This is a genomic window from Anaeromyxobacter dehalogenans 2CP-1, from assembly GCF_000022145.1.
Classification (GTDB): domain Bacteria; phylum Myxococcota; class Myxococcia; order Myxococcales; family Anaeromyxobacteraceae; genus Anaeromyxobacter; species Anaeromyxobacter dehalogenans.
The window spans coordinates 3,310,552-3,534,129 of the sequence record NC_011891.1; the positions used below are offsets into that span (position 1 = coordinate 3,310,552).

The window sequence follows — 223,578 nt, forward strand, 5'->3', positions numbered from 1 at the left end:
GACCGCGTGGTCGCGCGGCGTGTACGCGGCGTGGTCCTGCGCGACCACGAAGCGGCGGAGGTGCGGCGGCAGCTCGGCGATGGCGCGCTCGGTGGGACCCAATCTCGCCTCCACGGGAAATCTGCGACGGCGCGCGGCGCCCGGAAGCTCCGGACCGGCGACGCCCGCCCGGCGCGGGCCCCCCGGCCCGGACACCCGGCGCGCCCGTGCTGTAATCGCCGGCCCCGCGGAAGCACCGCCCCTCACGCGGCGTCCACCCTCCCCGACGCGATGCGCCAGCGCGACGCGGTGCAGCGCGCCGCCAGCGCCTCGTCGTGCGTGACCAGCAGGAGCGCGCCCGGGTAGGCCGCCAGCGCGGCCTCGAGCCGCTCCACGGTGGGCAGGTCGAGGTGGTTGGTGGGCTCGTCCAGCACCAGCGCCCAGGCGTGCCGCCCCATGCCCATGGCCAGGAACAGCTTGCGCGCCTCGCCCGGCGACGGCGCCGCGGAGGCGAGCAGGCGCGCCGGGTCGGTGCCCAGCGCGGCCACGAGCGAGAGGACGCGGCCGCGCACCGCCGGCTCCAGCCCGGCCAGCTCCCGCAGCAGCCGCGGCCCCTCGCCGTCCGGCAGCTCCTGGGGCAGGTATAGGAGCCGGTCCGGCGGCAGCGCCGCGCCGGCGAGCAGCGCCCGGAGCAGCGTGGACTTCCCGGCGCCGTTCGGCCCGGACAGCCACACGCGATCCTCGCGCCCGAGCCGCAGGTGCACGTCGCGGAGCAGCGGCGCCTCCCCGGCGCGGACCTCGTCCGCCTCGAGCGCGAGCAGCACCGGCCGCGGGGCCCGCTCCCAGCCCAGGAACACCGACCCGCCCAGGTCCGCGAGCGGCGGCGCCTCGGGCACGTCCTCGCGGGCGCGCTCCGCCGCGGACCGCAGCCGGCGCACGTCCGCGCCGAGGCGGTCCTCGGCCCAGGCCCGGCGCGTCTTCGCGCCCAGCGTGCGGCCGTCGCTGTCCTTCGGATCGCGCTTCCGGCCGCTGCGCGCCCGGTCCGCCGCGTCGCGCGCGCGCCGCGCGTCCGCGAGCGCCCGCTCGACCCGGCGCCCCTCCTCCTGCGCGGCCGCCCGCGCGTCCCAGGCCACGCGCGACTCGGCCTCCCACGCCGCGCGCGCCGCGCCGTAGGGGAGCGCCCAGGCGCGCGCCGCGCCGCGGCCGAGCCGCACGGTCCGCGCCGCCAGCGCCGCCAGCAGCGCGCGATCGTGCGACACGAGCACGCCCGCGCCGCCGAAGCGCCGGAGCGCGCCGGCGAGCAGCGCCCGCGCCTGCGCGTCGGCGTGGTTGGTCGGCTCGTCGAGGAGCAGCACGTCCGGCTCGGCCGCCAGGGCCGCGCCCACCTGCCAGCGCTTGCGCTCGCCCGGCGACAGCGTCGTCCAGCGCGCGAGCGCCTCCGGGTCGAGCGCGAGCGCCGCGCGCAGGCGGCGCGCCTCGCCGTCGTCTCGCGCGGCGAGCGCCGGCACGTCCGGCCCCGGCGCGTCCACCGCCTGCCGGCACAGCACCACCCGCGCCGGCTCCGGCTCGAGCAGGATCCGGCCCGCGTCGGGTGCGCGCAGGCCCGCGACGAGCTCGAGGAGCGTGGTCTTCCCGGCGCCGTTCTCGCCCACGAGCGCGGTCCAGCCGGTGGGGAAGACGAGATCGACGGCGTCGAGGATGGGCGCGGCGTCGGCGTGCGAGAACGAGAGCCGCTCGAGGCGGACGGAAGGCATGGCGATGCTCCTGGAGCGAGCGCCCGCGCGCGAGGGGCGCGCCGGGCGGCGTGGGCGGGTGATGCTGCCGGTTCGCTAGGAGATCGTTTCCATCGCCGCACCGCGGCTGCGGTGCGCGGGCTGTCTAGCGCGGACGCACGGGGAGCGCAAGCGGGCCCGGTGCCGCGCCCGGTCCCCGCGTCAGCCGCGGGCCGCGCGCGGGCCGCCGCCCAGGATCCGCGCCGGCAGGAACACGATGGCGCGCAGGAGGGTCAGGACGCCATCCACCGCCACCCCGAGCAGCCGGAACGGCAGCAGGACCAGCCAGACCAGCGGGTACAGCACCAGCGCGAGCAGCGCGAGCGGCCAGCAGACGACCAGCAGGAGCACCCAGAGCAGGAAGGCGGCCATGCCCACCCCTACGCACGATCCCCTCCAGGTATTTCGGGGGGCGGGACGTCCGGGTTTGCGCCCCGGATCGAGACCCCTTGCCCCGCCGGGGGGCTCCCGCTTAAGAAGCGTTCGAGCGTCCGATGACCGGGCCCCGCGTACTCGTGGTCGACGACAACGACGCGCTCCGCGAGAACGTCGCGGAGTGCCTCGAGGGCGAAGGCTACGCCGTCGACCTGGCGGGGGGCGGCGCGGCCGCGCTCGAGCTCCTCGAGCACGAGCCCCTGCCGGCCGTGATCATCCTGGACCTGATGATGCCGGGCATGGACGGCGGCGCGCTCGCGGCGGCCATCCGCGCCGACCCCCGCTGGGCGGGGATCCGCCTCGTCATCACCACCGGCCTCTCGGTGTCGCGGGTGCGCGAGCTCCCGGTGGACGCCGTCCTGATGAAGCCGTTCGGCGTGGACGAGCTGCTCGCCGTGCTGAAGCGCGTCGGAGCGTGAGCCGCCGCCGGTCAGCCCTGCGCGGGAGACGAACCGGGCGCATTGGCAAACCGGCGCGCCCGCGCCACCGTAGCGACTCGAGCCAGGAGGTGCGCCGGTGTCGTCGCTGGCCCAGCGCGAGGAGCGCTCGTCCGACGGGCGGGAGCCGGCGCGCGCCTGGGCGGTGACGATCCTGGTGCTCGGGCTCCTGCTGGTCTCGTGGCCGTTCGTCCGCACCCCGCCCCTCCCGCTCGCGCCCGCGTACGCCCACCTGCTCGGCGCCTGGGTCGGTGGCGTGGGCGCGCTCGCCGCCATGGCGCGCGCGCTGCGCCCCCGCCGCGGGCCAGGACCGCCCGATGCGTGAGGTCGCCCTCCCCGCGCTGGTGGTGACCGCGTACGTCGGTGCGCTGTTCGCGGTCGCGGCGTGGGCGGAGCGCCGCGAGGCGCGCGGGCGGTCGGTGGCGTCGAACCGGCTGGTCTACTCGCTCGCGCTGGGCGTCTACGCGACCACCTGGACCTTCTACGGCAGCGTGGGCTTCGCCGCCCGGCGAGGGCTGCTGTTCCTGACCGTCTACCTCGGCCCGACGCTCTGCGCGGCGGTGTGGTGGTGGGTGGTGCGCAAGCTCGTCCGGATCAAGGACCGCTACCAGGTCACGAGCATCCCCGACGTGCTCGCGCTCCGCTACGAGCGATCGCAGGGCGTCGCGCTGACCGCGACGGCGCTGCTGGTGGTCGGGCTGGTGCCGTACATCGCGCTCCAGCTGAAGACGATGATCGCCACGCTCGGCCTGGTCGCCGGGGGCGGGCCGTCGCTCGCGTACCCGGGCGCGGGGAAGCGGCTCGGGCTCCCGCTGCTCGCGTTCCTGCTCGGCTTCACGATCATCTTCGGCCTGCGGCGCGCCCGGCCGTCCGAGCGTCACCCCGGCCTGGTGGTGGCGCTGGCGGTCGAGAGCATCGTGAAGCTCGCCGCGTTCCTGGCGGTGGGGGCGTGGTTCGTGTGGGGCTTCCGCGGCGGCCTCGCCGACGTGTTCTCCACCGCGCCGGGCGGCGACGCGGCGCCCGCGTTCCTCGGCGACACCGGCGTCGGGACGTGGCTCGCGCACCTGCTCGTCTCCGGGATGGCCGCGCTGCTCCTCCCCCGCCAGTTCCACGTGGCGGTCGTCGAGAACGCGAGCGAGGACCACGTCCGCACGGCGATGTGGCTGTTCCCGGCGTACCTGCTGCTCATCAACGTGTTCGTGCTGCCGCTGGCGCTGGGCGCGATCGCGGTGAGCCCGCCCGACGGCGCGGACGTCTTCGTGCTGTCGCTGCCGCTCGACACCGGGCACCCGGCGCTCGCCTGGCTGGTGTTCCTGGGCGGGTTCTCCGCCGGCACGGGCATGGTGATCGTCGAGACCACCGCGCTCGCCACCATGCTCTCGAACCACGTGGCGATCCCGGCCGCGGAGGCGTTCGCGCCGCTGCGCTGGCTGCGGCGGCACGTGCTCCACGCGCGCTGGGCGGCCGCGCTGATCGTGCTCGCGCTCGCGTTCGGGTACGAGCGGGCCTTCGGGCAGCGCTTCGGGCTCGCCTCCACGGGCCTGGTCTCGTTCACCGCCGTGCTCCAGCTCGCGCCCGCCCTGCTGGGCGGCCTGTTCTGGCGCGGCGCCAGCAAGGCCGGGGCGATGGCCGGGATCGTCGCGGGCTTCGCCATGTGGGCCTACACGCTGGTCGTGCCGGTGCTGGCGCGGAGCGGCTGGCTCCCCGAGTCGCTGCTGCTGCAGGGGCCGCTCGGGATCGACGCGCTCGCCCCCGAGGGCCTGTTCGACGTCCACACGGATCCGGTCACGCACGCGGTGGTGTGGACGCTCCTCGCGAACGGGCTCGCCTTCGTGGTGGGCTCCCTGCTCTTGCCGCCCGGCGCGGAGGAGTCGGCGCGGGCGGACCGGGTCGTCGGCGCGCTCGCGGCCGGTCCTTCGGGCGGGGCGCCGCTGGACGCGCCGGCGCTCACGACGGTGGAGGCGAAGCGGCGGGCCGCCGTGGAGCTCCTCGGCACGTACGTGCCCGCCGCCGAGGCGGAGGAGATGGCCGCCACCTGCCTGGAGCGCTGCGGGGCGCGCCCGGAGCAGGGCCTGACCGCGCTGCAGGTCGCGGAGCTGCAGGCGCAGGTCGAGGTGGCGCTCGCCGGGGCGATCGGCGCGGCCGCCGCCCACGCCGCGGTACGCCGAGCCGGGCTGGTGACGCCCGGGGAGGCGCGCGCGATCTCGACCGCGTACGCCGACATCCTCACCGCGCTCCACGTGTCGCCGCACGAGCTGCGCCGCCGGGTGGACTACCACCGCGCCCGCGAGCGCCTGCTCTCGCGGGACGCGGAGAACCAGCGGTTCCTCGCGGGCGTGAGCGCGCTGCTCGCGGGATCGCTGGACGCGGAGGCGATCGCGCGGACCGCGGTGCGCCTCCCGGTGCCGCACCTCGCCGACGCGGTGCTGCTCGTGCTCCGGCAGGAGGGCGGCCCGCGCGTCCAGCTCGCCCACGCCGATCCGCGCCGCGAGGAGGAGGGGCGCGCCGCGCTGGCGGGGCCGGGGAGCGCCCTCGACCGCGCGGCGTCGATCACCCGCGCCCTCGAGACCGGCCGGCCGGTGGTGAGCCGCCCCGCGGCCCAGGCCGGCTGGCCCGAGCCGCTGCGCGCCGCCCTGCCCAGCCAGGTCGAGCTGACGCTGCCGCTCGCCGGGGTGGGCGAGCCGCTCGGGACGCTGTCGCTGTTCGGGGATCGCGAGGATCGGCTCGCCACCCCGGAGGCGCTGGCGCTCGCCGAGGAGCTGGCGCGGCGGCTGGCGATCGCGCTCGACAACGCCCGCCTCTACGGCGAGGCGGAGCGCGCCGTGCGCGCGCGCGACGAGTTCCTCGCCATCGCCTCGCACGAGCTGAAGGGGCCGCTCGGGCCGCTGCAGCTCCGCATCGCCATGCTGGAGCGGCTCATCGCCCGCGGCGAGCTGCGCGCCATGCCCCACGAGAAGCTGGTGCAGATCTTCGGCGGCGCGCGCGGCCAGGTGCACCGGCTGGCCTCGCTGGTGGACGACCTGCTCGACGTCACCCGGCTCTCCACCAAGCGCTTCCGCCTCGACGTCGCCCCCATGGACCTGGCCGCGGTGGTGCGGGAGGTGGTCGAGCAGCACGCCGCCGAGGCCGTCGCGGCCGGCGTGGCGCTGCGCGTGGAGGCGCCGCCGTCGGTGCTCGGAGCGTGGGACCGCCGGCGCATCGATCAGGTGCTCGAGAACCTGGTCGGCAACGCGCTCAAGTACGCGCCCGGGGCGCCGGTCGAGGTGCGCGTCGAGGCCGACGCCGCCACCGCGCGCATCCGCGTCCAGGATCGCGGCCCCGGCATCCCGGCCGCGGATCAGGAGCGCGTGTTCGGCGCGTTCGAGCGCGCCTGCCCGCACCGCGGCGTCGGCGGCCTGGGCGTCGGGCTCTACGTGGTCCGCGAGATCGTCCGCGCGCACGGCGGCTCGGTCTCGCTCGAGAGCGAGCCGGGCCATGGCACCACGTTCACCGTCACCCTGCCCCGCGGCGCGCCGGCCCAGGCCTGAGCACGGCCGCGAGCCGAAGGCAGCAGCATCAGCATCTCGCCGCCGCGGCGCGGTCCGTCGCGTCCGCGCCGCGCCGCGCCGGTGTGGCCCGGTCCACACCTCGCAGCCCAGCAGCCACACAGCTCCCCCGGCGCGCGCCCCAGCACCGCGAGGAAGCCGCCGTGGATGCAGCGCAGGTGGTGGAAGGCGCAGAGGCCGACCAGGTTCTGCGGGTCATCGCTGCCGCCGTGCGAGCGGAAGTCGATGTGGTGCGCGTGCGCCGCGTTCCGGCTGCAGCGCGGCACCTGGCACCAGCCCTGATCCCGCTCCCGAACCCGCCGCGAACGCGTCATTGGGCCCCCCGGTGCATCGCGCCAGGTCGCGAGGAAGTGGAAGCCGATGACCGCCAGGCACGTTCCGGTGGAGAGGGCGTGCCCGTGCTGCTCCCGGACGGAGGCGATCGCCGCCGCCGACAGCACCCCGACCCCGCGCGGCAGGGCCGCGACCGACTTTCCCCGCGCACGCAGCTGCCCCTCGCGCTCGCCCTCCACCTCGCGGCGGAGCGCGACGCAGGTCGCCTCGAGCGCCCGCGAGGGGGAGATCTTCGGTCTCCTCAAGCAGGACGTCGACCTCGAGCGCGGCGTCATCATGGTGTGCCGGTCCTCGGAGGCGGACCGCACGAAGGACGGCAAGGCGGCGCCCGTCCCGATCGCCCCGCAGCTCCGGCCCTACTTCGAGCGCGCGCTCCGGGAGGCTCCCGGCCGGCTCGCCTTCCCGGCCGAGGGCGGCGCGATGCACAGCCGCAAGCTGCGCCTGAACCGGCCGCTCCGGGCCGCCATCGCGCGGGCGGGCCTGGTCACCGGTACGAGCACCGGTGCCTGTCGGCGGGCTGCGGCCACGTGGCGCCGAGCCAGGAGGCCGCCGCGCCCGAGACCTGCTCGCCCTGCGGCAAAGCGACGCTGTGGTCGAAGCCCATCCCGCGGCACGTCACGTTCCACGGCACGCGGCACAGCTTCGGGACCGCGATGGTCCGGCGCGCGGGCATGGCCGTGGCGCAGAAGGCTCTCCGCCACTCGGACGTCCGGCTCACGATCCACACGTACGGCCACTTGGACGACGGCGACCTGCGCGACGGCATCGCCAAGGCGTTCGGCCCCGGGTAGCGGTTCGAATATTGTGCGACAATCGACCAAACATTGAGCCTGATCAAGCTCGCGTCGGTCAATCTGTGATATAGTAGGAGAGAATGGAAAACCGGCGGGGTTAGCGTCCCCGCCGGCTTTCGAGTCTGAGCCGCTCGGAGGGCGACTCGCTGCGATTGGCAAACCGGAGGCTAGGCCAGCTTCGGTTGATTCGCAAGTCCTCTTCCCCTCCGGGCTTAACCAAGCGGCCTCGCGGCCGCAACGGGCGGGTTTGCCCAGAGGAGAAGAGTGATGTTCATCGCATATGGTCTGGAATGGGACGGGACGTTCAAGGACCCCAACCGCTTCAAGGGGGTCGGCGGCGTCTACATGGTCTGGTGCAAGAAGGGCGAGGATTGGAAGGTCCTCGACGTGGGCGAGTCCGGAAACGTCGCCGAGCGCCTCGCGAACCACGACCGAGCGCTGCAGTGGGCTCTACACGCCGCGTTCGCGGGTGGGGAGGTTCACCTCGCCGCCCACTACACGCTCGGCGCCGACGCGGACGGCCGCCGCGCCATCGAGCACAAGCTCCGCGAGCTGACGTGCCCGCCGTGCGGGGTCCGGTAGCGTGATGCACTAGCCGCGGGTGGCCCGTGCCGGCGCCCGCGGCTCCGCTTGCGGGTGGTCTTCGTGCTGCCGCAGCGCTGCGGGTTCGGAGGCCGAAGCCCGTAAGTCCTTAGAAAGAATGGACGAACAGCCCCGAGCGCAGCTTCGGCTCGAACCAGGTGCTCTTCGGCGGCATGAGCTTGCCCGCGTCGGACACCGCGATGAGCTGCTCGATGCGCGTGGGGAACAGGTGCAGCGCGAGCGACCAGCCCTCCTCGTTCACCCGGCGCTCCAGCTCCTGGTGACCTCGGATGCCGCCGACGAAGTCGACGTCCTTCGAGGTGCGCGGATCGCGGATGCCGAACAGCGGCTCGAGCAGCTGGTCCTGCGCGATGGAGCAGTCGAGCGCCTTCACCGGATCGGCGGCATCGAAGCTGCCCTTGCGGACGTGGGCGTGCCACCAGCGGCCGCCCAGGTACACGCCGAACGCGAGCGGGTGATCGGGGCGCGGGTCCTTCGCGGGCTCGAGGTCGAGCACCTGGCGCAGCGCCTCGAGCAGCGCGTCGGGCGAGCGCCGCTGCGGGTCGCGCACCAGGCGGTTGTAGGCGAGGATCTGCATCTGGTCGTGCGGGAACACCACCGCGAGGAACCCGTCGTGCTCGCCGGGCTGGCCGCGGCGCGCCGCGTGGACGCGCGAGGCGGCGGCGGACCGGTGGTGGCCGTCGGCCACGTAGAGCGCGGGCACGCCGCCGAAGAGCTGCTCGATGCGGGCGCCGAGCGCCGGGGGGACCACCCAGAGCTGGTGGGCGACGCCGTCCGGCGTGACGAGGTCGTACTCGGGCGCGGCGCGCTTCACCTCCTCGATCGCCGCGTCGATGTCCGGCACCGCGCGGTAGGTGAGGAACACCGGCTCGTCGTGCGCCGACAGCGTGTCGATGTGGCGGACGCGGTCGTCCTCCTTGTCGGCGCGCGTCTTCTCGTGCTTCTTGATGACGTCGCGGTCGTACTCGTCCACCGACGCGCACGCCACCAGGCCGGTCTGCCGGTGCTCGCCCATCCGCTGCGCGTACACGTAGAAGCGCGGCTCCGAGTCGGCGCGCAGCACGCCGCGGCGCACCAGCTCGTCGAGGTTCTCGCGCCCCTTCGCGTAGACCGGGTCGGAGTGCTCGTCCACGCCCTCCGGCAGGTCGATCTCCGGCCGCGACACGCGCAGGAAGCTGTCGGCGTTCCCGGCGGCGAGCGCGCGCGCCTCCTTCGTGGAGACGACGTCGTACGGCGGCGAGGCGACCTGGGCGGCGAGGGCGGCGGGCGGGCGCAGGGCGCGGAACGGGCGGAGCGTGGCCATCGGACCTCCGGGCGGCGCGGCGGCCGCTGGCGAGTGGAAGGGGGTCCGGCGCGCGGGGGGCGCCGGGGGGCCACTCGTCTTAACAGGGTCGCCCGCTCAGGGCGCGCGAATCAGTTCCCGCACCGGGCCAGGCGGTCGAGACGCGAGCAGCGCGAGGCGCGACGACCGAGCATGCCCGTGGGCATGTGAGGGAGGAGCAACGACGCGATGCGACGCGGATCCGCCGCCGCGGCGACCGGAGGGGCTCTCACCCCCACAGCTTCTCGTCGCGGTGCTTCAGCACGTGCCCGCAGACGGCACAGACGCGGACCGCGCCGCCCACCCCGGCCGAACGGCCGTCGGCGTACGTGTGATCGCAGTCCTCGAGCAGCCGGGCCTCGTCGGCGCGGAGCGCGGCCAGCGCCGCCTCGTGCTTCGCGATCTCGACCCGCAGCTCGGTACGGCGGGCCAGCCTTTCGGACTGTGTCACGCGCGCCCTCCCCGGTTCCGCTCCTGGTGTCCGGCGAGTGTATCGGGGAACTCCGCGCCGCGCGCGCTGGCGACCTGCAACGCTGCGGGGACAGGTCCCGACGCTTCGCGCAACGTTTGCGTCAGTCGAGCGACCGCCGCGTCCCTTGCGCGTGGGACACGACGGGCTCGCACCTTGACCCACCCGTTCGCGTCAGGGGTTTCCGCGCACTTAGCTGTCGGTACGGATTTCGGCGCGAACCGGCACGTGCGTTGCTCGACCGGCACCCCCGAACGTGGCGCCATGGCCGCCGCCCGCCCACGGTCCGGTGCTCCAGCGCCGGGTCCTGGTCCCCGGGCCGCCGCCCGGAGACGAACCATGGCCTCGACCCACCGTGCGGCGCTCGCCGCGCTCGCCCTCCTCACCGCCACCGCCGCCTGCGACCAGGCTCGCCCGACGCTCGGCGAGGCCGACGCCGGCGCGGAGGGCGACTGCACCTCCTGCCACGGCGACGCGACCCGCACCGAGGCGAGCGCGCTGCTCCAGGCGGCTCCGCCGCGCGACGCCCACGGCAGCGCCAGCGGGCCGGCGGTCGGCGCGCACCAGGCCCACCTGCACGCGACCGCGGTCTCCGGGCCGATCGCCTGCGCCGAGTGCCACGCCGTGCCCACGCAGCGGCTCCACTCGAACGGCCAGGTGGACCTCGCCTTCGGCGCGCTCGCCCGGGCCGGCGGCGCGTCGCCGGCGTTCGCGGGCGGCACCTGCTCCGGCGTCTACTGCCACGGCGCGACGCTCTCCGGCGGGAGCCTCACCGCGCCGGTCTGGGGCAGCGCCGGGCCGCTGGACTGCGCGAGCTGCCACGGCGCGCCTCCGCCGTCGCACGCCGCCGGCGCCACCGCCTGCGCCACCTGCCACCCCGGCACCGTCGACGCCGACGGCACGCTGAACCTCGCCGGCGGACTGCACCTGAACGGCGTGGTGGACGTGAACGGCGCGCACCCCGAGGGCTGGTCGGATCCGTCGCAGCACGGCCGCGCCGCGAAGCGCGATCTCTCGAGCTGCACCGCCTGCCACGGCGCCGACTACGGCGGCGGGACCTCCGGCGTGTCCTGCAACGCCTGCCACGGCGGCACCGCCTGGCAGTCGAACTGCACCTTCTGCCACGGCACCAAGGTCGCGGCATACGCCGCCGCCGACCTGCCGAAGGCCGCGCCGCCGCTCGGCACGCAGGGCGAGACGGCCGTCACCGACCGCGCCGTCGGTGCGCACCAGAAGCACCTCCTCGCCACCCTGTCCTCGCCGCTCGCGTGCGCCGAGTGCCACGCCGTCCCCGCCGACCTCGGCCACCTCGACGGCGCCGCGCAGGTGACGTTCGGCGTCGCCGCCCGCCGGAACGGGGCCGCGCCGGCGTGGAACGGGACCACCTGCGCGTCCACCTACTGCCACGGCTCCACCGCGGGCGCCGCCGCACCGGCGCCGGCCTGGACCTCGACGGCCGGCACCACCTGCGCCTCCTGCCACCTGCCGCAGAGCGGGAGCGGAACGTCCGCTTACTCCGGGCGACACTACCTGCACGTCTCCAGCCGCGGGATCTCCTGCGCGACGTGCCACGGGTCCGGGTACACTGCGAGCGCCGTCGTGCCGGCCACCCACGTGGACGGGACGCGGCAATTGCAGCCCATCGTCGGCTGGAACGCGGCCTCCCGGAGCTGTGCGCCGGGGTGCCACGGCGGCGAGACCTGGTAGCGGACCGGCCGGCAGCCACCGGAACGCGACGCGCCCGAGGGCACCCGGCGCCCGAGCCGCGCATCCTGCGGTCGGGTGACGCGTCCCTTGCGCACGGTCAAGCCGCCGGCCCGCCGACGAGGGCATTCTGGCGCCGCGCGCCCGCCCATCCGGGCGTGGCCACGGACCGAGGACCCTCCCGAATGCGCTCCGCTCGACTCACCCCGCTCGTCCTGACCCTCGCACTGCTCGCCGCCTGCTCGGCCCGCAAGGTGGAGGAGTCGGCCGAGGCGGGCACCAGCTGCACGCGCTGCCACGGCGGCGTGGACAACCTGACCGGCGCGCCGCCGCGCGACGCCCACGGCAGCCTGACGGGCCCGAAGGTCGGTGCGCACACCGCCCACCTCGGCGCCGGCGTCGCCTGCGAGACCTGCCACAAGGTGCCGTCGTCGGTGGACGACCCGGACCACATCGGCCCCGACACCATCAAGGTCCGGTTCGGCCAGGCCGCGAAGCTGAACGGCGCGGCCCCGACGTACGCCGCCGGCACCGGGACGCTCGGCGGCACCTGCTCGAGCACGTACTGCCACGGCAGCACGCTGTTCGCGGGCGGCACCACGCCGAACCCGTCCTGGAACCAGCCGAAGCCCACCGCGGCGGAGCGCTGCCAGGCGTGCCACGGCAACCCGCCGCCCAGCCACAGCGCGCTCGCCACCAACTGCTTCCAGTGCCACTCCGACTCGGTGGACGCGAACCAGGAGATCAAGCCCGGCGGCAAGCACGTGGACGGCCACGTGGACATCGTGGCCCTGACCGCCTGCGCGGGCTGCCACGGCGACCCGAGCCGCACGCAGGACTCGCCGCTCGTCCGCGCCGCGCCGCCGGTGGACACGCAGGGCAACGTCAGCGGCGCCCGCGTCGGCGCGCACCTCGCGCACCTGCGCGACGGCCCGCTCGCCAAGGCGTTCGCGTGCAGCCAGTGCCACGTGGTCCCGACCGACTCCGCGCACGCGTCGAACGGCGCGCCGGTGGTCACCTTCGGCCCGCTCGCGTCGCTGAACGCGACCCCGAGCTACGCGAACGGCACCTGCAGCGGCGTCTACTGCCACGGCGGCGGCACCACGCCCATCGGCGGCGGCGGCCTGAACGTCGCGCCGACCTGGACGCAGGGGACCGCCGGCGCGACCTGCGGCAGCTGCCACGCGCTCGTGCCGCCCTCGCCGCACCCGTCGATCGATCGCAACGGCGCGCCGCTCGGCTCGCTGCCGCAGTGCTCGCAGTGCCACCCCGGCACCGTGAACCCGGACGGCTCGATGTTCGTGGCGAACGGCCTGCACGTGAACGGCGTGGTGGACCAGAACGTCCACCCGGCCGGCTGGCTCGCGCCGGCGGGCACGCAGCAGCCCCACGGCCTGGCCGCGAACTTCCACGACCCGGCGTATCCGCGCGGCCTCGGCGACTGCCGGACCTGCCACGGCGCCGACCTGAACGGTGGCCCCGGCGCCGGCGCGTCCTGCAACGCCTGCCACGCCGCGAACGGCCAGCAGGCGTGGCAGACGAGCTGCACCTTCTGCCACGGGGAGCCGAACCGGGCGCAGCTCGCGGCGGCGCCGCCGGTGGACAGCCAGGGTCACGTGGCGCCGTCGGAGCGCGGCGTCGGCGCGCACCAGACGCACCTGTTCGGCAAGCAGCCCACCGGCGCGATCAGCAACGGCGTCGCCTGCGGCGCGTGCCACGACGGGCAGCCCTACGCCGACATCGCGCACGTGAACGGCACGGTGGCGGTGGCGCTCAAGACCCCGGGCGGCGCCGCGGCCGGCACGTTCGACGCCGGCGCCGGGACCTGCGCGTCCACCTACTGCCACGGCGGGTTCCGCGGCGGGAAGGCCGCCACCCCGGCATGGACCGCCACCTCGGTGGACTGCGGCAGCTGCCACGCGTCGCAGACCGGCACCGACCTCAGCGACGCGCACGCGACGCACGTCGGCACGTTCAAGCTCTCGTGCGGCGTCTGCCACTCCGCCGCGTACGCGCCCGGCGCCACGCCGCCCACCGCGGACGAGGTGCTGCACGTGAACGGCGTGGTCGACGTGGCCGCGCCGGTCAACTATGACCGGGCCACGCACGGCTGCACCGTCGCCTGCCACGGTCCGGATCGCGCCTGGTACTGATCCGGGCTGACGCTGCGTGAAGTTCCCGAGGCCGGGGGGGTCCGCCCCCCGGCCTCGACCTTTCCGGCCCGTTTTCCTTGCGCCCGCGCCCCGCACCTGTCAGGTTCCGGGCGCTGCGGGCCCCTGCCCGGCCTGCCCGGAGGCCCCTTCATGCGCCGCGAGCACAGCGATCAGCGGATCGCGCTCTTCATCGACTTCGAGAACCTCGTCACCCGCACCGGCCTCTCGGCCGAGACGTTCGACCTGCAGCCCGCGCTCGACACCCTGCTCGAGAAGGGGAAGGTCGTGTACCGCCGGGCGTACGCCGACTGGACGCGCTTCTCCGCCGCCACCCCGCGCCTCCACGAGAAGGGCGTCGAGCTGGTGGACGTGCCGCCCTCGACGCGCGCCGGGAAGAACGGCGCCGACATGCGCCTCGTCATCGACGCGCTCGAGCTCGCCTACCTGCGCGAGCACATCGACACGTTCGTGATCGCGTCCGGCGACTCCGACTTCTGCCCCCTCGCCTACAAGCTGCGCGAGAACGACCGCACCGTGATCGGGATGGCGGTGCGGGAGGCGACCAGCCCCCTGTTCGTGAAGGCGTGCGACGAGTTCATCTACCTGCGCCCGGGCAGCCGCCGCCGCGCGGAGGGCGGCGGCAAGGAGAAGGCCGAGCGGGCCAAGGAGAAGGTCGCCGCGGTCGTCCCCGAGGTCGCGCGCGAGGCCACCGCCGCCATCCTGGGGCGGGCCGCCGGGCCGGTGAACCCGTCCGCCATCAAGGCCGCCATCGTGCGCCGCCAGCCCGACTTCGACGAGCGCGAGCACGGGTTCTCGTCCTTCAACCGGATGCTGGAGGCCATGGAGACCGAGGGCCTGCTCCGCCGCGAGCAGGGCGCCAAGGGGCAGTGGTACGTGGTCCCCGCGGCCTAGCCTCCCTCCCGCCGCCGCGCCCCGGCGCGCCCCGCCCTAGCTTCTCGGGCAGGAGGCGCCATGGCGAAGGAGCGGAACCCCGACCCGCGGCAGGCCGGCGCGAAGCCGCCCTACCCGAAGCAGCAGCAGGAGACGCCCGGCAGCGAGGCGGGGATGCGCCCGCGGCCGGACTTCGGCGAGCAGAGCTACCGCGGGCACGGGCGGCTGCAGGATCGCGTCGCCATCGTGACGGGCGGTGACAGCGGCATCGGCCGCGCCGTGGCGCTCGCGTTCGCGCGCGAGGGCGCGCACGTGGTGATCTCGTACCTGTCCGAGCACGAGGACGCCGAGGAGACGCGGCGCGTGGTGGAGGCGTCCGGGCGCACCGCGGCGCTGGTCGCCGGTGATCTCTCCGAGGACGCGCAGTGCGCGCGCGTGGTGCAGGCGGCCATCGAGCGCTTCGGGCGGCTGGACGTGCTCGTGAACAACGCCGCGTTCCAGGGGCGCGCCGTGCAGCGCTTCGAGGACCTCGACGCCGAGCGGGTGGCGCGCACCTTTCGCGTCAACGTCGTCGCCATGTTCAACCTCACCCGCCACGCCCTGCCCCACCTGAAGCCCGGCGCCTCGATCGTCAACACCACCTCGATCCAGGCCTACCACCCCAACCCGCAGATCCTGGACTACGCCGCCACCAAGGGCGCCATCCGCACGTTCACCCAGGGGCTCTCGAAGGAGCTCGCCGCGCGGGGGATCCGGGTGAACGGGGTCGCGCCCGGCCCGATCTGGACGCCGCTCATCCCGCAGTCGTTCCCGGACGAGAAGGTGGAGAAGCACGGCGAGAGCGCGCCCATGGAGCGCGCCGGCCAGCCGGCCGAGGTCGCGCCGGTGTTCGTGTTCCTCGCCTCCGACGACGCGCGGTACGTGAGCGGGGAGATCGTGGGGGTGACCGGGGGGTCGCCGCTGGCGTAGGGGCGTGCGCCCCGCGAACACGGTACGGAGGTGGGACCCGCGCGCGCTTGCGGCACGCCCCCCGGCGGCGCGACAGTCGCCGTCAGCGCGCGATGGCGACCGGCCCCACCAGATCCTGGAAGACCCGTCTCGAGGCCGCGCCGTCGGTGGCGTTCTTCGCTGCGAGCTGGGCGCTGCTCGCGATCGCCGGTGCGTCGCGGATGTTCCAGGACCCCGGCACGTTCTGGCACGTGCTCACCGGCGAACGGATCCTGAGCCACGGCCTGCCGCGCGAGGACTGGCTCACGTTCACCTTCCAGGGAAAGCCGTGGATCGCGCACCAGTGGCTGGCGGAGTGCGCGATGGCGCTGCTCCACCGGCTTGGCGGCTTCGACGCCCTGCTCGTCGCGGCGAGCGGCGGGCTGGCGCTCCTGTTCACGTGGCTGTTCGCGCGGCTGATCGCGGGCGGGGTCGCGCTTCGCTGGGCGGTGCTGATCTCGGCGCTCGGGCTGCTCACCAGCGCCGGAAGCATCCACATCCGCCCGATGCTGCTCTCGATGGTCTTCTTCGGCTGGACCTTCGCACTCATCGCGCACGTGGAGGCCGGCCGAGCCCCACTGCGCCGGCTGTGGTGGCTCGTGCCGCTGTTCGTCCTGTGGACGAGCTGCCACGGGGCCGTGCTGGGCGGGCTCGCGACGCTCGCGCTCGCGGCCGCCCTCTGGATCACGACCTGGGCGACGGCGCGCCCATCGCCGGTGACCGGACCGGCGGATGCGCTCACCGTCTGCGGCGTCCTCGCCGCCGGCATGACGGGCACGCTCCTGAACCCGTACGGCGTGGAGATGATCCGGACGTGGCTGGCGATCGTGCGGTCGCCGGTCATCGCCGAGTACATCGTGGAGCACGCCTCGCTCTGGAGGACCAGTTCCTGGTACGTGGTCCCGCTCGCGGCGGGCTGTGCCGCGGTGGCTGCCTCGAGCGGCCGCGCCCGCTGGACGGCCACCTGCGTCCTCCCGCTCGTCTGGCTCGTGCTCATGCTCCAGCGGATCCGGCACGCCTCCCTCTTCGCCATCGCGGCGCTCATCGCGCTCGCCGAGCTCCTCCCACGGAGTGGCGTCGCGGCGTGGCTGGCGCGGCACGGGATCGACGTCACAGGTCCGCGCCGCCCGGCGCCGGCCCTGCCGCGCGCGGCGTGGCTCGCCCCGGTGGCGGCGCTCGCGCTCGCCGCGCTGAATCACTCCGTGGGCGGCCCTTCGCTGGCGGGCCCGCAGCGTGCCCGCTGGCCGTACGCGCTCGTTCCACGCCTGGATACCGCTGCGCGCGCCATCGGGCCGCGCACCCCCGTGCTGACGGACATGGTGCTGGGCGCGTTCGTCGCGTTCAACGTCCCGGGCGTGCGCATCTTCGGCGACGACCGTTGCGAGCTGTACGGGGACGCGTTCCTGCGCGAGTGGTACGAGGGGACGCCTGCCTTCTACGCGCGCCAGGTCGCCGAGCACGACGTCCGCCTCGCGCTGTCCGAGCGTGACTCGCGGCTCGACCAGTACCTGCGCGGCGACGTGGGCTGGCGGGAGGTGGCGAGCACCCCACGCGCCTCCCTGTTCGTCCGCGCTGCCGGCTTCGAGCGCGAAGCGGCGCGGTGAACGGGTCGCTCTTGCTCGCGAGCAGCGGCCGCCGCGAGCTCGATCCGCGTGTCGCTCGTTCACCATCGTGATCCCGCGCTCGGTACCCGTACCTACCGTCGCTCCTCGCGCCCGATCGCACACATTCGCCTACCTTGCCGGAGCGGACTCGACCGCGACGAGCGCCGGCGTGCCTGCGCACGGAATCCACGCCACTGCACGCGTTTCGTGCGTTCGCCGAGCAGCGTCGGACCCTGCGCCGCCGACCACACCTGGCTGAGCGTCACCCGGATTCGGGAACCATTGGCGCCGGATATTCTGCAACCCGAAGCAGCGTGTAGCGTCCCACGCATTGAGACGGGCAATGTTCGCAGCTCGAATCGGTCGAGCGGCGGATGCCCGGGACGAAGGGGGACTCCATGCTGCGGAAGCTGTGGAAGGACGACGAGGGCGCGACGGCAGTCGAGTACGGTCTGATGGTTGCCGCGATCGCGGCGGTGATCGTGGTGGTCGTGTTCTCGCTCGGCGGTCGCGTCAACACCGCGTTCCAGACGGTCGACACGACGATTGGGAGCCACCAGCCCGCCGCCCAGTAGCTCCTGCGAACCAGGGGAGGATGGCGGATCCGATGAGGCTCCGGAACGATGACGGCGGCGCGACCGCGGTGGAGTACGCGCTGATGCTGGCGGCGATCGCCGCCGCCGTCATCGCCATCGCCTTCACCCTCGGGGTGACGGTGAACGGACTGTTCGAGGGGACGCACAGCGGCCTCGCCGCACATATGTCCGCACGCTAGCCCTCGGGGGGGGGCCAAGCCGTGACTCTCACCATCGATGCGATCGCTCCTGCAGCATTGGCCGTCGCGGCCGCCTCGGACCTGGCGTCGAGGCGCATCCCGAACGCGCTCTCGCTGACGGTTGCGGTCGCCGGCCTGGCCGCGAGCACCGGTCCGCTGCAGGCCGCGTCCGGGCTGGTGGCGTCGGCCATCTGCCTCGCACTGATGCTTCCGCTCTGGCGCCGCCGCGCGATAGGAGGCGGTGACGTCAAGCTCCTCGCGGCGGCCGCCGCCTGGGTCCGGCTCGAGCACCTCTTCGTGTTCGGCCTCGCTGTGGCGCTGTGCGGGGGCCTGCTGGCGCTGATCGTGCTCGCCAGGGCGTCCGCGGCCGAACTTCGCCTCGTCCGCGCCAACGCGGTGGCCTCACTCGCGATGTCCAGACCGGCCGTCGCGCGCTCCGCGGGCACCTCCATCCCGTACGGCGTCGCGATCGCGCTCGGCGCCGCGATCGCGACCTCCGGAGCGCTCTCGTGAGGCGCGCCCGAAGCGAGCGCGGCGCTGCTGCAGTCGAGTTCGCGCTCGTGCTCCCGCTCCTGCTCACGATCGTCTTCGGCACGATCGAGTGGGGCTACTACTTCTTCAACCGGCAGGTGGTCATCAACTCCGCGCGCGAGGGGGCGCGCGCCGGGACGCTGCAGTACGCGAGCGGTACCAGTGCCTCCGCGGTCGCGGTGACGACCGCGGAGAACTACCTGACCAGCGCCGGCCTGCCTCTGACCCGAGACTCGATCAGCGTCGCCCGGATCGAGTTCAAGACCGCCGACGGGGGCACCTGCCCCTCCGGCTCGTCCTGCATCCGGGTCCAGTACGACCTCCCGACGCTCACCGGTTTCCTCGACGGGATCTTCGGCACGACCCGGACGGTCGAGGCGTACGCACAGATGCGGAAGTGAGCCCGCGCCCGGCGCTCACCCCACGGGAAGAGACCATGTCCATCCGTCCAGACGAGCAGAGCCCGGCGACCCCCCGCGACAAGCGCAAGCGGCGCGCAGCCTGGGGCGTCACGTTCCTCGTGGTCGCCATCCTGGCGGCAGTCGGCGTCGCGCTGCTCCTGACGCGCTACATGGACGCGCGCGTGGCAGCGGTGCGCGTGCCCACCTCCGGCGTGGTGGTTGCCCAGGTCGACATCCCGGTGGCGACGCCCATCAAGCCCGAGTGGCTGGGGGTGGTGCCCTGGCCCGTGACGGCGCTCCCACCGGGCGCTGCGTCGGAGCCCGCGGCGCTGGTCGGCCAGGTCGCGATCGTTCCGATCACGCGCGGTGAGGCGGTGCTTCCGTCCAAGCTCGCGACGGCGGGTGCGCGCAGCGGCCTCGCCACCCTTCTCCCCGCTGGCATGCGCGCGGTCGCGGTCCGAGTGGATGACGTCGTCGGCGTGGCGGGCTTCCTCCACCCCGGCGATCGCGTGGACGTGATCGTGACCATGCAGCCGCGCGAAGGCGTGCCGTACACCTCGAAGATCGTCCTCCAGAACGTGAAAGTGCTCGCGGTCGGCCAGCATCTGGAGCTCCGGGGCAAGGACGCGGAGAAGCCCAACCCGGTGACGGTCGCGACCCTGATGGTGACGGGCGACGAGTCCGAGCGGCTGGCGCTATCCGCGTCGAAGGGCCAGTTGCTGCTGTCCTTGAGGGCGCTCGGGGACGAGGAGCTCGTCGACACGAAGGGCATCACGCCTCCCGTGCTGTTCGCCAGCGCCGCTCAGGAGCCGCGCGTCGCGGCGAGCGAGCCGGCCAAGCCCCGCACCCGGGTCGCCGCGCGGCCGGCGCCCGCCGAGCCGGCGAAGGAGAAGCAGGTGGTCGAGATCCTCCGCGGCGATCTCTACGAAAAGCGCAACTTCGAGGCGAAGGAGAGCCGTCGATGATCGCCCACACCTTGCTCGCGCTCGCGCTCTTCGCGACGCCCCTTCCCCCGGTGGAGCTGGCTGCCGGCGCGCTCCCGCCACTCCGGATCGATCGCTCGGTGGGCGCGGGCTCCGAGCTGGCGCTGGAGGCTGGACAAAACCGCCTGCTCATCATCTCCGAGGAGATCGGCCGCGTCGCGGTCGCGGACCCGAGCGTCGCCGACCTGAAGGTCGTCACCACGAACCAGCTCCTCCTCACCGCGAAGAGCTCGGGCACGACCGACCTCACGCTCTGGAACCGAAGCAACGAGCCGCTCGTCATCGCGCTGGTGGTCACCCGGAACCTGGAGCCGCTCCGCAAGCAGGTGAAGGACCTGTTCCCCGGCGAAAAGGTGACCATCACGGGCGCGGGCGAACTCGTGATCCTCTCCGGTGAGGTGAGCGACGTCCGCATCCCCGAGCGCCTCGTCGAGGTCGCCAAGCTCCACGCGAAGCAGGTGGCGAACCTCGTCAAGGTGTCGGGGAACCAGCAGGTGCAGCTCGAGGTCCGCTTCGCCGAGGTGAGCCGGAGCGGCCTCCGCCAGATCGGGGTGAACCTGTTCCACCAGTCGTCGAACGGCGAGGTGGTCACCGGTATGACGGGCCGCGGGATCATCCCCACCGACCTCGGCGTCCCCGGGACCGGGACCGCCGGCGCGCCGCCCCCCATCTTCAGGCCGCAGTTCAACAACGGCTTCTCCATGTTCGTGTCGTCGCTCTCGGGCGACTTCCCGTTCAGCGCGATGCTGAGCCTGCTCGAGCAGAATGGGCTGTCCAAGACGCTCGCCGAGCCGACCCTGGTCACGCTCTCCGGGCAGCAGGCCCGCTTCGTGGCCGGCGGCGAGCTCCCCATCCCGCTGGGCGGGTCCTTCGGCCAGACCCAGGTCGAGTGGAAGAAGTTCGGCATCCTGCTCGACTTCACCCCGACCGTGATCGCGGGCGACACCATCCACCTCGATCTGAAGGCCGAGGTGAGCGACATCGACCAGAGCCTCGCGATCACCATCGGCGGCACCACGATTCCCGGGCTGACGTCTCGCCAGAGCGAGACCACCATCCGGCTCGGCGACGGTCAGAGCTTCGCGATCGCCGGCCTCCTGTCCGACCGTGTCCGCTCGCAGATCGAGCGCGTCCCGCTGCTCGGGAGCATCCCGATCCTGGGCGCCCTGTTCCGCTCGACCCAGTACAAGCGGGAGGAGAGCGAGCTGCTGGTGGTGGTGACCGCGCGCCTCGCCCGGCCGGTGGCGCCGCACCAGCTCCCGCCGCTCCCGACCGAGCGCGAGCTCAACCACCCCGGCGACATCGAGCTGTTCCTGCTCGGCTGGGACGACGGCGGCAAGCAGGTCCCGCGGAGCGCGCCGTCGACGCGGCAGGCGGGTGGCCCGAGCGGCGCGCGCGGCTTCGTGCGCTGAGGAGCATCACATGGCGACCGGTTCCATCCTGCTGGTTGGGGTCGCGACCGCGACCGAGCTGAAGCTCCGGGCCGCCATGCCGGCGACCGGCTTCGTGGCGCTGCCGGCGGGCGGCCGGCACGCTCCGGAGCAGCTTCGTGGCCTCGCAGACGCAGCCGCCGTCGCGCTCTCGGACGACGCCGAGGCCTCCTTCCGGCTGGTCCGCCTCCTGGACGCCGCCGGCATCCGGGTCACGGTCATCGGTCCACGCAAGGACGCGGACCTGATCCTCCGCGCCATGCGGGAGGGAGCGAAGGAGTTCGTGCTCGCGGGCGACGACGAGACGCTGAAGCAGGTCTTGAGGACGCAGGCGCGGCCCTCGAGAACGGCGGGCGTCGGCACGGTCTACGCCGTGTTCCCTGCCAAAGGGGGCGTGGGCGCGACGACCGTGGCGACGAACCTGGCCGGCGCGCTGCAGGCGAGCGGTGAGCGGACCTGCCTCGTGGACCTGAACCTGAACATGGGCGACGTGCTCGCGTTCCTGGACCTCGCGGGCGGGTACTCGATCGCCGACGTCATCGGGAACATGGGCCGGCTCGACCGCGGGCTGCTCGACGCGACGCTGCTCCGCCACGCCTCCGGGGTGCAGGTCCTCGCGCAGAGCCATCGGATCGAGGACTCTGATCGGGTGGACGCCGAGTCGGTCGCGCAGTTGCTCCAGTTCCTGCGGCTGCACTTCGGGGCGATAGTCCTCGATGGCCTGCGCAGCTTCGACGACGTCTCGGTCGCGGCGGTGGACGCGAGCGATCGGATCGTGCTGCTGGTCGAGCAGGAGGTCCCGGCCGTCCGGGACGCGCGACGCTGCGTCGCGCTGTTCAAGCGCCTCGGCAGCGAGGCGAAGCTCAAGCTCGTCGTCAACCGGTACGGGAAGGCGAACGACATCGGCGTGGACGTCATCGCCGAGACGGTGGGCCTCCCGGTGGCGGCCACCATCGCGAACGACTACCCGGCGGTGATCCGGGCCGTCAACAAGGGCGTGCTGGTGCGCGACGAGGCCGGCCGGAGCGCCGTCGCGCGGGACATCGACGACCTCCTGAAGGTGGTCGGCCACGTGCGCGCCGAGCCGGCGGCGGAGCCGCGCGAACGGCGTTCGCTGTTCAAGAAGCTCCTGACCCTGAGGACGAGCGATGCGACTGAGTGACCGGCTGCGGCAGGGACCGGTGGCGGACCCCCCGCAGAACGAGCCCGCGGTGGCGAGCGAGGCCTTCCGGGACATGAAGGGCGACCTCCACCGCCGCCTGGTGGACCGGCTCGACCTGAAGGCGCTCGAGCGCCTTCCCGCAGAGCGACTCCAGGACGAGCTGCGCGGCATCGTGGCCGGGATGGTGAGCGGCGCCGGGGTACCGCTCAACCAGGCAGAGCGTGACCGGCTGGTCCAGGAGATCCTTGACGAGGTGACGGGGCTCGGTCCGCTCGAGCCGCTGCTCGCGGATGGCTCCATCTCCGACATCCTGGTGAACACGGCCGAGACGGTCTACGTCGAGCGGAACGGCAAGCTCGAGCTGACGCGCGTGCGCTTCGACTCCAACGACCACCTCATGCAGGTGATCAACCGGATCGTCTCGCGCGTCGGGCGGCGCGTGGACGAGACGTCACCGATGGTCGACGCACGCCTGCCGGACGGCTCGCGCGTCAACGCGATCATCCCGCCCCTCGCCATCGACGGCGCCATCCTCTCGATCCGCCGGTTCGGGCGCTCGCCGCTTCGCGTCCGCGACCTGCTCACGATCGGCTCCGTCACGCGTGAGGCCGTCTCCTTCCTCGCCGCGTGCGTCACCGCCAGGCTGAACGTCCTCGTCAGCGGGGGCACCGGCAGCGGCAAGACGACCATGCTGAACGCGCTGTCCGCGTTCATCCCGCCCTCCGAGCGCATCGTCACGATCGAGGATTCGGCCGAGCTGCAGCTCCAGCAGCCGCACGTGGTCCGGCTGGAGACCCGGCCGCCCAACATCGAGGGCAAGGGCGAGATCATCGCGCGCGACCTGGTGCGGAACTCGCTCCGAATGCGGCCGGACCGGATCATCGTCGGCGAGGTCCGGAGCTCGGAGGTCCTCGACATGCTCCAAGCCATGAACACCGGCCACGACGGCTCGATGACCACGATCCACGCGAACTCTCCGCGGGACGCGCTCACGCGTCTCGAGGCGATGATCGCGATGGGCGGGATCCAGCTCCCCGAGGCGGCCAGCCGGCAGATGATCTCGCGGGCCATCAACATCATCGTCCAGCTCAACCGCGGCGCGGACGGGCACCGCCGGCTCGTCAGCGTGGGCGAGATCACGGGGACCGAGGGGCCCACCATCACGATGCAGGAGATCTTCCGGTTCGACCAGAAGGGCGTGGACGAGCGCGGCAAGATCGTCGGCCAGCTCGTCGCGACCGGGATCCGGCCGAAGGTGATGAACCGCATCCAGGTGTCCGGGATCGACGTCGCCCACATCCTCGATCCCTTCCTGCAGGACTGACCATGCGCGAGATGCTCGCCTTCCTCAGCGCCGTCGCCTTCGTCGCCCTCCTCGAGGGCGCGCGGCAGCTCTACCGCTTCACGGTGGAGAAGAAGAAGGAGGAGCTGAGGCGCCGCCTCCGCGCGATCGCGGACCCCGTCGCCGCTGCCGAGGGCACGCTCCTGCGTGCCGGCCGCGTGGCGCGCAACCCGGCCGTGGCAGCGTTCCTGAAGCGCCTCCCCTTCACAGCCCGGCTGGAGCAGCTGATCGAGCAGGCCGACTCGCAATTCAGCGTGGCGCAGGTCAGCGCCTGGTCGGCGATGCTCGCCGCGGCTGGCGCAGTCCTCGCGGGGTGGCTGCGAATGGGCCTCGGGCTCGGGGGCCTGCTGTCCGCGGCCGGCCTCGCCCTTCCCACCCTGCTGCTCGTCGTCGCCCGCGACCGCAGGAGCAACCGCCTCAGCGAGCAGCTCCCGGAGGCGCTCGACATGATGGCCCGCTCGCTGCGCGCGGGGCACGCGTTCACCTCCGCCTTCGAAGTGGTGGCCACCGAGATGCCCGAGCCCGTGGCGGTCGAGTTCGCCCGTGCGTTCGAGTCGCAGCGCCTCGGGCTCCCGGTGGAGCAGGCGATCGTGCAGATGACCGAGCGCGCCCCGGGCAACCGGGACCTCCGCATCTTCGCGGTCTCGGCGCTCATCCAGAAGGAGACCGGCGGCAATCTCGCCGAGATCCTGGGCAGCATCGCAGAGACGATCCGCGCGCGCTACCGCTTCTACAGCAAGCTCAGCGCGCTCACCGCAGAGGGTCGCGCTTCCGGGGCCATCCTCGGGATGCTGCCGATCCTGATGGCGCTGGTGCTTCGCATCATGAACCCTGCGTACATGGGCCGCCTCGTCAGCGATCCCCTCGGCCACATGATCATGCTCTTCGCCGCCCTGAGCTGGCTGGTCGGCGTGGCATGGCTGTACTCGCTCACGAAGGTGGACCTGTAGGAGACGCCGTGCGCTTCGACCCGCTCGCCTTCGGAATCGCGCTGCTCGGCCTGGTGGGGCTGGTCGGGCTGGCCGCCGCGTGGGTGGCGATCGCCCGGCGGAGCGGCGCGCTCGTCGCCGATCGCCTGGCGGATCCCGCGACGGTGGACCCGTTCGCGAGCACGATCGAGCCCATCGTCGAGACGCCGGCGGCGACCCGGTCGGCCCTGGGGCGGGCCCTGGATGTGCTGACCCGATTCGCCCGGCCGATGGGCGACGAGGCCGCGCGGCTGCAGCTCCGGCTGGAGCAGGGCGGCTTCCGTGGACCACACGCGGTCTCCGTCCATCTCGCGCTCAAGCTCACGCTCGCGGTGGGATTGCTGCTGACGTTCCTGTTCGTCAACGCGCACCGGGCTGAACGCATCGAGCCCGCGTTCGTCGTAGCGGTGCTCGCGTTCGCGGCGGGGTTCTACCTGCCGGATCTCCTCCTCACGTCGCGGATCTCCTCGCGCCAGCTCACGCTCGAGCGGGGCCTGCCCGACGCGCTCGATCTCCTCGTCACCTGCGTCGAGGCCGGCCTTGGCCTGGACGCCTCCGTGCAGCGGGTCTCGGAGGAGATTCACCGCGCCTGGCCGCAGCTCGCGACCGAGCTGCGGACGACCTTTCTCGAAGTGAAGGCCGGGATCCCGCGCATCGAGGCGTTCCGCAGGCTCGCGACGCGAACCGGTGTGAAGGACCTGAAGTCGCTCTCGGCGACGCTCGCCCAGACCGAGATCTTCGGGACCAGCGTCGCGCTCGCGCTGCGGGTGCAGTCGGACGGAATGCGGGTCCGCCGCATGCACCGGGCGGAGGAGAAGGCGGCGTACGTGAGCGTGAAGATGACGCTCCCGCTCATCCTCTGCATCCTGCCAAGCCTGCTGGCCGTGATCATGGGGCCGGCGATCATCGGGATCATGCGGGCGCTGATGCCCGCGCTCGGGGGGAAGTGATGCGGCCCGTCGCGATGCTCGGGATGATGCTGCTCGCGAGTACGATCGGCTGCGCCACGGCGCGCAAGCCCGACGTGCTGGGCGCACAACGCGCGCTCGCCAGCGAGCTCGTGGCCCGTAAGGACTGGCCGGCGGCCTTCGCGGCGGCGGACGGACTGTGTCGGGGCGCGCCCGGCCGGCCGGAGGGATACCTGCTGCGCGGCATCGTGTACCGAGAGCAGGGGCTCCAGGCCGAGGCGGAGGCCGACCTTCGCGAGGCGCTGCGGCTCGAGCGGAAGCTCGCGGCGGCGCACTCCGCCCTCGCCATCCTCTACGACACGCAGGGGCGGAGCGCGGAGGCGCAAGAGCACCACCGCCAGGCCGCCGAGCTCGAGCCACGGAACGCTGGCTACCTGAACAACGTCGGGTTCTCGCTGTTCGCGCACGGCCGTGCGCGCGAGGCGATCCCGGTGTTGCACGAGGCGCTCCGCGCCGCACCGGCCGACGCGCGCATCCGCAACAACCTTGGGTTTGCCTACGCAGCGTCCGGCGACCTCTCCCGCGCCGCCGAGCAGTTCGAGCGCGGTGGTTCGCCGGCCCAGGCCAAGAACAACATGGGCTGGGCGTACGAGCGGCGCGGCGCGCGCGCCCAGGCCTTCGACGCGTACGTCGAGTCGGTCCGCGCGGACCCTGGGGCACCCGCCGCGCGCGAGAACCTCGCCCGACTCGCGAAGGAGCTGCAGCGCGACCTGCCGTCCGACCTCGCCACGCCCGGCGGCGTCTGAAGGAGACAGCATGAACCGGATCATTGCCGTAGCGTTCGTCGTGCTCACCGTCGCGGGCTGTGGATGGCGCAAGCAGCACCTGACCCGCGGTCACGGGCTCTCGTACGATGCCGCGTTCGACGCGCAGCGCGAGCGGCGCGACAGGGCGCCGGCCGAGGCCGCGATCGGGCTCGATGCCCAGGAAGCGGCGATCATCTCCGAGAGTTACCGCAGCGGGCTCGCGCCCAAGGAGGGCGGCGAGCGTACCCGCGAGCCGATCATCCTGATGTCCCCCGCGACCCAGGAGCGGCGGTACACACCGCCCCCGTCCGTCCCGAAGGAGTAGCGCCGTGAGTGCTCGTTCACGTCGTGGGGCGGGCGCGCGTGGGGATCGAGGCGCGACCGCCGTCCTGGTCGCGATCTGTCTGGTCATGCTGTGCGCCTTCCTCGCGCTCGCGCTCAACGTGGGTCACCTGTTCTCGGTCCGAGGCGAGCTCCAGAACGCCTCGGACGCCGGTGCGCTGGCAGGGGCCATCGAGCTCGACGGCAGGACTGCGAAGTTCGGCGCAGCCCGCGCCGTCGCTGCGAGCTATGCGGCCGAGCACTTCACAGACAGCGGCACCGGCGTCGTGGCCGAAAGCGTGGAGCTCGGGCAGTGGGCCACGCCCAGCGAGGCGCCCTCCTGCGACCAGCGTGGTGATGCAAGCCCCGACGGGCACCGATTCTGCTTCGTGGACGACGCGGCGTTCGCGTCAGGGCTGCGCGTCAACGCGGTCCGGGTGGTGACCGCGCGCACCGGCGCGGCCGGCAGTGCCGGCGGCGGCGGGGTCGAGCTGTTCGCGGGCGGCATCATCGCGCCGAACGATGCGGATGGGCGGTCCACCGTGCGGGCGGCGGCCGTCGCGGTGTCCGGCGGACCGTGCGACCAGGGTTGCCCCACCCTGCCCATCGTCCTCCGGGCAGGGTGCCTCCGCCAGGCCGGCGGGCTCCGCTGCAATCCGCCTGCGACGTACTTCGTCGGGCTGAACCCGGCGCCCCGCGACTCCGCTGGTCTCACCGGCCTCGATCAGGGAACGGCCACCAGCCCGCCACCTCCCACGAACAGCCCGGCCGTATGCGACGTCGTGACGAGACCTCCCGGCTGCTCGGCGAACCTCAGCACAGGCGTGCCGATCTCGACCAGCAACGGGAACAACTGGACCTCGAACTGCACCGCCGGCTGCACGTACAAGAAGCCGGCGGACCCGACCGCGAATGGATGGGAACAGACGAAGAACGCGACCATCTGCGAGGCCCTCCGCTCGAAGATCGACCGGGACTGCGACGGCCAGATCGACGCGACCCCGGTGATCGCGCAGGTCCCCGTGGTCGTCTACCCGGGCGAGGACGAGGACTCCTGCCCCGAGAACGCGCAGTACAACGGCACCGCGATCGTGGTCGGCTTCGCGACCATCCAGCTGGTGAGCGCGCGGTGCGACAAAGACTCGCCGTCCTCGAGCGTGTCGGCGCTCTGCGACGCGAAGATGGCGGACGCGAGCTACTCGGCCGACATGTGCATGGCCTTCCAGTTCCTGTGCGAACAGCGCGACGACGAGGTCGCGAACGTTGGTTGCGGCTGGTTCGGGACTTCCCCGCTGCAGCCGGTGCTGGTGCGCTGATGGGGGCGGGCGACGCACCATAGGGAGGACACTTGCGACAGGCCGTTTCGATCCCGGGGCTCCTCGAAGCTGGCGCGAATCTCGGTCTGACAACCCTGTACGCCACATTCGCGTTTCTACACACCCGCGCGTTCCTCGCCGCCCCGCGCGTGAGCCTTCTCGCCATCGTCGCGTTCGAAGCGGCATGGGCCGCAATGTTCCTGGCGCGACGGTCGGCGCTTGCCGTCTCTCGCGATCCGGTGTCCTGGGCCGCCATGCTCGCCGGCACCTTCGGCCCCCTGCTGTTCCGGCCGGTACCCGGCGCTCACGACGTGCCACTCGCGCAGGCGGTGCAGCTCTCCGCCATGGCGTTCGCGTTCTATGGCCTCGCCTCGCTCAACCGGAGCATCGGGCTGCTCCCCGCGAACCGCGGTATCCGCAGCGCGGGCGCGTACCGCGTCGTGCGTCACCCGCTGTACGCCGCCTATGCGATCGCGAACGCCGGCTACGTCGTGAGCAATTGGTCGGTCGTGAACGCTGCGGTCTGGGTCGTGGCGGTCGCGGCCCAGCTCGTGCGCATCCGCCAGGAGGAGATCCTCCTGCTCCGCGATCCTGACTACCAGGCGTACGCCCGCTCGACCCGCTGGCGCTTGCTCCCGTTCGTCTACTGAGACCGGCCCTTCCCGTTCGGAAGGCCCGCGCGTTCCCCCGCGCCTCCCGGGGCGCCCCGTACCCTTCCCCTCGCCCCGCCCGCATGTTGCTGGGGTGCCGTCCGCTCGCGACGACCGCCTGGCGCCGCTCACCGGCATCCGCTTCGCGGCCGCGCTCGGGATCCTGCTCTTCCACTACGGTGGCCCGCTGGTCGCGAGCGCCCCGGCGTGGGTGCGCACGCTGCAGACCGGCGGCCACGCCTGGGTGAGCCTGTTCTACGTGCTGTCCGGGTTCGTCCTCGCCTGGGCCAACCCGCACCCGATGGACCGCGCCGAGCGGCGCGCGTTCCTCACGGCGCGGCTCGCGCGGCTCTACCCGGCCTACCTGCTCGCGTTCGCGCTCTCGGCGCCGTTCGCCCTGTCGCGCTGGTCGGGTGACGGCGCGGGCGGGCTGGCGAAGGCGGCCGTGGTGGCAGGCGCCTCCCTGCTGCTGGTGCACGCGTGGCTCCCTCCCATCTCGCGGCTGTGGAACGCGCCGGGCTGGTCCACCTCGGCGATCGCGACGTTCTACGCGCTCTTCCCGTTCGCGACCGCGCGCCTCGCCCGGCTCTCGCGGCGCGGGCTCGCGGCGGCGCTCTGCGCCGCATGGGCGGCGTCCCTCGCGCTCCCGCTCGCGTACCTCGCGCTGCGCCCGGACGGCCCGGGCGCGGAGCTGCTGCGGCACGAGCCGCGCTGGCTCGAGGCGCTGAAGTTCCACCCGGTGGCGCGCCTGGGGGAGTTCCTGGCCGGCGTGGCGCTGGGGCTGCTGCTCCGCCGCGGCGCCGCGCTGCCGCGCCGCCTGGCCGCCCCGGCCGCGGCGCTCGCGCTCGCAGCGGCCGTCGCGGCGCTGGGCTGGGGCGGCTTCCCGTACGTGCTCGTGCACAACGGGCTGCTCGTGCCGCTCTGGGCGCTGCTCGTCGCGGGGCTCGCGGGGGTGGCTGCGTCGGGCGGCGCGCTGGGGCGCGCGCTGTCGGCGCGGCCGCTCCAGGCGCTCGGGGAGGCGAGCTTCGCGCTCTACGCGCTGCAGGACCCGCTGTGGCGCTGGGCGGAGCTGCTGCTGCGCACGCCGGGGACGCCGGCGTCGCCTGCGTTCGTGCTCGGGTTCTCGGCGGTCGCGGTCGCCATCTCGCTGGGCGTGTCGCGCTGGCTCGAGCGGCCCGCACGTCGCGCGCTGCGGGCGGCCCTGGGCCCGGCGCCGTTCGCCGCCGCGCGCCCGCCCGCGCCGTAGCGCCGGGTGCGGGTCCGGAGGCCGCGGCTCCCGGATCAGGAGGCCGGCTGCTCCGGCTGCCCGCCCGGCTTCCGCGGCCCGGGGAGCCCGACGATCGCGCCGGTGAAGCCGAAGAACCCCGCGGCGGTCCACACGTTGCCGGTCAGCGGGCAGGTGCCGGTGCGGCAGCCGATGAAGTGCGCGTAGGCCGCGCCGAGGACGGCGCCCACCGCCGCGCCAGCGAGGGTGCGCCAGTGCGCGCGGAGCCGGGGAGGGATGTTCACGTTGCCTGCCTCGTGGTGCTGCGGGGTCCGGGGCCGCCGCACCGCGCGGCCCCGTCCGGTGAGAGCCCGCGCGGACGCGGAGGATTCCAGGGTCGACATCGCCGTGTACCGCCCGCGCTGGACACACCGGCGCCCCCGCGCGGCGGCGCCCCGCGCTCCTGCCCCCGGGTGATTTACCTTCCACCGGTCTCCCTGCTTTGCTGCCGCTCCTGGGGGGAGCACGCGTGCGCATCGTCTCGGGCTGGCCGATCGTCGCGCTCGCGCTCGCGGCCTCCGGCGTGCGGGCGCAGGAGCAGGCGCCGGTGCGGGAGCCGGGCGCCGAGGCTGGCGCCGCGCCGCTCGAGCTCGAGCTGTCGTTCGAGCCACGGGAGGCGCGCCCAGGTGACGAGGTGCTGCTCACGGCGCGCCTGCGTGGCACCGACGGGCGCGGCCGCGACGCGGCGGTCACCGTCGAGGTGGACGCCGGCGATGCGAAGGGCCCGCTCCGCGTCTCGCAGGGCGTCTACACCTGCCGCATCACCGCCCCGACCACGCTGGGCACGCGCACCTCCATGGTGGTGGTCGCGACCGCCGCGGGCGCCGCCGCATCCGCCGCCCTCCCGCTCCGACCCGGGCCGGCCCGCGCCATCGCGCTGGACGTCCCCGAGGGCCTCGGCGCCGACGGCGGGCGGCATCCGATCTGGATCGCGGTGACCGACGCGCACGGCAACCCGGTGGCGGACGAGCCGCGGCTCGCCGCGGCCCGCGGCGGGATCGGGGAGCCGGTGCCGCTCGGCGCGGGCCGCTGGCTGGCCGAGTACCGGGCACCGCGCAGCGCCTGGGCCGGCGAGGACGTCCTGCGCGCGTCGGCGGGCCCGGCCTCGGTCTCCCGCCCGCTGCCGCTGCGCGCGGTCCCGGCGGTGCTCACCGTGTCGCCTCGGGCGGGCGTCATCCTGGGCGGCGGCGGGCCGGCGCTGGCGCTCGGGGCGGACGCGGCGGCGTGGCGCGGGGCAGGCCGGCTCGAGCTCGGCGTCGTCGCCGCGGTCGCCTGGTGGGGGATCCGGGAGGACGGCGTCGCATGGGCGCCGCGCGCCGGGCTCGACCTTCGCGTGGACCGCACCACGATCCCGCTCACCGTGTCGCTGGCGGCGCGCGCCGGGCTCGGCGCGCGCGGGACGGCCACGCTGGCGCTGGGCGGCGGCGCGGCGCGCGTGTCGAGCCGCACGCGGGTGGCGGACCAGCCCGAGCTCGGCGAGGCCGCCTGGACGCCCGCGGCATCGGCCGCCCTGGAGCTCGCGTTCCGCACGCGGATCGGCGCGCCGTTCGCCGAGGTGCGCGGGTACTGGCTCGGCGATCCGGGGCTCGACACGGTGCGCGGCGCGGGCTGGCCGGTGCTGCTGTCGGCGGGGGTGCGCCTCGATGCGTACTAGGCTCCTCGTCGTCGCCGCGCTCGCGGCGCTCTCGTGCTCGAGCGGGCCGGACGGCGAGTCGCCCCGGCCCGCCTCGGTCGAGCCCGCCTCCGCGCCCTCGGCCCTGGCCACCCGCGTCACCATCCGCGGCGACGGCTTCCTGGCGCGTCCCTCCACCAGGCTGTCCGGCGGCGGCGCGGCGGTGGACGTGCGGCACCGCGCCTGGCTCGGCGACGTGGAGCTGGAGCAGGTCACCTGGGTGGACGTCCACACGCTGCAGGCGACCGTGCCCGCCGGCCTCGCGCCGGGCTCGAGGCGCCTGGTGGTGGAGAACGCGCTCGGCCGGCAGGGCGCGCTCGAGGACGCGTTCGAGGTCGTCGGCGCGGATCCGGCCGCGCTCGCGCTCACGGCCGCCATCGCCGTGGAGCCCGCCACGGTCAACGTGGGCCAGGCAATCTCTGTGACGCTCACGGTGCTGAACGGCGGCCACGCCACCGCCGACCTGACCTCCGTCGTCCCCGCTCACGGCGGGACGGCCACCGCGACCTGCGGCTCCGTCACGCCGGCTCCGGAACCGCTCGCGGCCGGTGCGTCCGCCACCTTCCGGTGGACCTGCACCGCCAGCACGCCGGGCACGATGTCCCTGAGCGCCACCGTCGGCGGCACCGACGCCACGACCGGAGAGCCCGTGTCCGCCACCGCCGCGTCGCCCGCCTCCGTGCTGGTCCAGACCCCCGCCGCGCTCGACGTCGGGCTCGCGGTGGACGGCAATCCGGCCGAGGCGCTCATCGGCCAGTCGCTCGCGATGTCGCTCACGGTCCGGGACACGGGGCAGGCCGGCGCCACGGTGACGCGCGTCGAGCCGACCGCCACGCCCGCCGCCGCGGTCGCGTGCGGTGCGCCCACGCCCTCGCCGCCGCAGCTCGTCGCCGGGCTGGGCGCCCGCACCTTCACCTGGACCTGCACGCCGCTCGCGGCCGTGGACGTGGCGCTCGGCGCGAGCGTCGCCGGGACGGACGCGAACAGCGGCGCGGCGCTGCAGGCGTCGCCCCCCAGCGCCAGCCTGCACGTGCTGCGGCCGGCCGCGCTGACCGCGACGCTCTCGGTGGACCGCACCATCGCGAACGTCGCCCAGCCGGTGCACGTCACGTTCACGCTCTTCAACGGCGGCACCGCCGCCGCCGACGTCACCTCGGTCGTGGCCACGCGAGACCCGGCCGCCACGTCGACCTGCACCGCGCCGGCGCCGGGCCCGGGACGCCTCGCGGCGGGTGCGTCCGCCACCTTCACCTGGACGTGCAGCGCGAGCGCCGCCGGCCCGCTGATCCTGGGCGGCGCCGCGAGCGGCACGGACGCGGTGTCCGGTGGAGTCGTCGGCGCGACCGCCTCGCCTGCCGAGGTGCTGGTCCAGGTGCCGGCGGCGCTCACCGCCGCCATCGCCGCCGAGCCGACCCGGACGACCGCCGGCCAGCCCACGGCGTTCACGCTCGAGGTCTCGAACCCCGGCGGCGCGGCGGCCGAGGTGACCTCGATCGCGCCGACCGCACCGGCCTCGGCGGTGTGCGGCGCGGTCGCGCCGGCGACCCCGTTGACCGTCCCGGGCGGCGGCCGCGCCACGTTCCAGTGGTCCTGCACGCCCACCGACGCGGGATCCGCCCTCCTCGGCGCCACGGCCGACGCCACCGACGTGAACACCGGCGCCCGGATCCGAGCCACCGCGAGCACCACCGTGGCCGTGGATGCGGGCGGCGTGCCCACGGTCGCCGGGTTCACCGCCTCGCCGCTGGTGGCGAGCCCCGGCCAGCCCTTCGGCGTCACGCTCACGATCGCGAACGTGTCCGCCGTCACCGCGCAGGTCACCGGGATCGTGGCCTCCATGACCGGCGCGACGCCGGGGAGCTGCACCGCGCCGGCCCCAAGCCTGCCTCGGCCGATCCCCGCCGGCGCGAATCAGGCGTTCACCTGGACCTGCACCGCCGGAGAGGTCGGCGCCTACGCCCTCGAGGCGGCGGTGACCTCCACGCCCGCGCTCGACGCGCAGCCCGCCCCGGCGCCGGTCACGGTCCAGACGCCAGGCCACCTCGCGCCCGCGACGGTGCAGGCGAGCCGCTCGCAGATCAGCGTGGGCCAGGCCATCCCGGTGAGCCTGCTGCTCGTCAACGACGGCCAGGGCACCGCCAGCGTCACCGCGTTCCAGACGAGCGCGTCGCGCACCTCCGACACCGGCGGGGCCACCTGCACCGCCGCCGCGCCGGCGCCCCCGCAGCGCATCACCGGCGGAGGGAGCCTGACGTTCGGCTGGACCTGCACCGGCACGGCCGCAGGGACCGTCGCGCTCGCGGCCGCCGTGACGGCCGAGGACTCCGGCAGCGGCGCCGACGCGAGCCCCGCCGTCACCGGAGCCGCCGTGACGGTGCAGACGGCGCCTCGGCTCACCGCGACGCTCACGCCAGCGTCGCCCAGCGTCCCCGTGAACACGCCCGTGGACCTCACGCTCGTGCTCGCGAACGCGGGCGAGGCGAGCGCGCGGATCACCGCGGTGACGCCGAGCGCCACGCCCGCGGGGCTCGCGACCTGCACGTCGGTGGCGCCGCCGGTCCCGGTGGAGCTGCCGGGAGGCGGCGGCGGCGCGTCGTTCACGTGGACCTGCACGCCGTCGCAGGCGCGGAGCTACACGCTCGGCGCGACCGTCACGGCCGCGGACGTGAACGGGGGCCCGGCGCCTGCCGTCAGCGTGCGCACGGTGACGGTGAGCGCGACCGCCCCCTGAGAGCACGTGAGCCCATCCCCTCCCGTCGCCGCGGCGGCCGATCCGCGTCGCATCGCGTCGTTGCTCCTCCCTCACATGCCGACGGGCATGCTCGGTCGTCGCGCCTCGCGCTGCTCGCGGCTCGACCGCCTGGCTCGGTCCGGGGATGGATTCACGCGCTCCGAGCGCCGCTACTCCAGGTGCTCCGCCGGCACCTCGGGCGGGTCGCGCTCCTCACGATCGACCACCACCGAGATCGCCGGCGCCCGCTCCTCGAGCCGCTTCGCGATCCGCTCGAGCCCGCGCGCCAGGTTCTGCACCGGCCCGCGGCTGCCGGTGGCGAGCCGGCTCACCGCCTCGCCCGGCATGTCCGCCACGCGCCGCATCGCGCTGGCGCGCAGGTTCTCGGCGCGCGCCCGGAGCACGTCCATGTGGCGCCGCACGCCGCGCGCCGACCAGTCCTCGCGCGAGAGCCGCTCCAGCGCGAGGTCGAGGTCGTGCAGCGCGTCGTTGCCCGCCCCGAGCGCGCGCAGCAGCCGCCCGCGCGCCTCGCTCTCGAGCGCGTCGATCCGCCCCTGGACCGCGGCGATGGGATTGCGCCGGACGTCTGCCCCTCCGTTCACCTTCCGTGCAGTGGACGCCTTCATGACCGCACCTCCTCCGCGGGCCCGGACCGCCCGTCCCGCGCCGGTGTGAAAAGGGATTTCCGCGCCATCCGGAGCGTAGACCCTGAGTTCCCTGACGCGGTGCATCCAGGAGGGGCCGCCGCCGAGGGGGCCCCTCTCCCGCCCTGGTACGTCCAGGGTGACACGCGCGCGCTGTCAGACCCGGCTGCGACAGTCGTCCCGTGCGGCGCTTCGTGACCCTGGACCTCGAGACCGTGCCCGACGAGGCGCTGGTCTCGGCCGTGGACGGGGAGCCCTCCCGCCCCTACCCGGAGCAGCTCCGCCGCGTCCTCGCGGAGCGCCGGGCGCGAACGGGCGGTCGCAGCGACTTCCTCCCCCTGCCGTACCACCGGCCGGTGGCGGCGTGCCTGCTCGAGGCGGAGGAGGACGGCGGCATCGTCCGGGTCACCGACGCGGTCGCCTGGACCGACCGGCGCGGGCCCGAGGCCGCGTTTCTCGAGACCATGTGGCAGCGGCTGGAAGGGGCGTCGCTCGTGACCTTCCACGGCAAGGGGTTCGACCTCCCGGTGCTGGAGCTGCGCTCGCTGAAGCACGCCATCCCCACCCCGGCCTGGTTCGGGGCCGCCCGCGGCACCGGCGGGACCGAGCACCTCGACGTGAAGGAGCTGCTGGCGGGCCAGGCCACCGCGGCCCCGCTCGACCTGTACGCGAAGCTGGTGGGGCTGCCGGGCAAGGAGGACGTGGCCGGCGCCGACGTGCAGGCGCTGTACGCCGAGGGCGCCCTCGACCGGATCGCCGGCTACTGCATGACCGACGTGGTGCAGACGTTCCTGCTGTTCCTGCGCGTCCGGCTGGTCGAGGGATCGCTCACGCCGGACGGCTACGCGGAGAGCGCGGCGCTCGCGCGCGAGGCGCTGCCGCGGCTGTTCGCGCGGCGGCTCCGCCCCGGCGAGCGGACCGCGCTGGACGGCTTCCTCGATCGCTGCGCGCCGTTCTTCGAGGGCCGCGAGCCGGCGCTGCGGGCGCAGGCGCTGTAGCGCGTCGGCCCCGGAACGGCGCGGCCCGGCCGCTCGCGCAGCCGGGCCGTCGAAGGCCTCGCAGGATGGAGGGGCGCCGCGCGGGGCTACCGCGGCGACCGCTTCGCGCGGCGCTTGCGCTTGACGCTGAGCACGCGCTTGCGCGTCGCCTGGGCGCGCTTGGTCTTCGAGCGGTTCGAGATCTTCCGCTTCGAGCGGTTCCCGAGCTTGGCGGGCATGTGATTCTCCTTGGTGTCCGTCGTGAAAGGCGGCGGAGTCTCGCCGCTCCGGGGGTGTTCGGTCAAGCCCGCCCGCCGGCCCCGGGCCGGGAGGGCGGCGCCGGCGCTACTCCAGCCAGTCGCGATCGCGCAGCTTCCTCGGCAGGTACTCCTCGGTGACGAAGCTGATCCCGCGGCGCGACAGCGCCTCGAGCTCGTACTTCTCGCCGGAGCGGACCATCTCCTGGATCTCGCGCTGCCACTTCGGATCCTTGAACCAGGGGTAGGCGAGCATCTGCTTCGCGCGCGCATCGTCCTGGTCGTTCATGCGGATCGACACGTTGCCGGGCAGCTTGAACTTGGCCTTGTCGAAGGAGGACAGCCCGATGAAGCGCGCCTTCGGCACCGCCATGCGCATCGACTCGTAGGCCAGGTTGATCGAGCCCTGCTTCAGCACCGAGTAGATGTAGAAGCCCCAGGGGTCGTTGTCCACGAGCACGTACACCGGCAGTCCGAGCTCGGAGTGGAGCCGCTGCACGATGCGGCGCACGCCGCGCGGCGGCTGGCCCAGGCCGGTGACGATGATGCACTTCTCGCGCGCCCAGAACTTGTCCTCGTTGAAGCGCTTCCAGACGGCGTCCTTCTCGATGAGCAGGACGTACTTCGCCTCGCTCTTGCCGAACTGGACGACGTGCTCCTCCACGATGGACGGCACCGACCAGCCGCCCGAGCCCATGCGGCGCAGGTCGATGGCGTCGCCCGCGTCGCGGATGGAGAGCGGGCCCACCATCGAGCCGCGGCCGCTCGCGAACAGGTGCAGCTCCTCGCGGAGCGCGTCGATCGCGACCTCCAGGTCCTCGATGATCGGGTCGGACTCCTCCTGCTCCTCGAACGTGTTCTGCCGCGTCTCGCCGAGCGCGTGCTTCGTCATGTAGTACAGGTCGCGGATGCTCGTCGTCTTGCCGGCGTCGATGAGCTCCTTGCACGCGTCCGAGACCAGGAACGTCTGCATGAACTTCTTCGCCATGGAGACGTTGAAGAAGTAGCGCCGCTGCTTCTGGTCCTTCAGCTCGATGAGCCGCTTGCGCGGGTTGAACTGCACGTTCGCGAGCGAGCGGACCGGGATCTCGAGGAACGGGTTCTTGCCGCCCTTCACCGAGCGCAGCACCGTCTCGGCGAGCTTCTCGATCTTCTGGACGGTCTTCTTGTCGGTGGCGTCGAGCCTGGCCATGGCCTACCCCTGCTCCTCTTCCTCGGCCCTGCGCGGCCGCCGCGTGATCTTCCTCGACTGCTCCTCCAGCGCGGCGTCGTCGAGCCCGTCGCCGGCGCCCTCCTGCTCGGTCACCTGATCGGCGAGCCGCAGGAACTCGCGCTTGATGGGATCGGGGCTGCGCTTCACGATCTTGCCGATCGCCTGCGCCACCTCCTGGATGTACAGCTCGAACAGGCTGCGCCGCTGCGCCTGGTAGTCGGCGTGCTTGCGCTTGCGGATGTGCGCCGCGAGCTTGCGGCCGCACTCCTGGGCCGCGAGCTGGATCTCGCGCGTGATCTCCGGGTAGTGGGCCACCGCCTCCTTCGCCTCGCTGGTGAACGGCACCCACACCGAGGCGATGTGCACGAGCAGCGCCATGGGCCCGACCGGCAGCGAGCCGCGCGGCTGGCTGAGCAGGTAGTTGCGCCAGTCGGTCTTGACGATGGCCTCGGTCATCCCGCACGCGCCGCGCTGGAACAGCAGCGGCACGCGGTTCGCGAAGCGGAACAGCTCGATGGGCTTGTCTGCCGGCCAGCTCCCGCCGTACGCGAGCCCCACCTCCACCTGGAACGGGTTGCCGCGGTACACCTTGGGCGGCCGGGTCACCGTCGCGATGAAGTAGTTGTGGCCCTTGATCTTCTCGACGCCCTCCTCCGGCGGCGCGTCCGGCACCTCGGGCGCCTCGGCCTTGGCCGCCTTGCCCTTCCTGGTGGCCTTCTTCTTCCGGGCCGCGTCGAGGTCGAGCTGCTCCTCCTCCTCCGGCCCCTCGGTCTCGATCACGTTCAGGAAGGACACGAGGCCCTTGCGCATGAGCGTGTCGCCGATGGGCGAGAGGATCTGCGTCGGCGGCGCCATGATCTTGGTGGCGCCGATGGCCTGGTGGAGCTTGCGCGCGACCTCGCGGTCGGCGGCGACGTCGCGGGGGCGCACCCGGGCCTTGAAGCCGGCCTTCTTCACGATCTCGTCGGCGACCGTCGAGGAGACGCGCGAGAACGCGGCCTGCAGGAACCCGCGCACGTCGTGGCTCTTCGAGTCCGCCGCCATCCGCATCAGCGCGCCCAGCTCCACGCCGTGCGGGTGCGGCTTGATCTCCTGCGCCTCCTTGGGCAGCTCGTCGGTGGCGCGCGGGAAGGAGAGCGGCGGCTGCCGCGGGCGCAGGTAGTGGAAGGCGGCGTGCGGGTTGGAGAGCGCGGTGTGCTCCACGTAGCGGTTCACGAACCGCTGCCCCTGCTGCCAGTTCGCGACGATCTCCAGCTCCACGCGCGTGCCGTGCTCGTGCCAGTCGTCGAGCTGCCGCTCCGCCGTGACCACCGGATTGTTCTTGCGGGTGTCGATCTGGATCTCGAGCCCGAACGCCGGCTTGCCCTTGCCGGTCCGCGAGATCATCCGGATCGGCTGGCCGGTGGTGAGCTGGCCGTACATGGCGGCCGCGCTGATGCCGATGCCCTGCTGGCCGCGGCTCTGCTTCAGGCGGTGGAACTTCGAGCCGTAGAGGAGCTTGCCGAAGATCTTCGGCGCCTGCGCCTTCACGATGCCCGGGCCGTTGTCCTCCACCACCACCACGAAGCGTCCCTCGCCCTTCGTCAGCTCGCCCTCGCCCTGCTCGTTCAGCCCGAGGTCGCGGACCTCGATGGTGATCTCGGGGAGGATGCCCGCCTCCTCGCAGGCGTCGAGCGAGTTGTCCACCGCCTCCTTGATGGTGGTGAGCAGCGCCTTCGAGGCGTTGTCGAAGCCGAGCAGGTGCCGGTTCTTGGTGAAGAACTCGGAGATGGAGATCTCGCGCTGCTGCTGCGCCATCTGCTCGGCGGTGGCGCGGCGCTTCGGCGAGCGCGCCGCCGGCGCCGCCTCGGGCTCGGCCTCGGGCGCGGGCGGCAGGAGCTCCGGCTCCTCGACCGGCGCGGGGCGCGCCCGCCCGGCGGGCTTGCGCGCCGGCGCCCGGGGGGGAGGCGTCGCGGCGCCCTTCGACCGGCGCGGGGCCGGTCCCCCGACCACCGCCAGCTCGAGCTGGTCGCGCTCCCGGTCCCGCCCCGTGGCCTTCCCCTTCGCCCTCACCGCCGCCGCCTTCCGAGCCGCCATATGGACGCGCTGACCTCGCAACCCCGCGATATCGCCTGCCTCGCCCCAATAGCACGGCGGGGGATCCCGCGCGAGATCGCGGCGCCGCGTGCGCGCGAGCGCGCAGCCGGGCGGGCGGCCGGCGGATTGACGCGGCCCCTCCGATGGTTACTCAAGCAGCATGTCCTGGAGCGAGGCGGCCCAGCCGCGCGGCATGTCCCCGAAGGCCGGCGTGGGCCGGAACTACGCCAAGACCGCCATGCTGATGGCGCTGCTCATCGCGCTGCTCGCGATCGGCGGCAACGTGGTCGGCGGCATGCAGGGGATGCTACTCTTCGGCGGGCTCGGGCTCGTCTTCAACTTCGTCTCCTACTGGTTCTCCGACCGGCTCGCGCTCATGGCGCACCGCGCGCGGCCGGTGACCCGCGAGGAGCTGCCGCAGGTGTACGAGATCGTCGAGCGGCTCACCCGCCGCGCCGGCATGCCCATGCCGCGCGTCTACGTCATTCCCTCCGAGACGCCGAACGCCTTCGCCACGGGCAGGAACCCGTCGCACGCGGCGGTCGCCGTCACCGAGGGGATCCTCCGCATCCTCGACCGGCGCCAGCTCGAGGGCGTGCTCGCGCACGAGCTCGCCCACGTGCGCAACCGCGACATCCTCATCTCCACCGTCGCCGCGGCGGTGGCCGGCCTCATCTCCACGCTCGGCTACGTGGTCCGCTGGGGCGCGCTGCTCGGCGGCATGCGTCGCGAGGACGACCGCGGCGGCTCCGCGCTCGAGCTGCTGGCCTGGGCCATCCTGGCGCCGCTCGTGGCGCTCGTGATCCAGCTCGCCGTGTCCCGCTCGCGCGAGTACGGCGCGGACGCGTCCGGCGCCGAGCTGGTGGGCGACCCGGAGCCGCTCGCCGAGGCGCTGCTCGCGCTGGAGCGCGGCAACGAGGCCATCCCGTACCAGTACGGCGGCCCTGCCACCGCGCACCTGTTCATCGTGAACCCGTTCCACGGGGCGGGCGCGAAGATGATGAGCCTGTTCTCGACCCACCCGCCGGTCGAGGAGCGCGTGCGCCGGCTCCGCGAGATGCGGCGCGGCGTGCGGTACGCGTAGGCGTCAGTAGGCGCAGGCGACCGCGCCGGTGCCCACGTCGAGCTGCCCCTGCAGCGTGCCGCCCTGGCCGTTCGAGACGATGAGGGTGTAGGTGCCGGGGGCGGACGGCGCGGTCACATTGCAGACGATGTCGCCGGGGGCGCAGCCGGGCGGGCAGCTCGTGGAGCTGTCGCACGCCTCCGCCAGCGGATCGAGCTGGATGTAGCCGCCCTGCACGTCCACCTCGCAGCGGGTGATGTTCTGGTTGCAGGTGGGGCACGCCTTCAGGCGGACCGGCACCGTCGCGCCGGGCGACGCGGTGCAGCTCTGGATCTGCGAGACCTGCGGCGTCTCCGTCGGGCAGGTGTCGTTGCCGCAGCCGGCCACGAGGAGCGCGGTGGCAGCGAGAGCGGCGGCGGAGAGGGCGTTGCGCGTCTTCATGATGGGCTCCTGCGTCAGGGCGTGAGGACGATCTTCCCGAACTGCGCGCGATCGGCAAGCAGCGCCTGCGCCTCGCGCACCCGGGCGAGCGGGAGCACCCGGTCCACCACCGGCCGCAGCCTCCCCTCGCCCACGAAGCGGAGCACCTCGAGCAGCTCGCCGGAGGTGCCCATGGTCGAGCCGAGGATGGAGAGCTGGCGGTAGAACACGTGCCGCAGGTCGGTCGGGGGATCGTAGCCGGTGGTCGCGCCGACCGTGACGATGCGGCCGCCGGGCGCGCAGGCCAGGATCGAGCCCTCCCAGGTCTTCCTGCCCACGTGCTCGAACACCACGTCCACCCCGCGGCGCTGCGTGAGCCGCTTCACCTCCTGGACGAAGTCCTTCGCCTCGTAATTCACGACCTCGTCCGCGCCGAGCGCCCGCGCCCGCTCCAGCTTGGCGTCCGAGCCGGCGGTCGCGATGACGCGCGCCCCGTGCAGCTTCGCGATCTGCACCGCCGCGACGCCGACGCCCGAGCCGGCCGCGTGCACCAGCACCGTCTCGCCGGGCCGCACGCGTGCGCGCGCCACCAGCGCGTGCCAGGCGGTGAGGAACGTGAGCGGCACCGCCGCCGCCTCCTCGAAGGACAGGTTCGGCGGGAGCGGCAGCGCGTTGCGGGCCGGGACCACCACCGCCTCGGCCTGGCCGCCGGAGACGTGCTCGCCCAGGATGGCGTAGCCGCGGCACAGGTTCTCCTCGCCGGAGCGGCAGCGCACGCAGCGCCCGCAGGAGAGCCCGGGCGCGAGCACCACCTCCGCCCCCACCTTCGGCTCGTCCACCCCGGGCCCCACCGCGTCCACCACGCCGGCCACGTCCGAGCCGAGCACGTGCGGGAACGACAGCATGAGGCCGCTCCAGCCCTTGCGGACCCAGAGGTCGAGGTGGTTGAGCGCCGCTGCGCGCACCCGCACCCGGACCTCGCCCGGGCCGGGCTCCGGCAGCGGAAGCTCGCCGACCTCGACGCGCTCTGGGCCGCCGTGGCCGCGGATCAGGACCGCCTTCATGTGCGCTCCCGTTCGCTAGAAGGACTGGTACGTCGGATTCTGGTCGAACCAGCGAGCCGCGCAGATCACGGCGGCGGTGCCGCTCGTCTGGAAGTCCGCCTGCCTCACCCGGACCTCGCAGCCCAGCCAGCAGCCCGTCGGCCCGCAGATGTTCGAGTCGTTCGGGTAGTACGACCAGTCCATGATGCAGAGGACGTTCGTGTCCGAGGCCGCGCCGCACAGGTCCCCGGCGCCCGTCGAGGTGAGCGGCAGGCCGCACTGCATGCCCGTGAACACGTCCCTGTAGCGGAACACCAGCTCGGCCTGGTCGAGCGTCGCCCCGCTCGCGGCCAGCGCATTGCACTGCCGCCCCAGGTCGTCGTACGCCTTCTCCTCCTTGCTCTTGCCGCAGGCGGCGAGGGCGAGGGCGGCGGCGACGAGGGCGAGCGTCCGGGCGGCGGTCACGAGCGCACGTTATCGCCGGGTGCGGCCCCTTGCCAGGGGCTCGCTGGGGCGGGATAAGACCAGCTCCCGGCCGGGGAGGGTCGCGCCGCCCGGCCTCGATCCACGTGGGGTGAACGGATGGTCGTCCGCGTCGACGTGCTCCCGCTCGCGCTCGAGCTGCGGCGGGTCGTCATCGCCGAGGTCATCGGCGGGTTCCACGGCCAGGCCCAGCTCGGTCGGTGGTGGCTGCCCTCCGGCGTGCTCGCCGATGGCGAGCAGCCCTCCGAGCGCGCCGCGGCCATCGCGCGCGAGCAGCTCGGGCTCGAGCTGGAGGGCCTGGTGGTGGTGGGCTGCCGCGCCGAGCAGGTGGGCGGGGCGCCGCACCTCGCGCTGGTGTTCGCCGGCGCCGTGGCCGGCGGCGAGCCCGCGCCCGGCGCGCCGGTGACCGGGTTCGCGGCGCGCACGCTCGCGGAGCTGCCCGATCAGGTCGGCTTCTACCACCGCGACGTCATCGAGGTCCTAGCCGCCCGCTACGAGCGCCTGCGGGCGTGAGGACCCCGAGCCGCGCCCCGGCGGACCGCTTGCCCGTGGCGGTCGCGCTGGCTAGGACCGCGCCATGACCCTTCCCCTCCTCGCGATGCTGCTCGGCGCCTCCCCCCTGAAGGTGGGCGACAAGGCGCCGGACTTCACGCTGCCCGACAGCGACGGCAAGCCGGTGTCGCTCTCGAGCCTGCTCGAGTCCGGTCCGGTGATCCTGGCCTTCTACACGAAGGCGTTCACCCCTGGTTGAACGCGCGAGCTCTCAGCGTACCGGGACCGGTATGCCGACGTGGCGAACAAGGGCGCGCAGGTGGTGGGCATCAGCACCGACTCCGTGGAGACGCAGCGGAAGTTCAAGGACGAGCTGAAGGTGCCGTACCGGCTGCTCTCGGATCAGGGCGGCAAGGTGGCGAAGCTGTACGGCGGCACCATCCCGGTGGTGGGGCTCGCGAACCGGGCCACCTACGTGCTCGCGCAGGACGGCACCATCCAGGAGATCGTGACCGGCAGCGCCGCGATCGATCCGGCGGGCGCGATCACCTCCTGCCCGCTGCACAAGGGGAAGAAGGGGTAGCCATGCGCGTGGTGGACGGGTTCGTGGCCGGGCTGCGGCGGCGGCTCCTCGGGATCTCGGCGGAGGAGATCCGCTACACGTTCGAGGACGTGCGCGGCGAGATCCGCGCGCTCCGCGCCGAGCTGAAGGAGGAGATCGCCGCCGTGCGCCGCGACCTCGACACGCTCCCGTCGCGGCAGGACCGGACCAAGGGGCCGGAGATTCCGGTCGCGGAGGCCTGATCCCGCTCGTGGTTCGACAGGCTCACCACGAGCGTTTCGGATTTCCGCTCACCCTGAGCGTAGGCGAGCCGGAGTCGAAGGGTCACCCTGAGCGTCCCTCGACTCCGCGCGGCCGCAAGGGCCGCGCTACGCTCGGGATGAGCGAGCGGGCCGGGTGAGCGGGCTCGTCGGGATCCGTTCGCCCTGAGCCCGTCGAAGGGCGAGCGTCAGGCGACCACGCCGTCCTCCACGATCACGGCCCGCACCACCGCCTCGCCCTCGCCCGCCCGCACGCGCTCGCCGGGCTTCCAGTGGGCGCGCCGCAGGTAGCCGAGGCCGAGGCGGCCCTCCGGCGTCTCGGCGACGCTGGTGACCGCGCCGACCTCCTGGCCGCCGGCGACGAGCGGCGTGCCGGGGCGAGCGCCGGGCGGCAGCTCGAGCTGCACCAGGCCGCGCTGCAGGTGGCCGCGCGCGGTGGCCCGGAGCACCACCTCCTGCCCGATGTAGCAGCCCTTCGTGAACGAGATGGCCGCGCGGGTGAGCCCGGCCTCCATCGGCAGCCGGCTCGCGTCCATGTCGGCGCCGAAGCGCGCCACGCCCGCCAGGATCCGCAGCGACTCCAGCTCGGCGAGGTCGAGCGGCGCCGCCCCGTCCGCGACCAGCGCGGCCCGCAGCGCCTCCGCCTCGGCCGCCGGCGCCCACACGTCCATGCAGGGCGCGCCGCGGCGCGCGGTGGGAACCACCGGCGCCGAGCCCGCGCGCCCGCCCAGCTTCGCCGGCCCCTCCGGCCCGAGCACCGGCAGCGCGCGCAGCGTCGCCGACAGGTCCTCGAACGTCACGTCGTCCATGATGACGAGCTTCTCCAGCAGCGCGCGCGTCTCCGGCGCGGCCGCCGGGTCGAGCTCGACGAGGACCTCGCCCTCGCGCGCCAGCACGTGTCCCTCGCCGAGCAGGTGCCCCTTCGCGTTCAGGAACGCGGCGTAGGCGGACTCGCCCGGCTTCAGGCGGGCGAGGTCCTGGGTGGACATGCGGTGCAGGTAGTCCTGGGCGTCCTTGCCGGTGACGCGCAGGAAGGCGCGCTCGAGCACCGGGCCGACGGCCCAGCCCTCGCGCGCGGCGCGGAGTCGTTCGTGGAGGCTCACGCCCCCGTGGATAACGCGGGCGCGGCGCCGGCTCAAGGCGCGCGGCGCCGGGGGCTACCCGCGCTCGGTCAGGATCACGCCCGCGATCACCATGGCCCCGCCCGCGACGAACGGCGCGGTGAGCCGCTCGCCGGCGATGGCCCAGGCGAGCAGCGCGGTCAGCACCGGCTGCAGGTTGGACCAGATCGCCACGCGGCTCGCCTCGGCCCGGGAGAGCGCCCAGTAGTACAGGATGTAGGCGACCACGCTGGTGAGGAGCACCAGGTACCCGAGGCTGGCCCAGCCCGTGGTCGAGAGCGCGCCGAGCCGCGACCAGTCGGTCGCCACCAGGCCCACCGGCAGGTACACCAGCGTCCCGAGCACGAGGGCCACGCCGGTCGAGCCGACCGCGCCGTAGCGCTGCGCGTACGGCTTCCCCGCCACCGCGAACACCGACCACGCCACCACCGCGAGCAGGATGAGCAGGTCCCCGGCGAGCTGGCGCGAGGAGCCGTGCAGCCCCACCGCGCCGCGGCCGAGCAGCACCACCACCACCCCGGCGAACGCGAGCGCGATCCCGGCCAGCTTCGCCGGGCCGGCCCGCTCGCCCAGGCGCACGCGCGCGACGAGGAACACGAACACCGGGGTGAGCGCGTAGAGCAGCGCCGCGTGCCCGGGCGTGGTCCAGGCCATGCCGGCGAGGAAGAGGCCCTGGTTCACCGGGATGGCGATGACCCCGAGCCCCAGCAGCGCGAGGAGATCGCGCCGCGCCACCCGCACCGGCCGGCGCCACAGCAGCAGCCCGAACGCGAGCGACGACAGGCCGAAGCGCACCAGCGCCACCTCGAACGGCGACAGCTCCCCCAGCGCGCGCTTCGCGGCGAGGTAGGTGCCGGCCGAGATGGCCGAGTGCAGGAACATCACCAGGTGGACCATGCGGCGCGGGAATGTAGCGGTCGGTGCGCCGGGCGCAAGCCGGCGCCCCGACGTGCCTCAGGGATCGCGCGCCTCGCCCAGCCGCTCCAGCGCCCAGCGCGCCGCGGCGCGGACGGCGTCGCCGAGCGGGCTCTCGAGGTGCGCGCGGATCGCCGGCAGGTACCGCCGGTCGCCCGAGGTGCCGGCGAGGAGCAGCGCGTTCCGGACCAGGCCGTCGTGCCGCGCCCGCGCCAGCGAGGTGCCGTGGAAGCGCCGCCGGTAGCCCTCGGCGTCGAGCGCGAGCAGCTCGTCGAGCCACAGCGCGAGCTGGCCCGGGCGCGGCACGAGCTCGAGGTCGGCCTCGGCGGGCACGCCGCGGTTCCAGGGGCACACCGTCTGGCAGTCGTCGCAGCCGAACGCCCACCCGCCCAGCCTCCCCGCCAGCTCGTCGGGGATGGGCCCACGCCGCTCGATGGTCCAGAACGAGATGCAGCGGCGCGCGTCCACCACGCCGGGCGCCGGGATGGCGCCGGTGGGGCACGCCGGCAGGCACGCCTCGCAGGTGCCGCAGCGGTCCGGGTGCGGCGCGTCGGGCGCGAGCTCGCGGTCGAGCAGCAGCGTCGCGAGCACCACCCAGCTCCCGTGCTCCGGCGTGATGAGGCAGCCGTTCTTCCCCACCCAGCCCACGCCGGCCCGCTCCGCCCACGCCTTCTCCATCACCGGCGCGATGTCGCACGAGGCGTACGCGCCCAGCCCCGGATCGGCCTCGCGCAGGTCCGCGAGCAGGGCGGCGAGCTTGCGCTTCACCACGGTGTGGTAGTCGCGGCCGCGCGCGTACCGCGCCACCGCGGCCGCGCCGGGCGGCGGCGCCGCCGGCTCGCCGGCGTGGTACGAGAGCGCGAGGGCCACCACGCTCCGGACGCCTGGCAGGAGCCGCGCCGGGTCGAGCCGCTCGTCCCGCTGCGTGCGCAGCCACACCATGTCGGCCTCGAGGCCGCCCGCCAGCACGCGATCGAGCGGGCCCGGGTCGAGCGGCTCGGCCCGGGCGATCCCGCACCTCGAGAAGCCGGCCCGCGCCGCGGCCGCCTTCACCCGGTCGGCGTCGAGCCCCGCCACGCGCCCCTCAGCCGCGCCGCCCGGCGCGCGCCGCGACCTCGGGCGGCGCCGGCACGAGCCGCTTCGCGATGGCCGCGGAGAGGCCTCCCGCCGCGGCGCCGGCGAACCCGCCCAGCAGGATCGCCCCGACCGCCACGCCGGCCGCCGACGCCGGGGTGGCGTTCTCGGCCACCAGGATCCCGTAGCCGAGGGCCATCCCCACCACCACGGCCACGTTCCCCCGGCGCAGGCGCGCCTCGGCCGCGGCGGCGAGCGCGAGCACCGCGACCGCGAGGCCGGCCTGGAGGGCGGTGGGGGTGAGATCGCGGAACACCGTGACGCGGAGCGGCCCGGTCGCGTCGCCGCCCAGCCGATCCAGGGTGAGCGCATGCCCGTCGCCGAGGTCGCCCTCCAGCCACACCTCGGTGCGGTCGTGCGCGACCGGCGCGCGCCCGCCCCGGCCCACGCGCGCGTAGGTGTAGGTCCGCTCCAGGTGCCCCTCCACAGGCGGCCGGAGGCCACCGATGGTGAACCGCACCGCCGGCGAGCCCGAGGACGGCAGCGGCGCGGCCACGAGCAGCCGGACGTGGTGCGGGACGTCCGCGGGCACCGGCATGACGTCGCCGCGCGCCGCCAGCGCGCCCTGCGCGAGCGGCCGCCCCGGCACCACCGCGGCGACCGCCGGCACCACCGACAGGAACAGCGCGCCCGCCGCCGCGGCCACCGCGAGCCCGCGCCCGGCGCGGTCCGCCGCCGGTGAGAGCGCCGGACGGAGCGTGAACGTCGCCGCGAGCAGGCCGACCACCGCCGACACCGCCGCCGCGGCGGCGCCCTCGGGCAGCCAGCCGGCGGCGTACAGGCCTCCCGCCGCCGCGAGGACCGCGAGGCCGGCGACCGGGAGGATCCAGCCGGTGAGCGCCTCCTCGAGCCAGAGGGTGAGGGGCGACGGCGGTCGGGGTCGGGGCATCGGGATCTCCGCGGGGGCTCCGGCGGCTGGTCTTAGCACCGGACGCGTCCCGCCGCCGGGGTGCCCTCTCGTTCTCTGGCAGTGCGGCCGAAAACTGGCGATATCGATCGGCCCCTCTACGATGCGGCGATATGGCGACTCGGCTCGAGCTCCTTCACGAGTGGAACGACCTGCCCGGCGTGGCCGAGCGAGGGCGCGGCTGGGCGCTCGTCCAGGGCGACTGCGTCGAGGCGCTGGAGCGCCTCCCCCCGCACTCGGTGGACGTCGCCTTCGCCGACCCGCCCTACATGCTCTCGAACGGCGGCAGCACCTGCCAGGGCGGGCGCCGCACCTCCGTGAACAAGGGGAGCTGGGACGCCTCCGGCGGCTTCGCCGCGGACCACGCGTTCCAGGCGCGCTGGCTCCAGGCGGTCCGCAAGGTGCTGAAGCCGTCCGGCACGCTGTGGGTCTCGGGCACGCAGCACGTCATCTTCTCCATCGGCTACGCGATGCAGGAGCTGGGCTTCCACCTGCTCAACACCGTCACCTGGTACAAGCCCAACGCCTCACCCAACCTGGCCTGCCGCTTCTTCACGCACTCGACCGAGATCCTGCTCTGGGCGAGCCCGATGAAGGCGCGCCCGCTGGCGCACCGGTTCAACTACCGCGCGATGAAGACCGCCAACGGCGGCAAGCAGATGCGCGACCTGTGGGAGATCGCCGACCGCCCGGCGCCGGGCGGCGACCAGGTGGTGTGGTCGGTGCCCACGCCCGGGCCGCGCGAGAAGGTGCACGGCCGCCACCCCACGCAGAAGCCGCTCGCGCTGCTCGAGCGCGTGCTCGCCGCCAGCGCCGCGCCCGGCGACCTGGTGCTGGACCCGTTCTCGGGCTCCGCGACCACCGGCGTCGCCGCGCTCCGTGCGGGCTGCCGCTTCCTCGGGCTGGAGCGCGATCCCGGGTACGTGGACCTCGCCGCCCGCCGCCTCCGCGCCACCACGATCGATCCGGAGTGACGCACCCGCTGTGAGCAGCCCGGGCGGCGCGCGAGCAGCCGCGCACGCGTGCGCCCGTCGGGCGACTGCCTTGTTCCGGGCGAGGTGCGTACATTCGTCGGCGTGACCCCTCGCGCGCTCGCGGCGCTGCTCCCGCTGGTCGGCCTCGTCGCCTTCCTCCTCGGGACCCTGCTCGCGTTCGGCGCGCGCGCGGCGCTGTTCGGGCGGCCGCACACGCCGGACATCGAGAAGCGCCAGCACACCATCCTGGCGAAGTTCTTCCAGGAGTGGTGGATCTGGCTGTGGGGCCCGGTGGAGCGGCTGTGCGTGCGGCTCGGGATCTCGCCGGACGCCATCACGCTCGCGAGCACGCTGGTCGCCGCCGGCGCGGCGGTGCTGCTCGGGTTCGGCTGGCTCTCGCTGGGCGGCTGGGTGTTCCTGGCCGGCGCGAGCTTCGACTTCATCGACGGACGCGTGGCGCGCGCCACCGGCCGCGTCACCCGCGCCGGCGCGTTCCTCGACTCCACGCTCGACCGGGTCGGCGAGCTGCTCGTCTTCGGCGGCCTCGCGGTGACCTTCCGCGGCTCGGTGGTGCTGTTCGCGGCGCTCGCCGCCGCCGGCGCGTCGCTGCTCGTCTCGTACGCGCGGGCGCGCGGCGAGGCGCTCGGGGCGGACGAGGCGGCGCGGGTGGGCGGGATGCAGCGGCCCGAGCGGATCGTGGTCACCGGGGTGGCGTGCGCGCTGTCGCCGCTCGCCGACGCGGCCTGGGGCGCCGGCGCCGGCCGGGCGGTCGTGGGCAGCGCGCTCGCCGCGCTGGCGGCCCTGGCGACGGCCACCGCGGCGCGGCGCACGTTCGTGATCTATCGTGCCCTGCGGCGCGCCGACCCGGCCGTGGCCGCCCGGCCGCCGTTCCGGCTCGCCGACGTGTTCCGCCTCGACGCCACGCGGCGGCGCAAGGCGGCGCGCTGAGGCGGCTGGAGTGACCGCGCTCATCCCGAGCGTAGCCCCGCCGCCGGCGGGGCGGAGTCGAGGGACGATTGCCGACCCCCTGGACGCATGGTAGGAGGGGGAGCCGTGAGAGGTCCGCCCGCCCGCCACCCGAACGACGACGCCCGCGAGCAGCTGCCCGCGCCGGAAGGCATCATCGGCGCCGCCGACGAGCTGAAGCCCGGCGACCGCGTGGTCTACCCGAACCAGGGGGTCTGCGCCGTGGTCGGCTGGGAGGTGAAGGACATCGCCGGCCAGAAGCTCGAGCTCGTCCGCATGACGCGCGAGGAGGATGGCGCCGCGGTGATGGTGCCGAAGGGCAAGGTGCCGTCCATCGGCCTGCGCCGCGTCGCCACCGGCGCGCAGATGGAGGGCGTCTTCCACTACCTCGGCGCGGTCTACGACGACCCCGAGCTCGACTGGAAGGTCCGCCACCGCGACAACGCCGACCGGCTCATCGCCGGGGGCGTGCTGGGCGTCGCCGAGGTGGTGAAGGGGCTGCACTCGCTCTCGCGCCTGCGCCCGCTGCCCACCAAGGAGCGCGAGCAGTACGACAACGCGCGCCACCTGCTGGTGCACGAGGTGTCGGTCTCGCTGGGCGTGCCGCCCGGGCTGGCCGAGGACTACATCGACTACGCGCTCATGCCGCCGGCCGGCGTGAAGTTCGACCTGAAGCCGCCGCCCGCGCCCGTCCCCCTGCCCTCGCGCCCGAAGAAGCGGCGCGTGGTCGAGGAGGCGGAGGAAGGCGATCTCGGGCTCGGCGACCTGGGCCTGGGCGACCTGGGCATCGACCTCGAGGGCGCGCTCGAGGGCGCGGAGGTGCCCGGGGCCGAGGCCGAGGGCGAGGGCGCCGAAGGTGCCGAGGCCGGCGAGGGCGAGGCCGGCGGCGCCGAGGGCGTCGAGCCGGCCGCCGTCGAGGAGGCCGCGCCCGAGGAGCTCCCGGAGGTCGAGGAGCCCGTCGCCGAGGAAGACGAGGCGGAGGAGCCGCCCGCCCGCGCGGCCCGTCCCGCGAAGCCCGCCCGCGTCGCCGAGAAGCCGGCCAGGGTCGAGAAGCCCGAGAAGGCGGAGAAGGCGGCCGAGAAGAAGGCGGCGCGCGCCCCGAAGGCGAAGAAGGCCGAGCCGGAGAAGCCTGCCCGGGCCGAGAAGCACGCCGAGAAGCCGTCCGCGCGCAAGGCCGCGGCCGAGAAGGCGGCGCCCGCGAAGAAGGCCGCCGCGAAGAAGCCCCCCGCGGCCAAGAAGGCTGCCGCGAAGAAGCCCGCCGCCGAGAAGCCGGCCCCGAAGCGCGGAGGGAAGAAGAAGTGATCCGCGTCGTGACCCTCGACACGGTCGACCCGACCGACATGGCGGCCCTCATCCGGACGCTGTACCAGGCGTTCGGCCTCGGGACCGAGTTCGCCGGCGAGAAGCCGGTGCCGTCCGAGGCGGAGGGCAAGGACGGGCGGCTCGACGCCATCACGCTGCTGCGCGAGGTGGAGCCGGTCCGCACCTTCGCCGACGACAAGGTCCTGTACATCGCGGGCGCGCCGCTCTCGCTTCCGCCCGGACCGCTCGGCGAGCCGCCGTGCTGGGGCTTCGCCGACTACGGCAAGGAGCGCGCGGTGATCACCACCGCGAAGCTGCCGGCGCGCGGCGTCAGCGAGGCGTCGATCGAGACCTACCGGCGCCGGCTGGCGCGCGAGGCGATCCACGCCATCGGGCACCTGTGGGACCTCCACCACTGCGTGGACGCGCGCTGCGCGATGCACCCCTCGTGGTCGCAGTCGCTCGCCGCGAACCCGGACTCCGACCTCTGCACCTTCTGCCGCGAGAAGAGCGAGCGGAAGATCCGGCTCGCCAAGACCTAGCGGTCCCGTGAGCGCGGATTCCCCCACGCCCGGCCCGGACCCCGCGCCGAAGGCAGCGCCCGGCATCGTCCGCCGGGTGCTCCGGCGCGCCCGCGACGCCGCCGCCGAGGACCTGCGCACCCGCGCCGGCGCCGCGCGCGACGCCGCCCGGCGCGCCTGGTCCGCGCGCCCGTCCCCGCGCCGCGGGATCGCCATCGCGTTCGCCGCCGCGCTCGTCGCCGCGGGGGCGGGCGGCATCCTCTGGCAGGCGCGGCTGCCCGGGCGGCTCCCGTCCGCGCTGGACTGGGCCGCGCTGTCCGCGCTGCTCGAGCGCGACGCGCGCCCGGGCGACGCGGTGGCCGTCGCGCCCGCCTGGGCGGAGCGCGCCCGGCTCGCCGCGCCGGCGAGGGTGCCGGTGCTGGCGCAGGCGCGCTTCGATCGCGCCGAACTGACCGGCGTCCGGCGCGTGTGGCTGGTGGCGCTGCCCGGCGCGCCCGGCCGCGCGTCCTGGCTGGACGCCGAGCTGGATCTCATCGCGCGCGCCGCGCGCCCGGCCGAGCGGATGGCGCTGGGGCGGCTGGAGGTGCAGCGCTTCGAGCTGGCCGGGCCGCGCGTTCCGCTCGCGTTCCTGCCCGATCTCCTCGCCCGCGCCGAGGTCCGTCGAGGCGACCAGCCCTGCCCCGCGGGCGCGGACGGCGCGCCGGCGTGCCCCGGCGAGCCCGGCCCGTCGGTGCGGCGGTCGGTGCGGCAGGTCGAGGCGCTGCCGCGGCCGTGCCTGGTGGCGGCGCCGGCGGACGCGCCGCTCGTGATCTCCTTCCCGTCCGTCCCGCTCGGCAGCGCGCTCGCCGGCCACCTGGGACGCGCGGGGGATCCGCCTCCTCCGACCACCGGCGCCCTCCCCGCCCGCGTGGCGCTGCGCGTGGACGAGCAGGAGGCCGGCACCGTCGAGCTGCCGCTCGCGGGCTGGCGCGCGTTCCGGCTCGACACCGCGCGGTTCGCCGGGAGCGCGCGCGAGGTGGAGCTCACGCTCACCGCGCCCGCCGAGGCCGGCGCGCTCTGCCTGGACGCGGAGGCGCTCCCGTGACCCCCGCGCTGCGCCAGCTCCCCGCCCGCGTGGCCGCCGGCCTCCGCAGCGGGCGCCGGCGGATCGCGCTCGCCTGGGCCGCCGCCACGCTCGCCGCGCTGGTGGCGCTCGCCGGCGGCCCCGGCATCTCGCGGGACGAGGCGGACGTCGTCGCCGCCGCCGGGCGCGTCGCCGAGGGCTGGCGCACCGCCGCCGGCCACCCGCTCGCGGCGCTCACCGGACTCGAGGCCGCCCGGGCCCGCTCCGGCGGACGCCCGCTGCCGCCGCTCGGACCGGCCGTCGCCGCCGCGGGCCACGCCGCCGGGCGCACCGCGGGGCTCTCGCACCAGCGCGGCTACCGGCTCGGCGCCGCGCTGGCCGGCGCCCTGCTCTCGGCGCTGCTCGCGCTGGCGGGCCACGCGCTCGCCGGCCCCGCCGGCGCGGCGCTCGCGCCGGCGATGTACTGGCTCGCGCCGAGGACGCTCCTCTCCGGCGCGGTCGCGCTCGCGGACGGCCTCGCCGCGCTGCTCTGGCTGGCCGCGTTCTGGGCCTACCGCCGCGCCGCCTCGGCGCCGGACCGGCTGCTCCGGCTGCGCGCCGCCGCGCTCGCCGGGCTCGCCTTCGGCGCGGCGCTCGCGGCCCGGCTCGACGCCTGGGTGATCCTGCCCACGCTCGCGCTGCACGCGCTCCTGGTGCGCGTGCTCCGGCCGCGGGCCGCCACCCCCGAGCCCGAGGCGCCACCGGTCGGGATCGAGGCGCGCCTGCGCGGGGTGCCGGTCGCCATCGCCGCCATGGCGGTGCTCGGCCCGCTCACCCTGGTGGCGCTGTGGCCCTGGCTCTGGGCCGATCCGCTCCGCCGCGCCCTGCTGGCGTCCCAGGCCGCGCGCGCCGGCGCGGGCGAGGCGCTCGCCGCCGGGCTGCCGCGAGCCCTCTTGCCCCTCGCCGTCACCGTCTTCGCGGTGCCGGCCGCGCCGCTCCTCGCGGCCGGCGGCGGCGCGCTGCAGGCGCTCGCGCGCGCCGCCCGGGCGCTCCGCCGGGGGAGCGGGTTCGCGCTGTCCGACGAGGTCCTGCTGCTCCTCGGCGCCGCGGCGCCGCTCGCCGCGGCGGCGTCCGGCCTGACCCCGGCGCTCCCCGGCGTGCGCGGCTGGCTGCCGGCGTTCCCGTTCCTGGCGCTGCTCGGCACCCGCGCGCTCCTCCACGCGGCGCGGATCGCGTGGCCGGCGCGCGCGTCGTCGCTCGCCGCCGCGCTCGCGCTCCTGGTGCTGTACCCCGCCGCCCGCCAGGCGGCGCACACCTGGCCCTCGGCCTCGTCCTCCTGGAGCGCCCTCGGCGGCGGCGCGCCCGGCGCCGCGTCGCGCGGGCTGCCGCGCCAGGACGGCGGCGAGGCGGCCGCGGCGATGCTGGACGCGCTCGCCGAGCGGGCGCGCCCCGGCGCGCGGGTCTACTGGGCGCGCACCGCCGGGGCGGCGGTCGAGGTCTACGCCCGCGACGGCCGGCTCCGGGCCGACCTGCGCCGCGCCGAGGCGCCGGAGGACGCGGACCTGGCGGTGGTGACGGTGGACGGCGCAGCCCGCGACGCCGAGTACCGCACCTGGGCGGCGTTCCGCGATGCGCGCCCGGTGGCCGGGGCGTTCCTCGACGAGGTGCCGCTGGTCCTCGTGTACGCGCGCCCCGGCGCCTGGCGCTGACCGTTCGATTCACCCAGCGGCGATGGCGGACGCCCCGGGAGGTCCGCCGCCCGCCTTGCCGGCCCACCGCGGGGCGGGGTACACGGACCGGAATGCCCTCGCACCGCAGGATGCTGATCGCCGTGGTGGCCGGCGCCGTCCTCGGCGCGCTCGCGAACGCGCTGGGCGGCGGCGCGCCCTGGCTCGACGTCGCGGTGCGCGACGTGGCCCAGCCCATCGGCCAGCTCTTCATCCGGCTCCTGTTCATGCTGGTGGTGCCGCTCCTGTTCTCGGCGCTGGTGCTGGGCGTCGCGGACCTCGAGCTGCGCCACCTGGGCCGCCTGGGCGCGCGGATGCTCGGCTACACCGCCGCGGTGTCGTCCATCGCGGTGCTCATCGGCGTGACGCTCGTGAACGTGCTCGGGCCCGGTCGCGGCCTGCCCGACGCCGTGCGCGAGGCCGCGCGGGGGGCCGCCACCATCAAGCCGGCCCCGCTCCCCGGCGGCGACTCGGTGGCCGGGTTCGTCCTCGCGCTCGTCCCGGACAACCCGGTGAAGGCGGCAGCCACCGGCGACCTCATGGGCCTCATCGTGTTCGCGCTGCTGTTCGGCGTGGCGCTCGCCGTGACCGACACGCCCGGCGCGCGCACGCTGAAGGCGGCGCTGCAGGGGCTCTACGACGTCTCCATGAAGCTCATCGAGGGCGTGCTGCGGCTCGCGCCCCTCGGCGTCGGCGCGCTGCTCTTCGTCATGGCCGCCCGCCTCGGCGCGGCGGTGGTCCGGCCCATCGCCGCCTACGTGGGCGTGGTGGTGCTCGGGCTCGCGCTGCACCAGTTCGTGGTCTATTCGCTGTCCGTGAAGCTCTTCGGCGGCATGAGCCCGCGCGCGTTCTTCTCGGGCGTGCGGCTCGCGATGGTGACGGCGTTCTCCACCGCCTCCTCGTCCGCCACCCTCCCCACCGCGCTCCGCGTGGCCGAGGAGAACCTGCGCCTGCCGCGGCACGTGGCGCGGTTCGTCCTCACCGCCGGCTCCGCCATGAACCAGAACGGCTCGGCGTTGTTCGAGGGCGTCACGGTGCTGTTCCTGGCGCAGGTCTACGGCGTCGAGCTCTCGCTCGGCCAGCAGGCCATCGCGGTGGGGATCGCCGTCCTGGCCGGCATCGGCACGGCCGGCGTGCCGGCCGCCTCCATGCCGTTCATCGCGATGATCCTCGGCGTCCTCGGGATCCCGGTGGAGGGCATCGGCCTGGTGCTCGGCGTGGATCGCTTCCTCGACATGTGCCGGACCACGGTGAACGTCACCGGCGACCTCGCCGCCGCCGTGTTCGTCGCCCGCGGCGAGCCCGCCGAGGCGACCGAGCCGGCCGCCGGGGTGCCGCCCGCGCCGTAGCGCCCCTGGCGCGCGGCGCGTCCGGGCCGCTCGCGATGGGGGAGGCCCCCCCTCGCGCGCCGCGAATCGCAACTCGCCCCTCCCGGCGGCGGGGGCGCCCCTGGTAGGATGATCCTCCGCCGCGCGCCGCCCGGACCGGGCTTCGCGGCGCCGGAGCCTTCATGAAGATCGTCGCCCTGGCCCTCGGAACCTCGCTGCGCGGAGACGACGCGGCCGGGCTGGCGGTGGCGCGCGGCCTCGAGGCGCTCGTCCCGGGCCTCGAGGTGGTGGAGATCCCCGAGCTCGTCCCCGATCACGCGGAGGTGGTCGCCTCCGCCGACGGGGTGCTGTTCCTGGACGCGTCGGTGGCCGGCGCGCCGGGAGAGGTCTGCGCCACCCGGCTCTCGCCCCGCCCGGCGCGCGCCGCGGTGATCCACACGCTCATGCCGGAGGAGGTGCTGGGGCTGGCGCGTGCGCTGTTCGGCCGCGTGCCCCCCGCCGCCCTGGTGACCGTGGCCGGCCGCGACTTCGCCTTCGGCGACGCGCTCTCCGCCGAGGTGGAGGCGGCGCTGCCGCTGGCGCGGGAGCGCGCGCGGGAGATGGTGGCGGGCTTCCGGCTGTAGCCGCGCCCTCCCTCCGGCCGCGACCCGGCTTCGCACCCCGCGGCCCTCGCGCCCGCGGCGGACCCCCGGCCTCCGCTTGACCCACCCCCCTCCCCGGCCCACGCTGCATCGTGCGGGAGGAGATCGACGGAACGTGATACGCGGCGCGCGCCGACCCTTCCCCCCCGGCACGGCGCGCACGCGGCGGGCGGACGCCCTCCGGGGCGCCCGCCCGTGTCTTCTCCGGGCGCGCCGTCAGTCGAGCGGCACCAGCGCGCCGGAGAGCCAGGCGTCGAGCGCGCCCGGGCGCGCCAGGAAGTGCCCCACCATCCCCGACACGTCCCGCCGGCGCGCGTCCAGGCCGCGCCGGGCGAGCGCGCCCGCGAGCGCGTCCAGCGCCTCGAGGTAGAGCGCGCGCTGCGCCACGTCCATGCGCACCACCGGCGCGCGGCCGTCGTCGTCGTCCCCTTCGCCGGCCGCCAGGGCCAGCGCCGCCCGGCAGTCGCCGCGATCCACCGCGCTCACGCTCCGGCACGCGAGCGGCCGCGCCGGGTGGATGGCGCACCGGCCCGCGCCGTCGAGCAGCGGGCACGCCACGCGCGCGGCGATCCGCTCGCGGTCCTCCAGCCAGCGCACGCGATCGTGGAACGCGAGCAGCCGCGCGCCGAGCGCCGCCGCCGCGCCCGGCTCCAGCCCCGCCCGCAGCCGCGCCGCCGCGACCGCCCCCTCGACCGCCAGCGTGCCCACGTTCAGCACGCAGCAGCTCGAGCAGCCCGGTCCGCACGCCGGCGGCGGCGTGCCGGACGGCCGCGCCCCCTCGAGCGACGCCGCGACCGTGCGCTCCACGCCGTCGAGCACCGCCGCCAGCGCCGCCTCGTCCGCGCCGGCCAGGCCGCGGACCGCCAGCGCCTCGACCTCCGCCCGGCAACGCGCCACCGCCTCGTCGAGCACCGCGCCTCCTCCCCGGCGCCGGGCCGGGCTCGCCTCACCCGCGCCGCGCCGCCCGGATGGCGCGGTCCAGCAGCTCGAGCGGGTGCGCCGGCTCGATGCCCGCCCCCCGCTCCTCGAGCAGCCGGCGGACGTGCAGCGTGCAGCCCGGGTTCGCGCTCGCGAGCACGGTCGCGCCCGTCGCCATCACCGCGTCCGCCTTGCGCCGCCCGATCTCCGACGCGCTCTCCGGCTGCACCAGGTTGTAGATGCCCGCCGAGCCGCAGCACTGGTCTCCGTCGGCGATCTCGACGAGCTCGAGGCCCGGGATGGTGGCGAGCAGGGCCCGCGGCGCGCCGCCCACGCCCTGCGCGTGCTGGAGGTGGCAGGGCGAGTGGTAGGCCACCCGCGCAGCCAGCGGGGCGCGCGGCGCCCGGGGCGACAGCCCGGCGAGCAGCTCCGACGCGTCGCGCACCCGGGCCGAGAACGCGGCCGCCCTCGGCGCGAACGCCGGATCGTCCTCGAACAGGTGCGCGAGGTCCTTCAGGTGCGAGCCGCAGCCCGCCGCGTTCACCACGATCGCGTCGAGGGGCAGCCCCTCGAAGCGCTCCACCAGCGCCCGCGCCAGCCGCCGCGCCTCATCGAGCCGGCCCGCGTGGACCGACAGCGCGCCGCAGCAGCCCTGGCCCGCGGGCGCGAGGACCTCCACCCCCTCGGCCGCGAGCACGCGGACGGTGGCTGCGTTCACGCCGGGGAAGAACACCTTCTGCACGCAGCCGGTCACCAGGCCCACGCGCAGGCGCCGCTCGCCGTGCGCGCCGGTGGCCTGCGGGGTGGTGGCCAGCACGTCGCGCAGCGCCAGCGGCGGCGCCAGCGCCTCGAGCTGCTCGAGCCGCCGCGAGAGGCGCAGCAGCCCGGTCCGGCGGACCAGCCAGCGGAGCCCGCTCACCCGCCACACCCACAGCAGCAGCGCCGCGACGCGCAGCCGCCCCGGGTGCGGGAACAGCGAGAACACGAGCGCGCGGTGCAGCCGATCGAGCGCGGGACGCCGGTGCTCCCGCTCCACCCGCGCTCGGGCCGCGTCGATGACGTGGTCGTACCGGACGCCGGACGGGCAGGCGCCCAGGCACGCCATGCAGCCCAGGCAGCGGTCGAAGTGCGCCGCCACCGCGTCCGACATGGCCAGCTCGCCCTCCTGCAGCCCGCGGAAGAGGTCGATGCGGCCGCGCGGCGAGTCCATCTCCTCCTGCCAGCTCTGCCACGTCGGGCAGACCGGCAGGCAGAAGCCGCAGTGCACGCACTCGTCCGCCGGCGTGCGCGCCGCGCCCCGCGCCGGGGACGCCGCGGGCTGCGCCCTGTCCGCTCCCGCGCCCATTCAGATCCCTCCTGGCAGGCGGCCCGGCGCGAGCCGGTGCTCCGGGTCGAGCTCCCGCTTCAGGCGCCGCATCAGCTCGAGCCCGGCCGGCGCAGCGCCCCACGGGTCCAGCCGCGCGCGGAGCGCCGGCGGCGCGTCGGCGATCACCACCGAGCCGTGGCCGGCCGCCACCGCGCCGCGCGCCGCCTCCACGGCCACCGCCACGAGCGCCGGGTCCTCCAGCGTGCCCGAGACGAGGCCGATCCCGAGCGTCGGGTGCAGGATCAGGCCGCCGCCTGCGAGCGCGCCGGCCACCCGCTCCAGCGCGCCGGCGGCGATCGCCAGCGCCGCGGGCGCGAACGCCGCCCGGATCCGCACGTCGCCGGCCGTGCGGACCGCGTCCTGGCGCGCCCAGAGCGCCGCCTCGTCCGCCCCGCCCAGCCGCTCCCCCGGCGTCCCCTGCGCCGCCGCGAGCGCGAGCGCGCGCTCCGACTGATCCCGCACGCCCGGGCCGAAGCCCTCGAAGCGAAGCCCCAGCCGGTAGGGACCGCCGTCGCGCCGCGCCACCACCGCGACCGGCTCGAGCCGCGCGTCGAGCACCGCCTGCGTGAGCGCCCGGCACGCCGACGCGCCCAGCCCCGGCACCGCCACCGTGGCCGACGCCTCGGGGAGCGGGTGCAGCCGGAACACCACCTCGGCGACGAGCCCCAGCGTGCCCAGCGAGCCGCAGAAGAGCCGCGGCAGGTCGAAGCCGGCCACGTTCTTCACCACCTTGCCGCCGCCCCGCGCGACCACGCCGTCGGCGCGGACGACGGTCATGCCGATGACGAGGTCCCGCACCGCGCCGAAGCGGGCGCGCCGCGGTCCGAACGCGTTCGCCGCCACGATGCCGCCCACGGTGGCGCGGTCCGCGAGCGGCGGGTCGAGGGCGAGCCGCTGCCCGTGCGGCGCGAGGTGGTCCTGGAGCGCCGCGAGCGTCATCCCGGCCTCCACCGCGACGATCTGGTCGGAGGGCGCGTGCTCGCGGACGCGGTCGAGGCGGCGCGTGTGCAGCACCGCGTCGAGGCGGGCGGGCGGTGCCCCCAGCCCGAGGTCGGTGCCCCCGCCCACGAACGCGACCGCGAGGCGATCGGCGGCGAGCGCGCGCATCGCCTCGGCGGCCTCGTCGAGCGTCGCGGGCTCGATCGCCAGGCGCGGCACGGCGCCGGCCACCGCGTCGGCGGCGCTCGCGGGACGGGCGGCGGCGCTCACCAGCGCTCCGCGAGCCCGGCCACCTCGGCGGGGTGGGGGCGGTAGGGTCCGGGCCGCTCGCCGCACAGGCGCGGCGTCGGGAACACCTTGCCCGGGTTCATGAGGGCCGCGCCGTCGAAGGCGCAGCGGACGCGCTGCATCGTCTCGAGGTCCTCCGGGGCGAACTGCTCCGCCATGTACGCGGCCTTCTCCGCGCCCACCCCGTGCTCGCCGGTGATCGAGCCGCCGCTGCGGATGCACAGCCGCAGGATCTCGCCTCCCAGCGCCGCGGCGCGCGCCTCCTCGCCGGGGTTGCGCGCGTCGTAGAGCACCAGCGGGTGGAGGTTGCCGTCGCCGGCGTGGAACACGTTCGCGACGCGCAGGCCCGCCTCGGCGGCCATGCGCTCGATCTCGCGCAGCACGCGCGCGATCTCCGAACGCGGGATGACGCCGTCCTCCACCAGGTAGTTCGGGCTGATGCGGCCCACCGCCGCGAAGGCGCTCTTGCGCCCCTTCCACATGAGCTGGCGCTCGGCCTCGTCGCGCGGCACGCGGATCTCCAGCGCGCCGGCGGCGCGGGTGATCTCGATGGCGCGCGCCGCGACGTGCTCCACCTCGGCCCGGCAGCCGTCCGCGTCCATGAGCAGCGCCGCGCCCACGTCCGGCCAGTCGAGGCCCGTCGCAGCCTTCGCGGCCACGATGGCGAGCCGGTCCATCATCTCGATCGCGGCGGGCAGGATGCCCGCGGCGATGATGCCCGAGACCGCCGCGCCCGCCTCGTCGGTGGACGGGAAGGTGGCGAAGAAGGTCCGCGTCACCTCGGGCTTGCGCAGCAGCCGCAGCGTCGCCTCGGTGGCGATGCCCAGCAGCCCCTCGCTGCCCACCATCGCCGCGAGCAGGTCGTAGCCGGGCGCGTCGGCGGCCGGGCCGCCCAGGTCCACCACGCTGCCGTCGGAGAGGACCACCCGCGCCGCGAGCACGTGGTTCGTGGTGAACCCGTACTTGAGGCAGTGCGCGCCGCCCGAGTTCTCGGCCACGTTGCCGCCGATCGAGCACACCCCCTGCGACGACGGGTCCGGCGCGTAGTACCAGCCCGCCGCCGCCACCGCGCGCGAGACGTCCAGGTTGATGACGCCCGGCTCGACGCGCGCCCAGCCGTTCTCGAGGTCCAGCTCGAGGATGCGCCGCATGCGCGCGAGCGAGACCACGATCGAGCCCGGCGACGGGCGCGCGCCGCCCGAGAGCCCGGTGCCCGCGCCGCGCGGCACGAGCGGCACGCCCGCCTCGCGCGCCGCGTTCACCACCTCGACCACCTCCTCGGTCGAGCCCGGCAGCGCCACCAGCGCCGGGGTCGTTCGACCGTGGGTGATCCCGTCGCACGCGTAGACGCGCAGCTCCGCCGGGTCCGCGATCACGTGCGCCGGGCCGAGCGCGGCGGCGAGGCGTCGGGCGAGGGCGCTGCTCACGGCGGGAGCTCGGGTCACGCGGGCTCCTTCGGTTGCGAGGTGGTGGTTGAATGTTCCGGGACCGCTCCGTCCGGTCAACCTTCGACGGGGTGCATCGATCGGGGGCGCGCGGGGACGGTCCGGCGGACGGCCGACCGGCGAGCGCACACGCACCCACGCCTGTCCGTCCGAGTTCCGCGGCTGTGCGCTGGCGCACAGGGATCTCGCCCGGTACGCTGGCGGGCCATGACGACGACCGCCTCCGCGACGCGGGCCATCGGAAAGGTGAAGGGGACGCTGCTCCTCTCCCGGATGAACTACCTGCGGGCCCAGGGGCCGGAGAGCGCCGAGCGCGTGCTCCGCCGGCTGACGGTGGCGGACCAGGCGCTCTTGCGCGGCACGCTCGATCCCGCGACGTGGTACCCCGCCGACCTGCTCATCCGCGTCGAGCTGACCATCGCCGCGCTGCTCGCCCGCGGCGATCGCTCCGCGATGTTCCTCGCCATGGGCCGCCACACCGCCGAGACCAACCTCGCCCCCGCCGGCATCCAGCGCGCCTACCTGCGCGAGGGGGAGCCGCACCACCTGCTGCGCAGCGTCCCCGCGCTGTACGCCGCCAGCCACACGAGCGGCTCGCGCACGTACGAGCCCAGCGGTCCGCGCGCCGCGGTCATCCGCACGCACGGCGGCGACGAGGTCACCGCCGACGACTGCCTCACCGCGGTGGGCTGGCTCGGCCGCGCCATCGAGCTCTCCGGCGGGAAGGCCGTGCAGGTGGTGGAGACCCATTGCCGCGCGCGCGGCGCCGCGTCGTGCGAGTACCGCTGCGAGTGGGCGTAGGCCCCGCGCCAGCAAACCGCTCCCGCCTCCTGCTGACGACGGCCGTGAGCGGCCGCCGATCCGGCAAGGCGAGCGCCCGATCGCACCGGCGCTGGGCGCGGCTGAAGCCAGGCATCGTCGACCTCTGCGATCCACTTTTCGGTGGAGAGAGGAGGAGCGACATGGATCGCGAGGACCGCAGCCGGGAAGCCAGGACCGAGCCGAGGCCGGACGATCGCGAGCGACAGCGCGAGCGGGCGGCCGCTCCGCCGATCGAGCGCGAGCACGAGACGTGGCAGGGCATCCTCGAGGAGGATGAGCGTCGCGAGCGCGAGCGCGGCTGAGCCATCGGCCTGCAGCCCCCCCGTCTGCCGCACCCCGTGCTACGATGGCCGTGCCGCTTGACTCGAGCGGCGGCGGTCTTATGAAAGAACCGTCAGTTCGCAGACTTGGGGGCGAACTGGTTTCGACGGAGGACGGAAGGAGACGGGTGCGCGCCGTGGTTGGTCACGAGGCCACGTAAAAACGGGACCAAGCAGAAACGCGAACGAGCCCATGGCTCTCGCGGCCTAACTAAAGGCCGTGCGTTCCCCCGGAAGCGCCGGGTACCGGGTGTGAACGTCAGCTCCGGCTGGACCTTGGCGGGAAGCGAACCGCCTTGCCGAGGTCGAGATCAAAGGGCGAGGACGTGAGCGGTTGCAGGCTCGGAGGTTGCCGCTCACGTATCCACTCCGAGCTACGCGCGTAGGGCCCTTCACTGGAAGTCTTTCGGACCCGGGTTCGATTCCCGGCGCCTCCACTTGAAGCCCCCGGAACCCGGGGGCTTCGTCGTTTCTGGGCTTGGTCTCCCGTGGTCTCTTGGGCTTGGTCTCCACCACTCGGAGTCGAAGTCGGGCAGGATGGGCTCGTGACCCGCTCATCCCGCTGGCGCGTGGCACTCACCCGCTTGGTCCTGCTGCTCGCCACGGTACCAACCATCGGCCCTACGTCGAGCTGCGCGCCGAGCTGCTCGCGCGCAGGGTTGACCCCCGAGGAATCCAAGGCCGTTGCCGTCCTGACGGGTCGATTTGAAACCGTCGTCTTCACCTCCGGTCGCCTCGCCACGGAGACGCTGCAACCGGGGGCGCTCGGTGCGGTGGACTCGGTGCGACTCGCCGCCTACGTGGGCCGCTTCTGGCTGGATGAACTCCGACCCGATGCTGGGCGTTCGCTCGCCGAGCTCAGCAGGTCGCTCCTCGTCGGCGCCAAGGACTTCCGAGCGCCGTCCGGGCCGCCTCCGAGTCTAGGAGGCGTCCGCTCGACGAAGTGCTTCGTCTTCACGCTCCGCCCCGGAGCCAGGTACGACCTCGATGCTCGCCTCGCGTCCGCCGCTCGTGTTCCAGGGATGCCGGACGGCAGGACGGGGAAAGCGCGTCAGCAGGAGGGCGAGCCCGAGCCGGTCTCGTGGTTCGCCGCGCCGGCGGGTACCGCGTACGTCGTCCTCGCGAACGACCTCGATGAGCTTCGCGCCGTCGTCCGCATGCTGAGCACCTCGGGACCGCCCGGGGCGGCGAATCTCCTGGACGCGCCGCTGTTGGCGGGCCAGAGCGCATGGGCTCATCGGCGCTACCGCATCGCACGTGCGGCCGACCCGGGCGCAGCCGGTACGAAGGACCTCTCGCCTTCCGCGATTGCCCTGGTAGTCGTTCCAGACGTGAAGTCCAACACGGTGAGGGTCCGCCTCCACGGCGCGCCTGGCGACACGGCGTTCGTCGCGAAGCTCAACACGGGTTCGTTTCTCCCCGCGTTCCGAGAGGTCGAGCCCGGCGTCTGGGAATCGGTGGCGGTACGTGGAGCGTCTCGTGACACGGACGCAGAGATGCTCTTGTCGGTACTGTATCTGCTCGGATTCGGCGTCTTTTTGTAGGTTGTCGATCGTACTTCATCTGAATGCGCCCACAGCTTGTGGGCGGCATGGGCTCTCGATGGACGCTCGTGGGCTGTCGCGAGTGCCCACAGGGTTCCGGAATGGGCGCTCTGAGCGCCCATCGAGCGCCCAAGGACCGGAACTCGATTCCCGGCGCCTCCACTTCTTACCTACCCGAGAACACTCGGGCTTTTATCCACACCGTCGACTTGTGCCCGGTCTGTGCCCGCTTCGTTCGCGGGTTCGACCGGGCGCGCGTTCGGGAGCGCGATGGCGGTGTCCTTCGCTGCGGGCGACAGGTGCATGTACCGGGTCGTCATCGCCAGCGTGGTGTGCCCGACGAGATCCTGAATCGCTCTCGCCGGAGCGCCCTGCCCCGTTCGCTGACTCTATCACGTCAGTTTGACGCAGGACCGCTCGGTCTACACGCTGACGGGCCGTTTTGAGATCTCGAGCGGTCGCGCGGCGCTTCTGTGCGATCCGACCGGACTCCTGTCGCAGCACTTGGCCCCGGGGCCGGTCACGCCTGGCAAGGGATTCTTCCTATTGTCCCTGATCAACGGCAGCTACCGCAAGGTCATCCGGGAGCAGCCCGGCGTCGCGTCCTGCCGCGCTACGCGCACTCAGCGTAAGGCTTCATGTCCCGCAAGTGCGGGGGCTGGTACGCTCAGAAGGTGAAAGCCAGACTCCACGCGCCATCGTGGCGGAACGTGCTTCGCGTGCTCAAGCGATTCGATACGGTGCTCGCCGCCGTGCTCATCGGCTTCGCTGCGGCTCCGATTCTGTCGGCTTGGTTCTGCACCGAGGCGACCTGCCGATCCCCCGTCGATACATTCAACGGGACCACCGTGAGCGCTGCGGTAGTCACGGGAGCCGCACTCAGGCGGTGGACACGGAGTTGGTGGAGCAGGTCGCTCGCGCTCGTAGCTGCCTTGGGCTTGCAGCGGCTCTTGAATGGCACGGCGTAGGCGCCGTACCCGTACCAGAGGGGATGGGCTTTAAATGGTGGGGACCTCTTTTCACGGATCGCCCCGAAGTCTAAGTGCGCGATCCACACACCGTTCGCGGCTCCTGCGGTAATGTGCTGCTGGCGATGTGAACGCGGAGGTTCGTGCGCCCGTGCTCGCCCACTATCTGCGGACAACAGGTCTGTTCCACGGCTCGGAGCGTCTAAACGTCACGCCTTGGGCTTCCGTGCGCCCCTTCATGCCGGAAGATGCCGAAGCGCTTGGTGCGGCTCTCGCCAAGCGAAACCGATTCGCACGCCACCGTGGGCGAGATGACTTCTACACGTCCAAGGCCGACGACTTCGCCGTCCAGACGGTTGTGGAGCTAATGATCCCAGGCGTGCCTCCGACGCCACCCGCTGAGGCACGCCAGATCGCCGATCGTGTCGAGCGACTTCTCATCGCAGCAACGACACACTGGCTGACTCGCCGGAAGCTGCACTCGATCATGGGAATCGCGAACATCGGTCGCGGCGTTCGGGACCTCTACATCGGCCCGGGCGCCACCCGACTTTCTACCCGGGGACTCGAAGTGTGGACCGGCGACGGGCTAGTGACCGATGCGGAGTTCCGGCGCCGCTGGGAGCGCACAGGCCTGTCCGCCGTCGCGCCCGCGATACTTCGGCCACGCGGCTTCATCCCCGAGCGCGTCGATCGAGCTCTGGCTTGGCTGAACGAATCGCGCTTGGACCACCATGCCGAGGCTGCACTCATTAAGGCGGTGATCGGACTCGAAAACTTGTTCGTTCAAGACAAGAACGAGCCGTTGGCCCGGACCATCTCTGATCGCCTTGCGTTCGTCCTCGGGCGAACGGCGGCCGAGAGAGCGGCGCTGGCGCGCGTGGCACTGCATCTCTACGACCTCCGGAGTCGTATCGTTCACGGCGGTTCGAGGCCCAAGGAGAGTATCGATGACGCGGTGGACGTTGCATCGTTCCTTCTCTTGCTCTCCGCGCATGCGCTGATCGCACGCGCGGGGGAGATGCAGAGTAAGGACGACGTGCGCAGATGGGTCGAGGACATGCGCTGGGCGGTTGGTAGCCGCGAGGTCGCACCTCTCCCGTTTTCGACTCGGCACGTCCACCGCGTTCTGCGAAGGGGTAACTCCTTGACAGATCCACAGCGGACCGCGCGGAAGGCGCGCCCCTCGGTGTGGGCCTGACTTCCAGCAACGTCATCGAAGGAACCGCCCGATATGCTCGACATCCCTGCCCACTACAAGTCCCCGAACATCGATAGGCAGTCTGTAGCGAACGCTGGACTCCACTACGTCGCCTATCGACTATCGCTTCTCGGCTGGGCGGTCCTGCCAACCTCCCGAAACACGAAAGGCGTTGATCTTGTCGCCGGAAAGGGCGACTGGGCCAAGATCATCACCGTGCAGGTGAAGTCGTCCTCTGCCTGTCACCGCATCCGGTTCAAGAGCAAGCCCGACCACCTCGCATCGCACTACATCGTCGCCGCAAACATGGACTTGGGGAGAAAGCCCCGCTGGTTCATCTTCCCTCGCGCGGAGTTTGCCGCGTTGGTGAAGCCAGAGAAGGCTGCGGGGCGGTTCTTCGTGGCGCCAGAGGACTACGCCAAGGACGAGTACGAGCTTGTGTCACGGCTCGACCTGTGAAGGGTTCGGCACGGCGCCGCGCACAGCGCGACACTTGTGCCCGGCATGTGCCCGCGCCGAATGGGATTCGCGGGACAAGCGGGGGAACGGCGGGGCACAACCAAGCGGGAAGGAACCTTTATACCGGGCTGTTGGGCGCAAAGCTGTGGGCTGTCGCCTAGTGGATGAGCCCTGCCAGTAAGGTTCGATTCCCGGCGCCTCAACTTGAAGTTGCTGGGGTTTTCGGACGCCGCCCACAAGAGGCCCACAAGGCCGTGTGGGCGGCGTCCGTTATGCTGGCGTGCACATGAACGACCTGTTTTCGAGGCGACTCGGCGTCTCTGCATCTCCGGCCGATATCACCATACGCGAAGACGCGACGCCGTACTTCCGTCGAGCGGTGGCCGAAGAGGCCACGGAGCGCGATGTAGGCCCGCACTCGCTGCGGGAAATAATCTGCAAGCTGGTTCGCGCCGTCCCCGATCCTGACAACTGGTCCGCGTACCCCAACGTCTGGGACGAGACCACTAGCCATCTCGCGAGTTGCGACTGGTACCGCGTCTACGACTTCGCCGAGTTGGTCTACGCGCTGCTCACTCGCTCCGGCAAAGACGCGCCCGGGTACCAGCGAGCGCTGAACGACATCTGCATCGAAACCGGAATCGGTTGGCAGATGGTGAACGGCAAGTTCCAGACCCGTGGTGACGTCGGATTCGAGAGCACGGTCCATCGCGCGCTGGAGCTCCTGCAAGGCTCAGCGAGGCGCACGGCCGCTTCGGAACTCGCGGAGGCGGTCCAGGACCTTTCGAAGCGACCGAAGCCGGACAAGACCGGCGCCATTCAGCATGCGATGGCTGCCCTGGAGTGCCTCGGACGAGATGTCGTCGGCGACCACAAGCCTACGCTGGGCGAGCTGATGAAGAGGTATCGCGACGAGCTCGCGATTCCTCAGCCTCTCGATCATGCGATCGAGAAGGCGTGGGGCTACGCGTCGGAGGTTGGCCGTCACCTCCGCGAAGGACGGGAGCCTGGACGCGCGGAGGCCGAGCTGGTGGTCGCGTTGTCAGCAGCGATGTGCGCCTACTTGCTGCGTGACATGGCGGACACGGTGGACAGTTCTTCGCCGAACCCTTTCCCGTTCTGACTGAATGACGAGCCCGCTGGAACCCCTCGTCCTAGCCCGATGACGCTGTAGAGCGACAGACACCTGTTCTCTGGAATGACCTCGTGACGCTCTCGATGGTAGAGGAGCAAGCCCTCACCGAACTTGCGGACCTCCTGTACCCGTACCTGCCCGCCTCCGGAGCCGTTTACACGTTCGGGGAGGCCGCCAGAGACGCAGGCGTCGGGGACCTCTGGCCAGGAGTAAAGGGCTCCGGGTTTAGCAAGCTCCCCGCGGTCACGGTTCTCCTCGAGAACACGCTCAACGCTCGGAGGAACCGCTTCTGCGATCTGGTCCTCGCGATTGTTCGCGGAGGGTTGCGGTACCGATCAAAGAAGGGCAACCCGGTTACCGCGCCCGACCTAGCGAAGCTCAACGACGTCGTTGCGAGGTTCGGCTTCAAGATTCCGGAACTCTGGGATCCAGCGTTCCTCGCGAGTCTACCACCCGGAGCAAACACTCCTCCTCCGTCCCCGAGCCCGCAGCCGGCGTCCGACCTTACGGCTTCGCGTGGTGGCACTCGGCGCGCTCTCGATGCTCTACGCGCAGAGTTCCTCGAACTTCACCAACTCCGCGATAGGCAGGTAGCGGGCCTCAGGCTTGAGCGCCTACTGGAAGGGCTGTTCGCACTGTTCGGCCTGAACCCAAACGCTGCGTTTCGGATCGCGGGAGAACAGATCGACGGCTCACTGGAGTTCGCGGGAGACGTCTACTTGCTCGAAGCGAAGTGGACCACGACGATGGTCAACGAGTCCGAACTGTTGGTGTTCCGCGGAAAGATCGAAGGCAAGTCTCAGTTCACCCGTGGGCTGTTCGTCTCGGTCAACGGTTACACGCGGGAGGCGCTCGCAGCCATCACCAAGGGCAAATCTCCGAACTTCGTGATGCTCGACGGATCCCACCTGTATCGTGTGCTGGAAGGAAACGTGCGACTGGACGAACTACTCTGCAGGGCCGTCCGCCACCTGGCTGAAACTGGCGAACCGTACCTCCCCATCAACAAGACGTCTTAATCGTCGTCGCCCATCACACAACAAACTGGGGCAACGGGGTCTTTGGCTTTTGACTCGGTTCGGCAGCCACGGCGACACACACCCTGCCCTCCTGTGCTAAGCCGTTCAGCTAGGCTTTCGTACTGCCTCAGTGTGTGGGGCGCGCAAACGCGCACCCGTTAGAGTCGCCCCCAAGTACCGGCAGATGCCGAGCGGCTGCAAACGCGCGGCGGCTTCTCTGTCAGTGGAAACTGATTCGGGGAGGGGCTCTATGGCCGCACCTTCGGAGGTGCTGTCGTTGACGCATCGTTTCGAGATGCAGCGCCACGCGTACTCCGCATCCGAGTACAACGAAACGCAGCTTCGCCGGGAATTCCTCGATCCGTTCTTCGCCGCGCTGGGCTGGGACGTCGCAAACCGATCCGGCTGCGCGGAGGCGTACAAGGACGTTGTCCACGAGCCGACGCTCCGTATCGGCGCGTCGGTGCGCGCCCCCGACTACTGCTTCCGCATCGGCGGAACTCGAAAGTTCTTCGTCGAGGCCAAGAAGCCGTCGGTCGACCTCGCCTCCGACCCCGGTCCAGCGTTCCAGCTCCGGCGCTACGCCTGGTCTGCCACCCTTCCGCTGAGCATCCTGACCGACTTCCAGGAGTTCGCGGTCTACGACACCCGCATCCGCCCCCACCCATCGGATCGCGCCTCCACGGCTCGCGTCCTCTACATGCGGTATCCGGAGTACTCCCAGCGATGGGACGAGTTGGAGGGCCTGTTCTCCCGGACGGCGGTTCTCCGCGGAGCCTTCGACGCCTTCGCAGGATCCTCACCGCGGAAGAAGGGCACCGCGCGTGTCGACGAGTCCTTCTTGGACGAGCTGAACGTGTGGCGTGAACTCCTCGCCAAGGATCTCGCGTCGGGCTCGCCGCGCATGACCGAAGCCATGCTGAACGACGCCGTTCAGCTCACGCTGAACCGACTGCTGTTCCTGCGCATCGCCGAGGACCGCGGCATGGAACAGTACGGGACACTTCGCGAGGCGACGCATAGCGGAGACGCAGGCCGGAACATGGCGAAGCTGTTCGGTCGCGCTCACAACAAGTACAACTCCGGGCTGTTCGTTCCAGGTCGTGCCTCTTGTCGTACTCGGATTCCGGAAAGGGCCGTGAAGTCGATCGTCGGGCGCATGTACTACCCTCAGAGCCCGTACGAGTTCTCCGTCATGCCCCTAGACGTACTGGGGCACGCGTACGAACAGTTTCTCGGCAAGCACCTTCGGCTCACCCCCACGCGACGTGTTCGGATCGAGGAGAAGCCACTCGTCAGGAAGGCGGGTGGCGTCTTCTACACGCCGGACGTCGTCGTGGCGTTCATCATACGAGTAGTGTTTGCCGGGGCGCTCGACGGCAGGACGACCTCAAGGCCGCTGCGAATCCTCGATCCGGCGTGCGGCTCCGGGTCCTTCTTGACCTCTGCCTTCGACGCGCTCCTCCGAAACCGTTCAGGCGCTCCGGGCGCGGCCCCGTCCCGCACGGCAGGCATCGAGGACACGTCGTCGTCGCCACTCGGCGTGAGCGAGAAGAAGCGCCTCCTGACGACGCACCTGTACGGCGTGGACATCGACCCACATGCTGTCGAGGTGGCGAAACTGTCGCTGCTCCTCCGGGTAGTCGACGGCGAATCGGGCGCGAGCCTGAAGGCCGCGTATGACTCCTCGAATGAGAAGGCGCTCCCAGATCTTTCGCCGAACATCAAGTGCGGGAACTCGCTCGTCGCGTCCGACTACTTCGGTCTCCGACTGACAGCCTCGGCCGAAGAGACGTGCTCCGTGAACGCATTCGACTGGCAGACTGCCTTCCCGGACGTGTTCCAGGGCGAAGACCCGGGGTTCGACGTCATCGTTGCGAACCCACCCTATGTGTCGCTGCAGAGCGGGTTCCTCGCCCCAGCGCTCCTCGAGTACCTCCAGTCCCACTACGAATCGTTCGACGGCATCGCGGACCTGTTCGCGATGTTCGTTGAGCGCGCGCTCGGGCTGCTGTCCGAGCATGGTGTATGCGGGATGATCGTCCCGACGACGCTACTGATGAACCGGTCGTTTCAGCGCCTCCGGAAGCTGCTACTCAAGAAGGCGACGCTTACGCACGTAATCGATCTCGGCGACGGCGTGTTTCGCGACGCGGTCGTCCCGACGTGCATCATCGTGTTCCGCAAGGGGCTCGCGACGGCGTCGTCCGTCGAACTCGGCCGGAACGTGCGGGCCCTGGCAGCGAACGACTACGACCGGCGGCTCGTCTCCCAAGACGTCCTGGCTCGCGCTAAGGACTTCGCCATCAACGTCGCGGGGGATGGACGAGCGGAAGCGCTCGCGTCCCGCCTCCAGCAGACCTGCGTACTGCTCGAGTCGCTCCTTAACGTCAAGGAAGGCATCAAGACCGGCGATGACGATCGATTCTTGTCCGACCGTCCGTTCGTGCGCGACTCGTTCCCGGTACTGAAGGGCAGAGACATCGAACGATACGCGGCCGACCCGATCCGGTTCATCCACTACGATAGAGAACGACTCGACCGGCCGCAGACGCCTGAGCACTTCCTCGTACCGGAGAAGTTGCTGATCCGGCGAGTCGGCGAGCGGCTCGTGGCCACCTACGATGACCAGCAACTATTTTGCGTTCACACGCTCTACACCGTCCGTCCAAAGAGTCCTGGCGTTCGCCTCAAGATGCTGCTCGGGTTCCTCAACTCGCGGCTCATGACGCTGCTCTTCCGGACGGCCAACCCTCAGAAGGGGAAGGTCTTCCCTGAGGTTCGGATCTTCAGCCTGAACGCTCTACCGTTCCCCGCGAACGTTGAGCCCGAACTCGCTTCTGACATCGAGCAGCACGTCGATGCGCTCTTGGCGTGCGCGGCTGAACATTCGCGAACCTCGACTCCGCAGCAGCATGACGCGATGTCTTCGCGCTTCGCGACCATCGACAGCCGTCTCGAGAAGCTCGTGTGGCGTGCATACGGCCTCACGTTGGACGAAGAGGCTCTGCTTGCGTGCACCTCATGCTCAAGTGACGACACCCCTTCGCCGGCGCACGGCTCGTCTCGCACCCGCAACGCGGTCTCCGCTGTCGTGCACTGAACGAGACGAGCACTAGCACCGGACAACTGCTCACGGCGCACTCGTCGGGAGCCGTGCTCACCGGACTCACGAAGCTGGCCGTCTAGAGTCGGGGGGCAGGTCAGAATCACCACTGGTCTCACGCCCGCATCCGGATGTCAGACTGCTATGGCATCGTTGGTCTTTCGCAGGAGGTGCTAATGGCTAAGGTGTTCCTTCACACCTACGACGCTCCCGGCGACCCCGGGCGAAACGAGGGTCGCGACTTCTTGCGGCTGCCTGTTGTGGGCGAGTATGTCGCCCGCGAATCGACCGGCCCCTGGTACCAGGTGACCCTCGTGGTGCACTGCCCATCCCCTTTCGATGGCGGGTACGACGCTGAGGTGTATGCGCGGAAGGCAGATTCCGCCGGCGTTTTGAGGCACGACGGGCCGTGGAAGAAGGGGCCGGGCGTCGTGGCCTCGTTCGACTAGTCAGCAGGGTCGGAGGAAGCCCGGCAACTCTCCCTGCGATACCTAGCGCGCTGTCACTGATTGGGACTCGCCGCCTAACACCAGCGACTCCGCCGCCCTTACGCGCCCACGTAGTGTGGGCGGTATGGGCTCTCGTGGGCGCCATCGTGCGCGCTCCCACGATCCCGAGATCGGCTCCTCGCATAGTCTCGAGGGCCGAAGACGGCTCGCGCTACTCGCCCGGGCGAAGGCGTCAACGTACACAGCGAGCGTGCGCAATGCCCAACACCGAAGGCCCTGGCTCAGGGCTCGGTGGCGCCGCCGTTCCGGGCGATCTTCACTAGTTGCCTCCAGAACCGCGCCATCGAGATCCACCGGAGGTCGGTCTGATTGCAGACGAGCGCGGCCACTCGGCGCTTCTCCCACGCGCGCGCGCACTGTTCAGGATCCGCGGGATCGTAGATCGGGAGTGTGTCGCAGACCAGGATGAAAGCCCTGGCCAGTTCCGCGAAAGACTCTGGGGTCGCGTTCGCGGCATCCACGGATGCAAGAGCGACCGTGAGTCGCTGTTGAAGGTGCTTGATTCTCTGGTTCTCGTATTTGTTCGACGCCTCTCGAACATCGGCTTCGATCTCACGAAGCAACTCGGCAACGTCGTCGTTCCCAAGTTTCTCAAGTATTCGCGGCACCGCCGTGAAGACGTTCGGAAGAAAGGACCTCTCCTGAAAACCACCGAGTACGCCTTCCGCGCTGGCCTGAGGACCTGCTTGCTCTGCGGACGCTGATCTCATCTGTAGGCCGAGCCTCTCGACCCACTCGCTCCGGCCTTTAGCTTTCAGCAAATCGTACCGTGCGCGCTGAACAGCCCACAGAAGCATGTCGCACACCTGGATGCCCGCGTCGTTCGCGCGCGCGAGCTCTAGGCTGACTCGCGGAAAGCGTATCGGAAGATTTGGCTGCACAGCGGCGGACGCCAACAGCGACGCATATAGCTCGCTCTGCCACCGAACTGCGTGCGCCTCCTCGAAAGTCCCTCCCCTGAGCGCAACCACGAGATTCACCGCGTCATAGTCGTCTTGAAGAACATGCAGTACTCCGAGGAGGTTCACCAATGAGTGCAGTTGCGAATCTCCATGCTCATTCCCGCCGGGCTGATTAAAGCGCCACTGCATATCCTGAAAGTGTCCCCGGAGCCCTGCGTTGACGATTGCCTGCGTCAGATTGGAATGGGCATTCGCGGAATCAAAGGATGCATGAAAGTAGCCGCGCGTAAGCGTTTTCTCGTCCATCGTGTTCCCACGAGCATCCGGATCGTCCGAGAGGTTCGCGAGCGCCGCTGCGATGATCGCGTCAGGAACGGGTTCCTCCAGAAGCAGAGCACCGACCCGGAACGGCCGGCCAGCGTCTGCTGCACCTACCGACGGCGCCTGGGATTCATCGACATAGAGCCATGCCTCCATCGCCTAGCCTCCCCCACCCCGCGTTCGTGTGTAGAGCGACAGGATAACTGACCCCCTTGCGACACAACTTCTGACCCCCTCTGCCCTCAGCAAGGAGGCGGAGATGGGCAGCGAGATGGGATTCGTGGCACCCCCGACGACGGAGGTGCCGATGGTCGAGGCGGAGGCGGTCAGGCAGATGCGTGACCTCGCGGGTAAGGGCTGGGGCGCGAAGCGGATCGCGCGCGAACTCGGCGTGGCTCGCAACACGGTGCGTCGGTACCTGCGCGGCGCGGTGGCCGATCTCCAACGGCACCCTTCACAGCAGCGGCTCGACGACGTCCGGCGAGCTGAAGCGGTCGCGCTATTCGAGGGCGAGGCCGAGGGCAACGCCGTGGTCGTCGCGCAGATGCTCGGTGAGCGCGGCGTTGAGGCGAGCGTGAGGACCGTGCAGCGTGCCGTGGCGGACCGCCGGCGCGAGCAGCGCGCCGCCGACGTTGCGACGGTCCGGTTCGAGACCGCGCCGGGCCGGCAGATGCAGATCGACTTCGGCGAGCGCCAGGTCTGGATCGCCGACGAGCGCGTGACGGTGCACTTCCTGGCGGCGGTGTTGAGCTACTCGCGGCGGATCTTCGTGAAGGCGTTCCTGCACGAGCGTCAGGGCGAGTGGCTCGACGGGATCGCGTCGGCGTTCCGCCACTTCGGCGGCGTGCCGCTCGAGGTTCTCGGCGACAACACGCGCTGCCTCGTCGCCGGCCGCAACCGAGAGGCGCAGACCGTGATCTTCCACCCGGCGTATGTCGCGTTCTGCCGCGATTGGGATGTTCAGCCGCGCGCCTGCCAGCCATACCGCGCCAGGACCAAGGGTAAGACCGAGTCCGGCGTGAAGTACGTGAAGCGAAACGCGATCGCCGGTCGGCGGTTTAACTCGTTCGCGCACCTGCAGGACCACCTATCCGCGTGGCAGCTCCTCGTGGACGGCCGCGTGCACGGGACGACGCACGAGGCACCTGCGAAACGCTTCGAGCGCGACGAGCGCGAGGCACTGAGGTCGCTGCCCGCGCGGCCGCTCCCGACGCACGGCCGTCGCCTGCAGCGGCGCGTCGCGAACGACTCGCTCATCGACATCGACACGGTCCGCTACAGCGTTCCGCACCGCCTCGTGCGCGACCGCGTCGAGGCGCTCGTCACCGCCGACGAGGTTCGCATCTTCCACGGCCGCGACGTCGTAGCGGTTCACGCGCGCTCGTTCGAGCCGCACGCGCGGGTGATCGACCCGGCCCACCTCGACGGCCTCTGGCGCCGGCCTGCGGCTGAGAACCTCGTTCCCATCGCGCAGCCGCTCGCCGCGCTCGGACGGACGCTCGACGACTACGCGGCCGTGATCGGCGGTGCCGCGTGAGCACCGAGATCACGCGGGCTCGCGTCCTCGAGAGCCTCGGCCTGCTCCGCCTCGGGCGCATCGGCGAGCAGCTCGACGCGTTGCTCTCGACCGCGGCACGGGGCGAGCCGACGTACCTCGACTTCCTCGACACGATCCTGCGCGAGGAGGTCGGGGCGAAGCAGCGGAAGCGCGTCGCGATGGGCATCCAGATCGCGCACTTCCCCGCGGTGAAGACCCTCGACGACTTCGACTTCAAGTTCCAGCCGAGCGTCGACCAGAAGCTCGTCCGCGAGCTCGCCGTCAGCCGGTACGTCGCGAACGCGGAGAACGTGCTCGTGTTCGGCCCGCCCGGCGTCGGCAAGACGCACCTCGCCATCGGGCTCGGGCGCGCCGCAGTCGAAGCCGGCTACACCGTGCTCTTCACGAGCGCGACGGCGTTGCTGGGCGCGCTCTCGAAGGCCGAGACCGAGGGCCAGCTCGCGGAGCGGCTCGCGTTCTACGCGAAGCCCAAGCTGCTCGTCGTGGACGAGCTGGGGTACCTGCCGTTCGAGAAGCGCAGTGCGCACCTGTTCTTCCAGCTCATCGCGAGGCGGTACGAGAAGGGCGCGATGATCATCACGACGAACCAGGTCGTCACGCAGTGGGGCACCGTGTTCGGGGACGAGATCCTCGCCGCCGCGATCCTCGACCGGCTCCTGCACCACAGCTTCACGCTGATGATCCAGGGCGAGAGCTACAGGCTGAAGCAGAAGCGCAAGGCGGGCCTGCTCGGCAGGGCCGAGAAGGCGAACTGAACCCCGAGGCGGAGGGGGTCAGAAGTTCTGTCGTTTGGGGGTCAATTCCCCCTGTCGTTTGACATCGTGCGGTACACCAGAGATCGCTCTCCGTTGCGCGCTCGGTGAGATTGTATCAGCGCACCGGGCGACAGATGCGGGCGGAGCAGTGATTACCCGTCTCGCGCCAACTCCCGTGCGCCTTGATACCTGGATCCCCGACAGCATGGGACGGCGGGGGGGGGGCCGCGGGCGGCGAGACACGGTCTCCCGTTATCGCGTGGCGCGGGACAGCGACCGGCTCCGCCCCCACAGTTTGTGGGCGCCGTGGGCTCTCGATGGGCGCTCATGGGCCATCGCGAGCGCCCATCCTGTCCCGAAAATGTCCTCTCCGAGGGCCCATCGAGCGCCCAAGGACCGGAATTCGATTCCCGGCGCCTCCACTGAAATGCCCCGGACTTTCCGGGGCTTTTCGCTTTTCGGACCTTCGGGCCCACAACCCGGGCCCACAACCCGGGTCCTCAGCCCTCGAGCCCTCCCCGTGTCTCCAAGCGGCGCCCGCTGCCTTGCCGAGGCCCGGCTTCATCGTTATACATTCGTAAGAACGAAGGAGTCTTCCATGCGCAAGAAGCTCTCATCCATCGGCAACAGCCTCGGCATCGTGATCGAGAAACCGATCCTCGAGCTCCTCGACATCGACCGGGAGACCGAGCTCGACCTGCGCACGGACGGCGAGCGGCTCATCATCGAGCCGATCCGAGGCGCCAGGCGGGCCAGGGTGAAGACGGCGGTCCGTCGCGCGATGGCTGCGCACGACGCAACCCTGCGAAAGCTCGCGAAGTGACCGACCCCGTCTTCCTCGACGTGGACGACGTGTTGCTCATCCATGAGGAGCAGCTCGCGACGTACGGAGGGGCCCTAGGTATTCGCGACGTCGGCTTGCTCGAGTCCGCTGTCGCGATGCCGCGTGCCTCTGCGGGCGGCGAGCTTGCGCACGAGGACCTCTTCGCGATGGCGGCGGCGTACGCCTTCCACATCGCGCAGAACCAGCCTTTCGTCGATGGCAACAAGCGGACGGGGCTGCTTGCCGCCATCGTGTTCCTCGATCTGAACGGCATCCCGATCAGCGATCCGGCTGGCAGGCTGTACGACGCGATGATCGCGGTCGCAGAGCGCCGGATGGACAAGCCGGGCCTCGCCACCGAGTTCAGGAGTCTGGCGGCTGAGGTCGCTCGGTCCTGACGCGTCGGCTTGTGGGCGCCATGGGCTCTCGATGGGCGCCCACGGGCTGTCGCGAGCGCCCACAGGGTTCCGAAGTGGGCGCTCTGAGAGCCCATCGAGAAAGCACCCCTCACGCGCCCGAGACCCACCGGCCGCCGCCGTCGCACGTCACGACCGTCCCCGTCATGTACGGGTTGGCCGCGACCGTGACGATCACCTCGGCCAGGTCCTCCGGCCTCCCCACGCGCCGGGCCGGGAACCGCTTGCGGGCCTGCTCGAACATGCCCGCCTTCACCTCGGGTGGACTCGCATCCCACCAGGGCGTGTCCACCAGGCCCGGCGAAACTGCGTTCACGCGGATGGGCGCGAGCTCGACGGCCAGCACCGGGACCACTGCCTCCAGCGCCGCGTTGATGGCGGCCAGGCCCGCGGTCCCGGGGATGGCCGCGCCCGCCGAAGCGGCGGACACGAAGGTGATCGACGCCTCCGGCGCGAGCCTCGGCAGCGCCGCCTGGGCGGTGCGGAGCTGGGGCAGGAGCTTCGCGTGGAGCCCCTCGGCCAGATCCCCGATGTCGAGCGAGCGGAAGGAGCCCGCGCCCTTGCCCCCGGAGAGTGCCAGCACCAGCAGGTCGATGCTGGGCGCGCCGATGAAGTACTCCTGGAGCGAGGCCGGCGAGGCGGCGTCGAGCACGGCGCCCTCGATCCCTTCTCCCAAGGCCGCGACCTTCGTCCGGTCCCGGCCCGCCGCAGTCACCCGCGCCCCGCGCGCCGCCAGGAGCCGCGCCGTCGCGAGGCCGATCCCCGAGCTCCCTCCCACCACCAGCGCCCGCTTGCCTTTCAGGTCCACGGTCCGTTCTCCCTTACGAGACGATGAGGTCCGTAATGGAAATAACGAGACACGCCGTCTCGTCAAGCGATATGCTCCCCTGCGATTGTCGCGTCCGCCCCGCCCCGCCACCGTGGCGCCCCGCCGTGGCCGCCCGCGCAGCGACGCGGCCAGACAGGCCATCCTGACGGCGGCGCTGGAGCTCGCGCGCACCCGGCCGCCGGCGGACGTCTCGGTCGAGGCGATCGCCGCCCAGGCCGGCGTCGGGAAGCAGACCATTTACCGTTGGTGGAGGGGCAAGGCGGAGGTGCTCCTGGAGGCGCTCGCGGATCTGGCCGAGGCCGAGATCCTGGAGTCCGATATGGCGAGCCTGGAGGCCGACGTCCGCGCGTTCCTCGAGGCGAGCTTCGACGCAATCGAGCACCAGCGGCTCGCGCCGGTGCTGCGTGGGCTCATGGCCGAGGCGCAGCGCGACCCCGGGTTCGCCCGCGCCTTCCGCGCACGCTTCATCGAGCGTCGGCGCGACGCCGCCCGGCGGCTGCTGGACCGGGCGCGTCGCCGCGGCGAGCTGGGCCGGTCTACCGACCCTGAGTTGCTGGTGGACGTCCTCTTCGGGGCACTCTGGTACCGGCTCCTCGTAGGGCACGCCCCGCTCGACCGCGCCTTCGCCCGCGGCCTGGCGCGGGCGGTGGCCCGGGTGGCGAGGTGAGCCCACTGCGCACGCGCCGCCCCGGTGCGTCGGCGCTGATGCCGCGCGCGGTCGTCACGCTGCTCCTCCGCGCATCGCCTCGGAGCGCCCACCATTCTCTTCGATCCCCAGCGCGTGATCGGCCGAGAGCGGTGCCCATCGTGGGCTCTCGATGGTGCGCTCATGGGCCATCGCGAGCCGTCACGACGGTTCCGAGCGAGCCCCTTCGCCGACGAGCACGATCTTGCCCGTCACGCCGCCGTTGGCGAGGAGTTCCTGCGCCCGCCGTGCGTCGGCCAGAGGGAATCGCTGCGCGATGATCGGCTCGATCTTCCGCTGCTGCAGGAGGTCGAGCAGCGTGATCAGGTCGTGCCGGAACCATGCCGGCTTCAACCGCTTCAATGTCTGGATGCTGTACGGGACCACCCGCTTGCGGCCCGGGAGAAGCGAGCCGGCGGCGATGTACAGGGCGAACCTCGCGGCTCCGCGAAAGCGCCGACGACGACCTGGACGACTGGAGGTCAGCGCCCCCTCCCCGCGAATCGAGCTGATGAGGCCATAGCCCACCACCTTCCCGCCGGGTCGGAGCGCCTTGCGCGAATGCCAGAGGTGAGCACCGCCGATGTGGTCGAACACGACGTCCACGCCGTCGCCCGCGAGGCGGTGGATCTCCTCCACGAAGTCCTGATGCTGATAGTCGATGGGGGTACCGCCGAGCGCGGTGACGACCGACGCCCCTCGCGACGAGCAGGTCCCGTACAGCTCCAGCCCGGCGAGGCGCCCGAGCTGCAAGAGCGCCGTGCCGACCCCGCCTGCCGCACCGTGAATCAACGCGCGCCCTCCCCGCCTGACCTTCGCGGAGCGATGCATCATCTGGTACGCGGTGATGTAGTTCAGCACCAGGCACACGGCCTCGGCGGCGTCCACGCCCGCTGGCACCGGAACGAGCTCCTCCTGCGGCAGGCAGACCCATCCCGCGTACGCGCCGTGGATCGGCATCGCGGCGACGACCTGGCCTGGCTCGATGCCAGCGATGCCGGCGCCGAGCCGATCCACCACGCCGACCAGATCCCAACCGGGAGTGAACGGCACCGCGGGCGTCTCGGGATGAATTCCCTCACGCGCCATGACGTCCGGCAACGAGACGCCTGCGGCCAGCACCCTCACCCGCGCCTCACCAGCCTTCGGCTCGGGGCGCGGTTCCTCGACCACCTCGAGCGCGTCGGGCCCGCCGTAATGCGTGACGACGACGCGGAGGTGGCTCGCGGTTTCCGACGACACTGCGACGTGACTCGGTGGTGTCATGGAGCTGCCCTCCTCTGCCGACCGGTTCCGCGGGACGCTGATGGAGCGGCTGCGCGCCAGCGCTCGGAACGCCACCGTCCCGGGCGCGCGCGCTCAGCTCGAGCGAGGCGCTGCCATGGATCCCGAGGCGGCGCCTCGTCGTCGCCCGCCTGCGACGCAGGAGGATGCGCGCGGCCCTGAACATCGACGGGCCGGAACCGGGCCTGCCTTCGTGACGGACTCTGCGCCGATCTGCCACACGCCGGAACGGAGCAAACGAAGCGCCGTTGGGTCACCCCGAACGCCGGAGTCGGCAATCGCGCCCGCTCGTCACGAGGCCTCGCTCGGTCAGCCGAGTGAGCCGACGGTCGGGCGCACCCTGGGGGCAGGAGGGGCCAACGACGGTGCTCATCGCGAAGCTCAACACCACGCAGGACTTCTCCGAACGAGGCGGAGCGCGGGCGAGGCCGTCGTATTCGTCCACGGGAGGCCCAGCTCCTGGCGCGACTGCGGTGGTTCTCGCGGGCGGCGGCTCGGCCAACGCACCGCCATGCTACTCAGGATGCAGGTCCTGCCCGTGAGGTACCATGAGTCATGCCCCGTGAACCACTTCCACCCATCTGGCAGGACTACCGTCGGCGACGCTGGGTGATGATCGGGCTCTTCCTGGGATATGTCCCGGGGGCCGCGCTGCTGGGCGGCGCTCTCGTTTGGTTCGTCGGATCACCGCTTGGTTTCATGATCGCCGGAGCCGGCTTGCTCGCGGCGCTGTGGTGGGCAGACGCCCGCTTCGCGTCGTTCCGGTGCCCGTCATGCGGAGAGCGGTTCATGGTGCGTCGGTATGAGCTGGCGCTTCCCGGCATCCGAAAACACCAGTTCTCGGCGCGCCGTTGCGTCAATTGCGGGCTTGCACGACCATGATCGCGGGCCGCGTTGCCTCGCCGGCTGGGCCGAAGAAGAAGCTCGCCCTCACGCGGACCTGGGCTTCGCCTTCCCTCTCTTCGCCTTGGCGGGGTGCAACGTCTGGTGTGCCGCGCACATCGCCACGAACGTCGCGACCCGGTTCGCGCGGGTCTCGGGGCGCCTGGCTGTCGTGACCCGGTAGAGGATCGCGTAGCGATTCGCGGCATCGAGGACCTCGAAGAAGGCGCGAGCACGAGGATTGGCATCGAGCGCCTCGGCGAGATCGGCGGGGACGGCCGATGTCCTTGCGCCATCGTAGGCGCGTTCCCATCGCCCGTCGCGCCTGGCGCGGTCGACCTCGGCGAGCCCAGGCTCCTGCATCCGGCCGCTCGCGATCAGCGCCTCGGCCTTGGCGCGGTTGATCTTGGACCACGGGCTCCGCCGGGTGCGACGCGTGAAGCGCTGCAGCCACGCCGCGTCGTCCAGCGCTCGCTTCTGGCCATCGATCCATCCCCAGGCCAGCGCGGCCTCGAGCGCTGCCGCGTACGTGAGCGTACCGTCGCTCGCCCCCTTCTTCGGGATGCGGAGGAGGACGCCGGCAGACCGATCGTGGTTTGCCCGGAGCCATGCATCCCATGCCGCCGCGCTTCGCAGCTCGAGGACCGGATCGCTGTCCTTCGACCCGGGCGAGGTCGAACCCGCTCTAGGAGGCTTCATTCTTCGCATGTCGTCCTTTTCGACGCGCGCGCCCGCCGACCGGGCTCGGATGGAGGGCGAGCAGCGCCCTCGCGGCGGCGGCGCTGCGCCTCGCGATCTCGCGTTCGCCGGGCGTCTTCACGGTCCGGAGGAGCAAGCTGATGGCGAGGTCTGCCCAGAGGAGCGCGAGGAACTCCCGGATCATCTCCTCGGGCTCGCCCTCGACGAGTGCGCTGTCACGCGCCTTCGTGAGCGCGCCGCGGAGGGCGGAGCGAACCTTCTCTCGCCCGAGCTCCTCGAGGGCCCGGGCGATCTCGGGTGCGCGGTTCGCCTCGGCGATGGCCAGCCGGAACGTCTCGACGACGTTCGCGTCCGTCACCTCCGCGAGGAACCGCTGGCCGAATCTCGTGAGCGCGGCCTGGAGCATCTCCCGGTCCGCCGAGTCGGGAAGCTCGGCGGCAACCGGGAATCGCGCCGACCGATCGCGGATGCACTCGATGAGCAGCTGGAGCTTGTTGCCCACGTGCGTGTAGAGGTCCCGCTTCGACACGTGCGCGCGCGTCGCGATCTCGCTCGTGCTCGTCCCGGAGTAGCCGAGCTCGGCGAACGCAGTGAAGGCTGCCTCGAGGATTCGCCGGCGGAGCGCTGGCTCGTCCGCCTCCCCCTGCCTGTCGTCTCGCGCCGGCTTCGCTCGCATGCGGGCCGCTCCTCGGGCGGTACCGAAGCGTACCATCATCCCTCCGCGGCGAGCGGTACCACCTGGTACCACAACCGGGACCCGCGCCGCCCTTGACGTTGGTACCGGTCGGTACCATATCCGAGCTGCCCGGCACATCGAACCCACGAGTCGCGCTCGAGTCCGGGATCTGGAATCGACCTGAGGAGACGCTCATGGTGTCACGAATCGCCTTCTTCGCGAGCATCGCGTTCAGCATCGTCGCGTGGAGCATGGTCGGCACCCGATACATCTGGCCGGCGCTTCGGCACCGGTCGCGAGCCGAGGCGTTGCGACCGCTGCTCGCCCTGCACGGTTTCCGCTTTCTCGGGATGGCCTTCCTCGTCCCCGGCGTCGTCTCGCCCGACCTGCCGGCCGCCTTCGCGCACCCCGCCGCCTACGGGGACCTCGTGGCGGCGGCGCTCGCCGTGCTCGCCCTGTCACTGCTGCCACGCGCGCCAGGCGTCGTGATCGCGTGGGTCTTCAATGTCTGGGGCCTGGCCGATCTCGTGAACGCCTTCTACCAGGCCGCCCGCGCCGGGCTCGTGCCGGGGCAACTGGGGGCGGCGTACTTCCTGCCGACGCTCGGCGTGCCACTCCTGCTGGTCACGCACGTCCTTGCCTTCCGGGTGCTGCTGCAGGCTCGGAGCGAATGTGTCGCGGGGGAAGACCGCTACCTGGCGCACACCTGAGGGGCTGCGACAGGGGTGGCCCGAGGACTTCGCCGGGAACTCGACCGACGGTGAAGTATCCCACCCACGCCAGCGCGCTCTTCACGCCTTGCCTCGGTCGCATCATCCGCTCGGGCTCGACCCGACGCCTACCGCGCCTTGCGTCCCCGGGTGCGTGCAACGAGCTGCCTCGTCACGGACGCTCGTTCGACTCTCCGTGACGGGGTCCGGCTGCTCCGGCATGTTGGCGCGAGTCTCCCGCATCGCGGGGCGAGGGTCCTGGTGAGGAATCGCCGTACAGCCGGGTGCGGCACGACGAGCACTTCCACATCGACTTCGAGGACACCTCGGGCCTGGCCTCCGGAGCTCCGCGTGAGGCAAGATGGTCCGCTGCGAACGGCCTCCCCCTCACCCACCGTGGAGCACCTCGCGTGCACGCTCAGACCGTCGCCCTCGCTACAGCGCTCCTCCTCTCCGCCATGCCGCTGGACGCGCGCGCGTACTGGTACGCTCGCCAGGTGTCGGACACCCGCTACGGTGGGTGCCAGCAGGCCGAGGACAGCCTGGATGACGTCCTCGCCCATGTGAGCGCCGGGTGGGCGCGGGCGAGCCAGGGCCGCGGGAGGGCCTGTACCGTGGTCCGGAGCGGTCCCGAGGCCTCGGTCGGGTTCGCCGTGGACTGTGGCGAGGGCGGCGTGCACCTCTTCTTCCGCTCCGAGGCGCAGTGCGCGCTGTTCGTGTCGACCATCAACGCCGGCCGGCGCGCCACCCCCGAGGACTACGTGCCGCCGGGCGCGAAGAACAGGTCGACCTGGCTCACCACGTACGGTCAGTGCATGGAGAGCTGGGTGCATGCCGAGACCGTCCGGCGCCGTGCGCTGCAGGTCACCGCGACGATGTGCGAGTGCCTCGCCGGCGAGCTGGCGGCGTCGGCGGCGGCGCCCACGGAGGCCCGGGTCCAGGCCGCGGGCCGCGCCTGCCTGGCTGCCGTGCCCGCCTCGGAGAAGGCGAAGCTGGCACCGCCGCGCCCCCGCTAGCCGCGCGGCATGGCGCGCCTTGCAGCCGGGCCCCCTCGTGGCACAATGGCTCCGCCTGTTCCCCTCGCAGCTCGAGGCGCTGGAAGTCGCGCCCGTCCAACGATAGGAGCGAAGCATGAAGATCCAGCTCGGACTCACGAAGGAGTGGACCACCGTCGAGCGCCGCAAGCTGAAGGTGGTGGATCTGCGAGAGTTTCTGATGGAGCACTACCCGCGGGACCACGGGTGGCGAGACGAGAAGCAGGCCCTCATCTTCCTGCAGGAGCACCTTCCGACCGAGCAGCTTCACGCGGTGCTCAAGGGAATGAAGAACGACTCGAACGAGGTCACCCGGGAGACCCCGGAGCTCACGCACAAGAAGTTCTGGTTCGAGATCGTCCCGGACGAGAAGTAGCTTCGCCGTGGGCGCGCGCCGGGGCGCCGGTGGGTACAAGCGTCCGCGTTCCGCCGCGCTAAAGCAGGACTTCAGGCATTCCGCCGGCAACGGCCAGGCTGCCCTCCGCGGACGGGCGACGTGTAGGCCCGTGTAGTCAACGCCGCAGCCCCGTCCCCGGGACCGGGAGACGCAGCGGTGGCTCGCACGGTCGATCGCGAGTGGCCATCCTGTTGCAGGATGGGCTATATGATGCCCACGCAGCGCCAGGAGCCCGGTCCGGGCCGGGGCGCCGCCACACCCCGGGAACTCCCGCCGCGAGGCGGGTTTCTTTTACATCCGGGTTCACCGACTGGAGAGCGTTTGAGCGAGAAGGAAGCTGGCATCGAGGTTCAGGGGCGCGTCGAGGAGTCGAGCGGCGGCATGTACCGCGTGAAGCTCGACCAGGGGCCGGTCGTCCTGGCCTACCCGTCCGGCAAGATGAAGCGGTTCCACATCCGCATCATCACGGGCGATCGCGTGAAGGTGGAGCTGTCGCCGTACGACCTGACGCGCGGGCGCATCACCTACCGCGACAAGTAGCGCCGCCGGCGCGCCGCCCCCGGAGCGACCTGCGGGGGCGTAGCCCTCGCCGCATGTCACATCCCGAAGCCCTGTCCCGTCCTTCGCGCTGCGAGGAGGAGACATGTTCGGATCGGGAGTGCGGGAGCGTTGCGCAGGGCTGCTGTCTGGACTCACGGAGCTGGCTGCCGCCGCAGCGCTCGTTGCGATCGTCGCGCTCGCAGCACCGGCAGCGGCAGCCGCGCAGGTGTCGGACCCGCCGGGCCCGGTCGCCGCGTATACGCTGACGCCCCAGCGGATCACCGCTCAGGTGGGCGTCCTGGTGGGACTCATCGGCGCGGTTGGCGGAGGGCTGGCCCTCTCCCGCGCCGCTCGATCCGTCGGTCGCGAGCGCCGCCGCGGGGCCGCGCTGGCGCTGGTGATGGGGCCGCTTGCGGCGATCATCGGCGGGCAGGTGGTGGCCACCGCAAAGGGTGGCCTCGGTACAGGCCAGGGGCTCGCCGGAGGGGTCGTCGCAGTGGTGGTGGGGATGATCGCCACCGCGCTGGGCGCGCTCGCGCGGGTCCGGTCCCGCCGCACCGCGTCCGCCCGCCCGGAATGACCTGAGCTTCTGCCCATGACCTCGAGCCCTGCCGAGAGCATCGAGCCACATCGCGGGCGGCTGCTCGGCCTGGCGTACCGCATGCTCGGTTCGATGGCCGACGCCCACGACGCGGTGCAGGAGACCTACGCGCGCTGGCACGGAGCCGACCGCGGTGGGGTGGCGGACGCGGGAGCGTTCCTCCTGAGAACGACGACGCGGATCTGCCTCGACATGCTGAGCTCGGCGCGCGCGCGGCACGAGGAGTACGTCGGCCCGTGGCTGCCGGAGCCGGTGCTCGACACGGCCCGCTCCGGCCGGACGCGCACACCGAGCTCGCCGAGGACCTGTCCTACGCGCTGCTCTTGACCCTGGACCGGCTGTCACCGCTCGAGCGCTGCGTGGTGCGCAATCCAGACAAAGTGCGGCACCTGTCCGTGGCGGCGCGCTGAGCCCGAGGTCCGGGCGCTCACAGCACGGCGCGAAGCACGGCCGAGACCTGCTCGGTCGTGGGCCTCGGCCCCTGGCCGATGGCGTACATGAGCGTGATGCCGTCGATGAGGCCGGCGCACGTCTCGATGGGCGCGTCGGCGCGCCCGTGCGAGATGAGCTTCACGAAGAACGCGATGGGCCGGCGCGCCGCGGCGGTGAGGCGCTCGCCGACGCCGGCCAGGTCCTCGCGCCGCGCCGCGGCCATGGTCAGCTCGACGCGGGCCAGGAACAGGTGGCGCGTGTCGTCGGCGTACGCCGCGAGCTCGTCGGCCACGTAGGCGATGGCGGCGTCCAGGCCCTGCCGAGCGGCGCGCTCGGCGAACCCGACCTGCAGCTCGTCGCACTCCTTCTCCAGCAGGGCGGCGAGGTGGTCGGCGGCCGCGACGAGCAGCGCGCTCTTCTTCGGGAAGTAGTAGGTCGTCGAGCCCTGGGGCAGCCCGGCGGCGTCGTCCGCCGCGCGGTGGGTCACGCCCTCGAGCCCCCGCGTCGCGAGCAGCTCCAGCACCGCCTCCAGGATCACGACGCGCCGGTCGGACCGGTCCGCCGTGGCGGCGTCCTTCGGGGCGCGGGGCGCGCGGGCCTTCTTCCTGTCGGCCGAGCTCATGGCCCTCCCTCGGGTTCGATCGCCGGGACGCGTTGACACGTGGTGATCCTCTACGTATGTAGAGTCCGCCTGACTGCTCCGCAGCGACTTCCACTACTCTACAGGATTCGTGATCTCATGACCTCTCCCATCGCTCGCCTGAACCCGCCCTCCCTGCCCGACGCCGGGGCTGCAGGCTACTCGCAGATCTCCGTGGTCGAGCCCGGCAGCCGCATGGCGTACGTGTCGGGCCAGGTAGCGTGGCGTCCGGGAGGCGAGGCCCCGCCCGCCGACCTCGTCGAGCAGACGCGCATCGTGGCCGCAAACGCCCGCGCCGCGCTCGACGCGCTGGGCGCGACCCCGCACGACATCGTCATGGCCCGCTGCTTCGTGACCGACCTCACGCCCGACCGGCTCCACGCCATGTTCCCTCCCCTGCTCGAGCTGTTCGACGGCGCCCGCCCGTGCATCACCGGGGTCGGCGTGGCGGCGCTGGCCGGACCCGATCTGCAGGTGGAGCTGGAGCTGACGGTCCGGCTGCCGAGCTGAGCCGCCGCCTCGGATCGGCTCGGTCCCGTCCGATCGCCCGCCCGCTCGCCGCCCTGGCGGGTCCTGCGCGGGCGGCGAGCGCGCTTCGCGCGCTACATGGGGCGCATGACCTGGCGGTTCGGAGCGTACGAGCTCGACCCGGCGCGGCGCGAGCTGCGCGTCGCCGGGGAGCCGAGGGCGCTCCAGCCGCAGGTCTTCGAGGTGCTCACCTACCTCGTCCGCAACCGGCATCGCCTGGTCGTGAAGGACGAGCTGCTGCGGGAGCTCTGGCCGGACGCGATCGTCACCGACGCGTCGCTGCAGCGCGCGGTGAGCCTCGCGCGCCGCGCGCTCCGCCCGGCGGATCGCGGCCTGCTGCGCACGCACGCGCGGCAGGGATACCGGTTCGTGGGCGAGGTCGTGGAGACCGAGCCGGACCCGGCCGACACGGCGGCGGAGGCGCGCCCTGCCTACGTCCGCTCCGGCGACGTCCACGTGGCGTACCGCACCGCCGGACACGGTCCACTCGACGTGGTCCTGGTGCTCGGGTGGTCGCTGGGCATGCGCGCCGCCCTCGAGCTGCGGGGAGCGTCCGAGCTCGTCCGGGCGCTCTCCGCGCGCGCCCGCGTGATCCTGTTCGACAAGCGCGGGACGGGTGCGAGCGACCGCGTGAAGGCGTTGCCGGAGCTGCCGCAGCGGGTCGAGGACCTCGAGGCGGTCCTCGACGCGGTGCGGTCCCCGGGCGCCGTGCTCGTCGGGTTCTCCGAGGGTGGCCCGCTGGCGCTCACGTTCGCCGTGACCCGTCCGCTCCGCGTGCGCGGCCTCGCCCTCGTCGGCGCCTTCGCCCGCATGTCGGCCGCGCCGGACCACCCTGCCGGCTGGAGCGGGGCCGAGATCGCGTCGCTGCGCGCGTACATCGCGCGGGGCTGGGGCGCCGGCGCGACGCTGCAGGCGATCGTTCCCGCCCGCCACCTCTCGGCGCCGCTCCGCGTCTGGGCCGCCCGGGCCGAGCAGGAGGGCGCGAGCCCCGGCGCGGCGCTCGAGCTCCTGGAGATGAACCTCGGGATCGACGTCCGGCCGCTGCTGGCGCGGGTGCGAGCGCCCGCCGTCGTGCTGCACGCGACCGGCGACCACGTCGTCCGCGTCGGGAACGGGCGCGCGCTCGCCGCGGAGATCCCCGGCGCACGCCTCGTCGAGGTCCCCGGCGAGGACCACGCGTTCCTGTTCGGCGGCCGGCCGACCCTCGAGCGCGAGCTCCTGGCGCTCCTCGCGCGGGCGGCCGCCCGGCCCCGGCCCGCGCTCACCTGACCGCGACCGCGGCGATCTGCGAGCGGATCGGCAGGAGCGCCGTGCGCAGCGTGAACGGCGTGATCTCGACGGCGGCGAACCCGGCTGCACGCAGGAGCCCGGCGACGTCGCGGTGGGTGTCGCAGCCCTCGAAGAGCCACCTCCACGGACGCTCCACGACCTGCTGCAGGCGCGCGACCCGGCTCCCCACCGGCGCCGCGACGTGCTCGACGCACCAGAAGCGGCCATCGGGACGGAGCACTCGCCGGATCTCCGCCAGCACGCGCGCCGGATCGGAGACCGTGCAGAGGACCAGGCTCGAGATCACCGCGTCGACGCTCCGGTCCGGCAGGGGCAGGCGCTCCCCCGCGCCCGCGCGCACGTCGACCGTGAGCTGGCACCGGGCGGCTGCCGCGCGCAGGCTCGCGTGCATGTGCACGTTGGGCTCGATCGCGATCACGTGCGTCCCCGGCGCCAGGTAGCGGAAGCTGGCGCCGCTGCCCGCCCCGATCTCGACGATCGTTCGCGGCAGCCCTCCGAACAGCTCGCGCTTCACGCGCTGGTACTTGCGATGCGCGTAGCCATCCAGCGCGCGGAAGATCCACGCGTTCATCCGGGCGCGGACCGGGTGGTCGAGGACCTCTCCCGCGCTCGTCGTGTCCGTCAGGTAAGGGTACATGGCCGTCCTCCTCGTGCGCACGTCGGCGTCACGCGCGAGAAGGTACGGGGCGGTCCCGGTCACGTCCTGACCGAAGCCTGATCTCGCGCCAGGGCGCGAGCGAAGGCCGCTTCCTCGCCGCCCTCCCCGCGAGCGCGGGCAGCCGCAGCGAGGCGGCCGGTCACGGGAATCACCCCCACCGCCCCAGCCACTCCCGCTCCCACGCCTCCTTCGCGCGGTGGGCCTCGACACCCGGCGGCTCCAGCGAGACGGCCGGCGTCGGCTCGGCGAAGAAGTCACCGTGGCCGAACGCGGCCATGCCGCCGCCGGTCTCGACCCAGCACTCGCCCATGCCCGCGTAGGCGCCGGCGGGCTCGCCGCCGGTCACCTCGGACGCGATCGCGCGGGCCACGACCTCCGCCTCCCCGCGAGCGAACGTCGCGGCCTTCGGGAGCGGCTTCCCCATCTTCAGCGGGATCCCGGTGACGTCGCCGATGGCCCACACGCGCTCGAAGCGGGTGCGGAGCGTCGCGCGATCGACCGGGATCCATCCGCTCTCGCCGGTGAGGCCCGCCTCCCGCACGGCGCGAGGGGCGCGGTGCGGCGCGACGAATGCGAGCAGGTCGTAGTCGGTCGATGCTCCGCTCGAGAAATGCAGGCGGCGCGCCGAAGCGTCCGCGCGTACGACCTGGTGCTCCGGGTGGTAGGCGATGCCCTTGGCTCCGAGCAGCCCGCGCACCGCGGCCGACACCGCCGGACCGGCCACCCCCATCGGCGCCGGCTCCGCGGCGTACAGGTCGATGCTGGACCGGCCGCGGACGCCCCTGCGCCGGAGGCTCCCCTCGATCAGCATCGCCGCCTCGTAGGGCGCGGCCGGGCACTTGTAGGCCGGGGCGGCGGTGAGGACGACGATCCGGCCCCCGTCGAAGCGGGCGAGCGCGTCCCGCAGCGCGACCGCGCCCTCGAGCGCGTAGAACGAGTGTCCCGCCTCCACCAGCCCGGCGATCGCCGCCGCGTCCAGGTCGGCGCCCAGCGCGACGACGAGGTGGTCCGCCTCGAGCTGCCGCGCTCCGACGGTCACGCGCCGTGCCTCGGGGTCGATCCGCTCCACCTCCCCGATCACCACCTCGATGCCCTGGCGCGACAGCCCGGCGATGGCTCGCGTGACGTCCTCGGGGCGGGCCTCGCCGACGATGAGCCGCAGGAGCGAGGCCCCGAGCACGAAGGTATCCGAGCGCTCGACCACGGTGATCCGGTGCTCCGGTGGGAGCAGCCGGCGCAGCTCGGCCGCGACGACGTTGCCGCCGACGCCGCCGCCCAGGACCAGGACGCGTTCGTTCATGACGACCTCCGCGCGCTGAGATGCCGGGCGCGCTCCCGGGTCGCAAGTGGTCCTTGGCTCCGCCCCTCCCGTGCCGCGAGGGCGCGGTCCCGCGGGCGAGCTCATGGTGGCGCGCGGACCGGATCGGCGGTCGGTCCGCTGGTCGTCCAGCGGGGGTGGCACGCGGGTCGCTTCGCGTTGCGCGAGCCGGGCGGCGGCATCAGACATCCGGGCGAGCAAGGAGGCGCGCATGGCCCACACCGCCACGACCCCGTTCGTGCAGGGCGTTCACGGCGTTCGCTACCAGGTGAGCGACGTCGCTCGCTCGGTGGCGTTCTACACGCGACAGCTCGGGTTCGAGCTGCAGCACCAGCAGCTCCCCGCGTTCGCCAACGTCTCGCTCGGCGAGGTGAGCATCCTGCTCAGCGGCCCGGGTGCATCCGGGTCGCGGCCCATGCCCGATGGTCGACGGCAGGAGCCGGGCGGCTGGAACCGCGTGGTGCTGAGGGTCCACGATCTCCCCGGGCTCATCGTCGCGCTGAAGCACGCCGGAGTTCGCTTCCGCAACGAGGTGGAGACGGGCCCTGGCGGCCGACAGGTCCAGATCGAGGACCCGGACGGAAACCCCATCGAGCTCTTCGAGCCCGCCCCGTCGCCGGCGGGCGCACGGCCCTGACGTGACGACCTCGCCCGCATCGGGACGGCCGCGACCCGCGCCGCCGAGCGGGAGGGTGCGGCTCGCGGCGGCGGCGTGCGACGCGGTCGCCGGTGCAACCAGCGCGGCCGCGGCCCGTCAGGGCGAGGCGGCCGAGGATCCCAGCGCGTCGCCGAGCGCTCGGAGCAGCGCCGCGCCGTCGCCCTCCCACGCCTGCCCGTGCATGCACGCGAGCCTCGTGGGCCGGCGCGCTGCGAGCTTCTCGATGAGCGGCGCAAGGTGGCGCGTCCCGCTGAAGTAGTCGAGCCCGCGCCGGAGCGCCTCGCTCGGCGCGAGGATGTCGCCGGTGGTCACGGCGGGTCCGTCGGCGCGGCCGGGCTGCGTGAAGAGGTCCCCGCACAGGAGCGTCCCGGTGCTCCGCTCGAACAGGTACCCGCACTCCCAGCCGTGCGGGAGGTGCGGCGTGTCGATCCAGGTCACCTCGTGGCTCCCGAGCCGGAGCGCCTCGCCGTCGGCCAGCGGCCGGGGCGGCCGATCGGCGACGTCGGCGATGGAGACCATCGCGGCGATCTGCCCGCACAGCGGCGCCGCCTGCGGCGCGGCCGCCAGCCACTCGTTCAGCGACCCGCACTCGTCCGCCTCGTAGTGCGAGAAGCCGATCCAGCGGAGCCCCTCGACCGGCGCCACCGCGGCGACCGCCTCGCGCACCAGCGGGAACAGCCGCCTCGGCCCGGTGTGGAACAGGAGCGGCTGCTCGTCGACCACGAGGTACTGGTTGAAGCTGAAGCCGCCCGGCATGGCGGCCGGCGGGATCGGGGTGGAGATGCGGAAGATGCCGGCGGCGACCTCGTCGACGCGCGTTCCGGAGCCGGTGTTCGTGATCATGTGGGGTCCCTCTCTCGATGCGCCCGCGAGAGCCGGGCGCCTTCACCTCTCGGAGGTGGCGCGGCCGCGTCCGCCGTTACGCCGCCTCTGAAGGGGCGGCGGGGGCGCACCGGGCACCGCGCGGTTATGCGCTGCTCCATGCGCTGGGCAGGGACGGTGGAAGCGCCGGCCGATGCGGCGGACGGAGCGCTGGCGCGGCGCGCCGCCTGCGGGGATCGTGCGGCCGAGGAGGCGCTGTGCCGGCGCTTCCGCCCGCGGATCCACCTGTACGGCCTCCGTCACCTGCGCGACGACGCCGCCGCGGCCGACCTGGCGCAGGACGTGCTCCTGGCGGTGATCGCGCGCCTCCGCGCCGGCGCGGTGCGCGAGCCGGACCACCTCGCGTCGTTCGTGCTCTCGACCTGCCGCCAGCTCGCCGGGAGCGCCGTCCGGAGCGAGCGCCGCCGCGAGGCGCTCCTCGCCGCCGAGCCCCTCCCCGCGCCGCACGACCCGCCGGCCGACCCGCTCCCGCGCGATCGCCTCGCGCGCTGCCTCCAGGCGCTCGCCGCCCGGGAGCGGGCCGTCGTGGTCGCGACGTTCTACGCGGAGCAGCCCGCCGAGGCGATCTCGCGCGACCACGCGCTCAGCGCGGGTCACGTCCGCGTCCTGCGCCACCGCGCGCTGCGCCGCCTGCGCACCTGCCTCGGCCTGGAGGAGGCCGCCGGATGAGCCCCGGACCTCGCTGCCCGAGCTGGGACGACCTCGCGGACTGGTGGGCCGGCGACCTCGCGCCCGCGGACCGGGACGCGATCGAGGAACACCTGCTCGCCTGCGAGGCGTGCGCCGGCCGGGCGGGACGGCTCGCCGACCTGGCGGGCGGCGTCGCCGCGCTGGCGCGGGCCGGCGCCGTGCCGGGGCCCACCACCGCGGCGGTGCTCGACCGGCTCGAGCGCGACGGGCTGCGCGTGCACCGGTACCCCATCGCCGCGGGCCAGGTGGTCCCCTGCGCCGTCTGGCCGGACGACGAGGTCATGGCGGCCGTGCTGGACGTGCGCGCCCTCGGCGGCGCCGAGGGCGCGCGGTTCGACGTGCTGGCCCGCGCCGGCGACGACCCGCCGATCCGGGTCGAGGACGTGCCGCTCGACCGGACCACCGGCACGCTCGTCTGGCTCTCGGTGGCGGCGCTCGAGCGGCGGCGCTCCGCCACGCGCGTGTCGTTCCGGCTGATCCGCGTGTCCGCGGAGGGCGAGGCGGTGGTGGGCGAGTACGGGCTCGCCCACGAGCCCTGGACCGGCCCCTCGTCGCCGCGCTGAGCGGCGCCGGTCCACCCCGGCGGTACGGCGGCGCACCGCGCCCTGGCGCGTTCACCGATAGAGAACGCGCGGCAGCCAGAGCCCGATCTGCGGGAACACGTAGAGCAGCACCAGCGCCAGGATCTGGATGGCCATGAACGGCATCATCCCGGCGAAGATCTGGTTCAGGGTCACGTGCCGCGGCGCGACGCCCTTCAGGTAGAACGCCGCCATGGCCACCGGGGGCGAGAGGAACGCCGTCTGGAGGTTGAGCGCCACCAGGAGGCCGAAGAAGAGCGGATCGATCTGGAAGTGCCCGAGCAGCGGGATGAAGATGGGCATGAAGATCACGATGATCTCGGTCCACTCCAGCGGCCAGCCGAGCAGGAAGATGATCGCCTGCGCCAGCACCATGAACTGGATGGGCGTGAGGTCGAGCCCGAGCACCCACCGCTCGATGAGCCCCTGGCCCCCGAGCAGCGCGAACGCCGCCGAGAAGATCGACGAGCCCACGAACAGCCAGCACACCATGGCCGTGGTCTTCGCGGTCAGGAACACCGACTCCTTCAGCACCGACCACCTGAACTGCCGGTAGGCGCCGGTGAGGACCATCGCGCCGGCGGCGCCGAGCGCGGCCGCCTCGGTCGGCGTGGCCCACCCGAACACGATCGATCCGAGCACGGCGAGGATGAGCGTGGTCAGGGGGAAGAAGCTGGTGAGCAGCATCTTCAGGATCTCGAGCCGCTCGAGCGTGAAGATGCCGTAGTGCACGGCGAGCGCGGCCAGCGCCGCAGCGACCGCGATCCAGAACGCCGCCGGGGCGGGCTTGCGGTCCGCCGGCGCCGCCGGCACCCGCGCCTCCGCGCCGGCCTCGCGGACCTCCTCCACCTTCGCGTCGTCCCCTGCGGTCGGCACCGGCTCGGCCCCGGCCTCCGCCGGAGCGCCGTCGTCCTCGAGCGGCGCGAGCTCCGCCCCCTGGTACGTCTCCTCGGCCGCCGCGTCGCCGTCGCCCACCTCGACGAGGCCGCCGGTGTCCACCACGCGCTCGGCGGTCACGACGCCGTGCACGACGCCGATCCCGGCGGCCAGCGCGGCCGCCGGCAGGAGCGCGGCGGCGAGCTGGCGCCCCGCCCAGCGGCGCCCGACGCCGGGCCGCGGGCGCGCCAGCGCCCCGAGCAGCGCCGGGACGGCCAGCCGGCGCCGCCCGCCCGCCAGGATCCGAGAGGGCTCCGGCAGCGTGACCGTCCGCTCCTCCAGCGTGGCCGGCGGGGCGAGCGACGGCCGGAGCCGCGCGATCAGCACCACGTACGCGATGTACAGGCCGGCGAGCAGCAGGCCGGGGAAGAACGCGCCCGCGTACAGCTGGACCACCGAGACGCCGGCGGTGGCGCCGTACAGGATGAGCATCACCGAGGGCGGGATGAGGATGCCGAGGCAGCCGCCCGCGGTGATCGCCCCCGCGGAGAGCTTGATGTCGTAGCCGGAGCGGAGCATCGCCGGGAAGGCGAGCAGGCCCATGAGCGTCACCACCGCGCCGACGATCCCGGTGGCGGTCGCGAACAGCGCGCAGGTGGCGAGCGTGGCGACCGCGAGCGACCCCGGCACGAAGGCCATGGCGAGGTGGAGGCTCTTGAACAGCCGCTCGATGAGGTTGGCCCGCTCGACGAGGTACCCCATGAACACGAACAGCGGGATCGAGATGAGGACGTCGTTCGTCATCACCGCGTAGGTCCGCTGGACCATGAGGTCGAGCGTCTGCTGCGTGGCGATGGCGGGGTTGTCGAAGCGGTACGCCAGCCACGCGAAGAGCACGCCCATGCCCATGAGCGTGAACGCGGTGGGGAAGCCCAGCATGATCGCGACCACCACGAGCGACAGCATGAGCAGCCCGAGGTGGCCGCCGGTCATCTGCGCCGGGGCGGGCATGATCCACGCGGTGATCGCGACGATCACCGCCATCATGCCGAGGCCGAACCAGAGCTCCTTCCTCATGGCCGCGTGTCCTTCCGACCCGCCTCGGGCGGCTCGTCGCCCGGCCCCGCGGCGCCGCCCTCGCGCCGGACCACCAGCGCGTCGAGGGCGGCGAGGTCCTCGTCCTTGACGTGGACGAGCTCCTTCAGCTTGTCGACGTCCACCTCCTCCACGTCCTGGGTGCGCGACGGCCACTCGCCGGCCCGGAGGCAGGCGAGGCAGCGGACGATCTCGACCGCACCCTGCAGCAGGAGGAGCCCGCCCGCGAGCGGGATGGCCGCCTTGAACGGATAGATGGGCGGCCCGTCCACCGTGATGGTGGAGTGCTCTCGGATCGCGAACGACTCCGCGGCGTACGTCCACCCGGCGTACACCATCGCCAGCACGCCCGGGACGAAGAACGCGACGTACAGGACGAGGTCGAGCCCGGCCTGCACGCGCGGCGGGAAGAAGCCGTAGAGCACGTCGCCCCGCACGTGGCCGCTCTTCGCGAGGGTGTAGGCGCCCGCCATCATGAACAGGACGCCGTACATCATGATCTGCGCGTCGAAGGCCCAGGCGTGCGGGGCGTCGAGGAACTTCCGCGAGAAGACCTCCCACGTCACGAGCCCGGTGATCGCCACGATGAGCCAGGCGAACGCCTGGCCGACGGCGGTGGAGAGCCGGTCCACCGCGAGGAGGAGTCGCTGCATGCGGCGCTCCTACGTGGCCTTCTTCTTCCCGCCGAAGAAGTGGTTGTAGGCCATCTTGAAGTCCACGTTCGTGTCGTTCTGCCAGCGCGCCGCCCGCTGCGCGAACTTGCGCTGCGACTCGAGCACCTTCTTGAACATGGGGTTCTCGGCCGAGCGCTTCTCCATGACCCCGTCCCAGATCTCGAGCTGCCGCTTCAGGACCTCCGGGCGCGTCGAGTAGAACTTCACGCCCTGCTTGTCCCGCATCTCGAAGTAGTCGGTGGAGTAGCGGTCGATGGCCTTCCAGCTCATGTCCGCCGAGGCGGCCTGCGCCGCGGTCGAGATGATGGACTTGAGGTCGGTCGGCAGCGCCTGGAAGCGCTTGCCGTTGAACAGGATCTCGAACTGCTCCGAGCACTGGTGGAAGCTCTGCAGCATGCAGATCTTGGCGACGTCGGGGAACCCGAGCACGCGGTCGGACGAGGCGTTGTTGAACTCGGCGGCGTCGAGCAGCCCCCGGTCCATCGCCGGCACGATCTCGGCGCCGGGCAGCGCGTTCACCGCCGCGCCCAGGCCGTTGAAGATGTCGATGGAGAGGCCGACGGTCCGGAACTTGAGCCCCTTCATGTCGTCCGGCTTCGCGACCGGCTTCTGCTTGAACCAGCCCAGCGGCTGGGTCGGCATGGGTCCGTACATGAGCGAGACGACGTCGAGGTTGAGGGACTTGTAGATCTCCTCGAGGAGCTGCCGCCCGCCGCCGTAGTGGTGCCAGGCGAGCACCATGTTCGGATCCATCCCGAACGCGGGGCCGGAGCCCCACAGCGCCAGCGCGGTGTTCTTGCCGTACCAGTAGGCGACCACGCCGTGGCCGCCGTCGAGCGTGCCCTTCGAGACCGCGTCGAGGAGGTCGAACGCCTTCACCACCGAGCCGGCCGCGAGCACCTCGATCTTGAGGCGCCCGCCGGACATCTCGTTCACCTTCTTCGCGTAGTCCTGCGCGAACTCGTGGAAGATGTCCTTCTGCGGCCAGGTGCTCTGGAAGCGCAGCGTGATGGGCGCCTGCGCGACGTGGATGGCCGGCGCCGCCGCCCCTGCCGCGACGCCCGCCGCGCCCAGGGCGGCCTTCTTCAGGAACGAACGGCGGGAAGCCTTCGGGGCGGTGTCCGGCTGGGACCTGCTCGTGGTCTTCTTCATGCGCGCTCCTCCCGGAAATCGGGGTGGTCAGCGGTTCTTTGTGCTGTCCGGGGCACCGGCAATCCTTCGTCCGGGTACAGCGCGCCGAATTCGGCGTGGCGCCGATTGACGATCCGTCAAGCCGGCACCGCCCGGGGCGAGCGAGGTCGCGCCTCGCCCCCCGCAGCGGGCGCCGCGGGCGTGGCACCCTCGGCGCGTCACGCACCGCCGCGGGGTGTGCCGGTGGGGTCGGGGCTGGCGCTCAGAGCGCGTGAATCAATCCCCGGACCGAGCCAGGCGGTCGAGACGCGAGCAGCGCGAGGCGCGACGACCGAGCATGCCCGTCGGCATGTGAGGGAGGAGCAACGAAGCGATGCGACGCGGATCGGCCGCCGCGGCGACGGGAGGGGATTGGTTCACGTGCTCTCATCAGGGCTCGATGCCGTCGAGCGCGACGGCGCCGATCACGCGGCCGGCCACGAGGCGCACGCGCCACACGCCGCCGTTCGGGACGAGGCGCGGCGCGACCACCCGGCCGCCGGGGCCGGCATCGAGGACGGCGGAGAGGAACGCCCGGATGACTCCACCGTGCGTCACGAGCAACGCGGGCGAGGCGAGGCGCTCGGCGACCCGGTGGACGGCCGGCACCACGCGCGCGAGGAGCGCGTCGTGGGTCTCGCCGCCGGGCGGCGGCGTGCGCGGGTCGGCGAGGTGGCGCGCCCACGCGTCGGGGTGGCGCACCTCGCACTCGCCGCGGGTCAGCCCCTCCCACGCGCCGTAGCCGCGCTCGCGCAGGTCCGCGTCGACGAGCGCGAGCTCCAGGCCGAGCGCCCCGCCCACGATCTCCGCGGTGCCGCGCGCGCGGGAGAGGTCGCTCGAGGCGATGGCGCGGATGCCCTCGGCGCGGAGGCGGGCCGCGAGGGCGAGCGCCTGCGCCCGCCCCGTCGCGTTGAGCGGCACGTCGGTCTGGCCCTGCAGGCGCCCGGCCGCGTTCCAGTCGGTCTCGCCGTGGCGGGCGAGGAGCAGGTGGCGCTCGGGCGGCGGCATCCGCCCGAACCTACCCTCGCCGGCCCGGACCGCCAAGCGCGGCGCTCAGTACGGCGTCCCGTCCTTGTGCACGAAGCGCCGCCGGCCGTCCGGCCCGGGCACGAGCATGAGGTCGTCCATCGGGTAGATCACCTGATCGCCGGTGGCGCGGTCGCCCACCTCCAGCACGACGACGTCCTGCTGGGTGCGGTTCTCGAGGTGGTGCGCCCGCCCGCTCGCGGGGAAGCCGGCGCACATCCCGGGGGCGAGCTGCACGTCGCCGTCGTCGGTGACGAGCGTCGGGTGGCCCTCGAGGACGTACACGAACTCGTCCTGCACCGTGTGCCGGTGGTGGATGGCCGAGGTGTCGCCGGCGGGCAGCCGCATGAGGTTCACCCCGAACGCCTTCAGACCGAACGGATCCCCGAGGGCGTGCTTGACCCGCCGCGCGAGGCGCGTCGCGAACGGCTCGGGGACGAGCTGGGCGCCCTTGCGCGAGGGGGCGGTGGCGGCCTCGAGGGCGATGGGGGGCGCGGGCGGGCTCATGCGGTGCTCCTTCGTGGCGGACGGTGGGGCGCGGAGCATAGCGCCCGCGGCGCCGGCCGCCTCGCATTCGACCGCCACCGCCACCAGCAGCCCTCGGCGGGACGCCCCGGCCGTCCCGCACCCGGACGTGCCCCGGTGCCTCAGCGCGCCCGGCGCGCCGCCAGCTGTTGCGCCTGGATGGCCGTGAGCGCGATCGTGAAGACGATGTCCTCGACCAGGCACCCGCGGCTCAGGTCGTTCACCGGCCGGGCCAGCCCCTGCAGCATCGGGCCGATGCTGACCACGTTCGCGCTCCGCTGCACGGCCTTGTAGGTGACGTTCCCGGTGTTGAGGTCCGGGAACACGAGCACCGTCGCGCGGCCGGCCACGCTCGACTTCGGCGCCTTCTGGCGCGCCACGTCCGGCATGACCGCCGCGTCGTACTGCAGCGGCCCGTCGATGGCGAGGTCCGGCCGCGCCGCGCGCGCGAGCTCGGTCGCGCGCTTCACCTTCTCGACCTCCTCGCCCGCGCCGCTCGTGCCGGTCGAGTAGGACAGCATCGCCACGCGGGGCTCGATCCCGAACGCGGCGGCCGAGTCGGCGCTCTGGATCGCGATGTCGGCGAGCTGCTCGGGGCTGGGCGTCGGGTTCACGGCGCAGTCGCCGAACACCAGCACCTGCTCCGGGAGGCACATGAAGAACACGCTCGACACCAGGTCGCAGCCGGGCACCGTCTTCACGATCTGCAGCGCGGGCCGGATGGTGTGGGCGGTGGTGTGGAGCGCCCCGGAGACGAGCCCGTCCGCCTCGTCGAGCGCCATCATCATGGTGCCGACCATGACGGCGTCGCCCAGCTCCTGCGCGGCCTGGGCCGCGGTCATCCCCTTGGCCGCGCGCCGCTCCACCAGCGGCGCCACGTACCAGGGCGCGACCCGCACCGGATCGACGATCTCGATCGACGGCGGCAGCGCGATCCCCTGCCGGCGCGCGACCTCGTGGACCTCGTCCGCGTCGGCGAGCAGGACGCAGCGCGCGATCCCGCGCTCCTGGGCGATGGCCGCCGCGGCCACCGTGCGCGGCTCGGCGCCCTCCGGCAGGACGATCCGCTTGTTCGCGGCGCGCGCCGCCTCCACCAGCCGCTGCCGGAACGCGGGCGGCGAGAGGCGCCGCACGCGGCTCGTCGCGGCGCGGGACCGCAGCCAGGCGGGGTCGATGAGGTCGGCCACCGCCGTCATCACGCGCTCCACGCGCGCGGGGTCGTCGGGCGGCACCTGGAGGTTCATGCCCGCCACCGCGGTCGCGGCGGCGTAGCTGCCCTGCTCCACCGCGAGCACCGGCAGCCCGGCCCGGAGCGCGGAGTCGCACATCTCGAAGACGTGGGGCTCGGGCTCGACACCGCCGGTGAGCAGCACGCCCGCGAGCGGCACGCCGTTCAGCACGGCCAGCGCGGCGGCCAGCAGGATGTCGCTCCGGTCGCCCGGGGTGATGACGAGCGTGCCGGGCCGGAACGTCTTGATGGAGCCCGGCACCGCCATGGCGCACAGCGCCACGTGCCGGATGCGCCGGCCCTCGAGATCGCCCGCGCGGAGGACCCGCGCCCCGATGGCCTCGGCGAGGTCCTTCACGCGCGGCGCGGCGAGGTCGCCCCGAGCGGGCACCACCGCGATCGGCCGGAGCCGCTCCGCCTCCAGCGCCGTGCGGTAGGTCTCGATCTCCTCCGGTGGGAGCTCAGCCTCCTCCCCCGCCTCCAGCCAGATGGGCCGGGACTCGCCGACGCGTGCGGCCGGCGTCCTCGGGGCGACGCGGTTCAGGAAGCAGCTCACCGGCTCGCCGTCGGAGAACCCGCCGAGCCCGCGCGCCGCGATCGCCATCGCGTCCGCCAGCTCCGCCGGCGTCTCGCCGCGCGGCGAGCCCACCAGGACCAGCTCCGCGTCGAGCGCCTTCAGCATGAGCGCGTTGACCCGCGCCGAGTGCACCATCCCGGGCTCGGGCCACATCCCGGCGACCACCAGGACGTCCGCGCCCTCGGCCGCGCCGGCGCAGAGCGCCACCACCCGCTCCATCAGCGTCTGGTCGTCGCCGGAGGCGAGCAGCGCGTCCGCCTGGGCGCGCGGGATCGGGTCGGGCGGCCGCAGGCTGGAGCCGAGCCGGACCAGCGCGGAGACGCGGTCCTCGCCGCGCGCGGCGATGGGCTTCGCGAACGCCACCCGGACGCCCTGGCGATCGAGGGCGCGGACCAGGCCGAGGCAGGCGGTGGTGAGGCCGACCTGGCGCCCGGCCGGCGCGAGCAGGAGGACATGGGCCATGTGCGTGCGCTCCCCGGCCCTCAGGCGAACGCGCGCCGCTCGGCGGCGGGCCGCTCGGCGTCCCCGGCGCCCTCCGCGGGGGCGGCGCCCGCCTGGCCGTGGGCCTCGACGTGCCCGTGCGCGGACGCGATCTCGGCGGTGTCCATCGCGATCATCAGCTCCTCGTTCGTGGCGATCACCGCGGCCATCGGGCTGGTCGTGCGGGTGATCCGGCCCCGGAGCGCCTTGCCGTGGAACGCGTTCGCGTGGGCGTCGAGCGCGAAGCCCGCGAACCCGAGCAGCTCCACGATGCGGGCCCGGACGTCCACCGCGTTCTCCCCGATCCCGCCGGTGAACACGAGCGCGTCCACCCGCCCCAGCGACACGAACATGCCCGCGGCGGCCTTCGCGACGGAGTAGCAGAACTTGTCGATGGCCAGCTGGGCCCGCTCGTGCCCTTCGGCGGCCGCCTCCTGCAGCGTGCGCATGTCGTTCGACAGGCCGGAGATGCCGAGCAGGCCGGAGTTCCGGTTCAGCTCGTCCATGACGTGGTCGGCGGTGCAGTGCAGCGCCTTCTTCATGTGCGCGATGATCGACGGGTCGATGTTGCCGCTGCGCGTGCCCATCACCACCCCGTCCACCGGGGTGAGCCCCATGGTCGTGTCCATGCTGGCGCCGTTGCGGACCGCGGCGAGCGAGCAGCCGTTCCCGAGGTGCGCCGTGACCACCGCGTGATCCTCCGGATCCAGGCCGAGCTGCTTCACCGCCTGCTGGGACACGTAGCGGTGGCTGGTGCCGTGGAAGCCGTACCGCCGCACCTCGTGCTTCGCGAACCACTCGTACGGCACGGCGTACAGGTACGCGCGCGACGGCATCGTCTGGTGGAAGGCGGTGTCGAACACCGCGACTTGCGGCAGCGCCGGGAACAGCTCCTGGGCGATGCGGATGCCGAGCAGGTTGGCCGGGTTGTGGAGCGGGCCGAGCGGGATGCACTCCTCGATCTTCGCCACCACCGCGGGGGTGATGGGCATCGATCCGGAGAACTTGGCGCCGCCGTGCACGACGCGGTGCCCGACGCCGGCGATCTCGTGGGCCACCCCGAGCTCGTCCAGGAGCTCGACCACCGCGCGCAGCGCCCGCTCGTGCCCGGCGCCGTGCAGGAGGCGCGACTCCTTCCTGCCCTCCACCTTGAAGTCGAGGGTCGCCTGCGCCGAGCCGACCCGCTGCGCCACGCCGGAGACCAGCTCCCGGCCGGTCACGGCGTCGATCACCGCGAACTTCGCCGACGAGCTTCCGCAGTTCAGCACCAGAACGATCACGCCACCTACCTCCAGGAGATGAGGGCTCCGTCGCGCCGACGGGCACGGAGTCTGGACGGGACTTGGGCTGGGGCCGTAAGCCTCGCGGACGCGATGGCCTCGGAACGGTCACGCTCTCATGTGGGGCGCAGGGTGCGCAAGAGCCACTCGCGGCAATTCCGCGCACCGAGCCGCGTCTTGATCGTGGTCACGCGTTCGCTGACGCATCGCGGCGCGCGGCGCGCCGGGTTAATCCCATGCCATGCGGACCCTCGTCATCGCCGGCGGCTCCGGCCTCGTCGGCTCCCTCGCGCTGCGCCGCCTGCTCGCCCGCGACGACGTCGCCCGCGTGATCGCGGTCGGCCGCCGCGCGCTCCCGGTCGAGCACGCCCGGCTCTCCTCGCGGATCGCGGACCTCCGCGATCCGGCGGCCATCCAGCGGGCGCTGCCGGAGCCGGTGGACGTGGCGGTCTGCTGCCTCGGCACGACCATGAAGCAGGCCGGGTCGCGGGAGGCGTTCCGGGCAGTGGACCTCGAGGCGGCGGTCGCGTTCGGCGAGGCCGCGCGGGCGAGCGGCGCCCGGCGCTTCGTGCTGGTGAGCTCGCTCGGCGCGAGCCCGCGCTCGAGGAGCTTCTACCTGCGGACGAAGGGCGAGGCCGAGGAGGCGCTGGCGCGCCTCGGCTACGCGCAGCTCACCGTGCTCCGCCCGTCCTTCATCGACGATCGCGGCGCGCGGAAGGAGCCCCGGCTCGGCGAGCGGCTCGCGCTCCCGCTCGCCCGCGCCGCGTTCGCGCTGCTCGGCAGGGAGCGGCGCCACGCGCCCGTCCCAGCGGAGACCGTCGCCCGCGCGCTCGTACGCCTCGCGCTCGACGGGTCCGCGGAGCCGGTGCGCATCGTGGAGAGCGAGGCGCTGCACGCGCTGGGGCGCTGACGCCCGACGCCGCCGCCGGCTCACCGCCCGGGGCGCTCCACGAGCACCAGGTCCGAGCGCTCCTGCACCTGCTCCAGCACCAGCTCGCGGCCGTCCGGGGACACGTCGAAGTCGCCGACGTCGAAGTCGCGCGGCAGCACGACCAGCCGGCGCGAGGCGCCCGACGCGAGGTCCACCGCCGCGAGGTGCTTGCGGCGGATCTCGCCGCGGAGCACCGCGATGGACCGCCCGTCCGGAAGGAACGCGACGTGCCGCGCTCCCCGCGTCAGCGTGAGCGGAGGCATGCGGTGCGCGCTGCCGTCGGCGTTCACCGCCCGCAGCGGGAAGGTGGTGCCGACGTCGGCGCCGGTGAACGCGAGCAGATCGCCCGCCGGAGACCAGGCCGGATCCGCGGACGGCTCGGCCACCAGCGCCGCGGGCTCGCCGCCGTCGAGCGGCACCCGGAACAGCCGCGGCGCACCCTCCACGATCGCGCCGACGGCGATCGATCGGCCATCCGGCATCCAGGCCGGCGCGCCGGAGAGCTGGAGCGCGTCGGTGACGACGCGCCCCCCGGTGCCGTCCGCGTCCACCACGCGGAGCCGCGTCCGCCCACCCTCTCGCGTCCAGAACGCGATCGTCCGGCCATCCCGCCGGACGGCGGGCGCGCCGGCGATCCGCGCGCCCGGCTGGCTCCAGAGCTCGGTGCTGGCGCCGTCCTGCAGCTTCCACAGGCCGTCGCCGGCGCCCTTCGCCGACAGGTAGACCAGGTATCCGGGGCCGAGCCGCGGAGACCACCCGTTGCCGGTGGTCAGCGGGATGGGGCTCGCCGCGGCGAGGTCGGCGTGGTCCGGACCGAGCGGCACGCGCCAGAGCGTGCGCTTCGGGCTCGCCTGCGTGAGGACCAGGCGCCGACCGTCGGCGCTCGCCGCGAGCGAGGTGTACCGCTCCGCGCCGGTGGCCACGCGCCGCGTCGCCCTGCCCTCGACGTCCAGCGCGTGCAGCCACGGGCCGGAGCCGTCGGGGTCGGTCGCGAGGTACAGCAGGGTCCGTTCGTCGGCGAACACCGGATGGCTGACCACGCCGTCGTGGTGGGTCAGGCGCTCCGGCGCGCTGCCGTCCGGCCGGATGCGCCACAGGTCGAGGCGGTCCGGGAGCGCCCCCTGCACGAAGTAGATGAACGCCTGGTCCGGCGACCACACCTGGAAGTGCGCGTGCAGCCCCGAGGGCGCCGAGAAGATCCGGCGGGCGTCCTGCGGCCGGCCGGCCTCGCTCACGTACATCGGATCCCCCGGCCCCGGCGTGTGGTGGACGAGGCGCGTGCCGTCGCGCGTCCAGGCGTACTCCGCCGCGCCCTCCAGGTACGGCCGCGGCGGACCGCCCAGCAGCGGCACCGCCCAGATCCCGATGTCCGGCGGGCTCGAGCCGGTGCGGCCGCGCGCCCAGAACGTCACCAGCGCGCCGTCCGGCGAGAAGCCCAGCGTCCGGATCGACGGATTCACCAGCTCCGGCGCGCTCCCGCGCGTCAGGTCCTGGAACTGCCCGGAGCCGACCTGCGTGAGCCAGACGTCCACCCGCCCGGCGCGGTCCGACAGGAACGCCACGAAGCGGCCGTCGGCCGAGATCGCGGCCGCCTGCTCGACGCCGCCGAAGTCGGTCAGCGGCACGAAGCGCGCGCCCGAGAGCGGATCGAGCGCGGAGGCGGCGCGGCGCTGCAGGAGCCAGGTGGCGCCCGCGCCGATCGCCGCGGCCACGGAGATGCCGGCCGCGAGGAGCGCCCCGCGCCAGGGTCGCGCCGCGCCCAGCGGCGGCCCGCCCGGCGCCTGCTCTCGATCGCCGGCATCGACCGGGAGCGCCGCGGGGCCGGTCACCCGACCGCGACCGCTTTCCTCCTCGACCGCGCCGTCGACCGCTCCTCCGCCCGCCGCCCCGGCGCTCCGGCGGCGCGCCCAGGCGTCGAGGTCGGAGCGGAACGCGTACACCGACCCGAGCTTGTCGTGGACGTGCCGGTGCACCGGCATGCCCTCGCGCCGCTCCCAGCGCTGCACGGTGGTGACGTCGCGCCGGAGGTAGGTCGCGATCTCCTTCCAGGACTCGAGCCGGTCCGACGCAGGCCGCGCCGCGCCGGAGGACCCTGTGGGAGTCGAGTCGGGCATGAGCGCTCCCGCGCGTGACGGATGAAGCGTCCGGCGACCGGTATCTAGTCGCGGGCCGGTGGAGGCCGCAATCGACTGCATCGCGCGGCACTCTGCGGCGTTCGCCCCCGCGCCGCGCTTCGCGCTTTGCGCGCGCTCGGCGCGCCGGCCACCCTCGCCTCGAGCGGCTCCTCCGGGCCGCGAGCGAGGGCACACATGCGAACGAGCTGGAACTGGATGCGGGTGATCGGCTGGCTGGCCATGGGGGCGCTGCTGTTCGTCGGGGGCGCGGGCGCCACGGGGCAGGTGGGATTCACCGGGAGTACCTATGCGAGCGGGCTCCTGGAGGACGACGTGGACGTCCTGAACCGGGTCATCCTTCCGGAGGGGGTCGCGGGCAGCGCCCAGGCGAACCTCTGGTTGTCGCTCCAGAAGACACGCGGGCCGTCGTTCCTGTTCGTCCAGACGAACACCTGGGAGCCCGGCGCGACCACCGGGTGGCACACGCACCCGGGCCACAGTCTCATCATCGTCACGCAGGGGACGATCACCGCGTACGACGCGGATTGCACGCCGCGGACCTACTCGGCCGGCCAGGTCTTCGTAGACCAGGGCGGCGACCACGTGCACGTGCTGCGCAACGAGAGCACGGCCGAGAAGGCGGCCACGGTCGCGGTCCAGCTCGTGCCCGCGAGCGAGCGCAACCGGCGCCGCGGGGACGCGAACGCGCCGCCGGGCTGCCCGATCCTCTGAACTGCGACGCGCGCGCCGGCGTTCGCCCCCGGGCTCGTGCACCGCGACCGGTGAGCGGCGCCGGCGCGCTGGTCCCTACCTGCCCGGCTGCGACGCGGGCACGGCCGCCGCGGACGCGGTGGTCCCGGCGGCGAGGCGCGTGGCCTTCACCTCCGCCTCGCGCGAGAGGTCGATCGACTCGCCCAGGATGCGGGCCAGCTCCTGCGGCGCGTGGAAGCCCATCGAGTTCTCGGCCGCCACGAAGTCGAGGCGCCACTGCGCGGCGCGCTGCAGCTTCTCCAGCTCCTGCAGCGCCGGCGTCTTCGCGATCACCTCGCGCCAGGAGGCGAGCAGGTTCGCCTTCACCTCGGCCGCCAGCTTCTTGTCCTGCTCCTCCTTCGGCGCCTTCTGGAACGCGTCCTGCTTCCCGAGCGTGTCCTTCGCCTTGGCGGTGGCCGCGGCGAGGTTCCGCTCGTCGTACGGCTTCCGCACCGTCACGATGGCGTCGATCATGGCCACCGCGGCGTTGCCGGCGCGGGTGAGCAGCGCGAAGTGCCGGTCCTGGATGCCGAGCACGCGCGCCTTCAGCTCGTCGTCGGTCAGCGGGTGACAGGTGGCGCAGGCGCGGTTCGGCTGGAGCAGCGGGCTGCGGACCCAGTGGTCGGAGTACTTCTGCGCGCCCTCGCGCTTGTACGGCATGTGGCAGTCGGCGCAGGTGACGCCGCTCCGGGCGTGGATGCCCTGGCTCCACACCTCGAACTCGGGGTGCTGCGCCTTCAGCACCTCGAACCCGGTCTCGGCGTGCACCCAGTCCTTGAAGCGCTGCCCCTTGACCTGCAGGTTGTCGTAGAGGTGCTCGGCGTTCTCGACCTTGAGCCCCTCGGCCCACGGGAACAGCAGCGTCATTCCCTTCCCGCAGAAGTACTCGACGTGGCACTGCCCGCACACGTAGGCGCGGCGCTCCTGGCGCGTGGAGTCGAGGTTCGGATCGTAGGGCTTCGACCGGTCGCCCTTGCGCCAGCGGTCGATCGACGGCAGGTGCGGCACCTCCGCCGAGCCCGCCGCGAGCTTCTGGATGCCGGCGATGAAGCCGGGGCGCGAGACCCGCACCTCCATCGACGCCGGATCGTGGCAGTCCACGCAGGAGACCGGGTGCGCCTTGCCGCCGCCCATCTCCTCGAGCGCCTTGTGCGCGTCCCAGTAGCCCATCTCCGCCACCTTCGCGAGGCCGGCCTGGAGCTGCTCGGCCGGCGACCCCTGCGGCGCCGCCTCCTTCCCGAGCTTGCGGTAGAGCGGCATGATCGAGCCGTGGCAGTGGAGGCAGTTGCCGGACTGCTTTCCCTCGCCCGGGATGTTGCGCTTCGTGATCTCCTGGTCCTTCAGCATGAAGGCGTGGCCGCGGCGGTCGCGGTAGTCCACCGCGAACAGGTAGCCGGCGAAGACGCGCTTCAGCCAGGGGTCGCGCTCCGCCTTCTGCGGCGCCATCTCGCCCTCGGCGGTGCCGATCGCGCCGCCGTACTTCGTGCTGGTCCGCTCGGCGGTGCGCTTGTAGTCGTCGAACTCGCGCGGCCAGTTCTTGCCCCACTTGGCCGGGTCGGTGTCGTCCTCGCCGACCTCGACCACCCGCACGTACGAGAAGCGCGCCTCCGACTTCTTCTCGCTGATGTTCACCAGCAGCATCGCGACGCCCACCGCGACCAGGGCGAACACCCCGGCCACGAGCGCGATGAGCAGCGCGCGGTTCTTGGTGGGCTGGGTCTCGGCGGGCATTGCGTGCTCCTTCTCCGGTGCTGCGGGGCGGACGGGCGGATCAGCGGAGGTGGCCCACGTTGCGGTGGCACCGCACGCAGGAGACGTCGCCCCCGTGCGCGATGTCCTCGACCACGGCGGCGTGGCAGCGGCGGCAGTTGTCTTCCACCACCTCGGCGCTCTCGGGGCGCGCCTTGATGGCGTCCGGGTAGCCACCCATCGTGAATGCCATGGAGTGGTGATAGCCGTTGGTGGCCTTCACCCAGTACTTCGGGATGAACGCGGCGGGCGTGTGGCAGTCATTGCAGGTCGCGACCGCGTGGTGCGTGCCCGCCAGCCACCCGGCGTAGTGGCCTTCCATCACGTGGCAGTTGGCGCAGGTCCTCGGGTCGTTCCCGAGGTACGAGGAGCCCTTCGCGTAGTCGAACGCGAACGCGCCGAGCCCGAGCGCCAGCCCGGCGGTGGCCGCCAGCACGAGCGACAGCGGGAACACGGACACTCCGCGGCTCGTTCGCATGGACCCTCGAAGGTCGCCCTCCGGCGACGCGCACGTTCGCGATTGGCGCACGTTAGCGCGGATTGCGCCCGGAGCTGGGTACTTCAATCGGGGATGCGCACAAGGGACGCAGGGGTTCCCCGGCGGGGTGGCCAGCCGGCCGCCGGGCGGCCGTGGCGCTCACCGGATGGCCCGCGCGTCCCACTTCCCCTCGCGCCGGAGACCCTCGACCAGCTCGCGGGCGCGCTCGCGCAGCACGACGTAGTCCACCTTGGCGACGCGGTTGAGCGGGAGCGTCCCGGTGGACACCACCTCCACGTGGCTCGGGCGGGCGTACGAGGCGATCCCCTGGCACGCAGCGTGGACGTCCTCGGGCGTGACGGTGGCGTCGGGCGCCTCCTCCACGAACAGCACGATCGCCTCCGACCAGCGCGCGTGCTCGACGCCGACGCAGGCCGCCGCAGCCACCTTGCCCGGCAGCGCGGACACCACGTGGTTCTCCACGTCGCCCGGGAACACCTGGAAGCCCTTCGGCTTGATGACGAGCTTGGCGCGGCCGGCGAGCCGGAGCCCGCGCGCCGGGTCGTAGCTGCCGAGGTCGCCCGTGTAGCAGACGCCGTCCTTCGTGACCGCCTGCGCGGTGGCGGCCGGGTCGTTCAGGTACCCGAGGAACACCTGCGGGCCCGAGAAGCAGATCTCCCCCACCGTCCCCGCGGGCAGCTCGGGGCCGGCGTGCCCGTCCGCGGTCATCGGCCCGCGGATGGAGACGGGGCAGAGCGGCGAGTCGAAGCCGATGCCGTCCGCGAGGTCGTCGGCGCTCGCGCCCACGGCGGTGTAGGTGCAGAAGCCGGAGGTCTCGGTGAGGCCGAGGCCGGTGCCGATCTCCGGGGCCATGGCGCGGAGCCGGTCGAGGAACGCGCGCGGCACGCCCTGCCCCCCGTAGATGGCGGCGCGCAGGCTGGAGAGGTCGAGCTCGGCGTAGCGGCGGTGGCTCCACTCTGCGTTGAAGAGCGCGGGGATCTGCCCGACCACGCTGACGCGGTGCTCGGCGATCGCCTCGAGACTCTTCAGCGCGTCGAAGACGTGCAGGAGCACCGAGGTGATGCCCTCGTACAGCGCCGTGCCGAGCAGCTCGGTGGTGCAGCCCACGTGCGAGGGCGGGAGGTTCACCAGCAGCCGGTCGTCCGGGCGGAGGTCGAACCCGACGGTGAGCCCGACGTTCTGGACGAGGATGCTCTCGTGGCAGAGGAGCGCCGGCTTGGGCGAGCCGGTCGAGCCGGTGGTGAAGATGATGAGGCAGCCGTCGCGCCTGCCGACGCGCGCGCGGGCGCGCCGCACCGTGCCGAGGAGCCTCGCCTTCAGGTAGTCGAGCTTGATCCGGCGGGTGAAGTCCTTCGCCCAGGTGGCGCCGGGGAGGATGCCCTCCGGGTCCTTCTGGAACTGCACCCAGTGGCGGACCCCCGGGAACTTGCCGACCACCTCCTGGAGCACCGGCATGAGCGCGGGCGCGCCGACGAAGAAGTAGCCCCTGGGACGGAGCTTCTCGAACGCGGTCCGGATCTCTCCCGCGCGCAGCCGCAGGTCGAGCGGCGCCAGGATCACGCCGACGCGGTAGCAGGCCACGAGCAGGAAGACGTGCTCCTTGAGCAGCGGCAGGCTGGTGGCGACGACGTCGCCCTTGCGGTAGCCCGCGGCGAGCAGCCGCGCCGCGAACGCGTCGGCGGCGGTGTCGAGCTGCTTCCAGGTGACGGTCTCGCCGGTGTTGTGCTCGAGCAGCGCGATGGCCCCGGGGGCACGCCGCGCGTGCTCGGCGACCCGGTCGGCGATGTTCTCGGGGAGCCGCGCCGCGCGGTCGCGGCAGGCCTGGTCCTGGGCGGCGGTCTTCATGGCGGGGCGTTCTAGCGCAAACCGCCCGGCCGGGCGAGCGCGGCGGGCGCGAGGTCGACTTCGCCGCGGACCGGGGCGAAGATGCCGCGCATGCGAGGCGCGCGCCCGGACGGGCCACCCGGATCGCCGCTCCGGCGCCTGCTCCGCGCCCGAGAGCTCGTCACCGTGGCGCTGGTGGCGGTGGCGGCGGGCGGGCTCTGGCTCTTCCTCGAGCTGGCGGAGGCGATCCGCCACGACGAGGTCCGCTCCCTCGACCGGGCGGTGCTCCTCGCGCTGCGGGATCCCGCCGATCCGTCCGAGCCGCTCGGCCCGCGCTGGGTGGAGGAGATGGGGCGCGACCTCACCGCGCTGGGCGGGACCGCCGTGCTCACGCTGGTCTCGCTCGCGGCCGCGCTGTTCCTGTGGATGGCGCGCCGCCCGCGCTCGATGCTGCTCCTGGCGGTCGCGATCGCCGGGGGACAGGTGCTGAGCCTGCTCCTGAAGCACGGCTACGCGCGGCCGCGGCCGGACCTCGTGCCGCACGGATCGTACGTGTACACCGCGAGCTTCCCGAGCGGCCACTCGATGATGTCGGCGGTGGTCTACCTGACGCTGGGCGCGCTCCTCGCGCGCGTGCTGCCGCGCCGCCGCATGAAGCTCCTCGTCATGGCCTGCGCGCTGGGGGCCACCGCGCTCACCGGCGCGAGCCGCGTGTACCTGGGGGTGCACTGGCCCACCGACGTGATCGCCGGGTGGGCCGTCGGCGGGAGCTGGGCCGTCGCCTGCTGGCTGGCGGCGGACCTCCTCGACCGGCGCCGCGCGCGCGGCACGGCGCCCGAGGGGAGCGGCCCGGGGTCGGAGCAGGCGTAGGCCGCGGTCAGCGCCGGCCGGCGCGGTCCACCAGGATCACGGCCTCCTGCGCGCCCAGCTCGACCTCCAGGGTGCCGGCGCCCGCGCGCCGCACCGCCACCGGTCGCTGCGAGATCGCGTCCCAGTCCGGCAGCGGGCCCGCCGGGCCCTGCAGGCGGAGCCGCGCCGGGCCCCCGAAGTTGAGCACCACCAGCGCGCGCCCCGCCGGCCCCGCGTCGCGCAGGAACGCGAACGCCTCCGGGTGCCCGGGGACCGCGAGCCGCCGGTACGCGCCGCGGCGGAGCGCCGGTAGGTCCTCGCGGAGCGCCGCGAGGCGCCGGTACAGCGGGCGGAGGCCGTGGGCGTCCACCCAGGACACCGGCGGCCCCTCCTCGTACGGCTGGAACTCGGCGCCGACCTCGTCGCCGGTGTAGACCACCGCGATGCCGGGCAGCGCGTGGAGGAGCACGGCCGCGACGCGCGTCATGGCGAGGCCGTGGCGGGTGACGAACCGCTCGCCGGTGTCGTTGTTGTTGAGGAAGCGCGCCACCCGGTGCATCGGCGTCGCGCGGGAGGCGAGCGCGGCGTCGAGCGCCGGCCCGATGCGCGTGGGATCGTCAAAGACCTTCTCCCAGGCCCAGTGGCCGAGCTCGCCGGTCCAGTCGTACGCCGCGTCGAAGCCGTTCCGCACGTAGAACGGGTCGCGCGCGCTCGCCTCCGCGAGCAGGAACACGCCCGGCTTCACCGCGTCGAGCCGCCGGCGCAGCGCCCCCCAGAACGCCGGCGCGCGCCGGCGGATCCCCCAGGCCGCGTCCACGCGGAACCCGTCCACGTCGTACTCGCGGACCCAGTACGCGAACGCGTCCAGCATCATCTGCCGGACGAGCGGGTTGCCGTAGTCGAGGTTCGGCAGGTGCTTCCAGTCGAAGTAGTGCGTCTCTCGGCCGGCCGGATCGCGATCGTACCAGGCCCACCACGGCGAGGCCCGGCCTCGCGCCGCGGCGTCGAGGTGGTGCGGGTGGCCGACCGAGGTGTGGTTCGGGACGAAGTCGAGGAGCACGCGCAGGCCGCGGGCGTGTGCCTCGCGGACCAGGGTGCGGAGGTCCTCGGGCGTGCCGAAGTCGGCGCGCAGGCCGAAGTAGTCGGTGATGGCGTAGCTGACGTCGCCGGGATCGTCGGTGGGGTTGAGCGGCGCGAGCCAGAGCGCGTCTACGCCGAGCTCGCGGAGGGCGTCGAGCCGCGCGGTCACCGCCTTCAGGGGCTCGGGGCCGAACCGCGGCGAGACGACGCCGTAGACCACGGCGCCGCGGTACCACTCCGGATCCGGCCGGACGTCGGCGCCGGCCCGCAGCGGTCCGGCGCAGAGGAGCGCCAGCAGGGCGGCCAGGGGAGCGCGCGCCCTCCCGGCAGGCGCTCGCGTCGAGCCCGCGGAACCGCGAGCGGGAGGGTGGAGCGGGCGGGCGCGCATCCCCTGAGCAACGCCGCGCGGCGCGGCGGTGTTCCAGGGAGCGCGTGAGCCCGGAGACGAGAAGGGCGAGGCGAGCAGGATGCGCTCGCCTCGCCCGGTTGCCTCATGGCAGGCGGAACGGGCCGGAGCCCGCCCCGCCCGCCACGACTACTTGAACAGCGCCATGATCTTCGCGACGGCCGCGTCGAACACGCCCGAGGCGTTCTGCACCTCGAAGCCGAACGTCGCGGTGTGCTGGTCGAACGCCGCCAGGCGGCCGGCGTCGTCCTCGTTGATCAGCTCCGCACGGTGGCAGGAGCCGCAGGCGCGGGCGCCGGCGCCGGTGACCACGGACGGGACGCTGCCGATGTTGCGATCCCAGTTCTTGGGCGTCGCGGCGGCCGAGAGGACGCCCGGCAGCGACTTCGACTGATCCGGAGCCTCGTAGGTGCCCGCCTCGTGGCAGGACTCGCAGTTCAGGATCGTGAAGTTCGGGTAGGTCGACTCGACGTGGTGGCCGTAGCGCAGCTGGGCCACCGGGTTCGAGAAGTCGATGTTGGACAGGTCGAACGGCTGCATCGAGTGGATCGCGTGGACGTAGGAGTCGATCGACCGCGACTGCATCTCGAGGTGGTAGGCGCCGTCACGGGGCGTGTGGCAGATGCGGCAGGCGACGACGCCGGCGCTGCCGTAGTTCGGGTTGTGGAACGTGGTCCCGAGCGCCTCGTGGCACTTGTTGCACTTGTCGGCGCTGACGAGCTTCTTGCCGTACACGTCCGCGTCGGCGACCTGCGTGCCGTTGACGAGGTCCACCGTGGCCGTCGTGCCGGCGACCGCGATGGCCGCGTTGGTGGCGCTCACCGCCGCCGCCTGGTTGGCGCCGACCGTGGGCAGGAACGCGACCTCGGCCTGCTTCACCGCGCCCTGGGCGATCAGGTCGGACCAGAGCGTGAGGTCGGCGGTGGCGGTCCACTGCGTGACGCCGGCGGTGGCCGCGGCGGGTGCGAGCGTCAGGCGGGCGCTGTTCGACGACTTGGTCGGATCGCCGCGCTGGGTGGCGCCCTCGGTGTACTCGAGGTTGGCGGTGCCGTCCGCCTGCGAGTTGTGGCCGCTGACCAGCATGTCCTTCGTGCCGTAGCCGTACAGGCCGACCACGACGGTGGGCTTCACGATGGCGCCCGCGGCCGCGCCGACCACGCTGAACTTGACGGTCAGCGTGTTGGTGGTGCTGTCGAACGTCGCCGAGTCGACCTTCGAGGTGAAGGTGCTCGAGTGCTTGGTGGTCGCGTTCGCGTAGATCTGCGCGTTGAAGCCGCCGTGCACCGCGGCGAACTCCGGCGCGAAGCCGCCCTCGGCCTGCGGCTTGTGGCAGCTGTTGCAGGCGACGGCGGTCGTGTAGAGGTCGGTCGGGTGGTACGGCGCCGCCGGGATGACGTCCTTCAGCGCGGGGGCGCGCTTCGGGTCGCCGTTCACGCCGGTCACCGGGTGGCAGCTCTTGCAGGTCGCGAGCGTGAAGTTCGCGGCGGTGAGGACGCGGTCGAGCTTGCCGGCGTGGCAGGTCACGCAGTTCGCCATCGACTGCGGGTAGGCGAACTCCATCGCGTGCGACATGTGCACGTCGTTCATCACGGTCTTCTTGTAGGCGTACTTCGCCTTCTGCTCGGCCGTCGGGGTACCGCCCTGCGCCGCGTACGCGGCCGGGTCGTCTGCGAGGAGCTGCCAGCCCTCGTGGCCACCGGCGGACTCGTCGGTGTGGCAGGCCTTGCAGGCCGCGAAGTCCGGCAGGCCGGCGACGGCCGCGGCGCGGTAGCCGTGCTTCAGGTACGGCGCGCCGTGGCACTTCTCGCAGCCCGCGACGTTGGCCGTGGACGCGTAGGTGCTCGCGTCGCCGTACGCGATGCCCGTGTTCGACACGTCGGTGTACAGCTGCATGCCCTCGGTCGAGAGCGGGCCGTCGGCGACGTACGCATAGGCCTGGGCGTTCGACAGCTCGGGCTGGAAGGTGGCCGTCGCGTACGACGCGGTGTAGACGCCGTTGCCCTGGCTCGTGATGTTCCCGTAGGAGAACGCGGTCACGAACTTCCGCGTCGCGCTGTCGTAGGTGGTCGCGTAGAAGCGCTTCTGGTCGAGGCCGGCGAGGCCGGCGTCCACGTACGGCGCACCGTTCTTGGTGACCGTGAACGTCATCGTCGACGTGTAGTTCGTGCCGCCCGCGTTCGCGACCGTCGAGACGCCGTTGATGACGACGCTCAGCTGGCTTGCGTCGGTGTACTGGTTGTAGATGCCCTGGTGCTGCGCCCCGGCGTTGCCGTGGCACACGGCGCACGACTCCGGCTTGGCGCTGGCCACCAGATCCTGGCCGTCCTGCCCGGGCTGGCCGGGCGCGCCCGGCTGACCGTCCTGACCGGCGGGACCCTGAGGGCCGGTCTTGCCGTCCTCGCCAGAGCACCCCGCAATCGCGAGCACGCCGGCGAAGAGCAGCGCGCCGGTCGTCCGCATCGTCCACTTGTGCATTGTGTTGAACCTCTCCACGTTGGCGGGCCTAGGCCCGTTTGGCTGACCTCGGGGCGGGACCCTACCAAAGCGCCGCAGGAGTTCCCCGTGCGGCAGGGCGCGTGCGACAACATGCCCGGGTCTTTTATTGGCCTTTGCGCCATATGGCCCAATTCCGCTTGACGAAGATCATTGCGCGCGTGCCGCGATGTAGGTTCGACGGCCCCGCGGACGGGACCTGACGCCGTCGCGCGGCCGCCGGGACGCCCGCCGCGCCGCGCCCGCGGCCGTGCGGCGCGCGGCCGGACGCCGCGCGGCATATGGACCCACCGTGAACGTCCGGCGGACCCACCGTGAACGTTGTGGGGACCCACCGTGAACGTCCGGCGGACCCACCGTGAACGTTGTGTGGACCCACCGTGAACGTCCGGTGCCCCACCGCGCGCCGGAGCGCGCGCCCCGGCGCGCACCGGGTCGGCGGGCGCGCGCCCTCAGAGCGCGTGAATCCATCCCCGGACCGAGCCAGGCGGTCGAGACGCGAGCAGCGCGAGGCGCGACGACCGAGCATGCCCCGAGGCATGTGAGGGAGGAGCAACGACGCGATGCGACGCGGATCGGTCGCCGCGGCGACGGGAGGGGATGGGTTCACGTGCTCTCAGGGACCGTGAAGTAATCCGTCCGCGCTGCGGGTGCGGCGCGGGCAGGCGCCCGGGGTCGAGACGCGCCCACCTTCGGGGACGCGGGGGCGTCGGAGGGCTCGTTCAGCCGGCGGAGCTCGGTCCGGCGCCGGGAGTCCCGTCCGGAGGCGATTAGGCCGAGAGTCTGCTCGCGATGAGACGCATGATGTTGAAGCTGATCGCGGCGAGCAGCACGATCGTCTTCACCTTTACCAGCCCTCGGACGTTCAGCCGGTCGAGTCGCCGGTGCACACGGAGATCTGCGTTCGTCCTCTCGGCGAGGACGCCGCGCTGCACGTAGACGCGCTTGGCGTCCTCTGTGCCCATCCGCACGCGCCATGCCCCGATCGCAGGTGTGTCGTTGCGCTTCGGAGCGTGCGGATCGACGGCTTTGCTCTTCGGCTTCGGTAGCGGCGCATACGGAGTCGCGCCCCGCTCTGCGATGGCCTCGATGTTGTCGAGCGTCACGAAGCCACCGTCGACCAGGTACTCGCGTGGCGTCTCGCCCGTTCGGCGCCGGATCTCGTCGAGCATCGGCACGACGTGCGGCTGGTCGGTACCGTTGTTCGTGACGTCGGTGCCCACGATGACACCGCTCTCGTCCGTCGCGAACTGCACGTTGTAGGCGGGCCGGAACCCACCGTCCGCCATCTTCATCACGCGGCTCTCCGCGTCCGTGGTGCTGACGCGGATCTCGCCGCGACGCCTCGCGTCCGAGGGCTTCTTCTCGTCTCGCTCGACGCGCTGCTTCTCGACGACTTCGACCTCCGCAAGTGCGGCCTCGACGGCATCGAGCCGAGCTTGCGCGGCCCGCTCCTTCGCAGCCTGCACACGCTTCGTCGAAGCTGACGGATCGCTCTCGATCTCGCGCCTGAGCTTTCGGACCTGTTCCTCGGCTTCCTTGCGGCAGCGCTCCAGTGACTGACGACGCCGGAAGCTCGCCGCGCCGGCGCTCGCCCGGACCTTCATCCCGTCCTGCGCCACGCGCCGGAGCTGCACCACGCCTTCCTTCATGAGCGCGGCCAGCACCTGCGTCATGAGCCGGTCGAGCTTCTTCCCGTGCTCCACGCGAAAGTCGGCGAGCGTATGGTGGTTCACCGGCACCCCGCCGCAGATCCAGCGGTAGGGCGCGTCCCGCTCGCACAGCCGCTCGAGCAACCGCGCGCTCCCCACGCCCTCCGAGTTGGCGAACAGCCACAGCGCGAGCAGCACCGCCGGGTCCGTTGCTGGCCGCCCAGCATTGCTGCCGCGCGACGCGATCTCGTCGTAGAACGCCGACAGGTCCAGCCGCTCGACCAACGTCCAGATGGCGCGAACCGGGTGCTCGTCCGGGACCAGCGCTTCGAGGTCCGTCGGCTGCAGCGAGAGTTGATTTCGGACCGGCCTCACCACCCGCGGCGCCTCGTGTTCGCTCACGCCCCGAGAAGATCACGGCCGGCGGCCACAGTCCATGGGGCACCGGCCGATTCCTTCACGCTCTCTCAGAGCGCGTGAATCCATCCCCGGACCGAGCCAGGCGGTCGAGACGCGAGCAGCGCGAGGCGCGACGACCGAGCATGCCCCGAGGCATGTGAGGGAGGAGCAACGACGCGATGCGACGCGGATCGGCCGCCGCGGCGACGGGAGGGGATGGGTTCACGTGCTCTCAGGCCAGCCGCGCCCCGCGCTCGCCGAGGAGCTCGCGCAGCACCGACCGGTGGCAGCGCGCCTCGTCCTCGCAGTAGCAGCCGACCGCGAAGTCCGCGCCGTGCGAGAGCGCCGCGAGCAGGTCGAGCGTCCGTCGCGCCGCCGGCTCCGCCATCTCGGCGCGGAAGCGCCGCCGGAACGCCGCCCACTCGCGCTCGCTCCGCGCCGCCTGCGCGAGCTTCATGGTCGGGACGGTCGGCGCCAGGTTCGGGAACCAGACGTCGTACCAGTCGTCGGCGGCGAAGCGCGACGCGGCGACGCCCCGGGGCGGGCGGCGCACCGTGCCGATGCGAAGCCCCTCCCCGCGCGCGCGCGGGCTCCCGAGCCGGACGATGCGGATCGCCATGGCGCCAGCCTACCGGGACGCGCCGGCGCGGTGCAGCGACCGGAGAGGTCGCGTCGCGGTGCGCGGCGACTCATTGTCAGGGCCCGAAGGCGCCGGCGGTCGCGGCGGCGCCCTCCGCGTCTCCGGGGTGGACCCCCAGGTACGTGAGCAGGCGCCACTGGTGGACCGTGAGCCCGCGCACGGAGATCTGCGCGCCCGGCACCCACGCCAGCAGGCTCGCGAAGCGCGCCAGCGCCGCGTCGTCGCACTGCCGCACGGCGCCGAAGTCGACGCTGAGGCGTGCGAACGGACCGAGCACCTCGATCGTCTCCTGCAGCCGCCGCACGTCGTTCGCGCCGAACGTCCTCCCCACGCGGACGTCCAGCGCATCCCGGATCGCATCGATCTGCATGGTCTCCCCCCGGAGACGGTTCGATCCTGGCTTACCACTGTGAGTGCAGGGCTCCTGCGCGGTCGATCGACGCGCGCCCGGAGCAAGGCGGCCGCCCGGGTGCGGCAGGCACGGAGCCGCCCGCCGGCCGCGCGTTGTCCCCGCCGCCGCACTCCGGCGAGGGGCGAGGCTGCGGCGCGGGATTGCTGTCATGGCGCCGCGTGGTTGCAGGGGCGGCGTCCGGCGCTGGCCATCGGTAAGCGAATGATGACGCGACTTGTCCCCATCGCCGACCGGCCGGTGGCCTCCGGCCGGCGAGGGGCGGCGCGTCCGCTAGTCGTGCCCGAAGGCGCAGTCGGCGCAGAGGACGACGACCTCGGGGCCCTCGTCGCGCCGCTCGACGCGCTGGACGGCGGTCTCGCGGTTCACGGCGCAGCCGCAGAAGTCGCAGCGGCCGTCGACGTCGTCGTGGAGCGGGTGCGGGCTGGCGGAGGATTCGGTGGTCGGCGATTGCATGGCGGGCTCTCCTGGCGTGGTCGTGCGGTGCGTCAAAACGTCCATGACGCGACCAGCCATGAGCCGCACCGTCCCCTTTGGGCCCATCTTGCGGTCGGATCCCTGCCTCGAGCCCCCCGACGTCGGCAGCATCGGCTCCGCGCGGGGCGCAATTGCGCACGGTCGGTGAAACGCGAGCCGCGCGCGGCACGGTCGCCGCCGCCCGCCGCCGGCACGCTCGGTCGCACCACGAGGTCCATCCCCAACGGCCCTTCCGCGAGTTCGGCCGGAGCGTGAAAAGTGGTGCCGAACCCCGACTCGGAGGAGGCGCCATGATGCGGATGGCAGGACTGTTGGTGCTCGGGCTGCTCGCCGCGGGCTGCGCGACGAACGGCTCCGTGAAGCAGCAGATCGACCCGCTCGCCGACCGGATCACCGCGGTGGAGCAGCAGCAGGCGGCGATGAACGCCAAGCTCGACGCGCAGACGGCCGAGCTCCAGGCACTGCGCAAGGACGTGGCGGACTCCGCGGCCACCTCGGCGCGGGCGCAGGAGGCCGTCAAGGCGGCGCAGGATGCGGCGCAGCGGGCCGAGCTCGCGGCCCAGAAGTCCGCGAAGGCGTTCGAGCTGACGCAGGTGAAGGGCAAGATGTAGCGGCGCACGCTGGGGGCGCGCGGCGGCTGCCGGCCGCCGCGCCCCGTCACTCGGCGCTCACGTCCACGGGCATCCCGCTGCGCGCCGCGAGCGCGCGCTCGAGCTTGCCCGGATCCACCCGCTCCCGCACGCCGCGATCCCGCAGCAGCCGCTCCGCGAGCTCCCCCGGAGCGGCCGCGGCCGCGTCGTCGCGGTGCACCTCGACCAGCACGCGTCCGTCCCGGACGCCCACCTTGACCGGCTCCCGCACGATCGCGACCCGGGTGCCGACGCGCACCGCGCGGTAGAGCAGCGGCATGTCCTCGGGGTAGAGCCGGATGCAGCCGTGCGACACGCGCCGCCCCACGCCGAACGGCCGGTTGGTGCCGTGGATGAGGAGGGTCGGCACGGAGAGCCGGAGCGCGTGGCTGCCGAGCGGGTTCTCCGGTCCCGGCGGCACCGCGGCGGGCAGCTCGGGATCCTCGCGCCGGATCGCGGGCGTCGGGTACCACGTCGGCGAGACCAGCTTCTGCTCCACGGTGAGCACGCCGAGCGGCGTCGCGCCCGCCTCCACCGCCACGCCGATCGGGAAGCTGAGGAGCGGCCCGGCCCCGGGCCGCAGGTAGTAGAGGCGCATCTCCGACAGGTTCACGACCACGGTCCCCGCCTCGGCGGCAGCCGGGAGGATCCAGGCCGTCGGCACGGTCGCGACGGTGCCCGGCGGCGGGACGAACGCGTCCAGGCGCGGGTTCGCGGCCGCGATCTCGCCGAACCCGAGGTCGTACCGGCGCGCGATCTCGATGAGCGACTCGCCCCGCCCGACGCGGTGGGCGCCGATGGCGCCGACCACCTCGCCGCCGTCCGGCCCGGCGGCGGGCACCAGCGAGAGCAGCAGGACGAGGACCGGCGACCCCATGTCGGCACCCGCGTGCGGGCGGACTCCGCCGTCCCACCATCGCGCGAGCAGCGCCTCGCCGCGACCGCCCTGGCGGACTGCGCCGGGGGGGTGCGCGCGGCCGCCCGCTGGCCGCTGCGCTCCGGCGCGCATAGGATGTCGGTTCGATGGGGAGGGGCGCGCGCTCCAGCGGAGACGGCCGGCGGCTCGCCGCGTGGGTGCTCGCGTTGCTGCCGGCGCTCGCGCCGGCCGGCGCTGGCGCGCTCGATCCGTCCCCGTCCCCGTGCCCTCGCGCGCGCGACGCGGTCGTGGTGGTGACCGACCGCCGGGAGCTGTGGCTGTGCCGCGGCGGGATCCCGGCGGCGCAGTTCGCGGTGGCGCTCGGCCGCAGCGGCGTGGGCAAGCGCCGCCACGGCGACGGGCGCACGCCGCTCGGGACCTATCCGCTCGGCGACCCGCGCCCGTCCACGCAGTACGGCACGTTCATCCCCATCGCGTACCCGACCCCGGCGCAGGCCGCCCGCGGCTTCACCGGCGCGGCGGTCGGGATCCACGGGCCGCCGCGCGGGACCGAGGGGTACCCGGTCACCGAGGTGGACTGGACGCAGGGCTGCATCGCGACCGGCACCGACGAGGACGTGGACGCCATCGCCGCGTTCGTGCGCGCGCGGCGGCCGCGGCTCGTCATCCGCTGAGCGGGCGGGGCGCCCTCCCCGGCACGGCTTCACGCTTCTTCACGAGCCGCACAGGCCCCGGACACCTCCGCCCCGCATCCTCCCACCGTGCCCGCCCGCGGTGGGCGGGGCCGGAAGCTCATGGTGAGCTTGTCGAACCAGGAGACGAGGACATGAAGCGGATCATCGGCGCCATCGCGGCGCTCGGAGTGCTGGCGGTGGGGTTCGTGGCGCTCACCGGGTTCCACGGCGGATGCGGCTGGCGCGGGCACGGGCACGACCCGGCGCGGATGGCGGCGTTCGTGACGGATCGGGTGGACGACCTGCTCGACGACGTGGACGCGACGCCGGAGCAGCGCACCCGCATCCACGCGGTGAAGGACCGCATGCTCGCCGCGGCGGGCGAGGTGCGCGCCGGGCAGGACGAGGCCCACCAGGCGCTCCTCGCGGAGTGGAAGGCCGACGCGCCGGACCGTGCCCGGCTGCACGCGCTGGTGGACGCCCGCGCGGAGGCGTTCCGGAAGGTCGCGCACGAGGCGGTGGATGCGGGCGTCGACGTCCACGACGCGCTCACCCCGGCGCAGCGCGAGAAGCTCACGCGCAAGATCGAGCGCCTGCATCGCTAGCCCGTGCCCCGGAGCGGACCCGCGGTGACGGCGCGAGCCCCACGCTATGATGCCCCGATGACCGCCGCGACCCCGCTCCTGGCGCTGCTCGTCGAGGACGACCTCCGCCTGGCCGCGTTCACCCGCGAGTATCTCGAGGGGCACGGCGTGGCGGTGGTCCACGCGACCGACGGGCGACGCGGCCTCGACGAGGCGCTCGGCGGCCGCTTCGACGTGGTGCTGCTCGACCTCATGCTGCCGGGCAAGGACGGCCTGGAGGTCTGCCGCGAGCTCCGGTCGCGCTCCGACGTCCCCGTCATCGTCCTCACCGCGCGCGGCGAGGAGGCGGACCGCGTGATGGGCCTCGAGCTCGGCGCCGACGACTACCTGGCGAAGCCGTTCTCGCCGCGCGAGCTGCTCGCGCGGATCCGCGCCGTGGTCCGGCGCGCCACCGGCCGCGCCGGGCCGCCGCGCGAGGTGGTGCGGGTCGGCGGGCTGGTGGTGGACCCGGCGGCGCGCCGGGTGACGCTGGACGGGCGCGAGGTGGCGCTCACCGGGTACGAGTTCGCGCTGCTGCACGCGCTGGCGCGCCGCGCGGGCCGGGTGCTCGCCCGGGAGCAGCTCATGGAGCTGGCCGGCGGCAGCGCGGAGGAGGCGTTCGACCGCTCCGTGGACGTGCACGTCTCCCGGCTGCGGCAGAAGCTCGGCGACGATCCCCGGCGGCCCCGCCTCATCAAGACGGTCCGCGGCGCCGGGTACCTGCTCGCCGGGGAACCGGGATGAGCCGCCGCGCGCACGGGCCGCTCTTCTGGCGCGTCTACCTGCACGGCGTGCTCCTGCTGCTGGTGGTGGCGATCGCGGTCGGCGCGGTCGGCTTCGCGCTGCGCCGCGGGAGCGGCTGGTGGTCGGAGCGCGGGGCCGGCCGCTACGCCGCGGAGCGCGTGGGCGAGCTGGTCGGGGATCCGCCGCGCCTCTCCGCGGAGCTCGCGCGCGTGCGCGAGGCGTTCGGGGTCGAGGCGTCGGTGTACGCGCCCGGCGGCGGGCTCGTCGCCACGAGCGCGCGCGACCCCGCCGCCGCGGCGCGCCCCGACGCGCGGCGGCGCGGGTGGACGGTGCCGCTCCGGGACGGCGGGACGCTGGTGGTCCACTCTCGACCGCACGATCCGGCGCGCGGGCTGCTGTTCATCGGGGCGGTCCTGGCTGCGCTCGCGGTCGCCTCCTACCCGCTCACCCGCGCGATCGTCGCGCCGGTGGAGCGGCTCACCGCGGCCGCCCGCGCGCTCGGCGCCGGCGACCTCGCCGCGCGGGCCAACGTCCGCGCGCACGGCGAGCTGGGCGAGCTGGGCCGCTCGTTCGACGAGATGGCCGCGCGGCTCGAGGCGCTGGTGCGCGGCGAGCGCGAGCTGCTCGCGAACGTCTCGCACGAGCTGCGCACGCCGCTGGCCCGGATCCGGGTCGCGCTGGAGCTGGCCGCCGAGGGCGACGCCGCGCGCGCCCGCCGCTACCTCGGCGAGATCGGTCAGGACCTCGCGGAGCTGGACGCGCTGGTGCAGGACGTGCTCGACGCCGCGCGCCTGGAGGCCCGGGGCGCGGCGGCGCTCCGGCTCGACGCCGGACCGCTGGAGCTCGCGGACGTGGCGCGCGCGGCGGCCTCGCGCTTCCACGGCGGGCACGAGGGGCGCGCCCTCGAGCTGGAGGTGGGGCCCGGGACCCGGGTCCACGGCGACGCGGCGCTCCTCCGGCGCATGCTCGACAACCTGCTCGACAACGCGGCGAAGTACTCGGAGGCTCCGTCGCCGGTCCGGCTCTCGGTCCGGGCCGAGCCCGGGGCGGCGATCCTGGAGGTGTCCGACCGCGGGATCGGCATCGCCCCGGAGGACCTGCCGCGCCTGTTCACGCCGTTCTTCCGCACCGACCGGAGCCGCGAGCGCGGCACCGGCGGGACCGGCCTCGGCCTGGTGCTGGCACGGCGCGTCGCGGAGGCGCACGGCGGGTCCATCTCGGTCGAGAGCGCGCCGGGGCAAGGTTCCACGTTCCGCGTGCGGATCCCGTCGGCACCGGCCTGACGATGGGCGCTCCGCGGCGCGATCGACCGCCGCGCGCGCCTGCCGCACGCGATCGGTGCAGCACGTCGACGATCCACCCTCGGCGCCACCCCTTGGATGTGCCCGCGCGCGACCGCCGGCGTCCGCGCGGCGCGCGACCATCCTTCCCGGGGTGCGCCCATGCGGATCGCGATCGCGGCCATGCTGCTCGCGCTGAGCTCGACGTCCTGTCACAACGAGTGCGACGAGGGGAAGCTGCGCTGCAGCGGCCACGACCTCCAGGTCTGCGTCGATCCCTCGGGCGGCTCGGATCCTGGGTGGCGCACCGTGGTGGACTGCCAGGAGGAGGGCCTCCCCCTCGTCGGGAGCTGCTACGACTGCAGCGACGGGACGCACCTCTGCTCGGACGACCCCACCAATCCGTGCTCCGGTCACGGCGGCCTGTAGCGCTCACGTCGCCGACGCGCCGCCCGTGGTCACGTCGCGCGCGCCGGGCGTTCCAGACACGGGGGCTCGGAGTCCGCTGGAGGACGCGGAGCATGGGCCGGATCGGCAAGCTGCTGCTCGGGATCGTGAACCTGGGGCCCATCGGCTTCATGGCCGTGGCCGTCTACCGCCACGGCGACCTGCCTGCCTGGGCGGTGGCCGCGCAGGTCGCGGTGGTGGCCGTGCTGCTGGCGATCTACCTGCGCCACCTCGCCGGGAACGACCAGCTCACCCGCGGCCTGCGCCGCGGCTGGGCGCTGGTGCTCCTCGCCGGGAACTGGGCGGTGTTCCCGGTGTACTGGCACCAGTTCGTCTGGCAGGAGCCGCGCGAGCGCTGAGGCGGCGCGGCTCGCGGTGCGCTGCTCCAGCCGCTCGAGGGCGGCCAGGGGCTCTCGGTCTGCGTCCCGCTCCCGGGCGCCGATGCGGCGCGGCCCGAGGAGGCGCTCGCGGTGGTCCTTCGCACGATGATGCGGCGCCCGCCCCTTCCGAGCGCGGCGGTCGCGTTGCGCGGCCTGGACGACGCGGGTAGATGCCCGCAATGGATCGGGTCCCCTGCTACGCCGCGAACGTTCGGCGCGCCGCGCTCGCGCTGACCTCGCTCTACGACGCGGCGCTCACGCCGCACGGCCTCAAGGTGACGCAGTACTCGCTGCTGCACGCGGTCAAGCGGCACGGCCGGACGAACCTCACCGCGCTCGGGGACGCCACGGGGCTCGATCGCAGCACGCTCGGGCGCAACCTGCGGGTGCTGGAGGGCATGGGGCTGGTGGCGCTCGAGCCCGGCGAGGACCAGCGGGACCGCGTCGCCGCCCTCACCGAGGAGGGCCGGGCGCGGCTCCGGGCGGCGGCGCCGGGATGGGCCGCGGCGCAGCGGGCGGTGGAGCGCGTGCTCGGGGCGAACGCCGAGCAGCTCACCGAGCTCGCCCGCCGCCTCGCCGCGCTCCCGGGCGATTCGGAGGCAGCGTGAGCCGCGCCGGGACCCAGGGCTGGCGCGGGCCGGCCGCGGTGCTCGCCGCCGGCGCGCTCACGCTCACCGTGTCGCTCGGGATCCGCCACGCGTTCGGGCTGTTCCTCGAGCCCATGAGCCGCGACAACGGCTGGACGCGCGAGGTGTTCGCGTTCGCCATCGCGCTGCAGAACCTGGTGTGGGGCGCCGCCCAGCCCTTCGCCGGCCGCCTCGCGGATCGCCGCGGCGCGGCGCGGGCGGTGCTGGGCGGCAGCGTCCTGTACGTCGCGGGCCTGCTGCTGATGGCGACCGCGCACGGCGCGTCCGCCCTGGCGCTCTCCGCCGGCGTGCTGGTGGGCCTGGGCCTGTCGGGCACCTCCTACCCGATCGTCTTCGGCGCCATCTCGCGGTGCACCGCGCCGGAGCGGCGCAGCCTCGCCACCGGCATCGCCATGGCGGTGGGCTCGCTCGGTCAGTTCGCGATGCTGCCGGGCGCGCTCGCGGCCATCGACGCGATCGGCTGGGCGGGGGCGCTGGTGGCGCTGGCCGCGCTCGGCGCCACCATGGCCCCGCTCTCGGCGGCCCTGCGCGAGCGCCCGTCGACGGCCGGCGTGGCCACGGGCGGGGGCGCGCGCGAGGCGCTGGCGGGGGCGCTCCGCCACCGCGGGTTCTGGCTGCTCTCCTTCGGCTTCTTCGTGTGCGGGTTCCACGTGGTCTTCATCGCCACCCACCTGCCCGCGTTCCTCGCGGACCGGGGGCTCGGGCCGCGGGCGGGCGCCGCGGTGCTCGCGCTGGTGGGCCTGTTCAACATCGGCGGCTCCTACTGCGCCGGGCTGCTCGGCGGGCGCATGAGCAAGCCCGGGCTGCTGGTGGGCCTCTACCTGCTCCGCGCCGCGGTCATCGCGGCGTTCGTCCTCGCGCCGGTGACCGAGGGCTCGGCCTACGCGTTCGGCGCGGCCATGGGGTTCCTGTGGCTCTCGACGGTGCCGCTCACCAACGGCACCATCGCGACGCTCTTCGGGACCCGGCACCTGGCCATGCTGGGGGGAGTGGCCTTCTTCTTCCACCAGGTCGGCGCGTTCCTGGGCGGCTGGCTGGGCGGGCGGCTCTACGTCGCGACGGGCAGCTACGAGCTGGTGTGGTGGATCTCGATCGCGCTCGCGCTCCTGGCGGCGCTGGTGAACGTGCCGGTCCGCGAGGCGCCGGTAGCGCGCGCGGCGGGGGCGCCGGAGCCGGCCGCGTGACGCGCACGGTGCTCCGGGCCGCGCTCGTCGCGCTCGCGGCGCTGATCGCGCTGTGGGCCTTCGTCTCGTACCTGCAGCCGGCGTTCTCCGGGGAGCGGATGGCCGCGCTGCTTCGCTGCAACTGACGCCCGGGCGCTGTCTCCCGGGGATCGCGACCGCTGGCCATGATCCCGACACCCGGCGCGCCGGATCCGGCGCGATTCCGCGTCCTCCCGCCGGCGCGCCGCGGTGGCACGGCCGATGCTCTCCTCCCCGGTGCGCGCTCACGCGCGCCGGGTGAAGCGCATGCCGAACGGAGCGGGACGACCAGGGGACGAGGCGCCGATCGAGGCCGTCGCCGCCGCTCGAGGCGCCTCGGCGGAGCTGGTCGCGCAGGCGCTCGCGAGGCCCGGCAGCGACGAGCCGACCACGGTCGCCCTACGCCTCTGGTGCCTGCTCCCGCCGCACCGATGCGGTCGACCGGAGGCCGCGGCGCTGGACGCGGTCGCGCGCGACCTCCGGCGCATCGCGGCGGCGATCGGTCCCGGCGTCGATCCGCCCGTGCACACGGTGGTGGGCGAGTTCCTCCCCGCGGAGTACCCGGCCCGGCGGGCGCCCGGCCGCTGCGAGGTCTCGCTCGCGGTCGTGCTCCGCGCGGCGGGCCGCGTCCCGGCCCTCGCCGCGCGGGTCCGGGCGCGGCTGGCGGCGCTGGGCGTGCCCGAGCGGCGCTGAGCCGGCGGTTGCGCGGCGGCTGAAACGCGAATACGGTATTCGCGTTTCGGCACCCTGCCCCAGGAGCCCGCCCTTGGCCGCCCGATCCGACCTCCCCGCCCCGACCGATCCCTTCGCCGCGCTCGACGCCACCGCGCAGGCCGCGCTGGTGCGCGAGGGCGACGCCACGCCGCTCGAGCTGGTGGACGCGGCGCTCGCCCGCCTCGACCGCCTCGGCGACCTCAACGTCGCCGCCTCGGTCGATCCGGAGCGCGCCCGGCGGGCCGCCCGCGAGGTCCGCCGCGGCGCGCCGCTCGCCGGCGTGCCGTTCCTGCTGAAGGACCTGCTCCCCTACCCTGGCCTGCCGCTCGGCTGCGGCTCGCGCCTCCTGGCCGGCCAGGCGTCGCCCCCGGCGCCGGACCTCGCGCGCGCGTTCGACGACGCGGGGCTGGTCGTGCTGGGCAAGAGCACCACCTCCGAGTTCGGCCTGCTCGGCACCACCGAGACCCTGGCGTGCGGCGCCACCCTCAACCCCTGGGATCCGGCGCGCTCGCCGGCCGGTTCGTCCGGCGGCTCGGCCGCCGCGGTGGCGGCGGGCATCGTCCCGGTGGCGCACGCGTCCGACGGCGGCGGCTCGATCCGCATCCCGGCCTCGGTGTGCGGCGTTGTGGGGCTGAAGCCCAGCCGCGGGCGGCAGCGCGACGTCGGCATGCCGCTCGACACGCCGCTCGCTGCGCTGGTGGTGGATCACTGCGTGAGCCGCTCCGTCCGGGACAGCGCGGCGCTGCTCGGGCTGACGCAGCGGCGCGACGCCACCGCGCCGTGGCCCCCGCTCGGCCCCGAGGCGCTCTCGCCCTCGGCGCACCCGCGGCGGCTCCGGATCGGCGTGTACGCGCGGACCGGCTTCGACCGCGCGCCCGCCCCCGAGATCCGCGCCGGCCTGGACGCGGCGCGCCGGCTGTGCGAGGGGCTCGGCCACGAAACGATCGAGGTCGCCGGGCCACGCTTCGACGCGGCCGCCACCCGCGACGCGATCTTCCTCCTGTTCGGCGCGACGCTCGGCCCGCTGGTGGCGCAGGTCCGGGGCGCCGCGGGGGAGGCCGCGCTCCCCGCCCTGCTCGAGCCGTTCACGCTCGAGCTGGTGGAGCGCGCGGAGGCCGCCGGTCCGGCGGCGCTCGCGGCGGCGAGAGCCGCGCTCGACGTCGCCGCCCGCGAGGGCCTGGCCTTCCTCGACGGGCTCGACGCCGCGCTCAGCCCCACCACCGCCGTGCTCCCGTTCCCGCTCGATACGCTCTCGCCGCGCCACCCCGTCGATCGGAACCTCGCCTTCACCGAGGACCTCGCCGGCTACACGGCCATCCACTCGATCACCGGCGCGCCCGCGATGTCCGTCCCCCTGCACTGGACCGCCGGCGGCCTGCCGGTGGGGATGCAGCTCGTGGCACGCCCCGGGGACGAGGCCCTGCTGCTGCAGCTCGCGTATGCGCTGGAGGCGGCGGCGCCCTGGAAGGATCGGTGGCCGCCGCGCTCCGCCGTGGCGGTCGCCGCCGGGGAGGGCCCGTGGCGCAGCGCCTGAAGGAGGACGTGCGCGCCCGCCTGGTGGACGCGGCGCTGTCCGAGTTCGTCCGGCAGGGCTGGCGCGGGGCGCGGCTGGTGGACATCGCCGCCGCGGCGGGCGCGTCCATCGGGAACGTGTACCGGTACTTCCCGGACAAGGAGGCGCTGCTCCGGGCCGCGGTGCCGCCGGAGCTCGGCACCGAGCTGGTGCGGCTGCTCCGGGGGCGGGTGCGCGCCCTCGGGGCGATGGGCGACTGGCGCCTGGGCGACGCGGCCGGCTCGGACCGCGCGGCCGCCCTGCTCGCGTTCTGGATCGCGCACCGGCGCGAGGTGGTGGTGCTGCTGGGGCGGGCGGAGGGCTCGCCGCTCGCCCACGTCCGCCCGCTGGTCGCCGGCGAGCTGACGCGCGCCGCGGCGCGCTACCTGCGCGACCACTCGGACCGGCCGGTGCCGCGCGAGGTCCGCTTCGTGCTGGAGCGGATCTTCGAGGGCACGCTGGGGATGATCGTGGACGTGCTGGCCGCGCACGAGACGCCGGAGGAGATCTCGGCGGCGTTCGGCGCGTTCTGGCGGTTCCAGCTCGCCGGGCTGCAGGCGCTGCTCGCGCCACCGCGCCCGCCGCGCGGCGCCGGCGGACGCGCGCGACGCTAGGCCGCGACCGCCTGGCCGCGGGCGACCGGCTCGCAGGCGAGGGCCGCGCCGCAGCCGGCGGGCTCGAGCGGCTCGACCACGGGCGGGCTGCGGCGCTCGGCGGGGGCGGGAGTCGCCACCGGCCCGCGGCACTCCAGGCGGACGATCCGGCCCTCGTCGTCGTGGTGGACCACGCACACGGCGGCGCGGCGGCCGGCCTGGAGCGAGGACTCGGGCAGCGCGAAGTGGCGCGCGTAGTCGCGGAGCGAGAGCGCCTCGTCGTCGGCGAGCGCCTTGCGCGCCGGCAGGCCCTTCCACACCAGCAGCGTGCCGGAGGTCCCCACCAGCGCCATCACGGAGCTGGGGAGGTCCCCGGCCGTCCCGTTCGCCACCAGCTTCACCAGCACCGGCGAGGAGCGCATCCCGAGCTCGGCGACGGCGCGGAGGATGGGGACCCACAGCCAGAGCCAGGCGCCCCACATGACGGCGGTGGAGGCATCGGAGAGCAGCCGCTGGTACCAGGCCAGCCGGTGACGCGCGTTGATGATGAGTGATCCGCTCATGTCCATCCTTCGCCTTCGCTGCGGCGCGCCACCTGCTCCGCCTGCCGTCTCCATCCGCCGGGCCGGCCGCTGCGCCGGCCCGGGGGCCGCAAGGGGACGTGGCGGCACCCCGGTCTATTCAAGGGCGGAACCCTCGGTCCGGGCTGACCCAGCGCGCCCGCGAGCCGCGGCGCCGCGCCACGACCTTCGGGTAGGCGACCACCGTGGCCGCGCAATTTATCACCCAGAATACGAAGGGATACCAGATCATCCAGAAGAGGTTGCGGAACAGCCCGCGGTCGTACCGGCTGTCGAGCCAGGTGCTGAACGCGAACTGGGCCAGGCAGGCGGCGCCCAGGACGACGCCGCTCCCCTGCAACCCCATGGGTGATCCGACCGCCGGGAGGACGCCCCCCGGCAGCACCAGACCGACCAGCCAGGTGGCCGTGACCAGCACCATGGCGTACGACCAGGCCACGCTGACCACCATCTCGACGAGCAGCGGCCACAGCGACCGCTGCGCCGGCTCGAGCGCCGCGTCGATGTTCTTGAGGAGCACCTGGGCGCCGCCCATGGCCCAGCGCAGCCGCTGCTTCCACAGGCCGCGCAGCGTCTCGGGCATGAGGATCCAGGTGAGCGCCCGCGGCTCGAACCGGACGTCCCACCCGGCGCGCTGCAGCTTCCAGGTGATGTCGATGTCCTCGGTCAACATGTCGGCGCTCCAGTAGCCCACCTGGTGCACCGCCGACTTGCGGAACGCGGTGATCACGCCGCTGACCGTGAAGATCCTGCCGAACACCCGCTGCGCCCGCTTGATGATGCCGACGATCGACGAGAACTCGCCGACCTGCACGCGCCCGAGCAGCGTGGAGCGGTTGCGGATCCGCGGGTTGCCGGTCACCGCCGCGACGTCGGGGGACTCGACGAAGTGGCGGACCAGCCAGTGCGCCGCCCTCGGGTCGAGCAGGGCGTCGCCGTCGATGCAGACGAGGATCTCGTGCCGCGCCAGCAGCGCGCCGGCCTGCAGCCCCATCGCCTTGCCCTGGTTCTCCGCCAGGTGCACCACCCGCAGGCGCGGGTCGCGCGCCGCCAGCCGCTCCAGCACCGCGCCGGTGTCGTCGCTGCTGCCGTCGTTGATCGCGACCACCTCGAACTCCGGGTAGTCGAGCGCGAGCGCGTGGCTCACCGTCTCCTCGGCGTTCTCCCCCTCGTTGTACGAGGGGATGAGGACGGTCACCGGCGGCCAGTGCGGGAGCGGCGGAGGCCGGTCGAGGCTGCGCTCCGCCCGCTCGAAGCGCCAGTAGAACAGCGCCGCGCCGGTCATCCACAGGAAGGACATGAACAGCGGGTAATAGAACACGAAGGCCAGCAGGCCTTGCCACGCGCTGTCGAGGGTGGCGGTCACGCGGCGGCCTCAGCGAACCGCGGGAGCGTTCGGCTTCGAGTCGAGCACCGGCTTCAGGACCCGCGGATCGGGCTGCCCGGCGAACAGCGCGTCGGGGTAGTAGCCGACGTGCATGACGCCCATCGCGTAGAGCGAGCGGATGGTCTCGGCGAGCTCGCGGCTGGGGATGGGCTTGTTGCCGTCGCGCCAGTCCACCGCCTGCAGCTCGAACACGACCTTCTTCATCGCGTCGCGGTACTCGACCGCGCGCACCAGCTCGTGGAAGAAGGCGGCGTGATCGGCGGCCTTCTCCATGTACGGCATGGCCATGATGGCGGTGAAGTCGTAGCGGGCGATGGAGTTGTCGAGCGCCTGCGAGTACCAGACCTCCGCCCTGGGGTTGAGCGCCACCCGCGCGTAGAGGTTGCGCGCCACCACCAGCGCGGGCTGCTGCGCGCGCACCGCCGCGGCGGCCTCCATGGCGAGGTCGTCGATGGCGTTGATCTTGAGGATGGTCCACCGGCCCAGCAGGTCGTCGCTCCGGCGGATCTCCTCGATGCTCCCGGGCAGGCTCCAGGCCCGGTACTGCGCCAGCGCCGCGGGGCTGGCGTCCTCGTAGTCGGAGAGCGTGGCGTCGTCGTGGAAGAGCAGCCCGTCGAACGGGGCCGAGCGCGCCAGGTCCTGGTACAGCTCGCGGATCGCCTCGCGCGCCCGCGCCGAGAACGGCGAGAGCCGGTGGTAGCCCATGTTCACGCGGTCGGTGCGGTCGCCGGCCAGCGTCACCACCTGGTCCTGCGCGGCCGGGTCGCCCTTCGGCAGCTCCCACGCCAGCAGCGGCATCCACGCGTACAGCCGCTTCACCGGCGTGCGCGTCCGGATCTGCCAGGCCACCCGGTTGAACAGGTCGGCGCGCATCGGCATGCGGCGGGACGGGAAGTACACCGCGTCCGCCGAGCCGTTGCCGTCCGGGTCCGAGAACGCCTGCAGGTAGACCGCGTTCACGCCCATGGCGGCGATGCGGTCGAGCAGGTGACCGAGGTTGCGCTCCTGCTGCGCCGGATCCGGGTCGTACACGTAGTCCAGGTCCACGTGCATGACCTTCTGCGGGCGGTCGTTGTCGGAGAGGTCCGCGTTGCGGATGGCGATCTCGCGCTCGACGTCCCAGAGCGCCATCCCGCCCTCGACCAGGATGCGGCGCAGGCCCCACAGCGGCGTGTCGCGGGTGTTCGCGCCGTCGTCCAGCGTCAGGCCGACGCGCATCCCGAGCCGCTCGGCGGTCTCCCGCGTGGTCGCGTTGTAGCGCCCGTAGGGCCAGGCGACGACGCGCGGCGCCCGGCCGGTGTTGCGCCGGATGAGCGCCACGCTGCGCTCCAGGTCCGCCTGGACGCGCCGGCGATAGGTGGCCTCGTCCTCGTAGCGCCGCGCGCCCGCGTCGTAGCGTCGCGTGGTCCCGGCCGGCTCCAGGTTGCCCTGCGGATTGCCCAGGATGCCCTTGTGCAGGTCGAAGCTGTGGCTGCCCACCTCGACCAGGCCGCTGGCGGCGAGCTCGCGCAGCTCGCTCCAGGAGAGGAGCCGCTCCCGCGGCAGCTTCTTGCCGTCGAAGTCGACGGTCCCCTTCTCCTCGAGCCACCCGGCCACCACGTTGATGACCGCCGGGATGCGGAACATCTTCAGGACCGGCCAGGCGTTCCGGTAGACCGACTGGTACGCGTCGTCGAAGGTGACGAGCACCGCCTTCGGCGGCAGCGGCCGGCGCCCCTCGCGCGCCGCCAGCAGGTCGTCCACCGAGACGAAGCGGTAGCCGTGGTTGCGGAGCCAGTCCATCTGCCGCAGGAAGGCGGTCGGCGAGACGGCGTACTGCGGGACCAGCGCCTCCGCGCGATCCGCCACCTCGTGATAGCTGAGGATGGTCAGCTCCTCCTCGGTCGCCGCGAGGGTCCGCGAGGCGGGCAGCGCGGCGGCGGCGAGCAGCAGCGCCGCGGCGGCGGGGAGTGACACGGGTCGCAGGGTCATCGGGTCGGGAACGTCGGCAGGGACGAGGAATTCCGGGCGGCGTACGGCGCTCGCCCCTTGGCGGGAGGAGGCCACCCGCGGGCCGGCATGATCAGCAGGTTGGTCGGGAGGCGTCAAGGACGCGCCCGGACGGCCAGGCAGCCGCTGGCCCGCTCGGTGCGCGCTGGCCACCTGACGCAGGAGCCCGCCGCGCCATTCAACGGCGCGTCCGGCGCTCCGGCGCGCGACCACGCGGCCGCGAGCGAGGTGGGCTTGCGGCGGCGAATGTGCGGGCTCCTCCCATCGCCCGATATCGCGGCCCCATCTTTGTCCCGCGAACATACGACGAACGCACGAACCGGTTCGCGGGGACCGCGCTCCATCTCCTCTGCCGGCGGGGCGCCCGGCATCCACGCGAGGGGTGAAGGGCGAGGTTCCATGAGACGAGGCATGATCTTGGCCGCGGTCGCGGCGGGCGCGCTCGCGTCCGCCTGCGGCGGCGGCTCCGGCTCGGATGCGGGCAGCGCCGCCGACGCAGCCAGGAGCGCGGCCACCGGCGTCACCGGGACGGTCCGCGACACCGCCGGCGCGCCGATCGCTGGCGCCGTGGTGAGCGACGGCCAGCGCTCCGCCACGAGCGGATCCGACGGCTCCTACGCGCTCGCCGAGCGCGCGGGCACCGTCACGCTGACCGCCTCCAGGGCGGGCTACGCCAGCGCGACGCAGACGGTCGGCGTTCCGAAGCGCGGCGCCGTGCAGGTGGACTGGGCGCTCGCGCCCACCGCGCCGCCGCCGCCGTCGGGCGGCGCGGTCCGCGTGTTCGCGAACAACGATCTCGGGATGCACTGCGTGGACCGGAGCTTCGCGGTGTTCTCGATCCTGCCCCCGTACAACGTGGTGAACGCGCAGGTGGTCGCGCTCCAGGCGAGCGGCAAGCCGGTGCTCCTCGACGCCTCGCAGGTGGACCTGCGCTACGCGGCGATCGCGGACGCGACCGGCTCCATCAACTCCACGAGCAAGGGCAAGACCGACTTCTGGACCTACGCGGCCACGCTGTACGGCGCCGCCCTGCCGGAGGGCGCCGGCCTGATGGGCCTGTGGATGCCGGCCGACGCGCCGGACGCGCGCGGCACCACGCTGTCCTGGGACGCCGGCCTGGGCCTGTTCCACGCGCCGGGCATCCCCATCCTGCCGATCGACGACGCCGGGCGGACCAACCCCTACCCGCTCCTGCGCTTCTCCGCGTACGACAAGGCCGGCACCGCGCTCGCCGCCACCGACGTGGTGCTGCCGGTCTCCGACGAGACCTCCTGCCAGAACTGCCACGCGACCGGCAAGGTGGCCGCGGCGGAGCCGGGGATCGCCTGGTCCGCGGACCCCGACCTGGAGGCGCAGGCGCGCCAGAACGTGCTCGCGCTCCACGACGCGGAGCACGGCACCGCGCTCCGGCAGCAGGCGCCGGTGCTCTGCGCCTCGTGCCACTACTCGCCCGCGCTCGACCTCGCCGGCACGGGGCCCTCGCCGCAGCAGGCGCTGCACCCGACCATGTCGAGCGTGATGCACGGCTTCCACGCCGACAAGGTGGCCGGGCTGTGGGACGCGCCCGTCCCGGTGGGCGGCACGATCCCGCCCGCGGCGCAGCAGGCCTGCTACCAGTGCCACCCCGGCGCGCAGACGCAGTGCCTGCGCGGCGCCATGAGCTCGAAGCTCGCCTGCCAGAACTGCCACGGCGACATGGCCGCCGTGGGCGGCGCGATCCCGCTCCTCGCGGGCGGCAGCGTCGACGGGACCGGCGACGGCGCCTCCCGCCGCCCGTGGAGGGACGAGCCGAGGTGCCAGAGCTGCCACGCGAACGACGCGGTCTCGAAGACCACGCTGGCGAGCGCGCCGCCGCTCGCGGCGGACGGGCTGCGCTTCAACGAGGGGTTCCGCGCGGGCGATCCCTCCGCGTCGCCCATCCTGGCCTCGAACCGGCGCTTCGCCGAGGAGCCGGGCAAGCTGTACCGGCACAGCAAGGGCCACGGCGGGCTCGCCTGCGAGGCGTGCCACGGCAGCACGCACGCGATCTGGTCCGGCAACGCGAACGACGACGTGGCCGCCACCCAGCTGCAGGGCCACGCCGGCACGGTGGGCGAGTGCAGCACCTGCCACCTGTCGCCGCCGACCATGGGCCTGGGCGGCCCACACGGCATGCACCCGGTGGGCGACGCCTGGGTGCGGGCCCACGGCGCGGTGGCGGAGGCCGACCTGACCGCGTGCCAGGCGTGCCACGGGACCGACTACCGCGGCACCGTGCTCTCGCGCATGTTCGCGACGCGCACGCTGATGGGCCGGACGCTGACCGCCGGCACGCCGGTGGGCTGCTTCCACTGCCACAACGGTCCGTGACGTCGCGGGTGGCATGAAGGACGGCCGTCCCCGGCGCCGCTGCCTGCGGCGCCGGGGGCGCGCCCGCTCGCACATCCGCGCCCACCCGCCGCGCGCGCCGCACACCGGCGACGCTCGCGCTTCACCGTCCGTCTGCTATCGTGCGCGCTCCAACACCTGGAGTGCACATGGCCCTCGACCCGCGTCTCGTTTCCCCCAAGGAGAAGCCGCTCTTCGTCGCCGGCGCGATCTTCTCCGGCCTCGTCTGGCTGGTCGCCGTCGTCTCCGTCGTCGGCCTCCTGTACGCGCTGCTCGGCGCCCTGTTCGTCCTCGGCGCGCACGCGCTGTTCCTCGCCCACGTGCGCACCAACGCCGTGCGCGTGGACGAGCGGCAGCTCCCCGACCTGCACGCGCGCGTGAAGGCCGCCGCGGCCCGCCTGGGCCTGGCGGACGTCCCGGCGGTCTACGTGATGAACGGCGGCGGCCTGCTCAACGCGTTCGCCACCAAGCTGCTCTCGCGGCGCTACGTGATCCTGCTCTCGGACCTGGTGGACCACTGCGAGGACCCGCGCCAGGTGGACTTCGTGGTGGGCCACGAGCTCGGCCACTTCGCGGCGGGGCACCTGAAGTGGAACGCGTTCCTGCTCCCCTACGCGCTCGTGCCCTGGCTGGGCGCCGCCTACGCGCGGGCCCGCGAGTACACCTGCGATCGCTGCGGCCTCGCCGCGGCGGGCGACCTCGAGCAGTCGATGCGCGGCCTGGTGGTGCTGTCGGCCGGCGGACGGATCGCGGCGCGGGTGGACCTGGCGGCGTTCGCCTCGCAGCGCGACGAGGCGGGCGCGTTCTGGCCCACCGTGCTCGAGCTCACGTCCTACCACCCGTTCCTCTCGAAGCGCGTGGCCGCGCTCCACGAGCTGAGCGCCCCCGGGTCCGCGCGCCCGGTGCGCCGCAGCGTGGCGGGCTGGATCTTCGCGCCGGCGCTGGGCGCGCTCGGCGGCGGCGCGGGCGCGGCGCCGGTGATGGTGGTGGCGATCGTGGGCATGCTGGCCGCGATCGCCATCCCGAACTTCGTGCGCTACCAGCTCAAGGCGAAGGACGCCGGGGCGCAGGCCGCCCTCGAGGCCCTGTACCGCGCCGAGGTGGCCGCGCACGAGAAGGACGGCAGCTTCCGCGAGCTGCAGCTCGGCGAGGCCGCCACCCGCACGCCGGCCGCGTTCGCGGACGCGGAGCTGGCCGCCGCGCGCGAGCTCGGGTGGCAGCCCCCGGCGGGCGGGCACCACGTGTACACGGTGGGCGTGGGCCGGACGCAGGACGGCCGCCAGGCGTTCGCGGCGTGCGCGGAGAGCGACGCCGACGGCGACGGGGTCTACGCCGCCTGGATGGTGTGGGAGCCGCTGGAGGACGGCGAGGGCAACCTCATCGCGCCCGGCTCGCCGTGCCGCTTCCAGCCGAAGCTGGCGCGCCAGCCGGTCTTCGGCGAGGGTGACGCGGCGGGCGTCCCGGTGCGCGTGTCGCCGGAGGACGTGTTCTAGCCGGCGGCTCGGGGCCTCAGGCGCCGGCGTCGCGCAGCGCGCGGGCGATGGCCGCGGCGTCCGGCGTCCGGCGCGGCACCTCGAGCGGATCGCAGCGCGCCTCGGGCGGCCCGCACACCGGGCAGTCCGGGGCGCGCGCCGGCGTGAGCCACACCGACTGGTACGCGCCCTGCCCCGGCGTGTCACCGAACACCTGCGGGTAGAACCAGTAGCCGGGCACGGTCGAGAGCGTGAGGTAGGTGGCGCCGGACGCGATCACCTGCTCCGCGAACGGCCCCGGCCCGGCGTCGCCCTCCGGCGCCAGCAGCGCCAGCGCCAGCTTCGCCGCGGCGCTCGCCACGTGCTGCACGTCGGCGGCGAGCGCGACCTCGCCCCGCAGCCGCCCGGTGCCGTAGTCCAGCTCGCGCGCCACCCGGCCGCCGGCGCGCTCCAGCCCGTGGCGGCTCCGGGTCGCGCACAGGTAGCACGCGGTCCGGCCCGGGACCGTGAGGATCACCTCGCCGCCCTGCGCGCCCGCGTACAGGCCCACGAACAGCGCCGGGCGCCCGCGCGCGTACGCGAAGCGGTCGAGGGCGCGCTGCGCCGCGGGATCGTCGGTGGCGGCGAGCACGAGGTCCGCCTCGCGCACCCGCGCGTCCAGCGCCGCCGGCGGGAGCCCGTCCACCGCGCGCGGCTCGAGCGCCAGCGCGATCGACGGCTCCACGGCGAGCAACCGCCGGGCCAGCGCCTCCGGCTTCGACCGGCCCACGTCCTCGGCGGCGAACACGGTGCGCGAGAGGTTCGCGGGCTCCACCACCTCCGGATCGAGGAGCGCGAGCCGCCCCACGCCGGCCCGCGCCAGCAGCTCGGCCAGGTACGAGCCCACCGACCCGCACCCGGCCACCAGCACGGCGCGCTCGCGCAGCGCCTCGGGCAGCCGCGCCGCGCTCCGCGCGCGCAGCCCGCCGCGCCGCGCCGCCTCGCGCGCCTCCGGGCCGCCGTCCGCGAGCCGCGCGGTCCACCCCGCCAGCCGTGCTCGTCCCGGGTCGCGCGTCAGCGCCGGGCCGCCGGGTGGCCCGTACGCGCGCCGGCGCGGGCCGCGCCCCTCCAGCACCGCCGCGAGCGCGGCGGCGAGCCGCTCGTCCTCGGCGAGCGCGAGCGGCCACGAGAGCGCGAGCTGGCCGCTGGCCTCGCGCTCGCCGGCGGCGAGCGCCACCGGCGGCAGCGCCGGGTAGTGCTCGCCGGCGAGCACCAGCAGCTCGCCGCCGCCGTCGAGGCGCAGGCGACCGGCCAGCAGCGGCCCCTCGCCGGCGTCGGTGACGAACGGCTCGGCGCGTCCGCCGCCGAGCGCCTGCGCGGCGCGCTCCAGGTCGCGGAGCAGCGGGATGGCGCGGAGCGGCTCCGGGGCGACCTCGGCGCCGCCGCCCCGGCTCCGGCGCGCGGCGAACAGCGAGAGCTTCCCGCGCGCCAGCGCCACCTCGTGCGCGCCCAGGCCGGCGGGCGGCTCGAGCGAGACGATCGGGCCCAGATAGCAGGCGAGGTGCGGGTTGTGCGCGAGCCCGGCGGCGAGCTCGCGCGCGTCCTGGGCCGAGGGCTGGTCGAGGGCGCCGGGGTGCGAGTGCACCAGCCCCTTCAGCTCCAGCCCCTCGCCGCGCTCGAGCGCGGTGACCCGCTCCCCCAGCCCGGCCGACGGCGCCCACCGGCTCGCGCTGGCGTGCGCCCCCGGATCCGGCTCGAATCGGGTGACGAGCGGCCGCCCCGGCGGACCGAGCAGCGCGCCGCCGCGCTCCGGCGGATGGCCGCCGAGCTCCGCGTCGAGGGCGCGGAGGACCCAGTCGGCCACGCACCACACGCGCCGCCCTGCCGTTACGCGAACACCGCCGGGTGCACCCTCGACAGCATGCGCTGCTCGGCGTCGCCCTGCTCCACGCCGATCACCACCCGGCCGTCCGGCGTCACCCACACCCGGCCGCGCGCCTCCGGCGCCCGGGGGCCCGGGTCGCGCCGCTCGTCCCGCATCGCCTCGCGAAGTCGTTCGAGAACCGTCTGCGACATGCCTGCCTCCTCCGGAGCCCCGCATGCGCGGGGGCTAGAACGGGAACCGCCCCTCGCGCGCGAACACGCTGAAGCCGTTGCACCACAGGACGCTGCGCGCGTACGCGTCCTCCAGCGACTCCATCCCGCCCCCGGCGTCGCTCGAGAGGCACAGCCGCCCGTCGGGGAAGACGTGGCAGGCGTGCGGATCGAAGCGCCCCAGGACCTGCGGCTCGACCAGCTTCACCTGGTAGCCGGCCCCGTCGAACCAGAGGAACAGCTGGTACGGATCGCCCAGCTCGCTGACGATCGGGAACAGCCAGCCGCTCACCCCCTCCACCGCGAGGTAGCGGGTGCTCGACGGGAGGCTCCCCTCCGCCCGCGCCCGATCGCGGAGCACCCGGCCGAAGCCGTCGACGAAGCAGGCGAGGCCCATCGTCCAAGAGTTCGCCTCGCCGGGCCCGGCGGGCACCGCCCCGGGGGGAGAGGCGGCCCTGCGGGCGGGCGGCGCGGGGCGCGCGCGCCTCGCCTGGCGCGGGAGGTGGCGCGAGCGCGCCGGCCTCAGGATCCCCGCTGCTGCTCCATGACGCTGCGGCCCACCCAGTCGCAGGCGAACTGGTAGGCGATGCGGCCGCTGCGGTCGCCCTTGCGCTGCGACCAGAGCACCGCCGCGGTCTCCGCCTCGCGCGTCCAGGGCACGTTCACGCCGGTGCGCTCGCACAGCTTCCCCGCCCAGCGCCGCGCCACGTCGACGTAGAGGTCCTGGCTGAAGGTGTGGAACCCGACCCACAGGCCGAAGCGCCCGGACAGCGAGATCTTCTCCTCCACCGCCTCGCCGTGGTGGATCTCGCCCTCGACCATCATGGCGCCGCGGTTGTCGCTCTCGTACTCCGGCACGAGGTGCCGGCGGTTCGAGGTGACGTAGATGAGGACGTTTTCGGGCAGCGCGTACACCGAGCCGTCGAGCGCGCTCTTCAGCACCTTGTAGCTCGCGTCGCCGGGCCCGAAGGACAGGTCGTCGGAGAACAGCACGAACCGGTACGGCTGGCCCTTCACCGCGTCCACGATGGCGGGCAGGCTCACCAGGTCGTCCTTGTCCACCTGGATGATGCGCAGGCCGCGGTCCGCGTAGGCGTGCAGGAGCGCCCGCACCAGCGACGACTTGCCGGTGCCGCGCACGCCCCAGAGCAGGGCGTTGTTGGCCGGCAGGCCGGCCAGGAACTGGCGGGTGTTGTCCTCCAGCGCCTTCTTCTGCGGCTCGATGCCGAGCAGGTCCTCGAGGCGGATGCCCTCGATGCTGGGGACCGGCTCCAGGGTCCCGGCGAAGGTGCTGCGGTGCCAGTTGGCGGCGTGGCAGGCGGCCCAGTCGACGGGCACCGCGGGCCGGGGGAGCAGCGGCTCCACCGCCGCCAGCACCCGCTTCAGCCGCTCGATCAGCTCGGGGTCGAGGCTCATTCGCCCTCCGTGCGCCAGAAACGCAGCGGGGCAGGGACGCGCGCGCCCCTGCCCCGCCTCATGCCGTCATGCGGTCCGCGTCGGCTACTCCGCCTTCTCGGACTTCTTCAGCGCGCCGACCTTGTCCATCACCAGCGCCTTGCGGAACTCGCGGTTCAGGCGGGCGATGAACTTCACGTCGATGCCCTTCGGGCAGGCGGCCTCGCACTCGTAGTGGTTCGAGCAGTTGCCGAACCCGTTGTCGGCCATCGCCTGGATCATGGCGGCGACGCGCTCCGGCGCCTCCACCTGGCCCTGCGGCAGCTCGGCGAGCTGGGACACCTTGGCGCCGGCGAACAGCATCGCCGCGCCGTTCGGGCAGGCCGCCACGCAGGCGCCGCAGCCGATGCACTCGGCCGCGTCCATGGCGTAGTCGGCGGCGCGCTTCGGGATGGGCGTCGAGTTGCCGTCGGGGACGCCGCCGGTGTGGGCCGACGTCCAGCCGGCCGCCTGGATGAGGCGGTCGAGGGCGCCGCGGTCCACCATCAGGTCCTTGATGATGGGGAACGCGCGGGCGCGCCACGGCTCGAGGTAGATCGCGTCGCCGTCCTTGAACTTCCGCATGTGCAGCTGGCAGAGCGTGGTGCGCTTGTAGCCGCCGTGCGGGACGCCGTTGACCACGGCCGAGCAGGCGCCGCAGATGCCCTCGCGGCAGTCGTGGTCGAAGACGATCGGGTCCTTGCCCTGCTTGATCAGGTCCTCGTTCACCACGTCCAGCATCTCCAGGAAGGAGTGATGCGGCGTGATGCCCTTCGCGTCGTAGGTCTCGAAGCGTCCAGGCTCGTTGGGACCGGCCTGCCGCCAGACGATGAGCTTCAGGTTCATCGTCCCGTGCTCGGAAGCGTGCGCGCTCATTACTTGTAGCTCCTCACCGCGAGGTGGACGTTCTCGAACTTGAGCGGCTCCTTGTGGAGCTCCGGCTCCTTGCCGATTCCCTTGAACTCCCAGGCGGCCGTGTAGCAGAAGTTCGCGTCGTCGCGCTTCGCCTCGCCGTCCGGGTACTGGTGCTCGACGCGGAAGTGACCGCCGCAGGACTCCTCGCGGTTCAGGGCGTCGCGCGCGAGCAGCTCGGCGAACTCGAGGAAGTCGGCGGTGCGGCCGGCGTTCTCGAGCTGCTGGTTGAGCTCCTCACCCTTGCCCGAGACCTTCACGTTCTCCCAGAACTCCTTGCGGATGGCCGGGATCTTCTGGAGCGCCTTGGTGAGCGACTCCTTGCTCCGGGCCATGCCGACGTCCTCCCACATCGTCGTGCCGAGCTCTCGGATGAACTCGGTGACGGTCTTCTTGCCGTTGATGCCGAGCAGCTTCTTGGAGGCGCCCTGCACCTCCTCCACCGACTTCTTGAACTCGGGGTGGTCGGCCTTCACCTTCCCGGGCTTGGTCGTCGCGAGGTAGCCGGCGATGGTGTTCGGGATGACGAAGTAGCCGTCCGCCAGGCCCTGCATCAGCGCGCTCGCGCCCAGGCGATTCGCGCCGTGGACCGAGAAGTTCGCCTCGCCGAGCACGAACAGGCCGGGGACGTTGCTCATCAGGTTGTAGTCCACCCAGAGGCCGCCCATCGAGTAGTGCGGGGCCGGGTAGATGCGCATCGGCTGCTTGTACGCGTTCTCGTCGGTGATCCGCTCGTACATCTCGAACAGGTTGCCGTAGCGCTCGCGGACCACGTTCTCGCCCAGCCGCTTGATGGAGGCGGCGAAGTCGAGGTAGACGCCGCGGCCGCCGGGGCCGACGCCGCGGCCCTCGTCGCACTGCTCCTTGGCGGCGCGGGACGCGATGTCGCGCGGGGCGAGGTTGCCGAACGTCGGGTACTTCCGCTCGAGGTAGTAGTCGCGATCCTCCTCGGGGATCTCGTTCGGCGGCTTGTTGCAGTCCTCCTTCTTCTTCGGCACCCAGATCCGGCCGTCGTTGCGGAGCGACTCGGACATGAGCGTCAGCTTCGACTGGTAGTCACCCGCCTGCGGGATGCACGTCGGGTGGATCTGCGTGAAGCAGGGGTTCGCGAGGTACGCCCCCTTCTTGTGCGCCTTCCAGATCGCGGTGACGCTGCAGCCCATCGCGTTCGTGGACAGGTAGAACACGTTCACGTAGCCGCCGGTGGCGAGCACCACCGCGTCGCCGACGTGCGTGCGGATCTCCCCGGTGACCAGGTCGCGGACCGTGATGCCCTTCGCCTCGCCGTCCACCACCACCAGGTCCAGCATCTCGGTGCGGGGGAACAGCTTCACCGTGCCGGCCTTGATCTGCCGGGACAGCGCCGAGTACGCGCCGAGCAGGAGCTGCTGCCCGGTCTGACCGCGCGCGTAGAAGGTGCGGGACACCTGCGCGCCGCCGAAGGAGCGGTTGTCCAGGTAGCCGGCGTAGTCGCGCGCGAACGGCACGCCCTGCGCGACGCACTGGTCGATGATGTTGTTGCTGACCTGCGCGAGGCGCCACACGTCGGCCTCGCGGGCGCGGAAGTCGCCGCCCTTGATGGTGTCGTAGAACAGCCGGTAGATGCTGTCGCCGTCGTTCGGGTAGTTCTTCGCGGCGTTGATGCCGCCCTGCGCCGCGATGGAGTGCGCGCGCCGCGGAGAGTCCTGGTAGCAGAACGTCTCCACGTTGTAGCCGAGCTCACCGAGCGTGGCGGCCGCCGAGGCGCCGGCGAGGCCGGTGCCGACCACCAGGATCTTGAACTTCCGCTTGTTCGCGGGGTTCACCAGCTTCAGGTCGAAGCGGTACTTGTCCCACGACTCTTCGATGCGGCCGGTAGGTGCCTTTCCGTCGAGGATCACGGTGTCTCCCTTAGTTCCCGGCGATGCCGGCGAGGATGAGCAGCGGAATGGCGCCGAAGCCGACCAGCAGGATCCCGGCCAGCGTCTTGCCGAGCACGCCCCACCGCGGCAGCAACGTGTTGTTGCTCAGGCCGAGGGTCTGGAAGGTGCTCTGGATGCCGTGCTTCAGGTGGAGGAACAGCGCGATCATCCCGACCACGTAGATCGCGGCGATGGGCACGAGCCGGAACTGCTGGACCACCATGCCGAACACGTCGAAGCGGCCGAGCCCGTCCTGGCCGAGCACGAGGCCGGGGGTCACGCGCAGCGTGAACTGGAGCAGGTGGTAGACGATGAACGCGCCGAGGATGAGGCCCGTCCAGATCATCGTCTTGCCCGAGAACGTGGCCTTCAGGCTGCGCTGGACCGCGTAGCGCGTCGGGTTGGCGGCGCTGTTCTCCAGGGTGATCTGCACCGCGAGGACCGCGTGCAGCACCACCGAGAGCCCCACGACGACCCGGGTGCCCCACACCAGCGGCGCCAGCTGGTGGAGCTTCTCCGCGTAGGCGTTGATGCCGTCCGGCCCGTTGAAGATCGAGAGGTTTCCGAGCAGGTGACCGACGACGAACAGGACCATGATGAGGCCGGTCACGGCCATCACGATCTTCCTGCCAATCGAGTCCGAGAACAGTCGCATTGAGCCGTATCCCTTCTTCGTGGATGAGCTTCCGCCGCCGAGACGGTGTCGCCTCGCGCCCTGAACAGGAGTGCGCGGAATGGCACCATAGCTGCGACCCCTTGGGGCACGTCAAGGACGGGAGAAGTCGGTTTTGTCGCAAGGTTGGGCGATCCCCCACCTGCGATCCCGGCAGGGTGCTACAGCGCCAGCGATCGGATCGAGCAGGCGCCCGTCAGGGGCGCCCCAGCGGACGTTCGTGCTCCAGCGCCGCCCAGGCCTGCTCGCGCCACCCGCGGCCGTGCTCCACCAGATCGGCGCGCGTGGTCGCGTACCGGCGGTCCGGCGCCACCGGGCGGTTCTCCAGCGCCAGCGCCGCGAAGAAGTCGTCGGCGGAGGCCTGCTCGCCGGCGCCGCCGGGCGGCTGGACGCCCATGGCGGCGTTCGGGATCGACACCGAGAGTCGCCCGCGCGAGTCGGTCCAGCGCGCGGCGAGCCCCTTCGCCTCCTGCTGGCTCCCGCCGGCGCCCTCGGTCGGGCCGCCCACCAGCACCGCCCGCCCGCCGCCGCGGAGCAGCCCGGCGAGCCGCTCGCACGCGCTCATGCACGAGGGCGAGGTGAGCGCCACCACGCGGCCGCGGAACCCGCCCTCGGCCGGGTCCGGCCGGAGCGGCGGCTCCAGCAGCGCCGGGGTGAAGTCGTCGCCCGCCTTGCGCGCGCCGCGGATCGACTCGAGCACCCGCTCCGGCTCGGAGCGCGACCGGACGCCCACCGCGGGCGCGCCGCCCAGCATCGGCGCGCGCTCGCGGTACACGCCCTCGTTGAACTCGGTGGCGCGCAGCACCAGCGCGCCGCCCGGCGACGACGCGCCGGCGGGCAGGAGCATCCGCGCCAGCGCGGTCGAGTGCGAGAGGTACCCGCCGCCGTTCTGGCGCAGGTCGAGCACCAGGTCGGCGCCCCGGGCGTCGCAGGCGCGCAGGAACTCGCCCAGCACCTCGGTGAACGGGCGGCGCTCGCCGTCCGCGGAGAGCGCCTCGGTGTGGAGCGAGAGGAGCTGCGCGTAGCACACCGGCTGGCCCGCCGGCCCCGGCACCTCGCCGAGGCGCACCGCCGGCCCGCCGCCGTCGCCGGTGTACGTCCGGAGCGCGGCCGCCTCGTCCGGCGCGAAGATCGAGTCGGTCCGGCGCACCCCGCCGGCCGGGTCGCCGCCGTCCACCAGCGCGGCCGCAGCCTCGCCCAGGCCGGCCGTCCGGATCCCGGTGCGGGCCAGGAGCGCACGGCCCAGCGCGCCGCGCTCCGCGCCCGGCGAGGCCCACCACGGCAGGCGCACCGTCCGGCGGGCGCCGCGGGCGATCACGGTCAGGGCGGCGGTGGCGCGGTCGGGGTGCAGGAAGTCGCGGCGGGTGAGCGCGTCCACGGCGCGCTCGTCGCGGGCCGCGGCCGAGCTGCCCGGCAGGTGCGCGGCGAGCACGTCCATCGCCTCGCGCACCGGGCGGCCGTCGATCGCGACGACGCGGGTGCCGGGCGCGAGCAGCGCACCCGGGTCGTCGAATCCGGCGCTCGCCAGCGCCTGGCGCAGCGCCGGCGAGCGGCTCGCCACGTAGACCCGGCCGTCGGAGGCGAGGCGCAGGCCGACGCCGAGCGCGACCTGGGGCGCGCCGGAGGGCACCCGCAGCAGCAGGTGCCCGTCCTCGAACCCGGCCACGCAGCGGCGCATCCGGTCGTAGAACCGGAGCGGATCGCGCTCGACCGCGACGGCGCGCTCGCCCTCGACGCACGCCTCGAGGTGGGCGCGCGGCTCGAACGCCGGGCGGCCGGCGGCGGCGAGCGTGAACGGCTTGGTGGTGAGGAACACGTATCGCGCCTCGATGGCCTGCCGGAGCTCGCAGGCGATCCGGGCGCGCTCGGCCGCGGGGCAGAGCGGCCCCTCCCCGTCGCAGGCCGCGGGCGCGGGCTCCGGCGCGGCGTCGCAGGCGGCCGATCCGGGCGCGGGCGCCGCGGCCGAGGCGTTCGCCGCGGGCAGCGGGGAGGCCAGCGCGAGGAGCGCGGCGAGCGGGAGGAGCAGGACGGGACGCATCGGTGCGGGAGGGGCGCGCCGGGGCGAGGGCCCCGCGCGCTCCCCTCGAACGCCTCACCAGGCGCGAGACATTCCGCCGGACGCACCTCCAGCGCGCGCGGTGTCGCGCGATGTGCGCGTCCTCCGCACCTCGCCTCCACGCGCTCCCTCGCCCCGGCAGATGGGCTCGCGGATGTCAAGGTCGCGCCGAATTTGCGGAAACAGCCGGCGTGCGTACCATGGGGCCCACTGTGGGAGGACGCAGGAATGGCCGCAACGGACAAGCAGAAGCAGTCGCTCTACTTCCCGGAGGAGACGCTCCGCGAGATCATGAGCGAGGCGGTGCGCCTCGATCGTTCGCTCTCGTGGACGGTGCAGCAGGCGTGGCGCCTCGCCCGGAACGAGCTGAAGCGCTTCCCGTCGGTGAACGCGTGCGGTGAGATCGCGCGCGGCCCGGCCCCGGCGCACGCCCCTCGCGAGCGCAGCGCACCGCTCCCGGCGACGATGGAGCGGCGCGAGCCCTCCGAGCAGGTGCGGGAGTTCCTGAAGGGCAAGTTCGACCGCGAGCTCGCGGGCTGAACGTGCGCGATGCGCGGGGCGGGCGCGCGCGGTTCGCGCGCGGCCCCCGCCCCGCACGAACCGGCTACGGGCACCCGGCCGGCTTCGCGAACGACTCCGTCACGGTCACCGCCCCCGAGGCGTCCACGGTGCCGAGCGCGCCGACGCCGACCCCATACGCGGCGAAGGCGTCCCACACCAGGCACGCGTGCGCCGCCGCGTCCGGGCTCGCCGCCGCGGACACGGCCTGGAGGATGCCGTCGCGCATGTCCTCGAACGCGGGCGTGGACGGCGTGTAGTTCATCCCGTCCACCAGGTAGTCGAGCAGCAGCGACTTGCCGAGCCCGGCGGTCTGGAAGGACTGGAACAGGCGCCAGCCGATGGCCCCGTACACCTCGCCGTCGAGGTGGACCTCGGTGCCGGCCACGTCGCCGTAGGTGCGCGGGTACCCGGTGTACGGCGCGGTCCGGATGCCGAGCGGGTTGCTCGCGGCGTACTCGCCGACCCGGTCGTCCTCGTTCATCACCACCGCGAGCACGTCGCTCATGCCCTCGCCGATCGCGCCGGCCAGCGGGCCGCTCATGCCGCCGATCATGCGCCAGGTGAGGCCGTGCCCGTACTCGTGGAAGACGACGTCGGAGTCGAGATCGCCGTCCACCATCAGCGGCGCCGGGTCCTTCCGCCGCGCGGTGGCGTTCACGCCGGTCGCGCCCTTCAGCGTCGCGCCGTCGTTCTGCGAGATCATCACCGCCGGGATCCGGATCTTCCGCTCGGTCCCGCCCATGGTGAAGATCGCGTCGCCGCCCTGGTTGTTGGCCACGATCACCGCCACCGCGCCCGCCGCCTGCGCGTTCAGCACCTTCACGGTGAAGTTGCAGCCGCCGCGATCCACCAGCGCGATGCGCCCGGAGACCGCGTTCTGGACGGCCTCGCAGGCGTCGGTGGCCGTGCCGGTGCCGTCGTCCACCAGCAGCACGTCCCCGGTGACGCCGGCGGTGGTGAGCGACGGGCCGAACTCGGCGCCGGCCGCGTCGTAGCTCCCCGCGATCCCGGCGGGCGCGTTCACCACCACCTCGAGCGGCGGGACCGGGCCGTTCCACAGGTACATCTGCATGCGCGGGGAGCGCCCGTCGGTGGGCGTCGCGAAGTTCGCGTTGTCGGTGCCGCCGCCGTCCTGCGCCTCGGCGTTCACCGAGTCCCGCTCCTTCCCGCCGCGCCCGAAGTTGGAGTCCTGGAAGTTCCCGGCCGCCTCGTCGAAGCCGTGGACGTACAGGACGTCGTGGATCACGTTGTTCAGGTAGAACAGGTTCTGGACCGCCACCGCGCGGTTCCCCGACGTGGAGGGCTGCGCGGTCAGGTCGGCCGCGGTGAGGAAGTTCCCGTCGGTGACCGCCGTGCCGCCGCGGTCGGGCCGGTTGTTCGCGTCCGCGTCGAGGTAGGCGTTCACGTTGTTGCCGGCGATGTCGATGGTGGACTGGGTGCCGGGGTAGAGCCACCCGACGGGCGACTCCGCGCTGCCGGCCGCCGGCCCGGAGACGACCGCCTGCGGCGTCTTGGAGGGATCCTCCACGAACACGGCGTAGCTGTCGTTCGCGGTGCGCAGCTCGACCGAGCGGATCGCCCCGTCGCCCGCGACGAGCGTGTGGTGCAGGAGGTTGCCCCGCTCGCTCCAGGTCTCGACCAGGAAGCCGGCGCGCAGCGCGCCGCCCGCCTCGGAGATCGCCACGCGCTCCACCGTGGGCGCGGCGTGGAACCGCGCCGGGTCGCGCGCGAAGACCGTGAGCTCGCCGTCGCGCCCGGTCGCCGCGGGCGCGGTGGCGGGCAGGTACCCCAGCCGCCGCAGCGCGGCCTCGAGCGCCTGCGCCGCCGTGACGCGCGCCGGCGCGACGCCGCCCCCGGCCACGGGCGCGAGGCCGTCCACGAGGTGGATCAGCCGCCCGGAGGCGTCCACCGCGGCGCGCGCGTAGGCGCCCGCCACCCGCAGCCCGCCGGCGCGCTGCTCGAGCCGGAGGTGGGTGATCCCGCCCCGGCCCCGCGACTCCGCCGACACGGCGAGGCCGTCCACCGCGGCGCGGGTCGCCCCGTGGGACCGCAGGAACCCCGCCACGACGTCCGTCGCCGGCGCCCGCGAGGGCGGGGTGAGCGCCCCGCCGGGCCCGCCGCGGTACACGCGCGCGCCGGGCGCGGCGGCGGCGCCGACCGGCGCGGCCACGAGGAGGAGCAGCGCGCAACCGACGGCGGCGCGGACCCGACGACCTGGACCGACTGCATCACGCATGGCAAAACCCCCGCTGGATCGAGCCCGGGGCGGCCGCGTCCTCCGCGGGCGCGCCGCGACCCGGAACCCTGCCAATAGCCGTGCGAGGGCGGCGGGGGAATGGTCCCGGGCTGGTCCGGGCCCGGAGAGGTGGCGCCGCTGACGCCGCGTGGGGTGTGGCGTTGCCGGATGCCCCGCTGGCGCGCCGCGTCGACGCCGGCGCCGCTAGAGGCGGCAGCCCGCGAGCTCCGGGCTCGCGGCCAGCAGCGCGTCGAAGCGGCGCACGAACACGGGCGCGGTGGGCGCGGTCAGGAGCCCGGGGGCGCCGCGCACCGAGACGTCCACCACGCGCCGGGCGGTCGCGTCGTCGCCGCCGACCATGGCCGCGAACGTGGAGAGCGACTCGCCGCCCCCGCGCGCGAGGTCCTTCTGCAGGTCCCGGAACCCGTTCAGCGCGAACCGGTGCAGCTCGGCGCTGCGCCGCGCCGCGGGCGCGCCGGCCGCCTGGCCCTCCGGGACCATCTGCACGTGGTACTCGCGCGGCGAGAACTTCATGAGCGACCCGGTCAGCACGTCCACGCCGCCCGACACGAGGGTGCTGCTCACGTCCAGGATCGCGACCGGGTTGAACGCGCGCTCCAGCGCGAACTCCTGGGTCGCGTAGCCGGGGGCCTCGAACCGGGCCACGAACTGGCGGCCGCCCATGAAGTTGCGCGACATGTCGATCGTGAGCGGCAGCTCGCCGCGGTACTGGCCGTCGATGGTGAGGCGCACGCCGGGCGCGTTCGCGTCGAAGGTGAGCGTGTCGTGCGTGCCGGTGAAGAGGGTGGCGCAGCCGCCCAGCAGCAGCAGCGGCGCGAGCGCGAGCAGGGCTGCGAGGCGGAGCGTGCGGCGGGGTGGCGTGGTCATGGCGTCGGTCTCCGGGGAGCGCCGGCGGATCGCGCGGCGTGCACTCACGGTGGGTGATTGTGCCCGGCCGCGCGGCGAGGGCAAGTCCCGCGTCCGCGGGCGGTCCACCGTGCGCGACCGCGGCAGCGCCCTTACACCCCTGCCCGCGCCGCGGGCCGCGGCGCCCCACCCCGGAGCCCGCACCCATGCCCTCGCCACGCCGCAAGACCCTCCGCTGCCTCCTGGCGCCGCTCGCCGCGCTCGCCCTCGCCTGCGCCGGGGCGCCGGCCCGCGCGCCCGCCGCGCAGGTCCCGCCCGGCGCCATCGACCCGGAGGCGACCGGGTTCGAGTACCCGCTCCCGGTCTCGTACTTCGAGCTCGACAGCCAGCGCCAGCCGCTGCGCATGGCGTACGTCGACGCGCCCGCCGCCGCGCCGAACGGCCGGACGGTGCTGCTCCTCCACGGCAAGAACTTCCACGCCGGCACCTGGGCCGACACCATCGCCGCGCTGAACCGGGCCGGGTTCCGCGTGATCGCGCCCGACCAGATCGGCTTCGGCAAGTCCAGCAAGCCGGAGCGCTACCAGTTCTCGTTCGTGCAGCTCGCCGCCAACACCCGGGCGCTGCTCGCCTCCCTCGGCATCGCGCGCACCGCCGTGGTCGGGCACTCGATGGGAGGGATGCTCGCGGTGCGCTACGCGCTCGAGTACCCGGACGCCACCGAGCGCCTCCTGCTCGTGAACCCGATCGGCCTCGAGGACTACGCCGCGTTCCTGCCGCCGCGCACGGTGGACCAGTGGTACGCGCAGGAGCTGAAGCAGACGCCGGACTCGGTCCGGGAGTACCAGCGGAAGGCGTACTACGACGGCGCCTGGAGGCCGGAGTACGAGGCCCACACGCGGCTGCTCGCGGGGTGGACGCTGCACCCGGGCTGGCCGCGGATCGCGTGGGACAGCGCGCTCACCTACGACATGATCGTCACGCAGCCGGTGGTGCACGAGCTGGAGCGCCTGGCGGTGCCCACGCGCCTCGTGATCGGCCTTCGCGACCGCACCGCCATCGGCCGGCCGCTCGCGCCCGCCGGCGTGCGCGAGTCGATGGGGGACTACACGCGCCTCGGGAAGGCGGCGCAGCGGCGGATCCCCGGCGCCGACCTGGTGGAGCTCCCCGGCATCGGCCACGTGCCCCAGGTCGAGGCCTTCCCGGCCTTCGAGAAGGCGCTGCTCGACTTCCTCCGCTGAGACCGAGCCGGGCCGATCCCCGGGCGCCGCGCCGTCCACCGGGCACACCGCCGGGGCCGGCGCCGGAAGCGCTGCGCGCGAAGGACGTCGGTCCTGCGCGTGCTCCGACCCCGCCCGGCGGCCGGGTGGGCGGCAGGCCCTCGCGGTACGTGCGGCCGCGATCGCGACGGGGCGTGCCGCAGCCCCGGCGGACGGCCCCGACGAGGGAACGAGCCGGGCGGTCGCGCGGCCCGATGGCTCGGGTATGCTCGCCCTCCCGGCCACGTGCCGCCGCGCTCCCGCGGCACGCCGCGGTTGCCCGAGGAGACATGACGAATCCCGCGCGCTCCAGCGCACCGGCGGATCGGCTCCCGAACGCTCACCTGGCGGAGATCCTCTCCCTCGTCCGCACGCGCCACGGGCTCGACCTGAGCGGCTACCGGCGCGGCACCATCGAGCGGCGCTTGCGCACCGCCATGATCGCCGCCGGCGCGAGCTCGAGCGCGGCGTACCTGGACCGGCTCCGGGCGGACCGGCGGCTGGCCGGGGATCTGCTCGCGCGCCTCACGGTGAAGGTGAGCCGCTTCTACCGGGACGCGGCGGCCGTGGAGCGCGTGCGCGAGGCGCTGGCCGCGCGCCTGGCGGCGGCGCCGGGGAGGCTCGCCGTCTGGAGCGCCGGCTGCGCCCGCGGCGAGGAGCCGTACACGCTCGCGATGATCCTCGACGACCTGGGCGCGCCCGCAGGGCCGGACGTGGTCGCGACCGACGTGGCGCCGGACGCGCTCGCCGCCGCGGAGGTGGCGACCTACCCCGCCGCGGCGCTCATCGAGCTGCCCCGGGCGTACCGCGATCGCCACCTGACGCCGGTGCTCGGGAGCGGCGGCGCCGGGTTCCGCGTCCACCCGTCCATCCGGGCGCGGGTGCGGGCGCTCCGGCACGATCTCTCCACCGCGCGCGCTCCGCCCGATCCGCGCCGGTTCGACCTGGTCGCGTGCCGCAACACGCTCATCTACTTCCAGCCGGCGCTGCAGCGGCGCGCGCTGGAGCTGCTGCTCGACGCGCTCGCGCCGGGCGCGCTCCTCTGGCTGGGGCCGGCGGAGTGGCCGGCGGGGCTGGGCGGCGGGAGGCTCGAGGTCCTCGACCGCCGCGCCCGCCTGTTCCGCGCGATCGGAGGGAGCGCCGATGCGTAGGCCGGACCTCTCCATCGGGACCTGGGTGTCGCTCGGGTTCGCGATCGCCGGCGCGCTCCTGGCCGGCGTCGTGGTGCTGGCGGTCACGCTCCAGGGGCGGATCGCGGCCAGCGCCGACGCGCAGCTCGAGGTCATCGGCCCGCGCGCGGCCGCGGCGGCGTCGCTCGAGAGCGCGGTGCTGCACCTCAGCCTGACCGCGCGCGCGTACGCGCTCGCGCCCGAGCCCGCGCGGATGGACGCGCTGCAGGCGGCGCTGCGCCGGCTGGAGGGGGCGGCGGCGCGCTTCGCGGCGGTGCCGAAGCAGGGCGAGGGGACGGCCCTGGCGGACCGGATCCTGGCGGCGGTCCCGCCGTTCGAGAAGGCGGCGGTCGCCCTCGGCACGGTCGTGGCGACCGGCGGCGACGACGCCGCGATCCGCGCGCGCGAGGCGACCCTGCCGCCGATGCGCGAGGAGCTGCTGGAGCTGCTCCGGGGCTTCTCCGCGATCCAGCAGCGGCACGACGCGGGCGCGAGCCACACCATCCTCGCGTACCAGCGCGACACCGTCCGCACCCTGGTGCTCGCCTTCGCCGCCGTGGCCCTGCTCCTGGCGGTGACCGCCTGGGTGGTCGTCACGGAGGTGCGCCGCCCGGCGAAGCGGCTGGTGGACGCGGCCCGGCGGCTCGCCGCGGGCGACTACTCGGCCGTGGCGGGCCTGGAGGCACGGACCGCGGCCAGGGGGCCGCGCAGCGAGCTGGCCGAGCTGGCGCGGGCGTTCGCGGCGATGGCGGCGGAGCTGCGCGATCGCGAGGAGCGGCTCGCCGCGCAGAACGAGGAGCTCCAGGCCCAGAACGAGGAGCTCCAGTCGAAGGAGGAGGAGCTCCACGGCCAGAACGAGGAGCTCCAGGTCCAGCAGGAGGAGCTGCAGGCCCAGAACGAGGAGCTCCAGTCGCAGGGCGAGGCGCTCCGGGCCAGCGACGCGCGCCTCACGCAGCTCGTGGAGGCGCTGTCGCAGGCGGACCGCCGCAAGAACGAGTTCCTGGCGGTGCTGTCGCACGAGCTGCGCAACCCGCTGGCGCCGGTGCTGAACGCGCTCACCGTCCTCGATCGCGGCGACCCCTCGGGCGAGCAGGGCCGGCACGCGCGCCAGGTCATCGCGCGCCAGGTGGCGCACCTGGCCCGGCTGGTGGACGACCTGCTCGACGTCGCCCGCATCACGCAGGGGAAGATCCAGCTCCGCCGGACGCACCTGGAGCTGGGGACGGCGGTGCGGCAGGCCGCCGAGGACCTGGGCTCGCTGCTCGAGGCGCGCGGCCTCCGGCTGGCGCTCGACGTGCCCGAGCGCGAGCTGTGGGTCCACGCCGACGCGGCGCGCATCGCGCAGGTCGTGGGCAACCTGGTGCAGAACGCGGCCAAGTTCACCGACGGCGGCGGGACCGTGACGGTCGCCGTGGACGCCACGCCGGACGGGCGAGCCCGGATCCGGGTGCGCGACGACGGCATCGGGATGCCACCGGAGGTGCTGGAGCGGCTGTTCCAGCCGTTCGTGCAGGCCGAGGGGACGCTGGCGCGGACCCGCGGCGGCCTGGGGCTGGGGCTCGCGCTGGTGAAGGGGCTGGTCGAGCTGCACGGCGGCACGGTCGGCGCCGCGAGCGCCGGGGCTGGGCGCGGGGCGACGTTCACGGTGGAGCTGCCGCTCGACGGCGTGCCGGTCCGCGCCGCCGACGCCGCAGCGCCACGCCCGGCCGCGCCGCGCCGGGTGCTCGTGGTCGAGGACAACCCGGACTCCGCCGAGACGCTGCGCGACCTGCTCGAGCTGGCCGGCCACCACGCCGACATCGCGCTCGACGGACGGCAGGCGCTGGAGCGCTGCCGCACGGCGCGCCCGGACGCGATCGTGTGCGACCTGGGGCTGCCCGACATGGACGGCTACGAGCTGGCGCGCACGCTGCGCGCCGACCCGGAGCTGTCGTCCGTGCTGCTCGTCGCCCTCTCCGGCTACGCCCTGCCCGACGACCTGGCCCGCTCGGCGCAGGCCGGCTTCGACGCGCACCTCGCCAAGCCGGCGCGCTTCGAGGCCATCGAGGCGCTGCTGGCGGGGGCGCACCGGCAGCGCGGCTGAGCGGGGCCGCAGGGCCGCTCACGCGTCCGGCGGCGGCCGCTCGACGGCACGGCGGAGCGCCTCGATCTCGACCGGCTTCGTCAGGTGCACGTCGAACCCGGCCTCCAGCGCGCGCTGGCGATCGTCCGGCTGGCCGTAGCCCGTCAGCGCGATGAGCGTCATGCCCCGGCCGCGCGCGGCCCGCAGCCGGCGCGCCACCTCGTAGCCGTCCAGCCCCGGCAGGCCGATGTCGATCACCACCACCTCGGGATCGCCGCGGATCGCCTGCTCGATCCCGCTCGGCCCGTCGCCCGCGACGCTCACCACGTGCCCGAGCATCTCGAGCGCGGACTGGGCCACCTCGCGGTTGTCGGGGCTGTCGTCGATGACCAGCACGCGCCGCGACCGGGCCCCGGACCCCGCGCCGTCGCGGTCCGCGCCGGCGGCCCGCTCGGCCGACGCCGCCAGCGGCAGCCGGATGGTGAACGTGCTGCCCTTGCCCGGGCCCGCGCTGTCCGCGCGCACCTGGCCGCCGTGCATGGCCACCAGCGTCTTCACCAGCGTGAGCCCGAGCCCCAGCCCGCCGCGGGCACGGTCGAGCCCGGTGTCCACCTGCACGAACGTGTCGAACACGCGCTCCAGGTCGTGCTCGGCGAGGCCGATCCCGTCGTCGCGCACGCGCAGCACCGCCTCGTCGCCCGACGCCTCCAGCGCGACCACCACGTGGCCGCCCGGCCGGTTGTACTTGAGCGCGTTCCCGACCAGGTTCGCGACCACCTGCTCCAGCCGGACCGGATCGCCCACCAGCGGCACCTCGCCCGGCGCGACCTCCGCGCGCAGCGAGACGCCCGCGGCCGCGGCGGAAGGCTGCATGGCCTCGACCGCGCGGATCACCAGGCCGGCCAGGTCCACCGGGCGGTTGTGGAGCGCGATCTTCCCCGAGGTGACGCGCGACACGTCGAGCAGGTCGTCCACGAGGCGCGAGAGCTGCCGAGACTGCCGGCGCACCACGTCGAGCTGGCGCGGCTCGGCCGCGCCGCGCCGGTCGATCACGTCCAGCGCGAGGACGATGGCGCCGAGCGGGTTGCGGAGCTCGTGGCCGAGCATGGCCAGGAACTGGTCGCGGGCCGCCACCTCCCGCTCCCGCGCGGCGAGCACCTCCCTGGCCGCGTACTGGCGCTGCCGCGCGCGGATGGCGGAGCGCACCACGCTGACCAGCGTGGCGCGGCGCAGCGGCCGGTCCAGCAGCAGCACGTTCCCGAGCCACGAGAGGCGGCGCAGCGCGTGCGCGTGGTCCAGCCGGGGGGCGGCGCCGGTGACGACGAACACCGGCATGTCGGACCAGGGCGGCTGGTGCGCGATCCACTCCCCGAGCCCGTCGCGCGCGCCGTCGCCGAGCGCCTCCTGCGCGATCAGCAGGACCGCCGCGCCCTCGCGCAGGCCCTCGAGCGCCCCCGGGACGTCGCGGCACACCATGACCGACAGCCCCGCGGTCCGCAGCACGTTCGACGCGACCTCCGCGTCGCGCCCGGTGGGCGCGAGGACCAGGACGCGCTCGGACCGGTGCAGATCGCTCATGGAGACTGGACGGGCAGGAGCTGCGCGCCGGCGGCGCCGGGCTCGAACTCGGGCACGCCGGTGAGCACGCCCCGGAACGCCGTCAGCGGGGCACCGAGCCGCAGCCCGGTCGCCGTGGGCAGGTACTCGCGGATGGTGGACTCGTGTGCCCCCAGGCGCTTCTTCACCACCGAGATCGCCTTCCGAACGCCGCCGCCGGCCTCGAAGTAGCGCAGGAGCACGACCGTGTCCGCGAGGTAGGTCACGTCGGCGGGGGCGAGCATCTCGCCGATGATCCCGTGCTGCGCCATCGTGAGCAGGGTGACCACGTGCTTCTCGGCGAGGAAGCTCAGCATCTCGTGCACCTGCAGCACCAGCGAGCCCTCGCTCGGCATCGCCTGGAGCAGGCCGTTCAAGCTGTCGATCAGCACCATCCGCGCGCCGCGCTCGACCGCCGTGCGGACCTGGTGGATCAGCTCGCCGGCGGAGATCTCGGCCGGATCGACCTGCGTGACCTGCACCGTCCCGGCCTCCTCGTAGGGGGCGAGGTCCAGGCCGGTCGCGCGCGCCCGCGCCAGGAGCGTGGCGCGCGGCTCGTCGAACGCGAACACCGCGACGGTTTCGCCCCGGCGCGCGGCCGCCTCGACGATCTGGGTAGCGAGGGTGGACTTCCCCGCGCCGGCCGGGCCGACGACCAGGGTGCTCGTCCCGCGGTCGAGGCCGCCGCCCAGCATGCGATCGAGCGGCTCGAGGCCGGTCAGGCAGCGCTCGGGCTGGGTGGCACCGGCGCGGTGCTCGGCAGCGACCAGCCGCGGGAACACCCGCAGTCCGCCGGTGCGGATCGCGAAGTCGTGGTATCCCCCGCGGTAGGAGGCGGCGCGCATCTTCAGCACGCGCAGGCGCCGCCGCTCGGCGCCGTACTCCGGGTTCAGCTGCTCGAGCACCACCACGCCGTGCGCCAGGCTCTGCACCAGGACGTCCGGCGACTCGGGGGACGGGTTGTCGAGCAGGAGCACCGTCCGGTCCTTCTCCACGAGCTGGCGCTTCAGCGCGAGCAGCTGGCGGCGGTAGCGGATGGGCGTCTGGGCCAGCAGGCGCAGCTCGGTGCAGGAGTCGAGCACCACCCGGTTCGGCTGCACGCGCTCCACCTCGGTGAGGATCGCCCGCATCCGCTCCCCGAGCTCCACCTCGGCGGGCTCGAGGATGGTGTTCTCCTCCTCGCTGCCGTCCAGCTCCGACGCGTCGAACACCGCGACGCCGCCGAGGTCCCAGCCGTGCGAGGCCGCGACGCTCGCGACCTCCTCGCGCGACTCGGACATGGCGATGTAGAGGCAGGACTCGCCCTGGCGCACGCCCTCCATCAGGAACTGGAGCGAGAGCGTGGTCTTGCCGGCGCCCGGTGATCCCTGGAGCAGGTGGATGCGGCGCCGCGGGAAGCCGCCGCCCAGCACGTCGTCCAGGCCGGGGATGCCGGTCGCGGCACGCGGGGTGAGGGGTCCGTTGGCCGTCGACATGCGTCCTCCTGGTGGGTGGGCCTCTCGCGTGCGGTACGCTGGTCCCGGAGTCTACCCGACGCACGATGCCCGATCGGGCAGCGAGGGCCCGCCCGCCCCCGCCGCGGCGTCCATTCGTCCGTCCCAATAGGGTCGTGTGGCGCCTGGCCACGCGAACCGAGCGCGGGACACCCCGCGAGCACCGGCGCGAGCGCGCCCGGGCGCAGCGTCAGGTGGGCGGCGCCGCCCGACGTGACGATCACTGCGTGCAGCTGCTCACGTGGATCTGGAGGTTGCCGTCGGTGATGGTGATCGGCCCGCCCCCCCTCGTCCTCCAGCGACCGGTGCTCGAGCCCGGCGCAGCTCGTGATGCGGATGAAGTACCGGTCCTTGTACGCACCGTCACGCTGGCGCTGCTGCCCGGCTCGTTCCGGTCCTCGGCGAGGTCGCGCGGCGAGGGTTCGCCGGCGCGCCACCCGCGCGAAGTTCGGGGCGACGGTGGAGGCTTTCCCGTGCCGCGCCCGCGCCGGGCCGGAGCGGCGCGGCCGGATGCCCGCCCGTCCGCCCCGGTGGTGCCGACGCGGCCCGCCGTCAGCGAACGCCCGGGATGGTCAGCGTGAGGGTGGTGCCCTCCCCCGGCGTGCTGCGCGCCGTGAGCGTGCCGCCGTGCGCCTCGGCGATGCGGCGCGCGAGCGGGAGCCCGAGGCCGACGCCGCCGGTGGCGCGCGCGCGGCTGCGGTCCACCCGGTAGAACGGCGAGAACACGCGCTCCAGCTCCTCGGCGGCGATCCCCTCACCGCGATCGCTCACCTCGACCACCAGGTCCGCGCCGCGGCGCGCCGCCTCCACGCGGATCGGCGAGGCCGGCGCCGAGTACTTGCGCGCGTTGTCGAGCAGGTTGTCCAGCGCGCGGCGCAGCAGCACCGCGTCCGCCTCGACTTCGGGCAGGTCGGGCCCGAGCTCGAGCCGGACGGCGCGATCCGGGTGGCGGTGCCCGAGGCGCTCCACCGCCTGCCGCACCACGCCCGCGGGGTCCAGCCGCGCCCGGCGGAGCGGTGGCGCCCCGCCCGCGGAGGAGGCGCCGTTCCCCGCCAGGTCGAGCCGCGCCGAGGCGAGCACGTCGTCCACCAGGCGCTCCAGCTCGGACAGGTCCTCCGCGATGTCCGCGAGCGACGCGCGCGCGACGTCGGCGTCGCCTTCGGCGGCGAGGTCGAGCGCCACGCGGATGCGGGCGAGCGGGGTGCGCAGCTCGTGGGCCACGTTGGCCATCAGCTCGGTGCTGGAGCGGAGCAGCGCGCCGACGCGGTCGGCCATCTCGTCGAACGCGCGCGCGACGGCCCCGAGCTCGTCCGCCCGCGAGATCCCGGTCCGCGCCGCGAGGTCGCCCGCGCCGAGCGCGCGGGCGGTGCGCGCCAGCCGGTCGAGCGGCCGCGCGAGCGAGCCGCCCAGCACCACCGCCGCGACGCCCGCGCCGACCAGCGCCAGCGCGACGAGGACGAGCAGGACGGGCGGCGGGCGACCGCCCGGGACCTGCTGCGCGACGACGAGGAACCCCACCGGCGCGCCGGCGACGACCACGGGCGCGACCGCCGACACCACGTGCCGCTCCCGTCCTCCCGCGCCGGGCGGCCCGGGCCCGAGGCGGTCCGTGAACCGCTCGCGCTCCGGCGGCGGTGGGAGCGGCGGGCGCATCGCCTCGCCGGCGCTCGCCACCGGCTCGCCTCCGGCGCCGTACACGGCGACGCTCACGCGCAGCGCCGAGGCGAGCGGCCCGATCACCTCCTGGATGGCGCCGGCCGAGCCCCACTGCGTCGCCACCCGCGCCGCGGCGTCGCGGGCGACCGCGTGCATGACGTCCCGCCGGACCGGCTCGCGGCGGTCCCGCGCGAGCGCGAGCGCGAGGAGCACCGCGACGCCGGTCGCGAGCACCGCCACGACCGTGACGAGGTAGATGCGCAGCCCGAGCCGGGACGGGCCGCCGCCCCCGGCGCCGCCGCTCACGCGCCCTCCGGCCCGGCGGCGAGCACGTACCCGGCGCCGCGGACCGTCTTGAGGAGCGCGGGCCGGCGAGGGTCGTCGCCGAGCTTGTGGCGCAGGCGCGAGATGTGGGCGTCGATGGAGCGGTCGAACGCCTCGTCGGCGCTGCCCTTGGTGAGGTCGAGGAGCTGCTCGCGGGTGAGCACGCGGCCGGCGCGCTCCGCCAGGACGCGCAGCAGCACGAACTCGGCGGTGGTGAGCCGCAGCGGCCGCCCGGCGCGCGACGCCGACCAGTCGCGGGGCGAGAGCTCGAGATCGCCCACGCGGATCACCTCCCGCGGCGGCCCGAGCGACCCGCGGCCGCGCCGGACCAGCGCGCGCAGGCGGGCCAGCAGCTCGCGCGACGAGAACGGCTTCGCGAGGTAGTCGTCCGCGCCGGTCTCCAGGCCGAGCACGCGGTCGGCCTCCTCGCCGAGCGCGGTGAGCATGATGATCGGCACCGGCAGCCGCGCGCGGAGCTCGCGGCACACCTCCAGCCCGGACTTCCGCGGCAGCATCAGATCGAGGATGACCACGTCGTGCTGGCCCTTCAGCGCCTCGGCCAGCCCGAGCTGCCCGTCGGCCACCCAGGTCACGGCGTGCCCGTGCGACTCGAGGTAGCGGGTGGTCAGCGCCGCGAGCCGCTCGTCGTCCTCGACGAACAGGACGCGGAAGCGTTCGGGATCGAGCCCGGTCATGCCCGGATCTTGCCACCTCGCGGGCCGGCGGTCGCGGGCGGAGCGCGGCACCGCCGCGGCGCGAACGTTTCGTCACGATGCGGTCACGCGCGCGCCAACGTCGTGCGGCACCGTCACGCTCGCCCCCGCGGACCCTCGCGGCGGCCTTCGCCCGGAGCCCGCATGCCCTCCCACGGCCACCTGCTTCGCGTCGAGCCGCGTTCCCTCCCGCGCCCCGCGCTCGCGCTCGTCCCCCCTCCGGCCGGCGCCGGCGTCATCCGCCTCGGCCCGGACGAGCTGGTGGTGTTCACCACGCCCGGCGCCGCGGGCGGGGCCGCGCCCTGCCCGGCGGGGCCGCGCTTCCGCGGGTTGCGGGCGGTCCACGCGTGCTACGCGCCGGCCCCGAGCACCGAGGCGTGGCTGCGCGGCGTGCTCGACGCGCTCGTCGCGATGGCGCCGGGCGGGGGCGGCTGGTTCGCGCGCCTGGACGGGCTCGCCGCCGGGCGTGGCGCGGCGATCCTCGCGCCGGGCGGCGCGGCCGCGCGGCCGGACCTGGCCGGCGCCGAGCTGCTGCAGGAGGTCGGGGTCGAGTGCTACCGCGCGCTCTCGCAGCCCCGCCCACCGGTGGAGCTGCTCTCGCGGCGGCTCCGCGCGCTGCTGCCGCCGGCGGTGGAGCGCCGGGCGCTGGCGGCGCTCCTGCGGCACGGGATGGCCGACGCGCTGGTCCTCTCGGCCGGCGAGTTGGACGGGGTCGCGCTCACGCTGGGCCTGCGGCTCGAGCCAGGGGTGCGCCCGCCGTCGCGCACCGTGGGGCTGCTCCGCCACGTGGCCGGGCACCTCGGCACCGCACGGCGGTTGCGCGGCGGGCTCGCGCCGGAGGCCGCGTGCAGCCGCCCGGCGCGCCGGAGCATCGCGCCGGCGGCGGTCGGCGCCCTCCGGCAGGCCGGGGCGGTCGTCCGGGAGGAGCCGGCGGCCGCCCTGCGGCGGTGGGGCGAGCTGCTGCGCGGCGAGTACGCGCTCGTCGATCACTGGCGCGAGGACGGCGCCGGCCACGTCCTGGCCCGCCGCTGCGACGAGCCGGGCGATCCGGCCGCGCTCCACCCGGTGGAGGGCGACGTGCTGCGGGCGGTGCTCGACGGGCTCGCGGCGCCGCAGGTCGGTGCGCTGCGCGCGGTGACCCGCGCGACCGTCTCCCTCCACCTCGCGAGCGCGCGCGCCCGGCTGCGCTGCGCCTCGCGGCGGGAGCTGCTGGCGCTGGCGGCGGCGTTCCCGGAGGCGATGGGCGCCGCGCCGGGCGCGCCCTGAGTCAACCCCGCGGCCCGGCCCCGCCGGAGAGCCACGCGCGCGCCGCGCCGGCCAGCAGGGGGAGCGCGCGCAGCGGCTCGTCCGCGGGCGGGGCCTCCCCCTCCAGCGCCGCGCGGACCCGTGCGGCGAACACGCGGAACACCTCGTGCCCGAGCGCCTCGAGGAAGCCGCGCCCCAGCGCCACCAGCGCGCCGCCCACGTTCACCGAGGCCTCCGCCACCACCTCCGTGCGCCGGCCGGGGCGCGGCACCAGCCAGCTCTCCAGCGACAGGCGCGCCGTGCCGTCGCCGCCGGGCGCGCGCGCCTCGCCCACGATGCGCACGCGCCGCCCCGGGACGTCGACCTCCGCGAGCCGGACGCGGCCGCGATAGGCGAACGTGATCCCGGCGAGGCGCACCCGCACGTGGCCGTCGTAGGTGCGCGCGTCCACCACCGCGTCGAGCGCGCCTCCGGGCACGCAGGCCACCACCCGGCGCGGATCCACGAGGAGGTCCCACGCGGCCGCGACCGGCGCCCCGACCTCGTACCGCTCGTCGATCCGGAGCGTCATCGGCTCCCCCGCGGCGGGGCCGGCGGCGGCATCGCGCCCGCATCGGCCCCGGGCCGGAGGATAGCCGAGCCCGGCGCCCCCGCGCGCCCGCCGGTGCGCGGCCGAACCGCGCACCAGCGCGGGGGCGCGCCGGGTCAGCGCGCGGCCGCCGGGCGGGGGCCCTCGGGCGCGGGCGCCGCCGACGGAGCGGCCTCGGCCTCCACGGTGCCGCTCGCCCCGGAGCCGGGGCGCGGGCGGGCCGCGTCCTCGGGCGGCGCGCAGGTCTCGCACGCGCTGCCCGCCGGCCGCGCCGGCTTGCGCGGGAGGCGCGCCGGCGTCCGCGCGGCGGGCGCCCGCCGGGGCGGGGCCGCCGACGCCGCCGGGGCGGCCGGCGCGGTGCAGGCCGCGAGCGGGGCGGCGCAGGCGGGCGCGGCGAGGCCGAGGAGCGCCGCCGGGGCGAGCGCCTGCGGGGCGGCCTCGTCGCGGCTCGACCGGTGCTCGCTCCCGGCGCGGCCGTCGCTGTCGCTCGTCGAGGCGGCGAACGCCAGCGCCGGGGCGGCCGGCTTGCGCGCGGCCTCGCCCAGCGATTCCGACGCGCTCCGCGCAGCCTGGCCCAGCGACTCGGCCGAGCGCGTGGCCGTGTCGCCCAGGAACGTCGCGAGCCGGTCGGCGGAGCCGTTGATGTGCTTGCGATCGTCGTCGGCGCGCGCGCGGAGCGCGTCGCGGTCGGCGGCGAGCTCGGCGAGCCGCTCCCGCATCGCCTCGTCCTGCGTGTCGAGGCGCGCCTTCAGCGCGGCCGACTCGCCGCGCAGCGCCGCCTCGGCCGCCTCCCGCTCCAGCCTGGCCCGGTCGCGCTCCGCCTCGGCGCGCGCCTTCGCGGCCTCGCTCTGGTCGGCCAGCCGCGCCGGCTCGAGCACGCACGAGCGCATCAGCTCGGCCTCGGTGGCCCGGGCCGGCAGCGGCTCCCCGCGTCCCCACGCGACCACCGCGCGGCTCATCCAGCGGCTCTCCTCCGACGCCATGCACTCCTGCGCGAGGCGCGTGGCGCGGTCCGACGACCACTGCGGCGGCGGGCGCGCGCACGGCCCGATCTCCTCCCTCGCGCTGCCCGCGCGCTCGGTGCGCCGGACGAAGCACCCGTCGCGCTGCAGCACCCGCGTGGTCGTGCACGCGGACGCGAGCGCCCCCAGCACCAGGATCACGTTCCTCATCGCCCCCTCCCCCTCCCGCCCACCGGCGGGCCGCCAGGAACGTTGCGGATCCGGCGTGCGTCGGGCGACCACAGCCCCCGCCGGCGCGACGCGCGCGGGGCGCGCCGCGGCTTGACCGGGCCGCGCGCGGCCGCTAGTAATGCCTCCGCCCAGGGTAGACCGCCTCGCGCGGGCGCCCCGGGCCCGAGGCCGCGCGCGAGGTCCGCGGAGCGGCCGATCGCCTGCAAGCGATCCTGGACCCGATCCGCGGCGCGGCAGCCGCGGCCCCCGGCGCGAGCGCCGGCCAGCACCGGACGCATCTTCCGAGCAGCCGCGCCCACGACGGCGCCGGCGAATCCGAGACAGGAGCACCGTTGGACACCTCCCGCCACGACAACCGCGCCAACGGCCGGCGCCGCCGCAAGGGCGGCGGCGGCCGCCGGATGGCGCACGGCCCCCGCTCCCCGCACCCGCACATCCCGCTCACCGACGAGGGCACGCCCGCGGCCATCCCGGACGCGCCGCCGGTCTCGCCGGTGGTGTTCGTCTCCGCGGAGAGCCGCGAGCGCTACCCCTGGGTCCCGGCGCGCGTGATCGCGGGCAGCGTCTGGCGCGGGCCAGGACACGAGCGGGTGCGCGTGGACGAGAACGGCCACGCCGCGCCCTGGAAGACCGTGCAGCGCGCCGGCTGATCCGGCTCAGCGCCCGCCGGTCCCCAGCTCGGACCGCACCACCAGCCCGATGGCCGGCGCGCCCCGGCGCACGCCGCCGCCCTGGTAATGGTGCCAGCTCGCGCGCAGGCCGATGCCGGTCCGCGAGCGCCGCGAGACCAGCCACTCGGCGTCGAGCACCGCGCCGGGCGCGGGGTCGAAGTCGATCCGGGCGCCCTCCAGGAACCCGCGGCCGCGCAGCGTCGGCGCGAGCAGCACCGAGGCGCCCGCGCCGAGCCGCAGCGGGCCGAGCTCCAGGCTCTCGGCCAGCTCCACCGGGAACGCGGTGAACGTGGCGGAGCCGTTCGACGCCCGGACGAGCTGGAGCTTGAACCCGGCGGTCACGCGCGTGGAGAGCCGGCCGCCGGCGAGGCGGAGCACGCTCGCACCGACCGCGGCGGAGATCCCGTCCTGGAGCGCCAGGCCGAAGCGCCGGCCGGTCGTGTACTCGAGCGCGATGAACCGGCGCAGGCCGAAGTCGCTGTGCAGCTCGACGATCAGGCCCGCCGGCGCGACGCGCTCCGGCGCCGCCCGCTCCACCTGCGGGGGCGGCGCGGGCACCGCGGGCGCGGGCTCGGCGGCGAGCAGCAGGGCGACGAAGGCTACGGCCATCATGGCGGTGCGCTCCGGGGCCCGGCCTCCGCGTGCCGCGCCTGCCTGGACGTTGGGGCCGGCGCCGGCGACGCGCCACCTGCCCGCGCGATCGCCCGCCCCCGCCCCCCGCCGGCGCCCGCCCGTCCGGCTGCGCAGCGGGCGCCCGTCGCCTGCCGTGCGGATCGGCTCGCCGCGCGGGGGAGGTGCCGGCGGCGCGCGCCGGCACGAAGCTTCGGGGGGCGGGCGCGCGAGGAGGCGCGCCCGGAGGGGAGGCCAGGGGTGCACGCAGGGCGGATGGCGCTCGGCCTCGCGGTGGCCGCCGCGCTCGCGGGCGTCACGCCGCGCGCGGGGGCGGACGACGGCGGCGCGGCCGGCGCCGTCACCGGCGCGTTCGGCGGGCCCGTGGTGGCGCCGCTCCCGGCGGACGGCGCGCGGCTGGCGGGCGCCGCGTTCATGGGCTACCGCGGGCGCGACGGCCAGTCCACGGGGGCGGTGCTCACCGTCGCGCCCTGGCGCGCCGTGTTCCTCCGAGCCGGGGGAGAGCTCACCCCGTGGTCCCAGGACGGCGGCGTGCGCCTGCTGTGGGGCGCCGGCCTCGAGTCCGCCCGGCCCGGGACCGCGTTCCTGCACGTGCACGACTGGGGCCCGGTGCGGCCCGGCGAGCAGTTCACGCTCCGTCACGCCGAGGCCAGCGCCGGGTACAAGCTTCCGGCGGGGTGCCTGGGCCCGCTCTGCGTCGCGCCCGCCGTCTACGCCACCGTGCCGTTCGACGGCGGTCCGTACGCCGGCGCCCGCGCGGCGCTCACGCTGTGGGGGAGCTGGTACGTGATGGGCGCCTTCGGCCGGACGGTGCCCGGGGTGCTCGACCGGGCCCGGGACGCGGCGCCGGCGCCCGCGTGGCGGCTCGGCTGGTCGCTGGGGCGGTGGAGCGGCCGGGCGGGCGCGCTGTTCGTCACGTACCGTGACGAGCTCGCGCTCGACCGGCTGCGCACCCCCGGCGTGAAGGATCGGCAGGGGCGCGGGGCGCTCATGGCGGGGGCGGTGTGGACCCGCTGATCCGGCCCGCGATGGCCGCCGCGCTCGCCGTGGCGTGCGGGTGCGGCCTGCTCTCGCCGGGCGAGCCGCCCGCCGCGCCCACCGCGCCGGTGCCCGGGTGGACGGCGCCGGACGCCCCCATCCCGGCGCCGCCGCCGCCCGCCGGCGTGGCGCCGGAGGCGCCGCTCCCCGGCTACGCGCTCGCGTGGCACGACGAGTTCGACGGGACGGCGGTGGACCCGGCGCGCTGGAACGTGGAGGCCCGCCACTGGCGCGACGCGCTCAACGACCCGGCGGCGGTCACCGTGCAGGATGGCCTGCTGCGGATCACGACCTTCACCGACGAGGCCGGCGTCCACCACACCGGATATCTCCAGACGGTCGGCCTGTTCGAGCTGACCTACGGCTACCTGGAGGCGCGCATCCGCTTCCACGAGGTGCCCGGCACCTGGTGCGCGTTCTGGCTCTACCCGGAGACGTACGGCCACCCCATCGGCGACCCCGGCACCGCCGGCGTGGAGATCGACGTCGTGGAGCACCGGGTGGTGGACGGCGGCGGCTGGAACGTGCGCGACCTGGTGATGTCGGGCATCAACTGGGACGGCTTCGGCCCGGACTGGAAGAAGGTGCACCGGACCCAGCCGCCGCCCGACGGCGGGCCGGTGTGGGGCGCGTGGCGCACCTTCTCGGTCCTCTGGACGCCCGCGGGCTACACGTTCTACGTGGACCAGCAGCCGCTCTGGAGCACCTCGGCCGCGGTGTCGCACCGGTCCCAGCCCATCTACCTCACCTGCGAGGTGAAGCAGCGGAGCTGGGCCGGGACGATCCCCGCCGGCGGCTACGGACCCGCGGCGACGAGCGACGACTTCATGGAGGTGGACTGGGTGCGCGCGTGGCAGCCGGCGCCCTGACCGCGCGCCATCGGCTCACGGGGCCGGCGCCCGCGCCGCCGCGCGGATCCGGTCGCGCGCGGCGAAGCCGGGCCTCCCGGCCGGGCGGGCGATGGGCGCGCCCCCGACGCGGGACGCCGGCGCCGCCCCGGCCCTCGGGGCCGGCGCCTCCTCCTCGCGCAGGAGCCGGACCAGCGCCGCCTCGACCCGGTGCAACCCGCGCGTCACGGCCACGCCGACCTCGTCCGGCGCGTAGCAGCAGCCGATCACCTTCCCCCGCCCGAACGCCTGCAGCACGGCCGGGCTCACGTACGAGGCGCGCGCCACCGACGGCGTGTTGCCGAGCCTGCCCGCGACGACCTTCACCGCGGCGACCTCGAGCTGCCGCCGGCTGGTCCGACCCGGGACGATCTCCCGCTCCCGCCGCGCCAGCTCGCTCGCGCAGAGCACCGTGCCGGCCCAGGTCCGGAAGTCCTTCGCGGTGAACGGCGCCCCCGCCGCCTCGCGCAGGTACGCGTTCAGGTGGCGGCGCCGCACGTCCACCACCTCGCCCTCCTCCTCGAACTTGAACACGTCGCGCCCCGGCACTCGCAGCAGCGTGCGCACCAGCCGCGCCACCGGCGCGTCCTCCAGCTCGCGCACCTGCCGCTTGCCGGACTTGCCGCGGTAGTCGAACACGAGCCGGTCGCCCTGCACGCGCACGTGCCGGGGCCGGACCGTGGTGAGCCCGTAGCTCCCGTGCTCGCGCGCGTACGCCTCGCTGCCCGGCCGCATCGGGCAGGTGGCGAGGATCCGCACCATCGCCGCGAGCACCCGCTCCCGCCCCAGGCCGCGGCGGCGCAGGTCGCGGGTCACGCGCGCGCGGATCCTCGGGAGCGCGGCGGCGAAGCGGAGCAGCCGCCGGTACTTCGCCCCGGAGCGGCGGCGCATGAACTCCGGGTGATAGCGGTACTGCCAGCGTCCGGCGCGATCCCGGCCGATCGCCTGCAGCTTGGCGCCGGCGACCGGGCTGACCCGCACGTCCGTCCACGCCGGCGGCAGCGCGAGGCGCCGCGCGCGCTCGGCGTCCTCCGCGGCCGCCGGGCGGCCGTCCGGGCGGACCCAGCGGAACCCGGTGCGCGGCGTGCCGGCGCGGCGCAGCCCGATCTCCTGGAGCCTCTCGATGGCGCGCATCCCCTCCACGGATGCGCACCTCCGGCCCGCGCGGCACGCCCGGCGCTGGACGCTCCCGGCGCCCTGGGGTATCCGGATCGAGGAGCCCGGACGCTGCGCCCGGGCTGGAGCCCCATGCGCCCCACCGACACCACCTGCGAGCACCTCCTCCCCCTCTCCACCGATCCCGCGCTGCGGCGCCGCTTCATGGTGCTGAAGGATCCCATCCCCGGGAACTTCCGCTTCGGCGTGCTGCTGGAGGTGCTCGACCGGCTGGCCGCCGACACCGCCATGGCGTACGCGCAGCGCTTCCAGCCCGGCGCGAGGGTGGTGACCGCCGCGCTCGACGAGATCGTGGTCCGCCGCGTGGCCGACGTGACGCGGGACGTGCGCTGCCTGGCCCGCATCAACCACGTCGGCCGGACGTCGATGGAGGTCGGGATCCGGGTGGAGTCCGCGCCGGACCGAGCGCACCTCGCCTCCTGCTACTTCACCATGGTGGCGCGCGACGGCGACGGCCCGGGCGCCCGCAGCGTCGCGGTCCCGCCGCTCGAGCTGGCGGACGACGTCGAGCGGGTGCGCGCCGCCCGCGCCGCCGCACGCCGGGCCGCGTACCGCCGCGAGCAGGACAGCCTGGTGGAGCCGCCCTCGCGCGACGAGTTCCTGCTGCTGTCCGCGCTGCACCGCGAGCAGGAGGCGCCCGGCTTCGCGGGCGTCCGGGCACGCGACGTGGTCACCGAGACCTGGGAGCGCACCTACCCCGAGCAGGAGAACCTCTCGGCGGTGATCTTCGGCGGCTACATCATGCGCCGCGCGTACGAGCTGGCGTCGATCTGCGCCGAGCGCGTGGCGCTCGACCGCCCGGTGATGGCGGCCGTGAACCGGGTGAACTTCTTCCACCCGGTCCAGATCGGCGACAAGCTCCACCTCACCAGCCGCGTGGTCTACACCGACGGCGCCATGGTCTGCATCGAGACCGGCATCGAGCGGATCAGCCGGGACCGCAGCGCCCGCGCGCTCTCCAACTCGTGCCGCTTCACGTTCGTGAACATCGACCGCGACCTGCGGCCGGTCCCGGTGCCCACGCTGCACCCGTCCGACTACGCCGAGGACGCGCGCTACCTGGCCGCGCGGCGCGACCTGCGCGGCCTGGAGGAGCGCAGCGCGAAGGGCTGGCTGCTCTCCTACCTGGCCGGCGCCCAGCGGGGCTGAGCGGGCGCGCCGCCGCCCCCGGGCAGGACGGGGGCTGGCGCGCGCGCCGGCCGGGGCGCACCGTCGTCCGGGAGGAACTTACATGCACCGCACCCTCGCAGCGTTCGCACCCTTCGCGGCAGCCGCCGCCCTGCTCGCCGCCCCGGCGCCCGCCCGGGCGTTCTTCTCGCTCGAGCTCCACTACGGCGTCGAGCGCGCCGACGCGACCAGCCTGAAGCACGGCCTCGACGCCGCGCTGTCCGACACGGCGCGCCTCAAGAACTCCGCCCAGATCGTGGGCGGGCTCGCCACGCTCAAGCTCGGCGTCCTCGAGCTCGGCGCGGTGGCGGACCGGACCTGGAAGAAGGACGGGCCCAGCATCACCGCGGTCGGCGGCCTGGCCGGCCTCGGCTTCGACGTCGGCGCGATCCGCCTCGAGGCGCTCGGCGAGGCCGGCGGCCGCCGCTACGGCGACTTCCTGAAGGACCCTGCGGTGATCACCCGCGGGTCCAACGCCGAGTGGCTCGCCTACGTGGGCGTGCGCCCGGGCATCGCGTACCGCGCCGAGCTGGGCGGCGGCCTCGGGTTCCTCATCGGCGTCTGGGGCTTCGCGCGGTGGGACGTGACGAGCAAGAACGTCCCGGTGACCGTCCGCCCGTCCGAGGGCGGCCCGGACACGAGCGCCGAGTACGAGCTCGGCGGGGTGACGTTCGGCGCGACCGGTCGCGTCGGGATCGACTTCTGACGGGGCTGCGCCCCGCGGGCGCGGCCGGCGCAGCCCGGGCGGCACACCCGCCCGGGCTGCGCTAGGATGTGCGTTCCGGCCACCGAGGAACGCATGCCCTACAGAACGGACGACCTCCGCATCCGCGGGATCAAGGAGCTCGCCCCGCCGTCGCACCTGATCCGCGAGTTCCCCTGCACCGAGAAGGCGTCGGCCGTCGTCCACGGCGCGCGCCAGGCCATCCACCGGATCCTCCACGGGATGGACGACCGCCTGGTCGTGGTGGTGGGCCCCTGCTCGATCCACGACACGAAGGCGGCGAAGGAGTACGCCGCGCGGCTCCTGGACGAGCGCGTGCGCCACGCGGAGGACCTCGAGGTCGTGATGCGCGTCTACTTCGAGAAGCCGCGCACCACGGTCGGCTGGAAGGGGCTCATCAACGACCCGGGCCTCGACAAGACCTACGACATCAACCGCGGCCTGCGCGTCGCGCGCGAGCTCCTGCTGGACGTGGGCGAGATCGGCGTGCCGGCCGGCTGCGAGTACCTCGACATGATCACGCCGCAGTACATCGCGGACCTGGTCTCCTGGGGCGCGATCGGCGCGCGCACCACCGAGAGCCAGGTGCACCGCGAGCTCGCCTCCGGCCTCTCCTGCCCGGTCGGCTTCAAGAACGGCACCGACGGCAACGTCGCCATCGCGATCGACGCCATCAAGGCGGCGCAGCAGCCGCACCACTTCCTGTCGGTGACGAAGGGCGGCCACTCGGCCATCGTCTCCACCAACGGGAACGAGGACTGCCACATCATCCTGCGCGGCGGGCGCGCCCCGAACTACGACGCCGCCAGCGTGGACGCCGCCTGCCAGGAGATCGGCAAGGCCGGCCTGGCGCAGCGGCTCATGATCGACGCGAGCCACGCGAACAGCCAGAAGAAGCCGGAGAACCAGATCCCGGTCTGCGCGAACGTGGCGGCGCAGGTGGCCGGTGGGGAGGTCCGCGTGGTGGGCGTCATGATCGAGAGCCACCTCGTGGCCGGGCGGCAGGACCTGAAGGTCGGCAAGCCGCTCACCTACGGGCAGAGCGTCACCGACGGCTGCCTGGGCTGGGAGGACACGGTGCGCGTGCTGGACGGCCTCGCGGCCGCGGTGCGCGACCGCCGGGTGAAGGAGGCGGGCTTCAACGGCGGCGCCGAGGCCGCGCCCGCCTGATCCCCCGCGCGGCGGAGGCGCGCGATCCTCCATGCGCGGCGACGGCCGAAAGGCTATGGTGCCGCGCTTGAGCCCGACCTTTGCAGACCTGAACCTCTCCGAGAAGACGCTCCAGGCGCTGGAGCGCGCCGGCTTCGAGCACCCCACGCCCATCCAGGCGCAGGCCATCCCGCCCGCGCTGGGCGGCCGCGACGTGATCGGCGCCGCCGCGACCGGCACCGGCAAGACCGCCGCGTTCCTGCTCCCCATCATCGAGCGGCTGGGCGGGGGAGCGCCGGCGCCGAAGGATCGCCCGGCGGCCGCGCACGGCAAGCCCGGACCGCGCGCGCTGGTGCTCGCGCCCACGCGCGAGCTGGCGGTCCAGATCGCCGGCGAGCTGGACCGGTTCGGCCGCGGGCGCCACGTCCGCGGCGCGCTGGTGATCGGCGGCGTGGGGATGGGCGCGCAGAGCGCGGCGCTGCGCGACCACGAGGTGATCGTGGCCACCCCCGGACGCCTGGTGGACCACCTGCAGCAGGGCACCGCGCGGCTGGACGGCCTCGAGGTGCTGGTGCTGGACGAGGCCGACCGGATGCTGGACATGGGCTTCGCGCCCCAGCTGAAGCGGATCCTCGCCCGCGTCCCCAAGGTCCGCCAGACCCTGCTGTTCTCGGCGACCATGGCCGGCGAGGTGGCCGAGTTCGCGCGCGCGCACCTGCGCGATCCGGTGCGGGTCGAGGTGGCGCGGAGCGGCACGCTCGCCGAGCGGGCCGAGCAGCGGGTGTTCCTGCCCGAGCAGCGGGAGAAGCTGCCGCTCCTCATGGCGCTGCTGGAGGAGGACGACCTGTCCACGCTCGTGTTCACCCGCACCAAGCGGCGCGCCGACAAGGTGGCGAAGGCGCTGCAGCGGGCCGGGCACAAGGTGGCGCGCATCCACGCCGACCGCTCGCAGGCGCAGCGCCGCATGGCGCTGGAGGGCTTCCGCGACGGCCAGTACCGCGTGCTCGTCGCCACCGACATCGCGGCGCGCGGCATCGACGTGGCGGAGATCGGCCACGTGGTGAACTTCGACCTGCCGCACGTGCCGGAGGACTACGTGCACCGGGTCGGGCGGACCGCGCGCATGGCCGCGAGCGGCCGGGCCTCCGCGTTCGCCTCGCCGGAGGAGCTCGACCTCCTCCGCGACATCGAGCGGCTCACCCGCGCCCCCATCCCGCGCGCCGAGGTGCCGCGCGAGCACGCCACCTTCCAGGCGGAGCTCCAGCGGGCCGACGCGGCGCAGGCGAACCCGGGCCCGGGCGCGCGCCCGGCCGGCATGAACCGCAACCGCCGGCGCGCCGCGGCGCACCGCGATCGGCTGGCGGGCGGCAAGGGCGCGGAGGGCGCCGCCACCGCGGGCGAGCGGGCAACGCGCGCGCAGCCCGCGGCGTCCGCCCCGCGACGGAGCGCGCCCGCCGCCGCCGGCGCGGGCTCGAAGCCGCGCCGCGTCGGCTCGTGGGGCCCGAAGAAGCGCCGCTAGGCGCGCTCCTCGGTCGCCGGCGCGCGCCCGCGCTCCCGCCCCGCCGCGGCCACCGCGGCGAGCAGCGCCTCCAGGTCGGCCGGCTTGACGAAGTGGTGCCGGAACCCGGCGGCGGCGCTGCGCGCGCGGTCGTTCGGCTGGCCGTAGCCGCTGACACCGATCACCACCGGGGCCGCCTCGCCCAGGCGCCGCCGGAGCTGGACCGCGAGCTCGTAGCCGTCGAGCACCGGAAGGCCGATGTCGAGGAGGGCGACGTCGGGCCGGAACCGTACGGCCAGCTCGAGCCCGCGCCCGCCGTCGCCCGCCACCCGGACCTCGTGCCCGGCGTGCGCGAGCACGTCGGCGAGCAGCTCCGCCGCGTCCTCGTTGTCGTCCACCACCAGGATCCGCAGCGGCGCGGCGGCGGCCGCGGCGGCGGGGCGCGGCGCCGGGGGCGAGGCGGCCGGGGCCCGCGGGGCGGCGGGCAGCTCCACCACGAACGTGCTCCCCTTGCCCGGCCCCTCGCTGCACGCCTCCACCCGGCCGCCGTGCAGCTCCACCAGGCTCCGCACCAGCGCGAGGCCGATGCCGAGCCCGCCCTGCGGGCGATCCTGGCCCTGCGGCGCCTGCACGAACGGCTCGAAGATGCGGGAGCGGAGCTCGGGCGCGAGCCCGCGGCCGTCGTCCCGGACCGCCAGCTCCACCTCGGCGCCGCGCAGCGCCGCCCGGACCCCGATGTGGCCGCGGGGCGGCGTGTACCGGGCCGCGTTGGTGAGCAGGTTCGCGACCACCTGCGCGAGCCGGTGCGGGTCGCCGACCACCGCGAGGCCCTCCGGCACGTCGACCGTGAGCCGGTGCGAGCGCTCCTCCACGAGGGGCGTCGCCATCTCCACCGCGCGCGCGACGAACGACCGGACCTCGATGCGCTCCGGCTGCAGCTCGACCTTGCCGCGGGTGATCCGCGAGACGTCGAGCAGGTCGTCCACCAGCCGCACCAGGTGATCCACCTGCCGGCGGATGACGGCGTGCTCGCGCGTCCCGCCGCTCCCGCCGAGATCCTGCAGCTCCAGCGCGGTCACGATGGGCGACAGCGGGTTGCGCAGCTCGTGGCCGAGCATGGCCAGGAACTCGTCCTTGGTCCGGCTGGCCGCCTCGGCCTCGGCGCGGGCGGCCTCGGCGACCGCGAGGTGCTGGTCGCGCTCCCGCTCGCGCGCGGCGAGCAGGTCCGCGGACCGCTCGAGCGCCTCGCCCAGCCGCGCCACCTCCGCGATCCCCTCCGCCTCGACCCGCGGGCGGGCGCCGCGGGCGAGCGCCTCGGCGGACGCTGCCGCGGAGGCGATGGCGCGGTTGAACCGGCCCGCCGCCAGGAACGCGCCGCCCGCGCTCACGAGCAGCACCGCCGCGCCCAGCGCCGCGATGGTGAGCACCGAGCGCCGGGTGGCGCCGTCCAGCATGTCCACCGGCGCCACCACCGCTGCGGTCCAGCCGGCGCGCGCCGAGTGGCCGAACGCGACGTACGAGCGCCCGCCGTCGAGGTTGGTGTCGCGGTACACGCCCTCGCCGCCCGCGCGGGCGGCCTCCAGGAAGCGCGGCGACGCGGGCTGTCCCACGAAGCGCTCCGGCGACCGGCTCCGCGCCACCACCGTGCCGGACCGGTCCACCAGCGTTCGGATCCAGGGGTTCTCGCCGGTCCCGGGCACCCGCACGAGATCGCGCAGCGCCTCCGCCGGGATGAGCGCGCTCAGCACGTGCCGCACCCGTCCCCGGTGCATCAGCGGGAGCCGCGCGGCGACCAGGAGCGCGCCGTCCGGGCCGGTGAAGACGTCGCCCAGCACCGGCTCGCCGGTCCCGACCGCCTCCGCCAGGCTGCGAGGGTCGCGCGGCGGCGCCGTGGCCGCGACCGAGGTCCTCCGCGTGTCGAGCAGCCGCAGCCCGTCCGGCCTCGCGAGGATCACCGCGTGCCAGGTGGGCTGCGTCCGGAGCACGCGCACCGCGTCCTCGCGGAAGCCATCCAGGTCGCCGCGCTCCAGGCGCTCGGACCCGCCGAGCGCCTGCAGCGCCCGGAACGTGGCGGTGGTCTCGCGGTCCACGCCCTCGGCCAGCGTGCGCGCGTCGGCGACCAGGCGCTGCCGGTTCGCCTCGCGCTCGCCCGCCGCCAGCCGGCTCAGCGTCGCGGCGGAGAACAGCGCCACCGGCAGCAGCGCGCCCGCGGTGAGACCCACGAGGCGCCACCTGAACCGCATGACCCGGGCAGGGCGGCGCCGGAGCGCCCTGGGGCGAAGAGACCGCACGCGTGACCGATAGGGCGCCGGCCCCCCGCCTCCCACGCTCAGGCGGGGCTTCACCCATCGTCAATTCCGACGCGCGCACGCCCCACCCTCGCCGCGGGGGCGAGCGGAGCGTCCGGGTGGCGTGCGCCGGGCCGGCGGGCTCAGCCGACGATGGACACGGACAGCTCGGCCCCGGTGCAGACGATCCGGGCGGAGCGCGTGGTGCCCTTGGTCGCGGTGACCGCGCCCAGCCGCAGGTCGCCCGCGGTCCAGTCGGACCCGAGCGCCTTCAGCAGGTCGTCCCGGGCGCGGTCGCAGCCGGCCGCGGGCGACGGGGCGGTCAGCGTCACGGTGCGGACGCTGGGACGCGCCACCGCGCCCGCGATCGACAGCTCCTCGAAGCGGTAGCCGGCGATCTCGAGCTGGGTGTGGGCGACCGCGGTGCGGCCGCCCAGGCCCTCCATCAGGCGGGCGTTGGGATCGAGCTTCTCGAGCTGGCCGCGGGCGTCGTCCCACGGGGCGCCGGGGGAGACCGGCAGCTTGGCTTCGAGGGAGCCGCCGGCGGATCCGCGGGCGCAGGCGGCGAGCGTGAAGAGGACGGCGAGGACGGTGGGGGTGCGTACGAGCGAGCTGGACATCGTGCGAGCGTTCTCCTTCGGGTGCGGGGGCGGAATCTACTCCCGCGCCGCCCTTCGCGAAACCCGAATTCGACGACCGGCGGGTCCCCGTGCGGCGCGGCGGCTGCCCCGTTATCGTTGGCACCCGAACTTCCCACCCGGAGGCGTGATGGAGATCGACCCCAAGGCCATCGTCGGCGCGCTCCTGCTGGCCGCGCTGGGCGTGCTCGCCACCGGCCCCGGGCTGTGGAGCGAGAAGTGGGGCTGGGGGTGGCTGCGCCGGAAGGACGAGCGCGGCGAGCGGGAGCGCTGAGACCCGCCGGCCGCGCCTCCCCGGTCAGGCGGCGCGCTTGCCGAGCCGGATCGTCAGCTCGCGGCCGGGCAGGTTCACCGACACCTGGATGTAGCTGAACATCGCGAGCACGAACGCGAACGTGAGCAGCAGGCCCGCGACGTGGTACGCGCCCGCGTAGGAGCCGGTCGAGTCGGCGATGCGGCCGGCCAGCGTCGGCCCGATCACGCCGCCCACGCCCCAGGCCGTGAACAGCAGGCCGTAGTTCACGCCCATGTTCTTCGTGCCCCAGCAGTCCGCCGCGGTGGCGGGGAACAGCGCCAGGCAGGCGCCGTAGCTGAAGCCCACCACGGCCGAGCCGACCACGAACCCGCCGATGGTGCTGAGGTCGGCGAAGAAGAACATGGCGAGCGCCTGCAGCACGCAGACGAGCGCGATGGTGACCGCGCGGCCGATGTAGTCGGAGATCACGCCCGCCACCACGCGGCCGCCCGCGTTGAAGCTGGCGAGCAGCGCCACGAACACCGAGCCGGCCTGGATGGCGTTCCCGGACTGGACCGCCACGATCTTGGCCATGTGCCCGATGATCATGAGGCCGGCGGTGGCGGCGCAGGCGTACTGCGCGTACAGGGTCCAGAACATCGGCGTGCGGACCGCGTCGCGCCAGCCCACGTCCGCGTGCGCCGCCGCCGCCGGCCCGGCCGCGGCCGCCCTCGGCTTCACGTGGCCCGGGGGCGGGTTGCGGATGAGCTGCGAGAACGCGGTCGCCGTCACGAGGAAGGCGACGCCGAGGATCCGGAACGCGTTGCTCACGCCGTAGGTGGCGAGCAGGTGCTTCGAGAGCGGCGCGATGTACACCGGCGCGATGCCGAAGCCCGCCACCACCAGGCCCGTGATGAGCCCCTTCTTCTCCGGCGGGAACCACTTCACAGCGGCCGGGGTGGCGGCCGCGTAGCCGAGCCCGAACCCGGTGCCGGCGAGCAGGCCGAAGCCGATCAGCGCCGGGGCGAGCGCGCCCGGCGACGCGAAGCTCGCCACGATGAGGCCGAGGCCGGTGAGGACGCCGCCGGCGCTCGCCACCATCCGCGGGCCCAGGCGATCCTGCAGCCGGCCGGCCGGGACCATCATCAGCGCGAAGCAGGCGATGGCGAGGGTGTACGGGAGCGTGGCCTGGGTCTTCGTCCAGCCGTAGCCGCCACGCGCGACCGGCTCGACCAGCTGCTTCGAGAACACGCTCCAGGCGTACAGGATCCCCAGGGCGAGGTTCAGCCCCATGCCAGCCAGCGTGACCACCCAGCCGCGTCGGTGCATGGTCCGGCCTCCGGCGGGCCATGGCCGCGCCGGCGTGGTGGACGGCGCGGCCGGGGCGGCCCGCTGACCCCGATTGACCGCGAGATTGATCGTCGATTGGCCGCGATTTGAGCATCATCTCGATCGCGATGTCACGCGCGCGGGCGCGCGCGGGCGCGCCTGCGACCGCATGCCGCGGCGCGGCCTGACGCGGATCCAGCGCGCTCCCCCGAACGCCGGACGATCAGCGGACGGACTGCCGCACCAGCGCGTCGAGGTCGCCGGGGGCGATGCCGGCCTCGTGCAGCACGGCGCCCCAGGTGGCCTTCCCGGCCTGCACCTGCACCAGCCGCGTCAGCTCGGACCGGCCGGTCCGCGCCGAGAGCAGCGTGAGGACGATCAGCTCCTCGCTCCGGGCGCCGGCGGCCCTCGCCTCGCGGAGGCGCGCCGGGTCGGCGCGCAGCCGCTTCACCAGCGTCGCGTCCACGATCACCGCGGCCAGGTCGGCGTCCGACGCCCCGCGCGCGAGCGCCGCCTCGAGGTCCTTGCCCAGCCCCGGCTTGCCGGCCAGCGCCACCTTCCAGCCGCCCTGCCGATCGCGGAGGTCGAGCAGGTCGGCGGCGTCGGCCCCGGTGCGCGCGGCGGCGCCGTGCGCGATCCACAGGTCCTCGGCCGGGCGCCCGCCCATCACCGCCGCGACCAGCTCGCGCTTCGGCGGCCCGTACGCGGCCGACAGGAGGGAGCTCCGGGCGGTGGCGAGGATGTACGGGTCGGCGGCGGCGGGCCGGTCCGGCTCGAAGGTGCGGTCCCGGAAGCAGTGGCAGCCGCCGGTGCCCTCGGCGCGCGCGGCCCCGGGGCTCAGCGTCCCGGACAGCGCGAGGATCAGGGCGACGGCGGGGGCGGCGCGGAGCATGCGGCGCAGGGTAGCCGGGGGCCGGCCGGGGCACAACGGGCCGCCGGCGGCCGGCCGGGCGCCCGGCGGCTTCCGGGGCACGCCCCGGCAGGCGCGCACGCGCCGGGGCGCCGCCGCGGTAATGAGGCGCCCACGCAGGGCGCGCGCCCGCGCCCGGAACCGGAGGCCACCCGTGAAGATCCTCGTCGCCGATGCCTTCCCCGCCGACCGGCTGAAGGACCTCGCCGCGCTCGGGCTCGAGGTGGAGCTGCGCGCCGACGTGCCGGCGAAGGACCTGCCCGCCGCCGTCGCCGGCGCGTCCATCCTCGTGGTGCGGTCGAAGCAGGTGAGCGCGGAGGTGTTCGAGCGCGCGCCGGGGCTGTCGCTGGTGGTCCGCGCCGGCGCGGGGGTGAACACGATCGACGTGGCGGCCGCCTCCCGGCGCGGCGTGTACGTCACCAACTGCCCCGGCCAGAACTCCATCGCCGTCGCCGAGCTCGCCATCGGCCTGCTCGTCGCGCTGGACCGGCGCATCCCGGACAACGTGGCCGCGCTGCGCGCCGGCCGCTGGGACAAGAAGCGCTTCTCCGAGGCGGAGGGGCTCTTCGGCCGCACGCTGGGGATCGCGGGCGTGGGCGCCATCGGGCGCGAGGTGGCGGCCCGGGCCCGCGCGCTCGGGATGCGGGTGGTGGCGTGGTCGCGCTCGCTCGACGACGCGCGGGCGCGGGCGCTCGGGGTGGAGCGCGCGCCGGACCTCCTCGCGCTGGCGCGGGCCAGCGACGCGCTCTCGCTGCACCTGCCGCTCGCGCGCGAGACGCGCGGCGTGATCTCGCGGGACGTCCTGGAGGCGCTCCGCCCCGGCGCGCTGCTGGTGAACACCGCGCGCGCCGAGCTGGTCGATCAGGACGCGCTGCTCGAGCTCGCCACCGCGGGCCGCCTCCGGGTCGGCGCGGACGTGTTCGCGGGCGAGCCGGAGAAGGGGCAGGCCGAGTTCGACAGCCCGCTCGCGAAGCTGCCCGGCGTGTACGGCACGCACCACATCGGCGCCTCCACCGCCCAGGCGCAGGACGCCATCGCGCGCGAGACGGTGCGGATCGTCGAGGCGTTCGTGCGCAGCGGACAGGTGCCGAGCTGCGTGAACGTGGCGCGGAAGACCCCGGCGCGCGCGCGGCTGGTGGTGCGGCACGTGGACCGCGTCGGCGTGATCGCGAACGTGATGGCGCTCATCCGCGAGGCGGGCATCAACGCCCAGGAGATCCGGAACACCGTGTTCGACGAGGCGGTGGCGGCGAGCTGCGCCATCGACCTCGACGAGCGGCCGCCGGAGGCCGTCGTGGAGCGCATCCGCGCCCGCGTCGACGAGATCCTGTTCGTCGGCTGCTTCGACCTCTGATCCCTGCCGGCGGGGCGCCGGGCGGTCCGGCGGGACGTCCGGCGCCTCCCCCACGGCGGGGTCCCCGCGGCGGCGGGTTGACGCGCGCGCGCACGTCCGGGACGCTTGCCGGGTCCCGGCGCGCCGGGGAGCGGGTCGGGGCCCGCGGCGTCGCGCCGACCGGGAGGAGGCCACATGCGCTTCATCGGCTGGAACCTGTTCTTCGCCGCCTGGCTGCTCGTCACCGCCTTCGCGCTCTCCCACAGCGGCCCGTCGATCTTCCTGACCTGCGTCGCGGCGCTCGCCATCGCGGTGCTCGCGTTCGCCTCGCGCGGCCTGCCCAGGCTGCGGCTCGCGATGGCGGTGGTGGCCCTGGTGCTCGGCGGCGCCGCGCTGCTCATGCCGGACCTGTCCGGGCTGGCCCGCCTCAACAACGGCCTGGTGGCGGCGCTGGTGTTCGCGCTGGCGGTGATCCCGGGCCGCGCCGACCTGGTCGGCTCGCGCGCGGGCTGAGCGCGAGGGACGGCGGCGCCGGCTGCTCGCGGCCCGCCGGTCGCGCGGGCCGCGCCGCGCCCGCGGCAGGTCCGGGTCGACACCCCGCCGGCTTGATGCGAGAGTCGTGGGCGCCGGCCCCGACCATGCCCTCCTCGCCCGCCAGCACCGGCCTCGCCGCCCTCGACGCCGTGGTCCAGGGGCTCCGCCCCGGCGACAACGTGGTCTGGCAGGTGGAGTCGGTGGAGGACTACGCGCCGCTGGTCGCGCCGTTCGTGGCCCGCGCGCTGGCCGAGGGGCGCAAGCTCGTCTACTTCCGGTTCGCCCGCCACGCCCAGCTCGTGCCGGACGCGTCCGGCGCGCAGGTCCACCGGCTCAGCCCCGCGCTCGGATTCGAGAGCTTCACCGCCAGCATCCATCGCGTCATCGAGGCCCAGGGCAAGGGCGCCTACTACGTCTTCGACTGCCTCTCCGGGCTGGCCGCCGACTGGTACAGCGACCTCATGCTCGGCAACTTCTTCATGGTCACCTGCCCGTACCTCTACGAGCTGGAGACCGTGACGTACTTCGCGCTGCTGCGCGACGGGCACTCGCACGACGCGGTGGACGCGATCCGCAGCACCACGCAGCTCCTGGTGGACGTGTTCCGGCACCAGGCGGCGCTGCACGTCCATCCGCTCAAGGTGCAGGGGCGCCACTCGCCCACCATGTACCTGCCGCACCGCTGGGAGGGCGACGCGCTCCGGCCGCTCACCGAGAGCGCCGTGGTCGCCGAGGCGCTCGCCGACGCGACCGAGCGCCGGCACGACCCGTTCTCGCGCATCGACGTGTGGGAGCGGCGGTTCCTGCAGGCGCGCGCGGTGGCGGACGACGTGGTGGCCGGCCGACGGCCGTGGGAGGACGGGCAGGAGGCGTTCCGGACGCTGCTGCGGATGATGTTGACGCGCGACGAGCGCTTCACCGAACTGGCGGCGCGCTACCTCGATCTCGACGACCTGTTCGCGATCCGGCGGCGCATGGTCGGGACCGGGCTGGTGGGCGGGAAGGCCGCCGGCATGCTGGTGGCGCGAGCGGTGCTGGAGCGCACCGAGCCCGGCTGGAAGCGGCGCCTGGAGCCGCACGACTCCTGGTTCGTCGGCTCCGACGTCTTCTACACGTACCTGGTGCGGAACGGCCTGTGGCGGGCGCGGCGCGGCCAGCGCTCGCGCGGCGCGTTCCTGGAGGGCGCCGCCGAGGCGCAGGCGCGGATCCTGGCGGGCACGTTCCCGGACTTCGTGCTCCGGCAGTTCGTGCTCATGCTGGAGTCGTACGGGCAGTCGCCCATCATCGTCCGCTCCAGCAGCCTGTTGGAGGACGGCTTCGGCAACGCGTTCACCGGCAAGTACGAGAGCGTGTTCTGCCCGAACCAGGGCTCGCCGGAGGAGCGGCTCGAGGCGCTGCTCGCCGCGGTGAAGACGGTGTACGCGAGCGCCATGAGCGAGGAGGCGCTGCACTACCGCGAGCGCCGGGGCCTGCTCGATCGCGACGAGCAGATGGCGATCCTGGTGCAGCGCGTCTCCGGCGGCGTCCGCGGCAAGTACTTCTACCCGCAGTGCGCGGGCGTGGCGCTCTCCTACAACCCGTACGTGTGGAGCCACCTCATCGACCCGCAGGCCGGCGTGCTGCGGCTGGTGTTCGGCATGGGGACGCGGGCGGTGGACCGCTCCGACGACGACTACACGCGCGTCGTCGCGCTCAACGCGCCGAAGCTCCGCCCCGAGACGAGCCTCGACGAGGTCACCGAGTACGCGCAGCGCCGCGTGGACGTCATCGATCTGGAGGCGAACCGCTTCGCCGCCGAGCGCATCGACGCGGTGGTGCGGGGCAGCCCGGACCTGCCGGTGGACCTGTTCGCCGTGCAGCGGCGCGAGGGCGGCGGCTGGGTGCTCACGTTCGAGAAGCTGCTGTGGGCGACCTCGTTCGTGGCCGAGATGCGGGCCATGCTCGCGATCCTCCGCGACGCCTACCGCTACCCGGTGGACGTCGAGTTCACCGCGAACCAGCTCGCCGGCGGGGAGCTGCGCGTCAACCTGGTGCAGTGCCGGCCGCTGCAGGTGAAGGAGGGCGGGATGCTGCCGCCCCCGCCGCAGGTGCGGACCGACGCGGTGCTGCTCGCGAGCCGCGGGCCGGTGGTGGGCCAGGGCACCCACGCGCCCGTCGACCGGCTGGTGCTCGTGGACCCGGACGTCTACTCGACGCTGTCCACCCAGGATCGGTACGAGGTGGCCCGCGTGGTCGGCCGCGCCGCGCGGCTCCCGACGCCGGCCGAGGGCGGGCGGATCCTGCTGCTCGGCCCCGGGCGCTGGGGCACCACCACGCCGGCGCTGGGCGTGCCGGTCAGCTTCGCCGAGATCCACCGGGTCGCGGCGCTGGGCGAGATCATCGGGATGGGCAACGTGATCCCCGACGTGTCGCTCGGCTCGCACTTCTTCAACGAGCTGGTCGAGGCGGACATGCTCTACCTCGCGCTCTATCCGGGCTACCCCGGCCACGCGCTCGAGGCGGAGCGGTTGCGCATGCAACCGAACCGCCTGCCCGAGCTGCTCCCGGACGACGCGCGGCTGGCCGGCGTGGTGCGGGTGCTCGACTTCCCGGCGGCGCCCGGCGGACCGCGGCTCTGGCTGTACGCGAGCTGCGTCACGCAGGAGGTGCTGGGCTACCTCGCCGACGAGCCCGCCGTCGCCGGCCCTCCCCCGCCGCCCCGCCCGGCGTAGGGACGAACGGGACGCGCCGGACGGGAGCCCCCGGGGGCCCCACGTCCGGCGCGCGGGCGATCACGACCGACCGCCGCGGTCCGCTACCGCATCGACACCTTCCTCGGCGCCTTCGCGCCCACCACGTCGAGCGCGCCCTGCGCCAGCACCTGCGCCTCCTTCACCTTCTCGATCGTGTACCTCGGCGCGTGCACGCCCGACGACCCGTCGGCCGCGACCGTGTCGAGGATGCTCTGCGCCTGGTTCGCCATGAGCGTGGCCTGGCCGAGCTTCGCCGGCGGCAGCTTCGCCCTGGCGATGGCCGGGCGCGCCGCCTCGAGCAGCCGCTTCGCCTCGGCGACGCCCTGCTTCACAGGGCCCTGCCATCCCATCAGCCGGTCGTAGATCTGCTGCTGGTTGGTGAAGTGCAGGTCCTTCGAGAGCTCCGACCGCGTCGGGCTGTGGCAGCCGCCGGCGCTCTCCAGGTCGTCGTCGCCCCAGCTCGTCCGGCCGCAGGCCCACATCAGGTCCACGAACGGCTTCCCGTCCTTCTTCGCGAGCCGCCACGCACCTTCCTTCCAGTTGCGATCCTTCCCCGGCGGCGGATCGAGCGTCTTCGCCTTCGGGTCCACCAGGATCTTGAAGATGTGCGAGGTGCGCTGCGTGTCGAAGCCGGCGACGTCCGTGTACTGGATCGTCCCGAAGTTCTCGCAGCTCATCATGCTCGGCATGTGGCAGCTCGAGCACTTGTTCGCGCCGTGGACGTCGTTGTGGACGAACATGGAGGCCTGCGCCTGGTGGCAGTCCTGGCACTCCTTCTTCAGGCCGGGCACCGTGACCCGCTCGCGCCAGTCGTTCGCGGTCACCTCGTGCGGATCGTGGCACGTGGAGCAGGTCATGCCCGACTCCCAGTGCGCGGTGTAGTAGGCCTGCGAGCCCTCGGTGCCGCACGACGGGCAGCGGCTCTTGAAGTAGGCGTTGAAGGCCTGGCGCGGATCCTTGGCCGCCTCGTCCGCGTTCCAGACGAACCGCTGGTGGCAGCGCTCGCAGTTGGAGGACGCCGAGGCGCGCGCGCCCATGAGGTGCGCGCCGGCGCCGTGGCACTCCTCGCAGCTGATGCCCTTGTTGATCGTGTGCTTGCGCAGCTCCTCCGGCTTGCCCAGCGCCTGGATCAGCTCCTCCTGGCTCTTGAAGTCGAACTTGAACGAGTGGCACACCTCGCAGTACGCGGTGGCCGGCTGGAACATCATGCTCTTGCGGTTCTTCGAGCCGTAGGAGGTGAGGCCCCAGGTCTTGCTCCCGTTGTCGCCGAACTCCTCGAGCTTGGTCGGGAAGCCCGGGACCCAGGTCGCGATCTGCTTCGCCACCTCGGGCGTGAGCGACTCGGCCCAGGTCCGGGAGTGCTGGTTGCCGCCGGCCACCAGCGTGCCGGTGCCGTCGCGGAGCAGCCCGCCCTCGACGTGGTAGGTGCCGCGGACCAGCCACGCGTCCAGGAAGCCGTACTTGGTGCGCGGCGTGCCGATGATCGCGTAGACCGCGTCGGGCGTGATGCCCGGGGGCAGGATGGGCGCCTCGCCGAACTGCGGCCTGGTCAGGTCCTTCGTCTCGACCATCTCGTCCGGGAACCGGACCACCAGGTTGTGGCGGGAGCGCTTCCACTTCTCGTACTGCGCCGGGTGGCACTCGCCGCACTTCTTCGACCCGACGAACTTGTTGGGCAGGTCGAGGATCGACTCCTGCCCGAGGCGGTAGGTGATCGAGGCGTGGTCGCCGGTCTTCTCGGCGTAGGCCTTGCCGCCGCCGAACTCGACGAACTCCTCCTCGCGGTCGCTGATGGTGTACTTGCCGACCAGCCGCCCGTCCTTCTCGTACTTGAAGATGGGGTGGTTCTTCTTCAGGTGGTCGTAGAACGCCTTCTCCTGCTCGACGTAGCCCTGGAGCGTGCGCGGCGAGCCGGGGGCGGCCGGCGCCGCCTCCTTCTCCGCCGCGGACGCCGGCGCCGCCGCCGCCAACGCGAGCGCCGCCGCCGCGACGCCCGCCCTCGACATCCACGTGGATCGCATGCCCAGCTCCCTCTCGTTCGGTGGAATTCAAACGATCCGAACCGGCGCGACCCTAATCTCGGGACACGCACGAGAGGCGTGGGCAAATCGTCTCGACCCGCCGGTGGATGCGGCGCGGCCGCGCGCGGCGGACCGCGTTCACCTGCCGTCTACGCCGGGCCGCGGTCCGCGGCGGCTCGCCGCTACGCGGCGGCCTGCGCGTCCAGCCACACCTCGAGCCCCTGCGCGTTCAGGTCGAGGTCCACCGCGAACAGCTCCAGCGCGGCGGCCGCATCGAGCGGCGCGCCGTGCGCGGCCAGCCCGGCGAGGAGCTGCCCTGCGAGCGCCTCGCGCAGCGCGGCGTGGCGGCCCGGCCCGGGGGGCGCCGCGCGCGCCAGGCGCACGTGCTCGTCGAGGCCGTGACCGAGCGCCGCCGCGTGTCGGGCGATGTCGCCCTCGAGCATGCCGTAGTGGGTGAGGTAGACGCGCTCGGGCGCCTCGGCCAGCATGCGCGCGAGCGTCGCCTTCAGCGCGGGCGGGTCGAGCTGCACCGGCGTGGTGGTGGGGAACAGGAACGGCTCGCCGGCGGAGTCGGTCTCGCGGTAGGAGATGCCGAACGCGTCGCCGGTGAAGAAGCCGCGCGAGCGGGGATCGTGCAGCACCAGGTGGTGCTTCGCGTGCCCGGGCGCGTCCAGCGCGCGCAGCGGCCGGTCGCCCAGGTCGAGCGTGAAGCCGTCCGGCGCCTCGATCACGCGGTCGGCGGGCGCCGGCACGACCTCTCCGTAGAGCGCGCGGACGCGCTCCGCGCCGTACACCTCCGCGGCGCCGGCCATCAGCTTCGACGGGTCGATCATGTGGCGCGCGCCGCGCGGGTGGACGACCAGGCGTGCGCGCGGCAGCGCGCGCAGGAGCGCGCCGGCGCCGGCGGCGTGATCGAGGTGCACGTGCGTCACCACCACGTGCGAGACGTCGTCCGGCCGCAGGCCAGCCGCGGCGACGGCGTCGAGCACGCGCGGGACGGAGCCGGCGGTCCCGGTCTCCACCACCGCGGCCGCGTCGCGGCCGCGCACCAGGTACGCGGCGGCGAGGCGCGGCCGGACGTAGCCGGTGTCGATGAGGTGGACGCCGGGGGCGATCTCGCGGGCGGGCTCGAGGGTCATGGATGCGGGCTCCGGGGAGGTTGGCCGTCCAGCGTAGCGCATCGGGACGCCGCTGCGCGGCGGCGCGCACCCGGCGCCCACACCGGGCGCAGACCTGCGATTTCACGAAAGGTCTCCAGCCCCCTAATGGGCGTTGAGCCCGGCCCGCAGGATCGCCACGATGCGAGGTGAAGCACGCAGCACCTTCCAAGGAGGTCGCATAGCAGCGGAGCAACTGCAGGACACATCGAATGCAGTCGAGGCCGGGTGAGCCGGCCGCAACGCTCGCGATGACGAGCTACCAGCAAGGTGGATCGAAGGGGCCCGGGACAGTGGGCCCCTTCGGCTTTCCGGGATTCCCCTCGCGCTGCGCCCGCGGGTGCGGGTCACGGCCGGCCGCCCGGCGCCTCCCTTGGCGGGCCTCTCCGCCCGCCCAGCTCCGGAGCTCCCCGCCATGAAGACCTTCGCCCGCCTCGCCGCGGCGCTCGCCCTCCTCGCCGTCGCCCCGCAGGCCGCGCGCGCCGCCTCCCCGGCCCGCGCCACGGGCGGCGACGCCCGGGCGCGGCTCAACCGCGCCGCGCTCGAGCTCGGCCTCCCGCTGCACTGGCGCGCCGACGCGAACGCGAACGGCGCCATCGACCCGCCGGAGCTCGCGCTCGTGTTCGGCCTCGACGAGCGGCCGCGGGACCACTGGATCCGCCACGGCCGGTTCACCCCGGCGTTCCGGGCCGCCTGGGCGAGCGTCGAGTCGCGGGCGTCCGCGCCGCAGCCGGCGCCCGCCGGGGCGGACGCCGCACGCCGCGCCGCGCTGGCGCGGGAGCTCTCGCAGCGGCTGTTCGCGGTGGTGGAGATGGACCGCTCCGGCCTGCGCCCGCCCGAGCGCGAGATGCTCCGCCACCTGGTGGACGCGGCCCGGATCATCGAGCGCCTGAACGCGCGCCAGCTCGGGATCCTGGGCATGGCGGAGCGCATCCCGCCGGGCGACGGCGCCTCCCGGCTCGCGTTCCTGGTGAACAAGGGGCCGTGGTGCACCGCGCCCGCCACCGAGGGCGATCCGAGCTGCGGCGCGCTCTCGCCGGTGCCGCCGCGCCGCTCCGGCCTGTACCCGGCCGACCTGCAGGCGGACCCGGGCTTCTGCGCCGGGCTGGCGCGAGGGCCGGACGCGGACGCGCTCACCAGCCCGTTCACCGCGGTGGCGCGCGATGCGCGCGGCGGCCTCGCGGCGGTGCCCTACCCGAAGGCCTGGCCGGAGGACATGGAGGCGGTCGCCCGCGCGCTGGAGCGGGCCGCCTCCGCCATCCGCGCCACCGACGAGCGGGCGCTCCACGCCTACCTGCTGGCGGCGGCGCGCGCGTTCCGCGACGGCGGCTGGGAGCGGGCCGACGAGGCCTGGGCCAGCATGAACGCCGAGAACTCCCGCTGGTTCCTGCGGGTGGCGCCCGACGAGACGTACTCGGATCCGTGCGCGCTGAAGGCCGGCTTCGAGCTCGCGCTCGCGCGCATCGACCCGGGCTCGCTCGCCTGGCAGCGGCGGCTCGAGCCGGTGAAGCAGGACATGGAGGCGACGCTGGCCCGGCTCGCCGGGCCGCCCTACGCGGCGCGGCCGGTGGCGTTCCACCTGCCCGACTTCATCGCCATCGCGCTGAACGCCGGGGACGCGCGCGCGCCGCGCGGCGCCACGGTGGGCCAGTCGCTGCCGAACTGGGGGAAGGTGGCGAACGAGGGGCGCGGGCGGACCGTGGCGATGACGAACTTCTACACCGACCCGGAGAGCCTGGAGATCCGGCGCCGGCGCGCGGCCTCGGTCCTCTGCGCCGACACCATGGCGCGGCGCACGCCGGATCCGGACGCCGAGCGGATGGGCTTCGTGCTGCACGAGGCGGCGCACAACCTCGGCCCGTCGCACGAGTACGCGGTGAAGGGCCGGACCGCGCCGCAGATCTTCGGCGGGAACCTCGCCGCCATGCTGGAGGAGCTGAAGGCGCAGCAGAGCGCGCTGTACCTCGCCGGCTGGCTGGCGGAGCGCGGCGTGATCTCGCCCGCGCAGGCGGACCGCGCGCTCCTCGAGAACGTGGTCTGGGCGTTCGGCCAGGTGAGCGTCGGCGTCCGCACCTCGGACGGCCGCCTGCGGCCGTACTCGGCGCTCGCCGCGATCCAGCTCGCGGCGCTCGCCGACGACGGCGCGCTGGTGTGGCGCCCGGAGGCGAAGGCCGCGAACGGCGAGGACGAGGGCTGCCTCGAGCTGGACCGGTCGCGGCTGGGCGCGTCGGTGGAGCGGCTCGAGGCGCTCGCGCTCGGCATCAAGGCGCGCGGGGACCGGCGCGCGGCGGAGGCGCTGGTGCAGGCGCACGTGGACGCGGCCAGCGGGAAGAACGCCGAGCTCCGCCGCGTGATCACCGAGCGCTGGCGGCGCTTCCCGGACACGACGTTCCTGTACGCGACGCCGTGAGCCGCCCCGGCGCCCCAGGCGGGCACCGCGCGCGTTAGGCAGTTCTTAGGAACGGCCGAGCGATGTTTTAGGAACCCCGCCCCGCGCGCTCGGGCATCCTCCGCCCGTCTTCGAGACGGACCGAGGGGCATCATGGCGGGGGGGAAGTGGCAGCAGATGGGGAAGGTCGCGGCGGCGCTCGCGGGCGCCGCCGCGGCCGCCCTGTGGGTGGCGCCGGGTGGCGCGCGCGCGGCGGGCGACGCGCCCGAGCGCCTCTCCGGCACCGGCCTGTTCACCGACGCCGCGCACGGCGTCGTCGCGCCGGGCGTCCTCCGCTACACGCCGCAGTACCCGCTCTGGAGCGACGGCGCCGCCAAGGCGCGCTGGATCCGGCTCCCGGCCGGCAAGGCGATCGACGCGTCGGACCCGGACGCCTGGCGGTTCCCGCCCGGCACCCGGCTCTGGAAGGAGTTCTCGTTCGGCGGCCGCCGCGTCGAGACGCGCTACATGGTCCTCGGGCGCGACGGCGCCTGGACGTACGCGACCTACCGCTGGCTGCCCGACGGGAGCGACGCCGAGCGCGCGCCGGAGCGCGGGCTGCGCGGCGCGGCGGAGGTGGCGCCGGGCGTGGGCCACGACCTGCCCGCCGCAGGCGACTGCCGCGCCTGCCACGAGGGCGCCCCGACGCCGGTGCTGGGCTTCTCCGCGCTCCAGCTCTCCCCGGATCGCGACCCGCTGGCGCCGCACGCCGAGCCGCCCGCCCCGGGCGACGTGGACCTGCCCGCGCTGGCGCGGACCGGCCGGCTGCGCGGGCTCCCGGCGGACCTGCTCGCGAGGCCGCCGCGGATCGCGGCGCCGTCTCCGCGCGCCCGCGCCGCGCTCGGCTACCTGCACGCGAACTGCGCGAGCTGCCACGACGCCCGAGGCACGCTCGCCTCGCTCGGGCTCGACCTCGCCCAGCGCGTGCGCGGCGGCGACGCGCGCGCGCCGCTCGCCACCGCCGTCGGCCAGCCCAGCCGCGCGCGCCCGCCCGGCATGGGCGACGCCCCGCTGCGCATCGCCGCCGGCGATCCGGGGGCGAGCGTGCTCGTCCGGCGCATGGGCTCCCGCGACCCGCTCCTCCAGATGCCGCCGTTCGGCACGAAGCTCGCCGACGCGCAGGCCCTCGACCTCGTCGCCGCCTTCGTCCGGGATGACCTCGGACCGGCGACGACCCACCCGGCAGCACCCGATCACCAGGAGAAGAACCGATGAAGCGCATCCCCACCGCAGCACTCGCCGCCGGCGCCCTCGGGCTGCTCGCGGCCGCCACCGCCCCGCAGGCCGCCGGCAAGGACGCCGCGATCGCGCGCGGCAAGTACCTCGTCACCATCGCCGGCTGCAACGACTGCCACACGCCGTTCAAGATGGGGCCGAACGGCGCCGAGCCGGACATGACCCGGATGCTCTCCGGCCACCCGGAGCAGCTCCGGATGCCGCCCGCCCCCGCGCTGCCGGAGGGACCCTGGGGCGCGGTGTTCTCGCTGACCATGACCGCCGCGTCCGGCCCGTGGGGCACGACGTTCTCGGCGAACCTGACGCCGGACCGGGAGACCGGCATCGGTGAGTGGACCGAGCAGGAGTTCAAGGAGACGCTCCGCACCGGGCGCCACCGCGGTCGCGGCCGCCAGATCCTCCCGCCCATGCCGTGGCCGAACGCGACCCACCTCACCGACGCCGACCTGTCCGCCATGTTCGCGTTCCTCCGGTCGATCCCGCCCATCAAGAACCGCGTCCCGGCGCCCATCCCGCCCGCGCAGGCCGCCGCCAGGTAGGCGGCGGCGCGACACGAGGCCGCCCCGCCGCATCGGCCCCGGTCGTCCCCCGCGCTCGCCGCGGCGGCGGCCGGGGCGTGCGCACGACCGCACGCCCGCGGGGGGCCGCCCGGCGTCCCACCCGGTTCGCCGGCCGCGCGCGCTTCTTCCCCTCCGGAGGGCCGGAATCGGCGATCCTTCCCGCGGCGGAGGTCCGGGGCGGGCCGCGCCGTCGCGTCCCGCCCCTTGCCGCGTCCGGCCCACCGGGCGGCGCGAGGAGCGGAGCATGCCGGAGGCGGTGTCGCTGGGGCGGGTGGCGGTGCTGGATCGGAGCGAGGCGGGCCGGCGCGCGGTGCGCGCGGTCCGCGAGCTGGCGCGCGAGGGGAAGTCGGCGCTGGCCGTGGCGGTCCACGCGCCGCGCGACCGGCGCCTGCCGTTCGTCCGCGAGGCGGACGCCTCCGTCGAGGTGGAGGGCTCGCCGGAGCTGGCCCTGCACGTGGCCGGCGCGGAGGCCGCCTGGCTCGGCCCCGCCCCGCTGGCGGAGCGGGCCGCGTTCGCCGAGGCCTGCGAGCAGCTCGGCGTGCTGTTCCTCGGCCCGTCCTCGTCGGTGCTCGAGCGCGTGCGCGCGCCCGAGGGGCTCGCCGCGATCGCGGCCGAGGTGGGCGTGCCGCTGGCCGCCGCCGGCGGGGCCGATCCCGCCGCGCGGCTGCTCGAGGTGGTTGTGGCGCGCGACCGGTCCGGCGAGGCGCAGGCGGTCGGGGTCGGCGACGCCTCGCTGCGGCTCGCGGACGTGGCGGTGCTGGCCGAGTCGCCCTCGCCGGCGCTCGGCGCGCAGGAGGACGCGCGCGCCCGCATGCTCGGGCTGGCGATCGCGGCGGCGGCCCGCTGGGTGGGCATCGCGAGCGTGGAGCTGCTGCTCGACCCGGCCACCCGCCGGCTGGTGCTCGCCGGGGTCGACGCCTTCCCGCGCTCGGCTGCCGCGATCGAGGCCGCCGCCGGCGTGGACCTGGTGCGGCAGGCGGTCCGGCTCGCGGCGGGCGCGGCGCTGCGCCCGCTGCCGGCGGCGCGCGGCTTCGCGGTCGCGGCCCGGCTGCTGGCGCGGGACCCGGAGGCTCCGCAGCCGGCGACCGCGCCCGGACGCCTGGAGCGGCTGCGGCTGCCGTCGGACCCGGACGTGCACGCCGAGGCGGCGGTCGAGGAGGGGGACGAGGCGCGCGGCGGCGCCGAGCCCATGGCCACCATCGTCGCGCTCGGCACCGACCGCGGCCGCGCCCTGGGGCGCCTCGCCCAGGCGCTCTCCGACACCGACGCGCTGGCCCGCGGGAGCGGCTCCAGCAAGGCCTGGCTGCTGGCGCTCCTGGCCCGCACCGAGGTGCGCGCCGGGACCGCCGGGGTGGGCTTCCTCCCTCGCCTCGCCGCGGCCCGCGAACGGCTGGTCGCGCCAAGCCCCGAGGTGGCGCTGCTCGCCGCGGCGCTGGAGTCCTACGAGCTCGAGCTGGACCTGGAGCGCGCGCGCTTCCTGGCGGAGGCGCGCCGCGGGCGGCCGCGGGTCGGCCCCTCGTCCGGCCGCGCGGTGGAGCTGCTCCACGCGGGCGAGCGACACCGCCTGGAGGTGCGCCAGACCGGTCCGGACGCCTACCGCGTCTCGCCCGCGGGCGGCGCGCCGGTGGACGTGAAGGTCGATCGCCTGGCCCGGGGCGAGCGCCGCCTGGCGTGGGGCGGCCGGCGCGCGCGCGTGCTCTCGGCGGTGGACGGCACCCGACACCTGGTGGACGTGGACGGGGTCCCGCACCTCGTCACCCGGGATCCGGGCGGCGTGATCACCTCTCCCCTGCCCGGCATGGTGGTGGCGCTGCCGGTGGTGCCCGGCCAGCGCGTCGCCGCGGGCGAGCCGGTCGCCCGCGTCGAGTCGATGAAGGTCGAGCTGGCGGTGCCCGCGCCGACGGCCGGCGTGGTGCGCGAGGTGCTGGCGGTGCCGAACGGCCAGGTGGACGCGGGCGCGCCGCTGCTGCGCCTCGATCCCGAGGGAGAGGGCCCGCCCGCGGCGCCCGGCGCACCGCTCGCGCTCGGCGGCGAGCCGCCGCCGGAGCCGTCCACCGCGCACGAGCGGTACCTGGCCGGCCTCCGCGAGCTGAACCGCCTGCTGCTCGGGTTCGACCTCTCCGACGCCGACGCGCGGGCGCTCGCCACCGGCTGGCGCGACCGCGCCGCCGGCGTCGCCCCGGAGGACCCGGGCGCGCTGCGCGAGGAGGAGCGCGCGCTCGCCGCGTTCGGCGACGTGCAGGCGCTGTTCTCGCGCGGCCGCGGCCCCTCCGCCGCCGCCGACGCGCCGCCGCCGCTGGAGGAGCTCTGGCGCTACCTCCACGAGCCGGAGGCTCGCGGCGAGGGGCTGACCCCCGGCTTCCTGGCGCAGCTCCGCCGCGCGCTCGCGCACTACAACGTCTCGCTCGACGCCCCCGGGCGCGAGCTCGAGCTGGCGCTGCTGCGGATCCAGAAGGCGCACGACCGGGCCGAGGCGCCGCTCGCCGCGGTGCTGGGCATCCTGGAGCGGCGCCTGGCCGGCGACGGCGTGCCGCCCGGCCTGGAGGACGCGGGCGCGCGCGAGCTGCTCGACCGGCTGGCCGCGGTGGGCCAGGAGCGCTTCCCCGCGCTGGGCGACCTCGCCCGCGAGCTGCGCTACCGCCGCTTCGAGAAGCCCGAGCTGGACCAGGTCCGGGCGGCGGTGTACGCGCAGGCCGAGGCCGACCTCGCCGAGCTGGCACGCGCCGAGGGGACCGCGCGCGAGACGCTGGTGTCGCGGCTCATCGCCTGCCCGCAGCCGCTCAGCACGCTCATGCTGGCGAGGATGGCGCGGGCGAAGCCCGAGTTCCGCCGGCTGCTCGCCCAGACGCTCACGCGCCGCTACTACCGCCACCGCGCCACCGCGCCGGCGACCGTCGAGGAGGTGGACGGGGTCGCCTGCACGCTGACCGAGTACGCGGCGGAGTCGCGGCGCATCCAGCTCGTGGCGGCGTTCGCGCCGGCCGCCGAGCTGGCCCGCGCGGCCGCCGCCGCGGCCCGGCTCGCCGAGCGCACGCCGGAGGGCGCCCAGACCTCGGTGGACCTGTACCTCTGGCGCGACGGGGCGGGCGGCGATCCCGACGCGATCGCGGCCGAGCTGCGCGCCGCGCTCTCTCAGGCCGGCTTCCGCCGGCCGCTGCGCCGCGCCTCGGTGCTGGTGGCGTACCCTGCCCGCGGGCTGGGGCGGCAGGCCAGCCAGCTCCACTTCACGTTCCGCGGCGGGCCGGCCGAGCTCGTGGAGGAGCCGCGCTACCGCGGCGTGCACCCCATGATCTTCCGGCGCATGCAGCTCGCGCGGCTCTCCAAGTTCGAGCTGACCCGGCTGCCCTCGCCCGAGGACGTCTACCTGTACCGCGGCGTCGCGCGCGACAACCCGCGCGACGAGCGGCTGTTCGCGGTGGCCGAGGTGCGCGACCTCACCCCGCTGCACGACGCCCGCGGCCGCGTGGTCCAGCTCCCGCACCTCGAGCGCATGCTGCACGAGGCGCTCGCCGGCATGCGCCGGTTCCAGGCGCGGCGCGCGCCCCACCAGCGGCTGGAGTGGAACCGGGTGCTGCTCACGGTGGAGCCGCCGCTGCTGCTCTCGCGCGACGAGGTGCGCGGGGTGGCCGAGCGGATCGGCCCGGCCACCCAGGGGCTCGGGCTGGAGATGGTCCTGCTCGCGGCCCGCGTCCCCCACCCGGACACCGGCGAGCTCAGGGACGCGCTCGTGCGCGTCACGACCGACGGGCGCAGCGTGGCGGTGCGCTGGGACGCGCCCACCGACCGGCCGCTGGAGCCGCTCTCCGAGTACCACCTGCGCGTGGTGCAGCTCCGGCGCCGCGGCCTCGTCCACCCGTTCGAGCTGGTGCGCATGCTCGCGCCGACGCGCGACTCGCAGGCCGGCGTGCCGCCGGGCGAGTTCGTCGAGCACGATCTGGACGCGGCCGGGGCGCTCGCCCCGGTGTCGCGCCCGCCCGGCCAGAACGGCGCCAACGTCGTGGTGGGCGTGGTCCGGACGTTCACGCCGCGCCACCCGGAGGGCATGGCGCGGGTGGTGCTGCTCGGGGATCCCAGCCGCTCCATGGGCGCGCTGGCCGAGCCCGAGTGCCGGCGTATCGAGGCCGCGCTCGACCTGGCGGAGCGGCTGCGCGTCCCGCTGGAGTGGTTCGCCGTCTCGGCGGGCGCGAAGATCTCCATGGAGAGCGGCACCGAGAACATGGACTGGATCTCGCGCGTCCTCCGCCGGATCGTGACGTTCACGCAGGGTGGCGGCGAGATCAACGTGGTGGTCTGCGGCATCAACGTCGGCGCGCAGCCGTACTGGAACGCCGAGGCCACCATGCTCATGCACACCCGCGGGATCCTGGTGATGACGCCGGGCTCGGCCATGGTCCTCACCGGGAAGGAGGCGCTCGACTACTCCGGCAGCGTCTCGGCCGAGGACAACCAGGGCATCGGCGGATACGACCGGATCATGGGCCCGAACGGCCAGGCGCAGTACCAGGCCGCCAGCATGGGCGAGGCGATCCAGCTCCTGCTTCGTCACTACGAGCACACCTACGTGGCCCCCGGCGAGCGCTTCCCGCGGCGCGCCACGACCTCCGACCCGGCCGCGCGCGACGTGCGGACGTTCCCGCACGGCCCGGCCGGCGGCGCCGGGTTCGACACGGTGGGGGACGTGTTCGACCCCGCCACCAACCCGGATCGCAAGAAGCCGTTCGACATCCGGCGGGTGATGGCGGCCGCGGTGGATCAGGACCACCCGCCCCTGGAGCGGTGGCGCGACCTGCGCGGCGGCGAGACCGCGGTGGTGTGGGACGCGCACCTGGGCGGCTGGCCGGTGTGCCTGCTCGGGATCGAGTCCCGCCCGCTGCCCCGCCTCGAGTTCGTGCCCGCCGACGGACCCGAGCTCTGGTCCGCCGGGACGCTCTTCCCGCAGTCCTCGAAGAAGCTGGCGCGCGCCATCAACGGCGCGAGCGGAAACCGGCCGGTGGTGGTGCTCGCGAACCTGTCCGGCTTCGACGGATCGCCGGAGTCGATGCGGCGGCTGCAGCTGGAGTACGGGGCCGAGATCGGCCGCGCGGTGGTGAACTTCCGCGGCCCGTTCGTGTTCTGCGTGGTGTCGCGCTACCACGGCGGCGCGTTCGTGGTGTTCTCGAAGGCGCTCCGCGAGGACATCGAGGTGGTGGCGGTGGAGGGCGCGCGCGCCTCGGTGATCGGCGGCGCCCCCGCCGCGGCGGTGGTGTTCTCCCGTGACGTGGAGACCCGCACCCGGAAGGACCCGCGGGTGATGGAGGCCGAGAAGGCCGCCGCCGCGGGCGGCGCCGCGCGGGGGCGGCTGGCCGAGATCGTCGCGGCGGTGCGCTCGGAGAAGGTGGGCGAGGTGGCGGACGCGTTCGACGGGGTCCACACGGTGGACCGCGCCCTGCGCGTCGGCTCGCTCGACCGGATCATCGCGCCCGCCGACCTGCGGCCGTACCTGGTGGACGCGGTCGCGCGAGGGATCGCCCGGCACTCGGGCTGACCGCGGCGTCGCGCGGCACGGCGATCAGCCGCGGCCCAGCGCGCGCAGCAGCCTCGCGCGCGCCGAGGCCAGGTCGTACTCCGCCTGCACCACCTGCGCCCCGGCGGAGGTGGCCGCCACCTGCGCGTCGCCCAGCTCGATGATGCTGCCCGCGCCGGCCTGGTAGCGGCCCTCGGCCAGCCGCAGGCGCTCGCGCGCGTTGACCAGCGCCTCGTCGGCCGCCCCGGCGGCGGCGCGCGCGGTCTGCACGCCCTGGCGCGCGGCGTCCACGTCGACGGTGATCTGCGTGCGGAGCGCCGCCTCCTGCGCGTCCACGCCCGCCAGGTTGGCGCGCGCCTCCCGCGCCCGCGCCAGCGAGCCGCCGCCCTCGAGCAGGTTCCAGCCCAGGTTCAGCGTGGCCGACCAGTTGAGGCCGTCCGCGTCCGGGCGCGTGCCGGCGTCCGTGACCGCGGTCTGCGCCGAGAGCGTGGGCAGCCACTCGGCCCGCGCGGCGTCGAGCGAGCGCGCCCCGGCGCGGCGCTGCGCCTCGAGCGAGGCCAGCTCCGGCCGTGCCGAGGACGCCTCCGCGACCAGCGGCGCGAGCGGCCCGTCCTCGCCGGGCACCGGCGCGATGGCCTCGTCGGACGGCTCGATGTCGGCGGGCCAGTCCAGGCCGATGGCCTGGGCGAGGAGCGCCCGCGCGTTCTCGTAGCTGTTCTCCGCGCGCACCAGCTGGACCTGCGCGGTCGCGCGATCGGCGCGCGCCTGGGCGAGGTCGATGGCGGGGCGCGTGCCGACCTGCACGAACGCCTCCACCTGGCGCAGGTGCGCCTCCTGGTTGTCGAGCGTCTCGCGGGCCACCCGCACCAGCGCGTGCGCGGCGCGCGCCACGAAGAACGCGGACTGCGCGCCGGCCACCACGTCCAGCTCGGTGGCGCGCTCGGTGGCGCGCTGCGCGTCGGCGCTCGCGCCGGCCGCGCGCCAGCGGGCGACCTGACCGAGATCGACGAGCGTCTGGCTCAGCACCGCGCGCGCGTCGAACGTGCCGCTCGTGCCCCAGCTCGCGCCGCCCGGCTTCCCGGCGAAGTTGTCGGTGGTGCGGCCCAGCCCGGCGCTGCCGGTGAGCTGGGGCAGGAGCGGCGCCCGGGCCTGGTCGGCGCGGGCGAGGGCCGCGTCGGTGGCGGCGCGCGCCGAGCGGAGCTGCGGCTGGTGTGCCCGGGCGGTGCGCACCGCCTCCTCGAGCGAGAGGACGCGCCGGGCCCCGGGCCGGTCGGTGGCCGGCGCGTCCGGAGGCGGCGCAGCGGCCGGCGGCGGGGCGGCCTGCCCTAGCGCCAGCGCCGGGGCGAACAGGAGGAGGGCAGCGAGCCGCGGGGCGTTCGTCATTCGAACCTCAGCGCCTGGATGGGATCGAGCCGGGAGGCGCGGCGGGCCGGGTAGAGCCCGAACGCGACGCCCACCAGCCCGCTGAAGCCGACCGCGATCAGCACCACGTCGGCGCGGAACATGACCGGCCAGCCGAAGGCCCGGGCCATCCAGAAGGAGATCCCGAGGCCCAGCGCCACCCCCACCACGCCGCCGGCGAGCGAGAGGACCAGCGCCTCGGCGAGGAACTGCAGGAGGACGTCGCGCGCGCGCGCGCCCACCGCCATGCGGACGCCGATCTCGCGGGTGCGCTCGGTCACCGACACCAGCATGATGTTCATGATGCCGATGCCGCCCACGCCGAGGGACACCGCCGCGATGGCGAGCAGCAGCGTGGTGAGCGTGGCGGTGCCCTCCTTCTGCGCGCTCGCGAACTCGGCCAGGTTGCGGATCGAGAAGTCGTCGTCCGCCCCGTCGGCCAGCCGGTGGCGGTCGCGGAGCAGCGCGCGCACCTGCTGCTCGGCGCGCGCGGTCGAGGCGGAGTCCAGCGCGCTCACCGCGATGACCCCGGGGATGAGGTTCTTCAGGCCGCCCTGCACCTTCGCGAGGTACGTCGAGTAGGGCACGAACACCGCGTCGTCGAGGTCCTGGCCCATGGGCGACTGGCCCTTGGCGGCGAGCACGCCCACCACCTGGAACGGCACGTTCTTCACGCGGACCTGCTGGCCGACCGGGCTCGCGCCCGCGCCGAACAGCTCGTCGGCGACCGTCTTCCCGAGCACGATCACCTTGGTGCCGGAGTCGACGTCCGAGGGCCCGAACAGCGCACCCTGCGCCACCGGCCAGTTCCGGATGGCGAAGAACTCGGCGCCGGTGCCGGTCACCGAGGTGGTCCAGTTCAGGTCCTCCGACTGGATCGAGGCGGTGGTGCGGAGCTGCGGCGCGGCGTAGCGCACCGAGGGGACCTCGTTCTGGATGGCGCGCAGGTCGTCCCAGGTCAGCGTGGGCAGGCTCCCGAACCCGCCGCGGGCGCCGCCGGCGGTGGTGCTGCCGGGCAGCACCATGAGGAGGTTCGAGCCCATCGACTCGAACGTCTTCGCCACCTGCGCGCGGGCCCCGTCGCCCAGCGCCACCATGGCGATCACCGCGGCCACGCCGATGACGATCCCGAGCGCGGTGAGGAACGAGCGCATCTTGGAGCGGCGCAGCGCGCGCAGCGCCACGCGCAGGGTCTGGAGCAGGTTCACGCCGCGCCTCCTTCCCGCCCGTCCGCGCCGCCGGCCTCGTCGGCGGGCGGCGGCACCGCCGCCACCGGCGCCTGCCGCGTGTCGGAGCGGAGCTTGCCGTCGCGCATCACCAGCACGCGCGAGGCGTACGCGGCGATGTCGTTCTCGTGCGTCACCAGCACCACCGTGATCCCGGTCGCGCCCAGCGCCTGGAGGATCGCCATCACCTCCACGCTGGTGCGCGAGTCGAGGTTGCCGGTGGGCTCGTCCGCGAGCAGCACCCGCGGGCGGTTCACCAGCGCCCGGGCGATGGCGACGCGCTGCTGCTGGCCGCCGGAGAGCTGGCTCGGGTGGTGGTCGGCGCGCCCGGAGAGGCCCACCTGCGCGAGCGCCTCCAGCGCGCGGCGGTGGCGCTCGGCGCCCGGCGTGCCCGAGTACATCATGGGCAGCTCCACGTTCTCGAGCGCGCTGGTGCGGGAGAGGAGGTTGAAGCTCTGGAACACGAACCCGAGCGTCCGGTTGCGCAGGGCCGCCAGCGCGTCGGCCGACAGGCCGGAGACGTCGTGCCCCTCCAGCAGGTAGCGGCCGCGGGTGGGCCGGTCCAGGCAGCCGAGCAGGTTCATGAGGGTGGACTTGCCCGAGCCGGAGGCGCCCATGATGGCGGTGAACTCGCCGCGCTCGACGGCGAGCGACACGCCCTTCAGCGCGTGCAGCTCGACGTCGCCCATGGCGTACGTCTTCCAGACGTCCTCGAGCTGGATGAGCGGGGTCTCGGCCACGTCGCGCCCCCTAGAACGGCCCGCGGCGCATGGCCCCGCCGCCGCCGCCCTGCCGCCCGCTCGCGGCGCCGCCGGTCGCGTCGGTGACGACCGCGTCGCCCTCCCGCAGGTCGCCGGAGACGAGCTCGGTGGCGCTGCCGTCGGTGATCCCGGTCTGCACCGCGACCGGGACCGGGTCCCGCGCCTCGCCGCGCAGCACCCACACCGTCCGGCCGCCCTCCGGCCGCGCGCGCGCGCCGTCCCCGCCGCTCCGGTCCGGCCGCGCGGCGGCCCGTGCCCCCTGCCCCGCCGGCGCGGCCGCCTCCTGCGCCTGCGCGCCCTGCACCGGGCGCTTCAGGCCGGGCGGCGGGCGGAAGCGCAGCGCCGCGTTGGGTACGCGGAGCACGTCGTCGCGCTGCGCGTACACGAACGTCACGGTGGCGGTCATGCCGGGCTTCAGCTTCAGCTCGGGGTTGGCCACGTCCACCACCGCGTCGTAGGTCACCACGTTCTGGACGGTGGTGGAGGCGTTGCGGACCTGGCGGACCGTCCCGGAGAACACCTCGTTCGGATACGCGTCCACGGTGAAGGTGGCGGGCATGCCGGCGCGCAGCCGGCCGACGTCCGCCTCGGCCACGCTGGTGTCCACCTGCATCTTGGCGAGGTCCTCCGCGATGACGAACAGGATGGGCGCCTGGAGCGACGCGGCCACGGTCTGGCCCACGTCCACGTTGCGCGAGATCACCACGCCGTTGGTGGGCGAGACGATGTCGGTGTAGCCCAGGTTCACCTGGGCCTGCTGGAGCGCGGCCCGCGTCTGGGCCAGCGTGCCCTGCGCCGCCTGCACCCCGGCGCGCGCGCCGTCCGCGTTCGCCTGGGCGGTGTCGAGGTCGGCGGCCGCGACCAGGTTGCGCTCGGCGAGCTGCCGGGTCCGCCCCAGCTGCCGGTCGGCGTCCGCCGCCTGCGCGCGCGCCTTGGCGAGGTTGCCCTCGGCGGCCACGGTGTTCGCCTTCGCCTGCGCCACGGCGGCCCGGAACAGCTGCGGGTCGATGCGGGCGATCACCTCGCCCTTGCGGACCCGCGAGTTGAAGTCCGCGCGCAGCTCCGAGATCCGACCGGACACCTGGCTACCGACCTGGACGGTGACCAGGGCGGAGAGCGTCCCGGTGGCGGTCACCTTGGCCACGACCCGGCCCCGATCCACCTTGGCCGTCTCGTAGTGGACCTCGCCGGCGCTGCTGGCGGACCGCCAGCGCCACAGGCCCAGCAGCGCGGCGAGGGCGGCGATCGCCACCCCGGCGTACGTCAGTCTCCGGCGCGTCATGGTGTGCGTGTCTCCCGGGCGGCCGGAGGCCGCGCCGCATCGTCGTTGCCGGCGCGCGACCCTCCGCGTGCTTCGCGGGCCGGCATCGCGCGCCGCGGGGAGTACCCCCGAAGCACCGGAAGGTTAACCGGCCTCGGGCCGCCGCGGGGGCGCCGCGGCAACGGGACGCCCCCACGGCCGCGGCGGACCGATCCCGGGCCCTCGTTTGCGCCCCCCGAGCGCCGGGCGCTATCGTCGCGCTCCCGCCGCCCGCCGCGGCGGCCCGGAGGACCGGAACGCGATGATGGGCCGCCTGCTGCTCACGCTGTTCGAGGCGATGGCGGTCTTCTTCGTCCTGTTCCACCTCTACTCGCGCTCGCGCGCCTTCCGGCCCGCCCGCACCGACTGGCTGCGGCCCCGCGCCAAGCTCTCGCTGCTGCTGTTCTTCACCGGCATCGCGATCCTCGGCACCTACCTCGGCCTCCCGCTCGCGGGCGGCGCCATCGCCAACACCCGCGCCGTGGGCGCGGTCCTGGGTGGCATGCTGGGCGGGCCGGCGGTGGGCGTGGCGGTGGGCCTGCTCTCGGGCGCGCACCGCCTCACCCTGGGCGGCTTCACCGCCGGCGCTGGGGCCATCGCCACCACGCTGGAGGGGCTGATGGGCGGGCTGGTGCACCGGCGGCTCGCCTCGGCCGCGCCGGACCGGCTCATCTCCTGGAAGCTCGCCTTCGCGGTGACCGCCGCCGGCGAGGCGCTCCACATGGGCCTGCTGCTCGCCGTGTCCCGGCCGTTCCACGAGTCGGTCCGCGTGGTGGAGGGCATCGGCGTGCCCATGATCCTGGCGAACTCGGTGGGCGCGGCGCTGTTCATGACGCTGCTGCGCGACCGCCACGAGCGCTACGATCGCCTGGCCGCCGCCACCTCCGCGAAGGCGCTCCGGATCGCCGAGCGGACGCTGGGCCCCCTCGCGCGCGGCTTCGATCGCTCGGTCGCCGGCGAGCTGGCCTCCATCATCCAGGAGGAGACCGGGGTGGGCGCGGTGGCCATCACCGACACCGAGACGGTGCTCGCGTTCGTGGGGCGCGGGTCCGACCACCACCGGCCCGGCCTGCCCATCGCCTCGCCGCTGACCCGCGGCGCCATCGAGCGGCACGAGGTGGTGTTCGCGGACGGCGAGCACGAGCACTACCGCTGCGCGGTCTCGGCGGCCTGCCCGCTCGACTCGGCGGTGGTCATCCCGCTGGTGGTGGACGGCGCGGCCATCGGGACGGTGCAGCTCCTCGAGACCGCGCGCACCCGGTTCCGGCGGCTGAACCGGTCGCTGGGCGAGGGCATCGCCGACCTGCTCTCCGACCAGCTCCTGCGGGCCCGCTTCCACGAGCAGAAGAGCCTGCTCGTCCTCACGGAGCTGAAGCTCCTGCAGGCGCAGGTGGACCCGCACTTCCTGTTCAACGCGCTCAACACCGTGCACGCCGTCACCCGCACCGACCCGGAGCGTGCCCGCGAGCTGCTCGGCCACCTCTCCGCGCTGTTCCGCAAGAACCTGAAGCGCTCCGCCCCGCTCTCCACGCTGGAGGAGGAGCTGGAGCACGCCGGCGCCTACCTGGAGATCGAGAAGGCCCGCTTCGGCGACCGCCTGGCGGTCCTCACCGAGGTGGACCCGGCGCTGCTGCGGCTGCGGCTGCCCACGTTCACGCTGCAGCCGCTCATCGAGAACGCGGTGAAGCACGGCCTCGGCGCGACGCTCGGGCAGGCCACCGCCCGCATCCGCGCCTACCGCCAGGGCGCCACGGCGGTGATCGAGATCGAGGACGACGCCGGCGCCTACGCGCCGCGGGCCGGCGCCGACGGGATGGGCATGAGCCTGGTGGACCGGCGCATCAAGAACCTGCTGGGCGCGGAGTGGGGGGTCACCGTCTCCTGCACGCCGAGCGCGCTGACGCGCGTGTCGGTGCGGGTGCCGTTCGAGGAGCGTCCCGCGTGATGCGCGCCGTCATCGTGGACGACGAGCCCAACGCCCGGGCCGAGCTGCGCGCGCTGCTCCAGGCCACCGGCGAGGTGGAGATCGCGGCCGACTGCGGCAACGCGGTCGAGGCGCTGCAGGCCGTGCGGCGCGAGCGGCCGGACGTGCTGTTCCTCGACGTCCAGATGCCGGTGGTGGACGGGTTCGAGCTGCTCGGCATGCTCGACCCCGACGACCTGCCGGCGGTGGTGTTCGTCACGGCGCACGACGCGTTCGCGCTCCGCGCGTTCGAGGAGAGCGCCGCCGACTACCTGCTGAAGCCGGTGGCGCCCGACCGGCTCCGCCGGTCGCTGGAGCGGCTGCGCGCCCGCGCCGGCGTCGCGCGCGCCGCCCCGCCGCTCGCGCCGCCGCTCACGCGCGTGCCCTGCCTCGCCGGCCGCGCGGTGAAGCTGGTCCCGCTCGCGGAGATCGAGCTCGTCCGCTCCGGCCCCGCCGGCGTGCACGTGGTCACCGCGCAGGGCGAGCTGTTCACCGAGCTCACCCTGAAGGTGCTGGAGGAGCGCGGGGGGCTGCTCCGCTGTCACAAGCAGCACCTCGTGAACGCGGACCGCGTGGACGAGATCCGCCCCGGCGACGCCTCGGACCCCGGCGCGGCCGTGATCCGCACGCGCGGCGGGCACGACGTGCCGGTGAGCCGGCGCCACCTGGCGCAGGTGCGCGCGCGCCTCGGGATCTGATCCGCCCCCGCCGGGCCCTCGGGACCCCTCCGGTCGCCTCCGCCGGGCGACCGGTCGCCGCGCGCCCGCCGCCGGTCGCGGGAACGCCCGCGCCGCCCCGCGCGGACGTGGTGCGATGCGCGTCCGCCCGCCATGGCCCACCGAGACGACGTGCGCGCGCTCCCCGAGCCCTACCTCCGCCTCCACGAGGCGCTGGCGCGACACCTCCCCGGCGAGCGGCTCGTCACCGACCCGCTCCGCCGGCTCGCGCTCGGCACCGACGCGAGCTTCTATCGCCTCACCCCGCGCCTCGTGGTCGAGGTCCGGACGGTGGACGAGGTGCGCCGCGTGCTCGCCGAGGCGGCGCGCCTCGGCACGCCGGTGACGTTCCGCGCCGCGGGCACCAGCCTGTCGGGCCAGGCGGTCACCGACTCGGTGCTGGTGCGGGTCACCGGAGGCTGGCGCGCGATGCGCGTGCTGGACGGCGGCGCGCGCATCGCGCTCGAGCCCGGCGTCGTCGGCGCGGACGCGAACGCGGTGCTGGCGCCGCTGGGGCGCAAGCTCGGCCCCGACCCGGCCTCCATCGGCGCGTGCATGGTGGGGGGGATCGCCGCGAACAACGCGTCCGGGATGTGCTGCGGCACCGCCCAGAACAGCTACCGGACCGTGGCGTCGATGCGCCTGGTGCTGGCGGACGGCACGGTGCTCGACACCGACGATCCGGCGTCTCGCGAGGCGTTCCGCGCGGCGCGCCCGGAGATCGTGGACGGGCTGCGCGTCCTCCGCGCCGAGATCGAGGCCGACCCCGCGCTGCGCCGCCGGATCATCGAGAAGTTCCGGATCAAGAACACCACCGGCTACGCGCTGAACGCGTTCGTGGACTTCGAGGACCCGCTCGACGTCCTGCTCCACCTGCTGATCGGGTCGGAGGGGACGCTCGGCTTCATCGCGGAGATCACCTACCACACCGTCCCGGAGCACGCGCACAAGGCGAGCGCGCTGGCGTTGTTCGCCGGCGTCGGCGACGCCGCGCGCGCCACCATGCTCCTGCAGGGCGGCCCGGTCGCGGCGGTCGAGCTGATGGACCGGGCCTCGCTGCGCTCGGTCGAGGCGAAGCCCGGCATGCCGCCGGAGCTGGCCGGGCTGCCCGACGGCGCGGCGGCCCTGCTCATCGAGACCCGCGCCGCCACCCCCGCCGAGCTCGGCCCGCAGGTGGAGGCGCTGCTCGCGCGCATGGCGCCGGTGCGCGCGCTCGCGCCGGTCCGCTTCACCGCGGTGAAGGCCGAGTACGAGCGGCTCTGGGACGTGCGCCGCGGGCTGTTCCCGGCGGTGGGCGCGGCCCGGCCCATCGGCACCACCGTGGTGATCGAGGACGTGGCGTTCCCCATCCGCCACCTCGCCGACGCGACCGTGGAGCTGCAGGGGCTGCTCGCGACGCACGGCTACGACGGGATCATCTTCGGCCACGCGCTCGACGGGAACCTGCACTTCGTCTTCACGCCGGACTTCGGCGCCGAGGGCGAGGTGGAGCGGTACGCGCGGTTCATGGACGACGTCTGCACCATGGTGGCGCGCAGGTACGACGGCTCGCTGAAGGGGGAGCACGGCACCGGCCGCAACGTGGCGCCGTTCGTGGAGCTGGAGTGGGGCGCGAAGGCCACCGGGCTGATGCGGCGGGTGAAGCGGCTGCTCGACCCCGGCGGCCTGCTCAACCCGGGCGTCGTGCTGAACGACGACCCGCGCGCGCACCTGCGCGCCCTGAAGGCGCTCCCGCACGCGCACCCGATCCTCGACCGCTGCATCGAGTGCGGCTTCTGCGAGCCGCGCTGCCCGTCGCGCGACCTCACCCTCACCCCGCGCCAGCGGATCGTGGCCCAGCGCGAGATCGCCCGGCTGCGCGTCACCGGCGAGGACCCGGCCGCGCTCGAGCGGCTGGAGCACGACTACGTCTACCTGGGCGAGCAGACCTGCGCGGTGGACGGCCTGTGCGCCACCGCCTGCCCGGTCGGCATCGACACCGGTGAGCACACCAAGTGGCTGCGCGCGCAGGCCCACGCCGACGGCGGCGCGGCCGCCGACCTCGCCGCCGTCCGGTTCGCGGCGGTGGCCGCCGGGGCGCGCGCCGGGCTGCGGCTCGCGTCCGCGGCGCACGCGGTGCTCGGCACCGCCGCGCTCGCCGGCCTCACCCGCGGCCTGCACCGGCTCAGCGCCGGCCGGCTGCCGGTCTGGAACGAGGCCACGCCGCGCGCCGCCCGCGCCCCGCGGCTGGACGGGACGCGCCGCGGGGGCGACCGGGTGGTGTACTTCCCGAGCTGCGTCGCGCGCACCATGGGCCCGGCCCGCGGCGACGCGGAGGGCGTGGAGGTCCACGCCGCCATGCTCTCGCTGCTCGGCAAGGCCGGCTTCGACGCGGTGTTCCCGCCCGGCTTGGAGGGGCTGTGCTGCGGGATGCCCTTCGAGTCGAAGGGCTGGCCCGCGCAGGCGGACCGCAAGGGCCGCGAGCTGGAGGCGGCGCTCCTCGAGGCGAGCGAGGGCGGCCGGCACCCGGTGGTGTTCGACACCAGCCCGTGCGTGTACCGCATGCGCAAGGCGGCCGGCGGGCGGCTCGCCATCCACGATCCGGTCGAGTTCATCCAGCGGCTCGTGCTGCCGCGCGTGTCGCTCACCCGCGTGCCCGGGCCGGTGGCGGTGCACGTGCCCTGCAGCGCGGTGAAGCTCGGGCTCGCGCCGGCGTTCCGGGCGGTGGCCGAGGCCTGCGCCGAGCAGGTGGTGATCCCGCGCGAGGTCGGCTGCTGCGGCTTCGCCGGCGACCGCGGGTTCACCCACCCCGAGCTGAACGCCTCCGCGCTCGCGCCGCTGGCGGCGGCGCTGCCGGCCGGCTGCGCCGCGGGCTTCTCCTCCAGCCGCACCTGCGAGATCGGCCTGTCGCTGCACGCCGGCGTGCCGTACCGCCCGCTGGCCTGGCTGGTGGACCGCTGCGCGTCGCCGCGCGCCGGCCGAGACCTCGAGCCCCCCGTCCCCCGCATGCACGCACCGTGAAGGAGATCGCCCGATGAGCTGGACCCAGATCTACACCCCCGTCGCCGGGAGCCTGATCGTCTCGGCGCTCGTCGCCGCCATCCCGGTGGTCGCGCTGCTCGGCGCGCTCGCCTTCTTCCACGTGAAGGCCCACTGGGCCGCGCTGATCGGCCTGGTGCTGGCGCTCGGCATCGCGATCGGCGTCTACGGCATGCCGGCGTCGATGGCCGGCGCGGCCGCGCTGAACGGCGCCGCGTTCGGCCTGCTGCCGATCGGCTGGATCGTGCTGAACGCGATCTTCGTCTACGACATCACCGTCCGGACCGGGAAGTTCGAGGTGGTGAAGGAGACCATCGCCGGCCTCGCCTCCGACCGGCGCATCCAGGTGCTGCTCATCGGCTTCTCCTTCGGCGCGTTCATCGAGGGCGCGGCCGGGTTCGGGACGCCGGTGGCCATCAGCGCCGCCATGCTCATCGGCCTCGGCTTCAAGCCGCTGCCGGCGGCGGGCCTGGCGCTCATCGGCAACACCGCGCCGGTCGCGTACGGCGCCCTCGGCACCCCCATCATCACGCTCGCCAAGGTGACCGGCCTGAACGAGCTCGCGCTGTCCGCCATGACCGGGCGCCAGCTCCCGCTGTTCTCGCTCATCGTGCCGTTCTGGCTCGTGTGGGCGATGTCCGGCTTCCGCGGCATGGTCGAGGTCTGGCCGGCCTGCCTGGTGGCCGGCCTGTTCTTCGCGGTCCCGCAGTTCGTGGTGTCCAACTTCTACGGCCCCTCGCTGGTGGACATCGTGGCCGCCGCGGTGTCGCTCCTCGCGATGTACCTGCTGCTGAAGGTCTGGCAGCCCCGGACCGTGTGGCGCTTCCACGACGAGCGCGACTCCGACGCGGCCCTGGCGGCCCGGAAGTCGGTCGGCGCCGCCGCCGCGCACCGGGCGCCCACCGGCGCGGAGGCGCTGGTGGCGTGGCTCCCCTGGATCATCCTCTCGGTGTTCGTGTTCGCGTGGGGCCTGCCGTCGGTGAAGGCCTGGATGAACGGCATCTTCAACCCGACCTGGGAGGTGCCGTTCCTGCACAACCTGGTGCACAAGGCGCCGCCGGTGTCGAAGGCGCTCGCGCCCGAGGCGGCGAAGTACAGCCTGAACCTGCTCTCCGCCACCGGCACCGGCCTGCTGCTGTCCGGCGTGGTCTCCGGCCTCGTCCTGAAGCTCGGCCCGGGCGCGCTGCTCCGCACCTACCTCGGCACGCTGAAGCGGGTGCGCTTCTCGCTCGTCACCATCGCGGCCATGCTGGCGCTCGGGTTCACCACGCGCTTCTCGGGGTCGGACTCGACCATGGGGCTCGCGTTCGCCTCCACCGGCCACCTGTTCCCGTTCTTCTCGCCCCTGCTCGGCTGGCTGGGCGTGGCGCTCACCGGGTCCGACACGTCGTCGAACGTGCTGTTCGGCAACCTGCAGGTGGTGAGCGCGCAGCAGATCGGCATGAACCCGATCCTCGCGGCGGCCTCCAACAGCTCGGGCGGCGTGATGGGCAAGATGATCGACGCGCAGAGCATCGTGGTCGCGTCGGTCGCGACCGGCCAGCACGGCCACGAGGGGATCATCCTCCGCTACGTGTTCTGGCACTCGCTCGTGCTCGCCTGCCTGGTCGGCGTGGTGGTGTTCCTCCAGGCCTACGTGTTCACCGGCATGGTCCCCATCCCGCACTAGCGCAGGCCCGCCCGCATCCCGCTTCACCGCCGGGCGGGATCCGGGCACACTCGCGCCGGAGGTCCCGGTGAAGGTCGCGCTGTTCGTTCCGTGCTACGTGGACCAGCTCCACCCGCAGGTCGCTCACGCGACGGTGCGGGTGCTGGAGCGGCTCGGCGTCGAGGTCGTGTTCCCCGAGGAGCAGACCTGCTGCGGCCAGCCCATGGCGAACGCCGGCTTCGCCGCCGACGCCGCGCCGCTCGCGCGCCACTTCCTGGAGGTGTTCGGGGGCTACGACCACGTGGTGGCGCCCTCCGGGAGCTGCGTCTCGATGGTCCGCAACCACTACGACGCGTTCCTGTCCGGCGCCCCGGGCTTCGATCGGCTGCGGCGCGGGACGTTCGAGCTGTGCGAGTTCCTCACCGACGTGCTGAAGGTGGGCGAGCTCCCGGGCCGCTACCCGCACAAGGTCGGGCTGCACCAGAGCTGCCACGGGCTGCGCGAGCTCGGCCTGGGCAGCCCGAGCGAGCGGATGGAGCCGCGGTTCAGCAAGGTCGGGCTGCTCCTCTCGCGGCTGCAGGGCATCGAGCTCGTCTCGCTCTCCCGGCCCGACGAGTGCTGCGGGTTCGGCGGCACGTTCGCGGTGGCGGAGGAGGCCGTCTCCTGTCTGATGGGGCGCGACCGGATCGCCGACCACCTGGCGGCCGGGGCGGAGGTGGTGACCGGGACCGACGTCTCCTGCCTCATGCACCTCGACGGCCTGGCGCGCCGGACGCGGCTGCCGCTCCGGTTCCGGCACGTGGCGGAGATCCTGGCGGAGGCGACCGCGTGACCGGGCACGCCGAGCGCGCCGCGCGCTTCGCGGCCGACGAGCCGCGCGCGCACTGGCACGACCAGGCGCTCTGGTTCGTGCGCCTGAAGCGCGACCGCATGGCGGCGGCGGTGCCGGAGTGGGAGGCGCTGCGCGAGCGCGCCGCGGGCGTGAAGGCGCACGCCCGGGCCCGGCTGGCCGACTACCTGGAGCAGTTCGAGCGCGAGGCCACCCGGCGCGGCATCCGGGTGCACTGGGCCCGCGACGCCGACGAGCACAACGCGGTCGTCCACCGGATCCTCTCCGAGCGCGGCGTCACCCGGGTGGTGAAGTCGAAGTCGATGCTGACCGAGGAGTGCCACCTCAACCCCTATCTGGCGTCGCGCGGCATCGAGGTGGTGGACACCGACCTGGGCGAGCGGATCGTCCAGCTCGCCGGCGAGCCGCCCTCGCACATCGTGCTGCCCGCCATCCACAAGAAGAAGGAGGAGATCGGCGAGCTGTTCCACCGCACCCTCGGCACGACCGCCGGCGCCTCGGATCCCACCTACCTCACCCAGGCCGCCCGCGCGCACCTGCGCGAGAAGTTCCTGGCCGCGCAGGCGGGCCTCACCGGCGTGAACTTCGCGATCGCCGAGACCGGCGGGATCGTGGTGTGCACGAACGAGGGCAACGCGGACATGGGCACGCACCTGCCCCCGCTCCACGTCGCCTGCATGGGCGTGGAGAAGATCGTCCCGCGCCTCGCGGACCTCTCGGTCTTCCTGCGCCTCCTGGCGCGCTCCGCCACCGGCCAGCCGGTGACCACCTACACCACCCACTTCCACGCGCCGCGCCCGGGCGGCGAGCTGCACGTGGTGATCGTGGACAACGGCCGCTCGCGCCTGCTCGCCGAGGAGGAGTTCCGGGGCGCGCTGGCCTGCATCCGCTGCGGCGCGTGCATGAACACCTGCCCGGTGTTCCGCCGCAGCGGCGGGTACAGCTACGCCTGGACCATCCCCGGCCCCATCGGCTCGGTGCTCGCCCCCGGGCGCGATCCGGCCGCGCACGGCTCGCTGCCGTTCGCGTCCAGCCTGTGCGGCTCCTGCGGCGCGGTCTGCCCGGTGAAGATCCCGCTCCACGATCAGCTCCTGGCCCGGCGGCGCGAGGTGGTGCGCGCAGGCGGCCAGCCGCTCGCGAAGCGGCTGGCGATGCGCCTCGGCGGGTGGATCCTCGGGCACCGCGCCCTGTACGAGCTGGCCGGGCGCCTGGCGCGCCTCGCGCTCCGGCACCTCCCGCGCGCGCTGCTCTACGGCCGCTGGAACGCGTGGGGACGCCAGCGCGAGCTGCCGGCCGCGCCGGCCGAGAGCTTCCGCGACGCCTGGCGCCGCACCCGGGGAGGCGGCCGTGGGTAGCCGCGAGGAGATCCTGGCCGCGCTCCGCCGCGCCGCGCCGCCCGATCCCGGGCTCCCATCGGAGCCGGTGCGCGGCACGCCCTACGCGGACCTCGCGCTCCAGCTCGGCGAGGCGGTGCAGGCAGTGGGCGGCGCGTTCCAGCGGGTGCCGGACGCGGCGGCGCTGCGCGAGGCCGTGGCGGCGCTCGCCGCGCGGCTCGAGGCCCGCCGCGTGGTGTCGCGGGTCGAGGAGGCGGGCGCCGGCACGCCGGGCCTGGCGGAGGTCGCCGATCCGCACCAGCTCGAGGGCGTGGACCTGGCGGTGCTCCCGGGCCGGTTCGCGGTCGCCGAGAACGGCGCGGTGTGGGTGGCCGGCGAGGACCTCGGCCACCGGGCGGTGTTCGTGATCGCCCAGCACCTCGCGCTGGTGGTCCCCGCCGCGGAGATCGTGAACGACCTGCACGAGGCCTACGCGCGCATCCGCTTCGACGGCCCGGGCTTCGGGCTGTTCGTGGCCGGGCCGTCCAAGACCGCCGACATCGAGCAGGCGCTGGTGATCGGCGCCCACGGCGCGCGCTCGTGCACGGTGTTCCTGGTCGGCTGAGCGCCGCGTCCCGGTCAGCGGCCGCGCACCCGCCGCGAACCGCCGCCCAGGTACGCCGCCACCGCGCGCCAGGTCTCCTCGAACTGGCCGCGGGTGAAGCCGGTGCCGGAGGCCAGCCAGTCGAAGTGCGGCGGCACGTGGCGTGGCTGGCCGAAGTGGCCGATGACGTCGAGGTGATCGGCCCAGACCGCGCGGATCACGTCGCCCCAGACCTGGCTGCGCGTCGGGACCATGCCGTCGTTGGCGCGCGCGTCGGGGATGCGCCCGTAGGCGAGCCGCAGCGGCCGCGCCTGCACGATCGAGAGCGGCGGCTCGCGGTCCAGCGGCGTGCCGGAGGCGATGCGGTAGAGCCCGACGTACATGGCGTGGGTGGCCTGCGCGTACGGCCCGAGGCCCGCCGCCAGCACGGAGCGCAGGCCAGGCGGCCGCGCCCGCGTGATCACGCAGCCGTAGCGCACCCCGGGCCGGTCCTCGGTGGTGGCGTTGAACACGTCCATGGCGGCGGGGCCGATCTGGGTGACGAGGTCCTGGTCGTCGCCCAGGCTGGCGAAGAAGTCCTCGATCTCGCGCCGGCGCTCGCCCGAGAAGTCCGCCAGCAGCTCGGAGAAGAGCTGCTCCACCACGCCGCCCGGCGGCGCCGCCGGCCGCCGCAGGAACGCCGCCAGCCGGAGCGCGGCGCCCGCGGGCAACCGCCCGGCGCGGAGCGTGTACATCGTGGCGAGGGAGAGGATCTTCAGGACCTGCTGGCCGAGCAGGTTGTTGAAGAAGTGGGCCACCGGCGTGCCGTAGTGCGGCGCGGACACCGTGACCACCGACCGCACCGCGCGCGCGCACCGCTCCACGTCGGCGTCGGTGGGGAGCGACACCTCGGGGCTGAGCAGCAGCCGCACGTCCAGCCCGCCGCTGGAGTGGCCCACCACGCTCACCTCGCCGCCGGGCCCGTCCAGGACGCGCGCGACGTCCTCGGCCAGCAGGGCGGCGCGCTTCCGCAGCGTCGCGGTGGGCGCGGTGCGCACCACCCGGATCTCGCCGTCCAGGCCGTGCGCCGGGCCGATCTCGGCGAGCAGGTCGCGCACGTGGCCGAAGTAGGTGAAGTCGCCCAGGTTGGCGAACCCGAAGAACCCCGGGACGAGCAGGACGTGGTGACGCGGAGCCACGGGCCGAGTCTACGCTCGGTCCGCCGCCCGCGGGCCAGGACTTCCGCGGGTGCGCCGAGCGCGTGCGCGCCCGTGTCCGCCGGGGCGCGGCGCCGTATGATGCGCGGCCGGAGGCACCGCGATGGACGTGAAGCAGGTGTTCGACGGGGCCGCGGCGCGCTACGACGCGCTCCGCCGCCAGCTCATCCCGTGCTTCGACGGGTTCTACGGCGCGGCGGTGGACCTGCTGCCGTTCGGCGAGGGCCGGCCGGTGCGGATCCTGGACGTGGGCGCCGGGACCGGGCTGCTGGCGGAGCAGGTGCTGGCGCGCTTCCCGGCCGCCGAGGTGACGCTCCTCGACTTCTCGGACGAGATGCTGGACCGCGCCCGGGCCCGCTTCGGCGGGCGGACCGCCCAGGTGACGTTCCGCACCGGCGACTACCTGCGGGATCCGCTCGGCGGTCCCTGGGACGCGATCGTGTCGGCGCTGTCCATCCACCACCTCGCCGACGGCGACAAGCGAGCGCTCTACGCGCGCGCGGCGGCGGCGCTGGCGCCGGGCGGCATCCTGGTGAACGCCGACAACGTGCTCGCCGAGGACCCGGCGGTGGCCGCGCGCGACCGGGCGCTCTGGGTCCGCGCCATCCGCGCGAGCGGCCTCGCCGAGGCGGACCTCGAGGCGGCGCTGGAGCGGACGCGGGTGGACGTGCTCGCGCCGCTCGGGATCCAGCTCGGCTGGCTGCGCGCGCTCGGCCTCGTGGAGGTGGACTGCGCGTACAAGTGGCACCACTTCGCCGTCTTCTCCGGCCGGCGCCCAGTCACGGACGGGTGATCTTCTGCTGGCGCGAAGGGGGTGAGTGATGCTTACATCAGCGCCCTTCCAAGAAGGAGGTCCGCGTGAACCGTAACACCGTCATCGCCCTCGTCGTGGGGCTCGTGGTCGGCTTCCTGATCGGCCAGCTGGCCTCGAGGCGGGATCAGGTGACGTCCGTCCCAGTGGTCGCCGCGCCCACCGGCACGCCGGCGATGCCGGCCATGCCGCCCGGCGGGATGGGCGGGCTGCCCGCGCCGATGCCCTCGCCCGGCGCCAGCATGGACCTGCAGGCCCGCATCACCGCCGCCGAGCAGATCGTCGCGAAGGACCCCAGGAACGTCCGCGCCTGGATCCAGCTCGGCAACGACTACTTCGACTCGCGCCAGGCGCAGAAGGCGGTCGAGGCCTACGGGCGCGCGCTCGAGCTCGAGCCCAACAACCCCGACGTCCTCACCGACCAGGGCGTGATGTACCGGGACCTCGGCAACTTCGACAAGGCGATCGCCAACTTCAAGAAGGCGAACGAGGTCGATCCGAAGCACGTGCAGAGCCTGTTCAACCTCGGCGTGGTCTACCTGCACGATCTCCAGGACGCGGACAAGGCCGCGAAGGCCTGGAACCAGGTGATCTCGGCCGCGCCGACGAGCCCGCAGGCGCAGCAGGCGCAGCAGGCGCTGACGCAGCTCAAGGCGAACCCGCCGCCGCCGAAGAAGAAGTAGAGAGCCCGCCGCACCGGCCGGGGCGCCGCGACCGCGGCGTCCGGCCGCGCGGGGGCGGGCAGCGCGGCGTCCAGCCGCGCCGGGCTGGCGGCGCGGCTCCTGCCGCGCGGGGCTGGCGGCGCGGCTCCTGCCGCGCGGGGCTGGCGGCGCGGCTCCTGCCGCGCGGGGCTGGATAGCCGCGCGAGGTGGCTTATGCTCCGGGGGCATGCACCGCGCCCTCCTCCTCGTCGCCGCCCTGCTCGCCGCCGCCTGTCACCCGCGGCCGTCCGCGTCCACCCTCGTCGCCCAGCCGCTCGCGCCCGGGCGCGCCTGGATCAGCGCCGTCGATCGCGGTCACCCGCTGGTCGGACGCATCTGGGACGTCCGCGCCGGGCGCTTCGCCGACGAGGCGGCGCTCGAGGCCGGGCTCGCCGGCGCGTCGTTGGTGCTGCTCGGCGAGACGCACGACAACCCCGATCACCACGTGCTCCAGGCGCGCCTCGTCCGCGCGCTCACCGCCGCCGGGAGGCGGCCGGCGATCGCGTTCGAGATGCTCGCCACCGAGCAGCAGCCCGCCATCGACGCGGCGCTGGCGACGCCGCGGCCGACCCCGGAGGACGTGTCGCGCGCGGTGCGCTGGGACGAGAGCGGCTGGCCGCCGTTCGCGCAGTACCGCCCGGTGTTCGCGGCGGCGCTGGACGCCCGCCTGCGCATCGAGGGCGCGAACCTCCCGCGCGCGAAGATCCAGGCCGCGGCGCGCGGCGGCGTCCAGACCCTCCCCGCGCCGGTCCGGGCGCGCATCGAGCGGCAGGGGCCGCTCCCCGAGGCCGTGGCGCGCGAGATGCGCCAGGAGATGGCGGAGTCGCACTGCGGCGCGCTGCCGGAGTCGATGCTCGAGCCCCTGGTGACCGGCCAGCGCGCGCGCGACGCGCAGATGGCCGAGTCGCTCGCGCGCGCCGGCGCGGCCGGGGCGGTGCTCATCACCGGCTCCGGCCATGCGCGGACCGACCGCGGGGTGGCGTCGTACCTCGACCCCGGCGCGACCGTGGCGAGCGTGCTGTTCCGCGAGGTGGTCCCCGGCCGCGAGGACCCGGCGACCTACGGCGCCGACTACGCGGGGCGGCTCCCGTTCGACTGGGTGGTGTTCACGCCGGGTGAGAAGCGGCCCGATCCCTGCGCCGAGCTCCGCGCCCACCTGAAGGCGGCGAAGCCACCCGCGAAACCGGCGCCGGCCGCGCCCGCCGCCCCGCCCGCCACGCCCTGACGGCGTGACGGGCGCCGCTCAGCCGTCCCCGCCCACCAGCGCCGCCAGCTCGCGGTAGAGCAGCGCCTCGTCGCCGAGGTTCACCTCCACCAGCCGGCGCAGGTGGGCGATGCTGTCGAGGTCGATCCCGGTGCACCGGATGCCCACGTCCTCGCCGTCGCGGTGCGCGATCACCCCGTCCATGCGGATGAGCGTGTCGCCCTGGTCGAGCTGGATCACGAGCGCGCAGGGCTCGCCGGCCGCGCCCGGAAACGCGGCCGGGACCTCCACGCGCGCGCCCTTCAGCGACACGTCCTGGACGCCGCAGCCGACCCGCGCCGTCCCGGCGCGCAGCTCGCCGGGACGGTGGAACGCGATGCGCGAGAACCGGCGGCGCTCGGGCTGCCCTTGCACGCTGGCCATGGACTCCCCCCTTCCGCGGATTGTCCCGCCACCCGCTCGCCCGGCGCAAGCGCGGCGGCATCGCGGGGCTTGACCCCGGGGCCGCCGGGACCGACCGTGCCGGGTCATGTCCGCCCCGGCGCGCCCCCTCGACGAGCTCGTCGCCTTCGTCCGCGCGCGCACCGCGCCCGCGCCGGTGCCGCTCGTGCCGGAGCTCGTGCTCCACCAGGCCAGCGAGCTCACCCCGCTGTGGCACGCCACCGCCGGCGACCTGGCGGGGTGGGACGACTCGCCGTTCTGGGCGTTCCCGTGGGCGGGTGGCCAGGCGCTGGCGCGGCACCTGCTCGACCGGCCGGAGCGCGTGCGCGGGCACCGCGTGGTGGACTTCGCAACGGGCAGCGGGCTGGTGGGCCTGGCCGCGGTCCGCGCCGGGGCGGCCGAGGTGGAGGCCTGGGACGTCGACCCGTTCTGCGAGGCGGCGGTGCGCGCGAACGCGGCGCTGAACGGGCTCGCGCTCCCGTTCCGGTCCGGCGACCCCATCGGCGCGCCGCTGCCGGGCGTGGAGGTGCTGCTCGCCGGCGACGTGTTCTACGAGGGTCCGCTCGCCGCCCGCGCGCTCGCCTGGTTCCGCGCGCTCGCCGGGCGGGGCGTGACGGTGCTCGCCGGCGACGCGGGCCGCACCTACGCGCCACGCGAGGGGTTCACGGTCGTCGCGGAATTCCAGGTGCCCACCACGGTCGAGATCGAGGACGCGGCGGTGCGCGGCGCGCGGGTGCTCCAGATCATGGGGTGAGCGCCGGGCCGCGTGTTACGATCCGTCGCTGGGGAGGTCCCGCCCGCTTGCCCGCCCGCGCCCCGCTCGTCGTCGCACGTGCCGTCCTGGCGCTGGGCCTGCTCGCCGCGGGGCTGATCGTCGCCTTGCTGCTCGCCGGCGGGCTCGCCGCGGGGGCGGTCCTCGCCGTCCCCACCGGGCACTGGGCGCTCGGCGCGCTCTCCGCGGCGGCGGCCGCGCTCGTCATCCGCTGGCTCCTCCTGCTCCGCGTCGCGCCGGTGCGCCTCACCGGCATCGACGTGCGCGCCTCCGAGCAGCCGGCGCTGGTCGCGCTGGCGAGGACGGTCGCCCAGCGGGTGGGCGCGCCCGCGCCGCGCCGCGTGTGCCTGGTGGCCGGGGTGGAGGTGATGGCCATCGAGGAGGGCGGCGTCCTCGGCCTCGGCGCGCACCCGGTGCTCGGGATCGGGCTGGGGCTGATCGCGCTGCTGGGCGTGTCGGAGCTGGAGGCGGCGCTGGCCCACGAGCTCGGGCACCGGCGCGCGGGCGGGCGCGCCGGCGGCCTCCTGCACCGGGCGCGCGCGGTGCTGACGCGCGCGTCGGCGCCCGGCCGCGGCGGCGTCGCCGGGGCGCCGTTCCGCCGGCTCTGCGCCGCGTACCTGCGCGCCACGCTGCACCTGGCGCGCGCCCAGGAGCTGCAGGCGGACCGGGCCGCGATCCAGGTGGCCGGGGCCGCCGCGCACCTCGCGGCGCTGGAGCGCGCGGCGCGCGGCGCGGTGCTGTTCACCGCTTTCCTGGCCGACGAGGTCGAGCCGCTCGTGGCCGAGGGGCACCAGCCGGAGAACCTGTACGACGGCTTCCGCGCCTACGAGGCCGAGCTCACCGAGCAGGGCCGCTCGGGCGCGCTGGATCGCGAGCTGGCCCGCACGCCCGCCGAGCCGGAGGGCCTGCACCCTCCCCTCGCCGCGCGCCTCGCGTTCGCGCGCGCGTTCCCGGACGCCGGCCGCCCGCGCGACGCGCGGCCCGCGCGCAGTCTCCTGCTCAACGCCGAGCGCCTGGAGCGCGAGCTCGGGGCGCGCGTGGCGGCGGAGCGCGCGGGGGAGCGGCCGCTCGCGGTGGTGCCGTGGGCCGAGGTGGGCGCGCGCGTGTACGGACCGCGCGTGGAGCGGGCCGGCCGCACCTACGCGGCCCGCGTGGCCGCCGAGTTCGGCGCGCCCGCGACCGGTCAGGGGGCGCTGGCCGCGCTGGTGCCCACGCTGGAGCGGCGGCACGACGAGGCCGCGGCGCTGGTGCTCGACCCCTCGCTCGCCTCGGTCCCGGTGGACGACCGCACGCGCCAGGTGGAGCGGATCGTCTCGCACGCGCTCGGCGCCCTGGTGGCGCTGTCGCTGGTCGAGCGCGGCGGCGCCTGGCGCAGCGAGATCGGCCGCCCGGTGGAGGTCGCGGTGGGGCGCGCGGTGGTGGCGCCGTTGCACGTCGCGGAGGAGGCGCTCGCCGACCGCTCGCGGCTCGCCGAGGTGGTGCGGCGCGCGGTGGAGACGCCGCAGGACTCGACGTGAGCGCGGCGCCGCGGGTCCTCGCCTGCGGGCACGTCACGCTCGACCGGGCCGGCGAAGCGCAGGTGCCCGGCGGCTCCGCGTGGTACGCCGGCCACACCTGGCGCGGCCTGGGCGCGCGCGTGCGGGTGCTCACCGCGGCCGGCCCGGAGCTCCCGGCGGCGGCGCTCGCCGGGCTCGAGGCCGCCGTCCTCCCCGCGCCGCGCACCACCGCCTTCGAGAACCGCTACGGCGCCGGCGGCGTCCGCGCCCAGCGCGTGGAGGCCGCGGCGCCGCCGCTCGACCCGGGCGCGCTCCCCCGCGGCTGGCGCGAGCCCGACGTGCTGCACCTGGCGCCGGTGCTCGGAGAGATCGACGTGCCCGCGTTCACCGCAGCGGTCCGGGCGCGCGTGGTCGGGCTGGGCATGCAGGGCCTGGTGCGCGCAGTGCTGCCCGGCGGCGAGGTGGCGCAGCCGCGCTGGGAGCCGGCGCCGGGGGCGCTCGCCGGCGTGGACGCGGTCTTCGTCGGCGAGGACGACCTGCGCGGCCAGGGCGACCTCGTGGCGCGGCTGGTCCGGGCGGTGCCGATCGTGGTGCTGACGCGCGGCGCGCGGGGGTGCGAGGTGATCGCGCGCGGGCGGGCGCGGCGGGTGGGCGTCTCGCCGGCGCGGGAGGTGGATCCGACCGGGGCCGGGGACGCGTTCGCGGCCGGGTTCCTGTTCGGGCTCGCGCGCGGCGACGCCCCGGTGGACGCCGCCCGCCTCGGCGCGGCCGCCGGCGCCATCGCGGTCGAGGCCCGCGGCGGCGGCGCGCTCGATCGCATGGGCGAGGCCCACGCGCGCGCGGCGGCGGTGCCGGTGCTCGACGGCGCGTGAGCGCGCTACCCGCCCTCGCCCCTCGCCGTCGCCTCCAGCAGCGCCCAGAGCCGGCCCAGCGTCCGCCGCGGCCACGGCGCGTCCTCCTCCGGCTCGCGGTGCGCGGGCGAGACGCCGTGCAGCGCCGCGATCACCTGGATCGCGTACTTCACCACCGTGTCCTGCGCCAGCTCGCGGCTGGACACGCCGTCGCCGATCTCGCGCTCCTCCTCGCCCGGCACGAGGACGCACACCGGCCGCCAGTAGCCCGGCTCGGCGTGCGGGAGGACCGCCAGCCAGGTCCCCTCCCCCTCGCCGCCCGAGGAGAGGTCGAGCCACAGCCCGCCGTCGCGGGGGATCCACCGGAGAGGTGCCATGATTCCGCATTCTACCCGGGAGATCGCTGCTAGGCTCCGCGCCATGGCCCCCTCCCTCGTGATCTACGGCGCCTACGGGTACACCGGCGAGCTGGTCGCGCGCGAGGCGGCCGCCCGCGGCCTGCCGGTGGTGCTCGCGGGCCGGGACTCGGAGCGCCTGGCCCGCCTCGGCCGCGCGCTCGGCCGCCCGTGGCGCGCGTTCCCGCTCACCGACCCCGAGGCGCTCCGGGCCGGGCTGCAGGATGCGGGCGCGGTGCTGCATTGCGCCGGCCCCTACGTGGACACCTGGCGGCCCATGGCCGAGGCGTGCCTCGAGCTCCGCGTGCACTACCTCGATCTCGCCGGCGAGGCCGCGGTGTACCGCGCGCTCGCCGTCATGGGGCTCCACGCGGAGCGGGCCGGCGTGATGCTGCTCTCCGGCGCCGGGTTCGACGTGGTGCCCACCGACTGCCTCGCCGCGCACGTGGCCCGGCGCCTCCCCGGCGCCGTCCGCATCGCGATCGCGATCGACGCGCTCGGCCGCCTCTCGCGCGGCACGGCGCGCACCGTGATGGCGCACGCGGGCGACGCCGACGCCCGGGAGCTGAACCCGCACCAGCCCGCCGCCCGGAGGTTCGACCTCGGGTCCGGCCGCCTCGAGGCGGTGCAGGTGCCGTGGCCCGAGCGCGTCGCGGTGCCGCGCTCGACCGGCATCCAGGACGTGGCGGTGTACCTGTGCGCCTCGCAGGCGCGGCGCCTCCTGCTCCGCGCCGTCCCGGCCGTCGCGCCGCTGCTGGCGCTCCCGGGCGCGCGGGCGCTCGCGGTGCGCCTCCTCTCCGGCGGCGCCGCGGGCCCGGACGCCGAGGCCCGCGCGCGCGGCCGGAGCCGCGTGTACGCCGAGGCGGTGGACGCGGCCGGCGCACGGGCGGCGTCGCGCCTGGCGCTGCCCGAGGGCTACGCGTTCACGGCGCACGCCGCGGTGGAGATCGCCGCGCGCGCGCTCGCCGGCTACGCGCCGCCGGGCTGGCACACCCCGGCGTCCGCCTACGGCCCCGACCTCGTGACCGCGCTCCCGGGCGTGACGCTCGAGGACCTGCCGCTCGCGCGCCCCGCGAGCCCCTAGCCCTCCCGGCCTCGCCCGAGCGTCCGCAGCGCCGCGAGCCACAGGCGCGCCTCGCGCCGGCCCAGCCGCGCCCGGCGCAGCGCGGCGGTGAGATCGCGGACCGCGTGGCGCTCCGGCCCGGCCAGGAAGCCCCCGCCCCGCAGCGCCGCGCGGAGCGCGTCCTCCACCGCGGTGAGCTCGGCGTCGGTCGCCCCGGCCTCGGCCGCACGCGACGGTGGCGCGGCGGCCGCGAGCGCCGCCTTGCGCAGCTCGTAGAGGTAGACGAGCGCCGCCTGCGCCAGGTTCAGCGAGGGCTGCGCCTCGCCGGCGGGGATGGCGGACAGGTCGTGGCAGCGGTGCACCTCGTCGTTCGTGAGGCCGCTGCGCTCGTCGCCGAACACGATCGCGGTCCGGCCGGCGGCGGCGCGCTCCAGCGCCTCCCGGGCCACCTCGGCCGGCGGGAGGCGGCGCTTGCCCTTCACCGTCCGCGAGCTGGTCCCGACCACCCAGGCGCAGTCGGCCACGGCCTCGTCGAGCGTGCGCACCAGCCGCGGACGATCGAGCAGCTCCTCCGCGTGCACCGCGACGCGGCGCATGGCCGCGAAGTCGTGCGTCCCCAGCTCGGCGATGGCCCAGTCGTCCGCGCCGAAGTTCTTCATGGCGCGCGCCACCGCGCCGAGGTTCTCGGGGTTGCGGGGGCGCAGCAGCACCAGGCGGACGGGGAGGCGCATCGCGGCGCATGGTACCGCGCCGGCCCGGCCCGGCCGTGCTAAAGGAGGCGCGTGCCCCACGCCGCGCGGTTCCTCGAGAACCCGTTCCAGCTCCACGTCACGTTCGACCTCGCCGCGACCTACCTGTTCGCGGTGACGGGCGCGCTGGCCGCGATCGCCAAGCGGTACGACCTGGTGGGCGTGCTGGTGCTCGCGTTCGTCACCGGCCTCGGCGGCGCGCTGCTCCGCGACGGCCTGTTCCTGCAGTTCGGCCCGCCCGCCGTCGTCACCGACGGCCGCTACCTGGTGGCGGTGGCGCTCGGGGCGGCCACCGGCATCTTCTTCGGCCGGCGGCTGCACCGGTTCCGCATCCCGTTCCTGCTCGCGGACGCCGTGGCGCTCGGGACGTACGGGGTGGTCGGCGCGCAGAAGTCGCTCGCGGTGGGGCTGCCGGTGGTCACCGCGCTGATGGTCGGCGCGGTGAACGCGGTCGGCGGCGGCATGCTGCGCGACGTCCTGGTGCGGGACGTGCCGCTCGTCTTCAAGCCGGGCGAGTTCTACGCGCTCGCCGCCATGGCGGGAGAGCTGGTGTTCCTCGGCCTCACCCGCGGCGCCGGGCTGCCCGGCACGCTCTCGGCGCTGATCGCGATCGCCGCCGCGTTCGCGGTCCGGATCCTGTCGGTGTGGCTGGGCTGGCGGACGGAGGCGCTGTCGGGCGAGGACGGGACAGGCGAGCGCTAGTTCACTTGCCGCGGGTCAATGCCGACCCGGCAGGGGTTCCCTTAAGGTGCGCCCTCCGAGGATTCTTTCCCGCGCACAGGAGCTCCCATGTCGCTCGTCCGCAGCCTGCTCGTCGCCGCCCTCGCCCTCGCCGTCCCGCTCACCACCCGCGCCGCGGGCGGTCACGACAGCGTGGGCTGCGGCGGCTGCCACTCCATCCACACCGCGAAGGGCAAGATCATCTTCGCGGTCACGCCGAACACGAAGGCGCTCGACCCCAAGACCAAGCAGCCGTACTCCGGCACGACCGCGCTCTGCCTCGCCTGCCACGCCGACTCGAAGGACGGCGGCCAGGGCTACGCGCCGGTGTCCGGCCACATGAGCCACCCGTACGGCGTCTCCAGCGTGAACCCGAAGGTCGCGAAGGTTCCGGGCGAGCTGCTGCGAGACGGCCGCTTCGAGTGCATCGGCTGCCACGATCCGCACCCGTCCAACCCGAACTACAAGTACCTCCGCGTCGACACCGCCAAGGGCCAGCAGATGGACGCGTTCTGTGGCGTGTGCCACCCGGGCAAGGCCGACGCCGCCACCGTGAAGCAGGCGGCGCTCTTCACCTCGATGGACGAGTCCGGCGCGAAGCGCGCCGCCGCGCCCGCCCCTGCGCCCGCGAAGAAGTAGCGGAGCGAGGCTCGCCGCCGCCCGTGGCCTGGCGCCGCGGGCGGCGGTGCCGTCCTCGACGGGCGGCTGTCAGCGCGCGACGGCCAGCGCGGCGCGGGGTCGCCAGATCTCGAGCATGCCGCTCGGCGCCGACAACCACACCGGCTCGTAGCGCGCCGCGAGATCGGCCGCGAGCGCGGCGCCGCAGGGCGTCTCCAGCAGCTCGCGCGTCGCGCCCCACACCAGCACGTAGTCGATCCGCCCGAGCCGCCGCGCGCCCCGCAGGTCGACGCACGGGGGGACGCCCTCCATCCTCCCCAGCGATCCCGCGATGACGCGGAACGGGTTCCGGCCGGCGGGGAAGCGCACCGGGCAGTGGTCGGTGTTGGCCTGGCTGTTCTTGAGGTCCACGCCGCCGCGCGCCGCCACGATCCAGCCGGTCGCGTGCAGGAACGCCTTGATCCGGTAGCCCATGCGCCGCCCGTGCACGTCGCGCGGCCCGTACGGCGAGAGCGCCAGCGGCAGCAGCACCCGCCCCTCCTCCACCGCCGCCGAGGCCGAGGCGTACTCCTCGAGGTAGGCCGAGAGCTGCCGCTGCTTGTCGAGCCGCACCCCGAGCGCCACCACCGCGATGGCGGCGAGCGCGACCGCGGCGCGCCGCGCCGGGGCGGCCGGGCCCGCCGGGGCGGCGCCGATCCAGGCCGCGACGCAGAGCAGCGCGAGCAGCGCCATCCGATCCGACACGTGCGCGCCGGCGGCCACCACGTCCGGCACGGCGAAGTACAGGGACGCGAACGCGGCGGCGGCGACGAGCCAGCCGTCGTGCGCGCGGAGGCGCGGCCCCCGTCCGGCGCGGACGAGCGCGGCGTGCACCGCGGCGACCGCCAGCACCAGCATCACCGCCATGGCGAGCGGCAGCTCGCGCCGGTCGATGGAGACGAGCGAGTACCCGGCGGCGAGCTTCGCCGCGAGCTCCGCGAGCGGGATGCGCGCGGCGACGCGGTCGCGGTGCGCGAGGAGCCAGGCCGCGAGGAGCAGCAGGCCCGGCGCCGCGGCGGCGAGCCCCACCGCGGCGCGCCGCGCGTACGCCGCCGCCACCCGGCGGCGGCGGGCGGGGTGGCGGCGCGCGCGCGCGAGCGAGCGGGCTGCCCGCACGCCGAGCACCGCGCCCGCCACGAGCAGCGCCGCGGCGAACGCCACCGAGTGCGCGAGGTAGAGCAGCAGCGAGAGGACCGCCAGCGCCGCGAAGCGCCCAGGCCCGAGCCGGCCGCGGGTGCGCAGCCAGAACCCCGCCGCCAGGAACGCGAGCGCGACGCCGTAGCAGAAGTTCCAGAAGCCCATGTGGAACGGGTAGGCGTGCACGAACGGGAACACCGCCAGCGCCGCCCACCAGCCGCGCGGGCCGCGCGGGAGGACCGCGCGGAACGAGATCGGCATCAGGACGGTGTACCCGCTGAGCACCAGCTTCTCCGCGGTGATCGGCGAGGCGATCGCGAGCAGCGGCGCGAGCAACGCCTGGGTGAGCCAGTTGGGCTGCGCGCCCCAGTTCGCCTCGTAGTAGCCGCGGAGGAGCGGCGACGCGCCGTGGCCGAGCAGCGCGAGCACGTTCTCGACGTGCAGCGGTCCGTCCTGGGTGGGGAAGTAGCGGACCAGCCAGATGGGCAGCACGTGCAGCGCGACGAGCGCGGCGAACAGGGTCACCGGGAGCAGGCCGCGCCCGCGCCCGCCGGCGGCGGGCTTGCGCGCCACGCCCGCGCCGGCCCAGGCCCACCGCGCGCTGCCCGCCCAGCTCCAGGCGAACGCGAGCGCGATGCCCGCGGCCTGGGCCGGCAGGCGCAGCGACCCGAGCGACGGCCACCCGAGCGCGTGGCGGGCGAGGAGCGCCAGCACCGCGAACGTGCCGAGCTGGATCGCCACGCCGACCAGGCTCACGGCGTGGTAGCGGCCGAGCCGCGCCAGGCGCCCATGCCCTCCGCGGCGATCGCGGAAGGTGAAGGCGTCGTGGAGGAGGAAGTTGGAGAGCACGCTCGCCTCGATGGCGAGCGCGGACGCGGCCACCTCGGGCACCCCGAGCCACTGCGCCAGCGCGTGCAGGACGGCCAGGTTCACCACGACGCCGCTGCCGCCGACGGCCGCGAAGCGCGCCAGGCGGCCCGCGCCGGGCGCACCCCTCCCGTCCTCGATCCTCGAGCCGAACCTCATCGGGCGTTCCCCTCTCGGCACTCACGCTGCGAAGCCGTGCCGGCGGGGGCATCCCGCCTCGGGAGGAACGGCCCAACGGAGGTTGCACGGGCGGCCGTACGCCTCGCGCGGGCACGACGCGCGCGGCGCGCGAGCGCCGCGCGGGGCGTTGACGCTCAGTTCAGGTAGCGCGGGCGCGGCGCGGCCGGGGGCGGCGCCTCTGCGCCGGCGAGCTCCAGGCCTTGCCGCGTGAGCAGGTACCGCACCGTCCCGCTCCCGCGCTCGGTGTCGAGCCTCGCCTCGAACGCCGGCCCGGTGATGGCACCGAGCTGGAGCGTCTTCTTGAGGTTCACGATGCGGCCGCTGGCCAGGTCGCCCGCGACGGGGCCGGTCGCCGCGTCGCGCCGGTAGAGATCGAGCGCGCCCTCGTGCAGCGTCGCGGCGAGCGAGGGCGAGAGCGGGATCGAGGAGAAAAGGACCGAGATCAGGGTCCAGCGCGGCGGGGGCGCCTCGGAGGCCATCCGAACGATTGTAACCGAGCGGGCCTGCGCGCGCCCGCGCGAGCCATGTGCGAGCGACGTACGTACGCGGGATGCGCGCAGCGCGCCGGGAGGTATTGCATGGGGGAGTGGAAACCGGCGCCGAGGTGGGGCGCCGGGAGGCGCCAGGCCCACGCAGGGAGGAGCCAGCGCCCGCCAGCATGCTTACCCACCGGGCATAGGGAGGGACCTGACCGTGATCGAGGATCGTCCGCACCGCACCGCTGCCGAGCCGCTGACGCCCGGCGCGCTGCCCCGGCGCCTGCGCGGCTGGTTCGGCATGTCCGAGGAGCCGCCCCTCCGCTCGGCGCGGCCGGCCCGCCTCGACACCGTCCGCCGGAGCTGGGCCGCCGCCTACTGGCAGGCGCGCGTCTCGGTCCGCGCCGGCGTCCCGCTCGATGACTACCTGCGCTCGCGCCTGGCGCGCTACTCCGCGGCGCTGCCGGTGCCGCGCGCGCAGCTCCCGCTCTCGGTCGAGGTCGAGGACGGCGAGATCCTGGTCGGCGAGGCCGCCCCGGAGCGCCGCCCGGCGGAGCTCCCGGCCGACGGCGACGCCTGGCTCGCCGCGCTGGTGCACGTGGAGGGACCGGCCGTGCGCCAGGAGGTGGCGGAGCTGGAGATCCGCCTCGCCTCGATCGAGG

General features: G+C 74.5%; 207 protein-coding genes and 1 other RNA gene (2 of these 208 cut by a window edge). 122 read left to right on the forward strand and 86 right to left on the reverse strand.

Translation table 11 applies throughout. The features are described 5' to 3' along the window. From A2CP1_RS15065 to A2CP1_RS15075, 3 genes are all read right to left on the reverse strand, one after another. Window positions 1–102: the beginning of an aromatic amino acid hydroxylase gene (locus tag A2CP1_RS15065; protein WP_012634054.1), read on the reverse strand. Its footprint begins 1,488 nt before the window's first position; the window shows 102 of its 1,590 coding nt (coding positions 1–102); it begins with the start codon at window positions 100–102; its stop codon lies beyond the left edge, outside the window. 140 nt (window positions 103–242) lie between these two features. Continuing rightward, a complete protein-coding gene (locus tag A2CP1_RS15070) occupies window positions 243–1,733 on the reverse strand; it encodes an ATP-binding cassette domain-containing protein (protein ID WP_012634055.1) in 1,491 nt (496 codons plus the stop codon). Between the two features lie 180 nt (window positions 1,734–1,913). Further along, the gene (locus tag A2CP1_RS15075) at window positions 1,914–2,123 is read right to left on the reverse strand and encodes a hypothetical protein (protein ID WP_012634056.1); all 210 of its coding nucleotides are present in this window, start codon (window positions 2,121–2,123) and stop codon (window positions 1,914–1,916) included. 122 nt (window positions 2,124–2,245) lie between these two features. Here A2CP1_RS15075 and A2CP1_RS15080 point away from each other — a divergent pair, with 122 nt between their 5' ends. From A2CP1_RS15080 to A2CP1_RS15090, 3 genes are all read left to right on the forward strand, one after another. Beyond that, complete coding sequence (locus tag A2CP1_RS15080; RefSeq protein ID WP_012634057.1) at window positions 2,246–2,605, forward strand: response regulator; 360 nt, start codon at window positions 2,246–2,248, stop codon at window positions 2,603–2,605. Between the two features lie 97 nt (window positions 2,606–2,702). Then, window positions 2,703–2,948 (forward strand): hypothetical protein, encoded by a 246-nt coding sequence (locus A2CP1_RS15085; RefSeq protein ID WP_012526899.1) that lies wholly within the window; start codon window positions 2,703–2,705, stop codon window positions 2,946–2,948. Further along, window positions 2,941–6,150 (forward strand): ATP-binding protein, encoded by a 3,210-nt coding sequence (locus A2CP1_RS15090; protein ID WP_012634058.1) that lies wholly within the window; start codon window positions 2,941–2,943, stop codon window positions 6,148–6,150. The genes A2CP1_RS15085 and A2CP1_RS15090 overlap by 8 nt, the downstream gene beginning before the upstream one ends. On the opposite strand, the gene A2CP1_RS23480 is transcribed toward A2CP1_RS15090, so the two are convergent. Next, a complete protein-coding gene (locus A2CP1_RS23480) occupies window positions 6,033–6,746 on the reverse strand; it encodes an HNH endonuclease (RefSeq protein WP_245529794.1) in 714 nt (237 codons plus the stop codon). The genes A2CP1_RS15090 and A2CP1_RS23480 overlap by 118 nt on opposite strands. A 282-nt stretch (window positions 6,747–7,028) precedes the next feature. Here A2CP1_RS23480 and A2CP1_RS23485 point away from each other — a divergent pair, with 282 nt between their 5' ends. Continuing rightward, window positions 7,029–7,292 (forward strand): tyrosine-type recombinase/integrase, encoded by a 264-nt coding sequence (locus tag A2CP1_RS23485; protein WP_041450524.1) that lies wholly within the window; start codon window positions 7,029–7,031, stop codon window positions 7,290–7,292. 270 nt (window positions 7,293–7,562) lie between these two features. After that, the gene (locus tag A2CP1_RS15100; RefSeq protein ID WP_012634059.1) at window positions 7,563–7,877 is read left to right on the forward strand and encodes a hypothetical protein; all 315 of its coding nucleotides are present in this window, start codon (window positions 7,563–7,565) and stop codon (window positions 7,875–7,877) included. Between the two features lie 109 nt (window positions 7,878–7,986). Here A2CP1_RS15100 and A2CP1_RS15105 read toward each other — a convergent pair whose 3' ends face one another. Both A2CP1_RS15105 and A2CP1_RS15110 read right to left on the reverse strand, forming a co-directional pair. Next, complete coding sequence (locus A2CP1_RS15105) at window positions 7,987–9,201, reverse strand: DUF1015 domain-containing protein (protein ID WP_012634060.1); 1,215 nt, start codon at window positions 9,199–9,201, stop codon at window positions 7,987–7,989. 247 nt (window positions 9,202–9,448) lie between these two features. Next, complete coding sequence (locus A2CP1_RS15110) at window positions 9,449–9,670, reverse strand: hypothetical protein (protein WP_012634061.1); 222 nt, start codon at window positions 9,668–9,670, stop codon at window positions 9,449–9,451. Window positions 9,671–10,027: 357 nt separating this feature from the next. Between A2CP1_RS15110 and A2CP1_RS15115 the strand changes: the two genes are divergently transcribed. From A2CP1_RS15115 to A2CP1_RS15205, 20 genes are all read left to right on the forward strand, one after another. Next, window positions 10,028–11,395: a CxxxxCH/CxxCH domain c-type cytochrome gene (locus A2CP1_RS15115; protein ID WP_012634062.1), complete on the forward strand. Its 1,368-nt coding sequence runs from the start codon at window positions 10,028–10,030 to the stop codon at window positions 11,393–11,395. 182 nt (window positions 11,396–11,577) lie between these two features. Next, entirely contained in the window at window positions 11,578–13,545 is a 1,968-nt protein-coding gene (locus tag A2CP1_RS15120; protein ID WP_012634063.1) for a CxxxxCH/CxxCH domain c-type cytochrome, read from the forward strand. A gap of 150 nt (window positions 13,546–13,695) precedes the next feature. Further along, complete coding sequence (locus A2CP1_RS15125; protein WP_012634064.1) at window positions 13,696–14,457, forward strand: NYN domain-containing protein; 762 nt, start codon at window positions 13,696–13,698, stop codon at window positions 14,455–14,457. 60 nt (window positions 14,458–14,517) lie between these two features. Further along, window positions 14,518–15,405: a glucose 1-dehydrogenase gene (locus A2CP1_RS15130; protein WP_012634065.1), complete on the forward strand. Its 888-nt coding sequence runs from the start codon at window positions 14,518–14,520 to the stop codon at window positions 15,403–15,405. Between the two features lie 146 nt (window positions 15,406–15,551). Next, complete coding sequence (locus tag A2CP1_RS15135) at window positions 15,552–17,027, forward strand: hypothetical protein (protein WP_245529795.1); 1,476 nt, start codon at window positions 15,552–15,554, stop codon at window positions 17,025–17,027. A gap of 374 nt (window positions 17,028–17,401) precedes the next feature. Beyond that, window positions 17,402–17,602, forward strand: a complete 201-nt coding sequence (locus tag A2CP1_RS15140; protein ID WP_012634067.1) for a Flp family type IVb pilin — start codon at window positions 17,402–17,404, stop codon at window positions 17,600–17,602. 32 nt (window positions 17,603–17,634) lie between these two features. Further along, a complete protein-coding gene (locus A2CP1_RS23010) occupies window positions 17,635–17,802 on the forward strand; it encodes a Flp family type IVb pilin (RefSeq protein ID WP_012634068.1) in 168 nt (55 codons plus the stop codon). Between the two features lie 21 nt (window positions 17,803–17,823). Then, complete coding sequence (locus tag A2CP1_RS15145; RefSeq protein WP_081444548.1) at window positions 17,824–18,315, forward strand: A24 family peptidase; 492 nt, start codon at window positions 17,824–17,826, stop codon at window positions 18,313–18,315. Further along, a complete protein-coding gene (locus A2CP1_RS23150) occupies window positions 18,312–18,734 on the forward strand; it encodes a TadE/TadG family type IV pilus assembly protein (protein WP_012634070.1) in 423 nt (140 codons plus the stop codon). Before A2CP1_RS15145 ends, A2CP1_RS23150 begins: the two co-directional genes overlap by 4 nt. After that, a complete protein-coding gene (cpaB, locus tag A2CP1_RS15155) occupies window positions 18,731–19,699 on the forward strand; it encodes a Flp pilus assembly protein CpaB (protein ID WP_150106350.1) in 969 nt (322 codons plus the stop codon). Before A2CP1_RS23150 ends, cpaB begins: the two co-directional genes overlap by 4 nt. Beyond that, window positions 19,696–21,129 (forward strand): type II and III secretion system protein family protein, encoded by a 1,434-nt coding sequence (locus A2CP1_RS15160; RefSeq protein WP_012634072.1) that lies wholly within the window; start codon window positions 19,696–19,698, stop codon window positions 21,127–21,129. The genes cpaB and A2CP1_RS15160 overlap by 4 nt, the downstream gene beginning before the upstream one ends. Window positions 21,130–21,139: 10 nt before the next feature. After that, window positions 21,140–22,309 (forward strand): CpaE/TadZ family protein, encoded by a 1,170-nt coding sequence (locus A2CP1_RS15165; protein ID WP_012634073.1) that lies wholly within the window; start codon window positions 21,140–21,142, stop codon window positions 22,307–22,309. Next, window positions 22,296–23,633 carry a TadA family conjugal transfer-associated ATPase gene (locus A2CP1_RS15170; protein ID WP_012634074.1) on the forward strand — a complete coding sequence of 446 codons (1,338 nt, stop codon included), beginning with the start codon at window positions 22,296–22,298 and terminating at the stop codon, window positions 23,631–23,633. The genes A2CP1_RS15165 and A2CP1_RS15170 overlap by 14 nt, the downstream gene beginning before the upstream one ends. 2 nt (window positions 23,634–23,635) lie before the next feature. Further along, window positions 23,636–24,601, forward strand: a complete 966-nt coding sequence (locus A2CP1_RS15175) for a type II secretion system F family protein (RefSeq protein ID WP_012634075.1) — start codon at window positions 23,636–23,638, stop codon at window positions 24,599–24,601. An 8-nt stretch (window positions 24,602–24,609) separates the two neighbouring features. Further along, window positions 24,610–25,569 (forward strand): type II secretion system F family protein, encoded by a 960-nt coding sequence (locus tag A2CP1_RS15180; RefSeq protein WP_012634076.1) that lies wholly within the window; start codon window positions 24,610–24,612, stop codon window positions 25,567–25,569. Beyond that, window positions 25,569–26,333: a tetratricopeptide repeat protein gene (locus A2CP1_RS15185; protein WP_012634077.1), complete on the forward strand. Its 765-nt coding sequence runs from the start codon at window positions 25,569–25,571 to the stop codon at window positions 26,331–26,333. The genes A2CP1_RS15180 and A2CP1_RS15185 overlap by 1 nt, the downstream gene beginning before the upstream one ends. Window positions 26,334–26,343: 10 nt before the next feature. Further along, window positions 26,344–26,658: a hypothetical protein gene (locus tag A2CP1_RS15190; RefSeq protein ID WP_012634078.1), complete on the forward strand. Its 315-nt coding sequence runs from the start codon at window positions 26,344–26,346 to the stop codon at window positions 26,656–26,658. A gap of 4 nt (window positions 26,659–26,662) precedes the next feature. Beyond that, window positions 26,663–27,970: a pilus assembly protein TadG-related protein gene (locus A2CP1_RS23610; protein WP_280959878.1), complete on the forward strand. Its 1,308-nt coding sequence runs from the start codon at window positions 26,663–26,665 to the stop codon at window positions 27,968–27,970. A gap of 32 nt (window positions 27,971–28,002) precedes the next feature. Further along, window positions 28,003–28,620, forward strand: coding sequence for a methyltransferase family protein (locus A2CP1_RS15200; RefSeq protein ID WP_012634080.1), 618 nt, complete (start codon window positions 28,003–28,005; stop codon window positions 28,618–28,620). Between the two features lie 94 nt (window positions 28,621–28,714). Continuing rightward, window positions 28,715–29,866 carry an acyltransferase family protein gene (locus A2CP1_RS15205; protein WP_012634081.1) on the forward strand — a complete coding sequence of 384 codons (1,152 nt, stop codon included), beginning with the start codon at window positions 28,715–28,717 and terminating at the stop codon, window positions 29,864–29,866. A 35-nt stretch (window positions 29,867–29,901) separates the two neighbouring features. Here the strand turns inward: A2CP1_RS15205 and A2CP1_RS15210 are convergent, their stop codons facing one another. Beyond that, window positions 29,902–30,129 carry a DUF6132 family protein gene (locus A2CP1_RS15210; RefSeq protein WP_012634082.1) on the reverse strand — a complete coding sequence of 76 codons (228 nt, stop codon included), beginning with the start codon at window positions 30,127–30,129 and terminating at the stop codon, window positions 29,902–29,904. A gap of 224 nt (window positions 30,130–30,353) precedes the next feature. Between A2CP1_RS15210 and A2CP1_RS15215 the strand changes: the two genes are divergently transcribed. Both A2CP1_RS15215 and A2CP1_RS15220 read left to right on the forward strand, forming a co-directional pair. Further along, the gene (locus tag A2CP1_RS15215; RefSeq protein WP_012634083.1) at window positions 30,354–31,538 is read left to right on the forward strand and encodes a hypothetical protein; all 1,185 of its coding nucleotides are present in this window, start codon (window positions 30,354–30,356) and stop codon (window positions 31,536–31,538) included. Continuing rightward, window positions 31,528–34,287: a hypothetical protein gene (locus A2CP1_RS15220; RefSeq protein WP_012634084.1), complete on the forward strand. Its 2,760-nt coding sequence runs from the start codon at window positions 31,528–31,530 to the stop codon at window positions 34,285–34,287. Before A2CP1_RS15215 ends, A2CP1_RS15220 begins: the two co-directional genes overlap by 11 nt. A gap of 170 nt (window positions 34,288–34,457) precedes the next feature. Here the strand turns inward: A2CP1_RS15220 and A2CP1_RS15225 are convergent, their stop codons facing one another. Then, a complete protein-coding gene (locus A2CP1_RS15225; protein ID WP_012634085.1) occupies window positions 34,458–34,913 on the reverse strand; it encodes a hypothetical protein in 456 nt (151 codons plus the stop codon). 200 nt (window positions 34,914–35,113) lie between these two features. On the opposite strand from A2CP1_RS15225, the gene A2CP1_RS15230 reads away from it, so the two are divergent. Further along, window positions 35,114–35,929: a 3'-5' exonuclease gene (locus A2CP1_RS15230; protein ID WP_012526926.1), complete on the forward strand. Its 816-nt coding sequence runs from the start codon at window positions 35,114–35,116 to the stop codon at window positions 35,927–35,929. A gap of 86 nt (window positions 35,930–36,015) precedes the next feature. Here A2CP1_RS15230 and A2CP1_RS23950 read toward each other — a convergent pair whose 3' ends face one another. The 3 genes from A2CP1_RS23950 to A2CP1_RS15245 form a co-directional block, all read right to left on the reverse strand. Next, entirely contained in the window at window positions 36,016–36,147 is a 132-nt protein-coding gene (locus A2CP1_RS23950; protein ID WP_012634086.1) for a hypothetical protein, read from the reverse strand. 106 nt (window positions 36,148–36,253) lie between these two features. Next, window positions 36,254–37,357: a DNA topoisomerase IV subunit A gene (locus tag A2CP1_RS15240; protein WP_012634087.1), complete on the reverse strand. Its 1,104-nt coding sequence runs from the start codon at window positions 37,355–37,357 to the stop codon at window positions 36,254–36,256. Between the two features lie 3 nt (window positions 37,358–37,360). Then, window positions 37,361–39,454 carry a DNA topoisomerase VI subunit B gene (locus tag A2CP1_RS15245; RefSeq protein ID WP_012634088.1) on the reverse strand — a complete coding sequence of 698 codons (2,094 nt, stop codon included), beginning with the start codon at window positions 39,452–39,454 and terminating at the stop codon, window positions 37,361–37,363. A 160-nt stretch (window positions 39,455–39,614) separates the two neighbouring features. On the opposite strand from A2CP1_RS15245, the gene A2CP1_RS15250 reads away from it, so the two are divergent. Beyond that, on the forward strand, window positions 39,615–40,538 hold the full coding sequence (locus tag A2CP1_RS15250) for a zinc metalloprotease HtpX (RefSeq protein ID WP_012634089.1): 924 nt from the start codon (window positions 39,615–39,617) through the stop codon (window positions 40,536–40,538). A gap of 3 nt (window positions 40,539–40,541) precedes the next feature. Here A2CP1_RS15250 and A2CP1_RS15255 read toward each other — a convergent pair whose 3' ends face one another. Genes A2CP1_RS15255 through A2CP1_RS15265 form a run of 3 tightly spaced genes read right to left on the reverse strand, consistent with a single transcriptional unit; the run spans window position 40,542 to window position 42,445 of the window. Then, a complete protein-coding gene (locus A2CP1_RS15255) occupies window positions 40,542–40,958 on the reverse strand; it encodes a hypothetical protein (RefSeq protein ID WP_012634090.1) in 417 nt (138 codons plus the stop codon). Between the two features lie 14 nt (window positions 40,959–40,972). Then, a complete protein-coding gene (locus tag A2CP1_RS15260) occupies window positions 40,973–42,001 on the reverse strand; it encodes a zinc-binding dehydrogenase (protein WP_012634091.1) in 1,029 nt (342 codons plus the stop codon). A 15-nt stretch (window positions 42,002–42,016) separates the two neighbouring features. Further along, entirely contained in the window at window positions 42,017–42,445 is a 429-nt protein-coding gene (locus tag A2CP1_RS15265; protein ID WP_012634092.1) for a hypothetical protein, read from the reverse strand. A gap of 117 nt (window positions 42,446–42,562) precedes the next feature. On the opposite strand from A2CP1_RS15265, the gene A2CP1_RS15270 reads away from it, so the two are divergent. From A2CP1_RS15270 to A2CP1_RS15280, 3 genes are all read left to right on the forward strand, one after another. After that, window positions 42,563–42,976, forward strand: a complete 414-nt coding sequence (locus A2CP1_RS15270; protein ID WP_012634093.1) for an NUDIX hydrolase — start codon at window positions 42,563–42,565, stop codon at window positions 42,974–42,976. A 64-nt stretch (window positions 42,977–43,040) separates the two neighbouring features. Further along, window positions 43,041–43,538, forward strand: coding sequence for a peroxiredoxin (locus tag A2CP1_RS15275; protein ID WP_012634094.1), 498 nt, complete (start codon window positions 43,041–43,043; stop codon window positions 43,536–43,538). Window positions 43,539–43,540: 2 nt separating this feature from the next. After that, window positions 43,541–43,759 (forward strand): hypothetical protein, encoded by a 219-nt coding sequence (locus tag A2CP1_RS15280; protein ID WP_012634095.1) that lies wholly within the window; start codon window positions 43,541–43,543, stop codon window positions 43,757–43,759. 206 nt (window positions 43,760–43,965) lie between these two features. On the opposite strand, the gene ygfZ is transcribed toward A2CP1_RS15280, so the two are convergent. From ygfZ to A2CP1_RS15300, 4 genes are read right to left on the reverse strand one after another with little or no spacing between them, the layout of a single operon-like run. Next, entirely contained in the window at window positions 43,966–44,880 is a 915-nt protein-coding gene (gene ygfZ / locus A2CP1_RS15285) for a CAF17-like 4Fe-4S cluster assembly/insertion protein YgfZ (RefSeq protein ID WP_012634096.1), read from the reverse strand. A 54-nt stretch (window positions 44,881–44,934) separates the two neighbouring features. Continuing rightward, window positions 44,935–45,795 carry a DMT family transporter gene (locus A2CP1_RS15290; protein WP_012634097.1) on the reverse strand — a complete coding sequence of 287 codons (861 nt, stop codon included), beginning with the start codon at window positions 45,793–45,795 and terminating at the stop codon, window positions 44,935–44,937. A gap of 57 nt (window positions 45,796–45,852) precedes the next feature. Continuing rightward, on the reverse strand, window positions 45,853–46,890 hold the full coding sequence (gene queG, locus A2CP1_RS15295; protein ID WP_012634098.1) for a tRNA epoxyqueuosine(34) reductase QueG: 1,038 nt from the start codon (window positions 46,888–46,890) through the stop codon (window positions 45,853–45,855). 7 nt (window positions 46,891–46,897) lie between these two features. Continuing rightward, window positions 46,898–47,836, reverse strand: a complete 939-nt coding sequence (locus A2CP1_RS15300) for a hypothetical protein (RefSeq protein ID WP_012634099.1) — start codon at window positions 47,834–47,836, stop codon at window positions 46,898–46,900. A 131-nt stretch (window positions 47,837–47,967) separates the two neighbouring features. Between A2CP1_RS15300 and A2CP1_RS15305 the strand changes: the two genes are divergently transcribed. The 8 genes from A2CP1_RS15305 to A2CP1_RS15340 all read left to right on the forward strand — a co-directional run bounded on the left by A2CP1_RS15305 (window position 47,968) and on the right by A2CP1_RS15340 (window position 56,337). Next, entirely contained in the window at window positions 47,968–48,828 is an 861-nt protein-coding gene (locus A2CP1_RS15305; protein ID WP_012634100.1) for a DNA-methyltransferase, read from the forward strand. 102 nt (window positions 48,829–48,930) lie between these two features. Beyond that, window positions 48,931–49,776: a CDP-alcohol phosphatidyltransferase family protein gene (locus tag A2CP1_RS15310; protein ID WP_232288226.1), complete on the forward strand. Its 846-nt coding sequence runs from the start codon at window positions 48,931–48,933 to the stop codon at window positions 49,774–49,776. Between the two features lie 105 nt (window positions 49,777–49,881). After that, on the forward strand, window positions 49,882–51,096 hold the full coding sequence (locus tag A2CP1_RS15315; protein WP_012634101.1) for a CarD family transcriptional regulator: 1,215 nt from the start codon (window positions 49,882–49,884) through the stop codon (window positions 51,094–51,096). Continuing rightward, complete coding sequence (locus A2CP1_RS15320; RefSeq protein WP_012526944.1) at window positions 51,093–51,638, forward strand: archaemetzincin; 546 nt, start codon at window positions 51,093–51,095, stop codon at window positions 51,636–51,638. Before A2CP1_RS15315 ends, A2CP1_RS15320 begins: the two co-directional genes overlap by 4 nt. A 7-nt stretch (window positions 51,639–51,645) precedes the next feature. Next, a complete protein-coding gene (locus A2CP1_RS15325; protein WP_012634102.1) occupies window positions 51,646–52,701 on the forward strand; it encodes a hypothetical protein in 1,056 nt (351 codons plus the stop codon). Next, on the forward strand, window positions 52,698–54,368 hold the full coding sequence (locus A2CP1_RS15330; RefSeq protein WP_012634103.1) for a glycosyltransferase family 39 protein: 1,671 nt from the start codon (window positions 52,698–52,700) through the stop codon (window positions 54,366–54,368). The genes A2CP1_RS15325 and A2CP1_RS15330 overlap by 4 nt, the downstream gene beginning before the upstream one ends. 92 nt (window positions 54,369–54,460) lie before the next feature. Beyond that, on the forward strand, window positions 54,461–55,735 hold the full coding sequence (locus A2CP1_RS15335; RefSeq protein WP_012634104.1) for a dicarboxylate/amino acid:cation symporter: 1,275 nt from the start codon (window positions 54,461–54,463) through the stop codon (window positions 55,733–55,735). A 161-nt stretch (window positions 55,736–55,896) separates the two neighbouring features. Further along, entirely contained in the window at window positions 55,897–56,337 is a 441-nt protein-coding gene (locus A2CP1_RS15340; protein WP_012634105.1) for a hydrogenase maturation protease, read from the forward strand. A gap of 234 nt (window positions 56,338–56,571) precedes the next feature. Here A2CP1_RS15340 and A2CP1_RS15345 read toward each other — a convergent pair whose 3' ends face one another. The 4 genes from A2CP1_RS15345 to A2CP1_RS15360 are packed head-to-tail and all read right to left on the reverse strand — an operon-like array spanning window position 56,572 to window position 61,311. Next, window positions 56,572–57,267, reverse strand: a complete 696-nt coding sequence (locus A2CP1_RS15345) for a YkgJ family cysteine cluster protein (RefSeq protein ID WP_012634106.1) — start codon at window positions 57,265–57,267, stop codon at window positions 56,572–56,574. Between the two features lie 34 nt (window positions 57,268–57,301). Then, a complete protein-coding gene (locus A2CP1_RS15350; RefSeq protein ID WP_012634107.1) occupies window positions 57,302–58,618 on the reverse strand; it encodes a (Fe-S)-binding protein in 1,317 nt (438 codons plus the stop codon). After that, window positions 58,619–59,848 (reverse strand): FAD-binding oxidoreductase, encoded by a 1,230-nt coding sequence (locus A2CP1_RS15355; protein ID WP_012634108.1) that lies wholly within the window; start codon window positions 59,846–59,848, stop codon window positions 58,619–58,621. It abuts the gene before it with no gap. Then, window positions 59,845–61,311 (reverse strand): FAD-linked oxidase C-terminal domain-containing protein, encoded by a 1,467-nt coding sequence (locus tag A2CP1_RS15360; protein ID WP_012634109.1) that lies wholly within the window; start codon window positions 61,309–61,311, stop codon window positions 59,845–59,847. Before A2CP1_RS15360 ends, A2CP1_RS15355 begins: the two co-directional genes overlap by 4 nt. 207 nt (window positions 61,312–61,518) lie before the next feature. Between A2CP1_RS15360 and A2CP1_RS15365 the strand changes: the two genes are divergently transcribed. The 10 genes from A2CP1_RS15365 to A2CP1_RS15400 all read left to right on the forward strand — a co-directional run bounded on the left by A2CP1_RS15365 (window position 61,519) and on the right by A2CP1_RS15400 (window position 72,334). Next, window positions 61,519–62,112 carry a TIGR02265 family protein gene (locus tag A2CP1_RS15365; RefSeq protein WP_012634110.1) on the forward strand — a complete coding sequence of 198 codons (594 nt, stop codon included), beginning with the start codon at window positions 61,519–61,521 and terminating at the stop codon, window positions 62,110–62,112. A gap of 161 nt (window positions 62,113–62,273) precedes the next feature. After that, complete coding sequence (locus tag A2CP1_RS23490; RefSeq protein ID WP_012634111.1) at window positions 62,274–62,435, forward strand: hypothetical protein; 162 nt, start codon at window positions 62,274–62,276, stop codon at window positions 62,433–62,435. A 107-nt stretch (window positions 62,436–62,542) separates the two neighbouring features. After that, window positions 62,543–62,893, forward strand: a transfer-messenger RNA (tmRNA) gene (ssrA, locus tag A2CP1_RS23020). 219 nt (window positions 62,894–63,112) lie between these two features. Further along, on the forward strand, window positions 63,113–63,997 hold the full coding sequence (locus A2CP1_RS15370) for a hypothetical protein (protein WP_150106351.1): 885 nt from the start codon (window positions 63,113–63,115) through the stop codon (window positions 63,995–63,997). 1,119 nt (window positions 63,998–65,116) lie between these two features. Continuing rightward, on the forward strand, window positions 65,117–66,166 hold the full coding sequence (locus A2CP1_RS15375) for a HEPN domain-containing protein (RefSeq protein ID WP_041450527.1): 1,050 nt from the start codon (window positions 65,117–65,119) through the stop codon (window positions 66,164–66,166). 33 nt (window positions 66,167–66,199) lie between these two features. Further along, window positions 66,200–66,625 carry a hypothetical protein gene (locus tag A2CP1_RS15380; protein WP_012634114.1) on the forward strand — a complete coding sequence of 142 codons (426 nt, stop codon included), beginning with the start codon at window positions 66,200–66,202 and terminating at the stop codon, window positions 66,623–66,625. 286 nt (window positions 66,626–66,911) lie between these two features. Further along, on the forward strand, window positions 66,912–67,748 hold the full coding sequence (locus A2CP1_RS15385; RefSeq protein WP_049771367.1) for an AbiJ-NTD4 domain-containing protein: 837 nt from the start codon (window positions 66,912–66,914) through the stop codon (window positions 67,746–67,748). A gap of 83 nt (window positions 67,749–67,831) precedes the next feature. After that, complete coding sequence (locus A2CP1_RS22830) at window positions 67,832–68,779, forward strand: restriction endonuclease (protein WP_049771368.1); 948 nt, start codon at window positions 67,832–67,834, stop codon at window positions 68,777–68,779. A 295-nt stretch (window positions 68,780–69,074) separates the two neighbouring features. Then, window positions 69,075–71,882 (forward strand): Eco57I restriction-modification methylase domain-containing protein, encoded by a 2,808-nt coding sequence (locus A2CP1_RS15395; protein WP_168165125.1) that lies wholly within the window; start codon window positions 69,075–69,077, stop codon window positions 71,880–71,882. Between the two features lie 179 nt (window positions 71,883–72,061). Then, a complete protein-coding gene (locus tag A2CP1_RS15400; protein WP_012634118.1) occupies window positions 72,062–72,334 on the forward strand; it encodes a hypothetical protein in 273 nt (90 codons plus the stop codon). Between the two features lie 281 nt (window positions 72,335–72,615). Here the strand turns inward: A2CP1_RS15400 and A2CP1_RS15405 are convergent, their stop codons facing one another. After that, window positions 72,616–73,773, reverse strand: a complete 1,158-nt coding sequence (locus tag A2CP1_RS15405) for a hypothetical protein (RefSeq protein WP_012634119.1) — start codon at window positions 73,771–73,773, stop codon at window positions 72,616–72,618. Window positions 73,774–73,876: 103 nt separating this feature from the next. On the opposite strand from A2CP1_RS15405, the gene istA reads away from it, so the two are divergent. From istA to A2CP1_RS15425, 4 genes are all read left to right on the forward strand, one after another. Next, entirely contained in the window at window positions 73,877–75,154 is a 1,278-nt protein-coding gene (istA, locus tag A2CP1_RS15410) for an IS21 family transposase (protein ID WP_012632795.1), read from the forward strand. Continuing rightward, window positions 75,151–75,930 (forward strand): IS21-like element ISAnsp5 family helper ATPase IstB, encoded by a 780-nt coding sequence (istB, locus tag A2CP1_RS15415; RefSeq protein ID WP_012634120.1) that lies wholly within the window; start codon window positions 75,151–75,153, stop codon window positions 75,928–75,930. The genes istA and istB overlap by 4 nt, the downstream gene beginning before the upstream one ends. A 598-nt stretch (window positions 75,931–76,528) precedes the next feature. Further along, complete coding sequence (locus A2CP1_RS15420; protein ID WP_012634121.1) at window positions 76,529–76,753, forward strand: AbrB/MazE/SpoVT family DNA-binding domain-containing protein; 225 nt, start codon at window positions 76,529–76,531, stop codon at window positions 76,751–76,753. Continuing rightward, a complete protein-coding gene (locus A2CP1_RS15425; RefSeq protein ID WP_012634122.1) occupies window positions 76,750–77,151 on the forward strand; it encodes a type II toxin-antitoxin system death-on-curing family toxin in 402 nt (133 codons plus the stop codon). The genes A2CP1_RS15420 and A2CP1_RS15425 overlap by 4 nt, the downstream gene beginning before the upstream one ends. 109 nt (window positions 77,152–77,260) lie before the next feature. Here the strand turns inward: A2CP1_RS15425 and A2CP1_RS15430 are convergent, their stop codons facing one another. Next, the gene (locus tag A2CP1_RS15430; RefSeq protein ID WP_012634123.1) at window positions 77,261–77,977 is read right to left on the reverse strand and encodes an SDR family oxidoreductase; all 717 of its coding nucleotides are present in this window, start codon (window positions 77,975–77,977) and stop codon (window positions 77,261–77,263) included. A gap of 85 nt (window positions 77,978–78,062) precedes the next feature. Here A2CP1_RS15430 and A2CP1_RS15435 point away from each other — a divergent pair, with 85 nt between their 5' ends. Beyond that, a complete protein-coding gene (locus A2CP1_RS15435; protein ID WP_081444551.1) occupies window positions 78,063–78,665 on the forward strand; it encodes a TetR/AcrR family transcriptional regulator in 603 nt (200 codons plus the stop codon). A 180-nt stretch (window positions 78,666–78,845) separates the two neighbouring features. Here A2CP1_RS15435 and A2CP1_RS15440 read toward each other — a convergent pair whose 3' ends face one another. Next, window positions 78,846–79,925: a medium chain dehydrogenase/reductase family protein gene (locus A2CP1_RS15440; protein WP_041450529.1), complete on the reverse strand. Its 1,080-nt coding sequence runs from the start codon at window positions 79,923–79,925 to the stop codon at window positions 78,846–78,848. 651 nt (window positions 79,926–80,576) lie between these two features. Here A2CP1_RS15440 and A2CP1_RS23295 point away from each other — a divergent pair. Then, a complete protein-coding gene (locus tag A2CP1_RS23295; protein WP_150106352.1) occupies window positions 80,577–80,849 on the forward strand; it encodes a hypothetical protein in 273 nt (90 codons plus the stop codon). A gap of 48 nt (window positions 80,850–80,897) precedes the next feature. Here A2CP1_RS23295 and A2CP1_RS15445 read toward each other — a convergent pair whose 3' ends face one another. Then, window positions 80,898–81,557, reverse strand: coding sequence for a YdeI/OmpD-associated family protein (locus A2CP1_RS15445; protein ID WP_012634126.1), 660 nt, complete (start codon window positions 81,555–81,557; stop codon window positions 80,898–80,900). Next, window positions 81,535–82,224, reverse strand: a complete 690-nt coding sequence (locus A2CP1_RS15450; RefSeq protein ID WP_012634127.1) for a TetR/AcrR family transcriptional regulator — start codon at window positions 82,222–82,224, stop codon at window positions 81,535–81,537. The genes A2CP1_RS15445 and A2CP1_RS15450 overlap by 23 nt, the downstream gene beginning before the upstream one ends. 194 nt (window positions 82,225–82,418) lie before the next feature. On the opposite strand from A2CP1_RS15450, the gene A2CP1_RS15455 reads away from it, so the two are divergent. The 6 genes from A2CP1_RS15455 to A2CP1_RS15480 all read left to right on the forward strand — a co-directional run bounded on the left by A2CP1_RS15455 (window position 82,419) and on the right by A2CP1_RS15480 (window position 85,833). Then, entirely contained in the window at window positions 82,419–82,934 is a 516-nt protein-coding gene (locus tag A2CP1_RS15455) for a hypothetical protein (protein ID WP_012634128.1), read from the forward strand. Between the two features lie 410 nt (window positions 82,935–83,344). Beyond that, window positions 83,345–83,950, forward strand: coding sequence for a hypothetical protein (locus tag A2CP1_RS15460; protein ID WP_012634129.1), 606 nt, complete (start codon window positions 83,345–83,347; stop codon window positions 83,948–83,950). Between the two features lie 115 nt (window positions 83,951–84,065). Further along, a complete protein-coding gene (locus A2CP1_RS15465; RefSeq protein ID WP_012526964.1) occupies window positions 84,066–84,344 on the forward strand; it encodes a hypothetical protein in 279 nt (92 codons plus the stop codon). Window positions 84,345–84,686: 342 nt separating this feature from the next. Continuing rightward, entirely contained in the window at window positions 84,687–84,905 is a 219-nt protein-coding gene (infA, locus tag A2CP1_RS15470; protein WP_012634130.1) for a translation initiation factor IF-1, read from the forward strand. A 103-nt stretch (window positions 84,906–85,008) separates the two neighbouring features. After that, window positions 85,009–85,485, forward strand: coding sequence for a DUF6223 family protein (locus A2CP1_RS15475; protein WP_012634131.1), 477 nt, complete (start codon window positions 85,009–85,011; stop codon window positions 85,483–85,485). Window positions 85,486–85,500: 15 nt separating this feature from the next. Beyond that, window positions 85,501–85,833 carry a sigma factor gene (locus tag A2CP1_RS15480; RefSeq protein WP_012634132.1) on the forward strand — a complete coding sequence of 111 codons (333 nt, stop codon included), beginning with the start codon at window positions 85,501–85,503 and terminating at the stop codon, window positions 85,831–85,833. 100 nt (window positions 85,834–85,933) lie between these two features. Here the strand turns inward: A2CP1_RS15480 and A2CP1_RS15485 are convergent, their stop codons facing one another. Further along, window positions 85,934–86,560, reverse strand: coding sequence for a TetR/AcrR family transcriptional regulator (locus A2CP1_RS15485; protein ID WP_012634133.1), 627 nt, complete (start codon window positions 86,558–86,560; stop codon window positions 85,934–85,936). Between the two features lie 117 nt (window positions 86,561–86,677). Between A2CP1_RS15485 and A2CP1_RS15490 the strand changes: the two genes are divergently transcribed. Next, window positions 86,678–87,088: a RidA family protein gene (locus A2CP1_RS15490; RefSeq protein WP_012634134.1), complete on the forward strand. Its 411-nt coding sequence runs from the start codon at window positions 86,678–86,680 to the stop codon at window positions 87,086–87,088. 105 nt (window positions 87,089–87,193) lie between these two features. Then, window positions 87,194–88,375, forward strand: coding sequence for an alpha/beta hydrolase (locus tag A2CP1_RS15495; RefSeq protein WP_245529797.1), 1,182 nt, complete (start codon window positions 87,194–87,196; stop codon window positions 88,373–88,375). On the opposite strand, the gene A2CP1_RS15500 is transcribed toward A2CP1_RS15495, so the two are convergent. Then, a complete protein-coding gene (locus A2CP1_RS15500) occupies window positions 88,368–89,033 on the reverse strand; it encodes a class I SAM-dependent methyltransferase (protein WP_012634136.1) in 666 nt (221 codons plus the stop codon). The genes A2CP1_RS15495 and A2CP1_RS15500 overlap by 8 nt on opposite strands. A 169-nt stretch (window positions 89,034–89,202) precedes the next feature. Next, complete coding sequence (locus A2CP1_RS15505; RefSeq protein WP_012634137.1) at window positions 89,203–90,354, reverse strand: NAD(P)/FAD-dependent oxidoreductase; 1,152 nt, start codon at window positions 90,352–90,354, stop codon at window positions 89,203–89,205. A 229-nt stretch (window positions 90,355–90,583) separates the two neighbouring features. Between A2CP1_RS15505 and A2CP1_RS15510 the strand changes: the two genes are divergently transcribed. Then, window positions 90,584–91,009 carry a VOC family protein gene (locus A2CP1_RS15510; protein WP_012634138.1) on the forward strand — a complete coding sequence of 142 codons (426 nt, stop codon included), beginning with the start codon at window positions 90,584–90,586 and terminating at the stop codon, window positions 91,007–91,009. 117 nt (window positions 91,010–91,126) lie between these two features. Here A2CP1_RS15510 and A2CP1_RS15515 read toward each other — a convergent pair whose 3' ends face one another. After that, complete coding sequence (locus tag A2CP1_RS15515) at window positions 91,127–91,873, reverse strand: MBL fold metallo-hydrolase (protein ID WP_012634139.1); 747 nt, start codon at window positions 91,871–91,873, stop codon at window positions 91,127–91,129. Window positions 91,874–92,011: 138 nt separating this feature from the next. On the opposite strand from A2CP1_RS15515, the gene A2CP1_RS15520 reads away from it, so the two are divergent. Further along, window positions 92,012–92,581, forward strand: a complete 570-nt coding sequence (locus A2CP1_RS15520) for an RNA polymerase sigma factor (protein WP_012634140.1) — start codon at window positions 92,012–92,014, stop codon at window positions 92,579–92,581. Continuing rightward, window positions 92,578–93,165: an anti-sigma factor family protein gene (locus A2CP1_RS15525; protein WP_012634141.1), complete on the forward strand. Its 588-nt coding sequence runs from the start codon at window positions 92,578–92,580 to the stop codon at window positions 93,163–93,165. The genes A2CP1_RS15520 and A2CP1_RS15525 overlap by 4 nt, the downstream gene beginning before the upstream one ends. Window positions 93,166–93,216: 51 nt before the next feature. Here the strand turns inward: A2CP1_RS15525 and A2CP1_RS15530 are convergent, their stop codons facing one another. The 7 genes from A2CP1_RS15530 to A2CP1_RS15560 form a co-directional block, all read right to left on the reverse strand. After that, window positions 93,217–95,136 carry a TRAP transporter large permease gene (locus A2CP1_RS15530; RefSeq protein ID WP_012634142.1) on the reverse strand — a complete coding sequence of 640 codons (1,920 nt, stop codon included), beginning with the start codon at window positions 95,134–95,136 and terminating at the stop codon, window positions 93,217–93,219. Next, complete coding sequence (locus A2CP1_RS15535) at window positions 95,133–95,807, reverse strand: TRAP transporter small permease subunit (protein WP_012634143.1); 675 nt, start codon at window positions 95,805–95,807, stop codon at window positions 95,133–95,135. Before A2CP1_RS15535 ends, A2CP1_RS15530 begins: the two co-directional genes overlap by 4 nt. 9 nt (window positions 95,808–95,816) lie before the next feature. Beyond that, window positions 95,817–96,980 carry a TRAP transporter substrate-binding protein gene (locus tag A2CP1_RS15540; RefSeq protein ID WP_012634144.1) on the reverse strand — a complete coding sequence of 388 codons (1,164 nt, stop codon included), beginning with the start codon at window positions 96,978–96,980 and terminating at the stop codon, window positions 95,817–95,819. Between the two features lie 408 nt (window positions 96,981–97,388). Further along, the gene (locus A2CP1_RS15545; protein WP_012634145.1) at window positions 97,389–98,006 is read right to left on the reverse strand and encodes a histidine phosphatase family protein; all 618 of its coding nucleotides are present in this window, start codon (window positions 98,004–98,006) and stop codon (window positions 97,389–97,391) included. Between the two features lie 45 nt (window positions 98,007–98,051). Continuing rightward, entirely contained in the window at window positions 98,052–98,531 is a 480-nt protein-coding gene (locus A2CP1_RS15550; protein ID WP_012634146.1) for a cupin domain-containing protein, read from the reverse strand. Window positions 98,532–98,671: 140 nt separating this feature from the next. After that, window positions 98,672–100,816: a phosphate acetyltransferase gene (gene pta, locus A2CP1_RS15555; RefSeq protein ID WP_012634147.1), complete on the reverse strand. Its 2,145-nt coding sequence runs from the start codon at window positions 100,814–100,816 to the stop codon at window positions 98,672–98,674. Between the two features lie 20 nt (window positions 100,817–100,836). Beyond that, window positions 100,837–102,114, reverse strand: a complete 1,278-nt coding sequence (locus A2CP1_RS15560) for an acetate/propionate family kinase (protein ID WP_012634148.1) — start codon at window positions 102,112–102,114, stop codon at window positions 100,837–100,839. Between the two features lie 241 nt (window positions 102,115–102,355). Here A2CP1_RS15560 and A2CP1_RS15565 point away from each other — a divergent pair, with 241 nt between their 5' ends. Next, entirely contained in the window at window positions 102,356–103,024 is a 669-nt protein-coding gene (locus tag A2CP1_RS15565; protein ID WP_012634149.1) for an NAD(P)H-binding protein, read from the forward strand. A 20-nt stretch (window positions 103,025–103,044) separates the two neighbouring features. Here the strand turns inward: A2CP1_RS15565 and A2CP1_RS15570 are convergent, their stop codons facing one another. After that, complete coding sequence (locus A2CP1_RS15570) at window positions 103,045–105,159, reverse strand: TolB-like translocation protein (protein WP_012634150.1); 2,115 nt, start codon at window positions 105,157–105,159, stop codon at window positions 103,045–103,047. A 195-nt stretch (window positions 105,160–105,354) separates the two neighbouring features. On the opposite strand from A2CP1_RS15570, the gene A2CP1_RS15575 reads away from it, so the two are divergent. Next, window positions 105,355–105,891: a cupin domain-containing protein gene (locus A2CP1_RS15575; protein ID WP_012634151.1), complete on the forward strand. Its 537-nt coding sequence runs from the start codon at window positions 105,355–105,357 to the stop codon at window positions 105,889–105,891. Between the two features lie 75 nt (window positions 105,892–105,966). Here the strand turns inward: A2CP1_RS15575 and A2CP1_RS15580 are convergent, their stop codons facing one another. The 3 genes from A2CP1_RS15580 to A2CP1_RS15590 form a co-directional block, all read right to left on the reverse strand. Then, complete coding sequence (locus A2CP1_RS15580; protein ID WP_012634152.1) at window positions 105,967–107,640, reverse strand: ammonia-forming cytochrome c nitrite reductase subunit c552; 1,674 nt, start codon at window positions 107,638–107,640, stop codon at window positions 105,967–105,969. 40 nt (window positions 107,641–107,680) lie between these two features. Then, on the reverse strand, window positions 107,681–108,136 hold the full coding sequence (gene nrfH, locus A2CP1_RS15585) for a cytochrome c nitrite reductase small subunit (RefSeq protein ID WP_012634153.1): 456 nt from the start codon (window positions 108,134–108,136) through the stop codon (window positions 107,681–107,683). 159 nt (window positions 108,137–108,295) lie between these two features. Continuing rightward, window positions 108,296–110,002, reverse strand: a complete 1,707-nt coding sequence (locus tag A2CP1_RS15590; protein ID WP_012634154.1) for a class I adenylate-forming enzyme family protein — start codon at window positions 110,000–110,002, stop codon at window positions 108,296–108,298. A 90-nt stretch (window positions 110,003–110,092) separates the two neighbouring features. Between A2CP1_RS15590 and A2CP1_RS15595 the strand changes: the two genes are divergently transcribed. Beyond that, entirely contained in the window at window positions 110,093–110,851 is a 759-nt protein-coding gene (locus A2CP1_RS15595; RefSeq protein ID WP_245529798.1) for a phosphatase PAP2 family protein, read from the forward strand. Between the two features lie 7 nt (window positions 110,852–110,858). Here A2CP1_RS15595 and A2CP1_RS15600 read toward each other — a convergent pair whose 3' ends face one another. From A2CP1_RS15600 to A2CP1_RS15625, 6 genes are all read right to left on the reverse strand, one after another. After that, the gene (locus A2CP1_RS15600; protein WP_245529799.1) at window positions 110,859–112,130 is read right to left on the reverse strand and encodes an alpha-amylase family glycosyl hydrolase; all 1,272 of its coding nucleotides are present in this window, start codon (window positions 112,128–112,130) and stop codon (window positions 110,859–110,861) included. Between the two features lie 315 nt (window positions 112,131–112,445). Beyond that, window positions 112,446–114,791 carry a multiheme c-type cytochrome gene (locus A2CP1_RS15605; RefSeq protein ID WP_012634157.1) on the reverse strand — a complete coding sequence of 782 codons (2,346 nt, stop codon included), beginning with the start codon at window positions 114,789–114,791 and terminating at the stop codon, window positions 112,446–112,448. Between the two features lie 788 nt (window positions 114,792–115,579). Further along, window positions 115,580–116,863, reverse strand: a complete 1,284-nt coding sequence (locus A2CP1_RS15610) for an IS1182-like element ISAde2 family transposase (protein WP_041450530.1) — start codon at window positions 116,861–116,863, stop codon at window positions 115,580–115,582. Window positions 116,864–117,092: 229 nt separating this feature from the next. After that, complete coding sequence (locus tag A2CP1_RS15615) at window positions 117,093–117,479, reverse strand: DUF488 domain-containing protein (protein WP_012634159.1); 387 nt, start codon at window positions 117,477–117,479, stop codon at window positions 117,093–117,095. A gap of 76 nt (window positions 117,480–117,555) precedes the next feature. Continuing rightward, entirely contained in the window at window positions 117,556–117,870 is a 315-nt protein-coding gene (locus tag A2CP1_RS15620) for a hypothetical protein (RefSeq protein ID WP_012634160.1), read from the reverse strand. Window positions 117,871–118,182: 312 nt separating this feature from the next. Then, on the reverse strand, window positions 118,183–118,365 hold the full coding sequence (locus tag A2CP1_RS15625) for a hypothetical protein (protein ID WP_012634161.1): 183 nt from the start codon (window positions 118,363–118,365) through the stop codon (window positions 118,183–118,185). A 320-nt stretch (window positions 118,366–118,685) separates the two neighbouring features. Here A2CP1_RS15625 and A2CP1_RS15630 point away from each other — a divergent pair, with 320 nt between their 5' ends. Continuing rightward, window positions 118,686–118,997, forward strand: coding sequence for a hypothetical protein (locus tag A2CP1_RS15630; RefSeq protein WP_232288230.1), 312 nt, complete (start codon window positions 118,686–118,688; stop codon window positions 118,995–118,997). A 46-nt stretch (window positions 118,998–119,043) separates the two neighbouring features. Here the strand turns inward: A2CP1_RS15630 and A2CP1_RS15635 are convergent, their stop codons facing one another. After that, window positions 119,044–119,892: a L,D-transpeptidase family protein gene (locus A2CP1_RS15635; RefSeq protein ID WP_012634162.1), complete on the reverse strand. Its 849-nt coding sequence runs from the start codon at window positions 119,890–119,892 to the stop codon at window positions 119,044–119,046. A 146-nt stretch (window positions 119,893–120,038) separates the two neighbouring features. Here A2CP1_RS15635 and A2CP1_RS15640 point away from each other — a divergent pair, with 146 nt between their 5' ends. From A2CP1_RS15640 to A2CP1_RS15690, 12 genes are all read left to right on the forward strand, one after another. Further along, window positions 120,039–120,566: a L,D-transpeptidase family protein gene (locus A2CP1_RS15640; RefSeq protein ID WP_012634163.1), complete on the forward strand. Its 528-nt coding sequence runs from the start codon at window positions 120,039–120,041 to the stop codon at window positions 120,564–120,566. 152 nt (window positions 120,567–120,718) lie between these two features. Then, a complete protein-coding gene (locus tag A2CP1_RS15645) occupies window positions 120,719–121,171 on the forward strand; it encodes a Spy/CpxP family protein refolding chaperone (RefSeq protein ID WP_012634164.1) in 453 nt (150 codons plus the stop codon). A 57-nt stretch (window positions 121,172–121,228) separates the two neighbouring features. Beyond that, the gene (locus tag A2CP1_RS15650; protein WP_012634165.1) at window positions 121,229–121,933 is read left to right on the forward strand and encodes a response regulator transcription factor; all 705 of its coding nucleotides are present in this window, start codon (window positions 121,229–121,231) and stop codon (window positions 121,931–121,933) included. Continuing rightward, entirely contained in the window at window positions 121,930–123,216 is a 1,287-nt protein-coding gene (locus tag A2CP1_RS15655; protein ID WP_012634166.1) for a HAMP domain-containing sensor histidine kinase, read from the forward strand. Before A2CP1_RS15650 ends, A2CP1_RS15655 begins: the two co-directional genes overlap by 4 nt. A 159-nt stretch (window positions 123,217–123,375) precedes the next feature. After that, entirely contained in the window at window positions 123,376–123,642 is a 267-nt protein-coding gene (locus A2CP1_RS15660; RefSeq protein WP_012634167.1) for a hypothetical protein, read from the forward strand. Between the two features lie 92 nt (window positions 123,643–123,734). Further along, a complete protein-coding gene (locus tag A2CP1_RS15665) occupies window positions 123,735–124,019 on the forward strand; it encodes a hypothetical protein (RefSeq protein WP_012634168.1) in 285 nt (94 codons plus the stop codon). Between the two features lie 200 nt (window positions 124,020–124,219). After that, a complete protein-coding gene (locus A2CP1_RS15670) occupies window positions 124,220–124,648 on the forward strand; it encodes a MarR family winged helix-turn-helix transcriptional regulator (protein ID WP_012634169.1) in 429 nt (142 codons plus the stop codon). Further along, a complete protein-coding gene (locus A2CP1_RS15675; RefSeq protein ID WP_012634170.1) occupies window positions 124,645–125,871 on the forward strand; it encodes an MFS transporter in 1,227 nt (408 codons plus the stop codon). Before A2CP1_RS15670 ends, A2CP1_RS15675 begins: the two co-directional genes overlap by 4 nt. Further along, entirely contained in the window at window positions 125,868–125,996 is a 129-nt protein-coding gene (locus tag A2CP1_RS23955; RefSeq protein WP_012634171.1) for a hypothetical protein, read from the forward strand. The genes A2CP1_RS15675 and A2CP1_RS23955 overlap by 4 nt, the downstream gene beginning before the upstream one ends. A gap of 160 nt (window positions 125,997–126,156) precedes the next feature. Continuing rightward, window positions 126,157–126,582 (forward strand): hypothetical protein, encoded by a 426-nt coding sequence (locus A2CP1_RS15680; protein WP_041450692.1) that lies wholly within the window; start codon window positions 126,157–126,159, stop codon window positions 126,580–126,582. A gap of 73 nt (window positions 126,583–126,655) precedes the next feature. Continuing rightward, a complete protein-coding gene (locus A2CP1_RS15685; protein ID WP_012634173.1) occupies window positions 126,656–128,137 on the forward strand; it encodes an amidase in 1,482 nt (493 codons plus the stop codon). Next, window positions 128,122–128,769 (forward strand): TetR/AcrR family transcriptional regulator, encoded by a 648-nt coding sequence (locus A2CP1_RS15690; protein WP_012634174.1) that lies wholly within the window; start codon window positions 128,122–128,124, stop codon window positions 128,767–128,769. Before A2CP1_RS15685 ends, A2CP1_RS15690 begins: the two co-directional genes overlap by 16 nt. Here the strand turns inward: A2CP1_RS15690 and pgaD are convergent. From pgaD to pgaB, 3 genes are all read right to left on the reverse strand, one after another. Then, window positions 128,766–129,311 (reverse strand): poly-beta-1,6-N-acetyl-D-glucosamine biosynthesis protein PgaD, encoded by a 546-nt coding sequence (gene pgaD / locus A2CP1_RS15695; protein ID WP_012634175.1) that lies wholly within the window; start codon window positions 129,309–129,311, stop codon window positions 128,766–128,768. The two genes, A2CP1_RS15690 and pgaD, sit on opposite strands and share 4 nt — an antisense overlap. A 118-nt stretch (window positions 129,312–129,429) precedes the next feature. After that, window positions 129,430–130,695 carry a poly-beta-1,6-N-acetyl-D-glucosamine synthase gene (pgaC, locus tag A2CP1_RS15700; protein ID WP_012634176.1) on the reverse strand — a complete coding sequence of 422 codons (1,266 nt, stop codon included), beginning with the start codon at window positions 130,693–130,695 and terminating at the stop codon, window positions 129,430–129,432. A 9-nt stretch (window positions 130,696–130,704) separates the two neighbouring features. Continuing rightward, window positions 130,705–132,687, reverse strand: a complete 1,983-nt coding sequence (gene pgaB / locus A2CP1_RS15705; RefSeq protein WP_012634177.1) for a poly-beta-1,6-N-acetyl-D-glucosamine N-deacetylase PgaB — start codon at window positions 132,685–132,687, stop codon at window positions 130,705–130,707. Between the two features lie 429 nt (window positions 132,688–133,116). On the opposite strand from pgaB, the gene A2CP1_RS15710 reads away from it, so the two are divergent. Together A2CP1_RS15710 and A2CP1_RS15715 are read left to right on the forward strand one after the other, a co-directional pair. Then, window positions 133,117–135,054, forward strand: coding sequence for a carboxypeptidase-like regulatory domain-containing protein (locus A2CP1_RS15710; RefSeq protein WP_012634178.1), 1,938 nt, complete (start codon window positions 133,117–133,119; stop codon window positions 135,052–135,054). Between the two features lie 167 nt (window positions 135,055–135,221). Further along, window positions 135,222–136,565, forward strand: coding sequence for a M48 family metalloprotease (locus A2CP1_RS15715; RefSeq protein ID WP_012634179.1), 1,344 nt, complete (start codon window positions 135,222–135,224; stop codon window positions 136,563–136,565). A gap of 16 nt (window positions 136,566–136,581) precedes the next feature. Here A2CP1_RS15715 and A2CP1_RS15720 read toward each other — a convergent pair whose 3' ends face one another. The 8 genes from A2CP1_RS15720 to A2CP1_RS15755 form a co-directional block, all read right to left on the reverse strand. Continuing rightward, entirely contained in the window at window positions 136,582–138,387 is a 1,806-nt protein-coding gene (locus A2CP1_RS15720) for a ThiF family adenylyltransferase (protein WP_245529800.1), read from the reverse strand. Between the two features lie 23 nt (window positions 138,388–138,410). Further along, window positions 138,411–138,599 carry a hypothetical protein gene (locus A2CP1_RS15725; protein WP_012634181.1) on the reverse strand — a complete coding sequence of 63 codons (189 nt, stop codon included), beginning with the start codon at window positions 138,597–138,599 and terminating at the stop codon, window positions 138,411–138,413. 34 nt (window positions 138,600–138,633) lie between these two features. Continuing rightward, on the reverse strand, window positions 138,634–139,014 hold the full coding sequence (locus tag A2CP1_RS15730; protein ID WP_012634182.1) for a hypothetical protein: 381 nt from the start codon (window positions 139,012–139,014) through the stop codon (window positions 138,634–138,636). A 125-nt stretch (window positions 139,015–139,139) separates the two neighbouring features. Continuing rightward, window positions 139,140–140,033, reverse strand: coding sequence for an ATP-binding protein (locus A2CP1_RS15735; RefSeq protein WP_012634183.1), 894 nt, complete (start codon window positions 140,031–140,033; stop codon window positions 139,140–139,142). Between the two features lie 84 nt (window positions 140,034–140,117). Further along, window positions 140,118–140,927 carry a succinate dehydrogenase/fumarate reductase iron-sulfur subunit gene (locus A2CP1_RS15740; protein ID WP_012527015.1) on the reverse strand — a complete coding sequence of 270 codons (810 nt, stop codon included), beginning with the start codon at window positions 140,925–140,927 and terminating at the stop codon, window positions 140,118–140,120. After that, on the reverse strand, window positions 140,927–142,843 hold the full coding sequence (locus tag A2CP1_RS15745) for a fumarate reductase/succinate dehydrogenase flavoprotein subunit (protein WP_012527016.1): 1,917 nt from the start codon (window positions 142,841–142,843) through the stop codon (window positions 140,927–140,929). Before A2CP1_RS15745 ends, A2CP1_RS15740 begins: the two co-directional genes overlap by 1 nt. 10 nt (window positions 142,844–142,853) lie before the next feature. Further along, a complete protein-coding gene (locus A2CP1_RS15750) occupies window positions 142,854–143,519 on the reverse strand; it encodes a succinate dehydrogenase cytochrome b subunit (protein WP_012527017.1) in 666 nt (221 codons plus the stop codon). Window positions 143,520–143,733: 214 nt separating this feature from the next. After that, window positions 143,734–145,575, reverse strand: a complete 1,842-nt coding sequence (locus tag A2CP1_RS15755; protein ID WP_012634184.1) for a S41 family peptidase — start codon at window positions 145,573–145,575, stop codon at window positions 143,734–143,736. A gap of 246 nt (window positions 145,576–145,821) precedes the next feature. Between A2CP1_RS15755 and A2CP1_RS15760 the strand changes: the two genes are divergently transcribed. Continuing rightward, window positions 145,822–146,133, forward strand: a complete 312-nt coding sequence (locus A2CP1_RS15760; protein WP_012634185.1) for a TIGR04563 family protein — start codon at window positions 145,822–145,824, stop codon at window positions 146,131–146,133. Between the two features lie 64 nt (window positions 146,134–146,197). On the opposite strand, the gene A2CP1_RS15765 is transcribed toward A2CP1_RS15760, so the two are convergent. Continuing rightward, window positions 146,198–148,324 (reverse strand): M36 family metallopeptidase, encoded by a 2,127-nt coding sequence (locus tag A2CP1_RS15765; RefSeq protein ID WP_245529802.1) that lies wholly within the window; start codon window positions 148,322–148,324, stop codon window positions 146,198–146,200. 270 nt (window positions 148,325–148,594) lie between these two features. Next, window positions 148,595–149,278: a peptidase associated/transthyretin-like domain-containing protein gene (locus tag A2CP1_RS15770; RefSeq protein ID WP_012634187.1), complete on the reverse strand. Its 684-nt coding sequence runs from the start codon at window positions 149,276–149,278 to the stop codon at window positions 148,595–148,597. 185 nt (window positions 149,279–149,463) lie between these two features. Between A2CP1_RS15770 and A2CP1_RS15775 the strand changes: the two genes are divergently transcribed. From A2CP1_RS15775 to A2CP1_RS15785, 3 genes are all read left to right on the forward strand, one after another. Beyond that, window positions 149,464–150,498 carry an alpha/beta fold hydrolase gene (locus A2CP1_RS15775; RefSeq protein ID WP_012634188.1) on the forward strand — a complete coding sequence of 345 codons (1,035 nt, stop codon included), beginning with the start codon at window positions 149,464–149,466 and terminating at the stop codon, window positions 150,496–150,498. Between the two features lie 308 nt (window positions 150,499–150,806). Beyond that, a complete protein-coding gene (locus A2CP1_RS15780) occupies window positions 150,807–151,667 on the forward strand; it encodes a CheR family methyltransferase (RefSeq protein ID WP_012634189.1) in 861 nt (286 codons plus the stop codon). Next, entirely contained in the window at window positions 151,660–153,768 is a 2,109-nt protein-coding gene (locus A2CP1_RS15785) for an ATP-binding protein (protein ID WP_012634190.1), read from the forward strand. Before A2CP1_RS15780 ends, A2CP1_RS15785 begins: the two co-directional genes overlap by 8 nt. An 18-nt stretch (window positions 153,769–153,786) precedes the next feature. Here A2CP1_RS15785 and A2CP1_RS15790 read toward each other — a convergent pair whose 3' ends face one another. The 4 genes from A2CP1_RS15790 to A2CP1_RS15805 form a co-directional block, all read right to left on the reverse strand. Continuing rightward, window positions 153,787–155,325 carry a hybrid sensor histidine kinase/response regulator gene (locus A2CP1_RS15790; protein WP_012634191.1) on the reverse strand — a complete coding sequence of 513 codons (1,539 nt, stop codon included), beginning with the start codon at window positions 155,323–155,325 and terminating at the stop codon, window positions 153,787–153,789. Further along, window positions 155,322–156,818 (reverse strand): DUF7125 family protein, encoded by a 1,497-nt coding sequence (locus tag A2CP1_RS15795; RefSeq protein WP_012634192.1) that lies wholly within the window; start codon window positions 156,816–156,818, stop codon window positions 155,322–155,324. Before A2CP1_RS15795 ends, A2CP1_RS15790 begins: the two co-directional genes overlap by 4 nt. Window positions 156,819–157,388: 570 nt before the next feature. Further along, window positions 157,389–158,798, reverse strand: a complete 1,410-nt coding sequence (locus A2CP1_RS15800) for a sensor histidine kinase (RefSeq protein WP_012634193.1) — start codon at window positions 158,796–158,798, stop codon at window positions 157,389–157,391. Beyond that, the gene (locus A2CP1_RS15805) at window positions 158,795–159,511 is read right to left on the reverse strand and encodes a response regulator transcription factor (RefSeq protein ID WP_012634194.1); all 717 of its coding nucleotides are present in this window, start codon (window positions 159,509–159,511) and stop codon (window positions 158,795–158,797) included. The genes A2CP1_RS15800 and A2CP1_RS15805 overlap by 4 nt, the downstream gene beginning before the upstream one ends. Window positions 159,512–159,673: 162 nt before the next feature. Between A2CP1_RS15805 and A2CP1_RS15810 the strand changes: the two genes are divergently transcribed. Beyond that, entirely contained in the window at window positions 159,674–160,795 is a 1,122-nt protein-coding gene (locus tag A2CP1_RS15810; protein ID WP_012634195.1) for a helix-turn-helix transcriptional regulator, read from the forward strand. Window position 160,796: 1 nt separating this feature from the next. On the opposite strand, the gene A2CP1_RS15815 is transcribed toward A2CP1_RS15810, so the two are convergent. Together A2CP1_RS15815 and A2CP1_RS15820 are read right to left on the reverse strand one after the other, a co-directional pair. Then, window positions 160,797–161,345 (reverse strand): SRPBCC family protein, encoded by a 549-nt coding sequence (locus A2CP1_RS15815; RefSeq protein ID WP_012634196.1) that lies wholly within the window; start codon window positions 161,343–161,345, stop codon window positions 160,797–160,799. Window positions 161,346–161,479: 134 nt separating this feature from the next. Next, entirely contained in the window at window positions 161,480–162,535 is a 1,056-nt protein-coding gene (locus tag A2CP1_RS15820) for a hypothetical protein (protein WP_012634197.1), read from the reverse strand. Window positions 162,536–162,888: 353 nt separating this feature from the next. Here A2CP1_RS15820 and A2CP1_RS15825 point away from each other — a divergent pair, with 353 nt between their 5' ends. Then, a complete protein-coding gene (locus A2CP1_RS15825) occupies window positions 162,889–163,206 on the forward strand; it encodes a hypothetical protein (RefSeq protein ID WP_012634198.1) in 318 nt (105 codons plus the stop codon). A 6-nt stretch (window positions 163,207–163,212) separates the two neighbouring features. Here the strand turns inward: A2CP1_RS15825 and A2CP1_RS15830 are convergent, their stop codons facing one another. Next, the gene (locus tag A2CP1_RS15830) at window positions 163,213–163,839 is read right to left on the reverse strand and encodes a hypothetical protein (RefSeq protein WP_012634199.1); all 627 of its coding nucleotides are present in this window, start codon (window positions 163,837–163,839) and stop codon (window positions 163,213–163,215) included. Window positions 163,840–164,097: 258 nt separating this feature from the next. Here A2CP1_RS15830 and A2CP1_RS15835 point away from each other — a divergent pair, with 258 nt between their 5' ends. Continuing rightward, on the forward strand, window positions 164,098–164,874 hold the full coding sequence (locus A2CP1_RS15835) for a hypothetical protein (RefSeq protein ID WP_012634200.1): 777 nt from the start codon (window positions 164,098–164,100) through the stop codon (window positions 164,872–164,874). After that, a complete protein-coding gene (locus tag A2CP1_RS15840; protein WP_012634201.1) occupies window positions 164,862–165,764 on the forward strand; it encodes a glycoside hydrolase family 16 protein in 903 nt (300 codons plus the stop codon). The genes A2CP1_RS15835 and A2CP1_RS15840 overlap by 13 nt, the downstream gene beginning before the upstream one ends. A gap of 15 nt (window positions 165,765–165,779) precedes the next feature. Here the strand turns inward: A2CP1_RS15840 and A2CP1_RS15845 are convergent, their stop codons facing one another. Then, complete coding sequence (locus A2CP1_RS15845; protein WP_041450694.1) at window positions 165,780–166,916, reverse strand: DNA topoisomerase IB; 1,137 nt, start codon at window positions 166,914–166,916, stop codon at window positions 165,780–165,782. A gap of 114 nt (window positions 166,917–167,030) precedes the next feature. Here A2CP1_RS15845 and A2CP1_RS15850 point away from each other — a divergent pair, with 114 nt between their 5' ends. The 4 genes from A2CP1_RS15850 to A2CP1_RS15865 all read left to right on the forward strand — a co-directional run bounded on the left by A2CP1_RS15850 (window position 167,031) and on the right by A2CP1_RS15865 (window position 171,517). Then, window positions 167,031–168,107, forward strand: coding sequence for an acyl-CoA thioesterase (locus A2CP1_RS15850; RefSeq protein ID WP_012634203.1), 1,077 nt, complete (start codon window positions 167,031–167,033; stop codon window positions 168,105–168,107). A gap of 82 nt (window positions 168,108–168,189) precedes the next feature. After that, window positions 168,190–168,831 carry a hypothetical protein gene (locus A2CP1_RS15855; RefSeq protein ID WP_012527037.1) on the forward strand — a complete coding sequence of 214 codons (642 nt, stop codon included), beginning with the start codon at window positions 168,190–168,192 and terminating at the stop codon, window positions 168,829–168,831. Window positions 168,832–168,924: 93 nt separating this feature from the next. Continuing rightward, window positions 168,925–170,019: a 3-deoxy-7-phosphoheptulonate synthase AroG gene (aroG, locus tag A2CP1_RS15860; RefSeq protein WP_012634204.1), complete on the forward strand. Its 1,095-nt coding sequence runs from the start codon at window positions 168,925–168,927 to the stop codon at window positions 170,017–170,019. A 31-nt stretch (window positions 170,020–170,050) separates the two neighbouring features. Continuing rightward, window positions 170,051–171,517, forward strand: a complete 1,467-nt coding sequence (locus tag A2CP1_RS15865) for a DEAD/DEAH box helicase (protein ID WP_012634205.1) — start codon at window positions 170,051–170,053, stop codon at window positions 171,515–171,517. Here A2CP1_RS15865 and A2CP1_RS15870 read toward each other — a convergent pair. Both A2CP1_RS15870 and A2CP1_RS15875 read right to left on the reverse strand, forming a co-directional pair. Continuing rightward, on the reverse strand, window positions 171,514–173,718 hold the full coding sequence (locus tag A2CP1_RS15870) for a hybrid sensor histidine kinase/response regulator (RefSeq protein ID WP_150106354.1): 2,205 nt from the start codon (window positions 173,716–173,718) through the stop codon (window positions 171,514–171,516). The genes A2CP1_RS15865 and A2CP1_RS15870 overlap by 4 nt on opposite strands. 209 nt (window positions 173,719–173,927) lie before the next feature. Next, window positions 173,928–174,404, reverse strand: coding sequence for a hypothetical protein (locus A2CP1_RS15875; protein WP_012527041.1), 477 nt, complete (start codon window positions 174,402–174,404; stop codon window positions 173,928–173,930). A gap of 148 nt (window positions 174,405–174,552) precedes the next feature. Between A2CP1_RS15875 and A2CP1_RS23495 the strand changes: the two genes are divergently transcribed. Then, window positions 174,553–174,696 carry a hypothetical protein gene (locus tag A2CP1_RS23495; RefSeq protein ID WP_012527042.1) on the forward strand — a complete coding sequence of 48 codons (144 nt, stop codon included), beginning with the start codon at window positions 174,553–174,555 and terminating at the stop codon, window positions 174,694–174,696. Between the two features lie 24 nt (window positions 174,697–174,720). Here the strand turns inward: A2CP1_RS23495 and A2CP1_RS15880 are convergent, their stop codons facing one another. Continuing rightward, window positions 174,721–175,986, reverse strand: a complete 1,266-nt coding sequence (locus tag A2CP1_RS15880) for an L-lactate MFS transporter (RefSeq protein WP_012634207.1) — start codon at window positions 175,984–175,986, stop codon at window positions 174,721–174,723. A gap of 223 nt (window positions 175,987–176,209) precedes the next feature. Then, window positions 176,210–176,878, reverse strand: coding sequence for a hypothetical protein (locus A2CP1_RS15885; RefSeq protein ID WP_012634208.1), 669 nt, complete (start codon window positions 176,876–176,878; stop codon window positions 176,210–176,212). A gap of 172 nt (window positions 176,879–177,050) precedes the next feature. Between A2CP1_RS15885 and A2CP1_RS15890 the strand changes: the two genes are divergently transcribed. The 3 genes from A2CP1_RS15890 to A2CP1_RS15900 all read left to right on the forward strand — a co-directional run bounded on the left by A2CP1_RS15890 (window position 177,051) and on the right by A2CP1_RS15900 (window position 181,474). Beyond that, window positions 177,051–178,250, forward strand: coding sequence for a 3-phosphoglycerate dehydrogenase family protein (locus A2CP1_RS15890; RefSeq protein ID WP_012634209.1), 1,200 nt, complete (start codon window positions 177,051–177,053; stop codon window positions 178,248–178,250). A 174-nt stretch (window positions 178,251–178,424) separates the two neighbouring features. Further along, window positions 178,425–178,742, forward strand: a complete 318-nt coding sequence (locus A2CP1_RS15895) for a hypothetical protein (RefSeq protein WP_012634210.1) — start codon at window positions 178,425–178,427, stop codon at window positions 178,740–178,742. A gap of 125 nt (window positions 178,743–178,867) precedes the next feature. Further along, window positions 178,868–181,474 (forward strand): PEP/pyruvate-binding domain-containing protein, encoded by a 2,607-nt coding sequence (locus tag A2CP1_RS15900; RefSeq protein WP_012634211.1) that lies wholly within the window; start codon window positions 178,868–178,870, stop codon window positions 181,472–181,474. 83 nt (window positions 181,475–181,557) lie between these two features. On the opposite strand, the gene A2CP1_RS15905 is transcribed toward A2CP1_RS15900, so the two are convergent. After that, window positions 181,558–183,516: a cytochrome c3 family protein gene (locus A2CP1_RS15905; protein ID WP_012634212.1), complete on the reverse strand. Its 1,959-nt coding sequence runs from the start codon at window positions 183,514–183,516 to the stop codon at window positions 181,558–181,560. A 182-nt stretch (window positions 183,517–183,698) separates the two neighbouring features. Then, window positions 183,699–184,655, reverse strand: a complete 957-nt coding sequence (locus A2CP1_RS15910) for an MBL fold metallo-hydrolase (RefSeq protein ID WP_012634213.1) — start codon at window positions 184,653–184,655, stop codon at window positions 183,699–183,701. Between the two features lie 433 nt (window positions 184,656–185,088). Here A2CP1_RS15910 and A2CP1_RS15915 point away from each other — a divergent pair, with 433 nt between their 5' ends. The 4 genes from A2CP1_RS15915 to A2CP1_RS15930 all read left to right on the forward strand — a co-directional run bounded on the left by A2CP1_RS15915 (window position 185,089) and on the right by A2CP1_RS15930 (window position 194,421). Beyond that, window positions 185,089–187,083 (forward strand): hypothetical protein, encoded by a 1,995-nt coding sequence (locus A2CP1_RS15915; RefSeq protein WP_012634214.1) that lies wholly within the window; start codon window positions 185,089–185,091, stop codon window positions 187,081–187,083. A 132-nt stretch (window positions 187,084–187,215) separates the two neighbouring features. Continuing rightward, window positions 187,216–188,316 carry a hypothetical protein gene (locus tag A2CP1_RS15920; RefSeq protein ID WP_012634215.1) on the forward strand — a complete coding sequence of 367 codons (1,101 nt, stop codon included), beginning with the start codon at window positions 187,216–187,218 and terminating at the stop codon, window positions 188,314–188,316. Next, a complete protein-coding gene (locus tag A2CP1_RS15925; RefSeq protein ID WP_012634216.1) occupies window positions 188,313–188,876 on the forward strand; it encodes a c-type cytochrome in 564 nt (187 codons plus the stop codon). Before A2CP1_RS15920 ends, A2CP1_RS15925 begins: the two co-directional genes overlap by 4 nt. Window positions 188,877–189,141: 265 nt before the next feature. Then, window positions 189,142–194,421: a carboxyl transferase domain-containing protein gene (locus tag A2CP1_RS15930; protein WP_012634217.1), complete on the forward strand. Its 5,280-nt coding sequence runs from the start codon at window positions 189,142–189,144 to the stop codon at window positions 194,419–194,421. Between the two features lie 24 nt (window positions 194,422–194,445). Here the strand turns inward: A2CP1_RS15930 and A2CP1_RS15935 are convergent, their stop codons facing one another. From A2CP1_RS15935 to A2CP1_RS15950, 4 genes are read right to left on the reverse strand one after another with little or no spacing between them, the layout of a single operon-like run. Then, complete coding sequence (locus tag A2CP1_RS15935) at window positions 194,446–195,783, reverse strand: TolC family protein (RefSeq protein WP_012634218.1); 1,338 nt, start codon at window positions 195,781–195,783, stop codon at window positions 194,446–194,448. Next, the gene (locus tag A2CP1_RS15940) at window positions 195,780–197,009 is read right to left on the reverse strand and encodes an ABC transporter permease (protein ID WP_012634219.1); all 1,230 of its coding nucleotides are present in this window, start codon (window positions 197,007–197,009) and stop codon (window positions 195,780–195,782) included. Before A2CP1_RS15940 ends, A2CP1_RS15935 begins: the two co-directional genes overlap by 4 nt. Then, window positions 197,006–197,767, reverse strand: a complete 762-nt coding sequence (locus tag A2CP1_RS15945; protein WP_012634220.1) for an ABC transporter ATP-binding protein — start codon at window positions 197,765–197,767, stop codon at window positions 197,006–197,008. Before A2CP1_RS15945 ends, A2CP1_RS15940 begins: the two co-directional genes overlap by 4 nt. A 10-nt stretch (window positions 197,768–197,777) precedes the next feature. Further along, a complete protein-coding gene (locus tag A2CP1_RS15950) occupies window positions 197,778–199,070 on the reverse strand; it encodes an efflux RND transporter periplasmic adaptor subunit (RefSeq protein ID WP_012634221.1) in 1,293 nt (430 codons plus the stop codon). Window positions 199,071–199,350: 280 nt separating this feature from the next. Between A2CP1_RS15950 and A2CP1_RS15955 the strand changes: the two genes are divergently transcribed. From A2CP1_RS15955 to A2CP1_RS15985, 7 genes are all read left to right on the forward strand, one after another. Beyond that, window positions 199,351–201,033 carry a sensor histidine kinase gene (locus A2CP1_RS15955; RefSeq protein WP_012634222.1) on the forward strand — a complete coding sequence of 561 codons (1,683 nt, stop codon included), beginning with the start codon at window positions 199,351–199,353 and terminating at the stop codon, window positions 201,031–201,033. Continuing rightward, entirely contained in the window at window positions 201,033–201,749 is a 717-nt protein-coding gene (btsR, locus tag A2CP1_RS15960) for a two-component system response regulator BtsR (RefSeq protein ID WP_245529804.1), read from the forward strand. The genes A2CP1_RS15955 and btsR overlap by 1 nt, the downstream gene beginning before the upstream one ends. 132 nt (window positions 201,750–201,881) lie before the next feature. After that, window positions 201,882–204,767 (forward strand): FAD-binding and (Fe-S)-binding domain-containing protein, encoded by a 2,886-nt coding sequence (locus A2CP1_RS23960; protein ID WP_012634224.1) that lies wholly within the window; start codon window positions 201,882–201,884, stop codon window positions 204,765–204,767. A gap of 13 nt (window positions 204,768–204,780) precedes the next feature. Beyond that, entirely contained in the window at window positions 204,781–206,454 is a 1,674-nt protein-coding gene (locus A2CP1_RS15970) for an L-lactate permease (protein ID WP_012634225.1), read from the forward strand. A 67-nt stretch (window positions 206,455–206,521) separates the two neighbouring features. Then, window positions 206,522–207,265: a (Fe-S)-binding protein gene (locus A2CP1_RS15975; RefSeq protein WP_012634226.1), complete on the forward strand. Its 744-nt coding sequence runs from the start codon at window positions 206,522–206,524 to the stop codon at window positions 207,263–207,265. Then, on the forward strand, window positions 207,262–208,638 hold the full coding sequence (locus A2CP1_RS15980; protein WP_012634227.1) for a lactate utilization protein B: 1,377 nt from the start codon (window positions 207,262–207,264) through the stop codon (window positions 208,636–208,638). Before A2CP1_RS15975 ends, A2CP1_RS15980 begins: the two co-directional genes overlap by 4 nt. Further along, the gene (locus A2CP1_RS15985) at window positions 208,631–209,221 is read left to right on the forward strand and encodes a LutC/YkgG family protein (protein WP_012634228.1); all 591 of its coding nucleotides are present in this window, start codon (window positions 208,631–208,633) and stop codon (window positions 209,219–209,221) included. The genes A2CP1_RS15980 and A2CP1_RS15985 overlap by 8 nt, the downstream gene beginning before the upstream one ends. A 14-nt stretch (window positions 209,222–209,235) precedes the next feature. Here A2CP1_RS15985 and A2CP1_RS15990 read toward each other — a convergent pair whose 3' ends face one another. Continuing rightward, on the reverse strand, window positions 209,236–210,378 hold the full coding sequence (locus A2CP1_RS15990; protein WP_012634229.1) for an esterase/lipase family protein: 1,143 nt from the start codon (window positions 210,376–210,378) through the stop codon (window positions 209,236–209,238). A 121-nt stretch (window positions 210,379–210,499) separates the two neighbouring features. Here A2CP1_RS15990 and A2CP1_RS15995 point away from each other — a divergent pair, with 121 nt between their 5' ends. The 3 genes from A2CP1_RS15995 (at window position 210,500) to A2CP1_RS16005 (ending at window position 213,133) form a co-directional block, all read left to right on the forward strand. Then, window positions 210,500–211,189 (forward strand): class I SAM-dependent methyltransferase, encoded by a 690-nt coding sequence (locus tag A2CP1_RS15995; RefSeq protein ID WP_012634230.1) that lies wholly within the window; start codon window positions 210,500–210,502, stop codon window positions 211,187–211,189. A 65-nt stretch (window positions 211,190–211,254) separates the two neighbouring features. Beyond that, the gene (locus A2CP1_RS16000; protein WP_012634231.1) at window positions 211,255–211,890 is read left to right on the forward strand and encodes a tetratricopeptide repeat protein; all 636 of its coding nucleotides are present in this window, start codon (window positions 211,255–211,257) and stop codon (window positions 211,888–211,890) included. Window positions 211,891–212,095: 205 nt separating this feature from the next. Continuing rightward, complete coding sequence (locus A2CP1_RS16005; RefSeq protein WP_012634232.1) at window positions 212,096–213,133, forward strand: ChaN family lipoprotein; 1,038 nt, start codon at window positions 212,096–212,098, stop codon at window positions 213,131–213,133. An 18-nt stretch (window positions 213,134–213,151) separates the two neighbouring features. On the opposite strand, the gene A2CP1_RS16010 is transcribed toward A2CP1_RS16005, so the two are convergent. Next, the gene (locus tag A2CP1_RS16010; RefSeq protein WP_012634233.1) at window positions 213,152–213,535 is read right to left on the reverse strand and encodes a PilZ domain-containing protein; all 384 of its coding nucleotides are present in this window, start codon (window positions 213,533–213,535) and stop codon (window positions 213,152–213,154) included. A gap of 106 nt (window positions 213,536–213,641) precedes the next feature. On the opposite strand from A2CP1_RS16010, the gene A2CP1_RS16015 reads away from it, so the two are divergent. The 3 genes from A2CP1_RS16015 to A2CP1_RS16025 are packed head-to-tail and all read left to right on the forward strand — an operon-like array spanning window position 213,642 to window position 216,693. After that, on the forward strand, window positions 213,642–214,307 hold the full coding sequence (locus tag A2CP1_RS16015) for a class I SAM-dependent methyltransferase (protein WP_012634234.1): 666 nt from the start codon (window positions 213,642–213,644) through the stop codon (window positions 214,305–214,307). Between the two features lie 47 nt (window positions 214,308–214,354). After that, a complete protein-coding gene (locus A2CP1_RS16020) occupies window positions 214,355–215,842 on the forward strand; it encodes a M48 family metallopeptidase (protein ID WP_012634235.1) in 1,488 nt (495 codons plus the stop codon). Further along, window positions 215,839–216,693, forward strand: coding sequence for a PfkB family carbohydrate kinase (locus tag A2CP1_RS16025; RefSeq protein ID WP_012634236.1), 855 nt, complete (start codon window positions 215,839–215,841; stop codon window positions 216,691–216,693). Before A2CP1_RS16020 ends, A2CP1_RS16025 begins: the two co-directional genes overlap by 4 nt. A gap of 5 nt (window positions 216,694–216,698) precedes the next feature. Here the strand turns inward: A2CP1_RS16025 and A2CP1_RS16030 are convergent, their stop codons facing one another. Then, window positions 216,699–217,049: a hypothetical protein gene (locus A2CP1_RS16030; protein WP_012634237.1), complete on the reverse strand. Its 351-nt coding sequence runs from the start codon at window positions 217,047–217,049 to the stop codon at window positions 216,699–216,701. Window positions 217,050–217,092: 43 nt separating this feature from the next. On the opposite strand from A2CP1_RS16030, the gene A2CP1_RS16035 reads away from it, so the two are divergent. Beyond that, window positions 217,093–218,151: a saccharopine dehydrogenase family protein gene (locus A2CP1_RS16035; protein WP_012634238.1), complete on the forward strand. Its 1,059-nt coding sequence runs from the start codon at window positions 217,093–217,095 to the stop codon at window positions 218,149–218,151. Here the strand turns inward: A2CP1_RS16035 and A2CP1_RS16040 are convergent. Further along, entirely contained in the window at window positions 218,148–218,861 is a 714-nt protein-coding gene (locus tag A2CP1_RS16040) for an RNA methyltransferase (protein WP_015934340.1), read from the reverse strand. The two genes, A2CP1_RS16035 and A2CP1_RS16040, sit on opposite strands and share 4 nt — an antisense overlap. A 51-nt stretch (window positions 218,862–218,912) precedes the next feature. On the opposite strand from A2CP1_RS16040, the gene A2CP1_RS16045 reads away from it, so the two are divergent. Both A2CP1_RS16045 and A2CP1_RS16050 read left to right on the forward strand, forming a co-directional pair. After that, window positions 218,913–219,581, forward strand: a complete 669-nt coding sequence (locus A2CP1_RS16045) for a trimeric intracellular cation channel family protein (protein WP_015934341.1) — start codon at window positions 218,913–218,915, stop codon at window positions 219,579–219,581. Window positions 219,582–219,668: 87 nt separating this feature from the next. Next, entirely contained in the window at window positions 219,669–220,238 is a 570-nt protein-coding gene (locus A2CP1_RS16050) for a cytochrome c3 family protein (protein ID WP_015934342.1), read from the forward strand. Window positions 220,239–220,307: 69 nt separating this feature from the next. Here the strand turns inward: A2CP1_RS16050 and A2CP1_RS16055 are convergent, their stop codons facing one another. Beyond that, window positions 220,308–222,419 carry a GtrA family protein gene (locus A2CP1_RS16055; RefSeq protein WP_015934343.1) on the reverse strand — a complete coding sequence of 704 codons (2,112 nt, stop codon included), beginning with the start codon at window positions 222,417–222,419 and terminating at the stop codon, window positions 220,308–220,310. Between the two features lie 155 nt (window positions 222,420–222,574). Then, window positions 222,575–222,919 (reverse strand): hypothetical protein, encoded by a 345-nt coding sequence (locus A2CP1_RS16060; protein ID WP_015934344.1) that lies wholly within the window; start codon window positions 222,917–222,919, stop codon window positions 222,575–222,577. 214 nt (window positions 222,920–223,133) lie between these two features. Here A2CP1_RS16060 and A2CP1_RS16065 point away from each other — a divergent pair, with 214 nt between their 5' ends. Beyond that, window positions 223,134–223,578, forward strand: the start of a protein-coding gene (locus A2CP1_RS16065; protein ID WP_015934345.1) for a hypothetical protein. It continues 1,013 nt past the right edge of the window; the window shows 445 of its 1,458 coding nt (coding positions 1–445); its start codon is at window positions 223,134–223,136; its stop codon lies beyond the right edge, outside the window.

Excerpts from the sequence above, each read along its gene's own strand:
- A2CP1_RS15070 (WP_012634055.1), bottom strand. The coding sequence starts at position 1,733 with ATGCCTTCCGTCCGCCTCGAGCGGCTCTCGTTCTCGCACGCCGACGCC.
- A2CP1_RS15075 (WP_012634056.1), bottom strand. The coding sequence starts at position 2,123 with ATGGCCGCCTTCCTGCTCTGGGTGCTCCTGCTGGTCGTCTGCTGGCCG.
- A2CP1_RS15080 (WP_012634057.1), top strand. The coding sequence starts at position 2,246 with ATGACCGGGCCCCGCGTACTCGTGGTCGACGACAACGACGCGCTCCGC.
- A2CP1_RS15090 (WP_012634058.1), top strand. The coding sequence starts at position 2,941 with ATGCGTGAGGTCGCCCTCCCCGCGCTGGTGGTGACCGCGTACGTCGGT.
- A2CP1_RS15100 (WP_012634059.1), top strand. The coding sequence starts at position 7,563 with ATGTTCATCGCATATGGTCTGGAATGGGACGGGACGTTCAAGGACCCC.
- A2CP1_RS15105 (WP_012634060.1), bottom strand. The coding sequence starts at position 9,201 with ATGGCCACGCTCCGCCCGTTCCGCGCCCTGCGCCCGCCCGCCGCCCTC.
- A2CP1_RS15115 (WP_012634062.1), top strand. The coding sequence starts at position 10,028 with ATGGCCTCGACCCACCGTGCGGCGCTCGCCGCGCTCGCCCTCCTCACC.
- A2CP1_RS15120 (WP_012634063.1), top strand. The coding sequence starts at position 11,578 with ATGCGCTCCGCTCGACTCACCCCGCTCGTCCTGACCCTCGCACTGCTC.
- A2CP1_RS15125 (WP_012634064.1), top strand. The coding sequence starts at position 13,696 with ATGCGCCGCGAGCACAGCGATCAGCGGATCGCGCTCTTCATCGACTTC.
- A2CP1_RS15130 (WP_012634065.1), top strand. The coding sequence starts at position 14,518 with ATGGCGAAGGAGCGGAACCCCGACCCGCGGCAGGCCGGCGCGAAGCCG.
- A2CP1_RS15140 (WP_012634067.1), top strand. The coding sequence starts at position 17,402 with ATGCCCGGGACGAAGGGGGACTCCATGCTGCGGAAGCTGTGGAAGGAC.
- A2CP1_RS23010 (WP_012634068.1), top strand. The coding sequence starts at position 17,635 with ATGAGGCTCCGGAACGATGACGGCGGCGCGACCGCGGTGGAGTACGCG.
- A2CP1_RS15160 (WP_012634072.1), top strand. The coding sequence starts at position 19,696 with ATGATCGCCCACACCTTGCTCGCGCTCGCGCTCTTCGCGACGCCCCTT.
- A2CP1_RS15165 (WP_012634073.1), top strand. The coding sequence starts at position 21,140 with ATGGCGACCGGTTCCATCCTGCTGGTTGGGGTCGCGACCGCGACCGAG.
- A2CP1_RS15170 (WP_012634074.1), top strand. The coding sequence starts at position 22,296 with ATGCGACTGAGTGACCGGCTGCGGCAGGGACCGGTGGCGGACCCCCCG.
- A2CP1_RS15175 (WP_012634075.1), top strand. The coding sequence starts at position 23,636 with ATGCGCGAGATGCTCGCCTTCCTCAGCGCCGTCGCCTTCGTCGCCCTC.
- A2CP1_RS15185 (WP_012634077.1), top strand. The coding sequence starts at position 25,569 with ATGCGGCCCGTCGCGATGCTCGGGATGATGCTGCTCGCGAGTACGATC.
- A2CP1_RS15190 (WP_012634078.1), top strand. The coding sequence starts at position 26,344 with ATGAACCGGATCATTGCCGTAGCGTTCGTCGTGCTCACCGTCGCGGGC.
- A2CP1_RS15220 (WP_012634084.1), top strand. The coding sequence starts at position 31,528 with ATGCGTACTAGGCTCCTCGTCGTCGCCGCGCTCGCGGCGCTCTCGTGC.
- A2CP1_RS15225 (WP_012634085.1), bottom strand. The coding sequence starts at position 34,913 with ATGAAGGCGTCCACTGCACGGAAGGTGAACGGAGGGGCAGACGTCCGG.
- A2CP1_RS23950 (WP_012634086.1), bottom strand. The coding sequence starts at position 36,147 with ATGCCCGCCAAGCTCGGGAACCGCTCGAAGCGGAAGATCTCGAACCGC.
- A2CP1_RS15240 (WP_012634087.1), bottom strand. The coding sequence starts at position 37,357 with ATGGCCAGGCTCGACGCCACCGACAAGAAGACCGTCCAGAAGATCGAG.
- A2CP1_RS15245 (WP_012634088.1), bottom strand. The coding sequence starts at position 39,454 with ATGGCGGCTCGGAAGGCGGCGGCGGTGAGGGCGAAGGGGAAGGCCACG.
- A2CP1_RS15250 (WP_012634089.1), top strand. The coding sequence starts at position 39,615 with ATGTCCTGGAGCGAGGCGGCCCAGCCGCGCGGCATGTCCCCGAAGGCC.
- A2CP1_RS15255 (WP_012634090.1), bottom strand. The coding sequence starts at position 40,958 with ATGAAGACGCGCAACGCCCTCTCCGCCGCCGCTCTCGCTGCCACCGCG.
- A2CP1_RS15260 (WP_012634091.1), bottom strand. The coding sequence starts at position 42,001 with ATGAAGGCGGTCCTGATCCGCGGCCACGGCGGCCCAGAGCGCGTCGAG.
- A2CP1_RS15270 (WP_012634093.1), top strand. The coding sequence starts at position 42,563 with ATGGTCGTCCGCGTCGACGTGCTCCCGCTCGCGCTCGAGCTGCGGCGG.
- A2CP1_RS15280 (WP_012634095.1), top strand. The coding sequence starts at position 43,541 with ATGCGCGTGGTGGACGGGTTCGTGGCCGGGCTGCGGCGGCGGCTCCTC.
- A2CP1_RS15290 (WP_012634097.1), bottom strand. The coding sequence starts at position 45,795 with ATGGTCCACCTGGTGATGTTCCTGCACTCGGCCATCTCGGCCGGCACC.
- A2CP1_RS15300 (WP_012634099.1), bottom strand. The coding sequence starts at position 47,836 with ATGCCCCGACCCCGACCGCCGTCGCCCCTCACCCTCTGGCTCGAGGAG.
- A2CP1_RS15305 (WP_012634100.1), top strand. The coding sequence starts at position 47,968 with ATGGCGACTCGGCTCGAGCTCCTTCACGAGTGGAACGACCTGCCCGGC.
- A2CP1_RS15335 (WP_012634104.1), top strand. The coding sequence starts at position 54,461 with ATGCCCTCGCACCGCAGGATGCTGATCGCCGTGGTGGCCGGCGCCGTC.
- A2CP1_RS15340 (WP_012634105.1), top strand. The coding sequence starts at position 55,897 with ATGAAGATCGTCGCCCTGGCCCTCGGAACCTCGCTGCGCGGAGACGAC.
- A2CP1_RS15350 (WP_012634107.1), bottom strand. The coding sequence starts at position 58,618 with ATGGGCGCGGGAGCGGACAGGGCGCAGCCCGCGGCGTCCCCGGCGCGG.
- A2CP1_RS15365 (WP_012634110.1), top strand. The coding sequence starts at position 61,519 with ATGACGACGACCGCCTCCGCGACGCGGGCCATCGGAAAGGTGAAGGGG.
- A2CP1_RS23490 (WP_012634111.1), top strand. The coding sequence starts at position 62,274 with ATGGATCGCGAGGACCGCAGCCGGGAAGCCAGGACCGAGCCGAGGCCG.
- A2CP1_RS15380 (WP_012634114.1), top strand. The coding sequence starts at position 66,200 with ATGCTCGACATCCCTGCCCACTACAAGTCCCCGAACATCGATAGGCAG.
- A2CP1_RS15385 (WP_049771367.1), top strand. The coding sequence starts at position 66,912 with ATGAACGACCTGTTTTCGAGGCGACTCGGCGTCTCTGCATCTCCGGCC.
- A2CP1_RS15395 (WP_168165125.1), top strand. The coding sequence starts at position 69,075 with ATGCAGCGCCACGCGTACTCCGCATCCGAGTACAACGAAACGCAGCTT.
- A2CP1_RS15400 (WP_012634118.1), top strand. The coding sequence starts at position 72,062 with ATGGCTAAGGTGTTCCTTCACACCTACGACGCTCCCGGCGACCCCGGG.
- A2CP1_RS15405 (WP_012634119.1), bottom strand. The coding sequence starts at position 73,773 with ATGGAGGCATGGCTCTATGTCGATGAATCCCAGGCGCCGTCGGTAGGT.
- istA (WP_012632795.1), top strand. The coding sequence starts at position 73,877 with ATGGGCAGCGAGATGGGATTCGTGGCACCCCCGACGACGGAGGTGCCG.
- A2CP1_RS15420 (WP_012634121.1), top strand. The coding sequence starts at position 76,529 with ATGCGCAAGAAGCTCTCATCCATCGGCAACAGCCTCGGCATCGTGATC.
- A2CP1_RS15445 (WP_012634126.1), bottom strand. The coding sequence starts at position 81,557 with ATGCGAAGAATGAAGCCTCCTAGAGCGGGTTCGACCTCGCCCGGGTCG.
- A2CP1_RS15450 (WP_012634127.1), bottom strand. The coding sequence starts at position 82,224 with ATGCGAGCGAAGCCGGCGCGAGACGACAGGCAGGGGGAGGCGGACGAG.
- A2CP1_RS15455 (WP_012634128.1), top strand. The coding sequence starts at position 82,419 with ATGGTGTCACGAATCGCCTTCTTCGCGAGCATCGCGTTCAGCATCGTC.
- A2CP1_RS15465 (WP_012526964.1), top strand. The coding sequence starts at position 84,066 with ATGAAGATCCAGCTCGGACTCACGAAGGAGTGGACCACCGTCGAGCGC.
- A2CP1_RS15475 (WP_012634131.1), top strand. The coding sequence starts at position 85,009 with ATGTTCGGATCGGGAGTGCGGGAGCGTTGCGCAGGGCTGCTGTCTGGA.
- A2CP1_RS15480 (WP_012634132.1), top strand. The coding sequence starts at position 85,501 with ATGACCTCGAGCCCTGCCGAGAGCATCGAGCCACATCGCGGGCGGCTG.
- A2CP1_RS15485 (WP_012634133.1), bottom strand. The coding sequence starts at position 86,560 with ATGAGCTCGGCCGACAGGAAGAAGGCCCGCGCGCCCCGCGCCCCGAAG.
- A2CP1_RS15490 (WP_012634134.1), top strand. The coding sequence starts at position 86,678 with ATGACCTCTCCCATCGCTCGCCTGAACCCGCCCTCCCTGCCCGACGCC.
- A2CP1_RS15495 (WP_245529797.1), top strand. The coding sequence starts at position 87,194 with ATGACCTGGCGGTTCGGAGCGTACGAGCTCGACCCGGCGCGGCGCGAG.
- A2CP1_RS15500 (WP_012634136.1), bottom strand. The coding sequence starts at position 89,033 with ATGTACCCTTACCTGACGGACACGACGAGCGCGGGAGAGGTCCTCGAC.
- A2CP1_RS15505 (WP_012634137.1), bottom strand. The coding sequence starts at position 90,354 with ATGAACGAACGCGTCCTGGTCCTGGGCGGCGGCGTCGGCGGCAACGTC.
- A2CP1_RS15510 (WP_012634138.1), top strand. The coding sequence starts at position 90,584 with ATGGCCCACACCGCCACGACCCCGTTCGTGCAGGGCGTTCACGGCGTT.
- A2CP1_RS15515 (WP_012634139.1), bottom strand. The coding sequence starts at position 91,873 with ATGATCACGAACACCGGCTCCGGAACGCGCGTCGACGAGGTCGCCGCC.
- A2CP1_RS15520 (WP_012634140.1), top strand. The coding sequence starts at position 92,012 with ATGCGCTGGGCAGGGACGGTGGAAGCGCCGGCCGATGCGGCGGACGGA.
- A2CP1_RS15525 (WP_012634141.1), top strand. The coding sequence starts at position 92,578 with ATGAGCCCCGGACCTCGCTGCCCGAGCTGGGACGACCTCGCGGACTGG.
- A2CP1_RS15530 (WP_012634142.1), bottom strand. The coding sequence starts at position 95,136 with ATGAGGAAGGAGCTCTGGTTCGGCCTCGGCATGATGGCGGTGATCGTC.
- A2CP1_RS15535 (WP_012634143.1), bottom strand. The coding sequence starts at position 95,807 with ATGCAGCGACTCCTCCTCGCGGTGGACCGGCTCTCCACCGCCGTCGGC.
- A2CP1_RS15540 (WP_012634144.1), bottom strand. The coding sequence starts at position 96,980 with ATGAAGAAGACCACGAGCAGGTCCCAGCCGGACACCGCCCCGAAGGCT.
- A2CP1_RS15545 (WP_012634145.1), bottom strand. The coding sequence starts at position 98,006 with ATGCCGCCGCCCGAGCGCCACCTGCTCCTCGCCCGCCACGGCGAGACC.
- A2CP1_RS15550 (WP_012634146.1), bottom strand. The coding sequence starts at position 98,531 with ATGAGCCCGCCCGCGCCCCCCATCGCCCTCGAGGCCGCCACCGCCCCC.
- pta (WP_012634147.1), bottom strand. The coding sequence starts at position 100,816 with ATGGCCCATGTCCTCCTGCTCGCGCCGGCCGGGCGCCAGGTCGGCCTC.
- A2CP1_RS15565 (WP_012634149.1), top strand. The coding sequence starts at position 102,356 with ATGCGGACCCTCGTCATCGCCGGCGGCTCCGGCCTCGTCGGCTCCCTC.
- A2CP1_RS15570 (WP_012634150.1), bottom strand. The coding sequence starts at position 105,159 with ATGCCCGACTCGACTCCCACAGGGTCCTCCGGCGCGGCGCGGCCTGCG.
- A2CP1_RS15575 (WP_012634151.1), top strand. The coding sequence starts at position 105,355 with ATGCGAACGAGCTGGAACTGGATGCGGGTGATCGGCTGGCTGGCCATG.
- A2CP1_RS15580 (WP_012634152.1), bottom strand. The coding sequence starts at position 107,640 with ATGCCCGCCGAGACCCAGCCCACCAAGAACCGCGCGCTGCTCATCGCG.
- nrfH (WP_012634153.1), bottom strand. The coding sequence starts at position 108,136 with ATGCGAACGAGCCGCGGAGTGTCCGTGTTCCCGCTGTCGCTCGTGCTG.
- A2CP1_RS15590 (WP_012634154.1), bottom strand. The coding sequence starts at position 110,002 with ATGAAGACCGCCGCCCAGGACCAGGCCTGCCGCGACCGCGCGGCGCGG.
- A2CP1_RS15595 (WP_245529798.1), top strand. The coding sequence starts at position 110,093 with ATGCGAGGCGCGCGCCCGGACGGGCCACCCGGATCGCCGCTCCGGCGC.
- A2CP1_RS15605 (WP_012634157.1), bottom strand. The coding sequence starts at position 114,791 with ATGCACAAGTGGACGATGCGGACGACCGGCGCGCTGCTCTTCGCCGGC.
- A2CP1_RS15615 (WP_012634159.1), bottom strand. The coding sequence starts at position 117,479 with ATGGCGATCCGCATCGTCCGGCTCGGGAGCCCGCGCGCGCGCGGGGAG.
- A2CP1_RS15620 (WP_012634160.1), bottom strand. The coding sequence starts at position 117,870 with ATGCAGATCGATGCGATCCGGGATGCGCTGGACGTCCGCGTGGGGAGG.
- A2CP1_RS15625 (WP_012634161.1), bottom strand. The coding sequence starts at position 118,365 with ATGCAATCGCCGACCACCGAATCCTCCGCCAGCCCGCACCCGCTCCAC.
- A2CP1_RS15630 (WP_232288230.1), top strand. The coding sequence starts at position 118,686 with ATGGCAGGACTGTTGGTGCTCGGGCTGCTCGCCGCGGGCTGCGCGACG.
- A2CP1_RS15635 (WP_012634162.1), bottom strand. The coding sequence starts at position 119,892 with ATGGGGTCGCCGGTCCTCGTCCTGCTGCTCTCGCTGGTGCCCGCCGCC.
- A2CP1_RS15640 (WP_012634163.1), top strand. The coding sequence starts at position 120,039 with ATGGGGAGGGGCGCGCGCTCCAGCGGAGACGGCCGGCGGCTCGCCGCG.
- A2CP1_RS15645 (WP_012634164.1), top strand. The coding sequence starts at position 120,719 with ATGAAGCGGATCATCGGCGCCATCGCGGCGCTCGGAGTGCTGGCGGTG.
- A2CP1_RS15650 (WP_012634165.1), top strand. The coding sequence starts at position 121,229 with ATGACCGCCGCGACCCCGCTCCTGGCGCTGCTCGTCGAGGACGACCTC.
- A2CP1_RS15655 (WP_012634166.1), top strand. The coding sequence starts at position 121,930 with ATGAGCCGCCGCGCGCACGGGCCGCTCTTCTGGCGCGTCTACCTGCAC.
- A2CP1_RS15660 (WP_012634167.1), top strand. The coding sequence starts at position 123,376 with ATGCGGATCGCGATCGCGGCCATGCTGCTCGCGCTGAGCTCGACGTCC.
- A2CP1_RS15665 (WP_012634168.1), top strand. The coding sequence starts at position 123,735 with ATGGGCCGGATCGGCAAGCTGCTGCTCGGGATCGTGAACCTGGGGCCC.
- A2CP1_RS15670 (WP_012634169.1), top strand. The coding sequence starts at position 124,220 with ATGGATCGGGTCCCCTGCTACGCCGCGAACGTTCGGCGCGCCGCGCTC.
- A2CP1_RS15680 (WP_041450692.1), top strand. The coding sequence starts at position 126,157 with ATGCCGAACGGAGCGGGACGACCAGGGGACGAGGCGCCGATCGAGGCC.
- pgaD (WP_012634175.1), bottom strand. The coding sequence starts at position 129,311 with ATGAGCGGATCACTCATCATCAACGCGCGTCACCGGCTGGCCTGGTAC.
- pgaB (WP_012634177.1), bottom strand. The coding sequence starts at position 132,687 with ATGACCCTGCGACCCGTGTCACTCCCCGCCGCCGCGGCGCTGCTGCTC.
- A2CP1_RS15710 (WP_012634178.1), top strand. The coding sequence starts at position 133,117 with ATGATCTTGGCCGCGGTCGCGGCGGGCGCGCTCGCGTCCGCCTGCGGC.
- A2CP1_RS15715 (WP_012634179.1), top strand. The coding sequence starts at position 135,222 with ATGGCCCTCGACCCGCGTCTCGTTTCCCCCAAGGAGAAGCCGCTCTTC.
- A2CP1_RS15725 (WP_012634181.1), bottom strand. The coding sequence starts at position 138,599 with ATGTCGCAGACGGTTCTCGAACGACTTCGCGAGGCGATGCGGGACGAG.
- A2CP1_RS15730 (WP_012634182.1), bottom strand. The coding sequence starts at position 139,014 with ATGGGCCTCGCCTGCTTCGTCGACGGCTTCGGCCGGGTGCTCCGCGAT.
- A2CP1_RS15735 (WP_012634183.1), bottom strand. The coding sequence starts at position 140,033 with ATGAGCCTCGACCCCGAGCTGATCGAGCGGCTGAAGCGGGTGCTGGCG.
- A2CP1_RS15740 (WP_012527015.1), bottom strand. The coding sequence starts at position 140,927 with ATGAGCGCGCACGCTTCCGAGCACGGGACGATGAACCTGAAGCTCATC.
- A2CP1_RS15750 (WP_012527017.1), bottom strand. The coding sequence starts at position 143,519 with ATGCGACTGTTCTCGGACTCGATTGGCAGGAAGATCGTGATGGCCGTG.
- A2CP1_RS15755 (WP_012634184.1), bottom strand. The coding sequence starts at position 145,575 with ATGCGTCCCGTCCTGCTCCTCCCGCTCGCCGCGCTCCTCGCGCTGGCC.
- A2CP1_RS15760 (WP_012634185.1), top strand. The coding sequence starts at position 145,822 with ATGGCCGCAACGGACAAGCAGAAGCAGTCGCTCTACTTCCCGGAGGAG.
- A2CP1_RS15770 (WP_012634187.1), bottom strand. The coding sequence starts at position 149,278 with ATGACCACGCCACCCCGCCGCACGCTCCGCCTCGCAGCCCTGCTCGCG.
- A2CP1_RS15775 (WP_012634188.1), top strand. The coding sequence starts at position 149,464 with ATGCCCTCGCCACGCCGCAAGACCCTCCGCTGCCTCCTGGCGCCGCTC.
- A2CP1_RS15780 (WP_012634189.1), top strand. The coding sequence starts at position 150,807 with ATGACGAATCCCGCGCGCTCCAGCGCACCGGCGGATCGGCTCCCGAAC.
- A2CP1_RS15785 (WP_012634190.1), top strand. The coding sequence starts at position 151,660 with ATGCGTAGGCCGGACCTCTCCATCGGGACCTGGGTGTCGCTCGGGTTC.
- A2CP1_RS15790 (WP_012634191.1), bottom strand. The coding sequence starts at position 155,325 with ATGAGCGATCTGCACCGGTCCGAGCGCGTCCTGGTCCTCGCGCCCACC.
- A2CP1_RS15795 (WP_012634192.1), bottom strand. The coding sequence starts at position 156,818 with ATGTCGACGGCCAACGGACCCCTCACCCCGCGTGCCGCGACCGGCATC.
- A2CP1_RS15805 (WP_012634194.1), bottom strand. The coding sequence starts at position 159,511 with ATGACCGGGCTCGATCCCGAACGCTTCCGCGTCCTGTTCGTCGAGGAC.
- A2CP1_RS15810 (WP_012634195.1), top strand. The coding sequence starts at position 159,674 with ATGCCCTCCCACGGCCACCTGCTTCGCGTCGAGCCGCGTTCCCTCCCG.
- A2CP1_RS15815 (WP_012634196.1), bottom strand. The coding sequence starts at position 161,345 with ATGACGCTCCGGATCGACGAGCGGTACGAGGTCGGGGCGCCGGTCGCG.
- A2CP1_RS15820 (WP_012634197.1), bottom strand. The coding sequence starts at position 162,535 with ATGAGGAACGTGATCCTGGTGCTGGGGGCGCTCGCGTCCGCGTGCACG.
- A2CP1_RS15830 (WP_012634199.1), bottom strand. The coding sequence starts at position 163,839 with ATGATGGCCGTAGCCTTCGTCGCCCTGCTGCTCGCCGCCGAGCCCGCG.
- A2CP1_RS15845 (WP_041450694.1), bottom strand. The coding sequence starts at position 166,916 with ATGCGCGCCATCGAGAGGCTCCAGGAGATCGGGCTGCGCCGCGCCGGC.
- A2CP1_RS15850 (WP_012634203.1), top strand. The coding sequence starts at position 167,031 with ATGCGCCCCACCGACACCACCTGCGAGCACCTCCTCCCCCTCTCCACC.
- A2CP1_RS15855 (WP_012527037.1), top strand. The coding sequence starts at position 168,190 with ATGCACCGCACCCTCGCAGCGTTCGCACCCTTCGCGGCAGCCGCCGCC.
- aroG (WP_012634204.1), top strand. The coding sequence starts at position 168,925 with ATGCCCTACAGAACGGACGACCTCCGCATCCGCGGGATCAAGGAGCTC.
- A2CP1_RS15865 (WP_012634205.1), top strand. The coding sequence starts at position 170,051 with ATGCGCGGCGACGGCCGAAAGGCTATGGTGCCGCGCTTGAGCCCGACC.
- A2CP1_RS15875 (WP_012527041.1), bottom strand. The coding sequence starts at position 174,404 with ATGTCCAGCTCGCTCGTACGCACCCCCACCGTCCTCGCCGTCCTCTTC.
- A2CP1_RS23495 (WP_012527042.1), top strand. The coding sequence starts at position 174,553 with ATGGAGATCGACCCCAAGGCCATCGTCGGCGCGCTCCTGCTGGCCGCG.
- A2CP1_RS15880 (WP_012634207.1), bottom strand. The coding sequence starts at position 175,986 with ATGCACCGACGCGGCTGGGTGGTCACGCTGGCTGGCATGGGGCTGAAC.
- A2CP1_RS15885 (WP_012634208.1), bottom strand. The coding sequence starts at position 176,878 with ATGCTCCGCGCCGCCCCCGCCGTCGCCCTGATCCTCGCGCTGTCCGGG.
- A2CP1_RS15895 (WP_012634210.1), top strand. The coding sequence starts at position 178,425 with ATGCGCTTCATCGGCTGGAACCTGTTCTTCGCCGCCTGGCTGCTCGTC.
- A2CP1_RS15900 (WP_012634211.1), top strand. The coding sequence starts at position 178,868 with ATGCCCTCCTCGCCCGCCAGCACCGGCCTCGCCGCCCTCGACGCCGTG.
- A2CP1_RS15905 (WP_012634212.1), bottom strand. The coding sequence starts at position 183,516 with ATGCGATCCACGTGGATGTCGAGGGCGGGCGTCGCGGCGGCGGCGCTC.
- A2CP1_RS15910 (WP_012634213.1), bottom strand. The coding sequence starts at position 184,655 with ATGACCCTCGAGCCCGCCCGCGAGATCGCCCCCGGCGTCCACCTCATC.
- A2CP1_RS15915 (WP_012634214.1), top strand. The coding sequence starts at position 185,089 with ATGAAGACCTTCGCCCGCCTCGCCGCGGCGCTCGCCCTCCTCGCCGTC.
- A2CP1_RS15920 (WP_012634215.1), top strand. The coding sequence starts at position 187,216 with ATGGCGGGGGGGAAGTGGCAGCAGATGGGGAAGGTCGCGGCGGCGCTC.
- A2CP1_RS15925 (WP_012634216.1), top strand. The coding sequence starts at position 188,313 with ATGAAGCGCATCCCCACCGCAGCACTCGCCGCCGGCGCCCTCGGGCTG.
- A2CP1_RS15930 (WP_012634217.1), top strand. The coding sequence starts at position 189,142 with ATGCCGGAGGCGGTGTCGCTGGGGCGGGTGGCGGTGCTGGATCGGAGC.
- A2CP1_RS15935 (WP_012634218.1), bottom strand. The coding sequence starts at position 195,783 with ATGACGAACGCCCCGCGGCTCGCTGCCCTCCTCCTGTTCGCCCCGGCG.
- A2CP1_RS15950 (WP_012634221.1), bottom strand. The coding sequence starts at position 199,070 with ATGACGCGCCGGAGACTGACGTACGCCGGGGTGGCGATCGCCGCCCTC.
- A2CP1_RS15955 (WP_012634222.1), top strand. The coding sequence starts at position 199,351 with ATGATGGGCCGCCTGCTGCTCACGCTGTTCGAGGCGATGGCGGTCTTC.
- btsR (WP_245529804.1), top strand. The coding sequence starts at position 201,033 with ATGCGCGCCGTCATCGTGGACGACGAGCCCAACGCCCGGGCCGAGCTG.
- A2CP1_RS23960 (WP_012634224.1), top strand. The coding sequence starts at position 201,882 with ATGGCCCACCGAGACGACGTGCGCGCGCTCCCCGAGCCCTACCTCCGC.
- A2CP1_RS15970 (WP_012634225.1), top strand. The coding sequence starts at position 204,781 with ATGAGCTGGACCCAGATCTACACCCCCGTCGCCGGGAGCCTGATCGTC.
- A2CP1_RS15995 (WP_012634230.1), top strand. The coding sequence starts at position 210,500 with ATGGACGTGAAGCAGGTGTTCGACGGGGCCGCGGCGCGCTACGACGCG.
- A2CP1_RS16005 (WP_012634232.1), top strand. The coding sequence starts at position 212,096 with ATGCACCGCGCCCTCCTCCTCGTCGCCGCCCTGCTCGCCGCCGCCTGT.
- A2CP1_RS16010 (WP_012634233.1), bottom strand. The coding sequence starts at position 213,535 with ATGGCCAGCGTGCAAGGGCAGCCCGAGCGCCGCCGGTTCTCGCGCATC.
- A2CP1_RS16015 (WP_012634234.1), top strand. The coding sequence starts at position 213,642 with ATGTCCGCCCCGGCGCGCCCCCTCGACGAGCTCGTCGCCTTCGTCCGC.
- A2CP1_RS16030 (WP_012634237.1), bottom strand. The coding sequence starts at position 217,049 with ATGGCACCTCTCCGGTGGATCCCCCGCGACGGCGGGCTGTGGCTCGAC.
- A2CP1_RS16035 (WP_012634238.1), top strand. The coding sequence starts at position 217,093 with ATGGCCCCCTCCCTCGTGATCTACGGCGCCTACGGGTACACCGGCGAG.
- A2CP1_RS16040 (WP_015934340.1), bottom strand. The coding sequence starts at position 218,861 with ATGCGCCTCCCCGTCCGCCTGGTGCTGCTGCGCCCCCGCAACCCCGAG.
- A2CP1_RS16050 (WP_015934342.1), top strand. The coding sequence starts at position 219,669 with ATGTCGCTCGTCCGCAGCCTGCTCGTCGCCGCCCTCGCCCTCGCCGTC.
- A2CP1_RS16055 (WP_015934343.1), bottom strand. The coding sequence starts at position 222,419 with ATGAGGTTCGGCTCGAGGATCGAGGACGGGAGGGGTGCGCCCGGCGCG.
- A2CP1_RS16060 (WP_015934344.1), bottom strand. The coding sequence starts at position 222,919 with ATGGCCTCCGAGGCGCCCCCGCCGCGCTGGACCCTGATCTCGGTCCTT.